At 65.1% G+C, this 165,625-nt stretch carries 155 protein-coding genes, 3 tRNA genes and 2 pseudogenes (1 of these 160 only partly in view); 60 read left to right on the forward strand and 100 right to left on the reverse strand.

Annotated features, from left to right (window positions below; translation table 11 throughout):
* Positions 1 to 124, forward strand: partial view of a threonine synthase gene (gene thrC / locus H5V43_RS15610; protein WP_025549342.1) — the final stretch only. 1,277 nt of this gene lie to the left of the window's left edge; the window shows 124 of its 1,401 coding nt (coding positions 1,278-1,401); its start codon lies off the left edge, out of view; the stop codon is at positions 122 to 124.
* A gap of 1 nt (position 125) precedes the next feature.
* A complete protein-coding gene (locus H5V43_RS15615; RefSeq protein ID WP_025549343.1) occupies positions 126 to 1,007 on the forward strand; it encodes a class I SAM-dependent methyltransferase in 882 nt (293 codons plus the stop codon).
* Positions 1,008 to 1,109: 102 nt separating this feature from the next.
* Here the strand turns inward: H5V43_RS15615 and H5V43_RS15620 are convergent, their stop codons facing one another.
* From H5V43_RS15620 to H5V43_RS15640, 5 genes are read right to left on the reverse strand one after another with little or no spacing between them, the layout of a single operon-like run.
* On the reverse strand, positions 1,110 to 1,727 hold the full coding sequence (locus H5V43_RS15620; RefSeq protein WP_025549344.1) for a MarC family protein: 618 nt from the start codon (positions 1,725 to 1,727) through the stop codon (positions 1,110 to 1,112).
* Positions 1,724 to 2,392 carry a Cif family virulence factor gene (locus H5V43_RS15625; protein WP_025549345.1) on the reverse strand — a complete coding sequence of 223 codons (669 nt, stop codon included), beginning with the start codon at positions 2,390 to 2,392 and terminating at the stop codon, positions 1,724 to 1,726. The genes H5V43_RS15620 and H5V43_RS15625 overlap by 4 nt, the downstream gene beginning before the upstream one ends.
* Entirely contained in the window at positions 2,389 to 3,282 is an 894-nt protein-coding gene (gene folD / locus H5V43_RS15630) for a bifunctional methylenetetrahydrofolate dehydrogenase/methenyltetrahydrofolate cyclohydrolase FolD (protein WP_025549346.1), read from the reverse strand. The genes H5V43_RS15625 and folD overlap by 4 nt, the downstream gene beginning before the upstream one ends.
* The gene (locus H5V43_RS15635) at positions 3,279 to 3,608 is read right to left on the reverse strand and encodes a DUF167 family protein (RefSeq protein WP_025549347.1); all 330 of its coding nucleotides are present in this window, start codon (positions 3,606 to 3,608) and stop codon (positions 3,279 to 3,281) included. The genes folD and H5V43_RS15635 overlap by 4 nt, the downstream gene beginning before the upstream one ends.
* Positions 3,605 to 3,895, reverse strand: a complete 291-nt coding sequence (locus H5V43_RS15640; protein ID WP_007688568.1) for a YggT family protein — start codon at positions 3,893 to 3,895, stop codon at positions 3,605 to 3,607. Before H5V43_RS15640 ends, H5V43_RS15635 begins: the two co-directional genes overlap by 4 nt.
* A 169-nt stretch (positions 3,896 to 4,064) precedes the next feature.
* Here H5V43_RS15640 and H5V43_RS15645 point away from each other — a divergent pair, with 169 nt between their 5' ends.
* Positions 4,065 to 4,628 carry a GNAT family N-acetyltransferase gene (locus tag H5V43_RS15645; RefSeq protein WP_244968630.1) on the forward strand — a complete coding sequence of 188 codons (564 nt, stop codon included), beginning with the start codon at positions 4,065 to 4,067 and terminating at the stop codon, positions 4,626 to 4,628.
* A 55-nt stretch (positions 4,629 to 4,683) separates the two neighbouring features.
* Here the strand turns inward: H5V43_RS15645 and argB are convergent, their stop codons facing one another.
* The 8 genes from argB to H5V43_RS15685 all read right to left on the reverse strand — a co-directional run bounded on the left by argB (position 4,684) and on the right by H5V43_RS15685 (position 12,591).
* Positions 4,684 to 5,601: an acetylglutamate kinase gene (gene argB, locus H5V43_RS15650; RefSeq protein ID WP_025549349.1), complete on the reverse strand. Its 918-nt coding sequence runs from the start codon at positions 5,599 to 5,601 to the stop codon at positions 4,684 to 4,686.
* A gap of 25 nt (positions 5,602 to 5,626) precedes the next feature.
* Positions 5,627 to 6,298, reverse strand: a complete 672-nt coding sequence (locus H5V43_RS15655) for a queuosine precursor transporter (RefSeq protein WP_025549350.1) — start codon at positions 6,296 to 6,298, stop codon at positions 5,627 to 5,629.
* 70 nt (positions 6,299 to 6,368) lie between these two features.
* Positions 6,369 to 6,878, reverse strand: a complete 510-nt coding sequence (locus H5V43_RS15660) for a sterol desaturase family protein (protein ID WP_025549351.1) — start codon at positions 6,876 to 6,878, stop codon at positions 6,369 to 6,371.
* Positions 6,879 to 6,978: 100 nt separating this feature from the next.
* Entirely contained in the window at positions 6,979 to 7,719 is a 741-nt protein-coding gene (locus H5V43_RS15665) for a TorF family putative porin (RefSeq protein WP_025549352.1), read from the reverse strand.
* Positions 7,720 to 7,971: 252 nt separating this feature from the next.
* The gene (locus H5V43_RS15670) at positions 7,972 to 9,231 is read right to left on the reverse strand and encodes a mechanosensitive ion channel family protein (protein ID WP_025549353.1); all 1,260 of its coding nucleotides are present in this window, start codon (positions 9,229 to 9,231) and stop codon (positions 7,972 to 7,974) included.
* Complete coding sequence (gene metC / locus H5V43_RS15675) at positions 9,228 to 10,451, reverse strand: cystathionine beta-lyase (RefSeq protein ID WP_025549354.1); 1,224 nt, start codon at positions 10,449 to 10,451, stop codon at positions 9,228 to 9,230. The genes H5V43_RS15670 and metC overlap by 4 nt, the downstream gene beginning before the upstream one ends.
* The gene (locus H5V43_RS15680) at positions 10,448 to 11,296 is read right to left on the reverse strand and encodes a sulfurtransferase (RefSeq protein ID WP_025549355.1); all 849 of its coding nucleotides are present in this window, start codon (positions 11,294 to 11,296) and stop codon (positions 10,448 to 10,450) included. Before H5V43_RS15680 ends, metC begins: the two co-directional genes overlap by 4 nt.
* Before the next feature lie 95 nt (positions 11,297 to 11,391).
* A complete protein-coding gene (locus H5V43_RS15685; RefSeq protein WP_193666714.1) occupies positions 11,392 to 12,591 on the reverse strand; it encodes a hypothetical protein in 1,200 nt (399 codons plus the stop codon).
* A 101-nt stretch (positions 12,592 to 12,692) separates the two neighbouring features.
* Here H5V43_RS15685 and queF point away from each other — a divergent pair, with 101 nt between their 5' ends.
* The 3 genes from queF to H5V43_RS15700 all read left to right on the forward strand — a co-directional run bounded on the left by queF (position 12,693) and on the right by H5V43_RS15700 (position 16,341).
* Positions 12,693 to 13,151 (forward strand): preQ(1) synthase, encoded by a 459-nt coding sequence (gene queF, locus H5V43_RS15690; protein ID WP_025549356.1) that lies wholly within the window; start codon positions 12,693 to 12,695, stop codon positions 13,149 to 13,151.
* A gap of 80 nt (positions 13,152 to 13,231) precedes the next feature.
* Complete coding sequence (locus H5V43_RS15695) at positions 13,232 to 13,495, forward strand: GIY-YIG nuclease family protein (RefSeq protein ID WP_037482640.1); 264 nt, start codon at positions 13,232 to 13,234, stop codon at positions 13,493 to 13,495.
* A 188-nt stretch (positions 13,496 to 13,683) separates the two neighbouring features.
* Complete coding sequence (locus H5V43_RS15700) at positions 13,684 to 16,341, forward strand: M1 family metallopeptidase (protein ID WP_025549358.1); 2,658 nt, start codon at positions 13,684 to 13,686, stop codon at positions 16,339 to 16,341.
* 68 nt (positions 16,342 to 16,409) lie between these two features.
* On the opposite strand, the gene H5V43_RS15705 is transcribed toward H5V43_RS15700, so the two are convergent.
* Both H5V43_RS15705 and H5V43_RS15710 read right to left on the reverse strand, forming a co-directional pair.
* Complete coding sequence (locus H5V43_RS15705) at positions 16,410 to 17,726, reverse strand: acetyl-CoA hydrolase/transferase family protein (protein WP_099185225.1); 1,317 nt, start codon at positions 17,724 to 17,726, stop codon at positions 16,410 to 16,412.
* Positions 17,727 to 17,839: 113 nt separating this feature from the next.
* Entirely contained in the window at positions 17,840 to 18,913 is a 1,074-nt protein-coding gene (locus tag H5V43_RS15710; RefSeq protein WP_025549359.1) for a phytase, read from the reverse strand.
* Positions 18,914 to 19,093: 180 nt separating this feature from the next.
* Here H5V43_RS15710 and H5V43_RS15715 point away from each other — a divergent pair, with 180 nt between their 5' ends.
* A complete protein-coding gene (locus H5V43_RS15715; RefSeq protein WP_099185224.1) occupies positions 19,094 to 21,895 on the forward strand; it encodes a TonB-dependent receptor in 2,802 nt (933 codons plus the stop codon).
* An 88-nt stretch (positions 21,896 to 21,983) separates the two neighbouring features.
* On the opposite strand, the gene H5V43_RS15720 is transcribed toward H5V43_RS15715, so the two are convergent.
* The 3 genes from H5V43_RS15720 to hspQ all read right to left on the reverse strand — a co-directional run bounded on the left by H5V43_RS15720 (position 21,984) and on the right by hspQ (position 25,146).
* Positions 21,984 to 23,921, reverse strand: a complete 1,938-nt coding sequence (locus H5V43_RS15720; protein ID WP_373278231.1) for an OPT family oligopeptide transporter — start codon at positions 23,919 to 23,921, stop codon at positions 21,984 to 21,986.
* 120 nt (positions 23,922 to 24,041) lie between these two features.
* A complete protein-coding gene (locus tag H5V43_RS15725; protein WP_025549361.1) occupies positions 24,042 to 24,818 on the reverse strand; it encodes a GDSL-type esterase/lipase family protein in 777 nt (258 codons plus the stop codon).
* Positions 24,775 to 25,146 carry a heat shock protein HspQ gene (gene hspQ, locus H5V43_RS15730; RefSeq protein ID WP_025549362.1) on the reverse strand — a complete coding sequence of 124 codons (372 nt, stop codon included), beginning with the start codon at positions 25,144 to 25,146 and terminating at the stop codon, positions 24,775 to 24,777. Before hspQ ends, H5V43_RS15725 begins: the two co-directional genes overlap by 44 nt.
* Before the next feature lie 122 nt (positions 25,147 to 25,268).
* On the opposite strand from hspQ, the gene H5V43_RS15735 reads away from it, so the two are divergent.
* A tRNA-Ser gene (locus tag H5V43_RS15735) sits at positions 25,269 to 25,358 on the forward strand.
* 211 nt (positions 25,359 to 25,569) lie between these two features.
* Positions 25,570 to 26,175 carry a DUF1993 domain-containing protein gene (locus H5V43_RS15740; protein WP_235600845.1) on the forward strand — a complete coding sequence of 202 codons (606 nt, stop codon included), beginning with the start codon at positions 25,570 to 25,572 and terminating at the stop codon, positions 26,173 to 26,175.
* Positions 26,176 to 26,234: 59 nt separating this feature from the next.
* On the opposite strand, the gene H5V43_RS15745 is transcribed toward H5V43_RS15740, so the two are convergent.
* The 8 genes from H5V43_RS15745 to H5V43_RS15780 all read right to left on the reverse strand — a co-directional run bounded on the left by H5V43_RS15745 (position 26,235) and on the right by H5V43_RS15780 (position 39,372).
* Positions 26,235 to 28,625: a membrane-bound PQQ-dependent dehydrogenase, glucose/quinate/shikimate family gene (locus tag H5V43_RS15745; RefSeq protein WP_099185198.1), complete on the reverse strand. Its 2,391-nt coding sequence runs from the start codon at positions 28,623 to 28,625 to the stop codon at positions 26,235 to 26,237.
* A gap of 156 nt (positions 28,626 to 28,781) precedes the next feature.
* The gene (locus tag H5V43_RS15750) at positions 28,782 to 30,728 is read right to left on the reverse strand and encodes a glycosyltransferase (protein WP_025549364.1); all 1,947 of its coding nucleotides are present in this window, start codon (positions 30,726 to 30,728) and stop codon (positions 28,782 to 28,784) included.
* Positions 30,729 to 30,735: 7 nt separating this feature from the next.
* Positions 30,736 to 31,959, reverse strand: coding sequence for an HlyD family secretion protein (locus tag H5V43_RS15755; RefSeq protein ID WP_244968631.1), 1,224 nt, complete (start codon positions 31,957 to 31,959; stop codon positions 30,736 to 30,738).
* A gap of 72 nt (positions 31,960 to 32,031) precedes the next feature.
* Positions 32,032 to 33,027 (reverse strand): LacI family DNA-binding transcriptional regulator, encoded by a 996-nt coding sequence (locus tag H5V43_RS15760; RefSeq protein WP_025549366.1) that lies wholly within the window; start codon positions 33,025 to 33,027, stop codon positions 32,032 to 32,034.
* A gap of 307 nt (positions 33,028 to 33,334) precedes the next feature.
* Positions 33,335 to 34,627, reverse strand: a complete 1,293-nt coding sequence (locus H5V43_RS15765; protein ID WP_025549367.1) for a sensor histidine kinase — start codon at positions 34,625 to 34,627, stop codon at positions 33,335 to 33,337.
* Between the two features lie 271 nt (positions 34,628 to 34,898).
* Entirely contained in the window at positions 34,899 to 35,585 is a 687-nt protein-coding gene (locus tag H5V43_RS15770) for a response regulator transcription factor (protein ID WP_025549336.1), read from the reverse strand.
* Positions 35,582 to 35,992 (reverse strand): PDZ domain-containing protein, encoded by a 411-nt coding sequence (locus tag H5V43_RS15775; RefSeq protein ID WP_025549335.1) that lies wholly within the window; start codon positions 35,990 to 35,992, stop codon positions 35,582 to 35,584. The genes H5V43_RS15770 and H5V43_RS15775 overlap by 4 nt, the downstream gene beginning before the upstream one ends.
* A gap of 62 nt (positions 35,993 to 36,054) precedes the next feature.
* The gene (locus tag H5V43_RS15780) at positions 36,055 to 39,372 is read right to left on the reverse strand and encodes a trifunctional glycoside hydrolase family 18/polysaccharide deacetylase/glycosyltransferase family 2 protein (protein WP_099185197.1); all 3,318 of its coding nucleotides are present in this window, start codon (positions 39,370 to 39,372) and stop codon (positions 36,055 to 36,057) included.
* Positions 39,373 to 39,679: 307 nt separating this feature from the next.
* Here H5V43_RS15780 and H5V43_RS15785 point away from each other — a divergent pair, with 307 nt between their 5' ends.
* Together H5V43_RS15785 and H5V43_RS15790 are read left to right on the forward strand one after the other, a co-directional pair.
* Positions 39,680 to 39,847, forward strand: coding sequence for a hypothetical protein (locus tag H5V43_RS15785; RefSeq protein WP_157846853.1), 168 nt, complete (start codon positions 39,680 to 39,682; stop codon positions 39,845 to 39,847).
* 72 nt (positions 39,848 to 39,919) lie between these two features.
* On the forward strand, positions 39,920 to 40,513 hold the full coding sequence (locus tag H5V43_RS15790) for a nitroreductase family protein (RefSeq protein WP_025549334.1): 594 nt from the start codon (positions 39,920 to 39,922) through the stop codon (positions 40,511 to 40,513).
* 91 nt (positions 40,514 to 40,604) lie between these two features.
* Here the strand turns inward: H5V43_RS15790 and H5V43_RS15795 are convergent, their stop codons facing one another.
* The 3 genes from H5V43_RS15795 to H5V43_RS15805 are packed head-to-tail and all read right to left on the reverse strand — an operon-like array spanning position 40,605 to position 43,105.
* A complete protein-coding gene (locus tag H5V43_RS15795) occupies positions 40,605 to 41,339 on the reverse strand; it encodes an anti-sigma factor family protein (protein WP_025549333.1) in 735 nt (244 codons plus the stop codon).
* Complete coding sequence (locus tag H5V43_RS15800; protein WP_082718654.1) at positions 41,332 to 41,862, reverse strand: sigma-70 family RNA polymerase sigma factor; 531 nt, start codon at positions 41,860 to 41,862, stop codon at positions 41,332 to 41,334. The genes H5V43_RS15795 and H5V43_RS15800 overlap by 8 nt, the downstream gene beginning before the upstream one ends.
* 1 nt (position 41,863) lies before the next feature.
* Complete coding sequence (locus H5V43_RS15805) at positions 41,864 to 43,105, reverse strand: glycosyltransferase family 4 protein (RefSeq protein ID WP_099185196.1); 1,242 nt, start codon at positions 43,103 to 43,105, stop codon at positions 41,864 to 41,866.
* 174 nt (positions 43,106 to 43,279) lie between these two features.
* On the opposite strand from H5V43_RS15805, the gene H5V43_RS15810 reads away from it, so the two are divergent.
* The 5 genes from H5V43_RS15810 (at position 43,280) to H5V43_RS15830 (ending at position 49,188) form a co-directional block, all read left to right on the forward strand.
* Entirely contained in the window at positions 43,280 to 44,074 is a 795-nt protein-coding gene (locus tag H5V43_RS15810; RefSeq protein WP_025549330.1) for an AcvB/VirJ family lysyl-phosphatidylglycerol hydrolase, read from the forward strand.
* A gap of 43 nt (positions 44,075 to 44,117) precedes the next feature.
* Complete coding sequence (locus H5V43_RS15815; protein WP_025549329.1) at positions 44,118 to 44,549, forward strand: DUF2147 domain-containing protein; 432 nt, start codon at positions 44,118 to 44,120, stop codon at positions 44,547 to 44,549.
* Positions 44,546 to 45,961 (forward strand): AcvB/VirJ family lysyl-phosphatidylglycerol hydrolase, encoded by a 1,416-nt coding sequence (locus H5V43_RS15820; protein ID WP_025549327.1) that lies wholly within the window; start codon positions 44,546 to 44,548, stop codon positions 45,959 to 45,961. Before H5V43_RS15815 ends, H5V43_RS15820 begins: the two co-directional genes overlap by 4 nt.
* Positions 45,958 to 48,618: a bifunctional lysylphosphatidylglycerol flippase/synthetase MprF gene (gene mprF / locus H5V43_RS15825; protein WP_025549326.1), complete on the forward strand. Its 2,661-nt coding sequence runs from the start codon at positions 45,958 to 45,960 to the stop codon at positions 48,616 to 48,618. Before H5V43_RS15820 ends, mprF begins: the two co-directional genes overlap by 4 nt.
* Positions 48,619 to 48,810: 192 nt before the next feature.
* Positions 48,811 to 49,188 (forward strand): MerC domain-containing protein, encoded by a 378-nt coding sequence (locus H5V43_RS15830; RefSeq protein ID WP_025549324.1) that lies wholly within the window; start codon positions 48,811 to 48,813, stop codon positions 49,186 to 49,188.
* Positions 49,189 to 49,255: 67 nt separating this feature from the next.
* Here the strand turns inward: H5V43_RS15830 and glpX are convergent, their stop codons facing one another.
* The gene (gene glpX / locus H5V43_RS15835) at positions 49,256 to 50,239 is read right to left on the reverse strand and encodes a class II fructose-bisphosphatase (protein ID WP_025549323.1); all 984 of its coding nucleotides are present in this window, start codon (positions 50,237 to 50,239) and stop codon (positions 49,256 to 49,258) included.
* Positions 50,240 to 50,380: 141 nt separating this feature from the next.
* Between glpX and H5V43_RS15840 the strand changes: the two genes are divergently transcribed.
* Positions 50,381 to 50,692, forward strand: a complete 312-nt coding sequence (locus tag H5V43_RS15840; RefSeq protein ID WP_025549322.1) for a hypothetical protein — start codon at positions 50,381 to 50,383, stop codon at positions 50,690 to 50,692.
* Positions 50,693 to 50,874: 182 nt separating this feature from the next.
* Here the strand turns inward: H5V43_RS15840 and H5V43_RS15845 are convergent, their stop codons facing one another.
* Both H5V43_RS15845 and H5V43_RS15850 read right to left on the reverse strand, forming a co-directional pair.
* The gene (locus tag H5V43_RS15845; RefSeq protein WP_025549321.1) at positions 50,875 to 52,179 is read right to left on the reverse strand and encodes a homoserine dehydrogenase; all 1,305 of its coding nucleotides are present in this window, start codon (positions 52,177 to 52,179) and stop codon (positions 50,875 to 50,877) included.
* Positions 52,180 to 52,292: 113 nt separating this feature from the next.
* Positions 52,293 to 53,153 carry a hypothetical protein gene (locus H5V43_RS15850; RefSeq protein ID WP_099185566.1) on the reverse strand — a complete coding sequence of 287 codons (861 nt, stop codon included), beginning with the start codon at positions 53,151 to 53,153 and terminating at the stop codon, positions 52,293 to 52,295.
* 267 nt (positions 53,154 to 53,420) lie between these two features.
* On the opposite strand from H5V43_RS15850, the gene H5V43_RS15855 reads away from it, so the two are divergent.
* From H5V43_RS15855 to H5V43_RS15875, 5 genes are all read left to right on the forward strand, one after another.
* Positions 53,421 to 54,080: an energy transducer TonB gene (locus H5V43_RS15855; RefSeq protein ID WP_025549319.1), complete on the forward strand. Its 660-nt coding sequence runs from the start codon at positions 53,421 to 53,423 to the stop codon at positions 54,078 to 54,080.
* Positions 54,081 to 54,165: 85 nt separating this feature from the next.
* The gene (locus H5V43_RS15860; protein WP_025549317.1) at positions 54,166 to 54,924 is read left to right on the forward strand and encodes a MotA/TolQ/ExbB proton channel family protein; all 759 of its coding nucleotides are present in this window, start codon (positions 54,166 to 54,168) and stop codon (positions 54,922 to 54,924) included.
* A 114-nt stretch (positions 54,925 to 55,038) separates the two neighbouring features.
* Entirely contained in the window at positions 55,039 to 55,527 is a 489-nt protein-coding gene (locus H5V43_RS15865) for an ExbD/TolR family protein (RefSeq protein ID WP_025549316.1), read from the forward strand.
* A gap of 79 nt (positions 55,528 to 55,606) precedes the next feature.
* Positions 55,607 to 56,029 (forward strand): ExbD/TolR family protein, encoded by a 423-nt coding sequence (locus tag H5V43_RS15870; protein ID WP_025549315.1) that lies wholly within the window; start codon positions 55,607 to 55,609, stop codon positions 56,027 to 56,029.
* A gap of 319 nt (positions 56,030 to 56,348) precedes the next feature.
* Positions 56,349 to 56,666, forward strand: coding sequence for a PilZ domain-containing protein (locus H5V43_RS15875; RefSeq protein ID WP_025549314.1), 318 nt, complete (start codon positions 56,349 to 56,351; stop codon positions 56,664 to 56,666).
* A gap of 462 nt (positions 56,667 to 57,128) precedes the next feature.
* Here the strand turns inward: H5V43_RS15875 and H5V43_RS15880 are convergent, their stop codons facing one another.
* Positions 57,129 to 59,816, reverse strand: coding sequence for a TonB-dependent receptor (locus tag H5V43_RS15880; protein WP_025549312.1), 2,688 nt, complete (start codon positions 59,814 to 59,816; stop codon positions 57,129 to 57,131).
* 226 nt (positions 59,817 to 60,042) lie between these two features.
* On the opposite strand from H5V43_RS15880, the gene pip reads away from it, so the two are divergent.
* Positions 60,043 to 60,996 (forward strand): prolyl aminopeptidase, encoded by a 954-nt coding sequence (gene pip, locus H5V43_RS15885; protein WP_025549311.1) that lies wholly within the window; start codon positions 60,043 to 60,045, stop codon positions 60,994 to 60,996.
* Between the two features lie 2 nt (positions 60,997 to 60,998).
* Positions 60,999 to 61,325, forward strand: coding sequence for a hypothetical protein (locus H5V43_RS15890; protein WP_037482609.1), 327 nt, complete (start codon positions 60,999 to 61,001; stop codon positions 61,323 to 61,325).
* Between the two features lie 48 nt (positions 61,326 to 61,373).
* On the opposite strand, the gene H5V43_RS15895 is transcribed toward H5V43_RS15890, so the two are convergent.
* Entirely contained in the window at positions 61,374 to 63,161 is a 1,788-nt protein-coding gene (locus tag H5V43_RS15895) for an ABC transporter transmembrane domain-containing protein (protein ID WP_025549308.1), read from the reverse strand.
* A 67-nt stretch (positions 63,162 to 63,228) separates the two neighbouring features.
* Positions 63,229 to 64,515 (reverse strand): class I SAM-dependent methyltransferase, encoded by a 1,287-nt coding sequence (locus tag H5V43_RS15900; RefSeq protein WP_025549307.1) that lies wholly within the window; start codon positions 64,513 to 64,515, stop codon positions 63,229 to 63,231.
* Between the two features lie 95 nt (positions 64,516 to 64,610).
* Here H5V43_RS15900 and dgcA point away from each other — a divergent pair, with 95 nt between their 5' ends.
* The gene (dgcA, locus tag H5V43_RS15905) at positions 64,611 to 65,585 is read left to right on the forward strand and encodes an N-acetyl-D-Glu racemase DgcA (protein WP_025549306.1); all 975 of its coding nucleotides are present in this window, start codon (positions 64,611 to 64,613) and stop codon (positions 65,583 to 65,585) included.
* Positions 65,586 to 65,625: 40 nt separating this feature from the next.
* Here the strand turns inward: dgcA and H5V43_RS15910 are convergent, their stop codons facing one another.
* From H5V43_RS15910 to H5V43_RS23800, 6 genes are all read right to left on the reverse strand, one after another.
* Positions 65,626 to 66,012, reverse strand: coding sequence for a hypothetical protein (locus tag H5V43_RS15910; protein ID WP_025549305.1), 387 nt, complete (start codon positions 66,010 to 66,012; stop codon positions 65,626 to 65,628).
* Positions 66,013 to 66,115: 103 nt separating this feature from the next.
* Entirely contained in the window at positions 66,116 to 67,294 is a 1,179-nt protein-coding gene (locus tag H5V43_RS15915; protein WP_025549304.1) for a mechanosensitive ion channel family protein, read from the reverse strand.
* A gap of 27 nt (positions 67,295 to 67,321) precedes the next feature.
* Positions 67,322 to 68,329, reverse strand: coding sequence for a DNA topoisomerase IB (locus H5V43_RS15920; RefSeq protein ID WP_025549302.1), 1,008 nt, complete (start codon positions 68,327 to 68,329; stop codon positions 67,322 to 67,324).
* 163 nt (positions 68,330 to 68,492) lie between these two features.
* Entirely contained in the window at positions 68,493 to 69,185 is a 693-nt protein-coding gene (locus H5V43_RS15925) for a hypothetical protein (RefSeq protein ID WP_025549301.1), read from the reverse strand.
* A complete protein-coding gene (locus tag H5V43_RS15930) occupies positions 69,182 to 70,543 on the reverse strand; it encodes a putative O-glycosylation ligase, exosortase A system-associated (protein WP_099185193.1) in 1,362 nt (453 codons plus the stop codon). Before H5V43_RS15930 ends, H5V43_RS15925 begins: the two co-directional genes overlap by 4 nt.
* Positions 70,536 to 70,664: a hypothetical protein gene (locus H5V43_RS23800; protein ID WP_255308758.1), complete on the reverse strand. Its 129-nt coding sequence runs from the start codon at positions 70,662 to 70,664 to the stop codon at positions 70,536 to 70,538. The genes H5V43_RS15930 and H5V43_RS23800 overlap by 8 nt, the downstream gene beginning before the upstream one ends.
* Before the next feature lie 180 nt (positions 70,665 to 70,844).
* Between H5V43_RS23800 and H5V43_RS15935 the strand changes: the two genes are divergently transcribed.
* Positions 70,845 to 72,071: a TIGR04063 family PEP-CTERM/XrtA system glycosyltransferase gene (locus tag H5V43_RS15935; protein WP_037482606.1), complete on the forward strand. Its 1,227-nt coding sequence runs from the start codon at positions 70,845 to 70,847 to the stop codon at positions 72,069 to 72,071.
* A 5-nt stretch (positions 72,072 to 72,076) separates the two neighbouring features.
* Complete coding sequence (locus H5V43_RS15940) at positions 72,077 to 72,934, forward strand: hypothetical protein (protein WP_037482604.1); 858 nt, start codon at positions 72,077 to 72,079, stop codon at positions 72,932 to 72,934.
* Positions 72,935 to 72,980: 46 nt separating this feature from the next.
* Here the strand turns inward: H5V43_RS15940 and H5V43_RS15945 are convergent, their stop codons facing one another.
* The gene (locus H5V43_RS15945; protein ID WP_025549300.1) at positions 72,981 to 73,349 is read right to left on the reverse strand and encodes a hypothetical protein; all 369 of its coding nucleotides are present in this window, start codon (positions 73,347 to 73,349) and stop codon (positions 72,981 to 72,983) included.
* The gene (locus H5V43_RS23495) at positions 73,346 to 73,531 is read right to left on the reverse strand and encodes a hypothetical protein (RefSeq protein ID WP_025549299.1); all 186 of its coding nucleotides are present in this window, start codon (positions 73,529 to 73,531) and stop codon (positions 73,346 to 73,348) included. The genes H5V43_RS15945 and H5V43_RS23495 overlap by 4 nt, the downstream gene beginning before the upstream one ends.
* A 113-nt stretch (positions 73,532 to 73,644) precedes the next feature.
* Between H5V43_RS23495 and H5V43_RS15950 the strand changes: the two genes are divergently transcribed.
* Positions 73,645 to 74,316: a S24 family peptidase gene (locus H5V43_RS15950; RefSeq protein WP_025549298.1), complete on the forward strand. Its 672-nt coding sequence runs from the start codon at positions 73,645 to 73,647 to the stop codon at positions 74,314 to 74,316.
* 111 nt (positions 74,317 to 74,427) lie between these two features.
* Positions 74,428 to 75,345 (forward strand): XdhC family protein, encoded by a 918-nt coding sequence (locus tag H5V43_RS15955; RefSeq protein ID WP_025549297.1) that lies wholly within the window; start codon positions 74,428 to 74,430, stop codon positions 75,343 to 75,345.
* 183 nt (positions 75,346 to 75,528) lie between these two features.
* Here H5V43_RS15955 and H5V43_RS15960 read toward each other — a convergent pair whose 3' ends face one another.
* Genes H5V43_RS15960 through H5V43_RS15975 form a run of 4 tightly spaced genes read right to left on the reverse strand, consistent with a single transcriptional unit; the run spans position 75,529 to position 78,701 of the window.
* The gene (locus H5V43_RS15960) at positions 75,529 to 75,714 is read right to left on the reverse strand and encodes a YbdD/YjiX family protein (protein WP_025551816.1); all 186 of its coding nucleotides are present in this window, start codon (positions 75,712 to 75,714) and stop codon (positions 75,529 to 75,531) included.
* Positions 75,711 to 77,759: a carbon starvation CstA family protein gene (locus H5V43_RS15965; protein ID WP_025551814.1), complete on the reverse strand. Its 2,049-nt coding sequence runs from the start codon at positions 77,757 to 77,759 to the stop codon at positions 75,711 to 75,713. Before H5V43_RS15965 ends, H5V43_RS15960 begins: the two co-directional genes overlap by 4 nt.
* Positions 77,760 to 77,811: 52 nt before the next feature.
* Positions 77,812 to 78,219, reverse strand: coding sequence for a DoxX family protein (locus H5V43_RS15970; protein ID WP_025551812.1), 408 nt, complete (start codon positions 78,217 to 78,219; stop codon positions 77,812 to 77,814).
* Positions 78,220 to 78,266: 47 nt separating this feature from the next.
* On the reverse strand, positions 78,267 to 78,701 hold the full coding sequence (locus H5V43_RS15975) for a pyridoxamine 5'-phosphate oxidase family protein (protein WP_373278268.1): 435 nt from the start codon (positions 78,699 to 78,701) through the stop codon (positions 78,267 to 78,269).
* A 128-nt stretch (positions 78,702 to 78,829) separates the two neighbouring features.
* Here H5V43_RS15975 and H5V43_RS15980 point away from each other — a divergent pair, with 128 nt between their 5' ends.
* On the forward strand, positions 78,830 to 79,384 hold the full coding sequence (locus H5V43_RS15980; protein WP_025551808.1) for a 2'-5' RNA ligase family protein: 555 nt from the start codon (positions 78,830 to 78,832) through the stop codon (positions 79,382 to 79,384).
* A 35-nt stretch (positions 79,385 to 79,419) separates the two neighbouring features.
* On the opposite strand, the gene H5V43_RS15985 is transcribed toward H5V43_RS15980, so the two are convergent.
* The 9 genes and pseudogenes from H5V43_RS15985 to H5V43_RS16025 form a co-directional block, all read right to left on the reverse strand.
* A complete protein-coding gene (locus H5V43_RS15985; protein ID WP_025551806.1) occupies positions 79,420 to 79,842 on the reverse strand; it encodes a GFA family protein in 423 nt (140 codons plus the stop codon).
* Between the two features lie 10 nt (positions 79,843 to 79,852).
* Positions 79,853 to 80,500: a ribosome biogenesis GTP-binding protein YihA/YsxC gene (gene yihA / locus H5V43_RS15990; protein WP_025551804.1), complete on the reverse strand. Its 648-nt coding sequence runs from the start codon at positions 80,498 to 80,500 to the stop codon at positions 79,853 to 79,855.
* Between the two features lie 10 nt (positions 80,501 to 80,510).
* On the reverse strand, positions 80,511 to 82,214 hold the full coding sequence (yidC, locus tag H5V43_RS15995) for a membrane protein insertase YidC (protein ID WP_044661518.1): 1,704 nt from the start codon (positions 82,212 to 82,214) through the stop codon (positions 80,511 to 80,513).
* 34 nt (positions 82,215 to 82,248) lie between these two features.
* The gene (gene yidD / locus H5V43_RS16000) at positions 82,249 to 82,461 is read right to left on the reverse strand and encodes a membrane protein insertion efficiency factor YidD (RefSeq protein ID WP_025551802.1); all 213 of its coding nucleotides are present in this window, start codon (positions 82,459 to 82,461) and stop codon (positions 82,249 to 82,251) included.
* 110 nt (positions 82,462 to 82,571) lie between these two features.
* A pseudogene (rnpA, locus tag H5V43_RS16005) lies at positions 82,572 to 82,946 on the reverse strand (ribonuclease P protein component); the annotation flags it as partial.
* A 32-nt stretch (positions 82,947 to 82,978) separates the two neighbouring features.
* The gene (gene rpmH, locus H5V43_RS16010) at positions 82,979 to 83,113 is read right to left on the reverse strand and encodes a 50S ribosomal protein L34 (protein ID WP_007683189.1); all 135 of its coding nucleotides are present in this window, start codon (positions 83,111 to 83,113) and stop codon (positions 82,979 to 82,981) included.
* Between the two features lie 334 nt (positions 83,114 to 83,447).
* A complete protein-coding gene (locus H5V43_RS16015) occupies positions 83,448 to 84,218 on the reverse strand; it encodes a DsbA family protein (RefSeq protein WP_025551798.1) in 771 nt (256 codons plus the stop codon).
* Positions 84,215 to 85,567, reverse strand: coding sequence for a M48 family metalloprotease (locus tag H5V43_RS16020; protein ID WP_025551797.1), 1,353 nt, complete (start codon positions 85,565 to 85,567; stop codon positions 84,215 to 84,217). Before H5V43_RS16020 ends, H5V43_RS16015 begins: the two co-directional genes overlap by 4 nt.
* Before the next feature lie 460 nt (positions 85,568 to 86,027).
* Positions 86,028 to 88,733: an Rne/Rng family ribonuclease gene (locus H5V43_RS16025; RefSeq protein ID WP_037484023.1), complete on the reverse strand. Its 2,706-nt coding sequence runs from the start codon at positions 88,731 to 88,733 to the stop codon at positions 86,028 to 86,030.
* A 452-nt stretch (positions 88,734 to 89,185) separates the two neighbouring features.
* Here H5V43_RS16025 and H5V43_RS16030 point away from each other — a divergent pair, with 452 nt between their 5' ends.
* Complete coding sequence (locus tag H5V43_RS16030) at positions 89,186 to 90,184, forward strand: N-acetylmuramoyl-L-alanine amidase family protein (RefSeq protein WP_025551749.1); 999 nt, start codon at positions 89,186 to 89,188, stop codon at positions 90,182 to 90,184.
* Between the two features lie 146 nt (positions 90,185 to 90,330).
* Entirely contained in the window at positions 90,331 to 92,868 is a 2,538-nt protein-coding gene (locus H5V43_RS16035; RefSeq protein WP_025551747.1) for a penicillin-binding protein 1A, read from the forward strand.
* 186 nt (positions 92,869 to 93,054) lie between these two features.
* Here the strand turns inward: H5V43_RS16035 and ald are convergent, their stop codons facing one another.
* Both ald and H5V43_RS16045 read right to left on the reverse strand, forming a co-directional pair.
* Positions 93,055 to 94,170 carry an alanine dehydrogenase gene (ald, locus tag H5V43_RS16040; protein ID WP_025551745.1) on the reverse strand — a complete coding sequence of 372 codons (1,116 nt, stop codon included), beginning with the start codon at positions 94,168 to 94,170 and terminating at the stop codon, positions 93,055 to 93,057.
* Positions 94,171 to 94,261: 91 nt separating this feature from the next.
* Complete coding sequence (locus tag H5V43_RS16045; RefSeq protein ID WP_099185192.1) at positions 94,262 to 95,191, reverse strand: peptidylprolyl isomerase; 930 nt, start codon at positions 95,189 to 95,191, stop codon at positions 94,262 to 94,264.
* A gap of 52 nt (positions 95,192 to 95,243) precedes the next feature.
* On the opposite strand from H5V43_RS16045, the gene H5V43_RS16050 reads away from it, so the two are divergent.
* Positions 95,244 to 95,334: transfer RNA gene (locus H5V43_RS16050), tRNA-Ser, on the forward strand.
* A gap of 390 nt (positions 95,335 to 95,724) precedes the next feature.
* Here H5V43_RS16050 and H5V43_RS16055 read toward each other — a convergent pair.
* The 4 genes from H5V43_RS16055 to H5V43_RS23935 form a co-directional block, all read right to left on the reverse strand.
* A complete protein-coding gene (locus H5V43_RS16055; protein WP_025551743.1) occupies positions 95,725 to 97,110 on the reverse strand; it encodes a glycoside hydrolase family 43 protein in 1,386 nt (461 codons plus the stop codon).
* Positions 97,111 to 97,308: 198 nt separating this feature from the next.
* The gene (locus H5V43_RS16060) at positions 97,309 to 99,498 is read right to left on the reverse strand and encodes a glycoside hydrolase family 127 protein (RefSeq protein ID WP_025551861.1); all 2,190 of its coding nucleotides are present in this window, start codon (positions 99,496 to 99,498) and stop codon (positions 97,309 to 97,311) included.
* Positions 99,499 to 100,122: 624 nt separating this feature from the next.
* Positions 100,123 to 101,649: an alpha-N-arabinofuranosidase gene (locus tag H5V43_RS16065; protein WP_025551859.1), complete on the reverse strand. Its 1,527-nt coding sequence runs from the start codon at positions 101,647 to 101,649 to the stop codon at positions 100,123 to 100,125.
* Between the two features lie 305 nt (positions 101,650 to 101,954).
* On the reverse strand, positions 101,955 to 102,353 hold the full coding sequence (locus tag H5V43_RS23935) for a GFA family protein (protein WP_083198969.1): 399 nt from the start codon (positions 102,351 to 102,353) through the stop codon (positions 101,955 to 101,957).
* Positions 102,354 to 102,584: 231 nt separating this feature from the next.
* Here H5V43_RS23935 and H5V43_RS23670 point away from each other — a divergent pair.
* Positions 102,585 to 102,719: pseudogene (locus tag H5V43_RS23670) on the forward strand (LysR family transcriptional regulator); the annotation flags it as partial.
* Between the two features lie 58 nt (positions 102,720 to 102,777).
* On the opposite strand, the gene H5V43_RS16075 reads toward H5V43_RS23670, so the two are convergent.
* The 3 genes from H5V43_RS16075 to clpS form a co-directional block, all read right to left on the reverse strand.
* Positions 102,778 to 103,302: a PilZ domain-containing protein gene (locus H5V43_RS16075; protein WP_128830876.1), complete on the reverse strand. Its 525-nt coding sequence runs from the start codon at positions 103,300 to 103,302 to the stop codon at positions 102,778 to 102,780.
* Between the two features lie 219 nt (positions 103,303 to 103,521).
* A complete protein-coding gene (locus tag H5V43_RS16080; protein WP_025551858.1) occupies positions 103,522 to 104,055 on the reverse strand; it encodes a hypothetical protein in 534 nt (177 codons plus the stop codon).
* 258 nt (positions 104,056 to 104,313) lie between these two features.
* Positions 104,314 to 104,673, reverse strand: a complete 360-nt coding sequence (clpS, locus tag H5V43_RS16085) for an ATP-dependent Clp protease adapter ClpS (RefSeq protein WP_244968633.1) — start codon at positions 104,671 to 104,673, stop codon at positions 104,314 to 104,316.
* 727 nt (positions 104,674 to 105,400) lie between these two features.
* Between clpS and rplJ the strand changes: the two genes are divergently transcribed.
* On the forward strand, positions 105,401 to 105,916 hold the full coding sequence (gene rplJ / locus H5V43_RS16090) for a 50S ribosomal protein L10 (RefSeq protein ID WP_025551854.1): 516 nt from the start codon (positions 105,401 to 105,403) through the stop codon (positions 105,914 to 105,916).
* 84 nt (positions 105,917 to 106,000) lie between these two features.
* A complete protein-coding gene (gene rplL, locus H5V43_RS16095) occupies positions 106,001 to 106,381 on the forward strand; it encodes a 50S ribosomal protein L7/L12 (RefSeq protein WP_007687446.1) in 381 nt (126 codons plus the stop codon).
* 372 nt (positions 106,382 to 106,753) lie between these two features.
* On the opposite strand, the gene H5V43_RS16100 is transcribed toward rplL, so the two are convergent.
* Positions 106,754 to 108,859, reverse strand: coding sequence for a RelA/SpoT family protein (locus H5V43_RS16100; RefSeq protein WP_044661528.1), 2,106 nt, complete (start codon positions 108,857 to 108,859; stop codon positions 106,754 to 106,756).
* A 112-nt stretch (positions 108,860 to 108,971) separates the two neighbouring features.
* On the opposite strand from H5V43_RS16100, the gene H5V43_RS16105 reads away from it, so the two are divergent.
* The 3 genes from H5V43_RS16105 to H5V43_RS16115 all read left to right on the forward strand — a co-directional run bounded on the left by H5V43_RS16105 (position 108,972) and on the right by H5V43_RS16115 (position 111,501).
* Positions 108,972 to 109,451 carry a winged helix-turn-helix transcriptional regulator gene (locus tag H5V43_RS16105; RefSeq protein ID WP_025549937.1) on the forward strand — a complete coding sequence of 160 codons (480 nt, stop codon included), beginning with the start codon at positions 108,972 to 108,974 and terminating at the stop codon, positions 109,449 to 109,451.
* A gap of 146 nt (positions 109,452 to 109,597) precedes the next feature.
* Positions 109,598 to 110,704: a sensor histidine kinase gene (locus H5V43_RS16110; RefSeq protein ID WP_025549936.1), complete on the forward strand. Its 1,107-nt coding sequence runs from the start codon at positions 109,598 to 109,600 to the stop codon at positions 110,702 to 110,704.
* Entirely contained in the window at positions 110,701 to 111,501 is an 801-nt protein-coding gene (locus H5V43_RS16115; protein WP_020821166.1) for a LytR/AlgR family response regulator transcription factor, read from the forward strand. The genes H5V43_RS16110 and H5V43_RS16115 overlap by 4 nt, the downstream gene beginning before the upstream one ends.
* Before the next feature lie 48 nt (positions 111,502 to 111,549).
* Here H5V43_RS16115 and H5V43_RS16120 read toward each other — a convergent pair whose 3' ends face one another.
* Positions 111,550 to 111,966: a GtrA family protein gene (locus tag H5V43_RS16120; RefSeq protein ID WP_061936530.1), complete on the reverse strand. Its 417-nt coding sequence runs from the start codon at positions 111,964 to 111,966 to the stop codon at positions 111,550 to 111,552.
* Between the two features lie 142 nt (positions 111,967 to 112,108).
* Between H5V43_RS16120 and H5V43_RS16125 the strand changes: the two genes are divergently transcribed.
* Positions 112,109 to 114,010 carry a hypothetical protein gene (locus H5V43_RS16125; RefSeq protein ID WP_025549935.1) on the forward strand — a complete coding sequence of 634 codons (1,902 nt, stop codon included), beginning with the start codon at positions 112,109 to 112,111 and terminating at the stop codon, positions 114,008 to 114,010.
* On the opposite strand, the gene H5V43_RS16130 is transcribed toward H5V43_RS16125, so the two are convergent.
* Positions 113,972 to 114,430, reverse strand: a complete 459-nt coding sequence (locus H5V43_RS16130) for a nucleoside deaminase (protein ID WP_025549934.1) — start codon at positions 114,428 to 114,430, stop codon at positions 113,972 to 113,974. The two genes, H5V43_RS16125 and H5V43_RS16130, sit on opposite strands and share 39 nt — an antisense overlap.
* A gap of 76 nt (positions 114,431 to 114,506) precedes the next feature.
* Positions 114,507 to 114,728 carry a hypothetical protein gene (locus H5V43_RS16135; RefSeq protein WP_025549933.1) on the reverse strand — a complete coding sequence of 74 codons (222 nt, stop codon included), beginning with the start codon at positions 114,726 to 114,728 and terminating at the stop codon, positions 114,507 to 114,509.
* Between the two features lie 148 nt (positions 114,729 to 114,876).
* Between H5V43_RS16135 and rpmB the strand changes: the two genes are divergently transcribed.
* A complete protein-coding gene (gene rpmB / locus H5V43_RS16140; protein WP_025549932.1) occupies positions 114,877 to 115,170 on the forward strand; it encodes a 50S ribosomal protein L28 in 294 nt (97 codons plus the stop codon).
* Positions 115,171 to 115,277: 107 nt separating this feature from the next.
* Here the strand turns inward: rpmB and H5V43_RS16145 are convergent, their stop codons facing one another.
* The 3 genes from H5V43_RS16145 to H5V43_RS16155 form a co-directional block, all read right to left on the reverse strand.
* Positions 115,278 to 116,351: a M48 family metallopeptidase gene (locus H5V43_RS16145; protein ID WP_025549931.1), complete on the reverse strand. Its 1,074-nt coding sequence runs from the start codon at positions 116,349 to 116,351 to the stop codon at positions 115,278 to 115,280.
* Between the two features lie 5 nt (positions 116,352 to 116,356).
* The gene (locus H5V43_RS16150) at positions 116,357 to 117,433 is read right to left on the reverse strand and encodes a YjgN family protein (RefSeq protein ID WP_025549930.1); all 1,077 of its coding nucleotides are present in this window, start codon (positions 117,431 to 117,433) and stop codon (positions 116,357 to 116,359) included.
* A 121-nt stretch (positions 117,434 to 117,554) separates the two neighbouring features.
* Complete coding sequence (locus H5V43_RS16155) at positions 117,555 to 117,992, reverse strand: ExbD/TolR family protein (RefSeq protein ID WP_025549929.1); 438 nt, start codon at positions 117,990 to 117,992, stop codon at positions 117,555 to 117,557.
* Between the two features lie 173 nt (positions 117,993 to 118,165).
* Between H5V43_RS16155 and thrS the strand changes: the two genes are divergently transcribed.
* Positions 118,166 to 120,163, forward strand: coding sequence for a threonine--tRNA ligase (thrS, locus tag H5V43_RS16160; protein WP_025549928.1), 1,998 nt, complete (start codon positions 118,166 to 118,168; stop codon positions 120,161 to 120,163).
* A gap of 127 nt (positions 120,164 to 120,290) precedes the next feature.
* Positions 120,291 to 120,824, forward strand: a complete 534-nt coding sequence (gene infC / locus H5V43_RS16165) for a translation initiation factor IF-3 (protein WP_013039295.1) — start codon at positions 120,291 to 120,293, stop codon at positions 120,822 to 120,824.
* Positions 120,825 to 121,038: 214 nt separating this feature from the next.
* Here infC and H5V43_RS16170 read toward each other — a convergent pair whose 3' ends face one another.
* The 4 genes from H5V43_RS16170 to gluQRS all read right to left on the reverse strand — a co-directional run bounded on the left by H5V43_RS16170 (position 121,039) and on the right by gluQRS (position 123,734).
* Positions 121,039 to 121,914: a GGDEF domain-containing protein gene (locus H5V43_RS16170; RefSeq protein ID WP_025549927.1), complete on the reverse strand. Its 876-nt coding sequence runs from the start codon at positions 121,912 to 121,914 to the stop codon at positions 121,039 to 121,041.
* A gap of 117 nt (positions 121,915 to 122,031) precedes the next feature.
* A complete protein-coding gene (locus tag H5V43_RS16175; RefSeq protein ID WP_025549926.1) occupies positions 122,032 to 122,601 on the reverse strand; it encodes a cob(I)yrinic acid a,c-diamide adenosyltransferase in 570 nt (189 codons plus the stop codon).
* Between the two features lie 14 nt (positions 122,602 to 122,615).
* Positions 122,616 to 122,849, reverse strand: coding sequence for a twin transmembrane helix small protein (locus H5V43_RS16180; RefSeq protein WP_025549925.1), 234 nt, complete (start codon positions 122,847 to 122,849; stop codon positions 122,616 to 122,618).
* A 9-nt stretch (positions 122,850 to 122,858) separates the two neighbouring features.
* Positions 122,859 to 123,734: a tRNA glutamyl-Q(34) synthetase GluQRS gene (gene gluQRS, locus H5V43_RS16185; RefSeq protein ID WP_244968634.1), complete on the reverse strand. Its 876-nt coding sequence runs from the start codon at positions 123,732 to 123,734 to the stop codon at positions 122,859 to 122,861.
* Positions 123,735 to 123,858: 124 nt separating this feature from the next.
* Here gluQRS and H5V43_RS16190 point away from each other — a divergent pair, with 124 nt between their 5' ends.
* Complete coding sequence (locus H5V43_RS16190) at positions 123,859 to 124,425, forward strand: HNH endonuclease (protein ID WP_025549923.1); 567 nt, start codon at positions 123,859 to 123,861, stop codon at positions 124,423 to 124,425.
* Between the two features lie 103 nt (positions 124,426 to 124,528).
* Here the strand turns inward: H5V43_RS16190 and H5V43_RS16195 are convergent, their stop codons facing one another.
* On the reverse strand, positions 124,529 to 125,266 hold the full coding sequence (locus H5V43_RS16195; RefSeq protein WP_044661539.1) for a Crp/Fnr family transcriptional regulator: 738 nt from the start codon (positions 125,264 to 125,266) through the stop codon (positions 124,529 to 124,531).
* 205 nt (positions 125,267 to 125,471) lie between these two features.
* Here H5V43_RS16195 and murA point away from each other — a divergent pair, with 205 nt between their 5' ends.
* Complete coding sequence (gene murA / locus H5V43_RS16200) at positions 125,472 to 126,755, forward strand: UDP-N-acetylglucosamine 1-carboxyvinyltransferase (protein ID WP_025549922.1); 1,284 nt, start codon at positions 125,472 to 125,474, stop codon at positions 126,753 to 126,755.
* Complete coding sequence (locus tag H5V43_RS16205) at positions 126,748 to 128,271, forward strand: sensor histidine kinase (RefSeq protein WP_025549921.1); 1,524 nt, start codon at positions 126,748 to 126,750, stop codon at positions 128,269 to 128,271. Before murA ends, H5V43_RS16205 begins: the two co-directional genes overlap by 8 nt.
* Here the strand turns inward: H5V43_RS16205 and H5V43_RS16210 are convergent.
* From H5V43_RS16210 to H5V43_RS16220, 3 genes are read right to left on the reverse strand one after another with little or no spacing between them, the layout of a single operon-like run.
* Positions 128,216 to 128,653: a response regulator gene (locus H5V43_RS16210; RefSeq protein WP_025549920.1), complete on the reverse strand. Its 438-nt coding sequence runs from the start codon at positions 128,651 to 128,653 to the stop codon at positions 128,216 to 128,218. The two genes, H5V43_RS16205 and H5V43_RS16210, sit on opposite strands and share 56 nt — an antisense overlap.
* Positions 128,654 to 128,678: 25 nt before the next feature.
* Positions 128,679 to 128,954, reverse strand: a complete 276-nt coding sequence (locus tag H5V43_RS16215; protein WP_025549919.1) for a hypothetical protein — start codon at positions 128,952 to 128,954, stop codon at positions 128,679 to 128,681.
* Complete coding sequence (locus H5V43_RS16220) at positions 128,955 to 129,572, reverse strand: DNA-3-methyladenine glycosylase family protein (RefSeq protein ID WP_099186239.1); 618 nt, start codon at positions 129,570 to 129,572, stop codon at positions 128,955 to 128,957.
* A 76-nt stretch (positions 129,573 to 129,648) separates the two neighbouring features.
* Here H5V43_RS16220 and H5V43_RS16225 point away from each other — a divergent pair, with 76 nt between their 5' ends.
* Positions 129,649 to 129,966, forward strand: coding sequence for a 2Fe-2S iron-sulfur cluster-binding protein (locus tag H5V43_RS16225; protein WP_025549918.1), 318 nt, complete (start codon positions 129,649 to 129,651; stop codon positions 129,964 to 129,966).
* 188 nt (positions 129,967 to 130,154) lie between these two features.
* On the opposite strand, the gene H5V43_RS16230 is transcribed toward H5V43_RS16225, so the two are convergent.
* The 7 genes from H5V43_RS16230 to pabB form a co-directional block, all read right to left on the reverse strand.
* Entirely contained in the window at positions 130,155 to 131,270 is a 1,116-nt protein-coding gene (locus tag H5V43_RS16230) for a zinc-binding dehydrogenase (protein ID WP_025549917.1), read from the reverse strand.
* A 13-nt stretch (positions 131,271 to 131,283) separates the two neighbouring features.
* The gene (msrA, locus tag H5V43_RS16235) at positions 131,284 to 131,955 is read right to left on the reverse strand and encodes a peptide-methionine (S)-S-oxide reductase MsrA (RefSeq protein ID WP_025549916.1); all 672 of its coding nucleotides are present in this window, start codon (positions 131,953 to 131,955) and stop codon (positions 131,284 to 131,286) included.
* Positions 131,942 to 132,103, reverse strand: a complete 162-nt coding sequence (locus tag H5V43_RS16240) for a hypothetical protein (RefSeq protein WP_167706728.1) — start codon at positions 132,101 to 132,103, stop codon at positions 131,942 to 131,944. Before H5V43_RS16240 ends, msrA begins: the two co-directional genes overlap by 14 nt.
* Positions 132,104 to 132,419: 316 nt before the next feature.
* The gene (locus H5V43_RS16245) at positions 132,420 to 133,622 is read right to left on the reverse strand and encodes a pyridoxal phosphate-dependent aminotransferase (protein WP_025549915.1); all 1,203 of its coding nucleotides are present in this window, start codon (positions 133,620 to 133,622) and stop codon (positions 132,420 to 132,422) included.
* Positions 133,623 to 133,819: 197 nt separating this feature from the next.
* Positions 133,820 to 134,761 (reverse strand): IS110 family RNA-guided transposase, encoded by a 942-nt coding sequence (locus H5V43_RS16250; RefSeq protein ID WP_193666672.1) that lies wholly within the window; start codon positions 134,759 to 134,761, stop codon positions 133,820 to 133,822.
* Between the two features lie 305 nt (positions 134,762 to 135,066).
* Positions 135,067 to 135,690 carry an aminotransferase class IV gene (locus H5V43_RS23675; protein ID WP_025552028.1) on the reverse strand — a complete coding sequence of 208 codons (624 nt, stop codon included), beginning with the start codon at positions 135,688 to 135,690 and terminating at the stop codon, positions 135,067 to 135,069.
* Between the two features lie 45 nt (positions 135,691 to 135,735).
* Positions 135,736 to 136,911, reverse strand: coding sequence for an aminodeoxychorismate synthase component I (pabB, locus tag H5V43_RS23680; protein ID WP_025552026.1), 1,176 nt, complete (start codon positions 136,909 to 136,911; stop codon positions 135,736 to 135,738).
* 93 nt (positions 136,912 to 137,004) lie between these two features.
* Between pabB and H5V43_RS16260 the strand changes: the two genes are divergently transcribed.
* Complete coding sequence (locus tag H5V43_RS16260; RefSeq protein WP_025552024.1) at positions 137,005 to 137,388, forward strand: DUF983 domain-containing protein; 384 nt, start codon at positions 137,005 to 137,007, stop codon at positions 137,386 to 137,388.
* Positions 137,389 to 137,425: 37 nt separating this feature from the next.
* Here H5V43_RS16260 and H5V43_RS16265 read toward each other — a convergent pair whose 3' ends face one another.
* A complete protein-coding gene (locus tag H5V43_RS16265) occupies positions 137,426 to 137,863 on the reverse strand; it encodes an acyl-CoA thioesterase (protein WP_025552022.1) in 438 nt (145 codons plus the stop codon).
* Positions 137,864 to 138,078: 215 nt separating this feature from the next.
* On the opposite strand from H5V43_RS16265, the gene H5V43_RS16270 reads away from it, so the two are divergent.
* Positions 138,079 to 139,326 carry a YceI family protein gene (locus H5V43_RS16270; RefSeq protein ID WP_025552020.1) on the forward strand — a complete coding sequence of 416 codons (1,248 nt, stop codon included), beginning with the start codon at positions 138,079 to 138,081 and terminating at the stop codon, positions 139,324 to 139,326.
* A gap of 42 nt (positions 139,327 to 139,368) precedes the next feature.
* Positions 139,369 to 140,466, forward strand: coding sequence for an AI-2E family transporter (locus tag H5V43_RS16275; protein WP_025552018.1), 1,098 nt, complete (start codon positions 139,369 to 139,371; stop codon positions 140,464 to 140,466).
* A gap of 95 nt (positions 140,467 to 140,561) precedes the next feature.
* On the opposite strand, the gene H5V43_RS16280 is transcribed toward H5V43_RS16275, so the two are convergent.
* Positions 140,562 to 142,442 carry an ABC-F family ATP-binding cassette domain-containing protein gene (locus H5V43_RS16280; RefSeq protein WP_025552016.1) on the reverse strand — a complete coding sequence of 627 codons (1,881 nt, stop codon included), beginning with the start codon at positions 142,440 to 142,442 and terminating at the stop codon, positions 140,562 to 140,564.
* A gap of 502 nt (positions 142,443 to 142,944) precedes the next feature.
* A complete protein-coding gene (locus H5V43_RS16285; protein WP_025551669.1) occupies positions 142,945 to 145,236 on the reverse strand; it encodes a glycoside hydrolase family 3 N-terminal domain-containing protein in 2,292 nt (763 codons plus the stop codon).
* Positions 145,237 to 145,316: 80 nt separating this feature from the next.
* Between H5V43_RS16285 and H5V43_RS23805 the strand changes: the two genes are divergently transcribed.
* The 3 genes from H5V43_RS23805 to H5V43_RS16295 all read left to right on the forward strand — a co-directional run bounded on the left by H5V43_RS23805 (position 145,317) and on the right by H5V43_RS16295 (position 146,896).
* Positions 145,317 to 145,439: a hypothetical protein gene (locus tag H5V43_RS23805; protein ID WP_274599454.1), complete on the forward strand. Its 123-nt coding sequence runs from the start codon at positions 145,317 to 145,319 to the stop codon at positions 145,437 to 145,439.
* A gap of 99 nt (positions 145,440 to 145,538) precedes the next feature.
* Positions 145,539 to 145,856 carry a hypothetical protein gene (locus H5V43_RS16290; protein ID WP_146032569.1) on the forward strand — a complete coding sequence of 106 codons (318 nt, stop codon included), beginning with the start codon at positions 145,539 to 145,541 and terminating at the stop codon, positions 145,854 to 145,856.
* A gap of 545 nt (positions 145,857 to 146,401) precedes the next feature.
* Positions 146,402 to 146,896: a DUF4145 domain-containing protein gene (locus H5V43_RS16295; RefSeq protein ID WP_244968686.1), complete on the forward strand. Its 495-nt coding sequence runs from the start codon at positions 146,402 to 146,404 to the stop codon at positions 146,894 to 146,896.
* 21 nt (positions 146,897 to 146,917) lie between these two features.
* On the opposite strand, the gene H5V43_RS16300 is transcribed toward H5V43_RS16295, so the two are convergent.
* The 5 genes from H5V43_RS16300 to H5V43_RS16320 form a co-directional block, all read right to left on the reverse strand.
* Entirely contained in the window at positions 146,918 to 148,936 is a 2,019-nt protein-coding gene (locus tag H5V43_RS16300) for a hypothetical protein (RefSeq protein WP_146032568.1), read from the reverse strand.
* Between the two features lie 170 nt (positions 148,937 to 149,106).
* The gene (locus H5V43_RS16305; RefSeq protein ID WP_025551679.1) at positions 149,107 to 149,685 is read right to left on the reverse strand and encodes a hypothetical protein; all 579 of its coding nucleotides are present in this window, start codon (positions 149,683 to 149,685) and stop codon (positions 149,107 to 149,109) included.
* A 4-nt stretch (positions 149,686 to 149,689) separates the two neighbouring features.
* Positions 149,690 to 150,535: a hypothetical protein gene (locus tag H5V43_RS16310; RefSeq protein ID WP_025551680.1), complete on the reverse strand. Its 846-nt coding sequence runs from the start codon at positions 150,533 to 150,535 to the stop codon at positions 149,690 to 149,692.
* A gap of 9 nt (positions 150,536 to 150,544) precedes the next feature.
* Complete coding sequence (locus H5V43_RS16315) at positions 150,545 to 151,093, reverse strand: hypothetical protein (protein ID WP_025551682.1); 549 nt, start codon at positions 151,091 to 151,093, stop codon at positions 150,545 to 150,547.
* Between the two features lie 437 nt (positions 151,094 to 151,530).
* The gene (locus H5V43_RS16320; protein ID WP_128830872.1) at positions 151,531 to 151,995 is read right to left on the reverse strand and encodes a hypothetical protein; all 465 of its coding nucleotides are present in this window, start codon (positions 151,993 to 151,995) and stop codon (positions 151,531 to 151,533) included.
* Between the two features lie 515 nt (positions 151,996 to 152,510).
* Between H5V43_RS16320 and H5V43_RS16325 the strand changes: the two genes are divergently transcribed.
* Positions 152,511 to 153,101: a recombinase family protein gene (locus H5V43_RS16325; protein WP_025551685.1), complete on the forward strand. Its 591-nt coding sequence runs from the start codon at positions 152,511 to 152,513 to the stop codon at positions 153,099 to 153,101.
* 165 nt (positions 153,102 to 153,266) lie between these two features.
* Here H5V43_RS16325 and H5V43_RS16330 read toward each other — a convergent pair whose 3' ends face one another.
* Entirely contained in the window at positions 153,267 to 154,898 is a 1,632-nt protein-coding gene (locus tag H5V43_RS16330; RefSeq protein WP_193666716.1) for a hypothetical protein, read from the reverse strand.
* 441 nt (positions 154,899 to 155,339) lie between these two features.
* Between H5V43_RS16330 and H5V43_RS16335 the strand changes: the two genes are divergently transcribed.
* Both H5V43_RS16335 and H5V43_RS16340 read left to right on the forward strand, forming a co-directional pair.
* A complete protein-coding gene (locus H5V43_RS16335; protein WP_025551615.1) occupies positions 155,340 to 155,591 on the forward strand; it encodes a hypothetical protein in 252 nt (83 codons plus the stop codon).
* 1,229 nt (positions 155,592 to 156,820) lie between these two features.
* On the forward strand, positions 156,821 to 157,204 hold the full coding sequence (locus H5V43_RS16340; RefSeq protein ID WP_025551622.1) for a DUF2513 domain-containing protein: 384 nt from the start codon (positions 156,821 to 156,823) through the stop codon (positions 157,202 to 157,204).
* Between the two features lie 762 nt (positions 157,205 to 157,966).
* On the opposite strand, the gene H5V43_RS16345 is transcribed toward H5V43_RS16340, so the two are convergent.
* Both H5V43_RS16345 and H5V43_RS16350 read right to left on the reverse strand, forming a co-directional pair.
* Positions 157,967 to 159,661, reverse strand: coding sequence for a site-specific integrase (locus H5V43_RS16345; protein ID WP_193666717.1), 1,695 nt, complete (start codon positions 159,659 to 159,661; stop codon positions 157,967 to 157,969).
* Positions 159,662 to 159,753: 92 nt separating this feature from the next.
* A tRNA-Tyr gene (locus tag H5V43_RS16350) sits at positions 159,754 to 159,840 on the reverse strand.
* Between the two features lie 104 nt (positions 159,841 to 159,944).
* On the opposite strand from H5V43_RS16350, the gene rlmB reads away from it, so the two are divergent.
* A complete protein-coding gene (gene rlmB / locus H5V43_RS16355; RefSeq protein WP_025551629.1) occupies positions 159,945 to 160,685 on the forward strand; it encodes a 23S rRNA (guanosine(2251)-2'-O)-methyltransferase RlmB in 741 nt (246 codons plus the stop codon).
* A gap of 33 nt (positions 160,686 to 160,718) precedes the next feature.
* Complete coding sequence (locus H5V43_RS16360; protein ID WP_025551631.1) at positions 160,719 to 161,468, forward strand: hypothetical protein; 750 nt, start codon at positions 160,719 to 160,721, stop codon at positions 161,466 to 161,468.
* A gap of 73 nt (positions 161,469 to 161,541) precedes the next feature.
* Here H5V43_RS16360 and ubiB read toward each other — a convergent pair whose 3' ends face one another.
* Both ubiB and H5V43_RS16370 read right to left on the reverse strand, forming a co-directional pair.
* Complete coding sequence (gene ubiB / locus H5V43_RS16365; RefSeq protein ID WP_044661614.1) at positions 161,542 to 163,083, reverse strand: 2-polyprenylphenol 6-hydroxylase; 1,542 nt, start codon at positions 163,081 to 163,083, stop codon at positions 161,542 to 161,544.
* 49 nt (positions 163,084 to 163,132) lie between these two features.
* Complete coding sequence (locus H5V43_RS16370) at positions 163,133 to 163,864, reverse strand: class I SAM-dependent methyltransferase (RefSeq protein ID WP_025551633.1); 732 nt, start codon at positions 163,862 to 163,864, stop codon at positions 163,133 to 163,135.
* Positions 163,865 to 163,987: 123 nt separating this feature from the next.
* Here H5V43_RS16370 and mutM point away from each other — a divergent pair, with 123 nt between their 5' ends.
* A complete protein-coding gene (mutM, locus tag H5V43_RS16375) occupies positions 163,988 to 164,800 on the forward strand; it encodes a bifunctional DNA-formamidopyrimidine glycosylase/DNA-(apurinic or apyrimidinic site) lyase (RefSeq protein ID WP_025551635.1) in 813 nt (270 codons plus the stop codon).
* 119 nt (positions 164,801 to 164,919) lie between these two features.
* Positions 164,920 to 165,183 (forward strand): 30S ribosomal protein S20, encoded by a 264-nt coding sequence (gene rpsT, locus H5V43_RS16380; RefSeq protein WP_007687699.1) that lies wholly within the window; start codon positions 164,920 to 164,922, stop codon positions 165,181 to 165,183.
* Positions 165,184 to 165,625 lie beyond the last annotated feature (442 nt).

Here is a 165,625-nt window from a genome sequence, read left to right on the forward strand (position 1 = left end):
CCGCCCCTCGCTGCCTTCGCGCGTGGGCGACCTGTTCGCGCGGGAAGAGGCCTATGCCAAGCTGCCCGGCACCTTCGACGCGGTCACGGCCTATGTCGCGGAGCGGGCGACGCCGAGGGGCTGAGGTGAACCTTCAGACCCTCATCGGTGAGCCCTGGCCGGACTATGGCCTGATCGATTCGGGTCATGGGCGGAAGCTGGAGCGCTATGGCCGTTACCGCTTCATCCGGCCGGAGCCGCAGGCGATGTGGGCGCCGGCGCAGGACGGTTGGCAAGCCGACGGCGAATTCGTCCCCGGTTCCGACGAGGAGGGCGGCGGGCGCTGGTTCTACGAGCGCCCCGTGCCGGCCGAAGGCTGGCCCCTGCGCTGGAACGAGGTGACGTTCCAGGCGAGTTGCACGCCCTTTCGCCATCTGGGCTTCTTTCCCGACATGGCGCCGGTCTGGGACTGGATGCGCGGCAAGGTCGCGGACAAGGTCAGCGCCGGGGATCAGGCGCAGGTGATGAACCTGTTCGGCTATACCGGCGTCGGCACGCTGGCCATGGCGGCGGCGGGCGCGCAGATGGTGCATGTCGATGCCTCCAAGAAGTCGGTGGCGCAGGCGCGGGCCAACGCCGCGCTGTCGGGGCTGGAGGACCGGCCGGTCCGCTGGATCGTCGACGATGCGGCGAAGTTCGTCGCGCGCGAGGTGCGGCGCGGGCGGCGCTATGACGGCATATTGCTCGATCCCCCCAAATATGGCCGTGGGCCCGATGGTGAGGTCTGGCGGCTGGAGGAGGATCTGCCGGGGCTGATCGCCCATTGCCGGCAATTGCTGGATGCGGACAGCCGCTTTCTGTTCCTGACCGTCTATGCCGTGCGCATGTCGGCGCTGGCCATCGGGGAATTGCTGCGCCAGGCCTTTGCCGATCTGCCGGGCACCGTGGAAGCGGGCGAACTGGCGGTGCGCGAAGAGGCGCGCGGATTGATGCTGCCCACTGCGATCTGGGCCCGGTGGAGCCGCTGAGTCCATTCCGTCATTGGGCGACGGGCGGCTGAAGTTTGTTCCGTCTGCGCGGTCCAGACGTGTCGACCGGCTCCTGCCCGCGGCCGATTAACGCGGTGCGCTTTAGAAACTGGCCTTCAGCCCGTCGATCACGAACTGAGCGGCCAGTGCCGCCAGCAGGACGCCCAGCAGCCGCGTGATCACCGCTTCGATCTTGGCGCCGAGCAGCGCCATGATCGGCCCCGCCGCCAGCAGCGACCCCAGCATCAGCACCAGCGTCACGACCACCGCGCCGATCACCACCAGCCGCTCGCTCAGCCCTTCCGCCCGTGACATCAGCAGCATGACCGTGGCGATCGAACCCGGCCCGGCGATCATCGGCATCGCCATAGGGAAGACCGAAACATCCTCGACCTCGGGCGTCTCCGCGATCTTCTGGGCCCGGTCCTCTCGCCGCTGGGTGCGCTTTTCGAACACCATGTCCATGGCGATGATGAACAGCATGATCCCGCCCGCGATGCGGAAACTGTCCAGCTCTATTCCCAGGACGCCCAGCAACTGCTTGCCCCAGAGCGCGAACAGCAGCAGGATGCCTGCGGCGATGGCCACGGCGCGGATCGCCATGCCGCGCCGCTGGATCTGCGTCGCGCCGGTGGTGAGGCTGGCATAGATCGGCGCGCAGCCCGGCGGGTCGATCACCACGAACAGGGTGACGAAGGCGGAGATGAACAGTTCCGTCATGGCGCCGCGGCCACCCTGTCGTCGATCACCGTTTCATAGCCGGTGCCGTTCCACATGCGCACGGTCACGCGGCGGCTGCCGTCCGCGGCGGCCTCTGCGCTCCAGCTCAGGCTTTCGTCGCGGGGAACCGGCTGTATCCCGCCCGTTTTGCGATCCGGAGGGGGAACGGCCGGCCGGGGGCCGTCGCCGGCGCGGCCGCGCTTGCAGGTCGCGACCTTGCCGATGAGGAATTCGGGCGCTTCACGGGCGCTGGCGAGCGTGTCGCCATGGTCCATGATCCATTTCCATTCGCCCTTCCTGTCCCGTTGCCAGATGGTGGTGAAATAGCCGACCGATCCGTCCGGCCGCTTCCAGCCGCCGGTGCTGGCCGCCAGATTGCCGTCGCAGGACACATAGATGGCCGACGGCGTCCAGCTTACCGGGGCGGGCGGATCGGCGCGGCTCTTCAGCCATTGCTTCGCCAGCACCCGCTGCGGCACGAACATCACCGCCTCGTCCGCCGCCGTTGCGCGGAAGGCGGTCCATTGCCCCTTCTGCTGCGCCAGCCGGTTGAAGGCGAGTTCGGCGGCGAACACGGAACTGGGATCGGGTTGATAACGCATGGGCGGGCGCGCGCCCACCAGCGCCGGCAATGTCAGGGCAAGAAGCGCGGCGCGCGCCTTCACAGCCCCTCCGGCTTGGGCAGTCCGGCCCGCGCATGCGCCGCCACCAGCGTGTTGCGCAGCAGGACGGCGATGGTCATCGGCCCGACGCCGCCCGGCACCGGGGTGATGGCGCGGACATGCGCCAGCGCCTCGGCCGTGGCGACGTCGCCGACGATCCGGCTCTTGCCGTCATCCGTATCGGTGATGCGGTTGATGCCGACGTCGATCACGGTCGCGCCGGGCCTGATCCACTCGCCCTTCACCATTTCCGCCCGGCCCACGGCGGCGACGACGATGTCGGCGCGATGCACCACCGAGGCGATGTCCCGCGTGCGGCTGTGCGCGATGGTGACCGTGCAATTTTCCGCCAGCAGCAATTGCGCCATCGGCTTGCCCACGATGTTGGAGCGGCCGACGACCACCGCCTCCAGGCCGGAAAGGTCGCCCAGCTCATCCTTCAGCAGCATGATGCAGCCCAGCGGCGTGCAGGGCACCAGCGCCTCCTGCCCGGTGGCGAGCAGGCCCGAATTGACGACATGGAACCCATCCACATCCTTGGCGGGATCGATCGTGCCGATCACCGATGCTTCGTTGATGTGCGACGGCAGCGGCAACTGGACGAGGATGCCGTCCACCCGGTCGTCGGCATTCAGTTCTTCGACCAGGTCCAGCAATTCCTCCTCGCCTATGGAAGCGGGCAGCTTGAACTCCATGCTTTCCATGCCCACGGCGACGGTCATCTTGCCCTTGTTGCGGACATAGACGGAACTGGCCGGGTCCTCGCCTACCAGCACCACGGCCAGACCCGGCTTGCGTCCCGTCTTCGCTATGAAAGCGCCGACCCCGTCCGCGACCTTGCCGCGAAGCGTCTCCGCAAAGGCCTTGCCGTCGATGATCTTGCCGATGGTCATGATGCTTCACCCTGTTCTTCGATAATGGTGGAGAGCCGGCCATAGGCCAACGCTTCACCGCCCCCCTTGATCCGCAGCCGCTTTAGCCGGTTGGTGTCGCCCGATTCCAGCGAAATCGCGCTGCGGGGCCAATCCAGCCGCTTTGCCAGCAGCGCGATCAGCGCCGCATTGGCCTTGCCCTTTTCCGGCACGGCGCGGACGCGGGCGCTCAGCCACGCCGCGCCCCTGTCGTCCGTCCAGACGCCGCCGACCTCCTCCCGCGTCGCGCCCGGCGTCAGGCGGACGGAGAGGAGGAGATCGTCGCCGTCCCGGCTCCAGACCGTCACACCAGCCCGAACAGCGGCGGCAATATGGCCTGGCGGATGATGAGAATGCCCAGCAGCACGACCATGGGCGACAGGTCGAGCGCGCCCAGGTCCGGCAGCACCCGGCGGATGGGATTGTAGATGGGCGCCGTCATCCGATCCAGCGCGACCATCACGGTGCGCACGAAATCATTGGAGAGATTGACGACGTTGAAGGCGATCAGCCAGCTCATGATGGCCTGGATGATGATGATCCACCACAGCACATCGAGCAGGATGACGATGATCTGATAGAGGGCGTAGGCCATGCGATCTCCGAATTGATGGGCATTCGCTCTAGAGCGATTTCAAGCCGGATGGAACATCAGACGGCCCGGAAATCGCGGAAAGCAAAGCTGATGGAGCCGAGGGGATGCCCACATCGCCAGCGCGGTGGGGGATTATTCCACCAGATGCAAGGCCCGTTCGGCCAGCGGCATGGATTTCGCCAGCCCCGCCGCTATACCCCGCCCCATGGAATTTCGCGACGCCACGCCCGAGGACGCTCCGCTGATCGCCGCCTGCCATGTGGCAAGCTGGCGCAGCGCCTATGCGCATTTCATGGACCCGGCCTATCTGGCGGGCGGGATCGAGGCGGAGCGGTTGGCGCATTGGAGGCGGCGGCTGGCCGAAGCAGCGCCCACACAGCGGATCATCGTCGTGGAAGAGGGGGGGCGGCCGGTCGGCTTCGCCTGCCTGGTCGGCGCGGATCATCCGCGCTGGGGCACGCTGGTCGACAATCTCCATGCCCTGCCGGACGCCAGGGGCAAGGGGCTGGGCAGCGCCTTGTTGGCCGAGGCGGCCCGATGGTCGCTGGAGCATTTCCCCGGAAACGGCCTGTACCTCTGGTGCTATGCCGACAATCATGCGGCGCGGGGATTTTATGGGCATCGCGGCGGGCTGGTGGTGGAAAATACGGCCAAAGCCGGTCCCAATGGGCGCACCTTGCCGGAGCAGCGCTATCATTGGGCCGATCCGGCGCTGCTTCTCAAGGGACGTTGAAGAGGCAGATGGGTGTGCTCCTGCGCGGGCGGGAGCACATGGCCTTACCGTCCGATCACCGGTGCACCAACGTGCCCGCACCGCGATCGGTGAAGATTTCCAGCAGCATCGCATGCGGCACCCGGCCGTCGAGGATGACGGCGGCGTCCACCCCGCCTTCCACCGCACGGACGCAGGTTTCCAGCTTCGGGATCATGCCGCCGCTGATGGTGCCGTCCTCCTCCAGTCCCTGGATCGCCGCCGGGTCGAGATCGGTCAGCAACTGGCCCTGCTTGTCCAGCACGCCCGCCACGTCGGTGAGGAGGAAGAAGCGCGACGCCTGCAATTCCGCCGCTATGGCGCCTGCCATGGTGTCGGCATTGACATTGTAGGTGTGCCCGTCCGCGCCGATGCCCACCGGCGCGACCACCGGAATGATCCCGTTCTGCGTCAGCGTGTCGAGGATGCTGCGGTCGACCCGCACCGGATCGCCGACAAAACCCAGGTCGACATTGCGTTCTATGCCGGAATTGGGGTCCGCCTCCCGCTTGCCCAGCACCTTTTCGCAGAGGACCAGGCCGCCATCCTTGCCCGAAATGCCGACCGCGCGGCCGCCAGCGCCGGAGATCCAGCCCACGATCTCCTTGTTGATCGATCCGGCCAGCACCATTTCCGCGATCTGCGCGGTTTCCTTGTCAGTGACGCGCAGGCCGCCGACGAACTGCGATTCGACGCCCAGCTTCTTCAGCATCGCGCCGATCTGCGGTCCGCCGCCGTGGACGACGACGACATTGATGCCGACCGCCTTCATCAGCACGACATCCTCCGCGAAATCGCGCGCCGCCTCCGGATCGCCCATGGCATGGCCGCCATATTTCACGACGAAGGTCTTGCCCGCATATCGCTGCATATAGGGCAATGCTTCGACGAGGGTTTCGGCCTTGGCGAGGAGCGCCGGATCGGGGGCGTGCTTGCTGTTCATGCGCGGGCGCATAGGGCACTATGCGCCCAGCCGCAAGCTAACGATCCAGCCGCCGCCCCAGCGCGACCAGCGCATAGATGACGGGCGGCACGAGCAGCGCCGACAGCGTGATCTTCGCCAGCATCTGGCCCAGCAGCAGCTCTTCGATCGGGAACACGCCGTAAAAGGCGATGGAGACGAAGAGCAGGGTATCCGCGATCTGCGACAATATGCTTGCGACCGCGGCGCGCAGCCAGAGCAGGCGGCTGCCCTCCCGCCCCTTGAGCGCAGCGAAGAGGGTGACGTTCAGCGTCTGCGAAATGCCATAGGCGATGATCCCGCCCAGCCAGATGCGCGGCGTGCCGCCCATCATCAGCGCGAAGGCGTCGCGCCTTGCCGGGTCCATGTCGCTGGCGGCGGGCACGGACAGCACGACGATGGACAGCAATATGGAGGCGATCAGCGGCAGGAAGCCCACCTGCACCAGCCGGTTGGCGACGGCGCGGCCATGCAGTTCCGCCACGGCGCTGGAAATCGTCACCAGCAGCAGGAAGGCGAATATGCCTGCCTCCACCGCCAGCGGACCAAGGCCGAACCAGGGACCGATGGCGGACAGCGGCCCCAGCGTCACCTGTTTGTTGCCGAGCACGCCCGCAATGCAGACCATGCCGCCGTAGAAGATCGAAAAGACGAAAAGCGAACGCGCAATGGGCGCGGGATGCGAAGCCATTGCCGGCACTTACCGGGGTTTCGGCGGAGTGGGAAGTGCTTAGAAGGCGGGGCAGCTTCCGTTCGCCCGTTCAGCTTTCCAAAACGCCCTTGGCGGCGCGCAGCCCCGCCTTGCCGTTCCGCGCGAGTGTGCGTTTCAACGCTTCCGGACTCGGCGCGACGAGGAAGCCGAAGCTGACGCAGCCCTGTTTCGTCTCCACCGCATGGTGCAGGCGATGGGCCTGGACGATCCGCTTCATATAGGCGGAGCGCGGGACGTGGCGATGGCCGATGCGGCGATGGACGATGATGTCGTGGAAGCCGAGATAGATGGCGCCATAGGCCGCGATGCCGGCGCCCATCGCCGTCGCCCAGTCGCCCCACTGCCACTGCACGCCGCCCAGCAGCAGCAGGATGGAGGGCATGGCGAAGATCACGAAATAGAGGTCGTTCGCTTCCCAGCGGCCGGTGCGTTCCCGATGGTGGCTGGCGTGCAGGAACCAGCCCGGCCCGTGCATCACCCAGCGGTGCATGACATAGGCGAAGCCCTCCATCGCGGCGACTGTCGCGAGGAAGATGAGGATGAGCGAAAGGGCGGTCATCGGCGCATTATAGGGACGGGACGGGGCGCATGCGACCCTGCTGGCCAAAGAAAAAGGCCGCGACCCTGAGGATCGCGGCCTTTTCGGTCCGTTCGGCCGATCAGAAGGAAGCGGTGATCGAACCGACCACGCCGGCCTTGCTGATATTGTGGCCGGCGGGCGAATAGAGCGACTTGTTGGTGTCCACGTAGGAAACGCCCAGGGTCAGGTGATTCCAGGTGTAGGTCGCGCCGATGTTCCAGTCGGTATATTCCTTGCCGATGGTCAGGTAGCTGGGACCGAAGCTGTGGCCCAGATGCGCCGACAGGCCCAGCGGGGTGTTGGGAATGCTCGTCGACAGATCCCCTGCGACGTAGAGATTGTCTTCCTTGCCGTTGCCGACCGTCAGCGCCTTCGCCTTGGGCGCATAGTTGACGGTCAGCTTCGCCGTGGCGGGACCGAAGGTGCCCTTGACCGAGGCATAGGGCTCGACGAAGTCGGTATTCGCTTCGGCATTGCCGGGATAGTAATAATAGAGGACGCCGACGTCGATGGTGGCTGCGCCAATGGTCGTCGAATAGCCGCCGATCAGGTCGAGTTCCTGATCAGAGCCATTGGCGACATAATCGTCGATCGAGGAACCCCAGGCCGAAACGTAGAAGCCAGAGCTGTGGGTGATGGTGAGGCCACCCTGAAGCGCGATCTTCTTGTTGGTCTGCGAAATGCCGCGGAAGCGATAGTCGGTGACGAGCGCGGCGTTGCCGGTCACGGTGAGATCCGGAGTGGGCTCGTCCTGAGCGAAGGCCGGTGCCGACATGGCGGCAAGGGCAAGGGCCGAGAGGCCGAGTATGGACTTACGCATATGATTTCCCCTTGATGGTATCTGCGATCGTCCCACCTGCGTCATGGTCCCGGATCTCTATCGCCCTGCACGGGATGGACCGGGTTGCCTCAACGAAGGAGGGGATGCCTTTCCCCGCTGCGGCGCACAAGATTTTATTGCTGGTCGGTGAAGTTTGCTGCTGTAATGTTGCTGGTCTGCAACAAAATCAGGCATGATTATGGCACCGGGCGCGGCTGCGCACGGTTTTCGCCGCAATTCGGGACTGGCCGGCTAGGGGAAAAGGGGCGCTGAATCCCGCGCCGCGTGAATGACGCGCTGCGGATAGGGGATGGTGATGCCATGTTCGCGGAACAGCAGCCAGAGCCGGCCGAGCACATCGGACTTCACATTGCCGACGCCGCTTTCCGGGTCGCTGATCCACACCAATATGTCATGTTCGACCCGGTTCTCGCCAAAGGCGGTGAGCCAGACATTGGGCTTGGGATTGCGGAGCACGCGGGGGCTTTCCTGCGCGGCGCGCAGCATCAGTTCCTGCGCCAGCTTCAGGTCGCTGTCATAACCGATGCCGACGGGGATGCGGACGCGGACGTTGCGGTCGGAATAGGACCAGTTCTCCACCTCTTGCGTCATCAGGTTTTCGTTCGGGATCAGATGTTCCTTGCCGTCGCGGGTGATGACGCTGACGGCGCGCACGCCGATCTTGTTCACCCAGCCGAAGCTGTCGCCCACGACGATGACGTCGCCGGGCTTGATCGATCGGTCCATCAGCAGGATGATCCCGGCGATCAGATTGCCGAATGTCTTCTGCAGGCCGAAACCCACGGCCAGCCCCAGCGCGCCGGAGAAGACGGTGAAGGCGGTGAGGTCTATCCCCAGCAGGTCGACGCCGATGAAGAAGGCGGCGACGACCACGACGATGGCGGCCAGCTTCTGCGCCAGCAGCTTCTGCGTGGCGTCCAGTCCATGGGCGCGGCTGATGCTGCGTCCGACGATGCGGTTGGCCAGGCGGACCAGGGCGAACAGCGCGACGCAGATCGCGGCCATGCTGACCAGCCCGAGCAGGGTGACGCGCCGCCTGCCGAGGTCGAGGCCCACGCCGTCCAGCATGCCCGCCACCGGGGCGAAGCCGCCGCTGCTGCCGGAAAGGACCATCACGAACAGCAGCAGGGCGATCGGCAGCACGGCAAGGCGCGCTATGGCGAGGCTGCGCAATATGTGCACGGCCAGCAGCGAAAGGGACAGGGCGAGCGCGGCGCTCAGGATCAGATGGGCGAAGTCCCCGATCGGCCAGAAGGCGACGGCCAGCGCCATGACGAGGGCGGCGATGGCGTGGCGCAGGATCGGGCGCAGATGCCCCGCCAGCGCCTCCCCCAGGGCGCGGAAGCGGTGGCGCAGGCGCGGCGAGGCGAACCGGGCGACGGCGCTGGCGACCAGATGGATGGCGACGGCCAGCGCCAGCGCGACCAGGGGATGGACGATGGCGGGATCGCCCGGCAACAGGGACAGGAGATCGGGCAAGCCCGGCGTCATCCGCGCATGGCCCGGAAGCGGGCAAGGCCCGCGTCGAGATCGGCTATCAGGTCGTCGCTGTCCTCCAGCCCGATCTGGAGCCGGACGAGCGGCCCCTCCGCCTGCCAGGCGGTGGCGGTGCGGTAGCGCGCCGGATCGACGGGCAGGGCCAGGCTTTCGAAGCCGCCCCAGCTATAGCCGATGCCGAAATGGGCGAGACCGTCGATCAGGGCGGCGCGGGCCTTTTCATCGCCACCCTTGAGAACGAAGCTGAACAGGCCGCTGGAGCCGGTGAAATCGCGTTGCCACAGGGCATGGCCGGGGCAGGAGGGCAGGGCCGGATGAAGCACGCGGGCGACATCGGGCTGCTGCGCCAGCCATTGCGCGATGCGCAGGGCGCTCGCCTGATGCTGGTTGAGGCGGACGCCCAGGGTGCGCAGGCCCCGCGCGGCGAGCCAGGCGTCGTCGGGGCTGGTCATCTGGCCGAACAGATAGGCGGTCTGGCGGATTTTCGGGAAGAAGGCTGGGGTAGCCGTCGCCGATCCGATCATCACGTCGCTGTGGCCGACGATATATTTGGTGCAGGCAAGGATGCTGATGTCCACGCCATGGCTGAGCGCCGGGAAGAACCAGGGCGTGGCCCAGGTGTTGTCGATCAGGGTCGCCACGCCCCTGTCCCGGGCGATGGCGGTGATGGCGGGCACGTCCTGCACCTCGAAGGTCAGGCTGCCGGGGCTTTCCATGAAGATGGCGCGGGTGGCGTCGGTGATGAGGTCCGCGATCCCGGCGCCCACGGCCGGGTCGTAATAGACCGTCTCTATGCCGAGCGGACGCAGCATCTGCTCGCAGAAATTGCGGGTCGGATCATAGGCGCTATCGACCATCAGGAGCTGGTCGCCGGGTTTCAGCACCGCCATGAGCGCGCAGGCGATGGCCGCCACCCCCGATGGGTAGAGCATGGTGCCTTCGGCGCCCGGCTCCATTTCGGTGAGGGCGTCCGACAGGCTCCATGCCGTCGGCGTGCCCTTGCGCCCGTAGAACAGGCGTTCATGCGTGCTGCGCCCCGCCGCGCTGCGCAGATGCGCGACATCGTCGTAGAGAATGGTGGAGGCCCGCCAGACCGGCGGGTTGACGATGCCGCCGGGCTGGCCCGGCATGCCCGTCCATTCGGGCTTGCGGCCTGCCTGTGCGATCTGGGTCAGGGGCTTGCGGTCGCGCGACTTGTCGGCATCCTGGCTCATGCGGCGGGGCCGGTCGCTTTCGGCGTGGCCGGGTCCAGCCCCCATTCGGACCAGCTTCCGTCATAGAGGGTGACGTCGGTCTTGCCGAGCAGTTCGAGGCCCGCGAGCAGGATCGCCGCCGTCACGCCGCTGCCGCAGCTCGTAATGATCGGACGGTCGAAATCGGTCCCGGCGTCGAGGAACAGGCGGCGAAGGTCCTCGCCCCGCTTCATGCTGTTGTCGGCATGATAGAAGGCGGAGGAGGGAATGTTGCGGCTGCCCGGAATATGGCCCGACGCCATGCCGGGACGGGGCTCCTTCTCCTCCCCCGTGAAGCGTGCCGCGCCGCGTGCGTCGAGCACCTGTTCGGCCTGGCTTTCGAGGTTGGCGAGAAGATCCTCCTTGGTGCGGACCTGCCCGACGGCGCGTTTCGCAACGGCATTGCCGGGCCGTGGCGCCGGCATGCCGCTTTCCGTCGGCCGTCCCTCCGCCAGCCATTTGGGCAGGCCGCCGTCAAGGATCGCCGCGCCCTTGCCCACGCCATAGAGGCGCATCATCCACCAGCCGCGCGCCGCGCTGTGGGTGGGGCTGTTGTCATAGACGACGATCCGGCTGTCCGCGTCGATGCCCAGCCGGCGGCAGCGCTCCGTCATGAAATCATCGGTCGGCAGCATGCCGGGGCGCGGATCTTCCGCGTCGGCGAGGCTGGGCAGGTCGAGGAACGCGGCGCCGGGGATATGGACGGCCTCGAACTCGGCCCCGGGATCGCGGGGCACGCCGGGAAGGAACAGGCTGGCGTCGACGATCCGGAGGTCGGGCTTGCCCAATTCTCCCTCAAGCCAGTCGGTCGATACCAATATGTCCATGCGTGCCCTTGCTCCCTCGCTCGTTCGGCCACCTGCTTGGGTGGCGCAGAGCCATTCTAGGAGCGGCGGGCAGAGGTGGGAAGGGCCGATTGGCCTTAGCTGGAGAGGTTGAGCGCGGTCGCGCGACTGCCGGGGGTGCGGTATTGGCGCGGGCCAAGGTCAAGGCGGAAGGGGGAAAGGCGCTCGACCGGGGGCGATTGTTCTTCCCCGACGATGAAGACGCTGCCGCTGCGTCCCGTGCCTTCGCGGTCGCCTGTCCAGCTATAACGGGCGTCGAAGGCGATCAACGGGATCAGCAGGGCCCGCTGGCCCATGGGAATGGCGGCGATCGCCTGTGCGTCCAGGCGCATTTCCCCGCTGAGCTTCTGCGTCTCGCCGGGCGCGATGGATACCACCGAATGGACGGGGAGGCCGGTTTCGCCCGCGAAGAATGGCTGGAACAGCGCCTGTTGCTGCGCATCGGCATTGGCGATCAGGCTGCGGACGAGGATGTCCTCCGCCGTGCGGCTGCCGCGATTGTGGAGCGTCAGCCGGTAGCCGATGGTCGCGCCCAGCAATGTCAGGCGGGCGGCCTGCACGTCCATGGCGAGATCGATCCATGGGCGGTCGGCATTGTCCGGCGCGGGCTTGGGTTCGGGCGGGGCAGGCATTGCCCTGGCTTGCGGCGGGGGTGCAGCCGGCACGGGCGGCGGCGCGGCTTCGGCTTCGTAGGGCGGTTCCTCCGCCGCGCCCTGCTTGCGGCGGCGCAGCCGGAAGCGGGCTCCGATCAGCAGGACGGCGGCGACCGCTGCGGCGGCGGCGATCCAGGGCCATGTGGGGGCGGGGGGCTGCTGAGGCGGGCCCAGCGGCGCCGGCGTCGGGCTGGGGACGGTGGCGTTGTCGGCAGGGGGGAGGCTCTGGTTTTCGATGGGGGATGGCGGCGGAGGCGTCTCCGCGGGGGCGGGTTTTTCGGCCGGGGTCTGGCTCTGCGGTGCAGCTTGCGGTGCAGCTTGCGGCGCGCGCTCCGGCCGGGAGGATGGCCGGGTGGGCTGGCTTTGCGGCTGCGGCTGGGCAGGCGCCGGGGCGGCGATGGGCGGAAGCTGGATCGTCGGCGCGACGACCGGCGGCGGCGTCACCGTGGTGGGCGCGCCACGAAACACGTCCAGTTCCGGCCCCTGTGCATTGGGATTGGTCTGGGTCTGCGGCTGGGTGCGCGGCAGGTTGAAGACCGGATCGGCGCTATTTTCCTGCTGGGCGAAGGCAGTCGTGGCCAGCAGCAGCGGCGCGGCGAACAGAAGCGAGAAGCGGAACCCCATGGGTGGCAGCCAAGGCATCCGCCCAAGTGAACCCGCCATGAACGAAAGGCAAGAGAGGCGCGGCGATGACATCTGCCGTGCAATGGCGTAGATGGCCTGCCATGACTGACATGCCGACTCCACTTCATCTGGGCCAGGCCAGTGCCTTGCCTGCGCGTCCCGAAGACGCCGTGCTCGACTATGTGCCCAATCCCCGGCCGGGAAAGCCCTATCTGGTGCGCTTCACCGCGCCGGAATTCACCTCGCTCTGCCCGGTGACGGGGCAGCCGGACTTCGCCCATCTGGTGATCGACTATGCGCCCGCCGCGACCATCGTCGAATCGAAGTCGCTGAAGCTGTTCCTGGGCTCCTTCCGCAACCATGCCGCCTTCCATGAGGATTGCACGGTCGGAATCGGGGAGAGGCTGTTCGCGGAGATGAACCCGATCTGGCTGCGCATCGGCGGATACTGGTATCCGCGCGGGGGCATTCCCATCGATGTGTTCTGGCAATCGGGCGAGCCGCCGGCGGGGCTATGGCTGCCGTCGCAGGATGTGCCGGGCTATCGCGGGCGGGGTTGAGCTGCCCTTGTCGTCATGCCAGCGAAAGCTGGCATCTCAGGAGGCAATGCGTGACCGCGAGGCGAGGCTGGACCTATATCATGACAAACAAGCCCCGTGGCGTGTTGTATGTAGGGATTACCACCAACCTTGCCGTTCGCGTCGATCAGCACCGTCGCGGCATGGGTTCGGATTTCTGTCGCAAATATAATCTGCATCGGCTGGTGCTGGCCGAGGAGCATGGCCGGGTCGATGACGCCATCGCCCGGGAGAAGGCGCTGAAGGCCTGGAAGCGGGATTGGAAGCTTCAGTTGATCGAGCAGAGCAATCCTGAGTGGCGGGATTTGTCCGACTTCATCGCGTAGCGGCCTGAGATCCCAGCTTTCGCTGGGATGACGAAGCTCTTTGTTTGACAAACGAACAACAACATTCGACCAACGACATCATCGGTGGGACGCCCGGCTTGACCGGTGAAGCGAAAGGGGCGATCCCCCTGTCATCCTGGCGCGAACCTTTTGCCGTGCCGTTCCAGCCTGTCGGAGTTGCGAACCTCATGTCCTTTTCGAAGATCCTTCCGCTGATGCTGGCGGCCGCGCCGCTTGCCATGGCGATGCCGGCGCTGGCGCAGACGGCGCCTGCCGGACCCGCCGTGGGCGTGACCACCCAATTGCCCCGTGGCGCCGCGCCAAGCCATTATGCCATCACCGTCACCCCCGATGCGGCCAATCTGAAGTTCACGGGCAAGACGACCATCGACGTCACCGTGACGCAGGCGATGCCTGCGCTGGTGCTGAACGCCGCCGACCTGACGGTGAGCAGCGTCACCCTGACTCCCGCAAAGGGCAAGGCGGTAAAGGGAACCGCGAAGATCGACGCCGCCGCGCAGACCGTCACCTTCGACTTCGGCAAGCCGGTCCAGCCGGGCAGCTACAAGCTTGCCATCGACTATGCGGGGATCATCAATACGCAGGCGAATGGCCTGTTCGCGCTCGATTATACCGACAATGCGGGTCAGGCGAAGCGCGCCCTCTTCACCCAGTTCGAGGCGCCCGACGCTCGCCGTTTCGTGCCGAGCTTCGACGAGCCGAGCTACAAGGCGACGTTCGACCTTTCCGCCGTCATCCCCGCCGACCAGCTTGCGGTCAGCAACATGCCGGTCAAGGGCAGCAGCGACGCCGGATCGGGGAAGAAGCTGGTGACTTTCGGCACCAGCCCCAAAATGTCCTCCTATCTGCTGTTCTTCGGTCTGGGCGAACTGGAGCGCGCCACCAAACAGGCGGGCGCGACCGAGGTCGGCGTGATCACGGGCAAGGGGAATACGGGGAAGGCGCAACTCGCGCTCGACGCTTCGGCGGCGATCCTGCCTTATTATAACGATTATTTCGGCGTGCCCTTCCCGCTGCCCAAGCTGGACAATGTCGCCGGGCCGGGACAGAGCCAGTTCTTTTCCGCCATGGAGAATTGGGGCGCGATCTTCACCTTCGAACGCGCGCTGCTGGTCGATCCGCGCTTCACGTCGGAAAGCACGCGGCGGACCATCTATTCCATCGTCGCGCATGAAATGGCGCACCAGTGGTTCGGCGATCTCGTCACCATGGCCTGGTGGGACGATCTCTGGCTGAACGAGGGTTTCGCAAGCTGGATGGCGACCAAGGTCACGGACAAGCTGAACCCGGAATGGGAAATGCTGCTTTCCCGCGTCAATGGCCGCGAGCGGGCGATGAGCCTCGATTCGCTGGTGACGACCCACCCGATCCTCCAGAAGATCCACACCGTCGATGAGGTGAACCAGGCGTTCGACGACATCACCTATGAAAAGGGTGAGGCGGTCATCACCATGCTGGAGGGCTTTGCCGGGGAGGATGCGTGGCGATCGGGCATCCGCGCCTATATGAAGCAGCATGCCTATGGGAACACCGTGACCGACGACCTCTGGAAAGCGGTCGAGGGCGCGGGCGCCAAGGGCGTGGTGGGCATCGCGCATGATTTCACCAGCCAGCCGGGCATTCCGCTGGTGAAGGTGGACAGCGCCCAGTGCCAGGGCGGTTCGACCATCCTGTCGCTTTCGCAGGGCGAGTTCAGCCGCGACCGGAAGGACAAGACGCCGCTCAAATGGAATGTGCCGGTGATGGCGCAGGCTATCGGTCAAGCGGGCGGCGGGGCGCAGCAGCGGCTGATCCTCAATGGCTCGGCGCAGGTCACGCTGCCGGGCTGCGGCGCCTATATCATCAATGCGGGGCAGACGGGCTATTATCGCTCGCTCTATCCGGAGGCGAATGTGAAGGCCCTTGCGAAGGACTTCACCAAGCTCGCCTCCATGGACCAGATCGGCCTGCTGGCGGACAATTTCCAGCTTGGCCTGGGCGGCTATCAGCCCATGGGACTGGCCCTCGACCTGATCGACGCCGTGCCCGCGACGGCCAGCCCCGCCGTGCTGGCGGAGGTGCCGGACTATCTCGACAGCGCCCATATGATGCTGGAGAGCGACAAGGCCGCGCAGGCGCGGGTTGCCGCCTATGCCTCGAAAAAGCTGAGCCCTGTGTTGGCGACCGTCGGTTTCGACGCCAGGCCGGGCGAGAATCCGCAGGTGCCGGTCCTGCGGTCGGCGCTGGTGTCGACGCTGGGCGGCATGGGCGACAAGGCCGTGGTGGCGGAGGCGAACAGGCGCTTCGCCGCGCTGGCCGGCAATCCGGCGGCGCTGGACGGGCCGCTGCGCAATGTCTGGCTGCGGATCATTGCCGAGAATGCCGACGCCGCGACCTGGGACAGGCTGCGCGCCATGGCCAATGGGGCGAAGACGGACCTCGAAAAGAGCACGGTCTTCGCGCTGCTGGGCGTCGCCAAGGATGAGGCGCTGGCGAAGAAGGCGCTGGACCTCGCCATGACGGACGAGCCAGGCAAGACGACCAGCGCGGCGATCATCTCCGCCGTGGGCGGGGAGCATTCGATGCTTGCCGTCGACTATGTGCTGGCGCACCGCCAGCAATATGAGGCGATGATCGACGTGTCGGCGCGGAGCCAGGCGATTGCGCGGCTGGGCGGCAACTCCGCCGATCCGGCGATGGTGACGAAGCTGGACGCCTATGCGACCCAATATCTGACGCCGGAATCGCGCAAGGTGGTGGATCGCTCCATCGCCGCGATCAAGACGCGGATCGAGACGCGGGCGCGGCTGAAGCCCGCGCTGCTCGCCTGGTTCGCCAGGAAGTGAGACGGGGGGCGGTGGAGCGATCCACCGCCTTTTTTTGGTCCTCCCCATCTTTCGATGGGGAGGAATTCTTACAGCAACCGCCGCTCGAACGCGCCGCGTTCCAGTTCCTCCCGGAAATCGGGATGGGCGATCCCGATCAACGCGCGGGCGCGTTCCGACAGCGTCTTCCCCTTCAGGTCGACCCAGCCATGTTCGGTGACGACGATGTGGGTGTCGGTGCGCGGCGTCGTGACGGGGCCGTCGAGCCAGGGCACGATCCGCGAGACCGTCCCCTTCGCCGCCGTCGAGTGGCAGGCGATGATCGACCGGCCGCCCTTCGACGCATAGGCGCCGCGCACGAAATCGAGCTGGCCGCCGGTGCCGCTATATTGGCGGCCGTTCATATATTCGGAGTTGCAGGCGCCGCTGAGGTCCACCTGAATCGTGGCGTTGACTGAAATCACCCTGTCGTTCTGCGCGATGATGTGCGGGGCGTTCACATGCTCGACCGGATGCGCCTCCAGCGCCGGATTGTCGTGCAGGAAGTCGTAAAGGCCCTGGTCGCCCATGGCGAAGGTGAAGACCGAGCGGCCGGGATGGATTTTCTTGCCGCTGTTGTCGACCACGCCGGCCTTGATCAGGCCGACGAGGCCGGGCGTGAGCAGTTCGGTATGGATGCCGAGGTTCCGATGATCCATCAACGCGGCGCAGACCGCGTCCGGCACGGCGCCGATGCCCATTTGCAGGCAGGCGCCGTCCTCCACCATGCCGGCGATGATCGCGCCGATGGCATCGTCATTGGGCGTGCGAGGAAGGGGCGGGATCTGCGCCAGGGGGACATGGTTTTCCACGATGGCCGTGACCGCCGAGATGGGAATTTTGCAGTCGCCATGGACATAGGGCATGGCGGGATTGACCTCCACGATCAGCCGCGCGCCGCTGCGCGCGACCATCAGTGCGTAATCGGTGTTGGTGCCCAGGCTGAAGCAGCCGTCGGCATCCATCGGCGAAACGGTGACGAACAGCGTATCGACGCGCAGATGCTCGGTCAGGATGCGCGGTATCTGGTGGAATTGCACCGGAAGGGTTTCGACCAGGCCTTGCGCGCTGCCGGCGCGCAGGGCGTCGTTCCCCCGTTCGACGCCACCGTGGAACAGGCTGACATGGCGGATGCGGTCGTGAAGGTCGGGCGCGAGGATGGACTCGCTGGCCGCGGCGCAGGCGAGCATGCAGTAAAGCGTGCCGCCGGTGAGATCGCCCGAGCGAACGCGGACGGCCAGCGCATCCATCAGCGCGGGCGGGTAGCTGACGCCGAGACCGACGACCATCTTCGCGCCGTCCGGGACCAGTGCGGCCGCCTCAGCCGCCGACATGGTCCTGGCGCGATACTTTTCTGTGATGGACATCCTTCTCTCCCCGGCTTTTGGGGGATTGTCGCGCCGTTGGCGCGGGAGTGCAATGGCGACGAAAGTAGGGGGGCGTCTTGCTTGCACGCCCCCTGCGCAAGCCGGGGAAGCTTTCAGCGGGCGAGGCCGAGCGCCCGGACGATGTCGTCCCATGCGACCAGCTTGAAATTCTGGGCCGCCGTTGCATTGTGGCCGTCCTGCGCCACGAACAGCCCGCCGGGATAGTCCGGCCCGAAATCGCCCAGCATCAGGTCGATGCCGTCGGTTTCCTCCGACCCGCCTATGGCGCCGTCGACCACGCGGAAGCGGCCGGCATAGCTGTCGTCGCTCAGGCGATAGGCGACATAGGCATTGTCCCCCTGGCTGGAGACGAGGACATAGCCGTCCTTCTCGCCCATCGGCGCGATGGCGACGCCTTCGGCATCCATGACGAGGTTCCTGCCGTCCGCCGCGGCGATCCTGGCGGGCGTCGCGGACCCGTCGGCACGGGCATCGAAGCGCCAGAGGCCGACATCCTCCTCCGCCACATAGGCCATGCCGGTGCGGTCATCCACCGCGCAGCCCTCCGCCTGGGAGCCAAGCTTCAAGGTCCGGACGATGCTGCCCCTGGGCGTGGCGTCGGCCATGTCGAGCGCGATCTGGTTCACCGTGCCGTCCTTCAGCACGACGAAGGCGTAGGTCGCGCTCGCCGCGCGATAGAGGCAGACGCCATAGGCTTCGCCCCGCCCGGCATCGACCTTGCCGAGCGCCGAGAGTTTCGCGGTGGCGGGATCGAGGCGGAACAGGGCCAGCTTCGCATGGGCAAGGTCGTTGCGATCGCTGGCGGCCACCAATATGCCGCTTTGACCGGCGATCCCCACGCCGTCCCGCAGGTCGACATTGTTGACCCGGCCCGCGTCGAGAAAGTCGCGGGTCTTGCCGTCCAGCCCATAGACATAGAGCCCCGCCTTCTTGTCGGTGCCCACGATCAGGCTTTGCCCTGGATCGGCGGCGTTGCGCCAGATCGCCGGATCGTCCGCCGCGTCGGCATTGGGGGTGCCGACGGGGGCGGTTTCCCCGCGCGCGGTGACGGTCGCGGCTGGAGTGGCGTTGGCGATGCGCTGGGCCAGCGGGCGTTCGGGCGCTGGCGCGGCGCAAGCGGCGAGCAGAAGAGTCGCGCAAAGGGCGACGGATAAAGGTCTCGTCATGAAGTTCCCCCGTTCGCGGCGCCTCTTGGACGCGCTTCATGACGATGATGTGACAGGCCCAGCCGGAATATCGCCCGGCATGTCACTGTTCTGTCACCATAATTTCACGCGATTGTATTCCCGCCGATCTAGGTGCCCCGCCAAGCCTATTCGACAAGGCCGTTCCAACAGGGGGATCATATGCAGCATAGTTTCATCCGGCAGCGCGCCGGCGTGCCGTCCGTTCGTCTGGCTCTGGCCTGCGGCATAGCCGGCTGGGCCCTGGCGTCGACCCAAGCCATGGCGCAGGCTCCTGCCGCGGAAGAGGATATGGGAGCGATCGTCGTCACCGGCACCCGCCCGATCGCTGAATCCGAAGCCGCCGCGCTGGAAATCCAGAAGAACTGGGACTCGCTGGTCACGGTCGCCGCATCCGATTCCGTGGGCCGCCTGCCCGACCAGAACATCGCCCAGGCCGCCAGCCGTCTGCCGGGCATCAGCGTCGAGCGCGACCAGGGCCAGGCCCGCTACATCAACCTGCGCGGCGCGCCCAAGACCTGGACCACCCTGTCGTTCGACGGCATCAATGTGGTGAGCCCCGAGGGCCGCGACGCCCGCTTCGATTCCATCCCGTCCGCCATTGCCGGCAAGATCATCGTGTCCAAGGCGGTGACGCCCGACATGCCGGGCGAGACGGTCGCGGGCAATGTGAACGTCATCACCCGTTCGGCCTTCGACTATGACGGCTTCCATCTGGCGGGGAAGGGCGGCCTTGGCTTTGCCGAACTGGGCGACAAGAAGGAATATGAAGGCGCGCTGGTCGTTTCCGACCGATTCCAGACGGGCATCGGTGAAATCGGCGTGCTGCTGTCGGGCAGCTATTATGAGCGCAACATGGTCACGGACAATTTCGAGACCGACTATGAGCGGGTGTCGCAGGACCAGCGCCCCGGTAATACCACCCGCTTCTGGGCGCATGAGGCGGAGAACAAGCTGTACCGCCTGACGCGCAAGAACTGGTCGGTTTCGGGCCGGGTCGACTGGAAACCGGACGAGGCCAACAGCATTTCGCTGCGGTCGGTCTACACCATCTTCACCGACGATGAAGCGCGGGACAATTACCGCTTCGACCTGGACGACCGCCAGTCGGACCTGTCGAACGGCTCGGCCGCCTGTCCGACCGCGGTGAACACCATGCCGACCACCACCGGCTATGCGGATGTCTGCATCGGCAACACGCCGCAGAAGGGCACGATCTACGGCATCGACATCCGCCAGCGCTCGACGCTGCGGGCCTTCCGCCAGTCGATCTTCACCAACACGCTGGCGGGCGATCATGAATTTGCCGACGGCTGGAAGCTGAGCTGGGTCGGCAACTACACCGAATCCAAGGACGACCGATCGATCGTCGGCGAAGCGACCTGGGACAGCCCCAGCACGCGCACGCTCCGGCCGACCGTGGCCTATGACTTCAGCGATCCCAATCTTTCGCGCCTGACGCTCTATCGCACGCTGCAACTCGCCAGCCCGACGCGCTACACGGCGGGCGCGCAGGTCACGGCGGTCGACGATTTCACCAAGCCGCTTTCAGGCTTCACCGTCCTCGACGCGGTGGACACGACCAAGGCCTATACCGGCCGCCTGGTTGTGGCGCGCGAGCTGGAGCATGCGACATTGAAGGCGGGGTTCCAGTATGACCGCCGCACCAAGACCGCCGACGAGCAGCAGATCACGCTGAATGCCGCGCAGGCCGCGACCGTCCTGCCGACCGACTACAACCAGTTCTCGATCGACCGGAAGTTCCTGGGCAAGATCCCCATGGGCTACACCTTCCGCTATTTCGATACCGACAAGATGCGGGCGGCTTCCGAAGCGGCGCAGGCGGCTTATGCCTTCGCACCCAACACCGGAAACAACTACAGGGTACGGGAAGAGGTGCTCGCCGGCTTCCTGATGGGCACTGTCCACTACGACTGGGGCTCGGTCGTGGGCGGCGTGCGTGTCGAGCATGTCAAGAACCATGGCTTTGCGATCGCCACGGTCACGCCTGTCAGCGGACCGGCGGTTTCCACGCCTGAAACGCGGGAATCCAGCCAGACGCTGGCATTCCCCAGCCTGCACATCAATTACAATATCGACGACAGCAAGAAGCTGCGCTTCTCCTTCAACAGCGGTGCGGCGCGCGCCGATTACGATCAGATGCGGCCGAACTTCGTCGTGAACGACAGCGACCGCGTGATTTCGGGCGGCAACCCCGATGTGAAGCCGGAACGGGCCTATGGCGTCGATACCTATTTCGAATGGTATGTGAAGCCTCAGGGCTATTTGATGGTCGGCCTGTTCTACAAGCATGTCGAGGACGTGCTGTATAATCAGCGGCGCACCTATGGCCTGACCGACCTCAATTCCGGCGGGATCGACCGCTCCGACTATGGCTATACCCGTATCGCCAATGGCGGTTCGGGCCGCATCTATGGCATGGAAGCCGCCGCGCAGTTCCAGCTCGAACCCTGGACGGAGAATCTGGGTCTTCCTTCCTTCATGGGCGGCTTCGGTATTTCGGCCAATCTTACCCTCAATGACAGCAAGGTCGAAAAGCCTGCCGTCGAGGGCATTCCGGCGCGCAAAGTGCGCCTGCCGGGCACATCGGACTTCGTCTACAATATCGGCGGATATTACGAGAAATACGGCCTGTCGATCCGCCTGCAATATCAGAACCGCAGCAAATGGCTGGATACGGTTTCCGATACGCTGGCGGACGCTGGCGACACTTATTGGGACTCGGACGACGAGCTGGATTTCTCGGCGCGCTATGCGATCACGAAGAATTTCGAGATTTACTTCGACGCCTCGAACCTGCTCAACCATCCCGGCCGCCGCTTCTCCGACCCGGGCAGCCTGCTGCGTGCCAGCGGCGTGCAGGCGCCCGACAGCAGCAACCAGACGATCGAGTGGGAACGCTTCGGCCGTCGCTATACGGGCGGCATCCGGTTCAACTTCTGATCCGGCGGAGGCTTGAGGGAGAGGGGGCTGCCTTGAGGCGGCGGCCCCTTTATTCTGTCATCCCGGTTCCCATGGGCGGGGGTAAGCTTCACCCCAAGGGGGCACTCGCCCACCGCCGCAAGCGCGCATACAGCGCTGTGATGATGCCGAAGAAGGCGATCACCGAAAGCACCACGGCCCACGGATTTTCCCCCACCAGCGCCATGGGCGCGTCGCTGTCCGTCGCCGCGACGATCCCTGCGAAGGCGACACCGAACAGGCTTTCCCCGACGATGAAGCCGGTCGCCATCAGCACGCCCATGCGCTCGGCAAATTCGGGGTTGGACTGGCGTAGCGCCCAGCGATTGTAGAGATGCCCAATCACCGCGCCGACCGGGATCAGCAGGGTGAGCGCCATCGGCAGATAAATGCCCATGCCGACGGCCAGGGGCGGCAGGCGCAGCTTGCCCGCCTTGCCCAGCAGTTCGTCAATGGCGACCACCAGCACGCCGATGCCTGCGCCGAAGCCGATCAGGCCCCAGTCGAGATCGCCGCCCAGCACGCCCTTCGCCAGGGCGGAGATCAGCGCGGCCTGCGGGGCGGGGAGGGCGGTCGCCTTGGCGCCCGGCGCGCCCGCGAAGCCGAAGGCGCTGTTGAGCAGGTCCAGTACGGGCGGGATCACCAGCGCGCCGAAGATCACGCCCAGCACCAGCGCGATCTGCTGCTTCCACGGCGTCGCGCCGACAAGCTGGCCGGTCTTCAGATCCTGGAGATTGTCGTTGGAAATGGTTGCGGCGCCAAAGACGATGGCGGTCACGAACAGCGCATAGGCGATCAGCGCCTGCGCCTGTTTCGGGTCGCCGCCCGATCCGTAGATCGCCGCCAGTATCAGCGAGGCGCCCAGCACCGCCAGAATGCCGACGCCGGAAATCGGGCTGTTCGACGCGCCGATCAGCCCCGCCATATAGCCGCAGACCGAGGCGATGACGATGCCTGCGACGAGGATATAGGCCAGCGTCAGCACGATGATCGGCACCGGGTTGGCCGCGATCGGCCCGCCCTGCGCGAAGATCCACAGCAGCACCGCGATCGGCAGCAGCGAAGCGATTATGGTGCCGCCGACGATGCCGATGGGAAGGTCGCGTTCCGTAAGGTCGAGCAGGCCGGCATTGCCCGACTTGCGGACTTTCGCCGCGGCCATGGCCGACCGGATGCCGCTGACGATCGGTCCCAATATCTTGAGCAGGGTCCAGATCGCCGCGATGCCGATGGTGCCGGCGCCGATGAAGCGCGCTTTCATCCGAAAGGTGGTGCCGACCAGATCGGCCAGATCGGCGCCGGCCGCGAGCGGCGCGGTGAGATAGGGGACAAGCCCGACCCAGCTGATCAGCAGGCCGAAGAACATGGCGATGCCGACCGACAGGCCGACCAGATGCCCGACGCCGATCAACGCCATGGAAAAGCTGGTGGAGACGCTGGACGCGCCCGCGCCGAATTTGAAGAAGGTCGCGGCCTCCTCCGCGATCAGCTTCGTCTTGGCGAGGATGGCGAAGGCTGCGGCGGCGATCGAGCTGGCGACGATGGCGGCCAGGCCGCGCCTGTTCTCCTCCAGCCCCTCGCGCGATCCCGCGCCGACCTTCAGCACTTCGGCGGCAGCTACGCCTTCGGGATAGGGCAGGTCGGACCCCGTCACCAGCGCCCGGCGCAGCGGCACCGAATACATGACGCCCAATATGCCGCCCAGCGCGATGGTGAAGGCGCTCAGCCAATAGGGGAAGCCCTGCCACCAGCCGATGATGACCAGGCCGGGCAGCACGAAGATGATGGCCGACAGCGTGCCCGCCGCCGACGCGATGGTCTGCACTATGTTGTTTTCAAGGATCGTGCCGGTCGCGAACAGCCGCAGCACGGCCATGGAAATGACGGCCGCGGGGATGGAGGTGGCGAAGGTCAGCCCGATCTTCAGGCCCAGATAGACGTTGGCCGCCGTGAACAGCAGGGTGATGAGCGCGCCCAATATGACGCCGCGAAGCGTCAGCTCCGCCATGGGGGCCGCCTCGGCCGAATCACTTGTCACTCGTCTGTCCCCTTGCCTGCGGCTGTTTTATCAGCGTCCGGTAATAATGTTGCTTGGCCTTGGATCAATCGGAAAGTGCGCGCAGAGGCGTCAGGAGGAGGCGCCGGGCTTCAGGTCGGCTGCGGCGGCGGCATCCAGATAGGCGTCGACCAGCCGCGTCCAGAGCGTGTAGCCGCGCGGGTTCATATGCAGCCCGTCGGGTCGGAACAGCGACGCATCGGGCAGGCCATCCGGGGCGAGCAGCACGCGACCGACATCCAGATAATCGAAGCGGCTCACCCGCGCCCGTGCCGCGACCGTCATGTTCACCGCGGCCATTTTCGGCCACAGCGTCCAGCGGATCGGGCTGGGCTTCAGGGACAGATAGGCGATATGCGCCTTGGGATAGTCGGATCGGAGTTGCCTGAGCAGGGTCAGGACGTTGTTCGCGACCTCGGCCGGGGTGGCGCCTGCTGCCAGGTCGTTTTCCCCGACATAGACGAGGATGGAGCGCGGCTTCGCCTTGGGCAGCAGGCGCTTGTAATAATGCAGCACATCCGGCGTGGTCGCGCCGCCGAAGCCCCGGTTGACGGTGCCGATGTCGGGAAAGCTGCCGCTTATGTCCCACAGGCGGATGCTGGAGCTACCCAGGAACAGGGTGGCGTCGGTGATCGGGGGACCGGCCTCATTGGCCCTGGCGAATGCCTCGATCTCGCGCGAGAAGGGAAAGCTGGGGTCGGCATTGACCTTCAGCGCCGGCGCCTGCGTGGCGGCGTGCAGCAGGCCGCAGGACCCCAGCAGCAGGGCAAGGCCGATCAGCGCCCTGCCCGCCTTGAGGCCGCGCCTAGTGCCGATGCAGCGGGCGGAGCTGATATTTGCCGTTCGCATAGGTGCCGAACATGCCGGAAATGGCGGGATGGTCGACAGGTTCCTCACTGTCGTCCGCGACCAGATTCTGCTGGCTGACATAGGCGACATAGCTGCTTTCGCCATTTTCAGCGAGCAGATGGTAGAAGGGCTGATGCTTGTCCGGCCGGATGTCCTCGGGAATGGCCTGATACCATTCCTCGCTATTGGCGAAGACCGGATCGATGTCGAACACGACGCCACGAAAACCGAAGAGGCGGTGCTGCACCACGTCCCCGATGCTGAAGCGGGCGTGGACGATCGGCGGGGGGGTCACATCGGGTCCGAAAATCTGAATCATATCGTTCATATGACGCAATTTAGGATGCTTGCGGTGCGAAACAAGAAAAATGCTCGTCGCTGCTTGGCAAGGGTGAAATCATTCGCTAATGGCCGCCGCTCGACCGGAACGGCATGCGCCGGACCTTCTGCGGAGAGGTGGCAGAGTGGTCGAATGCACCGCACTCGAAATGCGGCGTGCCGGCAACGGTACCGAGGGTTCGAATCCCTCCCTCTCCGCCATATTATCCCTCAAGTCGCTGAATTCCGGCAAATCGTTCCGCCTGCTCCCTATGGGCTAGCTGTGCCCGATAAGGGTTGCTTTCATCGGTTGATCCACGCCCGACGATGGCGGGTGCCTCTTCCAGAGATTCAACCCCGGGCTCCCCATCCGGTGCGATCGATCGTCCACGGGCGCTCCAGTCCTTGTGGGACGCTGCCGGGAAGGATGCGGTTGCCGATCCTGGCCAGATCGGCCATTGCCGGTCCATTCGATGGCCAGTCAAAAGGTTCAGGATCCATGATGACGCTTTACGACGCCTTCGTACCGGGGTGCCTTCAGATTTTGGAGTCTGTGTCGAGACTGGTTGTGAAAGCGAAGTCCTATTGCGATGCGCAGTCTCTCCCCCCGGAACGGCTGCTTCATGCCAGACTCGCTCCCGACATGTTGGACTTCGCCTATCAGGTGAAAAGCTGCGCAATCCATTCCATCGGCGCGATCCATGGCGTTCAGCGCGGGAATTTCTCGCCTGACATCGCGGCGCCACCGGCCAGTTTCGAGGAATTGAACGCCAGGGTGATGGAAGCGGCCGACGCCCTTGGCGCACTTCAAGTTGCCGATGTGGAAAGCTTGAGCGACAGGCCGATGACATTCACCATCGGTGACAAGCTGCGCTGGGATTTCCTGGGCAAGGATTTCCTGCTCAGCTTCTCCCAGCCCAACTTTTATTTCCATGCCTCCACGGCCTACGACATTCTCCGGACGAACGGCGTTCCCCTCGGGAAGCGGGACTATCTGGGCGCCGTTCGGAAGCTGCCGTCGCCGCCAGCGCCGATCTGATCCGCTGGCGGCATGGCGGGCAGGCCCCGGCGCGCCCGCGGACGTAGCGAGCCGGGGAATTAAGGCTGTCTGGGCAGAGCATAGGCGATGACATGATCGCCCAGCTTCGTGCCGAGGGAGCCATGCCCGCCTGCAACGACGATCACGAACTGCCGCCCGCTCGCCCTCGACCGATAGGACATCGGCGTCGCCTGTCCCCCGGCCGGAAGACGGGCACGCCACAGCACCTTGCCGGTGCGCGTGTCATAGGCGCGCAGATAATTGTCGATCGCCGCCGCCATGAAGGTGAGCCCCCCTGCCGTCGACATCGGACCGCCCAGCGATGGAACGCCCAGCTTGAACGGGATAGGCAGGAAGGTTTCGTCGCGGACCGTGCCGTTCTTATGTTCCCAGACCTTCCTGCCGGACCGCAGGTCGATGCCCGCGACATAACCCCATGGCGGCGACTGGCAGGGCAGGCCTGCGAAGGACAGGAAGGGGTTCATGTCGACCGCGAAGGGCGCGCCCGCATTGGGATTGTACCCCTGCTCGTCCGATCCGCGCCGGTCGGAGCCGCCCGCCGGCCCCCGTACGCCATGGTCCTCCATTTCCGCGCGGGGGATGAGCCTGTCCACGAAAGCGACATAGTTTGGATGGGCGAATGCGACCTGGCGGATCGGGTCTATCGAAATGCCGCCCCAGTCCATCACGCCGAAATTTCCCGGGAACACCAGCGTCCCCCGCAAAGAGGGCGGCGTGAAGGGCCCCTTATAGTCGAGCGACTTGAACCGGATGCGGCAATAAAGCTGGTCGAGCATGGTTGCGCCCCACATGTCGCTTTCTCGCGCCGGGGCGGGCATCAGGGATATGGCGGAAAAGGGCTGGGTGGGCGACAGGCGGTCGCCCGGCGCTGCGCCGCCCGGGCCGGGGCGCTCCTCCACCGGGAACAGGGGCTTGCCGTTCCGGCGGTCCAGGACGAAGAGATTGCCGGTCTTGGTCGACTGCACCAGCGCCGGCACCCGGCCGCGGCCGGGCAGGTCCAGATCGACCAGCGCCGGCTGGGCCGGGACGTCCATGTCCCACAGGTCGTGATGGACCGTCTGGAACACCCAGCGCGGCCTTCCGGTCACGATGTCCAGCGCCAGGACCGAAGTGGCGAACCGTTCGGTCGTCGCGGGCCGCCTGCCGCCCCATTGGTCGACAGCGCCCATCCCCATCGGCAGGTAGATCAGGCCCAGCGCCTCGTCAGCGGCCGGCGTGCTCCAGCTGTTGGGGGAAGAGGGCGTGTAGTGCCGGCCCGCGCCCAGCGGGGCGGTGCTGTCCGGATTGCCCGGATCGAAATTCCAGACCAGTCGGCCCGTGAGCGCGTCATAGGCACGGATGACGCCGGAGGGCACGTCGGTGGAGATATTGTCGTAAACCGCGCCGCCGGTCACGACCAAGCCATGTGCGACAAGGGGCGCGGACGTCACCTGATACCAGCCGCCATTATAATGAGGTTGCCCCGGAAGCAGGCTGACGGTCCCCGCGCGTCCGAAGCTGCGGCACGGCGCGCCCGTGCGCGGGTCCAGCGCAATCAGGCGGCTGTCGTTCGTGGCGAGGAAGATGCGCCGGGAACAGTCGGCGGCGCTCGCCCCCGCGCGCGATGAATCCCAATAGGAAAGGCCGCGGCAGGTGAGATGCTGCATGTTCCTTGCCGAAGTCCTGATCAGCGGATCGAACCTCCAGCGCTCCCTGCCCGTCTCCGCGTCGACAGCGATCACCCGATTATGCGGCGTGCAGAGATAGACGATGTCGTCGACCTTGATCGGGGTCATTTCATAGGTCGTCTCGCCCGGATCGCCCGAGCGCTTGAGATCGCCCGTCCGCAATTGCCACGCCACCTCCAGCTTGCCGACATTGGCGGGCGTGAGCTGGGTCAGGGGCGAGAATTTCTCGCCACGCCAGCTTCGGGCATAGGCTTGCCAGTCATCATCGGGCATTGCGTTCGGCTCCGCCGCGATCGCGCTGCGCGGGCCAGGAAGCGTGCCGTCGAGATTGTGGACGTCGCGCATCAGCGCGGCCAGGCCGAAGATGCCGGCGATCGCCAGCGCCACCGCCAGGGGGCCGGCGTTTCGCACCCATCCCCCAGCCGGCGCAAGGCGCCGCACGGTCCATGGCAGGATCAGCAGCAGGCCGAAGAGGAAGATCAGGTCGCCGCGCGGAACGAGCGGCCACCAGTCCACGCCGATTTCCGCCCAGGCCCAGGCCATCGTGGCGAGGACGAGCGCCGCGAACAGATGCAGGGCGGCCGCGCGCCGCTTCCAGAGCAGAAAGGCGCTGGCCAGCATCGTCAATCCCGCGGCCGCATAGAAGGGGCTGCCGCCCAATGAGGCGAGCCAGATGCCGCCGATCAGATTTGCCGTGCCGACCACGCCTATCAAGACCGCGATGACCTTCAGCAATTTTGCAGTCTGGCGGCCGGACTTCATCGATTTGCCTCCGATGATCTCGCAAGCAAACCGTCGCGCAGCAGCGATGTTCCGTTTCGGGAAGTGAAGAGAGACGCAAACAAGGACGGGCCTTGCCGGAGGTTGCACCCTTGCTGCCCGCGGGTTCGAATGGCTTTGCCGGAAGCGGTCCTCCGCTCAGTTCAGCGCAAGACCTCTGATCAGGGCCAGGACGCTGCCGAGCGTGGACACGTCTGGCGTGCGCATGCGGTCGCCGGCGAACTGGAAATGCGTGAGCGCCACCTGTTGCTGGGGCGAAAGGAGGATCTTGGCCCCCACGACGCGATCCGTGATGCGCGCGACGATCGCCGGAACCTCGCCCAGTTCCCTGATGGAAATCGTGCCCCTGTCGCCTATGCGCCAGCCGCCTTCATTGGCGAAGGCCACGCCGCTCGACGAAATGTCGAGCAGCCGCACCGGGGTGGCGCTGTCCCCTGTACTGAAAAGCGCCGTTCCGCTGATGGGGGCCCGCTCTTCCGCCCTTCGCGGCGTTTCGACGCAGACGATGATGGCGATGATGCAGACGAGGACGTTGTAAATGCTCCAGAACGCCACGATGCCCTTCTGGTCCGAGAAGAAGGTCGGCGCCAGTGGCGAGCCATAGCCGAACAGCATCCCGCCCACGGTCAGCAGAAGCACGACCGCAAAGCGCGACAGCAATTTCCAGTGGATCACCGTCCGGGAACGGTCGCCCCCCTTGTTGGTCACCTTGAACGGCCGCTCCCCGCGGAACAGCAGGGTGTGGCAGGATGCGGCCACGATCTCCGGCGCGACCAGCAACTGGGACGTGTCGGTCAGAAGCGGGAGTATCCGGCCGTTGGAATACCAGCTGATGGCGAAGGCTTCCACCAGGATGCGGGGCAGCAGGAATGTCGCAAGCTCGCCGATCGGCGCATCCATGATGGTGAGGCCCGTCATCCAGTAGAGGATCGGCACCAGCAGGCAGGCGAGGCGGAAGGGAAAGCTGCCCATCCAGTAGAGCAGGGTTTCCAGCAGGCTCATCCTGTCGATCCAGCCCAGGCCCTTGCGCGAGAACAGGCCGTCGGCGCTGCGCATGATCTGCATCGCGCCGATGCACCAGCGGATGCGCTGGGTGCAATATTCGCCGATCCCTTCCGGCGCGAGGCCAAGGCTGAGCTTTTCGTTCAGATAGGCGGTGACGAAGCCATGCTCTTTCATGCGAATCGACAGCAGCATGTCTTCGGTAATGCTGTCGGTCGGGAATCCGCCGATCTCGGCAAGCGCGGCGGTGCGGACGACGGACGACGTCCCGCATGAAAAGGCGGTGCCCCATCCGTCCTTGGCCGGCAGCAAGGTGTCGAAGAAGAAGCGCTGTTCGTCGGGCAGGTCCAGATGCCCCTTGATCCTGTGTTGCAGCGGATCGGGGTTGAAGAAATGCTGCGGCGTCTGGACCACCCCCACGGTCGGGTCCTGGAACAGGGCCACGCAATGGGACATGAAATTGGGCAGGGCGACGAAATCCGCATCCAATATGGCGATGAAATCCGGCATCTCGCCACGCGCGGCCAGTGTCGCCAGGCCTGCGTTCATATTGCCGGCCTTGGCATGAGCATTATCCGGCCGCGTCAGCCATTCCACGTCGCGACGGCGGCACAGCGCCTCCACCTCCGGCCGCCGGCCGTCATCCAGCAGGAAGACCTTCGCCGGATAATTCTGGTTGAGGGCGCCGGTAATCGTGCGGTCGAGAATCCCGACATCTTCATTATAGGTGCAGATGAAGATCGCGGCGCTGGGCCTGTTGACATGCAGCCAGCGTATGTTGCCGCTGACGTCCTTCAGTCGGTCGCGCCGCCGCGTCAGCACGACCAGCACCAGCACTCCGCCCAGGGTGGAGCAGACCTCCAGCATGAAGAAGCCCACGGAAAGCAGGGCGTAACCGGGCGTGCCCAGGTCGAGCGTGGCGACCATGCGCCATGTCATGTAGATCAGGATCGATCCGATCGCGGCGCCGCTGACGATGAGCCGATGCAGCGGGTTGGCCGGCCTGAGTTTGGGAAAGATCAGCAGGCAGAGGCCAAGGGTGGCGAGGCCCCAGAAATAGGACGGGATCTCGGCGGGGTTCATGGCCGCGTTACAGCACCACCCGGCCCGCCGTGCCGACCGGGCACTGCTTCTTGCCCTTCGCGTCCAGCATGATCCGCGCGCCGATCAGATATTCGCCTGCGGCGGGATTGGGGACATGGCTGGTGACGCGGAGCTGGGACGGATCGCTGACCCCCATGTTGACGACGGTTCCCGGCCAGCGATCGCCGTTCGAAAAGGCGATGAACGTCACGGGCGAACCGATGGCGAGCCTGCTATAGGCGCTGCGGCCCACGGTGAAATAGGCGAAGAAGGACGAACAGTCGGCCAGCATGTAGATCGGATCGCCTTCACGCAGCGACTCCCCGGGGGCGGCGACCTTCGCCCAGACCCGGCCGTCGATGCTCGCCTGCAACGGAAGCTGCAGCCGCCGCATGGCGCCGGCCTTGCCATTGCCGCTCAGCTTTTGCGCCTTGGCCAGCGCTGCGGTCAGGTTCTCCCTTTCGCCCCGCAATTCGCTCAACGCCAGATTGAGATCGCTCAGGCGCTGGGTCGAATATTGGACATTGCTGTAGCCGTTGTTGAGGAACAGCCCTTGGCCCGCGGCATGCGCCTCGATCAGGTTCGTGCGTCGGCGTGCCATCGCCGCATTCCTGTCCGCCAGGGCGGCGCGCTGATCCTGTTCCGCCTTCTCAAGCCCGGCTGCGCTGATGAAGCCGCGGCCGGCGAGGGCGCGGGTGCGGTCCAACTGTTTCTGCGCAAAGGCCAACCGAGCCTGCGCGGCCGACAGTTGGGCGGAGCTTTCGTCCGCAACGGCATCCATCTGCACCAGCTTTTCAGATCGGTAGACGCCCGATTCGCGGCGGATATGGTCGGCGTCGGCCCTGAGGGCTGCCATCCGGCCGTCGATACTGGCCAGTTTCGCCTTGAGCTGGTCCACATCTTCCGATCCGGCACGGACGGCCGCCGACAGGCCCACCGGCGCGGCAAAGCTCCCCAGCAATTGGTTCCGCGTCACGCGGTCGCCGACGTTCGCGCCCAGCCGGTCGACTTCGCCGGAGATCGGCGCCCTGACCAGGCCCATGTCCGCCACCAAAGTGGTATTGTAACCCGCCGTGAAGATAAAGCTGCGCACCAGCACTGCGACGGCCATGACCAGCAGAAGGCCGCCGACCAGCATTCGCCGCGGAAGGTGGAACCATTGCCGCCCGTCGGCCTCGGCCAGCCGCAATTCCTTTGCACCATCGGATGGAAATTTGGCTTCTACGCTCATTTCGTCCCCAATCTGATGGACGAATCATACATGGACATGGTTAAGAAAGGTTGGAGGCGCCGCCCGCCGGCTTCATGCCCCGGCCGGCGCCGGGCCGGAACTATCGCGCTGCACCAGCCTGAAGGTGAAGTGCGGCGCGTCGGCGGAACCGCCCGCGAGCGCGTCGATCACGGCGCTGCCCATCGCCTCCAGCGGCTGGCTGACGGTGGTGAGGGGCGGCCAGGCCGTGAGGCCGGCGGGCGTGTCGTCGAAGCCGACAACAGACAGGTCCTCCGGCACGCGCAGCTTCAGCCGGTGCGCGACGGTCAGCGTGCCCAGCGCCATGTCGTCATTGGTCGCGAAGATCGCGGTGGGGCGCTCGCCTCGGGACAGCAGATGCCCGCCAGCCTTTATGCCTGACTCGAAATCGAAGGCGCCTTCGACGAACAGGGACTCCTCCAGCGGCAGGTTCGCCGCGGCCATGCCGTCGCGAAAGCCCTCGACGCGCTGCATCGCCGCCTTGTGGCTGGCGGGTGGGGTGATCACGCCGATGCGGCGATGGCCAAGGCCGATCAGATGATCCGCGATCATCCGGCCGGCCGCACGCTCCGGCGTGGGGATGTTGAAGCTTTCCGCCATCACCGATCCGGCGATGCGGGCGCAGGGGAGCTTCAGTTCGGACAGCCGCTGGAGCAATTGCGCGTCGTCCGACAGGGGCGGCACCAGGAAGACGCCATCGGGCCGCAGTGCTGCGACCAGGCGGTCGAGAATGGCGAACCGTTCTTCCCCTGTCAGCGGCATCGGCTCCACCACCAGATGATAGCCCAGGTCCCGGCACCGGTTCGCCGCACCCGACTGGATGCCGCCATTATAGGAGGGCGCGGGGTTGTTGTAGAGGAAGGCGATCATGAAGGATCGCCCGCCAGCGAGCCGCCGCGCGGACTGGTTGGGCCGGTATCCAAGCTGGCGGATCGCCGCCGTCACCCTTTCGCGCAGCTCCTCGCTGACATTGGGCGCCTGGTTGACCACCCGGGAGACGGTCTTGATCGATACGCGGGCCAGTGCCGCAACGTCATGGATGCTGGGCATCAGCGGGGCTGAGCGAAAGAAAGGACGGTCATACACCGGTCTTGCCATGGAAGGCCGATGGAGGAAACAACGTTTACCCGGATGACGGCACCGCCAGACCCCGATATTCATGCCGGAATCGTAAATATGGTACGTAAATCAGGGAAATTGGTCGCGGGAGCCGTGAAAATTGTCCTTGATCCGGCATCGGTAACGGTCTAGAGCGACAAGACAACGTTGTCATACTCTCCAAGCAAGGCAACGGCTGTCATCCCGGGCGGCGGTCGGATGAACTGCACGCTTCAGGCCGTTGCCCGGGATGCGCTTTTCACGGTCGTCGCAAGGTCAGCAGGACTTTCAGGCCGGGACCATTATCCGCCAGCGTCACCATGCCATGATGCAGCCGCGCCACCGCTTCCACCAGGGACAGGCCCAGCCCCGATCCCGGCTTGCCGCGCGCCGGGTCGAGCCGGCCGAAGCGCTTCAAGGCTGCGGGACGGCTCTCCGCCGGGATGCCCGGGCCATTGTCCGCCACGGCGATGAGAAGGTCGCCACCCTCGATCGCCGCACTCAGTTCGATGCGGTCGCCGCTTTCCGCATAATAGAGCGCGTTTTCGATGAGATTGGCGAGCGACTGGCTCACCAGTTCGCGATGAAGCGGAAAGGTCAGCGCGTCAGGCGCGGAAATGGCCAGCGCAAAGCCGCTATCCTCCACCAGCGGGCCATAGATTTCGCCCACGTCGCGCAGCAATTCCGCAACATGGGTATCGCGCCGCTGGTCGCCCCCGAAGCCCGCCTCGGTCCGGCTGATGAGCAGCGCCGTGGTCAACATGGAACGCAGCGTCTGCGCTTCATGATGCACCTTTTCCAAGGCATCGAGCGCGGTGTCGTCCCGCGTCTGGGCGCTGGCCTGCTCGACCACGGAGATCAGCCGCGTCACCGGGGATTTAAGGTCGTGGGCAAGGCCGTCTGTCATCATGCGAAGCTGCGTCACCAGCGCGTCGATCCGTTCCAGCATGGCGTTGATCGACTGGCCGAGCCGGTCGAAGGCGTCGCCGCTGCCATCGGTCGGCACCCGCCGGTCCAGCGCGCCCACGGCGACGTCGTTGGCGGTTTCCGCTATGTCGGAAACCTGCCGCGCCAATATGCGGCCCAGCATGATCGCGATGCCCAGCGCCAGCACCAGGCTCATGACGAAGGCGACGGTCAGCGCCTCCTCATAGATGCGGGTAAGTTGCAGGCTGTTGGAAACGACCATGCCGGTCAGCAATTGCCCGCCGCCGCGCAGCTTCACGGGAATGACGCCCATCGGTTCCGGCGCGTCGCGGCCGATGCGGTAGAGCGACATGATCTGCCAGCGCCCGTCTGCCGCCAGCCCGGCGGGCCAGGCGCCCAGATTGCCGCTGACGGGCCGTCCCGCCCTGTCGGTCAGCAGCAGCACGGCGCGCTCCCCCTCTATGGCGCGGAAACGCCGGGCGATCTCTGACCGCAGGGCCGCCGTCCCGCCGCTGCGATGGAGCGCGAGCAGGTCGTCGCGGGCGTCCTCCACCGCCTGCCGGTCGGCGGCCACGACGGTGCGCTGGCTCGCCTGCTGCACGAACAGCAGCACGCCGCCGGTCACCAGGAACTGGCAGAGGAAGGCCAGCCCGACGAAGCGCCCGATGGTCGAACGGGCAAAGCCGAACCAGCGGCGGGAGGGGAGGGTCTTAGGATGGCCGGAAGCGGTCATGGACGCCGTCCCGCACGCCCTGGAGCCAATCGGCATTCAGCTCTGACGGCCTGCAAATGACGCTTTTCCGTGCTTCCGGTGCTCACATACCTTGAGTAGGCTGCGCTCCGGGCCACGGAAAACCACCATTTTCGGTTCGTCATCATCTGAATGTCGATCGGCTCTAACTCTCCGGTCCCAGCCGATAGCCCATGCCGCGCACCGTATGCAGCAAGGGCTTGTCCCCGCCTTCGTCCAGCTTGCGGCGCAGGCGGCTGACATGCACATCGATGACGTTGGTGCCCGGATCGAAATGATAGTCCCAGACGCCCTCCAGCAGCATGGTCCGCGTCACCACCTGATCGGGATGGCGCAGGAAATATTCCAGCAGGCGGAACTCGCGCGGTTGCAGGTCGATGGTGCGCGATCCGCGCTTCACCCGGCGGGAAAGCAGGTCCATCTCCAGGTCCCCGTGCCGCAAATGGGTGACGACCGCGCTGCCGCCGCCGCCCCGGCGCAGCAGCAACTGGACGCGGGCCATCAACTCGGCAAAGGCGAAGGGCTTCACCAGATAATCGTCCGCGCCGCTGGTCAGCCCTTCCACCCGGTCCTCCGGCGTGCCGAGGGCGGAAAGGATGATGACCGGCGTCTCGATCGCCGCCGCGCGCAGGGCCTTCAGCATCGCCATGCCGTCCATCGCCGGCATCATCCGGTCGAGGATGATCGCGCCATAGCTGCCGTCGCTCGCCAGGAACAGGCCGTCGCGGCCATTGTCCGCCCGGTCGACGGTGAAGCCCGCCTCGCCCATGCCCTTGGCCACATAGGCGGCGGTCGCCGCATCGTCCTCCACCACCAATATCTTGTGGCTCATCTTTCCCCTTCCGGCCGGTCCAGCATCACCACGCGCATATGGTCCGCATGTTTCAGCCCCAGCATGATCCTCGGCTGGGGATGGTGTAGCAGATAGGCGCTGGCCTGATCCAGCGAGCGGATCGGCATGCCGTCCAGGCTGACGACGCCGTCCCCGACGCGGATGCCCAGGCGCGCCGCCTGGCCGTCGGTTTCCATGCTGGTGACGACCACGCCCGATCCCGCCGGCATGCCGTTGCTGAGGGTGATGCCGGGCAGGGCGCGGGCCTGCGCGGCCGCCACCTCCATCCGGTCGTCGCCGGCATGGCGCACGTGCAGGAAAAAGGCGCCGCTCATGACCAGCGCGCAGAGCGCCAGCGCCGCCAGAAGGACGCCCGATGCCGCGTGGCTCAGCCTCTGCCTGTCCATGCACCCGCTTTCATGGGCGGAAGGATGATCCATGGGCGCCGCCATGTCATGTTAAGCTTTGTTCATGCCGGGGCCGCGCCTTCGTGGACGGCGACGCGTCCCGTCCGCTCCAGCTTGCCCCAGCCGACGACCCAGCCGCCAATGGCCGATGCGATGGCGCGCACCACGACCCAATACATGATCTGGCGATAGACGAAGCGCTGCGCCACCAGCAGATGCGGCGGATAGCGCATGTCCCGGTTGTCGAGCGCATAGGCGGCCCAGCCGCAGAGGATGTCGACGCCGGTGAAGGCCAGCCAGTATAGCGCCATGGTCCACACATCGTTGCTGGTCTGCGCCCAGCCATGCTGGTTCACCCGGACGATGGTGCCCAGGATCGAGGTGACGAGCGCCAGGTCGATCAGCGGGGAGATGGCGGCGAACAGGATCTGGAACAGCCAGGCCTGCGGCAACCCGACCAATGCCAGCCCCGTCGGCCACCGTTCGCGCAGGATGCGGCCATGTTTCCACAGGCATTGCAGCGTGCCGAAGGCCCAGCGGTAGCGCTGCCGGGCGAGCGCCCGGAAGCTTTCGGGCGCTTCGGTCCAGGCGACGGCTTCGGGATCGTAGGTGACGCGCCAGCCTGCCCGCTGGATCGCGATGGTGAGGTCCTGATCCTCCGCCAGCGTGTCTTCGGGATAGCCGCCCACCGCGTCCAGCGCGGCGCGACGCCACGCGCCGACCGCGCCGGGCACCACGGTCATGGCGTCGAAGCCGGCGAGCGCCCGCCGCTCCAGATTCTGCGCGGTGATATATTCGACTGCCTGCCAGCGGGTGACGAGGTTCACGCGATTGCCCACCCGCGCATCCCCCGCCACCGCGCCGAGCGCGGGATCGGCGAACCAGCGGGCGAGGCGGCGGATCGTCTGCGGCTCGAACTGGGTGTCGGCGTCGAGCGCGATGACGACTTCCCCCGTCGCATCGCGCAGCGCCCGGTTCAGCGCCGCCGCCTTGCCGCCATTCCGAAGCGTCAGCAGCGTTACGCGCGGATCGTCGGCAAAGGCCCGCGCCACGATGGCGCTGGTCGCGTCCTTAGACCCATCGTCCGCGACGATCAGTTGCAGGCCCGGATAGTCGCTGGCCAGCACGCGGCGCACCGACGCCTCGATCACGCGGGCTTCGTTATAGGCGGGGATGATGACCGACACGCTGGGCCGATAGTCCGGCGGTGCGGGACGTCCCCGCCGCGCCTGGAACCAGGCGAGCAGCGTCATCAGCGCCGCCCGCGCTAGCCCCAGCGCAATCGCGACATAGAATATCCAGCCGAGCAGCGCCGAAAGCGTCGCCAGCGCCACGAAGGCGGCGACGTCGACGCGCACCGCCAGCAGGTCGCCGGCCTTGACCGGCGGCATGGCGGCCTGCTGCGGCAGCCCGGCAAGCTGCGACACCGGCACGAAGCGATAGCCCTCCGCCCTCAGTCCCGCGATGATGCGGGGCAGCGCCGCCACGGTCTGCGACCGGTCGCCCCCGCCATCGTGCAGCAGGATGATGTTGCCGGAGCGCTCGGTGCTGGCCGCATGCACCTGATCGATCACCTGCCGCACTATGGCGTCGGTGCCCGGCTGCTGCCAGTCATTGGGATCGACGTGCAGGCCGACCACCGTATAGCCCAGCTTCTGCGCCGCCAGCGCGGGGCCCAGCTCGTCCGCCGTGGTCGGCTCCGCATCCCCGAAATAGGGCGCGCGGAACAGCCGCATGCTGCGCCCGGTATAGGCCTGCACCAGCCGCTGCGTGGCGTTGAGCTGCAACCGCGTCGGCTCCTCCGACCAAGTGGCGAGGTTGGGATGGTCGTAGGTGTGATTGCCGATCTCGTCCCCGTCAGCGACGATCCGTTGCAGCAGCCCCGGATGCTCCAGCGCATTTTCCCCGATGACGAAGAAGGTCGCCGGAGTGCGGGTCCGTTCCAGCACCTTCAATATCTTCGGCGTCCATTCCGCATCCGGCCCATCGTCGAAGGTCAGGGCCAGCATCTTGCGATTCTGCCCGCCGGTGCGCTCCACCTGATAGGGGGTGGGCAGCGCGCCATAGCTTTCCTGTTCAATCGTCCCGAGCGGCCCGAAGGCGACGGCGCGATGGCCCTGCGTCGGCGTGGCGGTGATGCGCAGGATCTCGCCCGACCCCTCGACATCGGTGTTGAGCGTGCTCGCCACGGTGCCGAGCCTGGGCCGGCCGCCGGTGCGCCAGGCGGTCAGATCCGCCCAGATGCCGGGGTCCTCGCTGCCCAGCCGCCACAGCGCGACGCTCTGGACGCCCAGGCGCTTCAGCACCAGCAACTCGTTCCAGCTCGCGGCGGCATCCAGCATCCAGACCTGATGCCGCTGCCCCGCCTCGTCATAGGCGAAGCCCGCATTGCCGCTCGCCGCGTCGTAGAGCGGGCGCGCGGCGCTGTCATGCGCGGCGAGCCAGGCTTCATCGAGCGACAGCGCGTCGGCGGTCCCGCCATGCCAGTCATAGGCATAGCTGCCGAGCGCGACGATGATATGGTCCGCGCCGATGGCGCGCAGCGCGACCTCCGCCTGCCGCGCGAACCAGTCCTGGGCGGCGATGGGACCGGGCTGGCCGCCCTGCCAATGCTGGTCGTAATCCATCAGGATCACCCGGTCCGCCACGGCGGCGAAGCGGGCCAGCGGCCAGCCCTGTTCCCCGGCGGGAACGGTGAGCGCGATCTTCGCGCCGTGCGGCAGGGTGGCGCGCAATATGCGGAGGAAGCGCAGATAGCCGGGCATGGCGCTGTCCGGCAGGGATTCCAGGTCCATGACCAGCCCCGCCTCATGGCGGCGGGCGACATAGCCGCTCAGCTGCCGGGCAAGCGCCAGCGCCGCTGCGGGATCGCGCAACAGCCGCGCCGCGCCCGCTCCGTCCCAGCTTTCGCTGCCGATATTCTGCACCATGGGCAGCACCCTGGGTGGACGGGGCATGGCGGCGATCATGCGGTCGAACGCCGCGTCCGTCGCGACATGGATCGGCTTGCCGGGACCGGGCACGGTGATCAAGGCCGGCACCACCCAGTCGAGCTGTCCGACATGGCGGCGCAGGGAGGCGATGCTGCTTTCATCGCCCGGCATATAGAAACCGACGTTCAGCGGACGGGCCTGCACGCGATGCTTGCCCCAATGCGGCAGCCATTTGGCGATGTCGCGCCGCAGCGAGGAGATGCCCGACAGGCGGGCCGCATGCGGCTGGGGCAGGGGCAGGGCGAGGTCGCCTTCCGACGGCACGGCGACCAATGTGGTGGCGAAGGCGATGGCGGCGAGCAGGATCAACAGCAGCGCGCCCGCCAGCAGGCGCCGCGCCCAAAGTCCCCTGCGGCCGGTGGGATCGAAGAATATGGGTCTGGTCATCGTTCGCGCTGTCGCCCTGTTTCGGGCCAGCCTTTACGCGCCCGGCCTTGCCGGGCCGATGGGCCATGCATGAACTATTGGTCATGATTGAACGGGCTAAACGAGGTGCCCCGTCGCGCTGCCTCTCGCGCTGCCTTCCACGCCGCTCCTGCCAGGTCGGTCATCCCGCCTTCCCGGGAAGCAGGGCGGCAAACAGGCTTCCCCCTCGGTCAAGCTTTTCTACCCCGCCGATCAGCAAAGCTTGAAAGACAAATCTCTACCGGCAAACTAGATAACGGCCCGTCTCGATTCGGCAGGGAGAGGACATATGGAGTGGCGATCGGCGATCGGCCGGCACTGGGGTCGCTGGAGCGACGCCATGAAACGCGAATTGCTGCGGGAGCCGGATCGCATCCTCATCGACCGTGGGCCTGAAGCGGTCGCGCCGCCCGCGGAACAGGCCGAACGGCTGGAACGCTCGCTCGAACTGCGGTGAACATGCCGGGCGGGGCTTGCCCTTTCCGTCCCTGCCTCCAATATTCCGGCCGCTTCTTGTTCTGGAGATCATATGTCAGCCACCGCCCGCGTCGCCACCCGTGCCGTCGAACCGCTTTTCCTCGACCGCTGGTCACCGCGCGCCTTCGATTCCTCCCTCATCCCGCAGGAGGATCTGGACACGATCTTCGAAGGCGCGCGCTGGGCGCCCTCCGCCTTCAACTATCAGCCCTGGCGCCTGCTGTACGCCACGCGGGACAGCGCCAATTGGAGCCGCTTCCTGGGCGTGCTGCTGCCCTTCAACCAGAGCTGGGTGCAAAATGCATCGGTGCTGCTCTACATCCTGTCGGACACGCTGATCGCCGCGCCCGGATCGGAAGATTTCAAGCCGTCGCACAGCCACAGCTTCGATGCCGGCGCGGCCTGGGCGCTGCTGGCGTTGCAGGCGACGCGGCTGGGCTATCATGCCCATGCGATGTCGGGCGTGGATTTCGACAAGGCGCGCGTGGAACTGGGCGTGCCCGACCGTTTCCGCATCGAGGCCGCCGTCGCCATCGGCCGCATCGCGGACAAGTCCATCCTGTCCGAATCGCTCCAGGCGCGCGAGGTGCCGAGCGGCCGCAAGGATATTTCGGAATTCGTCACGGCTGGCAATTTCCCGGCTTGAGGCGGGAAGGGAACGGCCTTCTCCTGTTCCGTCATGCTGAAACAGGTGGGCATGACGGTTCCCGAATGACGCCCGCCGGTCCGCCCCGAATTCAGGTCCGAGCCAGCGCCTCCGCCGTGGCGTCCATCGTTCCCGGCTCCTGGTCGCCGGTCAGGGCATAGGACATGTCGCCGCGCCGCCAATAGGCCACGGATTGTTCCCCTTCGCGCACCGCGTCGGGATGTTCGGGCGCGGCGGTCTTCTCATGCACGGCGAAGATCGTCATCCTGTGCCCCGTATCGGTGCGCACCGCCATCAGCAGCGCGGGGGCCTTGTCGGTCGGGAAGAGCTGGACGTCGGTGACATGCCAGTCGTCGGGCAGTTGCGGCATGGCGATGCGGGTGTTGAGCGCGACTTCCCGCGCATCGAAGCGGGGCGCCTCGATCTGCGAATTCATGTCGGCGCGCAGCATCGCGATCCGGTGCGAGGCGACCGCGTAGCTGACATAGGCGGGCGGCCGCTCGAACCCCACCATCCAGACCGCCAGCGCCGCCGCCAGTCCCGATGTCGCCAACCCCGCCGGCATCAACCGGCGCCAGCGGCTTTTCTGCGGTTGCGCCAATCGTTCGGCCCTGTCGGCCAGCCCGGCGGGCACTGGCCGCCGGTCCTGCGTCAGCATGCGGAGCGCGCTGCGGACGCTGAGGTCGCCCATGACGCGGGCGGCCAGCTCGGGCTGGCGCGAAAGGCGGGTTTCGACGACGAAACGCCGCTCCACATCCAGTTCGCCGTCAATATAGGCGTCAATCTCCAGATCGGTAATTTCCGGATCGGTCGGACGATCAGTCATCGCTTCCTCCTATCAGCCGGAGGCCCGTTGCCCCCTGCTGCCCCTGTTCCCGCTCCCTCAATGCAGCCCGCGCCCGCGCCAGCCGCGACATGACCGTCCCCACCGGCACCCCCAATGTCTCCGCCGCCTGCTGGTAGCTGAAGCCCTCTATCGCCGTCAGGTGCAGCACGGCGCGGTGATGCTCCGGCAAGGCCGCGAATTGCCGCGCGATCTGGACCAGCCGGGCATGTTCCTCCTGCCCCGGCTCCAGCCGGTCGACCAGCGTCTCGGCAAAGCGGCTGTTGCGCCGCGCCTCCGACGCCTCGCGCCGCTTGGCGGAGAAGAAGACATTGTGGACGATCGCCAGCAGCCAGCGGCGGCGGTCGCGGTCGGGCTGGAACGTCTCCTGCCGCTCTATGGCGCGGACGATCGCGTCCTGCACGACATCGTCGGCGTCCTGCTCGTCGCGGGTCAGCGACCGGGCATAGCGCCGCATCGCGACCAGATCGTCCCTGATGCCGGAACCCTCGTCCATCATCGCCATGTCATGCCGCCTGCGCGGCGGGCGTGGCAAGCGGGATGTGCAGCGCCCCGGCATAGCTGCGCGCCACATCCTCCAGCACATCGTCCCAGGCGAAGCGCGCCGCCGCCTCCGCCGCCGCAGCGCCCAGCGCGGCGCGGCGGGCGGGCTGGCGGATCAACCCCGCCACCGCCGCCGCATAGGCCCCGACATCCTTGGGCGGCACCAGCAGGCCGGTGCGCCCGTCAGCGATCAGGGCCGACGCGCTGGGCACATTGGCGGAGACGATGGCGAGGCCCGATGCCATCGCCTCCAGATTGACATTGCCGAACGCCTCCGTGACGGAGGGGTTGATGAGGATGTCGGCGCTGGCGACGGCGCGGCCCAGCATTTCTCCCGACAAATGGCCCATGAAGGTGGCGTTGGGCAGCCGCTCGGCCAGCCAGTTCCGCGCCGGTCCTTCGCCCACGATCAGCGGGCGGACGGCCAGGCCCCGGGCGCGGACGGCGCCGATGGTCTCGGCAAAGACGCGCAGCCCCTTTTCCAGCACCAGCCGGCCGAAGAACAGCGGCACCATATCCGCCGCATCATAGCCAAGCCCGGACCGGAAGGCCGGATCGCGCAGCGCCGGACGGAAGCAGGCGGGGTCGATGCCGCGCCCCCAGATGGCGATCCGCCCGCCACCAAGCCGCGCCGCCATATCCCGCGCTATGGGCAGGGTAGGGCAGAGGATGCGGTCGCAATCGCCATAGAAGCGGTCGAGATAGCGCTCCACCGGCCCGCGCAGGAGGGACAGGCGATAATAGTCGAGATAGGTTTCGAAGCGGGTGTGCAGGCTGGCGATTACCGGAATGCCCAGCGCCCGGGCATGGTTTTGCGCCTGCCGCCCCAGCAGGTCCGGGGCGGAGAGGTGGACGATGTCGGGCGCGAAATCCTCGAAATCCTGACGGGCGGCGCGGGTGAAGCCCAGGGCGATGCGATATTCCGGGCGGCCGGGAATGCTGATCGATCGGACGGAGCGCACCTCGCCCACCGACTCGAACGCCTTGCGCGGCGCGGTGGGGGAATAGATCCGCACCTCCGCCCGCACGCGATGCAGCAGATAGGCGACCAGCCGGTTGAGCGCCTGGTTGGCGCCGTCGCGCACGCAATCATAATTGCCGGAAAACAGCGCGACCCGCAGCGGACGGCCCAGCGCCGCCGCCAGCGCAAGGCGGGATTGGGAAAGGCGCATGGGGTCGGCACGAAGGTCGGCGGCATGGTTCATGCCCGGTATACGCGGGGGGAGGGTGGTCTATTCCCTCCGTTTACAGCAGGCGGGCCGGCGCTAGATTGAAGAGGTGACTCCCGCTCCCCAACCATCGCCGCGACCACTCGTCATGCTGAACTTGTTTCAGCATCCATTTGTCCCCACGAACCGCGGTCTCGGAAGGCGCGATGGATGCTGAAACAAGTTCAGCATGACGGAAGGAGGCGGGCTTCACGCCGACTTCGCACAACCCTGATACTAGCCTTCCTCGCGGCGATCAGCGCAGGCGCCGCCGGCTATTGCCATTATCTCGGCTATCCCAACGGGCGAATCTTCACCCCGGTCCCCGCTGCCGCACCCAGGGAAGACGGGACCGTCGCGGTCTTCTTTTCCGGCGACATGGGGTTCAACGCAGGCATGGGACCGGTGATCGCCCGTCATGTGGCGCAAGGCGGCGTCCCGGTGCTGGGCGTCAATTCGCTGGCCGCCTTCGCCCGCCGCCAGTCGCCGGAGGAAAGCGGCAGGCTGGTGGAGACGGCGGCCCGGCGCGCCCTTGCCCTGCCCGGCGCGCGCAGGCTGGTGCTGGCCGGGCAATCCTTCGGCGCGAACATGCTGCTTGCCGGGCTGGAACGCCTGCCGCCTTCGCTGCGCGCGCGTGTCGCCATGGTCGCGCTGATCGTGCCCGCCGACACCATGCTGTTCCGCGCCACGCCCGGCGGCGTGTTCGACTTCGGGGACGACGGCCCGGCCGCGCCCGCAGCCCGTGCGCTCGACTGGGCGCCGGTACTATGCATCCATGGCGTCAAGGAAAGCGGCAGCCTCTGCCCCGGCTGGCGCCAGCCCAATGTCCGCGTCGTTGGCCTGCCCGGCGGCCATTTCCTGGAGGATGATTCGGAACGGGTGGCGAAGACCCTGCTGCGCGCCTTGCCGGACTTGGCCCCGAACATTGCCAAAAATTCAGACAGCGCAGAGCCTCCCGCAATCTGAACGGGCCTAGAAGCCGTGATCGTTCCTCGAAAGGATGGGTCTTATGGCGATAGGGAGGCTTTGGGCGGCGCTGGCGCTTCTGGTTGCAGCCCCCGCCGTCCTCGCGGCCAAGGTGCCCGTCGCGCAGCCCGAAGGATTGTGGCTCAGCCCGCACAATAATGTCGCCGTGCGCACCGGAGCGTGCGGCGACCGGCTGTGCGGCTGGATCGTCTGGGCCGACCGCGAGGCGCAGGCCGACGCCCGCGACGGCGGCACGGCCCGGCTGGTCGGCACCGAATTGCTGGAGGATTACCGCGCAGAGGGGAAAGGACAGTGGCGCGGCACCGTCTTCGTCCCTGATCTGGGCCGCCGCTTCAGTTCGCAGATCAGCCAGCTTTCACCGGGCCAGTTGAAGGTCAAAGGCTGCATATTGGGCGGCCTTATCTGCAAGTCGCAGCTCTGGACCCGGATAGACCGGTTGCCGGGGCAGTCATGATCCGGTTCCGCCGCGCCCGTCTCTGGCTGATACCCGGCCTGCTCGCGGCGGCAGCGCTGCTGCTGTCGACCTCCAACGCCAGCAATCCGGCCCGGGCGGCGGCCGATCCTGTGCCCGGCGCGACCGGTCCGGTCGCGGAGAGCCAATATAGCCTCCCGTCGCTGGGCCGGATCGCCGTCTACCAGCCCGCCGGCGCGCCGAGCGGCGTCGTGCTGGCGCTGTCCGACAGCCATGGCTGGGACGAGGACAGCGCCGACACCGCGCGCCTGTTGGCAGCGCGCGGCGCGCTGGTGGCCGGCATCTCCACGCCCGTCTTCCTGCAGGCGTTGCACACCTCGCGCCGCTGCATCAATCCCAATTACGGTATCATCGCGCTGGCCCGCGACCTGCAGCACCGGCTGGCGCTGCCCATGTACGACAAGCCGGTCCTGATCGGCCGGGGCGAGGGGGCCGCGCTGGCCTATGCGACGCTCGCCGCCGGACCCAATGGAGCCTACAAGGCAGTGCTGTCGCAGGATTTCACGCCATTTCTCGACGGCGGGCGGCCTTGGTGCCGGTCAGGCAGCCTGAAGGCCGCACCCGTCCATCATGGCTTCGCCTTCGCTCCCAGCCGCAAGCTCCCTTCGCCGTGGATCGTGCTGTCCGACGTCCGCCCCCGCCCGGCCCTGCAACGCTTCGTCGCCCGCACCGGCAGCGGCAGGCTGGTGACGGCTGCCAAGGGGCAGGGAGAGGTCGCGCTGCTCTCCCGGCTAAGGCCTTTCCTCGCCGCGCCACCCGCCGACGCCGCTTTGCCCAGCGGGTTGCCGCTCAACATCGTCACCGACGCCGCCGCGCCGCGCACCGGCATGATGGCGGTCCTCTATTCGGGCGACGGCGGCTGGGTCGGACTGGACAAGGATGTCGCGGGCCAGCTCGCTCATGCGGGCATCCCGGTGGTCGGCATGGACAGCCTGTCCTATTTCTGGAGCCAGCGCACGCCCCAGGGCGCAGCCCGGGACCTGAGCGCGATCATCCGCGGCTATTCGCGCCATTGGCATCGCCCCCGCGTCCTGCTGGTGGGCTACAGCTTCGGCGCGGACGTGCTGCCCTATATCGTCGGCGGCCTGCCCGCCCCCCAGCGCACCCAGGTGCAGCGCCTGTCGCTGCTGGGCCTCAGCCCCGGCGCCGATTTCCAGTTCCACATGAGCAGTTGGCTGGACATGGATTCGACCCGTCAATATCTGACCGTTCCCGCCATAAAGCGGCTGCGCGGCCTGCCGATGCTCTGCGTGCGCGGGACGCTGGAGAATGACAGCGCCTGCCCCTCCATTCCCCAAGGGTTGGCGCAGATGGTGGTGGTGCCCGGCGGCCATCATTTCGATCGCAACGCCCCGCTGCTGGTGACTCATATGCTCAAGGGGCTGACGATATGATCCTGGTCGAGCGGATCAAGGCCTGGAAAGCGCCGCTGACGGTCGCCGTCACGCTGGCGGTGGCGGCGCTGGGGCTGGTGGCGCTGCACGGCCTGTTGGCGGAAGTGCGGCTGAAGGACATCCGCCATGCCGTGCATCTGATCGCCGGTTGGCGGCTGGCGGCGGCGCTGGCGCTGACGGCGGCGAGCTACATCGCGCTCACCTTCTACGACTATGTCGCGCTGCGGATCGTCGGGCGGCCCCTGCCGTGGCGGACGGCGGCGCTGGCGTCCTTCTGCAGCTACACGCTCAGCCACAATCTCGGCCTCTCGCTGCTGACCGGCGGGTCGGCGCGCTACCGCATCTACACCGCCGCCGGGCTGGAGGGCGGCGACATCGCCCGCATCATCGCCTCGGCGGGCCTGTCCTTCTGGGGCGGGGTATTCGTGCTGGCGGGCGCGCTGATGCTGGTCCATCCGGCCGACATCGGCATCATGGGATGGACGATCGGCATGCCGTGGCAAAGGCTGGCGGGGGGCGCGATCCTGCTGACGGCGGCGGCGGTCCTGTTCCTCCTCGCCCGCCCCGCCCGCGCCCCGCGTCTGTTCGGCTGGCGGCTGGCCCTGCCGACCCAGGGGCAGGCGCTCGCCCAGATCGGCGTCGCCTGCATCGACCTTGCCGCCGCCAGCGCCGCGCTGTTCATCCTGGTGCCCGGCATCGCCCCGGCGCTCTATCCCACTTTGTTCCTGGCCTATGGGCTGGCGGTCATCGTCACTCTGGTCAGCCATGTGCCCGGCGGCCTGGGCATATTCGAGGCGGTGATCGTCGCCACCCTGCCCGATGTGGACAGGCCCAGCCTGCTCGCCGCGCTGATCGCCTATCGCCTGATCTATTATCTGATCCCGCTGCTGCTGGGGGTCATCGCCATCGCCCTGCATGAAGGCAATGGCTGGCGCCATCCGGTGAGCCGGGTGCTGGACGGCGCGCAGGCCGCCGCGTCCGGCATGGCGCCGGTCATGCTGTCGCTGCTGGTGGCGGTGGGCGGCGTGATCCTGCTGATCTCCGGCGCGCTGCCTGCGATCCAGCACCGCATGCGCATCGTCACCGGCTGGCTGCCGCTGACCTTCATCGAAGCATCCCATTTCGCCGCCAGCGTCATCGGCACGCTGCTGATCCTGCTGGCATCGGGCCTCTACCGCAGGCTGGACGCCGCCTTCTGGATGACGCGGGCGCTGCTGCTGGCGGGCGCGCTCTTCTCGCTGATCAAGGGGCTGGATTATGAGGAGGCGAGCGCGCTGCTGCTGATCGCCGCGCTGCTGCAATGGACGCGGGGCGCCTTCTACCGCCGCACCAGCTTCACCGCCGAAGCGTTGACCCCCGCCTGGATCGCGACGCTGGCCGTGGCGGTCGGCCTGTCGATTTGGATCGGTTTCTTCGCCTATAAGCATGTCGATTATCAGAACGACCTGTGGTGGCATTTCGGCCCGCACGCCAACGCCGCCCGCTTCCTGCGCGCAGGCCTTGCGACCGCGGTGCTGGCGGTCAGCGCCGCCTTCTGGCGCATGTTCCGCCCCGCGACCGCGCCGCGCCTCGCCGACCGCCCGTCCATCACGGCCAGCGCGGATGCGCTGGCGCTGGCCCAACGGACCGACGCGCTGCTGGCCACCACCGGCGACAAGCTGTTCCTGACCTCCGGCACTGGCCGCGCCTTCGTCATGTACCAGGTGCAGGGACATAGCTGGATCGTGATGGGCGACCCCGTAGGCGACCGGTCGGAATGGCCCGACCTGTTGTGGCAGTTGCGCGAAAGGGCGGATGCAGAACAGGGCCGCCTGCTGCTCTACCAACTGAGCCTCGACGCCCTGCCGCTGGCGATCGACCTTGGCCTCGCCATCGTCAAATATGGCGAGGAAGCCCGCGTCGACCTGCATCATTTCACGCTCGACGGGCCGGACGCCAAGCCGCTGCGCTATGCCGAACGCCGCGCCATGCGCGAAGGGGCGACGTTCGAGATCGTGCCGGCGGGCCGGGTGCCGATGCTGCTGGCGGAATTGAAGGCGATCTCCGACCAATGGCTCGCCGCCAAGGGCCATGGCGAAAAGGCGTTCAGCGTCGGCCGCTTCGACCCCGCCTATATCGCCGCCTGCGACTGCGCCCTCGTCCGGCAGGAGGGACGGATCGTCGCCTTCGCCAATATCTGGGCCACCGCCAATCGCCGCGAACTGTCGGTCGACCTGATGCGCCACGCGGATGAGATGCCCTATGGCACGATGGATTTCCTGTTCATCCGCCTGATGCAATGGGGCCGCGAACAGGGCTATGACTGGTTCACCCTGGGACTCGCGCCGCTGTCGGGGATAGAGGCGCGCCGTCTGTCGCCCTTCTGGGCCAAGGCGGGCGCCTTCTTCTTCCGCCATGGCGAAAGCTTCTACGGTTTCGAGGGGCTGCGCGCCTATAAGGACAAATATGCCCCGCGCTGGGAACCGCGCTTCATCGCCGGGCCAAGCGGCATATCCCTGTCCCGCGCGATGATCGACCTGCAAAAGCTGGTCGGCGGCGGACCGGGCAGCGCAGCGACAAGGACGCGGCGGCGTAGGACGCATGCACCGCCGGCGGCGGGCCTGGATGATGAGGGAGGCCAGTCATCGGGACGGCTGGCAGGGGCGGATGTGGGTTGAGATTTTCGGCTTGCCGGCTCGGAAGCGGGTGACGCAGAGGGGATGGCCGACGGTCTGAACGCCGCCCTCTCCCGAAGGAGCGCGGCGCGGCCTGATGGCGACGCTAGACCAAAAACATCTTCCGCACATATCGCAAAAATCACGTGATGATATGTTGTAACTTTGCTCGGCCTCGCTTATGTAGCACGCACCATGCCGATCAGCCTTCGCCAGCATCTGCTCAACGGCCGGATCGATCGCATCGCGATCGCTCTGTCGGGCGTGTGCGTGGCGCATTGCTTCGGTACGGCCGTGCTGCTCGGCGTGCTCGCCTCGGCCGGAGGGATTTTCGAAAGCCCGATCTTCCATGAGGCCGGCTTGGTGCTGGCGATCCTGCTGGGCGCGGTAGCGCTCGGCCATGGCGCCGTGGCGCATGGCTTCATGATGCCGGCCGCGATCGGATCGCTGGGCCTGGGAATCATGGCCGGTGCGCTCACCATGGATCATGGCTGGCAGGAAAGCGCCTATACGCTGCTGGGCGTCGCGATCCTGGCGCTTGGCCACGATCTCAATCACCGCGCCGGGCGATAGCCGCTCCAGCATCGCGCATGAAAAAGGGGGCCGGCAAGCCCACTTTTGCTTGGCCGCTGATTCCGGCTCAGATCGGTTTACGGTCCAGCCGATGTTCGCCCTTCACCCAGCGCACCGTGCCGGTGCTGGCGCGCATCACGACGCTGTCGGTGGTGAGCTTGCCGCCCGGCAGCCGCTTGACGCCGGCCAGCAACGATCCGTCGGTGACGCCGGTCGCCGCGAAGATGCAGTCGCCCTTGGCCAGTTCGTTGAGGTCATAGACCTTGTCGAGGTCGGCAATGCCCCATTTGCGGGCGCGTGCACGCTCGTCATCGTTGCGGAACAGCAGCTTGCCCTTGAACTGCCCGCCGACGCAGCGCAGCGCCGCGCAGGCCAGAACGCCCTCCGGCGCGCCGCCCGATCCCATGTACATGTCGATATTGGTTTCGGGATTGGTGGTGGCGATCACGCCCGCCACGTCCCCGTCCGGGATCAGCATGATGCCGCAGCCGATGGCGCGCAGCTCCGCGATCAGCTTCTCATGGCGCGGCCGGTCCAGCACGCAGACGATGATCTCATGCGCGTCGACGCCCTTGGCGCGGGCGACCGCCTCGACATTCTCCTTCACCGACCTGTTGAGGTCGATGACGCCGTCCGGCAGGCCCGGGCCGACCGCCAGCTTCTCCATATAGACGTCGGGCGCGTTGAGCAGGCCGCCCTCTTCGGAAATCGCCAGCACGGCCAGCGCGTTGGGACCGGCCTTGGCGGTGATGGTGGTGCCCTCCAGCGGATCGAGCGCGATGTCGATCCGCGGGCCGGTGCCGATCGCGTTGCCGACCTTCTCCCCGATATAGAGCATCGGCGCTTCGTCGCGTTCGCCTTCACCGATGACGACGGTGCCGTCCATATAGAGGTCGTTGAAGGCCAGGCGCATCGCTTCGACCGCGGCGGCGTCGGCGGCCTTCTCATCGCCGCGGCCGATCAGCTTCGACGCGGCGATCGCGGCCGCTTCGGTCACGCGCACCATCTCCAGCACCAGCACACGATCGAGTATCGAGCTTGCCTGCACCATGTCGTTTCCTCTTCAGCCGCTATTTTGGAGAGCGCGATAGGATGTCGCTCGAACATTGTCGAGGGTGCGCTTTTCGCGAGGGGGATGCAACGGAAGCGCGTTTGTGGCGTTCGCAGCAGGACAAGACCAAGGGCCGCTCCGATGATCCTTCTGCTGATTGCCGCCAGCCTCGCCGCGCAGCCCGATGCCGCGCCGCGCCGGATCGCCAGGGTTCGGCCAGCGCCATGCCAGGCCGTGCCGGCGCTGTGCCTGACCGAAACGGTCGCGCAGGAACCGCGTCTGGGACGAAGCGCGGCTTCAGCGGGCGACGGGAAGATGAGCGCCTACCGCTTCGATGCGCGGCCATGCCGGATCGTGGGCAATATGGGCTGCCCCAAGCGCGCCAATCGGCAGATATTCCGGCTGGGCGAACCCATCGGCCAGACGCTGGCCCGGAGTTTCGGGCTGGATTGAGCGTGCGGAACGAAGAGGGGCGTTCGAAGCCCTGCCCCTCCCGCCTGTGGAAGGGATAGGGTGGGCGCAAGCGGCGAGCTTACAAGCTGGCCGTTGAAAACCGCCGCCGATGTCGCGCCAGCCACCCCTCTGTCGAAGGTCCTGGATGGGCCAATCCCAGCGCCATGCCTTACACCTGCATCTCAATCCAGGATATGCATCACCATCGGCGTTTGCAGCAGGCTGTCCGACCCCGCCAGCCGGTCCAGCGTCTCCCTTACGCAGCGTTCCTCGCCCGCATGGGTGACGATCGCCACCAGCACGCCGTCCGTCTGGCTGGCGCCGCGTTGGATCATGCTCTCGATGGACACGCCGGCGTCGCGGGTCGCCGCCGCGATCTCCGCCAGCACGCCGGGCCGATCCTGCACCTTGAAGCGCAGATAGGCGCGACCCACGCGCTTGCCCGCATCGGCCGGCTTCTGCTGGGCCAGGGCGGCCACGGGCATGGCCAGCGCGTCGCCATATTCGTCGCGCGCCACGTCGATCAGGTCGGCGACCACCGCCGATGCGGTCGGCCCGTCGCCCGCGCCGCGCCCCTGGAAGAAAAGGCGGCCGACGAAATTGCCCTCCGCCACCACGGCGTTCAGCGACCCGTCGACATGGGCCAGCGGATGATCGAGCGGCACCAGCATCGGGTGGACGCGCTGGAACAGGCCGTCGGGGCCATTCTCCGCCATGCCGACCAGTCGGATGCGATAGCCGAGCGCTGCCGCCTCCGCGATGTCCGCGGCGATGACATGGCGGATGCCGGTGGTCGCGACCGCATCGAAATCCAGTTCCGTGCCGAAGGCGAGGCTGGCGAGGATGGTCAGCTTGTGCGCGGCGTCGACACCGTCGATGTCGAAGCTGGGATCGGCCTCGGCATAGCCCAGTTCCTGCGCTTCCTTCAGCACCTCGTCGAAGCCGCGCCCTTCTTTCTCCATCGTGGTCAGGATGTAGTTGCAGGTGCCGTTGAGGATGCCGTAGACACGCGCAATCTCGTTCGCGGCCGCGCCTTCGCGCATGCCCTTGATGACAGGGATGCCGCCCGCGACCGCCGCTTCATATTTGAGGGCGACGCCCGCCTTCTCCGCCAGCCCGGCAAGGTCGAGGCCATGATGGGCCAGCATCGCCTTGTTCGCGGTGACGAAGGGCTTGCCGACGCTCAGGCACTGGCGGGCGAGGGTGAGGGCAGGGCCGTCCGCCCCGCCGATCAGTTCCACCACCACGTCGATGTCGTCGCGGGTCGCCAGCGTGGTCATGTCGTCCACCCATTCATAGGGGGAGAGGTCGACGCCGCGATCCTTGTTGCGGTCGCGCGCCGAGATGGCGACGATCTGGATCGGGCAACCGGCGCGGCGGGCGATCAGGTCGGCATTGGTCTGGAGCAGCCGAATGACCCCGCCGCCCACCGTGCCGAGGCCGACCAGCGCGACGCGCAGCGGGGCATGGCGGTGCAGATTGGTCATGGCTTCCGTTCATCCTTCCTGATCACGAGACGCCGCGCTGATAGCGGCCTCTGCGCTTCTGTCCAAGAAAAAGGAGCCGGCCGCGGAACCGGAAGGCTGCCGCCATCGCGCAATCAGCGCGCCGTCCTTGTCCGCCCGCAGGGGCCCAGGGCGTCCAGGACCATCTGATAATCCGCACGGGCCAACTCGGCGTCCTGGGGCGAGAGCGCCCGCACGGACCGGGCCGGCAGCGCGTTGGGCAGGCCGCAGGCCAGGCGGTACCAGAGCAGGCTGCCCGGCGCCGGGGGCCGGGCAGCCTCATCCACGATCTCGCCCAGCGCCACGGCCCAGCGCGGTTGTTGCCCGGGCCGGCGCAGGATGGACAGCGAGACGGGGTCGCCATTTTCCGTGCGCAGGAAAATCTGCGTCTCCCCTTCGCCGGCGATCGTGCCCGCGACATGGAAGGCATCGCCCAGTCCGATGATGCGGGGCGGCGCATCGACGGCGACCAGTTCGGACAGGATCGCCTTCACCCGCTCGGTCTCCGCAGGGGATGCGACGATCTGCGCATCGCGTGCGACGAGCTGGATTTCGCCGGGGCGCCCGCCGGGACGCGCGAACAGGATGACCTGCGCTTTCTTCAGCTTGGGCATCTTGCCCCGCGCATCGAGCGGCGCGTCGTAGAGGTAACGGACGATGGGGCTGATTCCCCCCTCGCCGCGAATCAGATTGGCGACATTCGCCTCCACATAGACCCTTTGATACCCTGCCGGGACGGTGCCGGCCTGCGCGGGTTTCAATTTGATGATGTTGCCAATCCGCGCCTGTGCCACCAGCGGCGCAGCGTCCGCGAGGTCCGCGATGTCCGCATAGGAGAGTCCCGCCACGCGTTCCGATGGTTGCGTTACCATCCGGCCCGAACCCGTCTGAGCCACGGAAATCTGCGATTGTACGGCGGAAATGAGGCAGAGCAGGGCGAGCTTCCGCAGGGGCATGGTGGATTTCTTTTTCATCTTCGTCCTAATGATGGCAGTCCGTGACATGTTTGTCACATGCAAGTCTTTCCGGTGTGTGATGGCGGTCGCAAATGATCATATCGATAAAGCGTTTGCGTGCCACGATGCGCCGCGATAGGAGTTCGCACGGTAGCAAATGGACGGATAGGGGCCAAGATGACCGGGGTAGCCCGGCCAGCTCGGGCCGTTTTTGGCTTATTTGCCGATAATCAACTGGTAAGCTGAGTTAAGGAGTGTCGTTGCCGAATGGCCTATGCTGACCACTCGCAAGGATCGAGTCGCACGATCTCGATCATTATCGTCGCCCTGATTCACGCTGTTCTGGGTTATGCCTTCGTCACCGGTCTTGGCATGAAATATGTCAAAAAGGCGGCGGAACAGCTGAACGTGATCGACGTCAAGGAGGAACCGCCGCCACCGGACGAGGAGCCGCCGCCGCCGCCGCCAGACCAGCCGGTCGAACCGCCGCCGGTCGTCGCACCGCCGCCGATCGTTCAGACCCCGGCCCCCGCACCGCCGATCCAGACGGTCCGGACTCCGCCGCCGGTCTTCAACCCGGTTCCGGTTGCCGCTCCGCCGCCGCCGCCGGCTCCCCCGCCGCCGGAGGTGCCCGCATCCCGTGCGTCGCCGCGCAGCAGCCCGGGCAGCTGGCTCAGCGATGCCGACTATCCGAGCCGCGCGCAGCGTGAAGAACGCTCGGGTACGGCCGGGTTCCGGCTGGAAATCGGCCCGGACGGTCGCGTGACCAACTGCACCATCACCTCTTCGACCGGCCATGCCGACCTCGACGAGGCGACGTGCCGCCTGCTTCCGAAGCGTGCGAGGTTCAAGCCCGCGACGGCAGCCGGAGGTGGTCCGATGTCGGACACGTACAATGGCCGGATCACCTGGCGTCTGCCGGAATGATTTTGAAAAGGGCGGGCGAGCGCCTCCGGATGACTGGACGCCGCCTACCCTTGTTTATTGATCCTTTGAGAGGGAAGTCTTGAACATGTTGATGTATCTCGCAGCAGCTGCCGCGCCCAAGGCGGAGAACCCGTATGGCCTGATGGAGGCCCTTGAGCAGGGCGGCACCATCGCCTGGACCGTCTTCATCATCCTTTGCGGTATGTCGATCGGCACCTTCTACATTCTGTTCACCAAGCTGATCGAACAGCAGAAGGTGATCAACCAGGGCAAGAAGGTTCGTGCGACCTTCTGGCGCGCCGCCACCCTGAAGGAAGGCACCGCCAAGCTGGAAAAGAACTCGGCCTACAAGCAGATCGTGGACGACGGCATCAAGGCCCAGGAAGAACACACCAAGCTGACCGACCCGGTCGAAGCCCATGACTGGCTGCACGGTTCGCTCGCCCGTTCGGAAGCCTCGATCAATTCGAAGCTCGGCGGCGGCCTGGCGTTCCTCGCCACCGTCGGTTCGACTTCGCCGTTCATCGGTCTGTTCGGTACGGTTATCGGTATCTACCGCGCGCTCATCAAGATCGGTGCTGCCGGTCAGGCCTCGATCGACGCCGTCGCCGGCCCGGTCGGTGAAGCTCTGATCATGACCGCCCTGGGTCTCGCCGTGGCCGTTCCCGCGGTGCTGGCCTACAACTTCCTGCAGCGCCGCAACAAGTCGATCGCGGAACAGCTCAACGGCTTCACCGTCGACCTGCTGGCTCACCTGGTGTCGAACGGCGCCGTGAAGCCGACGATCGCCGCTGCCCCGGCCGCTCCGGCCGCCAAGCCGGCCGCTGCGCCGACCAAGGCCTGATAGGCTGAGATGCCGGCAAGGGGGCCGGCGGCGGCTGCGACGCCCGGTCCCCCTTATCGGACGTGGGTCCCGGAATGCCGGGGCGCCATCGACAAGCATGTTAGGAAATAATCAATGGCAATGAGTGTTGGCTCTGACGGCGGTGAAGACAAGCCGATGTCCGACATCAACACGACGCCGCTCGTCGACGTCATGCTGGTGTTGCTCATCATCTTCCTCATCGCGGTCCCGGTCGTCGTCCAGACGGTTCAGCTGCAGCTCCCCAAGGTCGCGTTCGAGCCGACGACGACGAAACCGGAAAACGTCTCCCTGTCGATCACGCAGGGCTCCGACGGTAGCTGTGCGGTCTACTGGAACCTGACCCGCGTCTCCTCCGACGAGCTGCTCGACCGTGCGGTCGCGAAGCTGGAGGCGGACATCAAGAAGGCGGGCGGCGTTGAGAATCTGACGCCCGAGGATCTGCCCGAAGTGCATATCCGCGGCGACATCAACGTTCCCTATCGGTGCATCGGCGGTACCATCTACACGATGCAGCGCGCCGGTTTCCCGAAGGTCGGCTTCATATCCGAGCCCGAGCCGGGTTCGCATACGCAGCGGCTTTAAGTTACAGCCCTTTGTGCCGCATTTTCAGACCTGGTGGCCGGTCCACGTCCATCGATGAAAATGCTCTAGGAGTATCGCCATGGCAATGAGTGCCGGAAGAGACGATGGCGAACCGATGGTGGAAATGAACACGACGCCGTTGATCGACGTCATGCTCGTTCTCCTCATCATGTTCATCATCACCATCCCGATCCAGACCCACGCGGTCAAGATCGACCTGCCGCAGAACGCGCCGCCGACCGACAGCGTCATCGACCCTGTCAAGAACAAGGTGGCGATCGATCCCAGCGGCGTCATCACCTGGAACGGTTCGGCCATCGACCTGCTGACCCTGCGTCAGTATCTGCAGCAGTCGCTGCGGTTGCCGGTCGAACCCGAATTGCAGTTCCAGCCCAATGCCGCCACCCGCTACGTCGTCGTCGACGAAGTGCTGGCGGAGATCAAGCGCGCTGGCGTGACGAAGCTGGGCTTCGTCGGCAACGAACAGTACGGCAATTTCTAAGGCCGTCGGAACCGGAGCCGGCACAACGCCGGAACCGGTTCGGTAGGATTTGCGCATCGAAAGGGGCGCAGGACGGGCGTTCGCTGGATCATCGGACGTCCGTGCGCCCCCAGGGCACGAATACGCCGCCGCCGTCTGGCCGGGAATGTTCGACTTCCCGTTTCCGGGCGCGGGCTGGGGTGACGCAATCGGGCGCGTGATGCGCGGACCTGCATGGGGGCTGCTTCGGCGGCCCCTTATTTTTGCCCGGCCGGGTTCGGCTTAATGCTTTCTTCACCGCGACGGGCGATGATGCGGCCGGTCAAATCGGCATGGGATCATGGGCGCCAAAGTTCAGACAAACCCGTATCACGGCAATAATCGTCTGGCGGATCGCCGCACGGCTGTGATCGGCGTTCGGGTCCGACGCCCGGGCGAGACCTGGTTCAAGAGCCACATCACCGATGTCTCCGAAGTCGGTTTCCGCTTGAAAAGCTTCATGAAACTGGCGGCGGACGATGATCTGTGGATCATGCTGCCGGGCTTCGAAGGCCGCCGGGCGCGTGTGTTGTGGAGCCGGTCGCATGAATCGGGCTGCGTCTTCGAACGCCCGCTGCATCCGGCGATTCTCGATCACATCATCCGGATCAGCCAGTAAACCGGCGGCGATTCGCTTGCTGGCGCGCTCAGTTCAAAGGCCGCCATCACGCCGATGATTGGCGCCCATGGGGACGCCGACCCATCGTCTCCTCCACGGCTGCGGTTCCCCGCTGACGGTGCCGCTGGCCCGCTCCGGACCATCCCATCCGCGTCGTCCTTGACCGACGCGGTGAACTTCGCTGCCGTCCATGCGGTCTTCGCCTTGTTTAGCAGCGGCCGCAGCCTTGCCGACGCCGGGCGGTGATGGGCGCGGCGTCGCATCGGACTGGAGCATGATGACGCGACAAGCCTTCATGTCCACGGCCTCAACCCTCCCGTCCATGGCGGCTTCGAGTGTATTGGCGGCGCTCCGACGCAGCCGGGTGGCACTATATCCTGCTCGTCATGAATGGTGCTTGGACCGCCTGTTCTGTGCCTGCCGAAGCGTCATTCCGATCCATCGCGCATCGCCATCAATCCGTCAGAAGAACAGCTTGCGGAAGCTGATCGTCACCGCGCGCCCCAGCGGGTCCAGATAACCCGGCTGGTACCGGACCGGCGTGGTCCCGTTCGCATCGGTCACGCTGCGCCGCTGGTTGAAGAGATTGTCGATGCCGATCGATATGCGCGCCCCGCGCAGGAACGGATGGTTCTTCACCAGCGAAGGCATCTGCCCCAGATTGGCGAACAGGCGCAGGTCGACCGTCGCCAGGCTGCCGAAGTCCAGCCGCGACGCGCCGCCCGCCGTGCCGTTCAGGGCGCCGTCGACATGGGTGCCGCTTTCCCAATCCACGCTCAACCGCGCGCCGAGGCCGTTATTGGTATAGCCCATCCGTGCATTCAGCTCATGCCGCGGCTGGCCGCCCGACGATCCCGTGGCGTCGCCGTTCAGCAGGTCCAGTTCCGGCACGCCGGGCGCGATCAGGATGCTCTCCGTGAAATGCCAGCTGTGATAGAGGCTGAAGCTGAGCCGGCCGCCGCCCCCGCCGCCACGGCCGCCGCCGAAACCTCCCGGCCCGCCAAAGCCGCCGCCGGGACCGCGCGGACCTCCGCCAAAGCCTCCGTCCGGGCCGCCCCGACTGCCTTCGCCGCGTGGCCGCTCGCCGCCATCCTGTCCTTGAGGGGGCTGTCCGCCCTGGCCGCCGCCCGGCCCGCGATTGCCGAACAGGCTGCGCAGGTCCTGCAACTCCTTGGGCCGCTCCTCGGGCCTGGCGCCGGCGGCACGCCAGGCTTCCACCACCTTCTGGATGTGCGATTTCAGCGGAATGGAAAGGTCGAAGCCCCAGCGGAGCTGCTCGCTCCGCGATCGCAGATAATTGATCGGCCGCGCATCGACCTGCACCAGATTGCCGTCTTCGTCCCGCAGGAAGCGCTGGGGGAAGGCGTCCTCAATGGCGGGGCTCGGCGTCGGGAAGGCCGAGATCGGGTTGCTCGTCCGGCTGTTGGTGTAGGTCGCCGTCAGCGTAAGGTTGGGTTTGTCGAACGGCTTGATATTGGCGCTGAGGCGGAACTGGTCGCGCACGCTCTCCTTGAGGGCGGCATTGCCTCCGCTCAGTTGCGTCACGAAGACGGTCTGCCCGGTCGCATAGTCGAACACCGACACATTGGGCGTGGACACCAGCGGATCGGTGATCTGCGTGCCCGTGGGCGCGGCGCGATCCTGGTTGGCCGACATCAGCAACTGCACGGCGGGCACCGGCCGCCAGCGCATGCCGTACCCCAGGGTCGAAAGCGTGCCGAAGTCGGAATAATGCTGCGCCGCCGCGTTTACATTGACGCCGATGTCGCCCACCGCGCCCAGCACGCCCTTCGACCGGCTGGTGATCGGCAGGTCGACGCTGATCTGCCCGCTGCCGATTTCCCGGCTGTAGCTGTTGTCGCGCTCCTCGCCTGAACGGATCGACCAGCTATCGAAGCCATTGGCCGATCCGCCCACGCGCACCGCGGTCGTCACCGCCCCGGCCGGCAGGTCGAACAGCGGACCCGACAGCAGCAGGTCGCCCTGCACCGCCTTCGATTCCGCCTCCGCCCGGTCGATCACCCGCGTCGACAGCAGGTCGGACGAAAAGCCGCCGAACGGGTCCGCGCCTGCATCGATCGCGCTCTGGATCGCTCCGGTCGCAAACCCCCGGTCGGTCGAAGTCCGGGTGTTCGAATAATCGCCATTGCCGGTGAACGACCATTGCCAGCCGCCGCCCAGCAGGCCGTTCAGCGTCACGCCGACATGGCCGGTCGTGCCCTTGATCTGCTGTCCCAACTCGCCCGCCTGGCGCAGATAGCGATAGAAGCTCGTCGGCGCGGCGAAGGGCGAGAAGGGGTTGCCGGCGGGCAGGTCGAACGCGGCTGCCTGGAACCCTTGCAGGCTGTCATTGTCGGACAGTTCCAGCCGCCCGTTGACGGTCATGGACACCTTGCCCAGGGCGCGGGCCAGCGTCGCATTGGCGGCGAAGCTCTCCGTCGCCGGGCTGAGCGTGCGATGATGGGCCAGCTCGCCGCCGGTCATGCCATTCCCGCCCACCAGAAAGGCGTCGATGCCCGATTGCCGGTTGGCCTGCTCACCCTGCACGGTCGGCACCACGCCGCGCTCGCTCTCCAGCAGGGATGCGGCGGTCTTGTACTGCAGGTTAAGGGTGAAGCGATTATCGCCCCGGATGCGCAGCAGCCCGCCTTCCGCCGAGCCATTCTCCCGCCCGCCCTGCGTCGTTGTGCCTGCGCGCAGGTCCACCGTTTCGGCGCGGAAACGCTGGCGCAGCACGATGTTCACCACCTTCTGCGTCGGCGCATAGCCATAGCTGAGCGCCACCTGTTCGGGCAGGATGTCGACCCGCGCCACCGCTTCGGACGGGATGTCCTGAATTTCCGAAAAGCTGGAGATCCGCTTGCCGTTCAGCAGGATCACCGGCGTCCCATTGGTCTGAGGCGACAGTTCGGAGATCATTTCGGATATGGACGTGACGCCTAGGGCGCGGACATCGGCGGGGGAAAGCTGCTGCTCCGGCTTGACATTGCCGACCACCGCGCCGCGTTCGGGCTGGCCGGTGACGACGATCTCATCGGCATCGTCCATCTGCCCGGCCGGGCCCCTCGGCTCCTCGGTCTGCGCCATCAGCGCGCCCGGCGCCGCACTCATCATCAACGGAAACAGAAGACAGGCAAAGGAACGGCGCACTGTTTACCCCTTAGGATCAAACCCTGAATGCCCTCTCTCTAGGGGGAAGTTGTCGCAAGACTCTGGCAATGCCCATAAAGATTTGTCGCAAAATGTAATCCGGCATCGTGCCGCCCGGGCCGGGCCGCATCGCAAAAGGCCTTGGCGGGGCTGCGACCTGCCATGCCGGAAGGGGATCGCGCGTCTGCCGATTGCATTGCCCGCCAGACTTTCTACACCTTTGCGCATGCGCACGCTCTATCCCGCCATCGAACCCTTCGCTTCCGGACATCTCGACATGGGGGATGGCCACCGCGTCTATTGGGAGCGGGCCGGGACGCCGGGCGCCAAGCCGGCCGTCTTCCTGCATGGCGGGCCGGGCGGCGGCATATCGCCCGACCACCGCCGCTTGTTCGATCCGGAACGCTACGACGTCCTCCTCTTCGACCAGCGCGGCTGCGGTCGCTCGACGCCCCATGCGGAGCTGGAGGCGAACACGAGCTGGCACCTGGTCGCGGACATCGAACGCCTGCGGCAGATGATGGGCGTCGACCGATGGCTGGTCTTCGGCGGAAGCTGGGGGTCCACGCTGGCGCTGGCCTATGCCCAGAGCCATGCCGACCGCGTGACCGAACTGGTGCTGCGCGGCATCTTCACCATCCGCAAGCAGGAGATCGACTGGTATTATCAGCAAGGCGCCAGCCGCATCTATCCGGACAAATGGGAACGTTTCGTCGCGCCCATCCCGGAAGCGGAGCGTGGCGACCTGCTTCACGCCTATCGCCGCATCCTGACCGGCGACGATCGCGCGCGGCAGATCGCCGCAGCCAAGGCCTGGAGCGTCTGGGAGGGCGAGACCATCCGCCTGCTGCCCGACGAAGCGCTGTCCGCCACGCATGAGGCCGATGATTTCGCGCTCGCCTTCGCGCGGATCGAAAATCATTATTTCGTCCATGGCGGCTGGCTGGAGGAGGGGCAGCTCATCCGCGACGCCGGGAAACTGGCGGGCATCCCCGGCGTCATCGTGCAGGGCCGCTATGACATGGCCTGCCCCGCCGAAACCGCCTGGGCGCTGCACAGGGCCTGGCCCGGGGCGCGCTTCGAGATGATCGAAGGGGCGGGCCATGCGTTCAACGAACCCGGCATATTGGACGCGCTCATCCGGGCGACGGACGGGTTTGCCGCCCAAGCGAAAGGATAAGCATGCGCATATGGATGGTGCTGGCGGGGGTCATCACCCTGATGGGCTGTGGCGAGAGCAGCGACCGGATCACCGCGGTCGACCGCCGGGATACGCCCGAAACCGGCGCCGCGGCCGCCGTCGCGAAGCTCGACGAGGCCCAGCGCAACGGCGTGCTGGAACGCGCGGTGCGGGCGTCGGGAGCGGCTTGCCCGACCGTCATCCGGTCGGAGCGGACCGAGGTGCGGCCCGGCGTCAAGGGCTGGAAGGCCGCGTGCAATGACGGCACGGCGCATCTGATCGAAATTCAGGCCGACGGCACCGCCAACGTCACCAGCCGCACCCACTGACCGTCGGCTTGGCGCATGTCCCCGTGCGAGGCATGGCGGCCCATGCCGTCAGCCTGCGGCGACATCCTGAAACTGGAGGTTGGCCAGCCGCGCATAGAGGCCCTTCTGCCGCATCAGCGTGGCATGGTCGCCCTGTTCGACCAGCCGCCCTTCGTCCAGCACGAGGATGCGGTCGGCGGCCCTGACTGTGGCCAGCCGGTGGGCGATGACGATGGTGGTGCGGCCCTGCATCAGCCGGCCGAGGGCATCCTGCACCAGCCGTTCCGATTCGGCGTCGAGGGCGGAGGTCGCTTCGTCCAGCAGCAGGATCGGCGCATCGCGCAGAAGGGCGCGGGCGATGGACAGGCGCTGGCGCTGGCCGCCCGAAAGGCGCGCGCCGCCTTCGCCCAGAAAGCTGTCAAGGCCCTGCGGCAGGGCGCGCAGGAAACCCTCCGCATTGGCGGCGCGGGCTGCGGCCCAGATCTGCTCGTCGCTGGCGTCCCATCGCCCGTAGCGGAGATTGTCGCGCGCGGAGGCGGCGAAGATGATGCTTTCCTGCGGCACCATGGCCATCATGCCGCGCACCTCGGCCGGATCGGCCTGGGGCAGAGGCACGTCGTTCAGGCGGATCACGCCCGAATCCGGATCGTAGAAGCGCAGCGCCAGCTGGATCAGGGTGGACTTCCCCGCGCCGGAAGGGCCGACGATGGCGACCGTTTCGCCCGGCGCGATGTCGACGGAAATGCCATGCAGGGCCGCCTGGTCGGGCCGTGTGGGATAGCGGAAATGCACGTCCTCGAACTGGAGATGCGCGCCATGCTCGGTTCGCGGCACCGGGACGGGACGGGGCGGCGGGGTTATCTGCGGCACGGCGCTCATCAGTTCATGCAGCCGTCCGGCGGCGCCCGCTCCGCGCAGCAGGTCGCCCCAGGTCTCCGACAACGCGCCGAACGCGCCTGCGACAAGCCCGCCGGTCAGCACGAAGGCGGCGATGCTGCCGCCCGACAGGCGTCCGGCGGCGACATCCAGCGCGCCCTGCCACATGACCGCCGTGATCGACCCGAAGACCAGTGCGATGACGATGGCGGTCATCGCCGCGCGCAGGGCGATCCGGCGGCGCGCCGTGGCGAAACCCGCCTCGACCGTGCTGTTGAATCGCGCCGCTTCCCGTCCTTCCTGACCGAAGGCCTGCACGATCTTCATCGCGCCCAGCGTTTCCGACGTGACGCTGCCGACATCGGCCAGCCGGTCCTGGCTTGCCCGCGACAGGGCGCGCACGCGGCGGCCAAGGCCGATGATCGCCACCAATATGACCGGAATGCCCAGCAGCAGCAGCCCGGCAAGCTTGGGCGCCAGCGCGAAAAGATAGATGAGGCCGCCGGTGCCCGTCACCACATTGCGCAGCGCGATCGACACGGTCGATCCCACCACCTGGTCGATGATGGCCGTGTCGGCGGTCATGCGCGACGCGATTTCCGAGGGGCGGTTTTCCTCGAAGAAGCGGGGTTCCTGCCGCAGCAGATTGGCCTGGGTGGCCGACCGGATGTCAGCGACGACGCGCTCCCCCAGCCAGGACACGAAATAGAAGCGGGCGGCCGTCGCCAATGCCAGGACCACCACGATCAGGAACAGATATTCGAACCAGCGGCTGATGTCGCCGCCGCCCATGAAGCCGCGGTCGATGACCAGCCGGAACCCGCTGGGAATCGCCAGCGTCGCGGCGGACGAGATCAGCAGCGCGGCGAGCGCCCCGGCGATGCGGCCCGGATAGCGGCTGGCGAAGCGCCAGATCATCGCCAGGCTGCCGAGTGGGGGGCGCGCCTTGTCGCGCGGCGATGGTTGGTCCACATCCTCCATGGCGCCGCGCTCTAAAGGGATTTTGCGTGAAAGGGAACATTTCCCGGTTCCGAAATCCGACCGGGGGCTAACCGGCGGGCGCGATCTGCGCCGCCAGCGCCATGATGCGCTGCGGTCCGGCACGGCCGGTCAGGGCATAGGCCATGTCGCCCGCTTCCCAATAGGCGATGACGTCATCGGCGCGCCGCGCGAGCAGCGGCCTCGCCTCCGCCGGGGTTTCGGCCCGGTCCGCGAAGAAGGAGAGCTGCTCCCCCTCCGGCGTGGTGATCGACACGGCGACGGCGGGGCTGTCCGGCGTCGGGTAAAGCTGCACGTCATGGATGCGCCACCGGGCCGGCAGCGGCGGCAGGACGATGCCGGTCGAACGCTGTATCTCGCTGGGGTTGAGCGTGGCGCTCTCCACCTGGGACGCCATGCTCTGGCGCAGCAGCCCGGTGCGGTGCGATGCGGCGGCTTCGTCCAGGAAGGTGGTGGCCTGCGCCGCCTGCGGAAATTCGCCCAGCTCGCCCCGCGCGATCCAGCCGGTGGCGACCAGCGCGGCGATGCCCGCCGCCCGGCCGAGATGACGCCATGCCCGGCCATGATCATTGTCATTGGCGACGGGGATCGATGTGTCGCGGCGGCGGCCCACCAGCGTGCCCTTGGTCCCGTCATGCTTCAGGCGGAAGTCGATATGCGGCCAGCGCTTGCGCCAGCGCCGGGCGACGAGCCGCTCGCCGGGACGGGCCGCGTCGTCCAGCAGCACGACCGCGCCCGGAGACAGGCGGGCAAACAGGCTGTCCGCCGCGCCGCGCACCAACGGGTGCACCGCCCAGGGCGGACCGTCGATGATCAGCAGGTCGATGCTGTCGGGCAGGCTGTCGATGTCGTACCAGCGGCCCGGCCAGTCCTCGCTTTCCGCAACCAGCGGCGCGTGGCGCAGATCGGCCGTCAGCCCATGGTCGGCCAGCCAGTTGCGGGTCGCCTGCACGAAGCCGTCATGCTGGTCGAAGCTGGTCAGCCGTCCCCCGCCATGCAGCGCCAGCGCACGCGCGGCGATCAGCGTCGATGCGCCCGCCCCCAGTTCCACCACATGGGCGGGCCGCAACCGGGCGATTTCCCGCACGATATGGCGCAGGAAACCGACATCGGCCTTCCAGCTCCCCAGATGCGGCAGGGCGTCATGGGGCAGGCCAAGCTCGTCGAGCAGCGCGCGCTTGTCCGCCTTGCGCCCGCCCGACAGGCTGGCCAGCAGCCAGGGCCAGGTGATCGCGCCGAAGCCGACGCGCCAGATCATGTCGGACAGTCGGCGCCGGGCCGCCACGGCATCGGCTTCGCTGAGGGACAGGAAACCGGTCAATTCTCTGGAGGTCACGGGTGCGCCTATCCTTTATCTGCGGGTCGAGACTGGTTATGCGGCGGGATAGCCGGTTCGCTTGGACCCGTATATCGCCAGCACAGGGAACGCCGATGACACGCATCATATCCGCGACTGTTGAACGTTGGCCGGTCGCCGGGGCCTTCATCATCAGCCGGGGCGCGAAGACGTCGGTGGATGTCGTGGTCTGCACGGTGGGCGATGGCGCGCATGTCGGCCGGGGCGAGGGCACGGCGATCTATTATGAGGGTGAGACGGCGGAAGGCTGCGCGGCGGCGATCGACGCCTATGCCGGACCGCTGGAGCGGGAGGCGCTGCTGAGCGCCATGCCGCGCGGGGCCGCCCGCAACGCGCTGGACTGCGCGCTCTGGGACCTGGAGGCGAAGCGCGCCGGGGTGCCGGTGTGGAAGCTCGCGGGGCTGGAGGAGCCCAAGCCCCTGCCGACCGCCTTCACCATCAGCCTGGGCGATCCGGAGAAGATGGAGGCGGATGCGCGGGCCGCGGCGGGGCGCGGCTTCGGCCTGCTCAAATGCAAGCTGACCGGCGATGGCGACCGGGCGAGGATCGCGGCGGTGCGGGCGGGCGCGCCGGACGTGCGGCTGATCGTCGACGCCAATGAAAGCTGGCATGATCTGGACATTGTGGCGGAGGCGCAGGCGCTGGCGGAACTGGGCGTGGAGATGGTCGAACAGCCGGTCTTTCACGGCAAGGAGGATCGGTTGGCGGGAATCAGGTCGCCCTTGCCGCTCTGCGCGGACGAGAGCTGTCATACGCGGGCCGATCTCGACCGGCTGGGGGATTTCGACGCGGTGAACATCAAGCTCGACAAGGCGGGTGGGCTGACCGAGGCGCTGGCCCTGTCGCGGGAGGCGCGGGCGCGAGGATTCCGCGTGATGGTCGGCTGTATGCTGGGTACGTCGCTGGGGATCGCCCCGGCCGCGCTGGTGGCGCAGGGGGCGGACTGGATCGATCTGGATGGCGCGCTGCTGCTGGCGAAGGACCGGGAAAGGGGGCTGGAACTGCGCGACGGGCTGCTGCGGCCTGGCGGGTTATGGGGCGAGGCATAGACTTCCCGATCCGGCCTTCACAGGAGCAGGGCGCGGGCAATCAATATCCCAGCGTCAATCCCACCGCATAATATTTCGGCCCCACATTGGCCTTGGCGCGCAGCTTGGGGATCAGCGGCATGGCAAGCGTCGCATAGGGGCGTGTATTGTCGCCGCTGAAGCGCACGCCCGCGCCGATGGTGGCGGAGGCGGGGAGGGTGTAGGTCGCCTCGACGCGCCCATAGAGCTTCGTATCCCCGTCGCGCAGATAGACGCCGCCGCCCGGCGTCAGGCTGAAGCCGGCAATATCCATCGCATAGCCGGCGCCGATTTCCGTGCCCCAATGCCCGTCCGCGCGTCCGTAATTTACCTCGGCCCCGATCCCTTCGGCATGGGCGGCAGGGGTGAAGGCGAGCGCAGCGGCGGCCAGCAAATAACAGGTTTTCATGGCTGTTCCGAAATGTCCGTTCGTCATTGCACCCGCCTGACTCCGGCCGATGCGCCGGGCAAGCGGGAGCAGGCAAGGCGAGTCCGATATGCGATCAGGCGAGTCAGGCGGGGGCGCTGCCCCCCGGCTGGTCGACGCGCACCACGGGCTGCACCTCAGGATAGGGCATGATCGCCCGCCCGTCCGGCGCGGCGGTGAAGCTGGTCTGCGTCGGATAGGCGAATTCGATCCCCTCCGCGTTGAAGCGCTTCCAGATGGCGAGGCCGACCTTGTGCCGGGACTGGAAATAATCGTGCGTATCGGGGTCGGGCACGTCGAAATTGAGCTGATAGTCGAGCGAACTGGCGCCGAAGCTGACCAGCCCCGCATTGACGAAGATATGCCCCTCTGCCTCCACGATCTCCTTCAGCATGGCGGGGATGGCGTCGGCCTTGTCCTCCGGCGTCTGGTAGATGATGCCGATGGCGAAGGTCACGCGCCGCTGCGCCAGCGTCTGCAGGCTGGTGATCTCCTTCTGGAGGAGGTTGGCGTTGGAGATCACCTTCTTCTCGCCGCTCATCGCGCGCAGATGCGTGCTTTTAAGGCCGATGCGCTCCACCCGGGCGGTGGTCTGGTCATAGGTGATGACCTCGCCCTGCCGGAAGGGTTTGTCGAAGATGATCGACAAGGCGGCGAACAGGTCGGAGAAGATGCCCTGCGCCGCAAGGCCGATGGCGATGCCGCCGATGCCCAGGCCCGCGACGAGGCCGGTGACGTTCACCCCCAGATTGTCCAGCACGACGATCAGCGCGATGGCGAACAGGGCGAAGGTCACGAGCACGCGGATCAGGCCCATGGCGTTGGCCAGGCTCTGGCTCTCGTCCGCCGAGGTGCGCCGTTCCACCAGACCCAATATGATCTCCCGCGCCCAGATGGCGCATTGGAAGACGGCGGCGATGGTGAAGAGGAAGACGACGGTCTTCAGCACCATCTCCGGCGGCCGGGCATAGCTCACCACCAGCCGCGCGGCGACCATCGCCATGAAGAAATGGGTGGTGCGGGCAAAGGCGCGGCCGGCGACGTTGGCAAGGCCCAGAGTGTCGCCGGGATGCCCCTTCAACCGTCCGCCCACGCTGCGCAGCGCCGTCAAAAGGCTGTAGATGGCCACAGCCGCGCCGATGGCGATCAGGATCTGCAGATAGTGGAGCGAGAACCAGTGGACCGTCGACTGCCACATCTCGGCCAGATTAGGCGGGCGGACGTCGATCTGCGGCAGGGTGGCGGTATCTTTCTTGGCGGCCATGAATATCCTTGCGGTTCTGGATGCGGATCAGGCCGCCAGGGGAAGGGCGGTCGAGCCGCCGGCCTCCTCCAGAAAAGCGATCAGTCCGCGTTCGTAACGGGAAAGATAGCGGGTTGCGCGCGGCAGGCGAAGCCCCTGTCGCCATGCATCCTGTCCGTTGCGGCAAAGCTCGATCAGCGCGGGGTGGATATAGCTTTTGCGGCTGATCGCCGGGGTGTTGCCCAGCGCGGCGGCGACCGGCTCGATCATCTGCTTGAGCGACACGCTGCCCGCCGCCAGCGTTTCGAAGGCAATGACGGAGGCGCCCCAGGTGCGGAAATGCTTGGCGGTGAAATCGCCGCCCATGGCTTCGGCTATATAGGCGTTGACGTCGCCCGAGGTGATGGGCCGGGCGACGCCTTCCTCATCCAGATATTGGAACAGATGCTGTCCCGGCAGATCCTGTACGGCGCGAACGAAGCGGACGAGGCGGCGGTCGGTGACGGTCAGCTCATGCTCCCGCCCCGACTTGGCCCGGTAACGCAGGCGCAGCGCCTGTCCGCGCAGGTCGACATGGCGGCGGCGCAGCGTGGTCGCGCCGAAGCTCTTGTTCGCGGCGGCATATTGCTCATTGCCGACGCGCACCTTCGCCAGGTCGAGCAGGCGCACGACGGCGGCCAGCGTCTTTTCCTTGCGCAGGCCGCGCCTGGACAGGTCGGCTTCGATCCGGGCGCGCAGCCTGGGCAGGGCGCGGCCGAAGGCGGGGCAGCCGGCATATTTCTCCGCCTCCCGCGCGGCGCGGAAATCGAGGTGATAGCGATATTGCTTGCGGCCCCGGTCGTCATAGCCGGTCGCCTGGATATGGCCGTGCGGATGGGGACAGAACCAGCAGTCGCGATAGGCGGGCGGCATGGCGATGGCGTTCAGCCGGTCGATCTCTTCCCGGTCGGTGATGCGCGCGCCGCTGGCGTCGAAATAGGCCCATCCCCTTTTCATGGCCCGGCGCGTGATGCCTGGCAGGCTGTCATTGGCGTGGACGATGGAATCGGGCGGCATGGTTTTTCCTCAACCCGCCGCCAATCGCTTCGTTCCGCGACGGGCTGCCCAGAGGGAACCGGTGGAGGGCGAACGGTCCAATCGCGGCGCTCCGCCCACGATTCGCTGAATGGCGCCAATCGATCCGTCACCCCCTTACCGGCGCGCCTTCCGGCGCCGCCCGCTAAAGCCGCTTGAATCGCATGCCGCCGGACAGTTGCCAGTGCTGCGGATGCCGGCGCATCACCGACAGATGGGCAAGGGTCAGCGTCAGGCACAGGATGGCGGCGGGGATCGCCACCGCCTGCGCCATTGGCGCCAGCAGGGCAACCGCCGTCGCGACGATCGTCCCGCCCAGCGCCATCAGGGTCGCGCCCGGTTCCCCATCCGGGCCGCGCATCCAGAACACGCATCCGCCGACGCCCAGCGCGAAGGCCATGGCGAAACGCGCCGCCTGTGCCGGTTCCGCCAGGCCGCAGCCGATCAGCAGCAGCAGGATCGCGCCCGCCAGACCCAGGCGCGGCATGCGGCCGAGCAGATGGGCGATGACCGGATAGATCAGCAATTCGCCCATGGCGACGGCGATGAGGATTGCGGTGGCGAGCCGGGCCTGCTCCGGTCCCGCGATCAGCGCCACGACCGCCGTCCCGGCCCAGGGCACCAGTCGCAACGGCGCCATGCGGATGTGGCTGATCCACCCCTGCAACCCCGCGCGGGTCTCCCAGCGCCGGTCGGCCAGCCGCAACTGGAAGGCGGCGATGATGAACAGCGCTTCGGCGCCCCATGGCAGCAGCGCCGGCGCAATCAGCGGCGCGGCGAGCACCAGCCCCAGCAGCAGGCCGTGGGCCGCGCCCAATATCTTCAGTTCGCCCTTCATGCGGCGCTCCCTTGCGCGACGGGTGTTGCGGGAAATAACGGCTGGCGCGCGGCCAACTTGCGCTTCCGGGTCAAATAGGTGTCGAGGCCGATCTGCAAGGACAGCATCATGAAGATGAAGGGCTGATAGGCGATGCCCACGAACAGCGATCCCACCATATAGATGACATGGCCCTGTTGCAGGGCTAGCGCGAAGGGCGACACCCAGGCTTCATCGCCTTCCCGGTTCCGGTACATGCGCCGGATCGCCTCCGTCCGGATGAAGCAGACGAGGTGCAGCAGCGCCCAGAGGAAGAAGCCGAAATAGCCCTGCTCGCCCAGCATCTCGAAATAGGCGCTGTGATAGGCGCGGCCATGGTCGGTGACGATGCGCTTTTCCATGCGCGATCCGGCGGCGTCGATCACCCGTTCCTGCATTACATAGGTGAACCTGTTCTGCAGATAATTGTCGAAGCCGCCGCCGCCCGGATGCTCCTTCACATAGTCCAGCGTCCATTTCCACACGGCGAGGCGGGTGGAGGCGCTTTCGTCCTGGCTGTGATTCTCGATGGTCGACATGCGCTGGGTGAAGCTGGCGGGCAGGAAGGGAATCGCCGCCAGCGCCGCCACCGCCATCAACGGGCCGTAGAGGAACCGCCGCTTCGACCGCATCAGCATCAGCCCCGCCAGGATGGCGATGCACACCAGGCCCGTCCGCGCCTCCGTCCCGATCGGCATCAGCAGGCAGGCAAAGCAGAGCGCATAGGCGAACAGCCTGACCCGCCAGTCGGGCGGAAAGACGGTGCCATGCCGGGCCAGCCAGAGGATCAGCGGGATCAGCGAAATGGCGACGGTCGAAATGATGCTGCCTTCATAGAGGCCGCTGTTATTGTCCACCATCAGGTTCAGCACGCCATAGCCGCCGCCCGACAGCGCCGTCTTCATGCCGCCGTTGATGATGATCGTGCTGGCGCAAAGCACCATGAACAGGGCCAAGGCCTCGATCCGCAGGCGCGTGCGCAGCGTGACGGGCAGGAAAATGGCGAACAGCATCGCCTTCCATACCCAGCCCCATTTGGTCGCGGCGTTGATCGGAAAGTCTGCCGTCGCCGTGGTATAGCCGCACCAGACTAACAACAGCAGCAGGATCGCCTGCCGCGCAGACAGTCGGCAATCCTTCTTGTCGTCGACCAATATCCACGATCCCACCGCTGCCACGAAGGCGATGAAGGAGATGGGGACGCTGTTCAGCAGGAAATAGGAGAGGCGCTGGGGCGATACGATGTCGATATAGGCATAGACGGCTATCAGCAGGAACGGTCGTCGCAAGCCTGTAAGGAAGAAGGCGCCAAGGAAGGCAACGAAGAACAGGTCACGCATCGCCGCTCTCCGCCTCCAGGCCGGAGGGGGGATCGCGATCCAGGTCGGGCCGCGACAGCAGGCGCCAAGCCGCCAGCAGAATGACGCCATGGCTGATGAGAAGGGAAAGGGCGTCGATCATCGCGTGCTTGAGCTATCCGTCACTTCCAACATGCTCCTGCGAAGGCAGAAGCCCAGTCCGGACGGCAGGACTTAGGCTCCTGCCTTCGCAGGAGCATGTTGTACTGAAGCCCGAACCCTCCCACCCCTAACCCAACAGAGTTGACGGCCCGTTAAACCTTTTTCGGCAAGACTCGTCGCCATGACACGGATTCTCCATGTGCTGGACCACAGCCTGCCGATGCACAGCGGATACACTTTCCGCACCCGCGCGATCCTGCGGGCGCAATTGGCGAAGGGCTGGGAGGTGCGCGGCATCACCGGTCATCGCCATGCCGCGCCGGGGCCGCTGGAGGAGGTGGTCGACGGCCTGCATTTCCACCGCACGCCCGGCGAATCGACCGGCGGCCATCCGCTGCTGCGCGAATGGCGCGACATTTCCGCCCATGCCGACGCCATCGATATGCTGGTGCGCCAGTGGCGGCCCGACATCATCCACGCCCATTCGCCGGTGCTGAACGCGATCGCCGCGCAGAAGGTGGCGAAGCGTCACGCTATCCCCATGATCTACGAGATCCGCGCTTTCTGGGAGGATGCGGCGGTCGGCAACGGCACCGGGACGGAGGGCAGTCCGCGCTACTGGCTGACACGGCAACTGGAAACCCATGCCGTCCGCGCCGCCGATGCGGTTGCCGTGATCTGCGAAGGCCTGCGCGGCGATCTGGTGGCGCGGGGAATCGACGCGGCCAAGATCATCGTCTCGCCCAACGGCGTCGACATGGACCAGTTCGGCACGCCCGTTCCCCGCGACCCCGCGCTGACCGCGAAACTGGAGCTGGAGGGCGCCGACGTCGTCGGCTTCATCGGCAGCTTCTACGATTATGAGGGGCTGGACGACCTGATCGCCGCCCTGCCGAAACTCGTGCGCGCCCGCCCGAAGGCGAAGCTGCTGCTGGTCGGCGGCGGCCCGTGCGAGCAGGCGTTGCGCGACCGGGCCATGGCCTCGCCCTTTGCCGACCATATCGTCTTCGTCGGTCGCGTGCCGCACGATCAGGTCGAGGATTATTATGCGCAGGTCGACATCCTCGCCTATCCGCGCAAGTCGATGCGCCTCACCGATCTGGTGACGCCGTTGAAGCCGCTGGAGGCGATGGCGCAGGGCCGGCTGGTCGCCGCGTCCAGCGTCGGCGGCCATCGCGAACTGATCGAACATGGCGTCACCGGCACGCTGTTCGCGCCTGACGATCCGCCCGCCCTTGCCGCCGCGCTGGCGGGGATGTTCGCGGATCGCGGCTTCTGGGAAGAGCGGCGCGCGGCGGCGCGCGCCTTTGTGGAGCGGGAGCGTAACTGGTCGTCAAACATTCTTCGCTACGAACCCGTCTATCGGCAATTGCTGGCGCGCCCTCAAGGGGCGCGGGCGGCGGCGTGAGAAGAATGCGTGGGCTGCTGAAGGCGCTTTCGGGCGCGCTCGGGGCCGGGCTGCTCCTCTTCTCGCTGCCCACAGGGCTGGTCGAAACGGTCGTGGCGTCGAGTGGCCTTAGCGAAGCCATCCCGGCCGCCGCGCCGCCGCTGGGGCTGAAGGCCCGTCTGCTGCTGGCGGGTTTCGGCGCGGCGATGGTCCTGGGCCTGATCTGGGCGGGACAAAGAGAAAAGCGCGTCGCTCTGCTGACGCATGACAAGCAAGGGCGCGGGAACGGCGCCGCAGGAGTGAGTGAAATGGGTTTTGCATTGTCGAAGCTGAACTGGCTGTCGCGTGACCGGAGCAGGTCGGGTCCGGCGCTGCGCCGTGCCGACGCCCATCCCGATGCCCCCGCGCGTCCGCCGATCTTCGCCAGCCGCGACTTTGGCGGCCTCGACATTTTCGCCCGCACCGCGCCCGGACGCGAAGATGGGGAGGCGGAAGCCGCTGTCGAGGCGCCCATCACCGCGCCGGGCAGCCTTTCCCTTCCCGGCATGCCGGACAAGATGACGGAGGAAACGGCCTTCGCACGCCTGCAGCGCGCGTTTTCGCCGGAGACTGTCGATGCCGACCCTCAGGAGATCGCGCAGCCGGCGCAGCCCGAGACCGCTCCCGCGCCTGCGCCCATCGCGCATCTTTCATTGGCGGAGCTGACCCAAAGGCTGGAACAGGGTCTTGCCCAGCGCAAGCGCATGGGCCGGCCCGCCTCCGTTCTGGCCGACATGCCGGTCGAAGCCGCCGTGCCCGTGCGCGATAAGGTCGAGCAGGGCGTCGATGAGGCCCTGCGCGCCGCTCTGGGGACTTTGCGGACCATGGCCGGCCGCGCCCGCTGAACCGGCAGGCGAGAGCGCGCTGACGGGCGCTCTCCCTTGATGGCTCTCACCAGTCCTCTATGGTGAGCGCCGACAATTCGACCCACTCGCCGGCCGGCACCGGACGGCGGCAGTCGATGCTGATGTCCGCGACGAAATGGCCGGACAGGCTCCATTCCGCTTCCTCGATTCCCTGGACAAAGGCTGCACGCCGCTCGGCCGCATCGGGCCCGGAGAGGGTCAGCGCGACGACATGGCGCCGCCCCTGGAACAGCGCGCTCGCCCAGGGACGGCTGACGGCGCGTTCCACCATGACGGTTCCACCCGCCCGCGCGATCAGTTGCGACAGCAGACGGGGCAGGGGGTCGCGCGCTTTCGCCGCACCTTCATTTTGGAGCAGATTCCGGATGGGAGCGTTCACGTGGATGCTTGTCATTCGCCCATGCTCCTGCGATATGTGTTCATGAAATGTTCTACTCGCCTCTTCATTCTCATGCCGGGTTCGCGGCCCCTGCGCAGGTCGAAGACCAGCCGGGGATCGCGCACGCTCTCGCGGCCGAACCGGGTCGCGGGAATGCCGTTTTCCCGCAGAAATTTTTCGACCTCTCGCAACAGCATAGTCCCGCTTCTCCTCTGTCGATTCGATCCGCCTGCGCGAATCCCTCAGGTGATTTTCATGTTGCCTAATTTCCTACTTGTCTAGGAAAATTCCTATCAGTAATGGATGAGATATGGTCGGTATTGGAGAAGATCCGCGCGTGGTGCTGGAGCGGCTGATTGCCGAGCGGGGCGACAGCTATTCCGATCTTTCGCGCCTGCTGAACCGCAATCCCGCCTATATCCAGCAGTTCATAAAAAGGGGCACGCCGCGGAAGCTGGATGAGGAGGACCGGCGCATATTGGCCCGCTATTTCGGCGTGGCGGAGGAAATGCTGGGCGGGTCGGTCCCGCGCGGAACCCCGCCGGTCAGGGTGCGGTCGTTGCCTTCGGTGGTCAGCGTGCCGCGGCTTTCGCTGGGCGCTTCGGCTGGGCCGGGTTCGCTGGACGAGGATGAGCGGGCGGCCGGCCTGATGGCCTTCGACGCCAACTGGCTTCGTCATCTGGGCGTTCGGCCGCAGAAAATATCGATCATCCGCGTCGATGGCGAATCCATGGCTCCCACGCTCAGCGATGGCGATGAGATCATGGTCAATCATGACGACGATGCGGGGCGGCTGCGCGACGGCGTCTATGTGCTGCGGCTCGACGGGGTGCTCATGGTGAAGCGCGTGGCCATGGGGCCGCGCAGGGGTTTTTTCTCCGTGCTCAGCGACAATCCCCATTATCCCGACTGGATCGACATCGATCCGGCGCTGGTCGTGATCGTGGGCCGGGTGGTATGGACAGGAAGACGGCTGGTTTAGGGCGGGTTTCGATGTGATTGAATCAGATCGCCGCTATAATCTCTTTATTGTCCGCGATTTCTTGACCAGCGATCGGTTCGATTGCTGGAAATCGCTCTGGGAGGCAGGCTTTTGAACGACAATGGCGCGGTCATCCGCAAGGCCACCGAATGGCGTGGGGCGCGGCTGGCGCTGGCGACGGTGGTGTCGACCTGGGGCTCCGCGCCCCGACCGCGCGGCAGCCATATGATCGTGCATGAGGACGGCCGGTTCGAAGGCAGCATATCCGGCGGATGCGTCGAGACCGACGTGCTCCAGCGCGCGGCGGAGGTGATCGGGGGGCGGCCGGCTAATCTGGAAACCTATGGCGTGGCCGATGGCGACGCCTGGGCGGTCGGCCTGCCTTGTGGCGGGGAAATCAGCGTGCTGGTCCAGCCGGTCAGCCCGGAAGGCTTCGACCCCGCATTGTTCGAGCGGATCGCGGCGGAAAGCGAGAAGGGCAGGGCGCTCACCCTGTCGACGGATCTTGCGACCGGCCTCACGCGGGAAGGGGCGGGGGAGGGGCAGTTTCACAACCGCTACGATCCGCCCCGCAGATTGCTGATCGTCGGTGCTGTGCAGATCGCCCAGTCGCTTAGCGCACTGGCGCGGGCAATCGGCGTCACTCCCGTCGTCATCGATCCCCGCGGCCGTTTCCTGACGGAGGAGCGCTTCCCTGGCGTCGAACTGGACGACCGCTGGCCGGACGAAGCGGTTGCGGCCCGTTTTCCCGGCGGATCCACCGCGGTCGTGACGCTCAGCCACGACATCAAGATCGATGATCCCGCCCTGGCGGCGGCGCTGCGTGGGCCGACGGGCTACATCGCCGCGCTGGGATCGCGCAAAAGCCATGCGGCGCGGTTGGAACGGCTGGCTGCTCTGGGCTTTTCGGCGGAAGAACTTGCGCGCATAGACGGCCCCGCCGGCCTCGACATAGGGGCGATAGGCGCGGCGGAAATCGCCCTCTCCATCGCAGCCGGCATGGTCGCGGGCTTCAACGCCAAGCGCTAAGCCAAGCCTCCCCATCAACGAAGGGGAGGACGGCCAGCCCTAGAGCCACTCGACATTCAGCCCTGACGGCCTGCAAATGACGCTTTTCCGCGCCTCCGGTGCTCACCTACTTTGAGTAGGCTGCGCTCCGGGTCACGGAAAACCATCATTTTCGGCTCGTCATCATCTGAATGTCGAGTGGCTCTAGCAGCACTTCCCCCCATTTCTGCCCCCATAACGCGCCTCCTGCCGCTCCCGGAAGAAGACTGTCCGGTCCATCGGCGCACGCTCGGGATGATGCGCCCGCATATGGCGCAGATAGGCCTCATAATCCGGCACCCCGACCATCATATGCGCCATCTGCCGCAGCCGGTGGAGGAAGATGCTCATTCCGCCGGGACCAGTTGCGCCGGAATTTCCCGTGCGGTCGGCGCCGCCACCTTCCGCGCGGCGAGGCAGGTGCGGATGGTGAACAGCAGCACCGCCAACACCACGAACAGGAAGACCGCGACCAGCGCCGCGTCGATCCGGTCGTTGAAGATGATCTGCCGCATCTCCGCCATCGACTTGGCCGGGGCCAGCACCTCGCCATCGCCTGCCGCGGCGCTGAACCGGGCGGCATGCGCCAGGAAACCGACCTTCGCATCGGCCGAAAACAGCTTGAGGAAGCCCGCCGACAGGGTGCAGATCAGCAGCCAGGCGGTCGGGATCAGCGTCACCCAGGCGAAGCGGTCCCGCTTCATCCGGAACAGCACCGCCGTTCCCAGCATCAGTGCGATGGCCGCCAGCATCTGGTTGGAAATGCCGAACACCGGCCAGAGCGTGTTCACCCCGCCCAGCGGATCGGTCACGCCCTGATAGAGGAAGAAGCCCCAGGCCGCGACGGTCAGCGCCGTTGCGACGACCCCGGGAGCCATGCTCTTGCTGTCCTTGAAGGCGGGCACCGCCAGCGCGATCAGATCCTGCAACATGAAGCGTCCGGCGCGCGTCCCCGCATCCACGGCTGTCAGGATGAACAATGCCTCGAACAGGATCGCGAAATGATACCAGAAGGCCTTCATCGCCGGCCCGCCCATGATATGGGAGAATATCTCCGCCATCGCCACCGCCAGCGTCGGCGCCCCACCCGCGCGGGAGATGATGCTGTGCTCGCCCACATCCTTCGCGGTCTGCAGGATCAGATCGGGCGAGATGGGGAAGCCCATGGCCGTCACCGCCGCCGCCGCGCTGCCCGCGTCCTTGCCGATCACCGCCGCAGGGCTGTTCATCGTGAAATAGATGCCCGGATCGAGGATCGACGCGCCCACCAGCGCCATGATCGCCACGAACGCCTCCATCAGCATCGCGCCATAGCCGATCATCGGCGCATGGGCTTCGCTGGCGATCAGCTTGGGCGTGGTGCCGCTGGCGATCAGGGCATGGAAGCCCGAAACCGCCCCGCAGGCGATGGTGATGAACAGGAAGGGGAACAATCCGCCCGACCAGACCGGCCCGTTGCCGTTCACGAACTGGGTCACGGCATGCATTTTGAGCGGCGGCGCCATGATGACGATGCCGATCGCCAGCGCCGCGATCGCCCCGATCTTGAGGAAGGTCGACAGATAATCGCGCGGCGCCAGCAACAGCCAAACCGGCAATACCGACGCTACCGCGCCATAGCCGATCAAGATCCAGCAAAGCTGCACCGGCGTGAAGGTGAAGGCCGGCCCCCAGACCGGCGAAGCGGCGATGTTCTGCCCATAGACGATGGCGGCGAGCAGCCCGACCAGTCCCAGCAGCGACACTTCACCGATGCGCCCCGGCCTGATCCAGCGCGTATAGGCGCCCATGGCCATCGCCAGCGGCACCGTCGCCGCCACGGTGAACATGCCCCAGGGGCTTTCCGCCAGCGCCTTCACCACGATCAGCGCCAGCACGGCGAGGATGATGACCATGATCATGAAGGCGCCGAACAGCGCGATGGTCCCGGCAACCTGCCCCATTTCCATGCGGATCAGCTCGCCCAGCGACTTGCCGTCGCGGCGCATGGAGATGAAGAGGACCATGAAGTCCTGCACCGCGCCCGCCAGCACCACGCCCGCAATGATCCAGAGCGTTCCGGGCAGATAGCCCATCTGCGCCGCCAGCACCGGTCCCACCAGCGGGCCCGCGCCCGCAATGGCGGCGAAATGATGCCCGAACAGCACCGTCCGGTCGGTCGCCACATAGTCGAGGCCATCGGCCCGCCGGATCGCGGGCGTGGGCCGCGACGGGTCCAGCCGCATCACATTTCGCGCGATGTAGAGCCCATAATAGCGATAGGCGACGAGGAAGCTGCTGACCGCCGCCACCACGATCCACAGCGCATTGACCGCCTCGCCGCGGGATACAGCCACCACCGACAGCGCCACCGCGCCCATAATCGCTATCATTATCCAGGGAATATGCCGGGTCATCGCTCTCTGATCGCTTGTTCGTTGGAAAGTGCGCACAGTAGAGCCGCAATCTTCAAAGACAATCATCTTGTCCGGAAACCAGACTGCGTGCCCGCTGCCGTTTGAACGGCCAGTCCGTTGCTCCGCCTGCCCAGAGCGCCCACCATATGATCACCGGCTGCGCAGCCAGGCGCGGCCCGTGATACCACCAGCTCAGATGCACGCCGCCAAACGGAATGTCGTTCAGGGCATGGTGGAAATTGGCTGGCCACACGCACAGGGCGTAGAGCGCGAGAGCCATGCCTGCCGCCCTGCGCAGCGGCGTCAGCATCAGGCCGATGGCGCCGGCGATCTCGGCCACGCCGGTCAGCGCGATCGTCATATGGGGTGCGGGAACCCAGTCAGGCGTGATCGCGACGAAGCCGCCGGGCCGGGTCAGGTGCAGGGTTCCGGCCAGGCCAAAAGCCAAGGCCAGGACCATTTGCGCGACCCGTCTCCCTCTGCCGTGCGGCCTCGCGCCGTCGCGAATCATCCAAGCTCCAGTTCAGCCTCATTCTCGCCGTCCCAGACATGGGCGCGCTGCGCATGGACCTTTATCATGACAAGGCCGGGCGTGTCCGGCCCTTCCTCGAACCAGTCCTGCAACTGGCTGTTCCAATGCGCGCGGAACGCATCGCGATCGCGGATCAGGTCGGCGCGGCCCTCCACGGCGATGAACAGCGGGTTCTGCTTGAGCAACCCGGTACGCCCCTGAAAGGACAGGCCGACGCGCGGATCGCGTTCGATGTCCTTCACCATCAGCGTGTCTTCAGTGGTGAAATAAAAGCTGTCGCCGCCATAGGCGACATCCTGGTTGTTGCTCATCGGCCTTGCGCCGATCTGGCCGCCGTCGGCATGGGTCGACAGCATCGCGAAATCGATGTCCTTCATCTTCTCCGCCAGACTGTCGAGCGTCAATTGCATCATCGTCACTCTCCTTGTCCCCTATCGCGCAAACGCATGAAATCAGGGGCGGCTCCACCGGATTCGCCTTGGGAAAGAAAAGAACATATCATGAACATGATCGACCGATTCGCATGGAGCGAAATGTCATGGAAAACCAGCCCGGCAAGACCCTCTTCCGCCTGTTCTTCGCCCTGAAGCCCACATTGCTGATCGCCCGCCAGACGGATCATTTCGCGGAGGCCATCGCCGGCGGCGCCCGGCGCATCGCCGTGGATCACCAGCATGTGACGCTGGCGATCACCTGCGATTATGTCGAATATCCCTATGCGGTGATCAAGGCGCTGATGCGCGCCGGGACAGGCGTGATGGCGGAACCGTTCGACCTGCGGCTGGACCGGCTCAGCATCGGCAACCGGTCCGCCGCCCTGCGTCCGTCCCATAGCGTGCCGTTGCTCGGCACGCTTCAGAAGCAGATCGCGGCGGGCATGAAAGGCGCGGGGGTGATGCTGCGTCCCGGCTGGAGCTTCAGCCCGCACCAGACGCTGTTCTACCGCGACGGCCTGCCGGAACAGCGTCGGGTCGATGGCTTTGGCTGGCATGTCGACCGGTTCATGCTGATATGCAGCCATGTCGGGCGCACGCATCATGAGACCCTGGCCACCTGGACTCTGAAAGGAAGTGGGCAGTACAGCCTTTTCTAACCGCTTCGGCTCCCGCGAGGAAAGCCTGCCGGGGATCAGCCGGAACTTGCGTCCTGGCCGATGATCCGGGGCGCCCGCACATAGCCGAAGTCGCCCGTGCCCGACCAGGACCGCCCGTCAGGATAGCGCAGTTCGATTCCCGCCAGATCGCGTTCGTCGGCCAGGCGCATGTTGACGCCCATCATGCCGTTTCCGAACCGGGATACCGCGCTGGCGGATAGGGTGAAATGGGTGGTCGATCCGCATCGACCGCAAAACTGGACCTCCGCTGCCGGATCGTCCTTGTCCTCCCGGCAATAGCTTTGCGTGGCGCCCTCGACACGCACTTCGCGGGGGTCGAGATAGGCCCAGTGCGCGCCCGTTTTGCTGCACAGCGTGCAGTTGCATGCATTGATGAACGCCGGGCGTTTCTCGATCGTCAGGCCGATCCGACCGCAGAGGCAGGTGATCCTCACCATTGGCCGGGCCTCACCCTTGGGTCACGCTTTCCAGCACGGCGGCGCGCAATTCTGGAAGTCCCATGCCCTTTTCGCTCGACGTCGCGATGATGTCCGGATGCGCGGCGGGCCGTTTGCGGATCGCCTCGGCCACGGCCTCGTGGACCTCCGCAAGATGGCTGGCCTTCACCTTGTCCGCCTTGGTCAGGACGATGCGATAGCTGACCGCCGCAGCGTCCAGCATGTCGAGGATGTCGGTATCGACATCCTTGATGCCGTGGCGGCTGTCGATCAGCACCAGCGTGCGCTTCAGCTTCGCCCGCCCGCGCAGATAGTCGTTCACCAGGAACCGCCATTTGCGCACCATGTCCTTGGGCGCGCGGGCGTAGCCATAGCCCGGCATGTCGACCAGCCGGAAGCGCAACGGATCGCCCACGTCGAAGAAATTCAGCTCCTGCGTCCGTCCCGGCGTATTGGACGTGCGGGCAAGGCCGTTGCGGTTCGTCAGCGCATTCAGCAACGATGATTTGCCGACATTGGACCGGCCCGCAAATGCCACCTCGTTCACCGCCATGTCGGGCAGGAATTTGAGGTCGGGCGCGGATTTGAGGAAGGCGATGGGGCCGGCAAAGACCTTGCGCGCTTCCTCGATCAATTCAGCCTGTTCCTGTTCGGTCAACGCCCCGGCCTTATTTCGCGGTCGCGGCGCTGAGTTGCGGGTGGCGCTTGTAGAGCCACCATTGCTGCAACATCGACAGGCAGTTGTTGGTGATCCAGTAGACCAGCAGGCCCGCCGCGAAGGGCGCCATGATGAACATCATCATCCACGGCATGATCGCGAACACCTGCTGCTGCATCGGGTCCATCTGCGCCGGGTTCAGCTTGAACTGGAAGTACATGCTGATGCCCAGCAGCAGCGCCAGCACGCCGATCCCCAGGAAGGCGGGCGGGGTGAAGGGCAACAGGCCGAACAGGTTGACGATGTGCAGCGGATCGGGCGCGCTCAGATCCTTGATCCACAGCACGAAGGGCTGGTGGCGCATTTCGATGGTGAGCTGCAACACCTTGTACAGCGCGAAGAAGATCGGGATCTGGATGAAGATCGGCAGGCAGCCCGCGAGCGGATTCACCTTCTCGCGCTTGTAGAGCTCCATCATCTCCTGCTGGAGCTTGGGCTTGTCGTCCTTATATTTCTCCTGCAGCGCCTTCATCTTGGGCTGCACCGCGCGCATCGCCGCCATGCTGGCGAACTGGCGCTGGGCGACGGGGAACATCAGGCCGCGCACCACGAAGGTCAGGCAGATGATCGCCACGCCGAAATTGCCGATATGCTCGAACAGCCAGTGGAGCAGGGCGAAGATCGGCTTTTCGAACCAGTAGAACCAGCCCCAGTCGATCGCCCGGTCGAACAGCGGAACGCCGGCGTCCTGATAGGCTTCCAGCGTCTTCACCTCCTTGGCGCCGACGAACAGCCGGTTGGTCTGCGTCACTGCTTTGCCCGGCGCGACCATGATGGGGGCCAGCGACACGTCGGTCTGGAACTGCGTGCCGGCACCTTTACGCATCTGGCCGGTGAAGGCGGCCTTCTGGTCGGGAATCAGGGCGGAGAGCCAATATTTGTCGGTGAAGCCGATCCAGCCGCCGGTCGACTGGAAGCTCTGCGTCGCCGGACCCTTTTCCAGATCCTTGTAGTTCACGTCATAATTGGCCGCGCCGTTGAACACCCCCATCGGGCCGACATGGATCGTCCAGGTGTCGGGATCGGCCGAGGGAGTCGCCCGGCTGACATAGCCGTAGCTCTTGACGCCCACCGCGCCGGCGCCGCTGTTCGACACCTTCTGCTGCGCGGTGATCATGTAATTTTCGTCGATGGAATAGCGGATCTCGAAGGTCTGGCCCGCGCCATTGTTCCAGGTCAGCGTGACCGGGCTGGACGGGGTCAGTTCCTTGGCCGACGCCGTCCACAGCGTGCTGCCGTCCGGGGTCTTCACCCCTTCGCCCTGCCAGCCGAAGCCGGCGAAATAGGCGTGCCGGGTGCCGCTGGGGCTGTAGAGGCGAATGGCCGGCGACGCCTTGGCGATCGTTTCCTTGTAGGTCGGCAGCACGATGTCGTCGATGCGCGCGCCCTTCAGGTTGATCGATCCGGTGATCTTGGGCGTGCGGATGGGCACGCGCGGGCTGTCCTTCAGCGCCAGCGCCAGGTCGCGGACCGCAGCGGACCCTTCCGCCGCGGGGGCGGCGCCGGACGGGGTGAGCGGCGTGGTCTTGCCGCCCTCGATCTTCGTGGCCGGCGGATTGGCGGCGGGGAAGAAATATTTGGCGACATAGGGCCAGCCGAACAGGATCGCCGCGGTCAGCAGCACCGCCAGGATGATATTCTTCTTGTCGTCCACGCTTGTCGGCTCCGCCGTATCTCGAAAATTCGTATCAGGGGACCGGATCGTAACCCGAACCGCCCCATGGGTGGCATCGCATTAGCCGCTTCGTGGCCAGCCAGCTACCCTTCACCGCACCATATTTGCCGATCGCCTGAATCGCATATTCGGAACAGGAGGGCGCATAGCGGCAGGAAGGAGGCAAAATGCGCGAAGGCCCAAGCTGCCAGAAGCGCGCGATCAGGATGAAAAGGCGGGCGATCACGGCCTGTCCCTGCCATGTCTGCCCCTGCCATGTTCTTGCGAAGGCGGGAAGCCCGTTCCGCCGCTGCCTTCCGTCGCCACCTCGAATCCGGGTTCCTGCCTGCGCAGGGGCGCCGTGTCTTTCGGAGGGGAAGGCCGCCCCTTCCTGCGCGGCGCCTCATCAACAGGCCGGCTCATCACCTTGCCCAGCGCCTTTTCCAGCTCCCGGCGAAGCAGGCCGAAGTCGCGCTCGATACCCTCGGCGCGCCCGATCAGCACATGATCCGCTCCGGCTATGCCATGCGCGGGCAACAGATCCCGCGCCAGAACGCGAAAGCGGCGCTTCATCCGGTTGCGGATGACAGCGCCGCCAATCTTTTTCGTGACCGTGATGCCGTACCGCATCGCCGGATCGCCGTCGCCGCGTTCGCGCACCAGCAGGACAAAGCCTGGCATGGGCGTGCGCCGCCCGCGATTCGCCGCCAGAAAATCAGCGCGCCGGGTCATGACCGCAGGCGCGCGCTCAAGCGGCGCGTCGTTCAGGCGCTCAGGCTCTTGCGGCCGCGTGCACGACGAGCGCGCAGCACGTTGCGGCCGCCGGGGGTCGCCATGCGAGCGCGGAAACCGTGACGGCGCTTCCGAACCAGATTGCTCGGCTGATAGGTGCGCTTCATCGTTCATTCCTCAAAAAACTAAAAGAATCGGGCGTGACAAAAAAGGGCCGCCGGGCGGGCGGCCGCATGTCAGGGGGCGTCCGATAGGCAAAAGGGAGAGGCGAGTCAATGGCGGAGGAGAAGGTCGTGATGGTTTCGAGGACGGTTGAGCGCGATGTCGGATTCCGGTCAAGCGCTGCCGTCCGTGGATCATCATACCGTGGGAACCTGGCTCTCATGAGCCGCCTGTCTCATTCAAGTGCTTCACAGGAGCACGGTGCGCTTCATGGGGTGCGCTTTAAGGGATGCACTTCAAGGAAAGCGGAAGGTCAGCAAACCGCGCGGAAGCCGCCGCTTACTTCCCCCGCGCCGACGCCACCGCGGCCTTCAGGGCGTCATAGCCCACGGCCCCGTTCAGCACCTGACCCCCGATGACGAAGGTCGGCGTGCCGCTTGCCTGCAGTTTCTGCGCCAGCCCGATATTGGACTGGATCTCCGCATCATATTTGCCCCCCGCGATCGCCGCCTGCGCCGCCTTCGCGTCGATCCCGACCTTCGCCGCCGCCGCGAGGATCGTCTCATGCGTTACCTTGCCCGCTGCATAGAGCGCCCGGTGGAAGGGCATATACTGGTTCTTCTCCGCCGCCAGCAGCGACACCTTCGCGGCATCGATGCTCTCGTCGGACAGGATCGGCAGTTCGCGATAGACGACCTTCACCCTCTTGTCCTCACCCACCAGCCTGGCGAGATCGGGCAGCGACGCCCGGCAATAGCCGCAGGCATAGTCGAAAAATTCGACCACGGTCACATCGCCATTGGCGGCCCCTTCCCACGCGCCGGCATAGGGGGTCTCGATCGTCTTGCGACTGGCGTCGATCATGCCCGACATCCGCTTCGCCTGCAGCTTCTCGACGGCTTGCGGGATGATCTCGGGATGTTCCAGGATATAGTCGTGCACGATCTGCTCGATGGCGGCCTTGTCCCCGGCGTCGACGCGGCCCGTGCTCTGGGTGCCGAGCGCCGCGCCCGTCGCGGTGGCGGCGATGAAGGCGAAAACGCCAAGGGTCATCATGATGGTCCTGTTGGAAAGCGCTGCGCGAAAGCTGGGCCGCCTTTGATCTGTCATCGTTTCTTTCGCTTCTGCTCGACGGCTGCGCGGGAAACCATGGCGATATCCTGCGCGCGCAGATAGTCAACCGTGCCTGGCTTCAATCCCTGCATTGCGGCGTCGGCGCTGCGCAGCGCCATCTGATCCTCGCCCATCATCGAATAGCGTTCCGCCGTCGCCAGCGCGGCGCGGGGTAGGTCGCCGCGATGTTCATAGACCACGCCCAACTGGTACCAGGCGAAGGGATTTTCCCGGTCCCGTGCAATGGCGTTGCGCAGCACCTTTTCCGCCTCCGCGAAATTCGCGTCATTTTCCGTCGCGATCAACGCATGGCCCAGCAGCGTGGCGATCAGCGGCTGGTTGGTGAGCTGCACGGCCTCCCGCAGCGGCGGGATGGCGTCGGCGGGCTTGCCGCTTTCCAGCAGCACCTGCCCCTTCAGTTCCAGAAAATAGGGATCGTGCGGCGCGGCGGCCAGCAGGGCGTCGACCTCCGCCAGAGCCTTGTCCGGATAGGCGCTCTTGTGCCAGGCATAGGCGCGGGCATAATGCGCCGGCAGCGACTGGTCGCTTTCGGGATATTTGAGCAGGGTTTGGTTCGGTTCCGACACGAAGCCGACAAGCTTTGCCTTGATCCGTTCGAACCGCGCCTCCAGCTTCGGGTCTATCGGCTTGTCCCAGGCGGGATCGACCGTATAGACTTCCCGCAGCACATTGATGCGCTCGCCTGAAAGGGGGTGGGTGCGGCCGTAACTGTCGTCCTGCGGAATGGCGAGGCGATATTCCTGGTTCTGCAGCTTCTTGAAGAATTCCAGGCTGCCCTTGCCCGAAACCCCCGCCTTGCTGAGATAGCGCGCGCCGGCAAGGTCGGCGGAGCTTTCCTGCGCCCGCGAAAAGGCCAGGAACTTGCCCATCGCCGCCTGCTGCCCCATGCCCAATATGCCCATGCCCGCTTCCGCGCCGCCCGCCGCGATCGCCGCCGCGCCCAGCACCAGGCTGAGCAGGGTGATGCCGGTCGCCTCCTTCATCCCTTCCCCGTAACGGATGACATGGCCGCCCTCGATATGGCCGAGTTCATGCGCGACCACGCCCTGCACCTGGTTTACATTGTCGGCGGCCGCGATCAGCCCGCTATGCACCCAGACATATTGGCCGCCCGCCACGAAGGCGTTGATATTGGGATCGTTGATGACCAGCACCTGGACATTGCGCGGCTCCATGCCGGCCGCCTGGACCAGCGGTGCGGACATGTCGGCCATGAACGCCTCTGTCTCCGCGTCCCGCAGGATCTGCTGCGCCGCGGCTGGGCGCGACAAGAGGGCGAGCGATGCGACGGCAATGGCCGCGAAACGAAGCCAGCGCGCGGTCATGCGAGGAAGGTTCGGCGTGCAGGGGCGGTGCGGGGCAGGGGAAGAGGCTCCATCGCTGACTGTCAATGCCGTCTAGGGGATGAACGGCAACTGAAAGGCGTTATGTAGCCCATAAAGCGGCAGGTCCAATAGGGGCTTTGGACGGGAAGCGGACACCCGCTTATCCCTCTTCCTGGAGGGAGAGGGCTGCGCAGACTTGGCAGCTTGCTGCCTAGTCGTAGCTGGGTGAGGGGGGTGCGACCCAAAGGATCGCGTGGGCCGCAGGCCCGCTCCCCTCTCATCCAGATCAGCCCCGGCTCCTTCGTCGCCAAAGCTTCCCATCCTTCTCCCTCCACGGATAAGGAAGGTCCTGAAATAGCTGCAAAATCCCACCGGGGACTTCAGCCTTCCGAAAATGAAAACGCCGCCGTCCGGCCGCCCGAAGCGGCAAGACAGCGGCGTCTTTCCATCGCCTGTCGGCTTACTGGCCGAAGGTGCGCTGCCACCAGCCGCGGCGCGGCGCGCCATCGTCACCTTCGTCTGCCGCTTCGGCTTCTCCGTTCACGATGACCGTCTCCGCAGCCTCATCGGATGGAACGGCCTCGACGGGCGTTTCAACGGATGGCGCGGTCTCGGCGGCAACGGCTTCCTCGACCACCGGATCGGCCTTCTTGCGACGCGTGCGCTTGGGCTTGGCCGGCGCCTCTTCGGCGGCGGCCGCTTCCGGTGCAGCGTCGGCAGCAGGTGCTTCCTCCGCTACCGGATCGGCCTTTTTGCGGCGCGTGCGCTTGGGCTTGGCCGGCGCCTCTTCGGCGGCGGCGGCTTCCGGCACGGCTTCGACGGGCGTTTCCACGGGAGCTTCGACCTCAACGGCTTCCACCGCTTCGGCGGCAGGCGCGGCGCTTTCCTTCGCCTTGCGTGCACGGGGGCGGCGGCGGGTCTTGGGCGCTTCTTCCTCGGCAGGGGCTTCGGGCGTTGCTTCCGCCACAGGTTCCTGAACGACTTCGGCCTCGACGGCTTCGACCGCTTCCTCGCTTGCAACCGAGCCTTCGCTCACCGCTTCCTCGCCCGCTTCGCGGCGGCGGCGTCCGCCCCGGCGGCCCCGACGGCCACGGCGACGGCCTTCGCCCTCCGCTTCGGCAGCGGCTTCGGCCGGAACAGCCTCGGTCTCGCCCTCGATCTCGGCTTCCTCTTCGGCGCTGTCGGCGTCCTCGCCAGCCTCGCCTTGGGTCTCCGACTCGGCGCGATGCTCGTCGCGCTGACCGCCGCGACGGCGACGACGGCGGCGACGGCGACGGCCGCCTCCTTCCCGATCATCGCCGCGATCCTCGCCCCGCTCGGCGCGTTCCTCCTGCGCGGCGTCGACTTCCTCGATCTCTTCCTCGTCCAGTTCCTCGATGACGTCGAGATCGTCATCCTCTTCCGCGATCGGCGTATAGTCGACCACCCGCTCCGGACGCGGCCCGCTGGCCTCGACCGACATACGCGCGCCTTCGACCTCGCCATCGGGCAGGATCGCGATGCGCACGCCATAGCGCTGCTCGATCTCGTCCAGCTCCCGGCGCTTGTTGTTGAGCACGTAGAAGGCCGCTTCCTGGCTCGCCCGCAGCGTGATCAGGCTGCCGCGACCACGCGCCGCCTCCTCTTCCAGCATGCGCAGCGCGCTGAGGCCCGCCGACGAAGCGGTGCGGACCAGCCCCGTGCCTTCGCAATGCGGGCACTGGCGGGTCGATGCTTCCAGCACGCCGGTGCGCAGCCGCTGGCGGCTCATTTCCATGAGGCCGAAGCCGGAGATCCGGCCGACCTGGATGCGGGCGCGATCGTCCTTCAGCGCCTCCTTCATCGCCTTCTCGACCTTGCGGATGTTGGAGTTCATCTCCATGTCGATGAAGTCGATGACGACCAGGCCCGCCATGTCGCGCAGGCGCAGCTGGCGCGCAATCTCCCGCGCCGCTTCCAGATTGGTGGCGACAGCGGTCTGCTCGATGCCATGCTCGCGGGTCGACCGGCCGGAGTTGATGTCGATCGAAACCAGCGCCTCGGTCGGATTGATGACCAGATAGCCGCCGGACTTGAGCTGCACGACAGGATTGTACATCGCCGCGAGCTGGTCCTCGACGCTGGCCCGCTGGAACAGCGACACGGCGTCGGCATATTGCTTCACCCGGCGCGCATGGCTGGGCATCAGCAGCTTCATGAAGTCCTTGGCCGCCTTATAGCCATATTCGCCTTCGACGATGACCTCTTCAATATCCTTGTTGTAGATGTCGCGGATCGCCCGCTTGATGAGGTCGCTGTCATTGTGGATCAGCGCGGGCGCGTCCGACTTCAGCGTTTTCTCGCGGATTTCGTCCCACAGGCGCGCCAGATAGTCGAAGTCGCGCTTGATCTCCGGCTTGGTGCGCTGGAGGCCCGCGGTGCGGACGATGCAGCCCATGGTGGAGGGCAGGTTCATCTCCGCGATGATCGACTTCAGCCGCTTGCGGTCGGCGGCGTTGCTGATCTTGCGCGAAATGCCGCCGCCATGGCTGGTGTTGGGCATCAGCACGCAATAACGGCCGGCAAGCGACAGGTAAGTGGTCAGCGCCGCGCCCTTGTTGCCGCGCTCCTCCTTGACGACCTGCACCAGCAGCACCTGGCGGCGCTTGATGACGTCCTGGATCTTGTAGCGGCGGCGCAGCGCCATGCGCTTGCGGCGCAGTTCGTCGGCGGCATCGTCGCCCTTGCCGCGGCGGCCGCGGCCCCTGCCGTTATCGCCGCCATTGCCGTTCTCGGCCGTTTCCTCGCCATGATCCTCATCGTCATGATGATGGGTGGCCTCGACAACTTCCAGCCCGCCGTCGGCGGCGACATCCTCGTCATCCTCGACCTCGGCGCGCAGCGCGGCCTCTTCCTCCGCATGGGCGCGTTCCTCGCGCAGCAGCGCTTCGCGGTCCTCGCGGGGGATCTGATAATAGTCGGGGTGGATTTCGCTGAAAGCCAGGAAACCGTGCCGATTGCCGCCATAATCGACGAAGGCCGCCTGCAACGACGGTTCTACGCGAGTGACCTTGGCGAGGTAGATATTGCCCTTGAGCTGCTTGTGCTCGGCCGATTCGAAGTCGAACTCCTCGATCCGGTTACCTTTGACGACCGCGACCCGGGTTTCTTCCCGGTGGCGCGCATCGATCAGCATACGCATTGTCATTTATTGTTCTCCGGCGCTGGCGGCCGACGGCACTGGGCCGGGCTGCCGCGCGATAGTAAGGGGGCGGCGCGAGTTGCTGCATCGCCCGGTTTGGCATGGAAAATTGCGTGTCTGCTGCCGGGGCAGGGCCGGACCATGTGCCGGACACCACCAACCACGCCGCATCGCCCGGGATCGGGTTCAGCGTGGATTGGAAATCATGCCTCATGCAGCGTCAACCTGTTCGTGCATCGGTTCCGGGCGTTGTCGCCCGCCGGTGCCATCGTGAATATCCCCGAAAGAACGTCGCCCGAAAAGGCGCGTCTCCAAGGAATGTGAATGGGTAGCAGTCAAAATGGCAAGGAGCAACGGCTCCTGGAAATATTGTTTCGCGTCGCGCCACTTTGACCCGAATGGCGCCAGGCGGTTTATCGCCCCTTATCTGAAGATGGTGTTAAGCCTGCCGTTCGGCAATGCTTGACGCATCATTCGGTTGTCGTTCGCCTGCGCGCGCGAAATTGCGCTGGACGGCGACGGGCCGCGCGGTGCACAAGCGGCGCATGCTCCAAAGTCTTGCGCTCGCAAGCATGATCCTTTCGGCCGTCCCCACTTCCGCCGACCCGCTCCATGGCGACCGGGCGAGCATGCGCTTCGACGCGCCCGCGCATATGGCGCCCCGTCCGGCGAAGCGCCTGCACAGCATCACCGTTCCCATCCCGCCGGTGGCGCGTGGCGTTTCCTTGCCCCCGGTGGAGGGAACGCGCGACGCATCCCGCCCGCTGGTCGTGATCGATGCCGGCCATGGGGGCCATGACCCAGGCGCCGTGAACCGCGACAATGGCGAGCGCGAGAAGGACGTGACGCTCGCCATCGCGCTGGCGATCCGCGACCAACTGGCGCGCTCGGGCCGCGTCCGCGTCGCGCTGACCCGCAATGACGACCGGTTCCTGGTGCTGCAGGAGCGCTACGGCATCGCGCGCCAGCTCAATGCGGACCTGTTCATCTCCATCCACGCCGATTCGGCCGACGACGACCAGGCGCGCGGCGCGACCGTCTACACCTTGTCCGAAACCGCATCCGACCGCGAAGCGGCCCGGCTGGCGGCGCGTGAAAACAAGGCGGATGTGTTGAACGGCGTCAATCTGGGTGGCCAGCCCAGCGATGTCTCTTCGATCCTCATCGACCTGACGCAGCGGGAATCGATGAACCTTTCGGTGGCCTTCGCCCGGTTGCTCCAGCGCGAGGCGGCGCCCTATGTCCCGTTTCGCGGCACGGCGCACCGCTTCGCCTCGCTGATGGTGCTGAAGGCGCCCGACACGCCGTCGGTGCTGTTCGAGGCCGGCTATCTCTCCAACAGCGTCGACGCGGCTTTCCTGGCGTCGAAGGCAGGCCAGGCCAACATCGCCAAAGGCGTCGCCCGCGCGATCGAAGTGCATTTCGCCCGCAGGCTGGCGGTTGGCAACGGCGGTTAGGCCCGTCCTTGCCGTCTTGCCGTCATGCTGAAACAGGTTCGGCAAGACGCTTGGGCAATCAGGACCGGGCCGCCAACGCAGTCCGGCCTCACATGGGCATTCCACTCTGGCGCTTCCCCCATTTTGACCTTACAGCCTCGACCATCATGGAAGAGGCACGCCCCAAATACGCCGCATCGTCCTTTGCTCAGCGCCTGCGCCGCGGCGCGAGCGGCTTTGGGGAACGCCTCCGGCCCCATTGGGACAAGCGCTGGTTCCGCTGGATCGCGATCGGTTTCGGCGGTCTCCTCCTCGCCTATGCGCTGTTCTGGCTGGTCTTCGCGCGCGGGCTGCCCGATGCGGCGACGCTGCTGGAATATGAACCGCCCCTGCCGACCATCGTGCGCGACACCAACGGACAGCCGGTCCACAGCTATGCCCGCGAACGGCGCGTGCAGCTCCAGTATAGCGACTATCCGCCGCTCCTCATCCGCGCCTATCTTTCGGCGGAGGACAAGACCTTCTTCGAGCATCATGGCGTCGACATCCCCGGCTTCATCGGCGCGGTTTTCGATTATGCGACCAAGATCGGGTCGGGCCAGCGCGCCCGCGGCGGCTCCACCATCACCCAGCAGGTGGCGAAGAACCTGCTGATCGGCGACGAATATTCCCCCACCCGCAAGGTGAAGGAAATGATCCTCGCCTATCGCATGGAGGGGGTGCTTTCGAAGCAGCAGATACTGGAACTCTACCTCAACCAGATATTCCTCGGCCGCAACGCCTATGGCGTGCAGGCGGCGGCGCGCGCCTATTTCGACAAGGATGTGGCCGACCTCAAGCTGCATGAGATGGCCTATCTGGCGATCCTGCCCAAGGGGCCCGCCAATTATCGCCCGGAAAGCCCGACCGGCCACGAACGCGCACTCGAACGCCGCGACTGGGCGCTGGGCGAAATGTACAAAAATGGCTGGATCACGGAGGCGCAGCGGAACGAGGCGCAGGCCCAGCCGCTCGGCACCGTGGCCGCGCACGGCTCCAGCTTCGACGCCCGCGCCGGCGGCTATTATATGGAGGAGGTGCGCCGCCGCCTGATTCAGCTTTTCGGGGAGAAGGCGGAGGATGGCCCCAACAGCGTCTATGCTGGCGGCCTTTGGGTCCGCAGCCCCTATGATCCGAAGATACAGGATCTGGCGACGACGGCGTTGCGCAACGGGCTGTTGCGCTTCGACGCGGGCAAGGGATGGTCCGGGCCGGTCGCCAGGATCGACATGGATCGCGGCTGGAAGCGCGAGCTGGCGGCGAGCTATATCGACGTGGACTATGCCGGATGGCGCGTCGCCGTGATCGTCAGCCGGGATTCCTCCGCGGCGCAGATCGGCTTTTCCGATGGATCGACCGGCACGCTGCCCGCGGGCGCTGCGCAACTGCCCTATCGCAAGACGGGCGGCCCGGCCTTCGCCGCGATGAAGCCCGGCGACCTGATCGTGGTGGCGCGCAACGGATCAAGCTGGGCGCTGCGCAACGTGCCCGAAGTCTCCGGCGGCATGGTGGTGGAGGAAACCCATTCGGGCCGCGTCCGCGCCATGCAGGGCGGCTTCGACAACCGTCTCTCCTCCTACAACCGAGCCACGCAGGCGATGCGCCAGCCGGGATCGACTATCAAGCCCTTCGTCTATGCCGCCGCGCTGGACAATGGCATGACCCCGGCCTCGATCATCGTCGATGGGCCGCTCTGCGTCTATCAGGGCGCGGGCCTCGGCCAGAAATGCTTCCGCAACTTCACCGGGGGCAGCGCCGGGCCGCAGACCATGCGCTGGGGCGTCGAACAGTCGCGCAACCTGATGACCGTGCGCGCCGCCAGCCAGACCGGCATGGACCGTGTCGTGCGCACCATCAAGGCGATGGGGATCGGGGACTACCAGCCCTATCTCTCCTTCGCGCTGGGCGCGGGCGAAACCACGGTGGAGCGGATGGTGAACGCCTATGCCATGCTCGCCAATCAGGGACGGCAGCTCAGCCCCAAGCTGATGGACTATGTGCAGGACCGGCGCGGCAAGGTGATCTGGCCGCTGCGCTGGCGCGCCTGCGACGGCTGCAACATGGCCAATTGGGATGGCAAGCCCATGCCCCGCTTCGGCTTCGAAGGGCGGCAGGTGATGAATCCCATGACCGCCTATCAGGTCGTGCACATCGCCGAAGGCGTGATCCAGCGCGGCACCGCCACCGTGCTGGCGGACCTCAAGCGCCCGCTGTTCGGCAAGACCGGCACCACCAACGGCCCGACCAATGTCTGGTTCGTCGGCGGATCGCCGGACATCGTCGCGGGCGTCTATATCGGCTATGACCAGCCGCGCAGCCTGGGCGGCTGGGCGCAGGGCGGCCGCGTCGCCGCCCCGATCTGGAAGGCGGCGATGACGCCGGTCCTCGAAACCATGCCCAAAACGCCCTTCATCGCGCCGGCCGGCATCCGCATGGTCACGATCGACCGCCGCTCGGGCAAGCGCGTCTATGGCGTCTGGCCGACCGACGAACCCAAGCCCGCCGTGATCTGGGAAGCGTTCAAGCCCGAATCCGAACCCCGCCGCTCGATCCGCAAGGAAGAGGTCGCCGCCCAGGACAAGGCCGCCGCCCGCATCGAAGCGACTGTCCAGCGCCGCCAGCGCACCGACAGCGACTTCCTGCAGGACCAGGGCGGGATTTACTGACAGGGCAGGGGGGGGGTGGTCGCCTCCCTCCCTTTCCTTTGACCACGACATGCTGCCGCCAGGGCAGGAGCCGAGTCCTGCCGTCAGTGGAACGCCGCATCGCCTGAACCGGGCTCTCATGAGTGCCTTCGCAGGAGCGCTTTGTGCTTAATGCAGCCACTGTCGAACAGAGCGCCGCCTCAGCCCCTATCCGATCGCCTGTTCCGCCGGGATGTAGGGCAGTCCCAGCGCCTCCGCCACGGCCCGATAGGTGATCTGCCCGTTCCACACGTTCAGCCCGGCGAGCAGATGCGGGTCCGCCCGCAGCGCTTCGTTCCATCCCAGGTCGGCGATTCGCAGCGCATGGGGCAGGGTCACGTTGTTGAGCGCATAGGTGCTGGTCCGCGCCACGGCGCCGGGCATGTTGGCGACGCAATAATGAACGATGCCCTCGACGATATAGGTGGGGTCGTCATGGGTGGTGGGGTGGCTGGTCTCGAAGCAGCCGCCCTGGTCGATCGCCACGTCCACCAGCACCGCGCCCTTCTTCATGGTCTTCAGCATGTCCGCCGACACCAGCTTGGGCGCGGCGGCGCCGGGGATCAGCACGGCGCCGATCACCAGGTCCGCCTCCGCCACGCATTCGGCCAGATTGGCGCGGTTGGAAAAGCGCGTCTTCGCCCGCGCCTCGAAATGAATGCCCAGCCGCTCCAGCACTTCCGGGCTGCGGTCGAGGATGGTGACGTCCGCGCCCAGACCCGCCGCCATCTGCGCCGCGTTGAAGCCGACCACGCCGCCGCCGATCACAGCCACCTTCGCGGGCAACACGCCGGGCACGCCGCCCAGCAGCACGCCTCGCCCGCCATGCGCCTTTTCCAGCGCGGTCGCGCCGGCCTGGATCGCCATGCGTCCGGCAACCTGGCTCATGGGCTTCAGCAGCGGCAGCCCGCCATGAGCGTCCGTCACGGTTTCATAGGCGATGCCGATCGCCCCCGACGCCATCAACTCCCGCGCCTGGTCGGGATCGGGCGCCAGGTGAAGATAGGTGTAAAGGATCTGGCCGGGGCGCAGCAGGGCGCGCTCCTCCGGCTGGGGTTCCTTGACCTTCACGATCATCTCCGCCGTCGCGAAGATGCCGGCCGGATCGTCGACGATCTCCGCACCCGCGCGGGCGTAGAGGCCGTCATGCGCGCCGATCCCCTCCCCCGCGCCGCTTTCCACCAGCACGCGGTGGCCGTGGGCGGTCAGCTCATGCACGCTCTCCGGCGTCAGGCCGACGCGATATTCGTGATTCTTGATCTCCCTGACGGTGCCTACGATCATGACCATCTTCTCCATCCTTGCCGGCGAAGCTGTAATGTCCGTCAGATAGGCATCGTTCCGGCAATTTGCCCGTTGCGGCGGAATGGAGCGTTCAGGGCGCCTCCCGCACCGGCACCGGCGCGTTGCAGAGGTCGACGCCGCCTGCGGGCCGCTCGTAGAAATCGTCCTTCCGGTTCGCCCGCAGGCGAAGGTAATCGGCAAAGCTCCGCGAGCCGACGTCCATCACCTGATAGCGTGGCCGCTGCGATTCCGGCAGGTCGCTGGCGAGACGGACGGAGAGGATCGGCAGGCGCTTCTCCCCCGCGGCATAGAAGCCGAGATCGCCGGAGCCGCGCGGCAGGCTGGCGAGCAGGTCCACGCCTTCGATCACCCGGCCGACGACCGCGATATTGCGGTCGAGCTGGCGCGGGGCCTGGCCGATCACGGCGTAAAGCTCGGCGCCGGTTCCCGTGTCCGGGGAAAGGTTCCGCGCCACGCCGACCATGGCATAGCAATGGGGCAGCCAGGCCGACGCCTCGTCCATCGCGACCGGCCAGCCGTTGATGAAGCCGGTGCGCGGGGCATAGGCGTCCGGATAGGGCAAGGGTGTCACGGGCGTCTTGAGGGCTGCGAGGGGGCGGGCATAATCCGCCCTGATGTCCGTGGCGACGCCGGAGGGCAGGGCTTTCTTCTCGGTCACATCGCCCCATTGGGCGACATAATTGTCCTGCACGCGGTAGACGCTTTCGCCATCCCACCAGCCCGCGCGGGCGAGTGCGCGGATATTGGCGACGTGGGCGGGCGCGAAATCGGGCGCGAGCTGGATGACGACGCGCTTGTCGCCCTCGACCGTCATGACCAGCAGCGTATCGGCCGCGATGGCCTGCCATGCGCTGGCGGGCGCCTGTGCGACGATGGCGGACGGGGTGGCTGGCGCATCGGCGGCAAGCGCCGGGGAAGGCAGGAAAAGCGCGGCCAGGAAAGCGAGGGAACGGATTTGCATGCTGCAATCAAGCATGGGAGGGAAAGGAAAGTAAAGCATCCCCTTGCCTAGCGCGCCGACGCACGATAGGGAGCCGCCTCCAGTGCAATGCGGAGCGGTGGCCGAGTGGTCGAAGGCGCTCGCCTGGAAAGTGAGTATACGTCAAAAGCGTATCGAGGGTTCGAATCCCTCCCGCTCCGCCATTTACCCATTCGCCAGTGTTCATAGTCAACCGCCGAAAGGCATGGTTTTCTACGGAAAATCTGGCCTTCAGAGGCCGTCATGTCCGCTACTATTCACCCACAGCCACGATAAAATGTGGTGGAAAGTGTGGTGGATTTCAGGGGGTGTGGTGGAATGTGTCCCGGCGAGGTGAAGCATGGGGAAATTGACGGCCAATGAGGTGAAGGCCGACCTGGGCCTCATGGCCAACCGGCTGGAGGCTGACATAGCCTCGCACGGCGCCATACTATTTCGTCTGACGTCCGCGGCCTGACTATGTGTTTGATCCCATGGTTGAAGCAAATGACTGGGGTGTGTCTCTCGCTCACGGGAAGAGACGGCCAGCTCAAATGTCTGGCCGTCCCCTGTCGTTATTGGACAAACCGCCAGTGATCGAAGTCGAATAGCGACCTGTCGCCGCTGCCCTTGAAAAGCAGGTACAAATCATGGGTGCCGATTGCACCTGCTATGCTTGTCTGGCGCTCCTGCCAAACGCCAGGCGCGCCGGTTTCGCCGATCGGCAGAGTGCCGACCACTGGCCCATCAGTACGGTCCAAACGCAGCTCTATCATCGAACCCGGCAGGCCGTTGGCGACGGTGGCAATGAACTGTCTGGCGCCAGCGGAACCAAAATCCACACCAGCGACCTTGATGTAGCTGCGATTCTTGGTCGTGGTCACGAAGATACCGGATTTCGCATCCCCCGCCGTCGTTACGCCCGGGGCCCAATCATATGGCCGGTCCTGATCGCGCTTGAGACGCGAAGTCCAGGCTATCGTCTCTGCTTCAACGCGCTTGTAAGGATTCAGCGCCTCAAGTTGAGGTGCGCTGGTTCTGTCCCACCAGTGCAAGTTGGGGATCGTGCCGTCTGGATTGTAATTGAATTTGGCGACCGCCACCGAGCGCCGCTCGTGATGCATCGGCGTCATCGCGAAGTTCAGTTCATAGTTAAAGCCGAACAGGTACGATCCGCCCTTGTAGTCGATGATGCCAGGATGGTTGCCGGTCGCGCGCGCGTCGTGAGCCATGATCGGACCTTTATAGGTCCATGGGCCCGTCGGCTTGTCGCTCATTGCATAGCCAATCCCTTCCGAGCAGCAGGTGGAAGCGAAGGCCATGTAGTAGTGGTTTTTCCGCTTATAGAACCAAGGTCCTTCCTGATAATCCAGGATCCGATCGACCTTGGTGATCTGACCTGAATAGGAAATCATGTCCTTGTTGAGCTTGACGTAATACAGGTCAGGATTGCCCCAGTAGAGATAGGCTTGACCGTCGTCGTCGATCCAAACGGTCGGATCGATATTGTCATTGGCCGGAGCGATCAAAGGCTTGCCCAACACATCGACGAAAGGCCCCTCGGGCTTGTCGGCGACCGCCACTGCAATGACATTCTTGGGCCGCCCCGCGATACTGATCGGAGCGTAGAGGTAGAATTTTCCGTCTCTGGCGATGACTTGCGGGGCCCAGGCGTCGTTGCTCTGCACCGCCCACGGAAAAGTCTTCAAGGAGGCGACGGTTCCCCGATCGGTCCAGTTCACCATGTCCGTCGAGCTGTAGAGCTGCCAGTCGAGCATCTTGAAACCGGTTGCGTCATCCTCATCATGACTGGTGTAGAGATAGACCACGCCATCATGCACAAGGGGGGCAGGGTCGGCCGTGAAACGCGTCTGGACGATGGGATTCTGCGCGCGAGCCAGCGAGGGCACAGCCAGGGCACACAGAATTGCAGTCGCCGCCCCGATACCAATTCCGTTCATTGAAATCCCTTCGATTTTCAAACTGGATAGTCGACGCGAGTTCTGCCTCTTGAACTCTGCTGTGTCGTACGCTCGAGCATATGTCGCATTTCGAGCTAGAGCGTTTTCCAAGCAGATGGAATCATCTGCTGACTCGGAAAACGCGACAAAACAAAAACTTAGAGCAGTCGAGCCGATGCAATCGGATCGGAATCTGCTCTAGACCGATTTGAGCCGCATGGTGCGGGCCGTATAGACCTCGACGCCCTGCCACTTGTCCGATTCGAAGCGGACGCGAATCTTCGACTTACCCTGCGTCATTTTCGTCGGCAGCGCATAGGTCTGCACGTTGCGGGCGCTAGTACTCTCCCCCGGCAAGCGTTCGCGCACCAGTTGCTCGCTATCGATCATGATCCGAAAATCCTTGTCGCGCTGCCCGCCGCCATAAGCGACCTGAAGCGCGAGCGGGCCGGGCGCGACGGCCAGGTCAAATTCGAAGAACCCGACATTCACGTTCCGGCTGCGGTCGGCGACGTGGGAAACGGGCGCCGACTGACCGCTGTCCGCAAAGGCGTGATCCACCTCCGGCTGTTGCTCCCCCAGCCGGATCACGTCGATCGTGCGCGCGGCCAAGTCCGCCCGGTCTTTCGAGGCTTGGGTCCACGCGGCTTCCTGGGTCGGCCATTCCGCCACGTCGAAGCGTCGGAAATAGACGGCGGTGCGGTTCTCATGCTGCGCAAAAAAGGGGCGTAGCGTCAGGTCGCTCGGCTTGCCCTGTTCGCCCAGGCGATAGTGATGCAGTCCGGCAGCCGCCACCAGCACCGGTTCGGCGCGGTCGGTAACGATGGCGGGGTCGAGGCCGTCCCAAGCTCCCTTGCCAGGCCCCATATCACCAGCCAGGACGAGCGGCCCGCTGACGAACGCCACCAGCTTGGCATCATCGGGCATCGATTCGACCCGTACCGGCATGGGCAGCGACAGTTCAATCCGGTCCCCCGCCTTCAGTCCGGTCAGCATCAGATAGCCGCCATCCCGGACGCCCGCAGTCTTGCCGTTCACCTTCAACAACGGGTCGGCGCACCAGCCCGGCACGCGCAGCGCGAGCCTTTTCGGCGCATTCGTCACCGCAATCCGCACCATATTGCCCAGCGGAAATTCGGTATCCATGTCGAGTTTCGCTTCGGGCGCGTTCAGCGTGGAGGCGTAATAGAGGTTGATCGCAACCGCATCGCCGCGCTTCCAATAGATACTTTCGCCATGCTTCGAATGGCTCTCCATACCCGAGCCGACACAGCACCAGAAATCCTCGGTGGGGCTGGAATGCACCCGTCCCATTCCCGGTGCCAGCGCGGTGAAATAGGTGAACATGCCCGTCTTCGGGTCTTGCTGGCTCATGATATGGTTGAGGTGCGCGCGCTCGTAGAAATCGAAATAGCTGGCCTCGCCACTCCAACTGTACAGATGCCGCGTCAGGCGCAGCATGTTGTAGCTGTTGCACGCCTCGCACGTCTGTTGGTCGAGCCGTTGGGCAAGCTGGCGCGGCAGGCCGAAATGCTCGTGATCCGAGTTGCCGCCGATGACGTAGCTGTGGTCGCGCGTGACCGTGGTCCAAAAGAACTGTGCGACTTTCGCGCGGTCCGCGTTGCCCGTCAGTTCATGCAGTCGCGCCTCGCCGATGATCTTCGGAATCTGGGTATTGGCGTGCTTGCCGGCGAGTTCATCACGCCCGGCCTGAAGCGGATCGACGATCGCGTGATGCCGCATCCGTTCCGACAGGGTCAGCCAGCGGCGATTGCCGGTGCGCTTGTAGAGTTCGGCATATGATTCGGTCAGCCCGCCATGCTCGGTGCGCAGGATGTCTTGGACCTGCGTATCGCTCAACCCCTCTAGGATTTTGCCCAGATAGTCGCCCAGCCCGATCGCCACGGTCAAGCCGTCCTTGATCCCCGCATGCTGATGCGCGTCCAGCGCGCCTGCCATGACCTTGTGATAGGTGTACAAGGGGACCCATCCGTCGTTCAGGCTGAACCCGGTCGAGCGGATTTCGCCCCTGCGCAGTTCCTCATACACGACCTTGCCATCGACGGTCTTGCCGTCGCGATCGACCGTGGTGCCGCCAGCATAGCCGTCCCCGTGCCTGGCTTGGATCGCCTTGAGTTGGCCGACGATATAAGCGGCGCGGTCGCGGAATTGCGGGTCGCCCGTCTGGGCGTGGATCAGCGACACCGCGCTCATATAATGGCCCAGCGAATGGCCCGCGATCCCGCGCGATTCCCACCCCCCATAGACCTTACCCCTGGTCGGCAATCCGGCGCCGGCGTGGAAATTATGCAGCAGCCGGTCGGCGTCGAGCGACAGGAGATAGCGCGCGTTCGCCCGGACCGACGTCAGGAAGATCGAAGGCTTCAACCTAACCTGCGACAGGGAAAAGGGTGTCGCGATCGACGTCGCAGCCGGCGCGGCCCATGTGAATCGCGGCAGGGCCCCAAACGCGATTCCAGTCCCCAGCGTACTGCGACGCGTCCAGCTCATGTAAATCTCCCAATCAGATGCCCAAGAGCACCCTATCGAACCAATTTGTCGGAGTAAACTATGAATCTTATCGGAGTAAATGTCGAGGTCCAGGCGCCACCTCGGTTCGACATGGACCGTTCGTCGGGTGCGATATTTGCCGCATATGGCGGATCACACACCATCGTGGCTGCGCATATACAAGCCCGTGCTTATGCTGGTGCAGCACGGCCATTACCTTATTCAAATCCTGGTGCGGCGAGATGCTGGCTTGTGAACCATAACAGTGAAGGATTGGGTATCGTCGGGGTCCGTCTCAATGTCGCTCAGCACGATAAGGCGCTGCTTCGCCGCCGGCGACGCGGCGGAAGGCGGTGGGGGAGAGGCGGCGGGCAAATCGACGGAAAAGCTGGCAAATCGACGGGAAAGATGGTCGCTGCAACTGCGGCCAATGCGGCAACAGCTTTCACGCGATCCGGTCCCGGTTCGCGCGGGCGGTCGTTCGATGTCGGCTTTTGACCATCATTCCATAACGCTCAGAACGGTTACCGACTTGGGCGGCAATGTCACTTTCAACCGGCCGCCGATCACCTTGGCGGCGCTTGGCTGCGGCTTGACCATGTCGGGCTTGTCATAGCTGTTGACCGCATCGACCCGTGATGCGGTCAGCACGGTACCCGATGCCTTGCGCGCGCGGATGCCCGCCACCGCCGCATCGATGGAGGCGGCATTGTTCGGGTCGACGTTGGTGAGCGCGATCCACAGCTTCCCGTCGGCGCCGCGCGCCGCAATCGCATCGATGCGCGGCACGCTTACCTCGCCGAACCTGTATGTTCCCGCGTCGAAGCTAATCGGCAAGCGGGTGGCGTTCTGGAACGGCACATACATTTTGAACAAGTGATAGGTGGGCGTCAGCACCATCTTCGGCCCGTCCGTCAGGATCATCGCCTGAAGCACGTTCACCATCTGGGCGATGGCGGTCATGCGGACCCGTTCGGCATGGCGGACGAACATGTTGAGGTTGATCGAAGCGATGATGGCGTCGCGGATGGAGTTCTGCTGATGCAGGAAACCATCCTTGCTGCCTGGCAGCTTCGCGAGCCAAACGCCCCACTCATCTATGACCAGCGGGACTTTCTTGTCCGGATCGTATTTGTCCATCACCGCTGAGTGAACGCGGATCATCTCCTCCATCTTCAGCGTGTCCTTGATGAGCATCGCATATTCGCGCTCGCCAAAGTCGATGCTGGAAAAGGGCGGGGGCCAGCTGATCCAGGTATAGTTGTGCATCGACAGCCCTTCGATGCTCCAGCTCCAGTCATGCGCCTTCCATGCCTTCATGACGGCTTCGGTATAGGCCGTGTCCAGTCCGCCGGGCCCAACCGCGATCCGTTGCATCGGGTCCGATCCGGCTACCGAACCGCCCGCAGGATTGTCCGTGCCCTGCTGTTCGAGGTTGAGGTTACGGGCGAAGCGAGCGTAGCGCTTCATTTCATCGACATAATAGTCGGGCGTGTACGCGCCGCCACAACTCCAGCTTTCGTTCCCAAGACCCAGAAATTTGACTCGGTAGGGTTTGGGATGGCCATTGGCTGCCCGTTCCGCCCCCGCCGTCGTGCCGCGATCAGCGGTCATGTACGCGAGCCAGTCGGCGGCTTCCTTGACGCTGCCCGATCCCATGTTGACCGATATATAGGCTTCGGCCCCGATCTGGTCGATGAAGTCGAAAAATTCGTCCGTGCCGAAATCATTCTTCTCCAGCGCGTTGCCCCAGCTGCCGTTCACCGTCACCGCCCGCTTGGCGCGAGGACCGACCCCATCGCGCCAATGATATTCGTCGGCAAAGCACCCGCCCGGCCAGCGAACGCTCGGAACCTTCAATTCCTTCAGCGCCTGAACCACATCGCTGCGAATGCCACGCACATTGGGTATCGGCGAGTCTTCGCCCACCCAGACGCCGCCATAGATGCCTGTTCCCAGATTTTCGGCAAACTGACCGAAGATGTCGCGCTCGATGGTCGGTCCCGTACCGTCGGCGGCGACCGTCATGGCGACAGATGCCGGTTGCGCCAGAGCCGACGCCGGAACAGCGGCTACCGCCAACGCCAGCGTGAGATTTAGCTGCACCCTTCGACCCTCCCGCCGCCTATCCAATATTCAGACATGCCGCTGTAAGAGATTACTCCGACTATTTCTAGGAATATCTTCACTCAGCGCTGGGGAGGGCGCCGTCAAAGCTAAGTGGCAGCGGGTAAACAGACGGCGTGAGCAGCCGCCCCAAGAGCCCGTTCCGATACTTCAACTCGTCGCCCGAGGTGATCCGCCTCGCTGTGCTCATATATGTCCGCTAAACTTCAAGACTCGCGATTGCGTGCAAATTGAGGAACGGGAAGAGGCGCGACCCACGGCAGCCGACGGGTGATCCAGTTCTCATATTGCGGCACGAGACCCGTAGCGTCGTCGAAGCTCGCGACGGGAAGCTCGATCTCATCGCCGGCAAGGTTCACGAACCGAGATCCGCATGTAGGGCAATGTAGCCGATAATAGCCGGGGCTGCTCTCCCACGCCGCATATGGACCGCAAAGAGCGACGGCCGCGCGGGCAAAGACGGCAAAGGCAAGATAGGGTGCGCCATGCGCTCTCTGACAAACAAGGCAGTGACAAAGGCCCACACGTGACGCGTCACCTCGGGCTATGAACCTCAATGCGCCACAGGCGCAGCCACCTGAACGTTCCATAGTTGCTGTTGTCATGCGCGAACAACACGCAGCCACGGGGAAAGACCCAGGCCGATCGGTTGAAAGACGACCTTGCGTCCATCGACGGCGGAGAAGAGCGAGAGTTCCTCGCCCGCTGTCGGGCAGATAAAATCATGCGCCATATGTCATGTAAGGGCCGCTTTTGCTGGGTCGATCGCCCGTCTTGGCTAATCCTGCTGTTGCAGGCGTAGGGCGAGCTCCAGTTCGTGTCACGAGCCAAGATTCATTCTCGAAGACTGGACGCCACCGCTCGTGCCATTGTGTCTCTATTATTCCAATCGCCGGAATTCCTCCGCGGCCTTCCAGGCATTCATCGCGCTGGCGCGCGACTTCGCCGCCGGACGGCTCACACAGCCTTGAGCCTGCTGGTGTAGGTTCGGGCAGCGTGCAGCTAAAGGGCCGTTTGACAGGCGGAATATTAGAGGTGACTTTCCAGTTCGGAAAACGGTCGCGAGAGGATCTGGTAAAGTTCGTTGGCAGCAAAGCCTGCGGCAATGAGAGCAAGGACTACGAACACACCAAATTGGAATGCCGCTGACCAACGTCGGCTATTCTCCAATTGGCGCGCAATGCGCGCATCTGCGTCCGCTCTTGGCTGAGCCCGGCGTTCATAGGATGATTCGGGATCATTCGCAGATCGGGGACGGGAAGCCAGGCGCGGTTCATTGATTATGGCAGCGATGTCGAGCCTGCCCTGCGCCTGAATCCCGAAAAAGCGATCTTTCCGCCAGACGACCCGCCCTATAATCGTCAGTCGCCCACGCCGTATCTCTACATAAGTGCCGCGCTCGGGGGTTTCGTCAGATGCCACGAGTGCGCCACCCGAGGACAGATTATGGATGACCGCTTCGACCCAGGATTCGCCCAAGCGCATCCTCGCCGGAATCAACACCGGGTGACGTGTCTCACGAGGTTTGTAGCCAATCTGTAACGCCTTGAGCACGCGACAGCCCTCTCCCAGATCTGTCGCTCCTAAACTATCATGGTGAAAAGAATGCTAAGACGGAGCGATTACAGCTTTGCTTCCGGGAGCATGGCGTCAGGGCACGGTGCATCACCCTCCACCAGTTCTGGGCGATGACACGGTGATGCTCGTTTGATGCAACCGTCCGGCGAGAGATTTTCGCCATTCGAGAATGGTTATGAGAAGGCCTTCACCTACTCAAGACATGATCCTCTGCAGACAAGCGGTGGTCATCCATGAAGTACTGACATTCTCGCGGGCCGAGAGCGTTTTGATGTCGACGGGATCGTCCCGCAGGATTTTCCACCAGCGATGGGCTTTCACGATCAGCCGCACGAGCGAGAGGTCCATGCGATCGGCAGTCGGTGCATCTCCATCATGGACCAGTCGCAGTGCCCGTCCCGATCTGGTCAGGCGTACGTCGCATCTGAAGCTGACCACCCGGCTTTCAGTGCCGTATCCGCTGCCAGCATCTGGCGCCAGAGCCCGGCAGCGGCAGTCCATGGTGATCCCGTCGCGGCCTACTTCAATTCTGGCCAGAAGGCTGCGGAGAGTGTCGCTGTCCCGCCGTCTCACGGATCCGGCCAGCGTCTCGATGCCGGCGACGAATGCTGGCAGGTTGGCGCCATCGATGAGCATGCCGATGTTGATGGCGAACTGCAACGGATACCTGCACAGGGTCGGGAGCTTCTCTACCACGATATTCTCCAGTTCCCGGGCCGGGATGTGCATGCCTTCGCTGCTTTCCCCATGCTGGAGTGCCCGGCTGACATAAGAGCATCTGATGGCGACGAGTTCGCGTTGGACTGACAGCACCGTCTGGAAAAACGCCTCGCACGGCCGCGCTGGCAGAATGCCGTCCTCTGGTCAGGCTGAAGGCGTCACCGAACCGCTGGGTCCGTGCCACGTCATCGATTGCCGGGCATGGCCCCGAGTCGTGGGCCGGTGAGATTCGCGTTATGCCCGCCTGTCAGGTGCCCCGGGACACCATCAGGCCTTTTCCAAGGTGCACTGGAGCGGGTGCTGGTTCTGGCGGGCAAAGTCCATCACCTGATTCACCTTGGTTTCCGCCACTTCATAGCTGAAGATTCCGCATACGCCGACGCCCCGCTGGTGGACGTGCAGCATCACGCGCGTCGCCTCCTCCATGTCCATGCGAAAGAATTGCTGGAGAACGTGCACGACGAATTCCATCGGCGTGTAGTCGTCGTTCAGCATCAGCACCTTGTAGAGAGAGGGCTTTTTCGTCCGGGCGCGCGTGCGCGTGGCGATGCCGACATTGGGGCCGCCCGGGCCGTCGCCCTGGTCGTCCTGATCCTTGTCCGCCATCACCGCGGGATATGCCATCATCGAGAAGCTGTTCATGATGGGGAAGGATATGGCTATTTGCTCTTGCATGGCAAGGGGTCCGACGGGGCGTAAACCATCCTTCCGGGTGGGAACGGCCTGGGGGAGGGGGGAACGGGGTGGAAGGCGGCGATTCTGTTCCACGTTCTGGCCTGGGGGCTCCGCGCTCCTGCTCCCGGCGGATCATCGCACCGTCTGAACCGGCCCTGCCGACTGTAACCTCCCGGCCACGGCTGGCGAAAAAACATCCTATTGCCCGGCCTGGCACCGCTTTCATCCTGTCCTACATCCCCGCGGTCAGCCTATTCCGCTCCCTTCTTTGAAATGTCGGACCCATTACCCGGGCGGCTACGCGCGCTCGCGCGCATGCGCGCATATGGTGTGAACTTCGGCGTAAAACGGCGCTTTTCCGTCGCCTTCCATCGCCAATCGCCAGATTTTGCGTGACAGGGGGCCTCCAAATCTGTAGGGGCGCCCGCAGCAGACCCCCGGCAGAAATGTCGATGGTCTTCCGTCCGAGACAGTCGGTGAAGGGAATATGCCCTTCTTAATTTCCGGCCTAGACGGGGAAAAGTTCTTTACCGGCCGGGCCTTGCCTGTCCGGGTCTGCCTGTTCTCCCTGAGGGATGCGGGCCAGTCGATCTCTCCCCTTCGGACCAATGCCCCGCGATTCGTCGCGGGTTTTTGCCGTCCACCGGATTTTCCGGCGGACATGAAGTGGAGTAAAGGCATGGATCGTAATCAGAAAGCTGAGGTCGTTTCCGCGCTGAACGCACATCTGGCCGAAGTCGGCGTGGTCGTCGTGACCCGCAACCTCGGGCTGACGGTCGCCCAGTCGACCCAGCTGCGCCAGAAGATGCGCGAAGCCGGCGGCACCTACAAGGTTACGAAGAACCGCCTCGCCAAGATCGCCCTTGAAGGCACCGACTATAGCGGCATCAGCGACCTGCTGACCGGTCCGGTCGGGCTCGCTTCCTCGGCCGATCCGGTCGCAGCCGCGAAGGTTGCGGTCGAATTCGCCAAGACCAACGACAAGCTTGAGATCGTTGGCGGTGCGATGGGCGAAGTGCTGCTGAACGCGGAGGGCGTCAAGGCGCTCGCCTCGATGCCGTCGCTGGATGAACTGCGCGCGAAGCTGGTCGGCCTTCTGGTCGCCCCGGCTACCAAGCTCGCAACCGTCACCCAGGCCCCGGCTGCCCAGCTCGCGCGGGTCTTCAACGCCTATGCGGAAAAGAACGCGGCCTGATCGCCGCGGGATTTCCCAGAATATTGTTTTCAACTCTCGTTTAAGGGGCTCATGCCCCGCCCAGAAGGGAATAGGTAAAGTAACATGGCAGACATCAATGCTCTGGTCGACCAGCTCTCGGCCCTGACCGTCCTCGAAGCCGCTGAGCTCTCCAAGGCTCTGGAAGAAAAGTGGGGGGTTTCGGCCGCCGCTGCCGTCGCGGTTGCCGCTCCGGCCGGTGGCGCTGCCGGCGCTGCTCCTGCTGAAGAAGCCAAGGACGAATTCGACGTCGTCCTGACCGGCGACGGCGGCAAGAAGATCAACGTCATCAAGGAAGTCCGCGCCATCACCGGCCTGGGCCTGACCGAAGCCAAGGCTTTGGTCGAAGGCGCGCCGAAGGCCGTCAAGGAAGGCGTCGGCAAGGACGAAGCCGAGAAGATCAAGAAGCAGCTGGAAGAAGCCGGCGCGACCGTCGAACTCAAGTAAGTTCGGTCGAGCCCCGCGCAGGCGGGGCTGCTTTCCGGCTATGGCCGGAGGAAATCGGGGCGGTGCCTTTGGCGCCGCCCTTTTTCTTTTCCCTGGGCAGAATTGGTGAGGGAATGTCGGTTGCTGCGGTTGGGCGCATCATACCCCCGCCTTCGCAAGAACGCGCTGTACTTCCAGGAAAGCTGAAGGGCAGCAGCCCACCCCACATCCTCATTCCCCGCGCGGCCGGCAAGAAGAGTTGGCGTCCCGCCAACCATCCTTCGCTGCCGCTAGAGCAGATTTCGATCCGATTGCATCGGCTCGACTGCTCTAAGTTTTTGTTTTGTCGCGTTTTCCGAGTCAGCAGATGATTCCATCTGCTTGGAAAACGCTCTAGACCCGATCCGCCTGCACCACCGTGTCGAGGCCGCGCAGGGCGGAGAGGATGCGGTTCAGATGCTGGGCATCGGCGACTTCCAGGTCGATGATGTCGGTGTGGAAGGGGCCTTCGCGGTTCACCAGTTGCAGGTTGAGGATGTTCGCCTTGGTCGCGCCGAAAACGTTGGTGACGGCCGCCAGCGCGCCCGGCTGGTTCTTGACTATCACCTGAAGCCGTGCGGTGCCGCCCTTGGACCTGCTGTCCCAGCTTAAATCCACCCAGTCGTCATCCTGTCCCGCCTCCAGCGAACGGCAATCGATGGTGTGGACCTCGATCGGTTCGCCGGTGCGGCGGACGCCGACGATGCGGTCGCCGGGGACGGGGTGGCAGCAGTCGCCCAGATTATAGGCGATGCCGGGCGTCAGGCCGCGGATCGATACCGGGGCGTGCTGGCGCGGATGGGCTTCCTCCATGCCCTCCACGCTGGTGGAGCCGGGAATGAGCGCCTCCATCACTTCCGAATCGAGCAGGCGATGGGTGGCGATGGCGACCATCAGGGATGCGCGGTCGTCCAGCTTCAGGCGCTTCAACGCCGCCTTCAATGCCTTGTCGCCCAGTTCGCTCGCCAGTTCGGGGGAGAAGCGGCCGATGATTTCTTCATAGAGCTTCTCGCCCAGAGCGACTTCCTCGCCGCGCTGCTTCTGGCGGATATAGCGGCGGATGGCGGCGCGGGCCTTGCCGGTGATGGCGAAGGTCAGCCAGCCGGGCTGCGGCTCCTGTCCTTCGGATTTCAGGATCTCGACCTGATCGCCATTCTCCAGCGTCGTGCGCAGCGGCACGACCCGGCCATTGACCTTGGCGCCGACCGTCTGGTTACCGAGCGAGGTGTGCACGGCATAGGCGAAGTCGACCGGCGTCGACCCCTTGGGCAACTGGTGCAGCTCGCCCTTGGGGGAAAAGGCGAAGATGCGGTCCTGATACATCGCCATGCGGGTATGTTCGAGCAGTTCGTCCGCATCCTGGCTCTGCTCCAGGATTTCGACCAGGTCGCGCAGCCAGGCTGCATGGTGGTCGGTGGCGTCGCCCTTCTGCTTATAGGCCCAGTGCGCGGCGAGGCCGAGTTCGGCGTCATGGTGCATGTCGCGGCTGCGAATCTGCACCTCGATGCGGGCATTGTCCTGATGGATGACGGTGGTGTGCAGCGAGCGGTAGCCGTTGCGCTTGGGCGTGGAGATGTAATCCTTGAACCGCCCCGGCACCATCTTGTAGGTCTGGTGGATGACGCCCAATGCGCGGTAGCAGTCCTCCGTCGTCTCGGTGATGACGCGGAAGGCCATGACGTCGGTCAGTTGCTCGAAACTGATATGGCGTTCCTGCATCTTCTTCCAGATGGAATAGGGATGCTTCTCGCGGCCCGAGACCGTGACCGGCAGCCCCTTGCCGCCCAGCAGCAATTGCAGTTCCGCGCCGATCCGGTCGACCTTGTCATGGCCGCCTTCCTTCAGCTGCTCCAGCCGCTTGGTAATGCTGTCATAGGCTTCCGGTTCCAGTTCGCGGAAGGCCAGGAGCTGCATCTCCCGCATGAAGTCGTACATGCCGATCCGCTCCGCCAGCGGGGCATAGATGTCCATCGTTTCCCGCGCGATGCGGCGGCGCTTCTGCTCATTCTTGATGAAGTGCAGCGTGCGCATGTTGTGCAGCCGGTCGGCGAGCTTCACCAGCAGCACACGGATGTCGTCCGACATGGCGAGCAGGAATTTGCGCAGATTCTCCGCCGCCCGCTCATTTTCGGACATGGCCTCGATCTTGCTGAGCTTGGTGACGCCGTCGACCATCCGGGCGACGTCCTTGCCGAAGGCGTGCTCGATCTCCTCATAGGTGACGAGCGTATCCTCTATCGTGTCGTGCAGCAGCGCGGTCACGATGGTTTGATCGTCCAGGTTGAAATCGGTCAGGATACCGGCGACTTCGATGGGATGGCTGAAATAGGGGTCGCCGCTGGCGCGCTTCTGAGACCCGTGCTTCTGGACGGAAAAGACATAGGCGCGGTTGATCATCGCTTCGTCCGCATCCGGATCGTAGCGCTTTACCCGTTCAACAAGTTCGTATTGGCGTAGCATCCTGTTGCGATTGTCCGCGATGCCCCTTGCTGTGCAACAAAAAAATCCCATCTTAGGTGAATAGCGATGCGCTTTTGCAACGCGGGTGGCTTTGAGCTATCAAATGAAGACGATGACACATAATCTGGCGCAGGATCTGGAACAATGCGCGCTGCCCAGCGCATTGGAGGCGATGGGAGAACGCTGGTCGTTCCTCATCTTGCGGGGCGCTCTGTCGGGAATCCGGCATTTCGAGGAGTTTCAGTCGACCCTCGGCATTGCCCGCAACATCCTGGCGAATCGGCTCGCGCGGCTGGTGGAAAACGGCATCATGGTGCGTCAGCCGATGCAATGCGACCGGCGCAAGGTGGAATATCGCCTGACCGACAAGGGACAGGATCTGGCGCCTGCGATGATCGCGCTGCGCCAATGGGGTGAGAAATGGGGCTGCGGTCCCATCTCCTGCCAGGTGCTGGCCGACAGCCGCGACCGGCAGCCGATCCGCAAGATGACCATCCAGGCCCATGACGGCCGCGCGCTGGAGCCAAGCGATCTGATCTGGTTGTGCGTCGATGAGGAGACGCCGGTGACTCAGGAAGCGGCGGCTGCCTGACGATAATGCGCGCTTTGAATCGGTCGGCCATGCTGAATTCGTTCCAGCATGGCGGGTCCCCTTTGTGTTTCATTTTTTCATCGATCACGTACCGGCCGCAAAAAACCGGTTCCCACTTTTTTGCCTGATGCTTTAGGCTGGCGATAATGTCGGTTCATCGTTTCCAGCCCCAGCCTTTCTTCGCGGACAAGAACCGCGCCTTCTGGAACCTCCAGTCCGTGGGGTGGGCCGGCGCCTTCCTGTTGCGCGGTTCCTCGACCATCGCCAATGGGCAGCCGCTTTCCAGCCTGATCCCGGTGATGATCTCGACCGTGTCGGGCTATTCGGTGACGCTGCTGATCGCGGTGGTGTTCCGCTTCCTCCAGCGGCAGCGGCCCATCGTGACCTGGGGCGCCTCCATCGTCACGGTGGTGGTCGCGGCGGGGCTGGTGGCGTTCATCGACGCCTGGGTGTTCTCCACCCAGAATCGGGGCAGCGACACGGCGGGGCTGCAACTGTTCCTGGGCGCCTTCTACCTCAGCATGACATTGCTGGGGGCATGGTCTGCGCTTTATTATGCGATCAACTTCTACCTGACGGTGGAGGAGCAGGCGGACCAGTTGCTGCGGCTGGAGAATCAGGCGTCCAGCGCGCAACTGGCGATGCTGCGCTATCAGCTCAACCCGCATTTCCTGTTCAATACGCTGAACTCGATCTCGACGCTGGTGCTGCTGAAGCAGACCGACCGGGCTAATGCCATGCTGTCCCGCCTGTCCTCCTTCCTGCGCTATACGCTGATCAACGAGCCGACCGCGCAGGTGACGATCGAGCAGGAGATCGAGACGCTGAAGCTGTATCTGGAGATCGAGAAGATGCGGTTCGAGGATCGGTTGCGGCCGGTCTTCAACATCGATCCGGCGGTCTCGCAGTCGCGCCTCCCCTCTCTCCTGCTGCAGCCTCTGGTCGAAAATGCGATCAAATATGCCGTGACGCCCAAGGAAGAGGGCGCGGAAATCTCCGTCACGGCGCAGCCTGCCGGTGAAAACGTCCGGATCATCGTATCCGATACGGGTCCGGGATTGAATGAGGGGTTCACCCGCCCGAACAATCCGGCCAGCGAAGGAACGGGCGTCGGTCTGGCGAACATCCGCGACAGGCTGATTCAGGCCTTCGGGGAACGACAGAGCTTCGAAACGCGTTCCACGCCTGGCGGCTTTTCGGTCCTGATCGAAATGCCGCTTAACCTGGATGAACCATCGAGAGTGGCCGCATGACCATCAGAACAATCCTCGTCGACGACGAAAGCCTGGCTATCCAAGGCCTCAAGCTGCGTCTGGAAGCGCATGAGGATGTCGAAATCGTAGAAACCTGTTCCAACGGCCGGGAAGCGATCCGCGCCATAAAGACGCATAAGCCCGACCTTGTGTTCCTTGACATTCAAATGCCCGGTTTCGACGGATTTTCCGTCGTGCAGGGGCTGATGGAGGTCGAGCCGCCGCTTTTCATCTTCTGCACCGCCTATAGCGACCATGCGATCCGCGCCTTCGAGGCGCAGGCGGTCGACTATCTGATGAAGCCCGTCGAAGAAGGCCGGCTGGCCGACGCGCTCGACCGGGTGCGGCAGCGGCTTTCGGAAAAGCGTCAGGTGCAGGAAGTGGAAAAGCTGCGCGAAGTGCTGGCCGAGGTTGCGCCCGATGCGATGAACGATTTTTCGGGCGATGGCGACGCGCCTGCCGCCAATCGCTTCGAAAAGCTGATCAACATCAAGGATCGCGGGCAGATTTTCCGCGTCGATGTCGATTCGATCGAGCGGATCGACGCGGCGGGCGACTATATGTGCATTTATACCGCCGACAATTCGCTGATCCTGCGCGAGACGATGAAGGATCTCGAAAAGCGGCTCGACCCCCGCAATTTCCAGCGCGTGCACCGCTCGACCATCGTGAATCTGAGCCAGGTGCGGCAGGTGAAGCCGCATACCAATGGCGAATGCTTCCTGGTGCTGGAATCCGGCGCGCAGGTGAAGGTCAGCCGGTCCTATCGCGATGTGGTGGCGCGGTTCGTGCATTGAGTTTCGGCCGCGCAGGCGGTCCCCCTCGAAGGCCGACAGGCTAGTTCTTCACCGGAACACCCATTGCCTGTTCAGCCCGAACACTACGGCGGGCGTCACGAACAGCATGGCCGGGATGGGCGACCATTCCGGCCAACGCATATGGGTGACGCACAGCCACACCCATAGCGCGTTCAAGGCATAGCTCACCAGCGAGACCGCGAAGAAGCGGATGCCGCGGGCCGCCTGATTGTCGCGGCTGCCATGGCCGCGGAAGGTGAAGCTGCTGTGCGTGACATAGCCGATCGCCACCGCCGCCAGATAGCCGACGCCGTTCGCGACCTGGGGATGCAGGCCGACCGGCGCGGCCAGGGTCCAGTAGATCGCGGCCTGACAGGCGGTCACGAACAGGCCGGTCAGTCCGTAGCGGACGATCTGCCAGAACAGGGCCTGTTTTTCCGGTGTGAGGATTCGGAGGATTTTCATGTGCCCCGTTGCGCTTTGATGCGGAGCCTCTAATGGCTTTCCGGTTCGGATTGAACCGGAAAGCCATTGGCATCTTTGTTTTCCGGGATTTCCGAGCCGCCAGATGTTCCATCTGGCTCGCAATCCTTCTAATCGAGCCACCATGAAACTGCAAAGCTGGTCTGTCCTGCGCGCTCATGTCGCCCCTTTCGCGGCGCAATTCTCCGGCTATGCGGAGCGCAACTGGAAGTGGCTGACCGTCCTGCTGTGGATCGGCGCCATGGCCTATATGATCGCCACCCGCTGGCCGCAGATCCATTGGCTGACGCTCAGCGATACGGACGACAATATCCGTTATCTGCAGGTCAAGGACTGGCTGGCCGGGCAGGCATGGTACGACCTGCGGCAATATCGGCTGGATCCGCCCGCCGGGTTCAATATCCACTGGTCGCGGCTGGTGGACCTGCCGCTGGCGGCGCTGATGCTGTTCTTCCGCGCTTTCCTGGACCAGGGGCTGGCCGACCGGCTGGCCTGCGGCATCGCGCCGATGCTGCCGATGCTGCCGCTGATGCTGGGCCTTGGCTTCATCGCGCGAAGGCTGGCGGGGGGGAATAGCTGGTTCCTGGCGGCGGTGGCGCCCTTCGCCGCGCAGATGGGCATCAGCATGTTCCTGCCGATGCGGATCGACCATCATGGCTGGCAACTGGCCTTCACCGTCCTGATGCTGGCGGGCGTGGTCGACCGCAACTGGCTGCGCGGCGGCATCGTCGCGGGCGTGAGCAGCGCGCTGTCCATCGCCATCGGCATGGAAATGATCGTCTATCTGGCGGCAGGCGGCGCGCTGATCGCGATGCGCTGGGTGTTCAAGGACGGCGCGGCCCGGCGGATGTTGCCCTATGCGATCAGCCTTGGCGGAGCGACGTCGCTGCTGTTCGTGCTGTTCGCCAGCTACGCCAACCGGGAAATGGTATGCGACGCAATCTCGCCCATCTGGGTGGCGATCTTCGCGGTTGTGTCGGCCGGGATGGTGCTGCTGGCGCTGCTCCCGCTCAAGAGCTGGCCGGCGCGGCTGGGCGCGGGGGTACTGGTCGGGGCGGCGGTGGCGGCCTTCGCCTGGACGAACTGGCCGCAATGCCTGTCGGGCGCCTATCAGATCTCGCCCGAGTTGGAGAAGCTGTGGCTGGTCAATATCCGCGAAGCCAAGCCGATCACCGTGCAGGCGCGCAGCCTGGTGGTGCCGTTGATGGCCATTCCGGCGGCTGGCCTGATCGGCCTTCTCTGGGCGCTGTGGGACGCGCGCAGGGACGCCGACCGGCTCTGGGCCTGGGCCACCGTAGGCCTGATGATGCTCTTTTCCACTGCGCTGCTCTTCTGGCAGCTTCGCGCCGGACCGGCGGCGCAATTGCTGGCCATACCGCCCGCCGCCTGGGCCGCCTATCGGTTGCTGCGCCTGATCGCGACGGGACGGCCCGCCGCCCGTCTGGCCGCCGCGCTGGGCGCGGCTGTGCTCGCCGGGGCAGCCTTTGCAACGCCGCTTTATCCGCAGGTGAACCAACTCTGGGTCAAGGCGACGGGCGAACAGCCCAAGCCGCAAAAGCCGACGGCACAGCTGCGTCGCAAGGCCATCGACAAGGCCAATGGCCGGTGCCGCACCCTGCCGGCGCTGCAGGTGCTCGACCAGTTGCCGCCCGCCACCATCTTCACCATGGTCGACCTGGGACCGCGCCTGATCGTCGCGACGCACCACAGCGCCGTGGCCGGCCCTTATCACCGCAACGGCGCGACGATCCTCGACATGCACCATGCCTATGACGGCCCTGCCGACGCGTTCCGGCCGATCGCGGCGAAGCACCATGCCACCTATCTGCTGGTCTGCCCTGGCTTTCCCGAGGGCACCATCTATCAGTCGCGCAGCCCCAGGGGCTTTTATGCCGGGCTGATGCGGGGCGAGGTGCCCGGCTGGCTGAAGCCGGTGCCGTTGAGGACGGGGATGACGCTGCCCTACACGCTCTACCGCATCGACTATTCAGCGCCGGGCGAGAAAAAAAGCCTTGAGCAGCGTTGATGCTTCCGCAGCGGCGAGGTCGCCATAGACCTCTGGCCGGTGGAGGCATTGGGGTTGGGTGAAGAGGCGGGGCCCCTGTTCGATCGCGCCGCCCTTGGGGTCCGCCACGGCATAATAGAGGCGGGCGATGCGGGCGTGCGAGATCGCTCCGGCGCACATGGCGCACGGCTCCAATGTTACCCAGAGGTCGCAGCCGGAGAGGCGGAAGTCGCCCAGATGGATTGCCGCGGCGCGGATCGCGACCATTTCGGCATGGGCGGTGGGATCATTGTCGCGCCGGTTGCGATTTTCCCCTTCACCGATGATGCGGCCGTCGAGGGTGACGACCGCGCCGATGGGCACCTCTCCCGCTCTGGCGGCGGCATAAGCGAGATCGAGCGCACGCCGCATCGGATCGGGCAGGGGGAAGGGCGAGGACATGGCTTCGCCCATACAGGATGACGGGGCTTTGGGGGAGGGGCTGTAATGCCTCGCTATCCCGCTGTCAGAACAGGCCTCAGGGCTTCTGTACGTCCACTGTCGGCAGTTCGACCGTCTCCTTGCGTTTGCCGACCTCGACCCTGGCCACGCTGGCCTCATATTTGGGCAGGGAGCCGCCCTTGACCGCGATTTCCGGCAGCCGTCCCTCCTGCGTTTTCTGCAGGTCGATGAAGCCGGTGGCAATTCCGCCGGCCAGAACCAGCAGCACGATCAGCAACAGGCCACCAATGAATCGCATTTCCGCCTCCTTTGGCTTATGGCCCGTCAACGCTCATGAGTCGGAAAGGGTTGCGGCCCCGAAAGGCGCTGGGCGGGTTGACGAGCGTCGAAAATCCCGTTATCGGCGCCGCTTTCCGAACGAACCCGAATTACAAGGTTGATTGACTATGTCGCGCATTTGCGAGCTGACCGGCAAGGGCCGCCAGGTGGGTCACAATGTTTCCCACGCCAATAACAAGACCAAGCGTGTGTTCCTGCCCAACCTGCAGAACGTGTCGCTGATCTCCGAAGCGCTGGAAACGACCGTGAAGCTGCGCGTGTCGACCCATGGTCTGCGTTCGGTCGAGCATAATGGCGGCCTGGACAACTGGCTGCTGAAGACCAGCGACGACAAGCTGTCGCTGAAGGCTCGCCGTCTGAAGCGCGACATCGCGAAGAAGAAGGCCGCCGCAGCGGCCTGATTCGGTTCGCTTCGTTCGCTTGAAAGAGCGGCCTGGCAACAGGCCGCTTTTTTGCGTTTGCATGGATGGTGGGGCTGGCTGATTTAAACAATCCGAGCCCATGCACCCTAAAAGGGTTTGCCCCAGAATTTGGCGACCTTCGGATCGCTGGCGCAGGAAGCGCGCAGCGCCTGCCATTGTGCCTGGTCCAACGCCGGGCGGTAGGATGTCTCCGGCTTCACGGCAGCGTCGAAGCGGCGGCGGCGTTCGGCGGAGAGGGGATGGGAGGAAAGCCAGCTTATCGCCCGCGCTTCCGTGCCCTCGTCCTTGCCGCCGATCCGGTCAAAGAAGGCGGCCGTCGCGGCAGGCGAAATCCCGGCGCCGCGCATCTGGTCAATGGCGACGCCGTCCGCGGCGCTTTCCGCGCCGCGGCCATAGCTCAGCGACAGCACGCCGTTCAGATAATTGCCGGCATTGCCCCCCGCGCCGCCCAGCACGACGCTGAGGCCAAGCTGGCGGATGAGGCCTGTCATCGTGTCGCGGTGGCGCACATGGCCCAGTTCATGGCCGAGCACGCCCGCGACTTCATCGGCGGACTTTGCCTGCTGGACCAGGCCATCGAAGAGGATGATCCTTCCCCCCGGCAATGTCACCGCATTCACCATGGGAATGTTGGCGAGCGAAATGTCGCGGGCCTCATGGCCGGGGTCGATCCGCGCCGCCAGCCGTTCGAGCGCGGCATCGCCTGCCGGTGTGTGGCAGAACCGCCCGCCGAAATCGCCCACCATGGCATCGCCCATGCGGTTCTCCCAGCTTTGCGGGACGAGCGGGGCGATGACGGCGGGTGCTTCGAGCGCCCCCCAGACGATGAGCGCGGCGGTGACGGTGAAGATTCCCGCCGCCGGCCACAGGCCGAAGCGATCGATCCAGCGGCCATAGCGTTCGCCCGTCGGCAGATGGGGCGCTATGTCGGGAGGCGCTTCGCCGGAAAAGCCCAGGCGCCAGCCGGGGATCGCCTTATGGCCATAGGCCGAACGGTCGTCCTGCAGGCCGATGACGGTGAGATCGCTCCAGTCTATGGGCGGGCCTGCCCAGCCGCTCTCCGGCTCCTCCAGCACGAAGCCGGTGCCGGCGGTACGAAGCAGGACATTGCGTCGGACCGCCGTCGCGCCGTCATAATGCCAGAGCCGGAAGTCCGACATGCGGTTCAGAAAGCGCCGACGTCCAGCGCGTCGAGCAGGCCCTCGCCATGGCGGCTGGTCTTCGTCTGCGACTGTGTGAGTTCGTCGGTATAGATCGTGCCGGTCACGCCCATATGGGTCACGAAGAACTTCCAGTGCCGGTATTGCAGGAAGATCGACCCGATGCCGATCGTGCAGAGGACCAGCGCAATGTCACCCAGGAACAGCCATATCCAGTCTTTGGTCCGCGCGTAGAAATGGAAGTCGAGGCCCGTGAGCGACAGCCCCTCCACCGCTTCACGGAAGAAACTCGCGTAGAAGGCGAGCGCGATGAGGCCGAGACCCAGATAGAAGGTCAGCACGAACGCGATGATGCCGAAGATGGCCCCGGCCATGCGGGAGCCGGCACCGTCCTGTCCCGGAAAGCCCGCCATCGCGACCATTGCGCCTCCGCCCACGAACAGCAGGATCGGCAGGAGGTAGAAGAGCAGGAAGCGCCGGAAGGTCGGGCCGTGATCGCCTGCCGATTCGAAACTGTGCGGGCCGAAGCTCATCTTGTTCCAGCGTTCGTTCCACAGCGACATCATCGACCAGGGGACGAGCAGGCCCAGCGCCAGGCTGCCCACCGCCGACTTCCACATATAGGAAATGCCGTAGCCGAAGCCCTGATCGTCGCTGCCGCCCCGGATGCCGTGCCACCATGTCCGGCTGAGCCGGTAGCGCAGCGCGCGGAAGCGGGCGAGGCCGACCATGTAGAAGATCGTCACGAACGCCGCGAGCGTCAGTATCGCGGCCATGCCCCCATGCCCCTGAAGGACGAGGGCCTGCGCGCCGAACTGAAGGAAGAGGAACGGCAGGCCGATCAGCGCCAGCACCATCAGGAAGCCGAGGAACAGTTCCTTGCCCGTTCCCGTCCATTCCAGCCGGTCGTCGATGAAGCGCGTGTTCGCCCAGAGATAGCGCCGCGTGCGCGTTGTCGCCCAGAAGCGGTATATGCCCAGCGTGACGATCGTCAGCAGCAGGTTGGTGAAGGCAATGGGCGCATAGTCGCGCCAATTGCCCTCAAAAGCGAAGCCGTCGCCGCCAATGCGTTCCTGATCCATGATGCCCCCCTTGGTCCCCGGTGGGAGAAGACTATGCCGGGGACCGTTGGTCAAGGGGTTTCATGGCCATATGGAATGCTATCCCCCTGAAATCACGCGGATCGTCATTTTTTACGGCCGATCAAAAGCTGGCGTAACGCTCATTGCCGATGAAGCCGAGCTTCGTCACGCCTGAGCGGCGGATGTCGGCCAGCACCTCATCCACCGTCACGTAACGCGCGCCGGCATCGGGCTGGAACTGGAGTTCCGGTTCGGCAGGCAGGCGCAGCGAGGCGGCGAGATATTGGCGGAGCGTCAGCCGGTCGACGGCCCCGCCGTTCCAGCGGATAGTGCCGTCGGCGTCGATGCCGACCTTGTTCTTGACCGTGTCGACCGGCGGCGGCGTCAGTTCCTTGGGGGTTTGCGGCAGGTCGACGCCGACGCTGTGCGTCTGGATCGGGATCGTGATGATGAACATGATCAGCAGCACCAGCATCACGTCGATCAGCGGCGTTGTGTTCATGTCCGACATCGGCGTTTCCCCGTCGCCCGGCCGGGGTCTTGCGAAGCTCAAGGCCATATGCATCCCTCCTGTTGAAATAATGATATAACAACACATGTATCATGCGCTGATCGCAATGCGCTGGCAAGAGGGCTTCTATTGACAGGGCGGGCGGCCCATTTATGGGGAAGGCGCGGCCTTTTTCGGCTGCGCGATCCGCCATTTCAACAGAAAGACCCTCCGTGTCCGCCATGCTCAAGATAACCCTGCCCGATGGTTCCGTGCGTGAAGTCGCGCCCGGCACTACCCCGGCGGACATTGCGGCGGCGATCGGGCCGGGGCTGGCCAAGGCGGCCATCGCCGCGCGGGTCGATGGCGAACTGCGCGACATCATGCGGCCGCTGGAGGCCGATGCGCAACTGGCGCTGGTGACGTCGAAGGATGAGGCCGATGCGCTGGAACTGGCGCGGCACGACTTCGCCCATGTGCTGGCCGAAGCGGTGCAGGCGCTGTTTCCGGGGACGCAGATCACCTTCGGCCCGGCGACGGACGATGGCTTCTATTATGACTTCGCGCCCCCCGTCATCGAAGGAAAGCAGCGGCCTTTCACGGAGGAGGACCTGCCCGCCATCGAGGCGAAGATGCGGGAGATCATCGCCGCCGACAAGCCGCTGCGCCGCGAGGTGTGGAAGCGCGAGGACCTGATCGCGCGCTGGCGGGCCGGGGGCGAGACGTTCAAGGCCGAATGGGCCGCTGAGCTTCCCGAGGGCGAGGAACTGACCGTCTATTGGTCGGGGGGCGACTGGCTCGACATGTGCCGGGGGCCGCATCTGGCCTCGACAGGCAAACTCGATCCGGCGGCGTTCAAGCTGACCCGCGTGTCGGGCGCCTATTGGCGCGGCGATCAGAAGAATGCGATGCTGAGCCGCGTCTATGGCACCGGCTGGCTCAACAGGAAGCAGCTCGACGCGCATCTGACGCGGCTGGAAGAAGCGGCCAAGCGCGACCATCGCAAGCTGGGCGCGGAGATGGACCTGTTCCACCTCCAGCAGGAGGCGCATGGATCGGTCTTCTGGCACCCCAAGGGCTATATCATCTGGCGGGCTCTGGAAGCCTATATGCGCCGCGCCATCGACGATGCGGGCTATCGTGAGGTCAAGACGCCGCAGGTGATGGACGCGCGCCAGTGGGAAGCGTCCGGCCATTGGGGCAAATATCGCGAGAATATGTTCGTCATCCCCGACGAAGTGCCGAATGTCGAGGATGAAGGGCCGCTGGTGTCGGACGATGCCGACTGGATGGCTTTGAAGCCGATGAACTGCCCGGCGCATGTCCTGATCTTCCGTCAGGGGATCAAGAGCTATCGCGACCTGCCGCTGCGCTTCTACGAGAATGGCTGCTGCCACCGCAACGAGCCGCATGGGGCGCTGCACGGGCTGATGCGTGTGCGCCAGTTCACGCAGGACGACGCGCATATCTTCTGCCGCGAGGACCAGATCGTGGAGGAAGTGCGCGCCTTCTGTGCGCTGGCGGATCGGATCTACAGGGATTTCGGCTTCACCTATTCGATCAAGCTCGCCCTGCGCCCCGAAAAGCGCTTCGGCAGCGACGAGATGTGGGATCAGGCGGAAAATGAACTGCGCGACGCGGTGGCGGCGGCGGGGCTCAACACGCCCGAATATGGCTGGGAGGAACTGCCGGGCGAAGGCGCCTTCTATGCGCCCAAGCTGGAATGGCATCTGACCGATGCGATCGGGCGGACCTGGCAGGTGGGGACGATCCAGTCGGACCGGGTATTGCCGGAGCGACTCGACGCCTCCTATGTCGGTGAAGATGGCGAGCGGCACCGGCCGGTGATGCTCCACCGCGCGATCTTCGGTTCCTATGAGCGGTTCATAGGCATCCTCATCGAACATTATGCGGGCCGTTTCCCGCTCTGGCTGGCGCCGGTGCAGGCGGTGGTGGCGACCATCGTGTCCGATGCGGACGGCTATGCAGGCCAGGTGGTGGAGAAGCTCCGGGCGGCTGGCATCAGGGCCGAAACCGACGTCCGCAACGAGAAGATCAACTATAAGGTGCGCGAGCACAGCCTTGCAAAAGTGCCGAATCTGCTGGTCGTCGGCCGCCGGGAGGCGGACGAGGGCACGGTGGCGCTGCGCGAGCTGGGCAAGGAGGGGCAGAGCGTCCTTTCTGTCGACGACATCATCGCCCGTCTTGTAAAGGAGGCGAAGGCACCCGATATGCAGTGAGGCAGCAATGCCACATGGGGCCGGCAAATCCGCGATTGCGGGCTTGCCGCCCCTTTCGGCTTTGCGCTAAAGGGCCGCCAGAGTCGATCGATCAACTACCATAGGAGAAGCCACTATACGTCCCCCGATGATGCGCCGTCCCATGGCGCCGCCGCCGAAGTCCGGTCCCCGTTACAACGAGTTCATCAACGTGCCCAAGGTGCGCGTGATCGATGACGAAGGCGAAAATCTGGGCGTGATGTATACGCAGGAAGCGATCGAGCGCGCCTATGAGATCGGGCTGGACCTGGTCGAGGTGTCGCCCAACGCCGACCCGCCGGTGTGCAAGTTCCTGGACATCGGCAAGTACAAATACGAGGCGCAGAAGAAGGCGAACCTCGCCCGCAAGACCCAGAGGACGCAGGAGATCAAGGAGATCAAGATGCGTCCGAACATCGACGATCATGATTATGATACGAAGATGAAGAAGGTCCACGACTTTATCGGTGAAGGCGACAAGGTGAAGATCACCCTGCGGTTCCGTGGCCGTGAATTGTCGCACCAGCAGCTTGGCATGCAACTGCTCCAGCGCGTGGCGGAGAATGTGGGCGAGATCGCGAAGGTCGAAGCCTATCCGCGTATGGAAGGCCGACAGATGCTGATGGTGCTGGCGCCGAAATAAGGTCGCCATTCTTCGGTGACATTGGTCGGGCGGGGTCTGGAAGCAGGCTCCGCCCGAACTGTCTGTGGAACAGGTTCTGGTCAGTTGCGAATGTTAATCCTCCTCATCTGAAGATGGGGGAGGGGGCCCTGCCTAAGTCTGGCGCAGGGGAGCGCGACAGGCGCCCCCTCTCGCCGGTGGGAAGGGCTGCGTCCAGAACGGCACTTGCATCCACCTAACCATAAGCGGGTGCGGATGGCCTCTCCGCCCGCTGGATCTGGTCACGGCCTGACTTCTTTGCACGGTAGAGCGCCTCGTCGGCCTTGCCGATGGCGGCCATCACCGGCCCGCCGCGCCATGCGCATAGCCCGGCGGAGAAGGTGATCGGCTGCTCGTTCGCCGTGCCCACGGGCTCCCGCCGCATCCGTTCCGCAATGCGGGCCAGCGACCAGCTCGCCTCATCCTCCATCGCGTCCTGATAGAAGATCGCGAACTCCTCGCCACCCCAACGGGCGATGATGTCGATGCGGCGGGTCTGGGACGACAGGCGCGTGGCGAAATCGGCCAGGACGCGATCGCCCGCGTCATGGCCGAGCATATCGTTGACCTGCTTGAAATGGTCGAGATCAATGATCGCGATGCAGCCCCTGCGCTTGGCGAGCGGGAGCGCGTCGAGTTGCGCCAGGAACCCGCGCCGGTTGGCGATGCCGGTCAGCGCGTCCTCATTGGCAGCGATGTTCAGTTCGTCGATCTGTTCCCGCGTCGCGGCGGCGGCTCCGCGCACGCCGTGGAAGAGCCTGGAAATAATGTCCCCCACTTCCGGCAAGGTCGCCCCACCGCCTTTCCGGCCGGGCTGCCCCACCGGGTTCAGCGCATCCGCCAGCGCATGGATCGGGTCCAGCAGGGCGCCGATGCCCATCAGCGCCCCGGCCGCGCCCGCCATGGTCGCCAAAGTCAGGACTATGAACTCCGCCCAGGCGATACGTCCTGTTGTCGCGCCCCAGACGATATAGCCGAGCAGCGGCAGGTGGGTGGTCACGAAGCAGAGGGTGAAGAGGCGAAACCGCAGGGAGCGGGGAAAGATGAAGGAGGTCGCGAGGTAGAATTGCATCCCGGGGCCCTGTCATTGAAATGGGGGCCAAAATTGGGACGGCGTGTAAAGGCGGGATGAAGGAAGAGGGTTAACGCCTGGCCCGTGGACGAACCGTGCCGTGCATGAGTCGAACGGTTAACGGGAGGCGCCCGGCACCCATTTCACATCGTCCGCTCCATTGCCGTTGAGGCGCCGGGCCAGCACGAAAAGCAGGTCGGACAGGCGGTTGAGATAGGCCAGTGCCTGCGCATTGAGCGCAACGTCGGCCGCCGCGGCCGTGGCGGAGCGTTCGGCGCGGCGCGTGACGGCGCGGGCCAGATGGACGGCGGCGGCAGCAGGCGACCCGCCTGGCAGGACGAAGCTGTCCAGTGGCGCCAGATCGGCGTTCATCGCGTCGATCTGCCGCTCCAGCCGCTCGACCTGGGAGGCGACGATCCGCAGCGCCCAGGGAGCGTCCTCTCCCTCCGGCAAGGGCGTGGCGAGGTCTGCGCCCAGATCGAACAGGTCGTTCTGGATCGTCGTCAGCCAGCCCGCCTCCGGCCTGTCGTTCATGGCGACGATGGCAAGCCCGATGGCGCTGTTCGCTTCATCGACATCGCCCACCGCCTGCATGCGCGGGGCATGTTTGGGCAGGCGCGACCCGTCGACCAGGCCTGTCGTCCCCGCGTCCCCGGTACGGGTGTAGATCTTGTTCAGCTTCACCATGCCGGGCGGGACCCTCAGCCGTTGCCCTTCATCAGCAGCAACAGCGCCACGATGATCACCGCCACTGCCTGGAACAGGATGCGGTTCATCATCATCCTGTTCTGCTTGAGGCTGGATGGGCTCGGCCCCCCCTCGGGCGAGTTCAACTGTTCCTTGGTCGCCTGAAGAAAGGCGACGATCCCCCGGATCAATGCGAACAGGGTGGCGCCCATGGCCAGGATCAGGGCGATGACGAGCAGCGTGTTCATGCCCTGAATCTAGGCGCTGGCCGGGGAAATGCCAATCGGAAAGCGTGCATGGCGCAGATCGTCGGCCAGTCGCCGTGGGTCCATGCCCCCCGCGCGCAGATCGGCGAGGGCGATCGACCCGTCGCGCTTGGCGAGCCGCCGGCCGTCCGGCCCGACCAGCAGGGGATGGTGGACATAGATGGGGGACGGAAGGTCGAGCAGCGCCTGGATCAGCCGGTGGATGTCGGTCGCGCTGCGCAGATCGTCGCCGCGCAGCACATGGGTCACGCCCATCGCCGCATCGTCCAGCGTGCAGGACAGATGATAGCTGGCGGGAGCATCCTTGCGCGCCAGCACCACATCCCCGGCGGCAAGCGGCTCGGCGCTGATGCAGGACGCCGCTTCCTCCCTGGGCGGAAAGGGCAGGGCGCGCCAATGCAGCGGGCCTGCCCGTGCGGCAGCCCGCGCCATGTCGATCCGCCAGGCATGCGGCTCGCCCAATGCGATCCGCCTTGCCCGTTCCGCATCATCCAGCCCGCGGCATGTGCCGGGATAGACGGGCCCCTCCGGCCCGTGCGGCGCAGTCGTGCTGGCGGCGATGTCGGCGCGGGTGCAGAAGCAGGGATAGAGCAGCCCCATGGCCTCCAGCCGTTCCAGCGCCGCCTGATACCGGTCCAGCCGCGCCGACTGGAAGACGATGTCCCCATCCCAGGCGACGCCCAGCCAGCGCAGGTCCTCGATTATGCCGGCGACATGCTCCGGCCGGCTGCGGGTGCCGTCTATATCCTCGATCCGCAGGAGGAAGTATCCGCCGCGCGTCCGGACCAGGTCCATGGCCAGCAGCGCCGACCAGGCGTGTCCGACATGCAACCTACCCGTGGGGCTCGGGGCGAAGCGAGTCACCATATGCTGTGGCTGCGCCGATTGAGTCATACAGGCCCTTGACGGGATAGGGGTGTTAATGCTGTCATGCTGGCGTCACGTTTCTGATCGATCAGGACGGTGGCGAAAGGGGGTTGAAGGGTAATATATGTACCATCCCGACCTGATACGACATCCGGAAAACTGTCCGGCTTTGGTCCTGAACGCGGACTACACGCCTTTAAGCTATTATCCGCTGAGCCTCTGGCCCTGGCAAACCGCCATCAAGGCGGTTTTTTTGGATCGGGTGGACATCGTCGCCAGCTATGAGCGGCAGGTGCACAGCCCCAGCGTTCAGATGCAGATACCTTCGGTGATCGCGCTGAAGCAATATGTGAAGCCGTCGGAACATCCCGCCTTCACCCGGTTCAACCTGTTCCTGCGCGACAAGTTCGCCTGCCAATATTGCGGTTCCCCGAACGACCTGACCTTCGACCACGTCATTCCGCGCCGGGCGGGCGGGCGGACGACCTGGGAAAATGTCGCAACGGCCTGCTCGCCCTGCAATCTCAAGAAGGGCGGCCGCACGCCGAAGGAGGCGCATATGCAATTGCATGTGACGCCGATCCGCCCGACGAGCTGGCAGTTGCAGGAACATGGCAGGGCCTTTCCGCCCAACTATCTGCACGAAAGCTGGCACGACTGGCTTTATTGGGATGTGGAATTGCTGGCTTGACGACAAACCGGCAAGGCTGAGCGGCGCGCCCCTGCGAAGGAAGGGCCCGGCCCGATGGTTCGAACCGGGTTCCTGCCTGCGCAGGAACATGTCGCGTTCATTCTCATTCCATGCCCGGAAGCCAGTCCAGGTCCATATCCTTGTGACGGTTGGTATAATGGCCGATCTCTTCCAGCCGCGCCATGTCGCGCAGGGTGATCCGCCCATTGGCCCGGCTGATCAGCCCCTCCTGCTCCATCTGCCGGATCATCCGGTTCACATGGACGGAGGTGAGGCCGATGGCATCCCCGATCTCCTCCTGCGTCAGTTTCAGGTCGAAGCTGTCGGTGATGCCGTCGTCCGTCACCCGCAGGCGATCGAAAATATCCAGCAGGAAGGAAGCCACGCGCGCCTTGGCCGAGGTGCGTCCCAATGAAGCGAGCCGGTCGGTCAGCGCGACCCGCTCCGCATTGGAAAGCAGGAACAGCAACGCGGCGACGCGCGGATATTCCTCCAGCAGCCGGCGCAGAGCATGCTTGTCGAACGGACAGATGATCGAATCCGACAGCGCCACCAGCGATTCCGGCGCGCGGTTATAGATTGTGCTGGCCGATCCTATGAAATCGCCCGGGAAATAGACCCGCAGGATCTGCCGGCTTCCATCGGGCAGGATCACGAAGCTCATTACCCGTCCTTCGCGCAGGACAAACAGTTCCGTCACCGTTTCGTTGACGCGCTGGATCATCGCGCCCCGCTTCACCTTGCGGGGATTTTCCTCCAGCCTTGTAAGCGCCTTCTTCTCCGCATCGGACAGGGGCACATGCTTCGCCAACCTGTCCGCGAAACAACTTGTTGCCACCAAAAACACCTTTTTGCTTACATTGTCGTTACGATGGCAAAACGCCCCACGCGTCTTTTGGCTGCATTTCCGCAAACTGCACTAAACTCGATCAATAATGAGCGGGCGAACGCACAAATGTTTCATGGCGGCGCAGAAAGAAGCCCGCGATGGAACCGTCGTGCCGACTGCCTTGCGGAAACCGTAATTAACGTTAAGAACCCAGCCGATGGACCGCATTCACATCCGCGGCGGCAAAGCGCTGAACGGCCGCCTTCCCATTTCCGGCGCGAAGAACGCCGCGCTCACGCTGCTGCCCTGCGCGCTGCTGACGGACGAGCCGGTGACGCTGCGCAACCTGCCGCGGCTGGCGGATGTCGACAGCTTCGGCCATCTGTTGAACCAGCTCGGCGTGTCGACCATGATCGAGGGCGCCCGGCCGGAGGATTTCGGCCGCGTCATGACCCTGCGCGCTGGCCGCGTCACCTCGACCGAGGCGCCCTATGACATCGTGCGCAAGATGCGCGCATCGATCCTGGTGCTCGGCCCGCTGCTCGCCCGCGCGGGCGAGGCGCGGGTGTCGCTGCCCGGCGGTTGCGCCATCGGCAACCGCCCCATCGACCTGCACCTGAAGGCGCTGGAGGCGCTCGGCGCTATCATAGAGATCAACGCCGGCTATGTCCGCGCCAGCTTGCCCGACGGCGGCCTGCCGGGCGGCATCTACACCTTCCCGGTGGTGTCGGTCGGCGCGACCGAGAATGCGCTGATGGCGGCGGTGCTGGCCAAGGGCGTCTGCATCCTGGAAAATGCGGCGCGAGAGCCGGAGATCGTCGACCTCTGCAACCTGCTGATCGCCATGGGCGCCGACATTGAAGGCGTGGGCACCGACAAGCTGACCATTCACGGCAAGCCCCGCCTGCACGGCGCGACCTACAGCGTGATGCCCGACCGGATCGAGGCGGGCAGCTATGCCTGCGCCGCGGCGATCACCGGCGGCTCGTTGGAACTTGCCGGAGCCAGCGCCGAAGACATGCACGCCATCCTCGCCGCGCTGCGCGACGCCGGGGTTCATGTCGAGGAACTGAAGGACGGCATCAGGGTGTCGGCGGACGGCCGGCTTCGCCCGCTCACCATCTCCACCGCGCCCTTCCCGGCGTTCCCGACCGACATGCAGGCGCAGTTCATGGCGATGCTGACGCTGGCCGACGGCGCGTCGGTGCTGACCGAGACGATCTTCGAGAATCGCTACATGCACGTGCCCGAGCTGGCGCGCATGGGGGCGGACATCGGCGTCAACGGCCGCACCGCGGTGGTGCGCGGCGTTGATCGGCTGGTCGGCGCGCCTGTCATGGCGACCGATCTGCGCGCCTCGATGAGCCTCATCCTCGCGGGCCTCGCCGCGGAAGGCGAGACCCAGGTCAACCGCGTCTATCATCTCGACCGCGGCTATGAGCGGCTGGAGGAGAAGCTCTCCGCCGTCGGCGCCGACATAGAGCGCGTCAGCGATGGCTGAAGGACGCGGGCTCGAGACGGACCGCGCGGCGTTGCTGGCGCGATACGATCTCGATACCGGTGGCTTTGCCACGCTCGACCAGATCACCGCCTTCGCCGCTGCGCTGTGCGGGACGCCCATCGCTCTGGTCAGCATTGTGGAGGATGACCGCCAACGCTTCCTGGCCCGCACCGGGCTGGATGCGGAGGAAACGCCGCGCGATATGTCCTTCTGCGCCCATGCGATGCAAGGAAGCGGCATCTTCGTGGTGCCCGATACTGCGCAGAACCCCGATTTCCGCGACAATCCGCTCGTCACCGCGGCGCCCTTCATCCGTTTCTATGCCGGTGCGCCGCTGATCGATGGCGAGGGGGCTTCGCTCGGCGCGCTATGCGTCATCGACGACAGACCGCGTGAAGGTCTGACGGATGTGCAGCGCCAGGGGATTTCCCTGCTGGCCCGTCAGGTCATGGTCGAGCTGGAGGGCCGTCGCCGCGACCGCGACGTGATCGCCCGGCAGCAAAGGGATGCGCAGGCGGTGGCGGAAAGCGACCGCATGTTCCGGACCCTGGCCGACACCATGCCGCAAATGGTCTGGTCGACGCTGCCGGACGGCTATCATGACTATTATAACGCCCGCTGGTACGAATTCACCGGCGTTCCCCTGGGATCGACCGATGGCGAGGGATGGAACGGCATGTTCCATCCGGAGGATCAGGAGCGGGCCTGGGAACGCTGGCGCCATTCGCTGAAGACCGGCGAGCCCTATGAGATCGAATATCGGCTGCGCCATCACAGCGGCGATTATCGCTGGACATTGGGTCGCGCGCTGCCAATCCGGGACGAGGAGGGTGCGATCGCCCGCTGGATCGGCACCTGCACCGACATCAACGACCAGATCGCGATGGTGGAGGAGCGGGAGGTCATCGCCCATGAACTTTCCCACCGTATCAAGAACATCTTTTCGGTGATTTCCGGCCTGATCGGCCTGTCGGCGCGCCAGCATCCCGAAATTCGCGCGGCGGCCGACGACCTGCGCGACCGCATCATGGCGCTGGGACGCGCCCATGATTTCGTGCGGCCCCACGGCCCCAATTCGCAGCCGGACCAGGACGAGGGTCGGCTTTGGGGCATATTGGAACAGATTTTCGCGCCCTATCGCGACGCGCTGGGGCCGCGCATACGCTTCTCAGGCGATAATCCGGCGATAGACGACCGCTCCGCCACGCCATTGGCGCTGCTGTTCCATGAACTGGCGACCAATGCCGCCAAATATGGCGCGCTTTCCGTTCCTTCGGGCGGGGTTGCGATCCTCGTGGGGAGAGAGGGCGAGGACATCCGCATCGACTGGCGGGAAGAGGGTGGACCGCCGGCGCTTCCGGCGACGCATGAGGGCTTCGGCAGCCGGCTGATGCAGCTCAGCATCGAACGGCAACTGGGCGGGCGGATGACGCGCGACTGGCGACCCGAAGGCCTTGGCCTCAGCCTCTGGATTCCAGCGCGCTCCATGAGTCGGATGCCGGCAGGAAAGGGGTGAAGCCCGCGATCTCGGCGGCCTCCAGGTCCGGTCGGTCGGTGGCGGCGAGATGCAGCGTTTCGGCTATGCTGTGCGCCCGGAACGGCTTGGTGATGACGCCGAGCGCGGCGGTGGAAGCCGCCCCGATCTGCGCGGGATTGGCCGTCACATAGATGACCCGTATGCCATATTGGCTGGCCAGTTCGACGCCGATGCCGGGACCGGTCGGTCCGTCGCGCAGATTGAGATCGACAAGGGCGATGTCGCAATCGTCGGCCGCATCCAGCGCCGCCTGACGATCGGCCGCGATGGCGCCGACCGTAAAGCCTGCATCCTCCACGATATGCTCGATCTCCAGCGCGACGAAAATCTCGTCTTCTACGATCAGAACCTTTTTGCTCATCCCAACGTCCACGCAACCGGAGGCGTTAAATGCGCGGATCGCGGGGCGGTTCCCGCAGATGCGAAAAATTTTTTCGGGCGCTGTCGGGCTGCACGCTGGTCCAGAGCGTTTCGAAGGCCGTGCCCTGCATCAGCAGGACCGAGGCGGGATAGCCCGCGCCGCTGGCCTTCTGCGCTGTCCCGGTGGCGTTTTCCACCGCTTCCTCCCGCGTCGCGAACGGCCCGTAATAGCGGTTGTCGAGATTGATCTTCCAGACGCCCTCATGTTCCAGGACGATGTAGCGGGCATGGGGCAGGGGCACTTACAAAACCTCCGTATTATAATGGTGCCAGGCCATGATCGCCGCGGCGCCGCGATGGGGACGCCAGCGTTCGGCGAGTTCCCGCGTCAGCTTTTCGCTGGGGCGTTCGGCCAGGCCCAATATCCGTCCGATCTCGATCTGCACGGCCAGATCGCCCGCCGGCCAGACATCCGGCCGTCCTTCCGCGAACAGCAGGTAGATTTCCGCCGACCAGCGCCCGATCCCCTTGATCCGCACCAGTTGCGCAATGGCGTCCTCATCATCGTCCGGCAGGTCGTGCAGGTCGATGCCGCCGCTGACCACCAGCTCGGCCAGGCTTCTGGCATAGCCCTGCTTCTGCCGCGACAGGCCGCAGGCGCGCAGCGTATCGAAATCGCGGACGAGCAGGGCGTCCGGCGCGCAGCCCGCGCCCAGTTCCGCCTCCAGCTTGCGCCAGACCGCTGCGGCCGCGGCGACGCTCACCTGCTGGCCGACGATGGTGCGCAGCAGCGTTTCATAGCCGGGCTCGCGGAGGCGGGGCGGCGGATAGCCGACCCGACCTATCGCTGCGGCGAAACCGGGCTCCATCGCGGCGATGGCGTCCAGGCTGGCCCGCAATTCTTCTGCTGTATTTACCATGAATTGTCGTCCGGCCCTTGATTTCCCGCTGCCCGTCCGACATGAGCGGCGGGAAAAATTTAAGGGACCTGGGTACATGGCGAAACTGATTGTGGTCAACCGTTCGGGCGAAGAGCAGGCGGTCGAGGCGGAGAACGGCCTTTCCGTGATGGAAATCATCCGCGACAACGGCTTTGACGAACTGCTGGCGCTCTGCGGCGGCTGCTGCTCCTGCGCGACGTGCCACGTCTTCGTCGATCCGGCCTTTGCCGACAACCTGCCGCCGATCAGCGATGATGAGAACGACCTGCTCGACAGCTCCGACCATCGCAACGAGACCAGCCGCCTGTCCTGCCAGCTGACGTTCAGCGATTCGCTGGACGGCCTGCGCGTCACCATCGCGCCGGAAGATTGAGGTCGGCCGGCAGAAGGGAGCGACCTGCGCCTGATTGACGCAGCGCGCTCTGAGGGCTGGTTCCTGACATCGTCCTCCGCGTCACCCCCGGACTTGATCCGGGGGCGCTGCCATTCAGACCTGTGCGTTTCGGAAGAAAAGCGGCGCCCCGGGTCGCGTTGGGCGCGACTGCTGCCCTCTGCCCGCCATCAGCCGTTCGGGACGATCAGATATTTCTCCCCCGTGCGGCGGGCATTGTAGGTCAGCACGGCGTCGCGGGTCAGCGCTTCCTTGAGGGAGATGCGCGCCTTGTAATGGCTGGCAAAAGTCGTCGTCAGACCGTCGCGCACCCGCTGGCGGAGGCGTTCGGCCGTTTCCGCGTCCGTCCTTTGCAGGAAGGGGAAAAGCAGCCAGCCGCCGACGTTCCAGCCAAAGCCGAAGCTGCGCGTCAGGATGGTCGGCGACAGGTCCAGCGCACCGTAGACATAGGCCTGCTTCAGAACGTTCGAGCCATAGCGGCTATAGGGCGCGTCCTTGCTCGCGGCCTGCTCCATGGCATGGAGGATCTGGCTGACCAGATGGCCGCCGCCGATCGCGTCGAAGGCGATGGTCGCGCCCGTGGCGGCGACCGCGTCCTGAAGCTGGACGAGAAAGTCGTCCCTGGAACTGTCCAGCACATATTCCGCGCCCATATCCCTGAGGATCGCCACCTGCGCTTCATTGCGGACGATATTGACCAGCGGAATGCCGTCCTCCTGGCAGATGCGCACCAGCATCTGGCCCAGATTGGACGCGGCGGCGGTGTGGACGATCGCCTTATGCCCTTCGCGCTTCATTGTTTCGACGAAGCCAAGCGCCGTCAGCGGATTGACGAAGGCCGATGCGCCCTCCTCCGCGGTGACATCGTCGGGCAGGACCATGCAGCCGCTGGCGGCGAGCAGGCGATGTTCCGCGTACATGCCGCCGCCGATCATCGCGACCCGCTTGCCGAGCAGGGCCTGGGCTTCCGGTGCCTCGCCCGCGGCGATGACGGTGCCCGCGCCTTCATTGCCGATGGCCATGGATTGGCCGACCCGCCCCGCAAGCGCGCGGCGCGCGGGATCGGGCATGCGGGCGACGATCCGGCCTTCGGCATAATCCGCATTTGCCACATCGGCGGAAGCGAACAGCAGGCCAAGGTCGGACGGGTTGATCGGCGCGGCTTCCACCCGGACAAGCACCTGATCGCCCGTGGGAGCGGGGAGCGTTTCTTCGGCCAGTTCGACGATCAGGCGGCCGTCCTCATCCAGGGTCGAAAGCAGCTTGAGGCCGTGGGTGTCGCTCATGAAAACTCCCTTTTCAGGCTGAGGGGCGGTCGCTGTAGAATGCCGGAAACATCGCCTTGAGGGCGGCCAGCTTCGGCATGTCCCAACGCTGGATATAGGGATGGCGCGGGTTCTTCGTCAGGAAGTCCTGATGATGGCGGTCCGCATCCTGGAAGCCGGTGAAGCCTTCTATTCGGGTGACGATGGGATCACGCCAGAGGCCCGATTGACCGAGTTGGGCGAGATAGGCCCGGGCCGCCCTGTCCTGCCCTGCATTCAGGGGAAACAGCGCGCTGCGATATTGGGTGCCGTGGTCCGGGCCCTGATAGTCGAGCGTGGTCGGGTCCGCGATCACCGAGAAGAAGATGCGCAGCAACGTGCCGTAGCTGACCTGCCGGGGATCGTAGGTGACGCGAACGGCCTCGGCAAAGCCGGTATCGCCCTGGCTGACCTGCTCGTAATCGACCCTGCGGCCCCGAGGACCGCCTGCGAATCCGGAGACGGCGAGGCGGACACCCCTTACATGGGAGAAGACGCCTTCCACGCCCCAGTAGCAACCGCCCGCGAAGATGGCGGTTTCAAGCTTGCGGGCGGGGACTGCGTCAACCGCCGGGGCGGGCGCGAGGACCGGTCGTTCGGCACGCAAAGGGGAAGCGACGGCCAAGGCCGCCAGAAAAGCAAGCGCGATGCCGTCAGCGCGCCGCATTGCCAGCGGCCGGGGCGGATGCCGCCATGGCTGGACTGGTCAGCGGCGGCGCGTCGCTGTTCGGCTGAAGCACGAAGACCCCGATAGCGCCGATCGCGAACCCGCCCATGAAGCGCAGGAACAGGTCGGATTTCAAGAAGGCCAACATGGCGTTCTTCCTTTCGGTCGTCTTGGTCGCCGCAAGCGGGCGGAAATGAATGTCGCGCGGCTTAGTCCCGGATGAACGCTGCGCCAGGGCAGTTTCGACCAACGTCCGATGTGGGACGATGGATGTCGGGCAAGGCCAGTTTCGGTTCGAAACGGGATATAGACCCCCGCTCTCCATCTGCAAGACGGCGCCGGAGAAATTTTCCGTTTCCGAAATGGAGGTGATGGGGGAGGGGAAGGACAGACTTGGCGTCCGGTCCTTCCCTCCAGCTTCGCTGGTCCCGCTCCAGGCTAAGCCCGGGGGGATTGAAGAGGGCTCACTTCAAAGCGGCGCAGGCTTCCTGGATGCGGGTGCAGGCCTTGCGCAGCACCTCTTCCGAAGTCGCGTAGCTGATGCGGAAGGCCGGAGAGAGGCCAAAGGCGGCGCCGTGGACGGCGGCGACCTTCGCTTCGTCCAGGAAATAGCCGATCAGCGCTTCGTCGCTGTCGATGACCTGCCCCTTGGGCGTCGTCTTGCCGATCAGGCCGCTGGCATCGGGATAGACGTAGAAGGCGCCCTCCGGCATCGGGCAGTCCAGGCCCGGTGCGTCGTTCAGCATGGCGACGACCATGTCGCGGCGCTTCTTGAAGGCGGCGTTGCGCTCTTCCAGGAAATCCTGGTCGCCGGTCAGCGCCGCGACGGCGGCGGCCTGGCTGATCGAGCAGGGATTGCTGGTCGATTGCGACTGGAGCTTGCCCATCGCCTTGATGATCCATTCCGGGCCGCCGGCAAAGCCGATGCGCCAGCCCGTCATGGAAAAAGCCTTGGAGCAGCCGTTGACCGTCAGCGTGCGGTCGTAGAGGTCCGGGCAAACCTGCGCGATGGTGGCGAAGGGGGTGGGCGCGTACCAGACATGCTCATACATATCGTCCGTCATCACCAGCACATGGGGATGGCGCAGCAGCACTTCGCCCAGCGCCTTCAGCTCTTCGGCCGAATAGGCTGCGCCTGACGGGTTGGAAGGCGAGTTCAGCATGACCCACTTGGTCTTGGGCGTGATCGCGGCTTCCAGCTGGGCGGCGGTGATCTTGTAGCCCTGGCTTGCCGGCGCCTCGATGAAGACCGGCGTGCCGCCCGCGAAGTTCACGATGTCGGGATAGCTGACCCAATAGGGCGCCGGAATGATGACCTCGTCGCCCATGTCGACGGTCGCGACCAGCGCGTTGAACAGCGTGTGCTTTCCGCCCGAATTCACGCTGATCTGGCTGCGCTTGTAGAGGAGGCCATTGTCGCGCTTGAACTTGAATGCGACGGCTTCCTTGACGTCGGCGGTGCCGTCCACGTCGGTATAGCGGGTAAGGTTCTTGCGGATCGCCGCGATCCCCGCCTCCTTCACGAAATCGGGCGTGTCGAAGTCCGGTTCGCCGGCGGAGAGGCCAATGACGTCCACGCCTTCGGCTTTCAGGGCATTCACGCGCGCGCTCATCGCCAGGGTGGCGGAGGGCTGGATGCGACCGAGGGCTGCGGAAGTCTGGCTCATCATGACAATCTTTCTCTAGAATCCCCTAGGTCCGCGTGAAGCGGACGCGAGGCTCCTTAGTGTGCAACGAAAGAAGGGGCAACCGCCAGTTGGCTTCGGCTGGCCGTAACGGCAGATTATAGGGCCGGGAGGGAGGAATATCTGCAATTCATGCGTGCGGAAAAGGGTTGCCCGTGCCCCTAGAGTATCCGTGATGATCAAGCTGGAGATTGCGTCCAGCATCGATCGGCTTTGAGCATGGCGTTCGCGGTGACGACGAGCTTTCGCATGACGGCGGTGATGGCGATCTTGGCGGGCTTGCCGGCAGTAACGAGCTGCTGATATTTTGCCTTGAGATCGGGATTGTACCGGGCGGCGACGAGGGCCGGCATATAGAGAGCCTGCCGCACGTTGGCGCGTCCGCCGCGGATGAAGCTCTTGCCTTTCCATTGTCCGGACTGTCGAGCGACGGGGGCGAGACCGGCGAGGGATGCGGCCTGCTTGTTCTCGAGGCTGCCGAGTTCGGGCATGGTGGCGATGAGCTGGTTGGCGGTCAGCGTTCCGACGCCGGCGATGCTGGTGAGGATCTCATGCCGGCGGGCGAGCGCGGCATCGGCGGCGATCAGGTTGGCGATCTCGGTATCGAGCGCCTCGATATGCCGTTCGATCTGCTCGAGCCGCTGCCGGCACTGGCGCTTGAGGAAGGCGATGGTGAGGTTCTTCTCGCGATTCTTGAGCGCGGTGCGATCGCGCACGAGGCCGTCTCGGGCATTGATGAGCTCCGCTATCTGCGCCTGCTGTGCGCTTCGAGCGGGTCTGACCGGCGGCTGCAAGGTGGCCGCCATACGGGCCAGCAACATGGCATCGATGCGATCGGTCTTGGCCAGAATGCCAGTCGCCTGGGCGAAGCGCCGGGCGCGCTCCGGGTTGAGCTTCACGCAGGGCCAGTCGGCCAGAGCCGCCTCCAGCGCCCGATGATAGGTGCCCGTTGCCTCATAGGCGATCCGCTCGACCGGCCATTGTCGCAGCCAGGCGATCAGTGCCTTGTGGCCCTTGGCCGTGTTGGTGAACTGGCGCTCGACGCCGATGGGGTGAGCATAGCAATCGAGGCTCGCTTTGGAGATGTCGATGCCGATCGTCTGTGGTAGATTGTCGCTCATCTTTTCCGCTGTCCCATGCTTGTCATCCGGGTCCAAAACCCCGGTATCCGTTCGGGCCGACACGAAAAGAAAGGGGCGATCCTACTCTAACCCGGTCCCACAACGACCGGCGCTTTCACGATCCGTCCCCTTCCGCCCGGGCCGGGGTGGCCACCCCGGCCCGGGCAATCCAGCATGACCCAAACGGACCGCAATGTCATAAGACAAGCGCGCTGCGTTCAATCGTACGCAGGGCGCGCGCTCCAAGCTTTTGTTGTCGCATCCTTTCAAGCGCAAAGCCGGTTCCAACCTTTGCGCACGATGCTCTAGCGCACCAGCGACGCCGCCACCATGCCGCGCGCCGCATTGCCGATGAAGAAGCCGTTTTCCAGGTCGCGGGGGCGCAGATCGGCCTCCACTGCCTCCCCCATGTCGAGCAGGCTGCGGCGCAGCACGCCGGGCAGCAGGCCGCGCGACAAAGGCGGGGTCAGCAGCTTGTCGCCGCGTTCGACGAAGATGGAGGAGAAGCTGCCCTCCGTCAGGAACCCCTGTTCGTCCGTCATCACCACTTCATAAGTGCCGCCGCGCCGCAGGGCGTCACGGTAGAGCGAACGGTCGGTCGTCTTGTGCGCCAGCCGCGCATCGGCGGCGGGGGCGTTGCGGGGGACGAGCGCGACCTGCATGATCGCCTGCGGCCAGGTGCGGTGCTCGCGCACTTCGATGGCGATGGAACCCCGGCGCGACACCAGCAGGCGAAGGCGGCTGCGCTCCCGCAGGCGGAAGGTCGCGGCCTGAAGTTCATTGCGCACATTGTGGCGGTCGAAGGCGAAATCGAGCGCCTCCGCGCTGGTCTTCAACCGCTCCAGATGCAGTTCGAGCAATCTGATGCCCTCGACCGGATCGAAGGCCATGGTTTCGAGCAGATCGAACCGTCCGTCAGCCAATGCCATGGAAAACTGCAAACCCCTTATGCCGATCGATGATGGCGCGATGAATCAGGCCGGTGCGAGGAAGCGCCCCTTGGCCAGACATTCCGCCCATTCGGAAGCGACATCCGAATCCGCGACGATGCCCGATCCCAGACCCAGGCGTCCCTCCCTGCTGCCTTCTTCGACGCAAATGGTGCGGATGGCAACATTGAACGCGGCATCGCCCGACGGATCGATCCAGCCCATGGAGCCGGTATAGACGCCGCGCGGAAAGGGCTCGACCGCGTCGATGATCTCCATGGCGCGGACCTTGGGCGCGCCGGTGATCGACCCGCAGGGGAAAAGGACGCGCAGCACGTCGACGGGCGACAGGCCGGGTAACAGCCGGGCCCGGACGGTCGACACCATCTGGTGGACGGTCGGATAGGTTTCGACCTTGAACAGGTCGGGCACGGTGACGGTGCCGGCGTGGGAGACGCGCGACAGATCGTTGCGCAGCAGGTCGACGATCATCAGATTTTCCGCGCGCTGCTTGGCATCCCGCTCCAGCCATTGGGCCAGTTCCGCGTCGCTGGCGAGATCGGGATCGCGGGGGGCGGTGCCCTTCATCGGGCGCGCGGTCAACTGGCCCCGGACATGGGTGAAGAACAGCTCCGGCGAAAAGGAGAGGATCGAATGTTCCCCGGTGCGCAGCACGCCGCCATAGCCCGCCTGCTGGCGCGGACGGATGGCGGCATAGAGCGCCATGAGATCGCCGATGAAATGCGCGGCGCAGGGGAAGGTCAGATTGACCTGATAGATGTCGCCGGCGCGGATATAGTCCTGGACCTGGGCGAAGGCGGCGCGATAGGCGGCCTCGTCGATCAGCGGCTGGAGGCGATCGACCCTGGCGCCCGCCGGGTCCGGCAACAGGCCGGTCATGGCGGCGGGATCGATCAGGCGCACCCCTTCGAACAGGCCGAACCAGAGCAGCGGCGTCTTCGGCCTGTCCTGCCGATGCCGTTCCGCCAGCGGGTGAAGGCGGTCCTCCAGCGCCAGCCCGGCTTCATAGGCGATGAAGCCTGCTGCGTGCAGCCCGGCTTCTGCCGCTTCGGACAGCCGGTCGAGCGCTGGCTGCACCTCCGCCAGCCGATGGGCGGCGATGACCGATACCGGATCGCGATAGAGGCGCGCGGGGGCGGGAGCCCGGGCACGGGCGTCGTCGAACAGGACGAAGGCTTCGGTCGGTCCCGGAAGGCGCATGGCCGCCCTCTTAACAGGCTTTGCGCGGCGCGGAAGCTCTAACAGGGCGCGGGCATGTTGCACGGCGCGCGCATTGGCCATAGGGGGGAGGGCATGAACAAGGGATTGCCCCATGATGATGCGGCGCGGCCGCTGCGGCCGGCGCTGGCGCTGGCGCTCAGGGGCCGTTGTCCCGCCTGCGGCGAAGGCCGGATGTTCGCCCGCTTCCTGAAGCCCAGTCCCGCCTGCCGCCATTGCGGACAGGCCTGGGACGCATCGCGGGCGGACGATTTCCCGGCCTATATCGTCATATTGCTGCTGGGGCACCTGCTCGTGCCGCTGATGATAGAGGTGAATGCGGCGCTGGATATTCCGCTGGGGGTGCAGGCGGCGCTATGGCCGGGTCTTGCGATCCTGCTTGCGCTGGCGATGATCCAGCCCGCCAAGGCGGCGGTCATCGCCTTCCAGTGGAGCCGCCGCATGGACGGCTTCCGCTAGAGCGGGCCATGATCGGTTGAAAATCGATGCGATCCCATCAGTCCGGACGGATGATGAAGTTGCGTTCCATCGCCTCCCGCAGACTCTCGTCGATGGTGCGGCGCCCTTCCGAACCATGGGTCACGACGGTCGTGTCGGCGGTGGCGACGCATATGCCCTTCTGAAAGCCCGCCGAACTGATCGTCCAGCTCGTGCGCCCGATATGGCCGATCGCGCAGTGCACCTCGAACGGATAGGGAAAGTGGGATTCCTCGACGAAATTGAGGTTCACGTTCGCGACCAGCCAGCGCACCCCCTGTTCCTGCGGATGGCGGCCCAGATGATGGTGGAAGCGGATGCGGGCCGTTTCGAATATGCCGGAGATCGCCACATTGTTGATGTGGCCCATCGTGTCGATGTCCTGGAAGCGGGTGTCGATGCTGGTGACGAAACGATAAGCTTCCGGGCGGAGGCGCCAGGATTCGGGTTTGGCCATGTCCTGCTTGTCCTATGTCCTGTTTTCCTATGCTCTTAGCCCTTGGCGGCGGGGATGCAATCATCGGGTCGAAATTGATCGGACTGCGACCTTTATGACACAGGCGCGAAGCTTATCGTTCTGCTGAGGTAACGGATCGTTTCCGGGCGCGGCGGTGGACTTCGGCGCAGGTGCAGCATAGCTTCCGGGCCGGATTGTCGCGCATGGGGGTTTCGATGCAACGCTATAGTCGGCTGGCCATTTTCCTGCACTGGGCGATCGCCGCCCTGCTTGCCTTCCAGATCGCGGTGGGATGGGCGCTCGAGGATCTTGGCGCGCGCGGCTTCGCGCTGTTCCAGTGGCATAAGTCGATCGGCATCTCGATCCTGCTGCTGACCTTCGCCCGCATCGCCATACGCTATTGGAAGCCGCGTCCCGCGCCGGTCGAGCGCGGCTGGCAGGGCGCGCTGGCCAAGGCGGTGCATGCGGGCCTCTATCTGTTCATGCTGGGCGCGCCGCTCACCGGATGGGCCTTGGTGTCGACCGCGAAGGTGAAGGTGCCGACCTTGATCTTCGGCATCGTCCCCCTGCCTCATCTGCCCCTGCCCATGAGCGCGCATGAACTGGCCGAGGGCGGACACGCCCTGATCGCCTGGATCGGCATCGCGCTGTTCGTCCTGCACGTCGGGGGTGCGCTGCGGCATCATGTGCTGATGGGCGATGGGTTGCTGTGGCGGATGATGCCGGCGCGTTCGCCGCTGTTGCTGGCAGCCTTGCCCGCGCTGATCGCGGTGGGGTTCGTCCTTGGGCGCGCCGTCCTGCCAGCGCCCGCAGCGAAGGCGGTGGCCTTGCCGGTCCTGCCGGCGGCGGCCGAGGAGGAAGAGGAAATGCCCGCCAATGCCGCTGAGCCGGCCGACGATGCCGTCAATGCCGGCAATGCCGCGGCCCCGGCCGAAGCCGGCAATGCGGCGGTCGCGGAAGAACCGGTGGGGCCGCCGCCCGCCTGGTCGGTGCAGCCGGGCGGGACCATCGGCTTTTCCGTCGGTAACAGCGGCGAGACGATCAGCGGCCGCTTCTCCAAATGGACGGCGAAGATCGTCATGGACCCGGATCATCCGGACAGCGCGGACATCCGCGTGGAGATCGACCTGGCGAGCGCCAGCGTCGGGGACAGCTATAAGGACGGCATGCTGGCCGGGGACGAATTCTTCGGCGTGGCGGCGCACCCCAGGGCCGTCTTCACCGCGAGGGGCGCGGAGAAGACGGGGACGAACGGCTATCGCGCTTCGGGCACACTGAACCTCAAGGGGGTAAGCAAGCCGCAGAGCATCCGCTTCACCCTTTCCGGCACCGGGAAGGCGCGGAAGGTCTCAGGATCGGCCACCATCGCGCGCGCGTCCTTCGGCGTCGGCAATGGCGAGAGCAGCGCGGGACTGGACCCCAAGGTGTCGGTCAGCTTCGGGTTCAGTGCGCAGGCGGAATAAGCAGGCATGGATTTGGCGCTGCACTTCTGCCAAAGCGGCGTCATGGACAGGAGCACGGAAAAGCCAAGCGCGCGCATAGAGGATGGGGTCTTCCTGGGCTTCGTCCTCATCGTCTCGGTCGCCTTCGCGCTGGTGGTGGAGCCCTTCTTCGCCGCCATATTGTGGGGCGTGATCGCCGCCATCCTGTTCGCGCCGGTCAACCAGGGGCTGATCGGCATGATGCCCCGGCACCGGAACAGCGCGGCGGCGCTGACGCTGTTGCTGATCGTCGCGCTGGTGATCGTGCCGGCGATCATCCTGGCCATGGCGCTGGTGCAGGAAGCGACCCTCTTCTACGCCAAGGTGCAAAGCGGCGAGATCAACTTCGCGCGGATGTTCGCGCAGTTCCAGGCGAGCCTGCCTGGCTGGGCCGCGGCCTTTCTCGACCGGCTGGGCATAACCAACTTCGCCGCCGTGCGCGAAATGCTGAGCGCCGGCGTCGCGTCGAGCTTCCGCACGGTCGCGACGCAGGCGCTGCAGATCGGGCAGAGCGCGTTCAGCTTCCTGATGGCGCTGGGCGTGATGCTGTACCTTACCTTCTTCCTGTTGCGCGACGGGCCGAAGCTGGCGGCGATGGTGGACAGGGCCGCGCCGATGCGGACCGCGCATCGCCGGGCCCTGATCAATCAGTTCGTCGTCGTCACGCGTGCGACGATCAAGGGCAGCATCGTCGTCGCCATCGTCCAGGGGCTGATCGGCGGCGTGGTGTTCTGGGCGCTGGGCTTGCCGGGTGCGCTGCTCTGGGGCGTGCTGATGGGGGCGTTCTCGCTGATTCCGGCGGTCGGAACCGGGCTGATCTGGGTGCCGGTCGCCATTTATCTGTTTGTCACCGGGGCGGTGGCGAAGGGGCTGATACTCGCCTTTTGCGGCATGTTCGTGATCGGGATGGTGGACAATATCCTGCGACCGATACTGGTCGGGCGGGACACGCGGATTCCCGACTATGTGGTGCTGATCACCACGCTGGGCGGGATCGACCTGTTCGGGTTCAACGGCATCGTCATCGGGCCGGTGATCGCGGCGCTGTTCATCGCGACCTGGAACATCGTGACGAAGATGCGGACGGGGGCGGATGGGCTGGAGGGGCCTTTGACGGAATGATCAGGCGCTTCCCTTCAAGAAAGTGAAGGGCTTCGACATTTGAACGGGACAGGTGGCTCGTGAAAACGGCCCGAACGGAGCCTGGTTTCCGCGATCTATAACTCCTCCAGCGCGGCGCTGGCCTCCATCCAGCTTTCTTCCGCCGCTTCCAGTTTCCTTTCCAGGTCGGCGCGTTTCACCATCAATTCGGTCATGGTCATCTTCGCCTCCGCGCCGGTCGCGCTTTTGGGGTCGAACAGCGCCTGGTCGATGCGGCTGCGTTCGGCGGTCAGCATGGCCATCTCCTTTTCCGCCTTGCTGACGGCGTTCTTCGCCGCCTTCTGCCGTTCGCGCCATTGCGCGGCGTTGCGCTTTTCCGCCTTGCGGTCGGTCTTCGGGGCATCGCCCCCCGTACCCCCATTGCCGCCATTGCCGTCGGCCTTGCGCAGGATGATGTCGGTATAATCCTCCAGGCTGCCGTCGAAGGGCTGGGCCGTGCCATTGTCGACCAGCACCAGCCGGTCGGCGACCAGTTCGATCATGTGGCGGTCGTGGCTGACGATGACCACCGCGCCCGAATAGTCGTTCAGCGCCTGCACCAGCGCTTCGCGGCTGTCGACGTCGAGATGGTTGGTCGGTTCGTCGAGGATCAGCAGATGCGGCGCGTCGCGGGTGATGAGGGCGAGGGCCAGCCGCGCCCTTTCCCCGCCCGACATGGAGCCGACCTTCTGCGTCGCGCGCTCGCCGGAGAAGCCGAAGCGGCCCAGCTGGGCGCGGACGGCGGCGGGGGTGGCGCCCTTCATCACCCGGCTCATATGTTCGAGCGGCGTGTCGCCGACGTCCAGCTCCTCCACCTGATATTGGGTGAAATAGCCGACATTCATCCTGGCCGAGGCGTTCATCGCGCCTTCCATCGGCTTCAACTGCGCGGCGATCAGGCGGGCGAGCGTGGTCTTGCCATTGCCGTTGCGGCCGAGCAGCGCCAGCCGGTCGTCGGGGTCGATGCGCAGATTTACGCGGCGCAGGACGGGCGTGTCGTTGTAACCGACCGCCGCCATGTCCATGGTGATGAGCGGCGGGCGCAGTTCCGGCGGGCTGGGGAAGCCGAAATGCAGCGTCGGGTCCTCGATGGCCGCCGCGATGGGCTGCATCTTCGCCAATGCCTTGGCGCGGGACTGGGCCTGTTTCGCGGTGGAGGCACGGGCGGAGTTGCGGGCGACATAGTCCTGCAACTTCTCGCGTTCGGCCTGTTGTTTCGCGCGGGCGGCCTCCTGCTGCGCGAGGCGTTCGGCGCGCTGGCGTTCGAAGGCGTCGTAGCCGCCGGGATAGAGGGTGATCTTCCCGCCCTCCAGATGCAGGATATAGTCGACCACATTGTTGAGCAGGTCGCGTTCATGGCTGATGACGACCACGGTGCCGCGATAGGCCTTGAGGAAATTTTCCAGCCAGAGCGTCGCTTCGAGGTCGAGATGGTTCGACGGTTCGTCGAGCAGCAGCAGGTCGGGGTTGGAGAAAAGCAGCGAGGCGAGGGCGACGCGCATCTTCCAGCCGCCCGAATAGCTGTCGAGCGGGCGGCCCTGCATTTCCTCGTCGAAGCCGAGGCCGACGAGGATGCGGGCGGCGCGGGCCGGCGCGGTATAGGCGTCGATCGCGTTCAGCCGTTCGTAGATATGGCCGAGGCGGTCGGGGTCTTGCGTATGTTCCGCCTCCGCCATCAGTTCGGCGCGTTCCCTGTCGGCGGCGAGGACGGTGTCGAAGGGGGTGGCCGTGCCCGAGGGCGCTTCCTGCGCGATATAGCCGAGGCGCGTGTCGCGGGGCATGTCGCAACTGCCCTCGTCCGGGTCGATCTGGCCGATCATCACCTTCATCAGGGTCGATTTGCCCGCGCCGTTGCGGCCGATCAGGCCGACGCGGCTGCGCGGCGGCAGGGAAGCGCTGGCGCGGTCGAGAATAGTGCGGCCGCCGAGGCGCACGGTGATGCCGTTCAGGTTGAGCATGGAGGGGGCCTCTAGCAGAGGTGCGTGGGGTGGTGAAGGCGTTGAGGCGGAGTTTTGCAGACTGCCTCATGCCTGCGAAGTTCACGGCGTTGTGGCCGACGCATTTGCGTGGGTGCGGAGTGGTGGCGTTGATTTCGCAATAGGAGAATTTTTGCGGAATGGGTGTGCGGAGGGCGCCCGCTTAGGGCGGGTGGAATGGGTTGACGGTGGAAAGAGCCGGTGGGGTTATGGCATGGTCGGGGCCGTGTAGGACAGGGGGTTGGGCGGTGGGGGAGTCCATGTCCTTTGGGAGGCGTCAAGGGGAACGGGCAGGAGATGGGTCCCCGCCTTCGCGGGGATGACGGGAGTGAGACGGGGATGACGGGAGTGAGGTGGGGGATGACGGGAGTGAGACGGGGATGACGGGAGTGAGGTGGGGATGACGGGAGTGAGATGGGGATGACGAAATGGGGAAAGAGGTGACGGGATCGGGATGGACGCGATCCGGGGTGGGGATGATGGTTTATTGGGGGAAAGCGGGCGTGGTTTCCGCCGCATAAAGCGTGAACTGGCTGTGGAGGCCGCCATTGGATGATTGCCCCAGCCAGAGGTCGAACAGGCCCGGTTCGGCGATGATCCTGCTGCCCGCGCCGACAAATTGCAGGTCGGTGCGGGACAGGGAGAAGCGCACCGTCCTGCTCTCGCCGGGGTTGAGGGTGACGCGCTGGATGCGTTTCAACTCGCGGATCGGGCGGGTACGGCTGGCGACGCGGTCGCGGATATAAAGTTGGACGACTTCGCTGCCCTTGCGGGTGCCCTTGTTGGTGAGGCGGGCGGTGATTTCGATGGCGCGGTCCCAGCGCAGCGCCGTGTCGGACAGTTTCAACCCTTCCAGCGTGAAATCGCTGTAGCTGAGACCGTGGCCGAAGGGATAGCGCGCGCTGTTGTCGGTGGTGGCGTAGCGCGAGCGATATTCGGTGCGGTTGTCGATCACCGGGCGGCCGGTCGACTTGCGGTCGTAGAAGAAGGGTTCCTGCCCCGATTCCCAGGGGAAGCTGACCGGCAGCTTGGCGGACGGGTTCTCCTTGCCGAACAGGATGTCGGCAATGGCATGGCCGGATTCGGAGCCGAGGAACCAGGTCGCGAGGATCGCCTGCGCATTCGCCACCCCGTCATGCAGCGCCAGGGCGCGACCGTGGCGGAGAAGGACGATGACGGGCTTTCCGGTCGCGGCGACGGCATCGGCCAGCGCCTGCTGCACGACGGGGATTTCGATGGCGGTGCGGGACTGCGCCTCGCCCGACATGTCCTGCGATTCGCCCAGCGCCAGGATGACGATGTCCGCCGCCTTCGCCGTTTCCACCGCTTTGGCGACGCCCCCGTCGATGGGCGTCAATATGCCGCTGCCCGGCGCGACCAGCAATCTGGCCGGGTCCGGCATGGCGGCGCGCAGGCCGGTGGCGATGTCGATGCCCTTGCCCTTGTCGCCGTAAAAGGCCCAGGGGCCGTAGACATTCTCCCTGTCCTCGCCGAACGGGCCGATGAGCGCGATGGTCTGCGCCCGGGCGGGATCGAGCGGCAGGACGCCATCATTCTGGAGCAGCACGATGGAACGCGCCGCCGCCTCCCGCGCCAAGGCGCGATGGGCGGGGGTGGAGATGCGGGTCTTTTCCGCTTCCTCGTCCAGCGAGCGCCAGGGATTGTCGAACAGGCCGATGGCGGTCTTGACGTAAAGGATGCGCCGGACGGCGACGTCGACCGTTTCCATCGGCACCGCGCCGCTTTTCACCAGATCGGGGATGTGGCGGATGTAAAGGCCGCTCTGCATCGACATGTCGACCCCGGCCAATATGGCGAGGCGGGTGGCGTCGCGCTCATCCTCGGCATAGCCGTGGGCGATCAGTTCCTCGTCCGCCGTATAGTCGGAAAAGACGAAGCCGCGGAACTTCATCTCGCCGCGCAGCGTGTCGGTGAGCAGGTCGCGGTCGGCGGTGGCGGGCACGCCGTTGATCTCGCTGAACGCCGCCATGGTGGTGAGCGCCCCCGCCGCGAAGGCGGCGCCGAAGGGCGGGAGATGGGTTTCGCGCAGCGTTTCGTCGCTGATGTCGACGCTGCCATATTCGAGGCCCCCGGCGACGGCGCCATAGGCGGCGAAATGCTTGGGGCAGGCGAGCAGGGAATCGTCGCGGCGCAGGTCGCGCCCCTGAAAGCCGCGCACGCGGGCGGCGGCGAAGAGGCCGCCCAGAGCGACATCCTCCCCGGCTCCCTCGACCACCCGGCCCCAGCGCTGGTCGCGGGCGACGTCGACCATGGGGGCAAAGGTCAGGTGCAGGCCGGCCGCCGTCGCCTCCACCGCCATGGCGCGCGCCGTGCGTTCCGCCAGCGACGGATCGAAACTGGCGGATTCGGCTAGGGTCACGGGGAAGATCGTCTTCAGGCCGTGGATGACGTCGCCCGCGAACAGCAGCGGAATGCCGAGGCGGCTTTGCCTCAGCGCGATTTCCTGCGCGCGGCGCGCGCCCGCGACGCCGATGCCGTTGAACAGGCAGCCGACCCGGCCCTTGCGGATTTCGTCGGCAAGCTGCCTTTCATTCTGGATGCCGACCTGCGGATTGGGGGGATTATAGGGGCGGAAACTGTCGGCCAGGCAGGTCATCTGCCCTGCCTTCTCCTCTATGGTCATGCGCGCGATCAGATCGTCCACGCGCTCCACCTCCGTCGCGGCAAGGGCGCGGCGGGGCAGGGGAAGGGTCAGGAAGCCGGCAAGGGCGGCGGTCAGGACGGCGCGGCGGGTCGCGGGAGGAACTGGGGTCATCAAGGGGAGCGTAACAGATTCCGGATGAACCGCACTTATCCCGTCAATGCGCGCAGGAAAGCAAGCTGTGGAGAGATGGGATGAGCCCTGAAGCGGATCAATTCGGCCCGGCGGCGGCGCCTATGATCAGCGATGGTGGACAGGGCTGGACTATCCAATGCTTCAACCAAAATAACGAAAAAACAGCATTCTATGGAAATTAAATGTATGATTCGTGTCCCATATCGTGTACCGGATTTTTAGCGGAGCAATCAAGCCCCGTTGGCCCGAGCAGGGCGGATTACTTTCTGGGGGTATTTTGCATGTCTGACGTAAAGGGCGCTTCCAACAATGCGGTTGAAATGATGGACGGCGCCGTCTGCCACTTCATGGGCTCTGGAATGGTGGCAATCACGAGCATTGATGATGAGGGCGCATCGCAAGCAGCCGTGATGGGCGCCGATGTTATGGGCGCTGCTGTGAACGCTTATAGGGCAGGTTCGGGGGACGGGAGCGTCGGAGCTTGGTCTTACCGCTTCATGGGGGGCGACGTCATAGCCCTTGTTAACCGGGAGGTCGCGCACAGTTCCGCCGTGGTGACGGTCGGGGACCTAGAGCAGGCCCTAGCCGAAGCGGCTTGATAAATCGACTTAGAGGGCTCGGAGGAAACTTCGGGCCCTTCGGCTATCTGGAGGACAGTAGATGCAGTCGGACAATCATACGGACCCAGCGGGCCCTGAGCCCGATTGGGCCGAAAGGTTCTGTCTGGCCTGGGAAGCTGGCGTTGAGGTGCTTTGCGGGCTGGTAGGGATCGGCGTGGGCCTGATGTTGCTTAGCGGCCTCGTGGCGCTCGCTGTGGCTTTGCCTATTCCTGCTGCTATATTTTGCGGCGCGATCATAATAGTTATGTCATTGCAGCGGGGTTGCTGCCGTCAACGTGAGTAATTGAATGCCGCCGCGTCTAACTGCTACCCAAGCCCTAGCCCATGCTACCAATCAGGCGGGGTATCCAAAGGTATCAGCCTCAACTTTCATATGCCCCCATCCCGATTGCCGTACACTCGCTCTTCATCGCTGGGGTTACGTAAATGGGGTCACTGTTCAAGGGGGTGGGAACCCATATAGGGCTTTCACGGAAGGGGCGCCCACGATTGTGAGCGCGCTCTGCGAGGCTTGCTTGAAGGAAGTGATTTTCATTGACGGGCGGCTACACGTTCCGAACGAAAGTGAGGCACCCGCGCCGCCCTCCGATCTTCCTAGTGATTTAGCAGAAGATTATGAGGAAGCGCGTCGGGTACTCCCTGTGTCCCCTAGGGGCGCCGCCGCGTTACTGCGGCTGCTAGTCCAAAAACTGCTACCACTGATTGGAGCGGACGAAGACGATATTAATAAGATGATCGGCCAATTGGTCAAGAATGGCGTCATCAACCCGAAAATTCAGCAAGCGTTGGATTCGGTCCGTGTTATCGGCAATGAGGCCGTCCACCCTGGTACGATGGACCTAAAGGATGATAGCGCTACGGCCTTCTCGCTTTTCAATCTAATCAATTACATCGTGGAGAAAGCGATAACAGAGCCCAAGGAGATAGATGCAATCTACGCAGGACTTCCGGCCGGAAAGCTGGCTGGCATCATCAATCGCGACAAGTCGAAAGAACAAAAAGCCCCCGAAGCGCCATAGCGGCACCCCAGGGGCATATAGTCACAGAGGGTTCCCCTCCGCGTCAAAGTTGTCTTCGTAACGGCCATACATACCGTAACCCCGACCGCCTGGATTTTCACCAACGCCTAGAAGGACCTGACCGTCCTCCGTAGCGGGCTCAATGTTCAGTGCGGCGGCCTTGGCCAGGAGGGTGGCGTTGCGATGACGATATGCCGCCTGCTGTGCATCACGCTCGGCAAGGCCCGCAATGTCGTCCAGGTGGCCCCGGAAGGCCTTGGGGTCCTGTTCAGTGAGGACCTGGGCTGTACGATCCTTAACGCCGTTGCGGAATTCTCCGCCCGCCTTCTCCCCTACCTTAGCCAAAGCGCGGCCTGCCATCGCCTTCCAGCCCGTGGGGAGCGTCGGAGCGATTTGCTCGTTAAGGTCGGCGTCTAGGGCCTGACGGCCAGCCGTGGCGGAATTGCCCTGGGCCTCACTCCAAAGGATATTCCCCTGGTGCTCGGCCTCCAAGCGGTCCAAGAGTTGGCGGACGGCGCCGCTATTGCCGCCCATACGGCCGATGGCGTCTTGCTTGGTTTGATCGCCCAATGCGCCCCTGATGCGGGCTGATACGTTGCCGGTCTGATGCTGTGCGCCCCAGTCGGTGGCCTCATCGGCCAGAGCGGACCTTGCGCCAAGCGCCCAGGACTCATGCGCGGTCTCAGGGATCGAGCGGGCCATTTCGTTGACCTCGTGACCCGAGAGCCCCGCAACGCGCCCACCAGCCTCCAGGGCGTCCCGCTGGGCCATGTCGTCCGCATAGAGCCGGATGGCATCGCCGTAGGCCTCATTCTGGGCCGCAAGCTGGTCTCGGAGGTCCCCCGCTCGTGCATTGATGTGGACGGAGTTGGTATTGTGGACGGGCTGGCCGGTGCGCGGATTGATGCCAGCCGCCGCCCTGCCATTGTCACGCATAGCCCTAATGACCTGATCGAAGCCCTCAGTTGAAAGGGACTGCATGGCCTCAGGGTCTATGGTGCCGTCCTGCCGCATACGGAGCCCCATGGCCTCAGGGTCCCCGATGGCGTTGCCGATATTCCGGTAAGCTTGGGGCAAGGCGTCCTTGAACGCGGGCGTAGCCATGATCGCCTCAATCTCAGGCGTTATCACCATCGGCTGCGCATAGGCCTCACGATACAGCGGCGCCACGCGGGCCTTTGCGGCGGCCGTCTGGCGTTCGATCTGGGCCAATGGGTCCGTAACGCTGCCCATAGTGTCAATAACATGCTGACGGACGCGGGCGGCCTCCTGAGCCTTACGGGCGTCCAGTGCCGAACGGACCAGCCGTTGCCCCGGTCCCATGCCGCGAGACGCCCAGCTCGTGGTATTCCTCAGCGACTCCGTAATGTCGCCTGGCATCGCGGGGACTCCCATGGCCTGCCTGCGTTCCAATTCGGCCGCGATGGTCTCAGGGGACGCGGCGGGGCCGTTCTGTCCCATGCCGGTAACGATATTCCCCTCTCCGAGCCGCTGGCTCAAGGTGCGGTCTGCGACTTCACGGGCGCGGGCTTCCTTGGTGAGCTTACTCTTGCGCAGGACGGCGCGAGGTACGTTAGCCAAGCGGCGGGTGGCACCATCGTAGCCGGGGAGTTTTCCACGGGCCCAGCGATGGGCGAGCGCGGCACCTTCAAGGGCGGGAGTGGCCAAGCCTCCCAGCGCGGCGCCCGCCACGGCCGACTGGATAGCGCTGTCTACGCGGTCCGCGACGCTGTCACCTTCGCCCGCACCTGAAAGGCCGCCGTAGATAGCGCCGATTTTAGCGCCCTGCGCGATCTTAGCGCCCATTCCGGCGCCCTTCGCCAGTGCTCCGCCTGGGAGGAGCAAGCTAGCCCCAATGCCTCCGAGCGTAGACGTCCATGCGAGGTTCGGGTGCTCGTCGTCATATTGGGCCTGATGGGCCTTAAAGTCCGCTTGACCTTGCTTGAAGGCCTCGCCCACGGGCTTGCCGGTGACGAGGGCAGCAGCGGCGTCTAGGCCCCCAGCGAGCTCGTCGCCCCAGTTGGGGAGCACATTGTCCACCACGTCTCCCACAAAGTCGCCAGCGGTCTGGAGACCCGTGCGGGGCTTCCGGGCCTGGGGAGCAGAAGCCTCCGCTTGGACCCGCTGGAGGACTTCCTCCCCTGATGCCCCTTCTGGCGCGTCCACTTCAAAGGTTGAGCCGTCTGGCCCCTCAATTACGTATCTTGGCATTACTTAACTTTGCGGATGGTCCAGCCGTTCGTGGATGGTTTGCGGCGGACAGATGGTGGCGGGGTCGGGAGGCCGAGACGCTTGGAATAGGAGGCGCGGCTCGTGTCGAGGAAGGTTTGGAGGCCGTCCAATGCCTCTTCGTTGGCGCTGTCGAAACTGTAGCGGTTCGGTAGGTTTTGGATGGCCAGCTTACTCTCAAAGTCCGACATGGCCCCTTCGCCTGGGGTGCGCTGGGCGGGCCGGACCAGAGTGCGAAGCCCTGCGACGGCATTATCGAATCGGGCATTAGCCTGGGTAGGCATAAACTCGCCCAAGGATTTGAGTGGCCCTGAACCCCGGAGGGTTTCATTGTAGAGCGCCCGCACGCGGTCCACCTGGGGCTGAATGCGGTCCATCTGGTCCAATGCGGCTCTGGCGGCGTCGCGGCTCTTTGAGGTTTCGAAGGGCTGCCCGCTTTTCGTGGGCTGCGACGGGGCGGCTCCCGGCTCGGTGTAATTGTGCCACTGGCCGCCCTTAAAGATAATGCGTTGGCCGGTTTTCGGATTGGTGGCCGTCTGGCCTTCTTGAATTTCGCTCATGGGATTAGTCCAGTATGAAGCCCGTAGGCGTCTTGATGGTTGCCTTGCGGGTCACGGCGGCAGGCACTTTACGTAGGGTGGATCTGCGCTCCGCTCGGGCGTCAGCGGCACGGGCCAAATCCACACGTGCGGCACCCTGCGCGGTGCGGGCATCGTTCGTGGCGATGCGGTTATCGGCGATGCGGTCGCCGCGCTCATTACTGCTGGCCTGCGCAACCGTCATGCCCGAATTGCCCGCTACGGTCCCGTAAGTGTCGCTCCACGCGGAGGGCATCCCCTCCGGACTGATGCCGTATCGCTGCGGATTGGCAATCAAGTCCGCATAGGCTGCGGCTCGCTGGTCGGCCGGGAGCTTGCCGATCTGGTAGACGAGGCGAGCCTTTAGGTCCTGCGCCTCCTTCCAGGATGGCGCCGCCTTGGCCTCTCGCTCAGCGCGGGCCTTAGCGTCCCTTTCGTCCTGAGCGGCCTTGGCGAACTCGGGGACCTCACGAACCGTGCGGTTCCCTTGAGCATCCGTCATAATCTCAAAGCGGTTATTTGGGCCGCCATAGGTGACTGACTTCTGAGCTTCCCTGCGGAGCCCCGCGTTGCGGTCAGCCATTACGCCCGCTGCGGCCCCAAGGCCCTCTCCGAAATTCTGGTTAGACAGGAAGGCCTGTCCGATGCCCAGGAGCGTTTCGGAGATATGGTCATTGTCCCAGATGGTCGCCTTTTTCTTTACAGAGGGCGGAGGAGCCGGGAGGGTTTGTTGGAGCGTACCGCCAGCAGACGGGGCGGGCATGGCGCTGTCAGTGTCGAACGGGCTAATGGAGCGAGAGGCGGCCCAAGGCGAGGCCGATGGAAATGACATAGATATTCCTTAGAGGGATGGTGCGGCGACTGGTGGCGCCGAAAAATGCTGAGGGTTGGCCATGCGGAGCGACATGTTCCGAAGGACTGACCGGGCCCGCTGCTTGGCTTCCTGATGCTCAGGTGACTCCTTCAGGGCGTACCACTCCGAGCGGCGCCCGGTATATTTACCCGGCATTTCCGGCAACATGCCGTCCGCCTGGAGCGTAAGGAACATGCGGGGATCGTTCAGCGGGGCGTCCGGCGCGAGTTGGGCAGCTTCACGCTTGGCCCATGCGGCAAACTTGGCGCAGCGGTTAGGATCGTTCGCCTCTACCAGCTTCCAAGCGCCGATGGGTGAGACGGCAAAGACGGGTTCGTCATCGAAGGGATAGAGCGCGATATCGTCGTCCGTCGCGGTGCGGTTGAAGACGTCGAGGGCGGCGATCGAGAGGCCCATTGACGTGCAGAATGGTTCCGCTTCGAACCACGGGGCGCCCTCCCACATGAAGATGCGGACGGGCTGGCCGTAGCAGACGCGGGTGAAGGTTAAGCCGTCTGTTGATGGCTTAGGGGTCATTGTATTCCTGTTTGTATTGGATTTGGGTTGTGGATTTGGTCCCATACGGGTCCCCCTGTGCCGAAAAGTGGCCGGGGGTTTCCTCGGCTGGGCCGGAAAGTGGCGGATGGAACCGGATGGGGCGGAAGGGACCCAAAAAGGTACCCGTAACTAGGATATGGTGCTGGAAGGCTCTGGCGGGGCGTTGAGAAGCAGGGCAAATGCAGCCTGCGCCGAATGGTCGGTCGCCTCGCAACTCTAAGGACAGACTATTATTACTTCTGCATCTATCGCCGCCTACCTCTTACATAATCCAACGGTAGCGGCGGAATTACTCGGACTTGCCATCGTGTTGATTAAGCTACCCATCGCGGTTCTTAACTACAGGACGGCCAAGTTAACTGCCCGCGCAGATTAACGCGGAGGGGCGGGACCGGGCGGCAACCTGGTCCCAAACCTCAGCCCTCCCGCGCCATTTCGTCCAGATAGTCCTCAGCGGTCTTAAGGGTGCTCTCCGTCCTCGCGGTCGGCTTGGTTTTCGTGAAGTCCAATATGACCCGAGCGGCGGCCGTGCGGTCCGCAACGGGCACAGGGCTCCGCAAGACGAGGAGGACCCTCTCCAAGGCTTCCACGGCATCGGAGTCATCTGGCAGCTCCCCGCGCTGGGCCATCTTCTTCATGATCTTGGCGACCACCGGCCGTTGGGCCTCTACGGCCGCGTCAAACTGCGCATTGGTCAGGTGCTTGGGCTTGCCGAGCCGTGGCGACCCCCGAGGCTTTCTCAGCGCCGCCGACTTGGCCGCAAGGTCCTTGGCGTAGGCGGTCCGCTCCTCCGGGGTCATCTTGGCCCACGGCCCCCATGCGGCGCCTTTCGGCTTGGTGACGATCGGGACGGGAGGTGGCGATAAGAGACTGTCGGCCACGAAGGCCTCTAGGCGCGGAATGTTCTTTGCGCCTGGTGGTCGGCCACGGGGGCGGCCGGTGCGTTTAGTTGCCATGTGCTTCCTGTGGAAATTTCTGGGGCGGCGTGTGTGCGTGAAAGGTCCGAGCGGAAATTTTTTCGTTCGAGCGAAGCCGCCAATTTTGAATTGGATTGTGGCCTGAGCCGCTGGGACCACGGGTGGCGGGAGGAAGGGACCCGTGAGATTGGCATTGCCATTCCCCCTGACTGCGCGGCGGGAGACCGGAGGGGGACGGCACGGGCAGGGGATCGGCAACCCCTCACCCCAGCTCCTGACAAGCGGGAGAGCGTGGCGACATATGCAGGCAGAGGGCAACGATAAGGTCGCGCCACCATTCCGACATTTGCCTCAGCAATCGGCTGCATCGAAAATGGACAATTACGATACAATCTGATTGGGTGTATCGAAAAGTAGCTTGACCCCATATCCGATGCAAGTCATTTACCGATACAGAGTTTCGATACATGGAGAGCCAGATGGCCCGCACGTTTGCCTACTGCCGCGTCAGCACCGCCGATCAGACCACGGACAACCAGGTCCGCGAGATTGAGGCAGCGGGCTTCGCTGTCGATCCTAAGCGCGTGGTGGCCGAGACCGTATCTGGGTCCGTTGCGGCGAAGGAGCGTAAGGGCTTCTCGCGCCTGGTGGACCGACTGGAGGATGGGGACGTCCTGGTCGTAACCAAGATGGACCGCCTCGGCCGCAACGCGATGGACGTTCGCGCCACGGTCGAACAGTTGGCGAAGGATGGCGTGCGGGTCCATTGCCTGGCCCTAGGTGGCGTGGACTTGACCAGCGCAGCGGGCAAGATGACTATGGGCATCATCAATACTGTGGCCGAGTTTGAGCGCGACCTCTTGATTGAGCGCACCCAAGCGGGCCTGAGCCGCGCTAAGGCCGAGGGGAAGACACTGGGGCGGCCAGCTGCCCTGAGCCGTGAGGACCAAGAGGCCATTGCGGCCCAGCGTCGGGAGGGTGTGTCCTTGGGCGCACTGGCAAAACAATTCGATGTGTCGCGGGCGGCTATCCAGCGGGTCGAGAAGCGCTTTGCAGAGGCGGGAAAATAATCAGGCTCAGCCTTTACCGGGCTCCACAACGTAAGCCTTGCTGTCCAATGTGTTTGGGCAGATTGCGCTCCGCCCTGGGGCTTTCGTCGGGGTGCTTAGGTCCGGGATAACGGCGCGGGCGTGAAGGAGGCCGCGAGGGACTTTCAGGGGACCTAGCGTTTTCATCTAGACCCTATCGGCCCTGCGAACCTCCTTCGTCCCGAGAACGAGCCCCTCGCCAGCCAGCCAGGCCTTAAAGGCCGGACGCGTGAGCACCTGGGCCAACTCTGGAGCCGTGCCCATTCCTACCGCTTTCCGTATGTCGATCTTACGGACCCGCTCAGCCCCTCCAGCTACGAAGCGCCGCCTTATTTCCTCAGCGACGTCCAGGCTCCTGCCCGTCAGCTCTCCAGCGCCGAACGGCCGCCAGTCCTTTATCGCCGCTCCGGGGAAGGTCTCGGCCAATAGCGCCTTGGTGTCCTTCCCGGTCTTTCCGATCACATAGGCCTCACAGTCCCCGCAAACACCATCAGCACCGTTCCGCACATTGGCGCGGCATATGGCCTGTAAGAGGTTGTGGCGGTGCTCCCCGGCTGCAATGCGGCTGATGGTCTCACGGTCGAGCCCTTGGGACGGAACGCGGCCGGAAGCGGCTATATGGTGGGCCGTGTAGGCGGCGTCGGTCAGATGCCAGAGGCTCAGCACCATGACCTTGCGGACATGCCGGTAGGCGTTCGTGGCGTTGTGGCGCCCCCAGTTGACGAAATGGAGCCGCTCGGGATTTGCGACCTGGGCTTTCAGCTCGTCCAGGACCGTATCGGCGCCTCGGGCTTGGTGATGGATGATAAGCCATTCTTCAGCGGGGGCAGCGTTGATGACCGACGCGGCGCCTTCCAGTATTTCGCGGCGAGTCTCAGGGACATTTAGCGCCGATCGGCTGGACGCTCGGTCCCAGTGGCGGACCGTCAAGCGGCTGTAGTTGCGCCCTGCCCCTGGTAGGCGTCGGATCGGGGCGCCAGTCTCCTCCATGGCCCGGTATGTCTCCCGAACCCTGCCCGAGGCATCGAGCACGAGAGCGGGTTGGAAGTCGGCGGGCAGGGGCGCGGTAGCCGATGCGAGGACCCTGCCCATACGATTATCCCGGAGGATGATTGCTTCTCTTCCCAGGATGGAAACCAGCCCGTCCCATTCCCGTTTCTGAGCCCCTGAGAGGGCCGCCAGAGTCGAAGGGCAGGCCGAGAGCTGGTGAGATAGCGTAACGGACTGGCGAGTCTCTACGGACTCCAGAGCGGCCGTGATGGCGTCCAGGCCTTGAGCGGCTTTCGGGTCCAGCGGGCGCAAGACGGCCGGGATGCCCTTGAGCATGTCGAGCCGCACCGTCACCGGCTGGGCCGCGAGGAAGCTTTCATCCCAGATGCGCAGGGTACGAGGGCGGCCCAGGTAATGGAATTTGTCAGCATCAGCGAAGGAGCGGCCAGTCGTCCAGCGGCGGAGCTTCTCATGGGTCGTGAAGATGACGGGCGCGGCGTCAGGATCGGACAGGCCCATTTCGTTCATAGCGTCGCCTTCAGCGACCGTGACGGCGTAGTGATGACGAGAGAGGCCCGCCTGGTCCACATAGGACCGTATTTCTTCGTGACGGGACAGAACGATCAAGGCGCCGTGATGATCGCGGAAGCCCTCATCTTTCCAGGAGCGGATAAAATCACAGATTGCTGATGACTTTCCTTCGCCGGGGTCCATTGAAGATAGGACCAACTGAGGGACGGAGCTTGAGGCAGCGTTAAGCTGACTTATCGCTACTTTAAGTTCCTTCATGTTATCTCTTAAATTGATTATTATTGTCCACCTTCAAGAACCTTTAAGTTCTTAAAGTCTCATAGTTCCTTATGGGGATTTACTAACTTGGTGTCCTCCAGCTCGACACAGGGGGGCATTAAGAGCTCTACCCAATGCGCTTGGCAGCTAGGTAACGTCCGTTCCCCCACCGTTTCCCCACGCCGCATGTTCTTCTCACGTTGGGGGAATTGGTCCCCTGCGATCGGGGCATGTCGGCACGGACAATTCTTCTTAGATGGGCAATAATGCGAGAAGCCAGGAAAACCGCCAGTTTGGCGCTGTCAGCCGATTACCGAGAGGTCGGCCGAAAGGGAAGCAGAGCGCACCCAGAGTTATCTCTGGGGCGCCCCGGTTAGCGGTGCCATCATCGCTGGAGCCTTCGGAAGGTCGGTGTTATGGAGCGGTGAAAGGGGAAGAAACTTGAGGCTTATTATCCACTTGAGCGGCTCTACGATCTTCGAGTCTGAAATTGACGCCGTTCCACCTATCGGCACGGTCATCCGTTTCGTGACGCAAGGCTACAAGAAGGGCCTGAGGTCGGGCTCCGTGGTAGAAATAACGCTGAATAGGGACGACCCGCCCTGCTTAGACTTCACCGAAATTCCGAGCGGAACCGTGATCCTGGACGCGAACGGCTATGAGCTGATTAAGGCCGGACCGGAGATAGACTGACAGATGAGGCCCCCGCTCAGAACGGGGAGCTTTCCAGCCGCGCAAAGCCTCCTTTCTTCTAAGAATGGGTTATAATGCGTCGCCCGGAACCTGAGGCTCCGAGCGGCTGGCGGGACAGTTGTTCTTAGATGCGCAATAATTGCCGGATTTCTGCGGCTTTCACGGCCTAAATGCGGGCCGGATCAATCCCGCACTGTCGCAACATTTTCTCGGACTTGGCCACCAGTTTCCGAAACGCGCTTATCTTTTTCCGATCCCCGGAGGCTTCCGCCAGGGACATGCCGCGTAGTGTGTCTGCATGCATTCGCTTCAAACTGGCGACGAACTCTTCAGGGCTGGGCATTCCAGACAATGACACCTCCATCCGATGGTTCTGCAAGGTCCCTTATTCGCCAGCCACGATCAAGCGCCCATTCCATATGTTCTCTTTTTGTTCTATCCTCCATCCATGCCTTGAGTCGCCTTGGAGGATCGAAATGCACGCAATGCCCTTCACCGCTGCCCCTTCCCCTTGCCCAGTCCCGCTGGACCAAATCAATGCTGTGGAGCTGACCGGCGATATTCTCGTGGACGCCTTCGCGGCCGTGCAGGGTCCGATGGAAACCCAACGCGCCCGCCTACATCGATTTGCGGCCCACCAGCGCTTAAAGCGACCCGCCATCGCAGCGGAGGCCCTTTCAGTCCGCATGGCTCTCCTAGGCGCTCTCATGGACTCCTGCGGCATTGTTGAGGGAGAGTGGCTTGCCACCTGTGAGGCCGTAGCAAGGATCAGACTGGAGGACGGAAGAAACCTTGCGATGCCTTGGGGAGACGCTGGGGTCTCCTATGACGAGGCCATGCTGCAGGAGATGATCTGGGCCTACGGGGAGAAGCGATGAGCCGGAGACGCAAGGGGGAGCAGCCTATTCCTAAGCTGCTGGACACTTGGTCCGATAATCACACAGTAGCCGATATGATCCGCACAGGATCGAGGTGGTTTGACGCCTGGCAGATGCAGAAGGGAACCCCTTATGTGAAGCTAGCGAAACGGACGGGCATCGTGCCCAAGAGACTCATGGCGATAAGCGCCGGGGACCGGGTGTCCCGTGCGGAGCTGGACGCCCTAGCGCGCGCCTGGAATGTCAGCGCGGGGGACCTTGAGGCCTCGATGCCCGATAAAAGACTATTGGTGGACTGAGTGGGCAGTACCGCTAGACTGGATATCCACACTCGGAAACACAGGGATCAAGATGAAGCGTGATATGGACCTAGTGAGGGCGATCTTGTTGAAGATCGAAGGTCACCCGACGCCCACCGTTGAGGGATATCTGGAAGTAGACGGCTACGAGCAAGGCCCCATCCATCACCATATCGACCTTCTTAAGCAGGCTGGTTTCGTGGATGCCTTCTGCGCCATGGACGCGAATACGGAATATGGCTTTCTCTTCCAGGATGTTTCCTTGACTTGGCAGGGGCACGAATTTCTCGGCACGGTGAGGGACCCCGAAATCTGGCAGAAGACAAAAGCGGGAGCTGCCAAGGTAGGCGCTTGGTCCGTTTCGATTGTGGCAGAGCTGGCTAAGGGCTTCGTCCTGCAAAAAATGACCACCCTAGGCCTTCCGGTAGGAGCCTAGCGGGTCTCAGTGACTCTCAGGCTCGCAAGTCGTATAGCTTCCCCATGGCAAACGAGCTGGACGACATTAAGGCCCAGGTGGATTGCCCGAAGTGCGGCAAGGAACTGAATGTCCCTTATCGGGTCATCAGGCTCCAGAAGACTGTAGGGTGCTCCTGTGACGCCATAATCCGGCTTGTGGACGATACGCCCATAGGGGTCCTTCAGCGCCTCATAGACGAAGAGAACCCGCCTACTGCGGAGAATGACCGCTAACAGCCCATCGTCTCCAATACCAGCCGCCGCATGAGCTTCCCTTGGCCGGATAGGGACATGAGGACCTCTCGCTCATTCATGGGGTTCCGCTGGCGAACAATCATCATGTGTCCTTCGGCCTTGTTTCGGCTGCGGTCGGAAAGGTCCATGAAATGCCGCGATGCCGTCGAAAGGTTGCTCCCCAGCGCCGCCGCGTAGTCGCTTACGGCTTTCCCTTCGTCCAGCGCTACGGCCAAAAAGGCCTGTATGACCTGGCTAGGTACTGTCGGACCCATCATGGCCCGGAAGTGACGGAGGGCTCTGTAAAGACGTTGGAGAGCTTCTCGCTCCTCCGGTGATAGAGTGTCCATGATGTTCCCCTTTCGATGGTGCGTGCGACGCCCAGAGCTGCCTTGCGTGGGCGCGAATGATGCTGGTAGGCTGTAGGAGCTACGGGCCGAGTTTGGCCTTCCCCGGTAAGGCGGGGATGAGGGTGTAGGTAACGATCCCTGCGGGCCCGTAGCGACTTTCAGGGCTGGAGGTGCGTAAGGTCCAGCTCGGGGTATCTCACCTTCTCAAGCACGCCCCGAAGAGTGCTGACCGTGAAGCCGGACCCGTAATTTCCTTCGGACCCTGCTATCTTGCGGCCCGCCAGCGCCTGTCCTTCTGGCCGCCCGAAATACCCAATGAGGCGCAACGCATCCTCAAAGTTGTGGCGGAAGCTGTGCATGCCTAGCTTCGTGCCGACGATTTCCCGCTCTTTCAGAAGCAAGGAGAACCGCTCGCCCAATTTAGCGCCGGATTGCCCACGGGAGCTTGCCTTGCCATCCGGAAAGAGGAGGTCTTCAGGCCGTCCGATGTCACGGCGGTGCGTCAGGAAAGATAGGAAGCCCAGCCGCACCAGTTCAGAATGTAAGGGGACGTTGCGGCGGCTCTCTTTGTTCTTTAGGCGGCGCCCCTCATGCGGCCGAAGCATGAAAGTGGGGAAGCCCTCAAGGTCCGCCACGTCCATAATGCGGAGGCCCGTGATTTCGCCCAGCCGCATGCCCGAGTAGAGGGCAATCAGCGGCACCCAATAGCCGCCAGGTTTCTCGGCTGCGTCCGCTTGTCGTGACGTCCAAGGCTCGGCCGAGAACAGTTTTTGAAGCTGGGGCATCGTGAAGGGCTCGCGGCGGTCGCGATCTTCCACAGGATCGTCCACCGACAATCCGCTAAAGGGGTTCTTAGTCGCCCACTCCTCGTCCGCCGCCCAGTTAAAGATGGCGGACATTTGCACCATGTAACCCTTATTGACCGTGTTAGGGCCAATGGTTGGGCTTCCTAGCCTTCGTCCCTCCGCGATAGCTTCAGGGACAGTAAGGCCTTTGAATTCGGCTCGTTTGCCGATGCTCATGGGCAGCGATTTAACCAGCTCAAATACCTCTCGTGCCGCCGCCCGGTCGATGGAAGCGGCATCGCGATCCCCGATAGTCTCACGCAGGAGGCGCATGACTGGAGAGATTGCTTTGCGGCTCGATACGCTCCAGCCGTCCCATTTGGCGGCCTTATAGGCGTCGAGGAGCGCCGAAACGGTCCGAGCGCGGCCTTTGGGGTTCATCGGCCGTTTGGGCCTTGGCGGGACCTTTACGACCATCCCGGCCGTTCTGGCCTCGGATGATTCGTGGAATTCTATTGCGGCATCATTCAAGGCGTAAAGAAAGCGGCTCCGCCCCTCATGGTCGCTTGGATCGACCAGCAGCCCTTCCGCCGACAAAAGAGCGTCTGCGTCTTTCCCCCAACGCTTTTCCATGGCCTCTATGTTCGCGGCCAGCCGCCATTCGCGGAACTCACCGAGCAATTCGTCCCAGCCGCTCTTGACCAGCTCGGCCCATGCCTCGCCTTTGGCGCGGAGTGAGGCCTCTTCGTAGACATGCCAATCATGCACGAAAAGCTCTACAAGGTGGGCTATCGTGTCCGGAGTATAGGAATCAAGCCTACCCTCTTGGTCCTTCTCGTGTCGTTTGCGTGCGGCTCGCGCTTCTCGGACCTCCCGATCAAAACGCCGTTTCGCCTGTTCATATCGCTGGAAGGCTTCCGGCGTGATATATGTTTTTGAGCCTAGAGGGACCTTGAGCTCCCGGCACCCAGGCTTGGCAAGAAAGGGGCGAACATCATCGGGATAGCGACGGCGAAAAATAAGTCTTCCGGTAGCCTCTTCTCGCACCCAATCAAGGGACTTGCCCATTACGCCTCCTGTGCCGGATTGTGTACCATTTCCGGGGGTAGAAAGCTGAGTTTTCCGAGGTTTTGGAGGCATTTCAAGCGCTTGCAGAGCGATGGTGGACAGGGCTGGATTCGAACCAGCGTACGGGAAACCCGGGCAGATTTACAGTCTGCTGCCTTTAACCACTCGGCCACCTGTCCAGTCGCCTAACCGGCGTCGGAGGGTGCCCCGACCGGCTGGAGGGCGCTCCAATGGCGAAAGGAGACTTGCCTGTCAATGGCCCAATGTGAAAAGAGCGCTTCCCATGAAAAGAGGAAATCGCACCGGAAAGGCCAAAGGGACCTTTCCCCGCTTCTATGGACGGCATGCCGTCATCGCCGCGCTCGCCAATCCGGACCGGGTGGTGCGCAAGATATGGGGGACGAGGGAGGCGCTGAACGCGCTCGACCTGCCGCCCGTCTTGCCCATCGTCTATGCCGATGGCGCCGATCTGGGCCGCATGGTGCCGTCGGACGCGCCGCATCAGGGGATCGTGGCGGAGGTGGAGCCGCTGGACGATGTCTGGCTGGGCGACGTGCTGGAGGCGGGGCAGGACGATAACAGGCCCGTGCTGGTGCTGGACCAGGTGACGGACCCGCATAATGTCGGCGCGATCCTGCGGTCCGCCGCGGCGTTCGACGCGCTGTGCATCGTGACGCAGGACCGCCATGCGCCGCCCGAATCGGGGGTGCTGGCGCGCGCCGCGTCGGGCGCGCTGGAGATCGTGCCCTGGGTGCGGGTCGTGAACCTTGCCCGGGCGCTGGATGAGATCGCGGAAGCCGGTTACTGGCGCATCGGGCTGGACGGCGAGGCGGAGCAGACGCTGGGCGAGGCCATCGGCACGTCCCGCGTCGCGCTGGTGCTGGGGGCCGAGGGCGAAGGGCTGCGTCACAACAGCATGGCGCATTGCGACATTTTGGCTAAACTGCCGATCAGCCCGCGCATGGAGAGCCTGAACGTCTCCAATGCGGCGGCGATCGCCCTCTACGCGGCTGCCAGCCGGTAGCGGCCGGGGCCACGGACGACAGGGGGTTCGATCGTGACGGTCTTTCTGCGCTCGGCCGCCGTGCTGGCGGCCAGTCTGCTGCTCTCCGCCTGCCTGGTGACGCCGGGCAGGTTCGATTCCACGCTCGACATCCGCGCCGACCGGAGCTTCAGCTTTACCTATAAGGGCGAGATACTGGCATCGGACATGGGCAAGGGCCTGGGTTCGATGCCGGGCAATGACGATCCGATCGACGGCGCGACGCCCAGGGACCAGCAGAGCAGCCTGCGCACGGCGCTCCGGTCCGGGACGCAGGGCAAGGCCGAGGAGCGTTTCGACGTCAAGGACGACAAGGGCGACGATCAGCAGATGCAGGCGATCGCGGCGGCGCTGTCGAAGGAGAAGGGCTTTCGGTCGGCCCGCTACATGGGCAATCGCCGGTTCGAGATCGACTATGCGATCAGCGGCCGGCTGACCCACGCCTTCCTTTTTCCCTTCAACAGCGACGCGCAGATCGTGCTGCCCTTCGTGGCGGTGGAACTGCGTGGGGAAGACCGGGCGCGGGTGAAGGCGCCGGGCTATTCCAACGGCTATGACAAGAGCCAGAACCCGATGGGCGGCAATGGCGGCGACGATGCCGCCAAGGCGCTGGACGGCACCTTCACCCTCACCACCGATGCGGAGATCGTCAGCCAGAACCAGGAAGACGGCGCGCAGGACGTGGCGCAGGGGAAACGGATCGTCTGGAAGATCACGCCGCTGACCGGCGAGGCGCCGGCGGCCACGCTGAAGTTCAGGCCCTAGGCTGAGGACGCATTACTGGCGGGTTGGCGTCGAGGCCGTGCCCGACGGCGGGCTCGCAACCAGGAGCCGGCCGTCACCAAAAGGTCGTAGCCGCCGCCATCGCGCCCGCGCCGGCCATCCCCGCCAGCAAGGCCACGAGCATATAGCGCCAGCCGCTGCCCACCCGGATCAGCCTGACCTCCGTCAGGGGCGGCGGAGGGGGGGCGCCGCCCTTTTCCGGAAAGGCTTCCTCGATCCGCTTCACAAGGCCCGGCAGGCGCTGCAAGATCCGGACATTCTCGATCAGCGCGTCGGCGGCCTTCGCCTCCGGCCCCAGTTCGGCGCGCAGCCATTCCTTCACATAGGGGCCGCTCGTCTCCCACAGGTTGATGTCGGGGTCGAGCGCGGTCGCGACGCCCTCCACCATCACCATCGTCTTCTGGAGCAGCAGCAGGTGCGGCTGGGTCTGCATGTCGAAATCGCGGGTGATGGCGAACAGGCCGTCCAGCATGCCGCCGACCGACAGTTCGCGCACCGGCTTGCCCCGCATCGGTTCGCCCACGGCTCTGAGCGCGGTGGCGAATTCCTCTACATTGTGATGGCCCGGCACATATTGCGCCTCGAAGTGAATTTCCGCCACGCGGCGGTAATTGCCGGTGATGAGGCCGTAGAGGATTTCCGCCAGCCACATGCGCGCGCGCCGGTCGATGCGGCCCATGATGCCGAAGTCGATCGCGACGATGTCGCCATTGGCGGTGACGAACAGGTTCCCCTGATGCATGTCGGCATGGAAGAAGCCTTCGGCGATCGCCTGGCGCAGGAAGGCGTTGACCAGCCTTGCCGCGATTTCCTTCACATCATGGCCGGCGGCGATCAGCGCGTCCCGGTCGGAGATCTTGACCCCGTCGATCCACTCCATCGTCATGACCTTGCCGGTCGTGCGGTCCCAGTCGATGGCGGGCACGCGATAGCCGGGCATGGCCTCCATCGCCTCGCCCAGTTCCGAAGCCGAGGCCGCTTCCCGCCGCAGGTCGAGTTCGCGCGCGGTCCAGCGCTTCATGTTGGCGATGACGAGGCGGGGGCGGAGGCGGGCCACTTCGCCGCCCAGCATCTCGACATGGGCGGCGGCCCATTCATAGGTCTGGATGTCGCGGTTGAACTGGTCGATGACGCCGGGGCGGATCACCTTCACCGCGACATCGCGCCCGTCCGTCGTCACCGCGCGGTGCACCTGCGCGATGGAGGCGGCGCCCACCGGCACCTCGTCGAAGCGGCTGTAGAGCGTTTCCAGCGGCCGCCCGAAGCTCTGCTCCATCTGCGCGCGGATGGTGGCGAACGGCACGGGGGGCAGGGCGTCCTGCAGGCGCAGCAGGTCGTTCGCCGCATCCTCCCCCACCAGGTCGGGACGCGTCGCCAGCGTCTGGCCCAGCTTGATCGCCGCCGGGCCGATGGACTGGAAGGCGTCGGCATAGCGCGGCTGCCGGGGCACCCGCGCGCCCAGCCGCGCCACCCGCACCAGCCGCCGCACCGGCGTCGGCGTCAGCGGATCGCGCTCGATCCCGGTCAGCGCGCCATGCCGCGCCAGGGTGCGGCCCCATTTCAGCAGCCGCCAGATATGCGTGAGGTGGGAAGGCATCGCTATTTATGCCCTTCCCCTGCGGGAGAAGGACGTGACGGGCGCCCCATCAGATTTTCCACCCGCTATGGATCGCCACCAGCCCGCCCAGGATCGGTTCCACCTTCGTCTGCACGAAGCCGGCGTCGCGGATCATCCGCTCGAACGCCGGCATGGGGGGGAAGCGGCGGATCGATTCGATCAGATAGCGATAGCTGTCCTCATCGTCGGCCAGCAGCTTGCCGAGCCTGGGCACCAGCCGGTGCGAATAGACGTCATAGACGTCGGAAAAGCCCGGCCATGTCGTGGTGGAAAATTCCAGGCAGAAGAAGCGCCCGCCGAACTTCAGCACCCGATGCGCCTCGCGCAGCGCCCTGTCGACATGGGTCACGTTGCGGATGCCGAAGGCGATCGTATAGGCGTCGAACGCCCGGTCCGCAAAGCTCAGCTCCTCGGCATTCTGCTCCGACCAGATGAGGCCTTCCAGCCCCTTCTTCCTCGCCCGATCGACGCCCACGGCCAGCATTTCGGGATTGATGTCGGAAACCGTCACCCGCGCGCCATGGCGATGCATGCGGAAGGCGATGTCCCCGGTGCCGCCCGCCATGTCCAGGATAAGCTCGTCCCGGCGCGGCTTCACCCGGCTGACGAACTGGTCCTTCCAGAGCCGATGCGCGCCGCCCGACATGGCGTCGTTCATCAGATCATATTTGGACGCCACATTGGAGAAGACGGCGCGGACCATCCCCTGTTTTTCGGCGGCTTCGACATCGCGATAGCCAAAGGAAGCGGTTTCACTCATGGGCGCACGCTCTAGAGCATTTTTCCGGGGAGAGGAAACCTCCGAGATCGGGTAAAATGTCCATGGCGCCGCATGCGGCAAGAGGCCTGTTGCCGGGCGGTCCGGGGCGCTCCATAGAGGGCCATGCCCGAACTTCCCGAAGTCGAAACCACCGTCGCGGGCCTGCGATCGGTCCTGCAGGGCTCGCTCCTGACGCGGGTCGAGCCGCGCCGCGCCGACCTGCGCTTTCCGATACCCGTCGACCTGCGCCAGCGGCTGACCGGCGCCACCGTCACCGGCCTGTCGCGCCGCGCCAAATACGGCCTGATCGACACCGACCGCGGCGACACGCTGATCTTCCACCTCGGCATGTCGGGCCGCTGGCGAATCGATCCGGCGGAGATCGGGCCGCATGACCATCTGTTGATCGGGACCGGGGGAGGGCGGCTTCTGTCGCTCAACGACCCGCGCCGCTTCGGCTCGCTCGACCTGGTCCGCAGCGAGGCGTGGGAGGCCCATAACCCCTTCACCCGCATGGGACCCGAGCCGCTGGGGCCGGATTTCACGGCCGACGCGCTGGCCGCCGCCCTCAAGGGCAAGGCGGCGTCGATCAAGGCCGCGCTGCTCGACCAGCGCATCGTTGCCGGGCTGGGCAATATCTATGTCTGCGAGGCGCTCCACATGGCCGGCATCGCCCCGACGCGCGAAGCGGGCCGGATCGGCCGCGCCCGCCTCGCCCTGCTGGTCGACGCGATTCGGGAGGTGCTGACCGCCGCCATCGCCGCGGGCGGATCGACGCTGCGCGACTATGCCCGGCCCGACGGCGAACTGGGTTATTTCTCCAAGCAATGGCGGGTCTATGGCCGCGAGGGGGAAGCCTGCCATTGCGGCACGCCCGTCAGGCGCCGCGTGGATGGAGGCAGATCGACCTTTTTCTGCCCGAAATGCCAGAAATAGCGGGGCGCTCAGCGGTTGACGCAACCCCTGTTCCCCTGTAAGGGGCGCACCTTCACGAGAGCCGGTTGGGGATTCCGACGGGCTCCTTCACGAGATTTGACGAGAACCGAGGACAGTAAATGGCCAATACGCCGCAAGCCAAGAAGCGCATCCGCCGCAACGCCCGCCGCGCCGAGATCAACGGCGCCCGCATCAGCCGGATTCGCACCCTGGTGAAGAAGGTCGAAACCGCCCTCGCCGCCGGCGACAAGGCTGCCGCGACCACGGCGCTTCAGTCGGTCCAGCCGGAACTCGCCCGCGGCGTCGCCCGCGGCGTGCTGCACAAGAACACCGCGGCCCGCAAGTTCGGCCGTCTGACGAAGCGCGTCAGCGCGCTCGGTTAAGACCCAGCCACTTTCCAGCTCGTCGGTCAGAACAGGCCCGCCCCGCAGTCGATGCGGGGCGGGCTTTTTCATGTTTCATTCACCAAAAGGTCATTTTGGAGGAAGCCCCGATTTCCGGCGATTCTCCTTCGATTCGAGAGAGGTGACGGTCCAGGTGCTGGAATAATATAGTGAAATTGCTGGGTAATTTTTCAAACCGGCCTTTTCTGCGGGGTTTGCCGAGTCAACGGCTTTATTTCACATTTTTGACTGGCAGCGCCCTTGATCCGGCGAAGCAGGCCTGTCTATTTTGATCCTCCGGCCGCCACTCGAATCGAATTTCCGGCGGTCATCAGATGGTTGGTTGATGCACGAGATTCGGGAAGGCGGGGCTTTTCCGGAACGGGTCTCTGCGTCGCATCGCCCCTGCCTATGGGGTGCAGTTGATGGGGGTCGACTGTTT

Origin of the sequence: Sphingobium fuliginis, assembly GCF_015074805.1 — a bacterium.
GTDB classification, from domain to species: Bacteria; Pseudomonadota; Alphaproteobacteria; order Sphingomonadales; family Sphingomonadaceae; genus Sphingobium; species Sphingobium fuliginis.

Excerpts from the sequence above, each read along its gene's own strand:
- H5V43_RS15960 (WP_025551816.1), bottom strand. The coding sequence starts at position 75,714 with ATGAGCATCTTCCTCCACCGGCTGCGGCAGATGGCGCATATGATGGTC.
- H5V43_RS15645 (WP_244968630.1), top strand. The coding sequence starts at position 4,065 with ATGGATTTCGCCAGCCCCGCCGCTATACCCCGCCCCATGGAATTTCGC.
- H5V43_RS16250 (WP_193666672.1), bottom strand. The coding sequence starts at position 134,761 with ATGAGCGACAATCTACCACAGACGATCGGCATCGACATCTCCAAAGCG.
- H5V43_RS15910 (WP_025549305.1), bottom strand. The coding sequence starts at position 66,012 with ATGAAAACCTGTTATTTGCTGGCCGCCGCTGCGCTCGCCTTCACCCCT.
- H5V43_RS16015 (WP_025551798.1), bottom strand. The coding sequence starts at position 84,218 with ATGACAGATCAAAGGCGGCCCAGCTTTCGCGCAGCGCTTTCCAACAGG.
- metC (WP_025549354.1), bottom strand. The coding sequence starts at position 10,451 with ATGAGCCAGGATGCCGACAAGTCGCGCGACCGCAAGCCCCTGACCCAG.
- H5V43_RS15970 (WP_025551812.1), bottom strand. The coding sequence starts at position 78,219 with ATGGTCCTGGCCTTGGCTTTTGGCCTGGCCGGAACCCTGCACCTGACC.
- hspQ (WP_025549362.1), bottom strand. The coding sequence starts at position 25,146 with ATGAACGATATGATTCAGATTTTCGGACCCGATGTGACCCCCCCGCCG.
- H5V43_RS16260 (WP_025552024.1), top strand. The coding sequence starts at position 137,005 with ATGAACAAGGGATTGCCCCATGATGATGCGGCGCGGCCGCTGCGGCCG.
- H5V43_RS16310 (WP_025551680.1), bottom strand. The coding sequence starts at position 150,535 with ATGTCATTTCCATCGGCCTCGCCTTGGGCCGCCTCTCGCTCCATTAGC.
- H5V43_RS15855 (WP_025549319.1), top strand. The coding sequence starts at position 53,421 with ATGGCCTATGCTGACCACTCGCAAGGATCGAGTCGCACGATCTCGATC.
- rpmH (WP_007683189.1), bottom strand. The coding sequence starts at position 83,113 with ATGAAGCGCACCTATCAGCCGAGCAATCTGGTTCGGAAGCGCCGTCAC.
- H5V43_RS16170 (WP_025549927.1), bottom strand. The coding sequence starts at position 121,914 with ATGCAATTCTACCTCGCGACCTCCTTCATCTTTCCCCGCTCCCTGCGG.
- H5V43_RS16125 (WP_025549935.1), top strand. The coding sequence starts at position 112,109 with ATGAAACTGCAAAGCTGGTCTGTCCTGCGCGCTCATGTCGCCCCTTTC.
- H5V43_RS15890 (WP_037482609.1), top strand. The coding sequence starts at position 60,999 with ATGCGCATATGGATGGTGCTGGCGGGGGTCATCACCCTGATGGGCTGT.
- H5V43_RS15865 (WP_025549316.1), top strand. The coding sequence starts at position 55,039 with ATGGCAATGAGTGTTGGCTCTGACGGCGGTGAAGACAAGCCGATGTCC.
- H5V43_RS16115 (WP_020821166.1), top strand. The coding sequence starts at position 110,701 with ATGACCATCAGAACAATCCTCGTCGACGACGAAAGCCTGGCTATCCAA.
- H5V43_RS16190 (WP_025549923.1), top strand. The coding sequence starts at position 123,859 with ATGTACCATCCCGACCTGATACGACATCCGGAAAACTGTCCGGCTTTG.
- pip (WP_025549311.1), top strand. The coding sequence starts at position 60,043 with ATGCGCACGCTCTATCCCGCCATCGAACCCTTCGCTTCCGGACATCTC.
- H5V43_RS15845 (WP_025549321.1), bottom strand. The coding sequence starts at position 52,179 with ATGACCAATCTGCACCGCCATGCCCCGCTGCGCGTCGCGCTGGTCGGC.
- H5V43_RS15725 (WP_025549361.1), bottom strand. The coding sequence starts at position 24,818 with ATGCGAACGGCAAATATCAGCTCCGCCCGCTGCATCGGCACTAGGCGC.
- H5V43_RS15780 (WP_099185197.1), bottom strand. The coding sequence starts at position 39,372 with ATGACCAGACCCATATTCTTCGATCCCACCGGCCGCAGGGGACTTTGG.
- ubiB (WP_044661614.1), bottom strand. The coding sequence starts at position 163,083 with ATGCCTTCCCACCTCACGCATATCTGGCGGCTGCTGAAATGGGGCCGC.
- glpX (WP_025549323.1), bottom strand. The coding sequence starts at position 50,239 with ATGGTGCAGGCAAGCTCGATACTCGATCGTGTGCTGGTGCTGGAGATG.
- H5V43_RS16305 (WP_025551679.1), bottom strand. The coding sequence starts at position 149,685 with ATGAGCGAAATTCAAGAAGGCCAGACGGCCACCAATCCGAAAACCGGC.
- H5V43_RS16155 (WP_025549929.1), bottom strand. The coding sequence starts at position 117,992 with ATGGCCTTGAGCTTCGCAAGACCCCGGCCGGGCGACGGGGAAACGCCG.
- rlmB (WP_025551629.1), top strand. The coding sequence starts at position 159,945 with ATGAAAAGAGGAAATCGCACCGGAAAGGCCAAAGGGACCTTTCCCCGC.
- murA (WP_025549922.1), top strand. The coding sequence starts at position 125,472 with ATGGACCGCATTCACATCCGCGGCGGCAAAGCGCTGAACGGCCGCCTT.
- H5V43_RS15715 (WP_099185224.1), top strand. The coding sequence starts at position 19,094 with ATGCAGCATAGTTTCATCCGGCAGCGCGCCGGCGTGCCGTCCGTTCGT.
- H5V43_RS15860 (WP_025549317.1), top strand. The coding sequence starts at position 54,166 with ATGTTGATGTATCTCGCAGCAGCTGCCGCGCCCAAGGCGGAGAACCCG.
- msrA (WP_025549916.1), bottom strand. The coding sequence starts at position 131,955 with ATGCGGCGCGCTGACGGCATCGCGCTTGCTTTTCTGGCGGCCTTGGCC.
- H5V43_RS16025 (WP_037484023.1), bottom strand. The coding sequence starts at position 88,733 with ATGACAATGCGTATGCTGATCGATGCGCGCCACCGGGAAGAAACCCGG.
- H5V43_RS16035 (WP_025551747.1), top strand. The coding sequence starts at position 90,331 with ATGGAAGAGGCACGCCCCAAATACGCCGCATCGTCCTTTGCTCAGCGC.
- H5V43_RS15755 (WP_244968631.1), bottom strand. The coding sequence starts at position 31,959 with ATGAGCGTAGAAGCCAAATTTCCATCCGATGGTGCAAAGGAATTGCGG.
- H5V43_RS16145 (WP_025549931.1), bottom strand. The coding sequence starts at position 116,351 with ATGTCGGACTTCCGGCTCTGGCATTATGACGGCGCGACGGCGGTCCGA.
- H5V43_RS15695 (WP_037482640.1), top strand. The coding sequence starts at position 13,232 with ATGACAAACAAGCCCCGTGGCGTGTTGTATGTAGGGATTACCACCAAC.
- H5V43_RS15950 (WP_025549298.1), top strand. The coding sequence starts at position 73,645 with ATGGTCGGTATTGGAGAAGATCCGCGCGTGGTGCTGGAGCGGCTGATT.
- H5V43_RS16030 (WP_025551749.1), top strand. The coding sequence starts at position 89,186 with ATGCTTGACGCATCATTCGGTTGTCGTTCGCCTGCGCGCGCGAAATTG.
- H5V43_RS16280 (WP_025552016.1), bottom strand. The coding sequence starts at position 142,442 with ATGCTCAACCTGAACGGCATCACCGTGCGCCTCGGCGGCCGCACTATT.
- H5V43_RS15785 (WP_157846853.1), top strand. The coding sequence starts at position 39,680 with ATGGAGTGGCGATCGGCGATCGGCCGGCACTGGGGTCGCTGGAGCGAC.
- H5V43_RS15975 (WP_373278268.1), bottom strand. The coding sequence starts at position 78,701 with ATGCAATTGACGCTCGACAGTCTGGCGGAGAAGATGAAGGACATCGAT.
- H5V43_RS16080 (WP_025551858.1), bottom strand. The coding sequence starts at position 104,055 with ATGCACATCCCGGCCCGGGAACTGGAGAATATCGTGGTAGAGAAGCTC.
- H5V43_RS16120 (WP_061936530.1), bottom strand. The coding sequence starts at position 111,966 with ATGAAAATCCTCCGAATCCTCACACCGGAAAAACAGGCCCTGTTCTGG.
- H5V43_RS16245 (WP_025549915.1), bottom strand. The coding sequence starts at position 133,622 with ATGAGCCAGACTTCCGCAGCCCTCGGTCGCATCCAGCCCTCCGCCACC.
- H5V43_RS15815 (WP_025549329.1), top strand. The coding sequence starts at position 44,118 with ATGGCGATAGGGAGGCTTTGGGCGGCGCTGGCGCTTCTGGTTGCAGCC.
- H5V43_RS16325 (WP_025551685.1), top strand. The coding sequence starts at position 152,511 with ATGGCCCGCACGTTTGCCTACTGCCGCGTCAGCACCGCCGATCAGACC.
- H5V43_RS16265 (WP_025552022.1), bottom strand. The coding sequence starts at position 137,863 with ATGGCCAAACCCGAATCCTGGCGCCTCCGCCCGGAAGCTTATCGTTTC.
- H5V43_RS15875 (WP_025549314.1), top strand. The coding sequence starts at position 56,349 with ATGGGCGCCAAAGTTCAGACAAACCCGTATCACGGCAATAATCGTCTG.
- H5V43_RS16225 (WP_025549918.1), top strand. The coding sequence starts at position 129,649 with ATGGCGAAACTGATTGTGGTCAACCGTTCGGGCGAAGAGCAGGCGGTC.
- H5V43_RS23495 (WP_025549299.1), bottom strand. The coding sequence starts at position 73,531 with ATGCTGTTGCGAGAGGTCGAAAAATTTCTGCGGGAAAACGGCATTCCC.
- rpmB (WP_025549932.1), top strand. The coding sequence starts at position 114,877 with ATGTCGCGCATTTGCGAGCTGACCGGCAAGGGCCGCCAGGTGGGTCAC.
- H5V43_RS15705 (WP_099185225.1), bottom strand. The coding sequence starts at position 17,726 with ATGTCCATCACAGAAAAGTATCGCGCCAGGACCATGTCGGCGGCTGAG.
- H5V43_RS16105 (WP_025549937.1), top strand. The coding sequence starts at position 108,972 with ATGACACATAATCTGGCGCAGGATCTGGAACAATGCGCGCTGCCCAGC.
- mprF (WP_025549326.1), top strand. The coding sequence starts at position 45,958 with ATGATCCTGGTCGAGCGGATCAAGGCCTGGAAAGCGCCGCTGACGGTC.
- H5V43_RS15945 (WP_025549300.1), bottom strand. The coding sequence starts at position 73,349 with ATGACAAGCATCCACGTGAACGCTCCCATCCGGAATCTGCTCCAAAAT.
- H5V43_RS15720 (WP_373278231.1), bottom strand. The coding sequence starts at position 23,921 with ATGGCGGAGCTGACGCTTCGCGGCGTCATATTGGGCGCGCTCATCACC.
- H5V43_RS16230 (WP_025549917.1), bottom strand. The coding sequence starts at position 131,270 with ATGAGCGACACCCACGGCCTCAAGCTGCTTTCGACCCTGGATGAGGAC.
- H5V43_RS16205 (WP_025549921.1), top strand. The coding sequence starts at position 126,748 with ATGGCTGAAGGACGCGGGCTCGAGACGGACCGCGCGGCGTTGCTGGCG.
- H5V43_RS16240 (WP_167706728.1), bottom strand. The coding sequence starts at position 132,103 with ATGTTGGCCTTCTTGAAATCCGACCTGTTCCTGCGCTTCATGGGCGGG.
- H5V43_RS15750 (WP_025549364.1), bottom strand. The coding sequence starts at position 30,728 with ATGAACCCCGCCGAGATCCCGTCCTATTTCTGGGGCCTCGCCACCCTT.
- H5V43_RS15655 (WP_025549350.1), bottom strand. The coding sequence starts at position 6,298 with ATGGCTTCGCATCCCGCGCCCATTGCGCGTTCGCTTTTCGTCTTTTCG.
- H5V43_RS16100 (WP_044661528.1), bottom strand. The coding sequence starts at position 108,859 with ATGCTACGCCAATACGAACTTGTTGAACGGGTAAAGCGCTACGATCCG.
- H5V43_RS16020 (WP_025551797.1), bottom strand. The coding sequence starts at position 85,567 with ATGACCGCGCGCTGGCTTCGTTTCGCGGCCATTGCCGTCGCATCGCTC.
- H5V43_RS15795 (WP_025549333.1), bottom strand. The coding sequence starts at position 41,339 with ATGACTGATCGTCCGACCGATCCGGAAATTACCGATCTGGAGATTGAC.
- rplL (WP_007687446.1), top strand. The coding sequence starts at position 106,001 with ATGGCAGACATCAATGCTCTGGTCGACCAGCTCTCGGCCCTGACCGTC.
- H5V43_RS15640 (WP_007688568.1), bottom strand. The coding sequence starts at position 3,895 with ATGGCCTACGCCCTCTATCAGATCATCGTCATCCTGCTCGATGTGCTG.
- H5V43_RS15850 (WP_099185566.1), bottom strand. The coding sequence starts at position 53,153 with ATGCCCCTGCGGAAGCTCGCCCTGCTCTGCCTCATTTCCGCCGTACAA.
- H5V43_RS16285 (WP_025551669.1), bottom strand. The coding sequence starts at position 145,236 with ATGACCCCAGTTCCTCCCGCGACCCGCCGCGCCGTCCTGACCGCCGCC.
- H5V43_RS15935 (WP_037482606.1), top strand. The coding sequence starts at position 70,845 with ATGACACGGATTCTCCATGTGCTGGACCACAGCCTGCCGATGCACAGC.
- H5V43_RS15870 (WP_025549315.1), top strand. The coding sequence starts at position 55,607 with ATGGCAATGAGTGCCGGAAGAGACGATGGCGAACCGATGGTGGAAATG.
- H5V43_RS15665 (WP_025549352.1), bottom strand. The coding sequence starts at position 7,719 with ATGCGTAAGTCCATACTCGGCCTCTCGGCCCTTGCCCTTGCCGCCATG.
- H5V43_RS15790 (WP_025549334.1), top strand. The coding sequence starts at position 39,920 with ATGTCAGCCACCGCCCGCGTCGCCACCCGTGCCGTCGAACCGCTTTTC.
- H5V43_RS15925 (WP_025549301.1), bottom strand. The coding sequence starts at position 69,185 with ATGAAGGGCGAACTGAAGATATTGGGCGCGGCCCACGGCCTGCTGCTG.
- H5V43_RS15700 (WP_025549358.1), top strand. The coding sequence starts at position 13,684 with ATGTCCTTTTCGAAGATCCTTCCGCTGATGCTGGCGGCCGCGCCGCTT.
- H5V43_RS16175 (WP_025549926.1), bottom strand. The coding sequence starts at position 122,601 with ATGGTGAAGCTGAACAAGATCTACACCCGTACCGGGGACGCGGGGACG.
- infC (WP_013039295.1), top strand. The coding sequence starts at position 120,291 with ATGATGCGCCGTCCCATGGCGCCGCCGCCGAAGTCCGGTCCCCGTTAC.
- H5V43_RS15770 (WP_025549336.1), bottom strand. The coding sequence starts at position 35,585 with ATGAGCCACAAGATATTGGTGGTGGAGGACGATGCGGCGACCGCCGCC.
- clpS (WP_244968633.1), bottom strand. The coding sequence starts at position 104,673 with ATGATGGCATATCCCGCGGTGATGGCGGACAAGGATCAGGACGACCAG.
- rpsT (WP_007687699.1), top strand. The coding sequence starts at position 164,920 with ATGGCCAATACGCCGCAAGCCAAGAAGCGCATCCGCCGCAACGCCCGC.
- H5V43_RS15710 (WP_025549359.1), bottom strand. The coding sequence starts at position 18,913 with ATGACGAGACCTTTATCCGTCGCCCTTTGCGCGACTCTTCTGCTCGCC.
- rplJ (WP_025551854.1), top strand. The coding sequence starts at position 105,401 with ATGGATCGTAATCAGAAAGCTGAGGTCGTTTCCGCGCTGAACGCACAT.
- H5V43_RS15915 (WP_025549304.1), bottom strand. The coding sequence starts at position 67,294 with ATGGCCGCCAAGAAAGATACCGCCACCCTGCCGCAGATCGACGTCCGC.
- H5V43_RS15940 (WP_037482604.1), top strand. The coding sequence starts at position 72,077 with ATGCGTGGGCTGCTGAAGGCGCTTTCGGGCGCGCTCGGGGCCGGGCTG.
- H5V43_RS23800 (WP_255308758.1), bottom strand. The coding sequence starts at position 70,664 with ATGATCGACGCCCTTTCCCTTCTCATCAGCCATGGCGTCATTCTGCTG.
- H5V43_RS16045 (WP_099185192.1), bottom strand. The coding sequence starts at position 95,191 with ATGCTTTACTTTCCTTTCCCTCCCATGCTTGATTGCAGCATGCAAATC.
- H5V43_RS16180 (WP_025549925.1), bottom strand. The coding sequence starts at position 122,849 with ATGAACACGCTGCTCGTCATCGCCCTGATCCTGGCCATGGGCGCCACC.
- H5V43_RS23675 (WP_025552028.1), bottom strand. The coding sequence starts at position 135,690 with ATGGCATTGGCTGACGGACGGTTCGATCTGCTCGAAACCATGGCCTTC.
- H5V43_RS15745 (WP_099185198.1), bottom strand. The coding sequence starts at position 28,625 with ATGAAGTCCGGCCGCCAGACTGCAAAATTGCTGAAGGTCATCGCGGTC.
- H5V43_RS16315 (WP_025551682.1), bottom strand. The coding sequence starts at position 151,093 with ATGACCCCTAAGCCATCAACAGACGGCTTAACCTTCACCCGCGTCTGC.
- H5V43_RS16345 (WP_193666717.1), bottom strand. The coding sequence starts at position 159,661 with ATGGGCAAGTCCCTTGATTGGGTGCGAGAAGAGGCTACCGGAAGACTT.
- H5V43_RS15840 (WP_025549322.1), top strand. The coding sequence starts at position 50,381 with ATGATCCTTCTGCTGATTGCCGCCAGCCTCGCCGCGCAGCCCGATGCC.
- H5V43_RS16290 (WP_146032569.1), top strand. The coding sequence starts at position 145,539 with ATGTCTGACGTAAAGGGCGCTTCCAACAATGCGGTTGAAATGATGGAC.
- H5V43_RS15620 (WP_025549344.1), bottom strand. The coding sequence starts at position 1,727 with ATGACGGAACTGTTCATCTCCGCCTTCGTCACCCTGTTCGTGGTGATC.
- H5V43_RS16150 (WP_025549930.1), bottom strand. The coding sequence starts at position 117,433 with ATGGATCAGGAACGCATTGGCGGCGACGGCTTCGCTTTTGAGGGCAAT.
- H5V43_RS15820 (WP_025549327.1), top strand. The coding sequence starts at position 44,546 with ATGATCCGGTTCCGCCGCGCCCGTCTCTGGCTGATACCCGGCCTGCTC.
- H5V43_RS15830 (WP_025549324.1), top strand. The coding sequence starts at position 48,811 with ATGCCGATCAGCCTTCGCCAGCATCTGCTCAACGGCCGGATCGATCGC.
- H5V43_RS16330 (WP_193666716.1), bottom strand. The coding sequence starts at position 154,898 with ATGAAGGAACTTAAAGTAGCGATAAGTCAGCTTAACGCTGCCTCAAGC.
- H5V43_RS16110 (WP_025549936.1), top strand. The coding sequence starts at position 109,598 with ATGTCGGTTCATCGTTTCCAGCCCCAGCCTTTCTTCGCGGACAAGAAC.
- H5V43_RS15895 (WP_025549308.1), bottom strand. The coding sequence starts at position 63,161 with ATGGAGGATGTGGACCAACCATCGCCGCGCGACAAGGCGCGCCCCCCA.
- H5V43_RS16055 (WP_025551743.1), bottom strand. The coding sequence starts at position 97,110 with ATGAACGGAATTGGTATCGGGGCGGCGACTGCAATTCTGTGTGCCCTG.
- H5V43_RS15805 (WP_099185196.1), bottom strand. The coding sequence starts at position 43,105 with ATGAACCATGCCGCCGACCTTCGTGCCGACCCCATGCGCCTTTCCCAA.
- H5V43_RS15670 (WP_025549353.1), bottom strand. The coding sequence starts at position 9,231 with ATGACGCCGGGCTTGCCCGATCTCCTGTCCCTGTTGCCGGGCGATCCC.
- mutM (WP_025551635.1), top strand. The coding sequence starts at position 163,988 with ATGCCCGAACTTCCCGAAGTCGAAACCACCGTCGCGGGCCTGCGATCG.
- thrS (WP_025549928.1), top strand. The coding sequence starts at position 118,166 with ATGCTCAAGATAACCCTGCCCGATGGTTCCGTGCGTGAAGTCGCGCCC.
- H5V43_RS15760 (WP_025549366.1), bottom strand. The coding sequence starts at position 33,027 with ATGCCCAGCATCCATGACGTTGCGGCACTGGCCCGCGTATCGATCAAG.
- queF (WP_025549356.1), top strand. The coding sequence starts at position 12,693 with ATGACTGACATGCCGACTCCACTTCATCTGGGCCAGGCCAGTGCCTTG.
- pabB (WP_025552026.1), bottom strand. The coding sequence starts at position 136,911 with ATGCGCCTTCCGGGACCGACCGAAGCCTTCGTCCTGTTCGACGACGCC.
- H5V43_RS16135 (WP_025549933.1), bottom strand. The coding sequence starts at position 114,728 with ATGCGATTCATTGGTGGCCTGTTGCTGATCGTGCTGCTGGTTCTGGCC.
- H5V43_RS15965 (WP_025551814.1), bottom strand. The coding sequence starts at position 77,759 with ATGACCCGGCATATTCCCTGGATAATGATAGCGATTATGGGCGCGGTG.
- dgcA (WP_025549306.1), top strand. The coding sequence starts at position 64,611 with ATGACACGCATCATATCCGCGACTGTTGAACGTTGGCCGGTCGCCGGG.
- H5V43_RS16130 (WP_025549934.1), bottom strand. The coding sequence starts at position 114,430 with ATGTCCTCGCCCTTCCCCCTGCCCGATCCGATGCGGCGTGCGCTCGAT.
- H5V43_RS15930 (WP_099185193.1), bottom strand. The coding sequence starts at position 70,543 with ATGCGTGACCTGTTCTTCGTTGCCTTCCTTGGCGCCTTCTTCCTTACA.
- H5V43_RS23935 (WP_083198969.1), bottom strand. The coding sequence starts at position 102,353 with ATGACAACAGCAACTATGGAACGTTCAGGTGGCTGCGCCTGTGGCGCA.
- gluQRS (WP_244968634.1), bottom strand. The coding sequence starts at position 123,734 with ATGGTGACTCGCTTCGCCCCGAGCCCCACGGGTAGGTTGCATGTCGGA.
- H5V43_RS16340 (WP_025551622.1), top strand. The coding sequence starts at position 156,821 with ATGAAGCGTGATATGGACCTAGTGAGGGCGATCTTGTTGAAGATCGAA.
- H5V43_RS15680 (WP_025549355.1), bottom strand. The coding sequence starts at position 11,296 with ATGGACATATTGGTATCGACCGACTGGCTTGAGGGAGAATTGGGCAAG.
- H5V43_RS16275 (WP_025552018.1), top strand. The coding sequence starts at position 139,369 with ATGGACAGGAGCACGGAAAAGCCAAGCGCGCGCATAGAGGATGGGGTC.
- H5V43_RS16065 (WP_025551859.1), bottom strand. The coding sequence starts at position 101,649 with ATGACGGTCGCCGCCGACGGTACGGGACCGACCATCGAGCGCGACATC.
- H5V43_RS15685 (WP_193666714.1), bottom strand. The coding sequence starts at position 12,591 with ATGGGGTTCCGCTTCTCGCTTCTGTTCGCCGCGCCGCTGCTGCTGGCC.
- H5V43_RS15980 (WP_025551808.1), top strand. The coding sequence starts at position 78,830 with ATGGAAAACCAGCCCGGCAAGACCCTCTTCCGCCTGTTCTTCGCCCTG.
- H5V43_RS15920 (WP_025549302.1), bottom strand. The coding sequence starts at position 68,329 with ATGCCGCCCGATTCCATCGTCCACGCCAATGACAGCCTGCCAGGCATC.
- H5V43_RS16210 (WP_025549920.1), bottom strand. The coding sequence starts at position 128,653 with ATGAGCAAAAAGGTTCTGATCGTAGAAGACGAGATTTTCGTCGCGCTG.
- folD (WP_025549346.1), bottom strand. The coding sequence starts at position 3,282 with ATGACCATCGGCAAGATCATCGACGGCAAGGCCTTTGCGGAGACGCTT.
- H5V43_RS15810 (WP_025549330.1), top strand. The coding sequence starts at position 43,280 with ATGCTGAAACAAGTTCAGCATGACGGAAGGAGGCGGGCTTCACGCCGA.
- H5V43_RS23805 (WP_274599454.1), top strand. The coding sequence starts at position 145,317 with ATGAGCCCTGAAGCGGATCAATTCGGCCCGGCGGCGGCGCCTATGATC.
- H5V43_RS16220 (WP_099186239.1), bottom strand. The coding sequence starts at position 129,572 with ATGGTAAATACAGCAGAAGAATTGCGGGCCAGCCTGGACGCCATCGCC.
- argB (WP_025549349.1), bottom strand. The coding sequence starts at position 5,601 with ATGCGCCCGCGCATGAACAGCAAGCACGCCCCCGATCCGGCGCTCCTC.
- H5V43_RS15660 (WP_025549351.1), bottom strand. The coding sequence starts at position 6,878 with ATGACCGCCCTTTCGCTCATCCTCATCTTCCTCGCGACAGTCGCCGCG.
- H5V43_RS16370 (WP_025551633.1), bottom strand. The coding sequence starts at position 163,864 with ATGAGTGAAACCGCTTCCTTTGGCTATCGCGATGTCGAAGCCGCCGAA.
- ald (WP_025551745.1), bottom strand. The coding sequence starts at position 94,170 with ATGATCGTAGGCACCGTCAGGGAGATCAAGAATCACGAATATCGCGTC.
- H5V43_RS15800 (WP_082718654.1), bottom strand. The coding sequence starts at position 41,862 with ATGGCGATGATGGACGAGGGTTCCGGCATCAGGGACGATCTGGTCGCG.
- H5V43_RS15775 (WP_025549335.1), bottom strand. The coding sequence starts at position 35,992 with ATGGACAGGCAGAGGCTGAGCCACGCGGCATCGGGCGTCCTTCTGGCG.
- H5V43_RS16270 (WP_025552020.1), top strand. The coding sequence starts at position 138,079 with ATGCAACGCTATAGTCGGCTGGCCATTTTCCTGCACTGGGCGATCGCC.
- H5V43_RS15985 (WP_025551806.1), bottom strand. The coding sequence starts at position 79,842 with ATGGTGAGGATCACCTGCCTCTGCGGTCGGATCGGCCTGACGATCGAG.